188 protein-coding genes, 10 tRNA genes, 1 other RNA gene and 2 pseudogenes are annotated in these 230,686 nt (G+C 36.7%); 102 read left to right on the plus strand and 99 right to left on the minus strand.

The genetic code is table 11. The features are described from left to right. Window positions 1-145 precede the first annotated feature (145 nt). The 9 genes from lpxB to ACWNCI_RS16985 all read left to right on the plus strand — a co-directional run bounded on the left by lpxB (window position 146) and on the right by ACWNCI_RS16985 (window position 11,171). The gene (lpxB, locus tag ACWNCI_RS16945) at window positions 146-1,249 is read left to right on the plus strand and encodes a lipid-A-disaccharide synthase (protein ID WP_449389192.1); all 1,104 of its coding nucleotides are present in this window, start codon (window positions 146-148) and stop codon (window positions 1,247-1,249) included. A gap of 125 nt (window positions 1,250-1,374) precedes the next feature. Further along, on the plus strand, window positions 1,375-3,159 hold the full coding sequence (locus ACWNCI_RS16950; protein WP_449389193.1) for a ComEC/Rec2 family competence protein: 1,785 nt from the start codon (window positions 1,375-1,377) through the stop codon (window positions 3,157-3,159). Between the two features lie 143 nt (window positions 3,160-3,302). Beyond that, window positions 3,303-3,965 (plus strand): succinate dehydrogenase cytochrome b subunit, encoded by a 663-nt coding sequence (locus tag ACWNCI_RS16955; protein WP_346983263.1) that lies wholly within the window; start codon window positions 3,303-3,305, stop codon window positions 3,963-3,965. A gap of 15 nt (window positions 3,966-3,980) precedes the next feature. Next, window positions 3,981-5,993, plus strand: a complete 2,013-nt coding sequence (locus tag ACWNCI_RS16960) for a fumarate reductase/succinate dehydrogenase flavoprotein subunit (protein WP_449389194.1) — start codon at window positions 3,981-3,983, stop codon at window positions 5,991-5,993. Window positions 5,994-6,016: 23 nt separating this feature from the next. Next, window positions 6,017-6,784, plus strand: coding sequence for a succinate dehydrogenase/fumarate reductase iron-sulfur subunit (locus ACWNCI_RS16965; RefSeq protein ID WP_346983261.1), 768 nt, complete (start codon window positions 6,017-6,019; stop codon window positions 6,782-6,784). Window positions 6,785-6,920: 136 nt separating this feature from the next. After that, window positions 6,921-8,468: a TlpA family protein disulfide reductase gene (locus tag ACWNCI_RS16970; protein WP_449389195.1), complete on the plus strand. Its 1,548-nt coding sequence runs from the start codon at window positions 6,921-6,923 to the stop codon at window positions 8,466-8,468. A gap of 150 nt (window positions 8,469-8,618) precedes the next feature. Continuing rightward, window positions 8,619-10,031: a 23S rRNA (uracil(1939)-C(5))-methyltransferase RlmD gene (gene rlmD, locus ACWNCI_RS16975; protein WP_449389196.1), complete on the plus strand. Its 1,413-nt coding sequence runs from the start codon at window positions 8,619-8,621 to the stop codon at window positions 10,029-10,031. A 32-nt stretch (window positions 10,032-10,063) separates the two neighbouring features. After that, window positions 10,064-10,546 (plus strand): DUF6452 family protein, encoded by a 483-nt coding sequence (locus ACWNCI_RS16980; protein WP_449389197.1) that lies wholly within the window; start codon window positions 10,064-10,066, stop codon window positions 10,544-10,546. Then, on the plus strand, window positions 10,512-11,171 hold the full coding sequence (locus ACWNCI_RS16985; RefSeq protein WP_449389198.1) for a DUF6048 family protein: 660 nt from the start codon (window positions 10,512-10,514) through the stop codon (window positions 11,169-11,171). The genes ACWNCI_RS16980 and ACWNCI_RS16985 overlap by 35 nt, the downstream gene beginning before the upstream one ends. On the opposite strand, the gene ACWNCI_RS16990 is transcribed toward ACWNCI_RS16985, so the two are convergent. Further along, window positions 11,168-11,653 (minus strand): hypothetical protein, encoded by a 486-nt coding sequence (locus tag ACWNCI_RS16990; protein WP_449389199.1) that lies wholly within the window; start codon window positions 11,651-11,653, stop codon window positions 11,168-11,170. The two genes, ACWNCI_RS16985 and ACWNCI_RS16990, sit on opposite strands and share 4 nt — an antisense overlap. Before the next feature lie 97 nt (window positions 11,654-11,750). On the opposite strand from ACWNCI_RS16990, the gene ACWNCI_RS16995 reads away from it, so the two are divergent. The 3 genes from ACWNCI_RS16995 (at window position 11,751) to ACWNCI_RS17005 (ending at window position 23,713) form a co-directional block, all read left to right on the plus strand. Continuing rightward, on the plus strand, window positions 11,751-13,814 hold the full coding sequence (locus tag ACWNCI_RS16995; RefSeq protein WP_449389200.1) for a T9SS type A sorting domain-containing protein: 2,064 nt from the start codon (window positions 11,751-11,753) through the stop codon (window positions 13,812-13,814). A gap of 165 nt (window positions 13,815-13,979) precedes the next feature. Further along, window positions 13,980-16,979: a reprolysin-like metallopeptidase gene (locus tag ACWNCI_RS17000; protein ID WP_449389201.1), complete on the plus strand. Its 3,000-nt coding sequence runs from the start codon at window positions 13,980-13,982 to the stop codon at window positions 16,977-16,979. 290 nt (window positions 16,980-17,269) lie between these two features. Continuing rightward, complete coding sequence (locus tag ACWNCI_RS17005) at window positions 17,270-23,713, plus strand: GEVED domain-containing protein (RefSeq protein WP_449389202.1); 6,444 nt, start codon at window positions 17,270-17,272, stop codon at window positions 23,711-23,713. Between the two features lie 521 nt (window positions 23,714-24,234). Here ACWNCI_RS17005 and coaE read toward each other — a convergent pair. From coaE to ruvB, 3 genes are all read right to left on the minus strand, one after another. Next, entirely contained in the window at window positions 24,235-24,867 is a 633-nt protein-coding gene (gene coaE / locus ACWNCI_RS17010; RefSeq protein WP_449389203.1) for a dephospho-CoA kinase, read from the minus strand. Window positions 24,868-24,875: 8 nt separating this feature from the next. Next, window positions 24,876-25,742 (minus strand): MBL fold metallo-hydrolase, encoded by an 867-nt coding sequence (locus ACWNCI_RS17015; RefSeq protein ID WP_449389204.1) that lies wholly within the window; start codon window positions 25,740-25,742, stop codon window positions 24,876-24,878. Window positions 25,743-25,889: 147 nt separating this feature from the next. Next, entirely contained in the window at window positions 25,890-26,912 is a 1,023-nt protein-coding gene (ruvB, locus tag ACWNCI_RS17020) for a Holliday junction branch migration DNA helicase RuvB (protein WP_346983251.1), read from the minus strand. Window positions 26,913-27,217: 305 nt separating this feature from the next. Here ruvB and hutI point away from each other — a divergent pair, with 305 nt between their 5' ends. The 3 genes from hutI to ACWNCI_RS17035 all read left to right on the plus strand — a co-directional run bounded on the left by hutI (window position 27,218) and on the right by ACWNCI_RS17035 (window position 30,904). Further along, window positions 27,218-28,456: an imidazolonepropionase gene (hutI, locus tag ACWNCI_RS17025; RefSeq protein ID WP_449389205.1), complete on the plus strand. Its 1,239-nt coding sequence runs from the start codon at window positions 27,218-27,220 to the stop codon at window positions 28,454-28,456. Between the two features lie 110 nt (window positions 28,457-28,566). Then, window positions 28,567-29,490: a formimidoylglutamase gene (hutG, locus tag ACWNCI_RS17030; RefSeq protein ID WP_449389206.1), complete on the plus strand. Its 924-nt coding sequence runs from the start codon at window positions 28,567-28,569 to the stop codon at window positions 29,488-29,490. Between the two features lie 121 nt (window positions 29,491-29,611). Next, entirely contained in the window at window positions 29,612-30,904 is a 1,293-nt protein-coding gene (locus ACWNCI_RS17035; RefSeq protein ID WP_449389207.1) for an NAD-dependent succinate-semialdehyde dehydrogenase, read from the plus strand. 78 nt (window positions 30,905-30,982) lie between these two features. Here ACWNCI_RS17035 and pyk read toward each other — a convergent pair whose 3' ends face one another. Genes pyk through ACWNCI_RS17060 form a run of 5 tightly spaced genes read right to left on the minus strand, consistent with a single transcriptional unit; the run spans window position 30,983 to window position 35,158 of the window. Next, the gene (pyk, locus tag ACWNCI_RS17040; protein ID WP_346983246.1) at window positions 30,983-32,428 is read right to left on the minus strand and encodes a pyruvate kinase; all 1,446 of its coding nucleotides are present in this window, start codon (window positions 32,426-32,428) and stop codon (window positions 30,983-30,985) included. Next, complete coding sequence (locus ACWNCI_RS17045) at window positions 32,421-32,894, minus strand: IPExxxVDY family protein (RefSeq protein WP_346983245.1); 474 nt, start codon at window positions 32,892-32,894, stop codon at window positions 32,421-32,423. Before ACWNCI_RS17045 ends, pyk begins: the two co-directional genes overlap by 8 nt. Continuing rightward, window positions 32,872-33,630, minus strand: coding sequence for a ribonuclease III (gene rnc / locus ACWNCI_RS17050; protein ID WP_449389208.1), 759 nt, complete (start codon window positions 33,628-33,630; stop codon window positions 32,872-32,874). The genes ACWNCI_RS17045 and rnc overlap by 23 nt, the downstream gene beginning before the upstream one ends. A 9-nt stretch (window positions 33,631-33,639) precedes the next feature. Next, a complete protein-coding gene (gene fabF / locus ACWNCI_RS17055; protein ID WP_449389209.1) occupies window positions 33,640-34,884 on the minus strand; it encodes a beta-ketoacyl-ACP synthase II in 1,245 nt (414 codons plus the stop codon). 34 nt (window positions 34,885-34,918) lie between these two features. Then, window positions 34,919-35,158 (minus strand): acyl carrier protein, encoded by a 240-nt coding sequence (locus ACWNCI_RS17060; RefSeq protein WP_002976354.1) that lies wholly within the window; start codon window positions 35,156-35,158, stop codon window positions 34,919-34,921. 298 nt (window positions 35,159-35,456) lie between these two features. On the opposite strand from ACWNCI_RS17060, the gene ACWNCI_RS17065 reads away from it, so the two are divergent. After that, window positions 35,457-35,927 carry a thermonuclease family protein gene (locus ACWNCI_RS17065; protein WP_449389210.1) on the plus strand — a complete coding sequence of 157 codons (471 nt, stop codon included), beginning with the start codon at window positions 35,457-35,459 and terminating at the stop codon, window positions 35,925-35,927. A gap of 117 nt (window positions 35,928-36,044) precedes the next feature. On the opposite strand, the gene ACWNCI_RS17070 is transcribed toward ACWNCI_RS17065, so the two are convergent. Then, window positions 36,045-36,458: a hypothetical protein gene (locus ACWNCI_RS17070; RefSeq protein ID WP_449389211.1), complete on the minus strand. Its 414-nt coding sequence runs from the start codon at window positions 36,456-36,458 to the stop codon at window positions 36,045-36,047. 194 nt (window positions 36,459-36,652) lie between these two features. Beyond that, window positions 36,653-37,054, minus strand: a transfer-messenger RNA (tmRNA) gene (gene ssrA, locus ACWNCI_RS17075). A 314-nt stretch (window positions 37,055-37,368) separates the two neighbouring features. Here ssrA and rpsU point away from each other — a divergent pair. From rpsU to ACWNCI_RS17240, 33 genes are all read left to right on the plus strand, one after another. Beyond that, window positions 37,369-37,566: a 30S ribosomal protein S21 gene (rpsU, locus tag ACWNCI_RS17080; protein ID WP_047399333.1), complete on the plus strand. Its 198-nt coding sequence runs from the start codon at window positions 37,369-37,371 to the stop codon at window positions 37,564-37,566. 82 nt (window positions 37,567-37,648) lie between these two features. After that, window positions 37,649-38,536, plus strand: coding sequence for a tyrosine-type recombinase/integrase (locus tag ACWNCI_RS17085; protein ID WP_449389212.1), 888 nt, complete (start codon window positions 37,649-37,651; stop codon window positions 38,534-38,536). Continuing rightward, complete coding sequence (locus ACWNCI_RS17090; RefSeq protein ID WP_042721328.1) at window positions 38,533-38,823, plus strand: HPF/RaiA family ribosome-associated protein; 291 nt, start codon at window positions 38,533-38,535, stop codon at window positions 38,821-38,823. Before ACWNCI_RS17085 ends, ACWNCI_RS17090 begins: the two co-directional genes overlap by 4 nt. A 109-nt stretch (window positions 38,824-38,932) precedes the next feature. Further along, window positions 38,933-39,006: transfer RNA gene (locus ACWNCI_RS17095), tRNA-Thr, on the plus strand. 19 nt (window positions 39,007-39,025) lie between these two features. After that, window positions 39,026-39,106 (plus strand) — tRNA-Tyr (locus tag ACWNCI_RS17100). 85 nt (window positions 39,107-39,191) lie between these two features. Further along, window positions 39,192-39,264: transfer RNA gene (locus ACWNCI_RS17105), tRNA-Gly, on the plus strand. 95 nt (window positions 39,265-39,359) lie between these two features. After that, window positions 39,360-39,433 (plus strand) — tRNA-Thr (locus ACWNCI_RS17110). Window positions 39,434-39,451: 18 nt separating this feature from the next. Then, window positions 39,452-39,532 (plus strand) — tRNA-Tyr (locus tag ACWNCI_RS17115). A gap of 85 nt (window positions 39,533-39,617) precedes the next feature. Continuing rightward, window positions 39,618-39,690 (plus strand) — tRNA-Gly (locus ACWNCI_RS17120). Between the two features lie 40 nt (window positions 39,691-39,730). Continuing rightward, window positions 39,731-39,802 (plus strand) — tRNA-Thr (locus ACWNCI_RS17125). A gap of 414 nt (window positions 39,803-40,216) precedes the next feature. Next, a complete protein-coding gene (locus ACWNCI_RS17130) occupies window positions 40,217-40,897 on the plus strand; it encodes a response regulator transcription factor (RefSeq protein WP_449389213.1) in 681 nt (226 codons plus the stop codon). A gap of 1 nt (window position 40,898) precedes the next feature. Next, window positions 40,899-42,263 carry an ATP-binding protein gene (locus ACWNCI_RS17135; protein ID WP_449389214.1) on the plus strand — a complete coding sequence of 455 codons (1,365 nt, stop codon included), beginning with the start codon at window positions 40,899-40,901 and terminating at the stop codon, window positions 42,261-42,263. Window positions 42,264-42,655: 392 nt separating this feature from the next. Further along, window positions 42,656-43,897, plus strand: a complete 1,242-nt coding sequence (locus tag ACWNCI_RS17140) for a TolC family protein (protein ID WP_449389215.1) — start codon at window positions 42,656-42,658, stop codon at window positions 43,895-43,897. A 2-nt stretch (window positions 43,898-43,899) separates the two neighbouring features. Further along, the gene (locus tag ACWNCI_RS17145; protein WP_449389216.1) at window positions 43,900-44,982 is read left to right on the plus strand and encodes an efflux RND transporter periplasmic adaptor subunit; all 1,083 of its coding nucleotides are present in this window, start codon (window positions 43,900-43,902) and stop codon (window positions 44,980-44,982) included. A 279-nt stretch (window positions 44,983-45,261) separates the two neighbouring features. After that, window positions 45,262-48,360 (plus strand): efflux RND transporter permease subunit, encoded by a 3,099-nt coding sequence (locus ACWNCI_RS17150; protein WP_449389217.1) that lies wholly within the window; start codon window positions 45,262-45,264, stop codon window positions 48,358-48,360. 380 nt (window positions 48,361-48,740) lie between these two features. Then, complete coding sequence (gene tuf / locus ACWNCI_RS17155; protein ID WP_042721320.1) at window positions 48,741-49,946, plus strand: elongation factor Tu; 1,206 nt, start codon at window positions 48,741-48,743, stop codon at window positions 49,944-49,946. Between the two features lie 63 nt (window positions 49,947-50,009). Continuing rightward, window positions 50,010-50,080 (plus strand) — tRNA-Trp (locus ACWNCI_RS17160). Between the two features lie 12 nt (window positions 50,081-50,092). Further along, complete coding sequence (gene secE / locus ACWNCI_RS17165) at window positions 50,093-50,299, plus strand: preprotein translocase subunit SecE (protein ID WP_346983218.1); 207 nt, start codon at window positions 50,093-50,095, stop codon at window positions 50,297-50,299. Between the two features lie 22 nt (window positions 50,300-50,321). Then, entirely contained in the window at window positions 50,322-50,864 is a 543-nt protein-coding gene (gene nusG, locus ACWNCI_RS17170; RefSeq protein WP_042721319.1) for a transcription termination/antitermination protein NusG, read from the plus strand. Window positions 50,865-51,081: 217 nt separating this feature from the next. Next, complete coding sequence (rplK, locus tag ACWNCI_RS17175; RefSeq protein ID WP_042721318.1) at window positions 51,082-51,528, plus strand: 50S ribosomal protein L11; 447 nt, start codon at window positions 51,082-51,084, stop codon at window positions 51,526-51,528. An 11-nt stretch (window positions 51,529-51,539) separates the two neighbouring features. Further along, entirely contained in the window at window positions 51,540-52,232 is a 693-nt protein-coding gene (gene rplA / locus ACWNCI_RS17180; RefSeq protein WP_042721317.1) for a 50S ribosomal protein L1, read from the plus strand. 17 nt (window positions 52,233-52,249) lie between these two features. Then, entirely contained in the window at window positions 52,250-52,843 is a 594-nt protein-coding gene (rplJ, locus tag ACWNCI_RS17185) for a 50S ribosomal protein L10 (protein ID WP_042721316.1), read from the plus strand. Between the two features lie 45 nt (window positions 52,844-52,888). After that, window positions 52,889-53,257 (plus strand): 50S ribosomal protein L7/L12, encoded by a 369-nt coding sequence (gene rplL, locus ACWNCI_RS17190; RefSeq protein ID WP_042721315.1) that lies wholly within the window; start codon window positions 52,889-52,891, stop codon window positions 53,255-53,257. Between the two features lie 413 nt (window positions 53,258-53,670). After that, window positions 53,671-57,492, plus strand: a complete 3,822-nt coding sequence (gene rpoB / locus ACWNCI_RS17195) for a DNA-directed RNA polymerase subunit beta (protein WP_449389218.1) — start codon at window positions 53,671-53,673, stop codon at window positions 57,490-57,492. Between the two features lie 84 nt (window positions 57,493-57,576). Next, a complete protein-coding gene (gene rpoC / locus ACWNCI_RS17200; RefSeq protein ID WP_449389219.1) occupies window positions 57,577-61,842 on the plus strand; it encodes a DNA-directed RNA polymerase subunit beta' in 4,266 nt (1,421 codons plus the stop codon). A gap of 87 nt (window positions 61,843-61,929) precedes the next feature. Next, complete coding sequence (locus ACWNCI_RS17205) at window positions 61,930-62,235, plus strand: DUF3467 domain-containing protein (protein ID WP_029295596.1); 306 nt, start codon at window positions 61,930-61,932, stop codon at window positions 62,233-62,235. 211 nt (window positions 62,236-62,446) lie between these two features. Further along, window positions 62,447-63,097 (plus strand): Crp/Fnr family transcriptional regulator, encoded by a 651-nt coding sequence (locus ACWNCI_RS17210; protein ID WP_346983213.1) that lies wholly within the window; start codon window positions 62,447-62,449, stop codon window positions 63,095-63,097. 123 nt (window positions 63,098-63,220) lie between these two features. After that, window positions 63,221-64,066, plus strand: coding sequence for a DUF5777 family beta-barrel protein (locus ACWNCI_RS17215; protein ID WP_449389220.1), 846 nt, complete (start codon window positions 63,221-63,223; stop codon window positions 64,064-64,066). A 1-nt stretch (window position 64,067) separates the two neighbouring features. Beyond that, complete coding sequence (locus ACWNCI_RS17220) at window positions 64,068-64,406, plus strand: c-type cytochrome (protein ID WP_346983211.1); 339 nt, start codon at window positions 64,068-64,070, stop codon at window positions 64,404-64,406. Between the two features lie 11 nt (window positions 64,407-64,417). Beyond that, on the plus strand, window positions 64,418-64,963 hold the full coding sequence (locus ACWNCI_RS17225) for a YceI family protein (RefSeq protein WP_449389221.1): 546 nt from the start codon (window positions 64,418-64,420) through the stop codon (window positions 64,961-64,963). Then, on the plus strand, window positions 64,960-65,487 hold the full coding sequence (locus ACWNCI_RS17230; RefSeq protein ID WP_449389222.1) for an ankyrin repeat domain-containing protein: 528 nt from the start codon (window positions 64,960-64,962) through the stop codon (window positions 65,485-65,487). The genes ACWNCI_RS17225 and ACWNCI_RS17230 overlap by 4 nt, the downstream gene beginning before the upstream one ends. Window positions 65,488-65,490: 3 nt before the next feature. Beyond that, the gene (locus tag ACWNCI_RS17235; protein WP_449389223.1) at window positions 65,491-66,240 is read left to right on the plus strand and encodes a T9SS type A sorting domain-containing protein; all 750 of its coding nucleotides are present in this window, start codon (window positions 65,491-65,493) and stop codon (window positions 66,238-66,240) included. A 346-nt stretch (window positions 66,241-66,586) separates the two neighbouring features. Further along, entirely contained in the window at window positions 66,587-67,861 is a 1,275-nt protein-coding gene (locus tag ACWNCI_RS17240; RefSeq protein WP_449389224.1) for an alkaline phosphatase family protein, read from the plus strand. A gap of 1,328 nt (window positions 67,862-69,189) precedes the next feature. Here the strand turns inward: ACWNCI_RS17240 and ACWNCI_RS17245 are convergent. The 4 genes from ACWNCI_RS17245 to ACWNCI_RS17260 form a co-directional block, all read right to left on the minus strand. After that, complete coding sequence (locus ACWNCI_RS17245) at window positions 69,190-69,924, minus strand: DNA-binding domain-containing protein (RefSeq protein WP_449389225.1); 735 nt, start codon at window positions 69,922-69,924, stop codon at window positions 69,190-69,192. A 91-nt stretch (window positions 69,925-70,015) separates the two neighbouring features. Further along, entirely contained in the window at window positions 70,016-70,960 is a 945-nt protein-coding gene (locus ACWNCI_RS17250; RefSeq protein ID WP_449389226.1) for a C-type lectin domain-containing protein, read from the minus strand. A 567-nt stretch (window positions 70,961-71,527) separates the two neighbouring features. Beyond that, a complete protein-coding gene (locus ACWNCI_RS17255) occupies window positions 71,528-72,070 on the minus strand; it encodes a hypothetical protein (RefSeq protein ID WP_449389227.1) in 543 nt (180 codons plus the stop codon). A 292-nt stretch (window positions 72,071-72,362) separates the two neighbouring features. Next, a complete protein-coding gene (locus tag ACWNCI_RS17260) occupies window positions 72,363-73,418 on the minus strand; it encodes an NAD(P)-dependent alcohol dehydrogenase (RefSeq protein WP_449389228.1) in 1,056 nt (351 codons plus the stop codon). Window positions 73,419-73,581: 163 nt separating this feature from the next. Here ACWNCI_RS17260 and ACWNCI_RS17265 point away from each other — a divergent pair, with 163 nt between their 5' ends. After that, window positions 73,582-74,481 (plus strand): helix-turn-helix domain-containing protein, encoded by a 900-nt coding sequence (locus ACWNCI_RS17265; RefSeq protein WP_346983199.1) that lies wholly within the window; start codon window positions 73,582-73,584, stop codon window positions 74,479-74,481. Between the two features lie 62 nt (window positions 74,482-74,543). Continuing rightward, window positions 74,544-75,872 carry a carboxylesterase family protein gene (locus tag ACWNCI_RS17270; protein ID WP_449389229.1) on the plus strand — a complete coding sequence of 443 codons (1,329 nt, stop codon included), beginning with the start codon at window positions 74,544-74,546 and terminating at the stop codon, window positions 75,870-75,872. A 59-nt stretch (window positions 75,873-75,931) separates the two neighbouring features. Here the strand turns inward: ACWNCI_RS17270 and ACWNCI_RS17275 are convergent, their stop codons facing one another. From ACWNCI_RS17275 to lpxK, 5 genes are all read right to left on the minus strand, one after another. Further along, window positions 75,932-77,404, minus strand: coding sequence for an alpha-amylase (locus ACWNCI_RS17275; protein WP_346983197.1), 1,473 nt, complete (start codon window positions 77,402-77,404; stop codon window positions 75,932-75,934). A 46-nt stretch (window positions 77,405-77,450) separates the two neighbouring features. Then, window positions 77,451-78,548, minus strand: a complete 1,098-nt coding sequence (gene dinB, locus ACWNCI_RS17280) for a DNA polymerase IV (RefSeq protein ID WP_346983196.1) — start codon at window positions 78,546-78,548, stop codon at window positions 77,451-77,453. Window positions 78,549-78,794: 246 nt separating this feature from the next. Next, window positions 78,795-79,310, minus strand: coding sequence for a TlpA family protein disulfide reductase (locus ACWNCI_RS17285; protein ID WP_449389230.1), 516 nt, complete (start codon window positions 79,308-79,310; stop codon window positions 78,795-78,797). Window positions 79,311-79,390: 80 nt separating this feature from the next. Then, entirely contained in the window at window positions 79,391-80,215 is an 825-nt protein-coding gene (locus ACWNCI_RS17290; protein WP_449389231.1) for a purine-nucleoside phosphorylase, read from the minus strand. After that, entirely contained in the window at window positions 80,199-81,224 is a 1,026-nt protein-coding gene (lpxK, locus tag ACWNCI_RS17295) for a tetraacyldisaccharide 4'-kinase (RefSeq protein ID WP_449389232.1), read from the minus strand. The genes ACWNCI_RS17290 and lpxK overlap by 17 nt, the downstream gene beginning before the upstream one ends. Window positions 81,225-81,353: 129 nt before the next feature. Here lpxK and truA point away from each other — a divergent pair, with 129 nt between their 5' ends. From truA to ACWNCI_RS17310, 3 genes are all read left to right on the plus strand, one after another. Beyond that, entirely contained in the window at window positions 81,354-82,091 is a 738-nt protein-coding gene (gene truA / locus ACWNCI_RS17300) for a tRNA pseudouridine(38-40) synthase TruA (protein WP_449389508.1), read from the plus strand. Window positions 82,092-82,584: 493 nt separating this feature from the next. After that, window positions 82,585-84,345 carry an ABC transporter ATP-binding protein gene (locus ACWNCI_RS17305; protein WP_449389233.1) on the plus strand — a complete coding sequence of 587 codons (1,761 nt, stop codon included), beginning with the start codon at window positions 82,585-82,587 and terminating at the stop codon, window positions 84,343-84,345. 340 nt (window positions 84,346-84,685) lie between these two features. Further along, the gene (locus ACWNCI_RS17310; RefSeq protein ID WP_449389234.1) at window positions 84,686-84,898 is read left to right on the plus strand and encodes a hypothetical protein; all 213 of its coding nucleotides are present in this window, start codon (window positions 84,686-84,688) and stop codon (window positions 84,896-84,898) included. A 77-nt stretch (window positions 84,899-84,975) separates the two neighbouring features. Here the strand turns inward: ACWNCI_RS17310 and ACWNCI_RS17315 are convergent, their stop codons facing one another. The 6 genes from ACWNCI_RS17315 to ACWNCI_RS17340 form a co-directional block, all read right to left on the minus strand. Further along, a complete protein-coding gene (locus tag ACWNCI_RS17315) occupies window positions 84,976-85,725 on the minus strand; it encodes a DUF3575 domain-containing protein (protein ID WP_449389235.1) in 750 nt (249 codons plus the stop codon). A 350-nt stretch (window positions 85,726-86,075) separates the two neighbouring features. Continuing rightward, window positions 86,076-86,795 (minus strand): hypothetical protein, encoded by a 720-nt coding sequence (locus ACWNCI_RS17320; RefSeq protein WP_449389236.1) that lies wholly within the window; start codon window positions 86,793-86,795, stop codon window positions 86,076-86,078. An 86-nt stretch (window positions 86,796-86,881) separates the two neighbouring features. Beyond that, window positions 86,882-87,541 (minus strand): DUF2461 domain-containing protein, encoded by a 660-nt coding sequence (locus tag ACWNCI_RS17325; protein ID WP_449389237.1) that lies wholly within the window; start codon window positions 87,539-87,541, stop codon window positions 86,882-86,884. 286 nt (window positions 87,542-87,827) lie between these two features. Then, window positions 87,828-88,286 (minus strand): hypothetical protein, encoded by a 459-nt coding sequence (locus ACWNCI_RS17330; RefSeq protein WP_449389238.1) that lies wholly within the window; start codon window positions 88,284-88,286, stop codon window positions 87,828-87,830. A 358-nt stretch (window positions 88,287-88,644) separates the two neighbouring features. Further along, window positions 88,645-88,929, minus strand: coding sequence for a hypothetical protein (locus ACWNCI_RS17335; RefSeq protein ID WP_449389239.1), 285 nt, complete (start codon window positions 88,927-88,929; stop codon window positions 88,645-88,647). Window positions 88,930-88,998: 69 nt separating this feature from the next. Further along, complete coding sequence (locus ACWNCI_RS17340; protein ID WP_042719990.1) at window positions 88,999-89,178, minus strand: SymE family type I addiction module toxin; 180 nt, start codon at window positions 89,176-89,178, stop codon at window positions 88,999-89,001. A 270-nt stretch (window positions 89,179-89,448) separates the two neighbouring features. Here ACWNCI_RS17340 and ACWNCI_RS17345 point away from each other — a divergent pair, with 270 nt between their 5' ends. Then, the gene (locus ACWNCI_RS17345; protein WP_449389240.1) at window positions 89,449-89,682 is read left to right on the plus strand and encodes a helix-turn-helix domain-containing protein; all 234 of its coding nucleotides are present in this window, start codon (window positions 89,449-89,451) and stop codon (window positions 89,680-89,682) included. 70 nt (window positions 89,683-89,752) lie between these two features. Here ACWNCI_RS17345 and ACWNCI_RS17350 read toward each other — a convergent pair whose 3' ends face one another. From ACWNCI_RS17350 to ACWNCI_RS17400, 11 genes and pseudogenes are all read right to left on the minus strand, one after another. Further along, window positions 89,753-90,352, minus strand: a complete 600-nt coding sequence (locus ACWNCI_RS17350; protein WP_449389241.1) for an SLATT domain-containing protein — start codon at window positions 90,350-90,352, stop codon at window positions 89,753-89,755. Window positions 90,353-90,494: 142 nt separating this feature from the next. Next, on the minus strand, window positions 90,495-91,874 hold the full coding sequence (locus ACWNCI_RS17355) for a reverse transcriptase domain-containing protein (protein WP_449389242.1): 1,380 nt from the start codon (window positions 91,872-91,874) through the stop codon (window positions 90,495-90,497). 236 nt (window positions 91,875-92,110) lie between these two features. Continuing rightward, window positions 92,111-92,302: pseudogene (gene groEL / locus ACWNCI_RS17360) on the minus strand (chaperonin GroEL); the annotation flags it as partial. Between the two features lie 34 nt (window positions 92,303-92,336). Further along, a complete protein-coding gene (locus ACWNCI_RS17365; RefSeq protein WP_449389243.1) occupies window positions 92,337-92,876 on the minus strand; it encodes a hypothetical protein in 540 nt (179 codons plus the stop codon). A gap of 219 nt (window positions 92,877-93,095) precedes the next feature. Beyond that, the gene (gene groL, locus ACWNCI_RS17370) at window positions 93,096-94,721 is read right to left on the minus strand and encodes a chaperonin GroEL (protein WP_346986573.1); all 1,626 of its coding nucleotides are present in this window, start codon (window positions 94,719-94,721) and stop codon (window positions 93,096-93,098) included. 77 nt (window positions 94,722-94,798) lie between these two features. After that, window positions 94,799-95,155 (minus strand): four helix bundle protein, encoded by a 357-nt coding sequence (locus tag ACWNCI_RS17375; protein ID WP_449389244.1) that lies wholly within the window; start codon window positions 95,153-95,155, stop codon window positions 94,799-94,801. Between the two features lie 47 nt (window positions 95,156-95,202). Next, window positions 95,203-95,481, minus strand: coding sequence for a co-chaperone GroES (locus ACWNCI_RS17380; protein ID WP_040997294.1), 279 nt, complete (start codon window positions 95,479-95,481; stop codon window positions 95,203-95,205). 153 nt (window positions 95,482-95,634) lie between these two features. Beyond that, window positions 95,635-96,522 carry a hypothetical protein gene (locus ACWNCI_RS17385; RefSeq protein ID WP_449389245.1) on the minus strand — a complete coding sequence of 296 codons (888 nt, stop codon included), beginning with the start codon at window positions 96,520-96,522 and terminating at the stop codon, window positions 95,635-95,637. Between the two features lie 84 nt (window positions 96,523-96,606). Continuing rightward, window positions 96,607-97,329 carry a DUF3108 domain-containing protein gene (locus ACWNCI_RS17390; protein ID WP_449389246.1) on the minus strand — a complete coding sequence of 241 codons (723 nt, stop codon included), beginning with the start codon at window positions 97,327-97,329 and terminating at the stop codon, window positions 96,607-96,609. A 53-nt stretch (window positions 97,330-97,382) separates the two neighbouring features. Next, window positions 97,383-99,767 (minus strand): M1 family metallopeptidase, encoded by a 2,385-nt coding sequence (locus ACWNCI_RS17395; protein WP_449389247.1) that lies wholly within the window; start codon window positions 99,765-99,767, stop codon window positions 97,383-97,385. 68 nt (window positions 99,768-99,835) lie between these two features. Next, complete coding sequence (locus ACWNCI_RS17400; RefSeq protein ID WP_449389248.1) at window positions 99,836-100,414, minus strand: HupE/UreJ family protein; 579 nt, start codon at window positions 100,412-100,414, stop codon at window positions 99,836-99,838. A 66-nt stretch (window positions 100,415-100,480) separates the two neighbouring features. Between ACWNCI_RS17400 and ACWNCI_RS17405 the strand changes: the two genes are divergently transcribed. The 3 genes from ACWNCI_RS17405 to ACWNCI_RS17415 all read left to right on the plus strand — a co-directional run bounded on the left by ACWNCI_RS17405 (window position 100,481) and on the right by ACWNCI_RS17415 (window position 102,542). Then, window positions 100,481-100,732: a hypothetical protein gene (locus ACWNCI_RS17405; protein ID WP_346986567.1), complete on the plus strand. Its 252-nt coding sequence runs from the start codon at window positions 100,481-100,483 to the stop codon at window positions 100,730-100,732. Window positions 100,733-101,006: 274 nt separating this feature from the next. Next, window positions 101,007-101,507 carry a DUF6702 family protein gene (locus ACWNCI_RS17410; protein ID WP_449389249.1) on the plus strand — a complete coding sequence of 167 codons (501 nt, stop codon included), beginning with the start codon at window positions 101,007-101,009 and terminating at the stop codon, window positions 101,505-101,507. Window positions 101,508-101,600: 93 nt separating this feature from the next. Further along, the gene (locus ACWNCI_RS17415) at window positions 101,601-102,542 is read left to right on the plus strand and encodes a phosphatase PAP2 family protein (RefSeq protein WP_449389250.1); all 942 of its coding nucleotides are present in this window, start codon (window positions 101,601-101,603) and stop codon (window positions 102,540-102,542) included. On the opposite strand, the gene ACWNCI_RS17420 is transcribed toward ACWNCI_RS17415, so the two are convergent. Further along, window positions 102,539-103,132 (minus strand): acyl carrier protein phosphodiesterase, encoded by a 594-nt coding sequence (locus ACWNCI_RS17420; protein ID WP_449389251.1) that lies wholly within the window; start codon window positions 103,130-103,132, stop codon window positions 102,539-102,541. The genes ACWNCI_RS17415 and ACWNCI_RS17420 overlap by 4 nt on opposite strands. 105 nt (window positions 103,133-103,237) lie before the next feature. Further along, the gene (gene radA, locus ACWNCI_RS17425) at window positions 103,238-104,590 is read right to left on the minus strand and encodes a DNA repair protein RadA (protein ID WP_346986560.1); all 1,353 of its coding nucleotides are present in this window, start codon (window positions 104,588-104,590) and stop codon (window positions 103,238-103,240) included. Window positions 104,591-104,760: 170 nt separating this feature from the next. Between radA and ACWNCI_RS17430 the strand changes: the two genes are divergently transcribed. Further along, complete coding sequence (locus ACWNCI_RS17430) at window positions 104,761-105,330, plus strand: YceI family protein (protein ID WP_449389252.1); 570 nt, start codon at window positions 104,761-104,763, stop codon at window positions 105,328-105,330. Between the two features lie 53 nt (window positions 105,331-105,383). Here ACWNCI_RS17430 and ACWNCI_RS17435 read toward each other — a convergent pair whose 3' ends face one another. Further along, window positions 105,384-105,806, minus strand: a complete 423-nt coding sequence (locus ACWNCI_RS17435) for a hypothetical protein (protein WP_449389253.1) — start codon at window positions 105,804-105,806, stop codon at window positions 105,384-105,386. 93 nt (window positions 105,807-105,899) lie between these two features. Here ACWNCI_RS17435 and ACWNCI_RS17440 point away from each other — a divergent pair, with 93 nt between their 5' ends. Together ACWNCI_RS17440 and yidC are read left to right on the plus strand one after the other, a co-directional pair. Next, window positions 105,900-107,513, plus strand: a complete 1,614-nt coding sequence (locus ACWNCI_RS17440; protein ID WP_449389254.1) for a CTP synthase — start codon at window positions 105,900-105,902, stop codon at window positions 107,511-107,513. A gap of 172 nt (window positions 107,514-107,685) precedes the next feature. Continuing rightward, window positions 107,686-109,485, plus strand: a complete 1,800-nt coding sequence (gene yidC, locus ACWNCI_RS17445; protein ID WP_449389255.1) for a membrane protein insertase YidC — start codon at window positions 107,686-107,688, stop codon at window positions 109,483-109,485. Between the two features lie 58 nt (window positions 109,486-109,543). Here yidC and ACWNCI_RS17450 read toward each other — a convergent pair whose 3' ends face one another. Next, window positions 109,544-110,143, minus strand: coding sequence for a ribonuclease HII (locus ACWNCI_RS17450; protein ID WP_449389256.1), 600 nt, complete (start codon window positions 110,141-110,143; stop codon window positions 109,544-109,546). Between the two features lie 531 nt (window positions 110,144-110,674). Here ACWNCI_RS17450 and ACWNCI_RS17455 point away from each other — a divergent pair. The 3 genes from ACWNCI_RS17455 to argS all read left to right on the plus strand — a co-directional run bounded on the left by ACWNCI_RS17455 (window position 110,675) and on the right by argS (window position 117,162). Next, window positions 110,675-113,641 (plus strand): SusC/RagA family TonB-linked outer membrane protein, encoded by a 2,967-nt coding sequence (locus ACWNCI_RS17455; protein WP_449389257.1) that lies wholly within the window; start codon window positions 110,675-110,677, stop codon window positions 113,639-113,641. A 12-nt stretch (window positions 113,642-113,653) separates the two neighbouring features. Next, a complete protein-coding gene (locus ACWNCI_RS17460) occupies window positions 113,654-115,318 on the plus strand; it encodes a SusD/RagB family nutrient-binding outer membrane lipoprotein (protein ID WP_449389258.1) in 1,665 nt (554 codons plus the stop codon). An 83-nt stretch (window positions 115,319-115,401) separates the two neighbouring features. Beyond that, window positions 115,402-117,162 (plus strand): arginine--tRNA ligase, encoded by a 1,761-nt coding sequence (gene argS / locus ACWNCI_RS17465; protein ID WP_449389259.1) that lies wholly within the window; start codon window positions 115,402-115,404, stop codon window positions 117,160-117,162. A 223-nt stretch (window positions 117,163-117,385) separates the two neighbouring features. Here argS and ACWNCI_RS17470 read toward each other — a convergent pair whose 3' ends face one another. From ACWNCI_RS17470 to ccoN, 5 genes are all read right to left on the minus strand, one after another. After that, window positions 117,386-118,318, minus strand: a complete 933-nt coding sequence (locus ACWNCI_RS17470; RefSeq protein ID WP_449389260.1) for a YihY/virulence factor BrkB family protein — start codon at window positions 118,316-118,318, stop codon at window positions 117,386-117,388. Window positions 118,319-118,328: 10 nt separating this feature from the next. Next, window positions 118,329-120,653, minus strand: coding sequence for a translocation and assembly module lipoprotein TamL (gene tamL, locus ACWNCI_RS17475; protein ID WP_449389261.1), 2,325 nt, complete (start codon window positions 120,651-120,653; stop codon window positions 118,329-118,331). Then, window positions 120,654-125,690: a translocation/assembly module TamB domain-containing protein gene (locus tag ACWNCI_RS17480; RefSeq protein WP_449389262.1), complete on the minus strand. Its 5,037-nt coding sequence runs from the start codon at window positions 125,688-125,690 to the stop codon at window positions 120,654-120,656. Between the two features lie 293 nt (window positions 125,691-125,983). Next, window positions 125,984-126,871, minus strand: a complete 888-nt coding sequence (locus tag ACWNCI_RS17485) for a c-type cytochrome (RefSeq protein ID WP_449389263.1) — start codon at window positions 126,869-126,871, stop codon at window positions 125,984-125,986. Window positions 126,872-126,887: 16 nt separating this feature from the next. Then, entirely contained in the window at window positions 126,888-129,167 is a 2,280-nt protein-coding gene (gene ccoN / locus ACWNCI_RS17490) for a cytochrome-c oxidase, cbb3-type subunit I (RefSeq protein ID WP_449389264.1), read from the minus strand. A gap of 194 nt (window positions 129,168-129,361) precedes the next feature. Between ccoN and ACWNCI_RS17495 the strand changes: the two genes are divergently transcribed. Next, window positions 129,362-129,655 (plus strand): helix-turn-helix domain-containing protein, encoded by a 294-nt coding sequence (locus ACWNCI_RS17495; RefSeq protein ID WP_346986547.1) that lies wholly within the window; start codon window positions 129,362-129,364, stop codon window positions 129,653-129,655. An 86-nt stretch (window positions 129,656-129,741) separates the two neighbouring features. On the opposite strand, the gene ACWNCI_RS17500 is transcribed toward ACWNCI_RS17495, so the two are convergent. Further along, window positions 129,742-129,812, minus strand: a tRNA-Gln gene (locus ACWNCI_RS17500). Between the two features lie 99 nt (window positions 129,813-129,911). Between ACWNCI_RS17500 and ACWNCI_RS17505 the strand changes: the two genes are divergently transcribed. From ACWNCI_RS17505 to ACWNCI_RS17520, 4 genes are all read left to right on the plus strand, one after another. Next, the gene (locus ACWNCI_RS17505; RefSeq protein WP_449389265.1) at window positions 129,912-130,934 is read left to right on the plus strand and encodes an AMP-binding protein; all 1,023 of its coding nucleotides are present in this window, start codon (window positions 129,912-129,914) and stop codon (window positions 130,932-130,934) included. A 21-nt stretch (window positions 130,935-130,955) separates the two neighbouring features. Next, window positions 130,956-131,348, plus strand: a complete 393-nt coding sequence (gene arfB, locus ACWNCI_RS17510; RefSeq protein ID WP_449389266.1) for an alternative ribosome rescue aminoacyl-tRNA hydrolase ArfB — start codon at window positions 130,956-130,958, stop codon at window positions 131,346-131,348. A 104-nt stretch (window positions 131,349-131,452) separates the two neighbouring features. Continuing rightward, a complete protein-coding gene (locus ACWNCI_RS17515; protein WP_449389267.1) occupies window positions 131,453-132,097 on the plus strand; it encodes a hypothetical protein in 645 nt (214 codons plus the stop codon). 28 nt (window positions 132,098-132,125) lie between these two features. After that, window positions 132,126-133,100 carry a deoxyhypusine synthase family protein gene (locus tag ACWNCI_RS17520; protein WP_042720872.1) on the plus strand — a complete coding sequence of 325 codons (975 nt, stop codon included), beginning with the start codon at window positions 132,126-132,128 and terminating at the stop codon, window positions 133,098-133,100. 226 nt (window positions 133,101-133,326) lie between these two features. Here ACWNCI_RS17520 and ACWNCI_RS17525 read toward each other — a convergent pair whose 3' ends face one another. Continuing rightward, a complete protein-coding gene (locus ACWNCI_RS17525; RefSeq protein ID WP_449389268.1) occupies window positions 133,327-133,473 on the minus strand; it encodes a hypothetical protein in 147 nt (48 codons plus the stop codon). 257 nt (window positions 133,474-133,730) lie between these two features. Between ACWNCI_RS17525 and ACWNCI_RS17530 the strand changes: the two genes are divergently transcribed. Then, complete coding sequence (locus ACWNCI_RS17530; protein WP_449389269.1) at window positions 133,731-134,027, plus strand: MGMT family protein; 297 nt, start codon at window positions 133,731-133,733, stop codon at window positions 134,025-134,027. 121 nt (window positions 134,028-134,148) lie between these two features. On the opposite strand, the gene htpG is transcribed toward ACWNCI_RS17530, so the two are convergent. From htpG to ACWNCI_RS17545, 3 genes are all read right to left on the minus strand, one after another. Beyond that, window positions 134,149-136,041, minus strand: coding sequence for a molecular chaperone HtpG (gene htpG / locus ACWNCI_RS17535; RefSeq protein WP_449389270.1), 1,893 nt, complete (start codon window positions 136,039-136,041; stop codon window positions 134,149-134,151). Between the two features lie 231 nt (window positions 136,042-136,272). Continuing rightward, window positions 136,273-137,274: a recombinase RecA gene (recA, locus tag ACWNCI_RS17540; protein WP_042720877.1), complete on the minus strand. Its 1,002-nt coding sequence runs from the start codon at window positions 137,272-137,274 to the stop codon at window positions 136,273-136,275. Between the two features lie 192 nt (window positions 137,275-137,466). Then, on the minus strand, window positions 137,467-138,663 hold the full coding sequence (locus ACWNCI_RS17545) for an oxygenase MpaB family protein (protein ID WP_449389271.1): 1,197 nt from the start codon (window positions 138,661-138,663) through the stop codon (window positions 137,467-137,469). Window positions 138,664-138,802: 139 nt separating this feature from the next. On the opposite strand from ACWNCI_RS17545, the gene ACWNCI_RS17550 reads away from it, so the two are divergent. Next, window positions 138,803-139,693 carry a hypothetical protein gene (locus ACWNCI_RS17550; RefSeq protein WP_449389272.1) on the plus strand — a complete coding sequence of 297 codons (891 nt, stop codon included), beginning with the start codon at window positions 138,803-138,805 and terminating at the stop codon, window positions 139,691-139,693. 62 nt (window positions 139,694-139,755) lie between these two features. Here ACWNCI_RS17550 and gap read toward each other — a convergent pair whose 3' ends face one another. The 4 genes from gap to ACWNCI_RS17570 all read right to left on the minus strand — a co-directional run bounded on the left by gap (window position 139,756) and on the right by ACWNCI_RS17570 (window position 144,036). Continuing rightward, the gene (gap, locus tag ACWNCI_RS17555) at window positions 139,756-140,760 is read right to left on the minus strand and encodes a type I glyceraldehyde-3-phosphate dehydrogenase (RefSeq protein WP_007843037.1); all 1,005 of its coding nucleotides are present in this window, start codon (window positions 140,758-140,760) and stop codon (window positions 139,756-139,758) included. A 30-nt stretch (window positions 140,761-140,790) separates the two neighbouring features. Continuing rightward, entirely contained in the window at window positions 140,791-141,777 is a 987-nt protein-coding gene (gene pfkA / locus ACWNCI_RS17560; RefSeq protein WP_042720708.1) for a 6-phosphofructokinase, read from the minus strand. 173 nt (window positions 141,778-141,950) lie between these two features. After that, window positions 141,951-142,709: a TIGR03915 family putative DNA repair protein gene (locus tag ACWNCI_RS17565; RefSeq protein ID WP_449389273.1), complete on the minus strand. Its 759-nt coding sequence runs from the start codon at window positions 142,707-142,709 to the stop codon at window positions 141,951-141,953. Between the two features lie 67 nt (window positions 142,710-142,776). Next, complete coding sequence (locus ACWNCI_RS17570; protein WP_042720706.1) at window positions 142,777-144,036, minus strand: putative DNA modification/repair radical SAM protein; 1,260 nt, start codon at window positions 144,034-144,036, stop codon at window positions 142,777-142,779. A 301-nt stretch (window positions 144,037-144,337) separates the two neighbouring features. Between ACWNCI_RS17570 and ACWNCI_RS17575 the strand changes: the two genes are divergently transcribed. The 3 genes from ACWNCI_RS17575 (at window position 144,338) to sucC (ending at window position 147,891) form a co-directional block, all read left to right on the plus strand. Next, a complete protein-coding gene (locus tag ACWNCI_RS17575; protein ID WP_449389274.1) occupies window positions 144,338-145,666 on the plus strand; it encodes a hydroxymethylglutaryl-CoA reductase, degradative in 1,329 nt (442 codons plus the stop codon). Window positions 145,667-145,817: 151 nt separating this feature from the next. Next, window positions 145,818-146,204 (plus strand): DUF423 domain-containing protein, encoded by a 387-nt coding sequence (locus ACWNCI_RS17580; RefSeq protein ID WP_346986529.1) that lies wholly within the window; start codon window positions 145,818-145,820, stop codon window positions 146,202-146,204. Between the two features lie 496 nt (window positions 146,205-146,700). After that, complete coding sequence (sucC, locus tag ACWNCI_RS17585) at window positions 146,701-147,891, plus strand: ADP-forming succinate--CoA ligase subunit beta (RefSeq protein WP_346986528.1); 1,191 nt, start codon at window positions 146,701-146,703, stop codon at window positions 147,889-147,891. A gap of 63 nt (window positions 147,892-147,954) precedes the next feature. Here the strand turns inward: sucC and ACWNCI_RS17590 are convergent, their stop codons facing one another. Then, entirely contained in the window at window positions 147,955-148,833 is an 879-nt protein-coding gene (locus ACWNCI_RS17590; protein ID WP_449389275.1) for a mechanosensitive ion channel family protein, read from the minus strand. Window positions 148,834-148,928: 95 nt separating this feature from the next. Here ACWNCI_RS17590 and ACWNCI_RS17595 point away from each other — a divergent pair, with 95 nt between their 5' ends. Continuing rightward, window positions 148,929-149,564 (plus strand): peroxiredoxin, encoded by a 636-nt coding sequence (locus ACWNCI_RS17595; protein ID WP_449389276.1) that lies wholly within the window; start codon window positions 148,929-148,931, stop codon window positions 149,562-149,564. Between the two features lie 107 nt (window positions 149,565-149,671). Here the strand turns inward: ACWNCI_RS17595 and ACWNCI_RS17600 are convergent, their stop codons facing one another. The 3 genes from ACWNCI_RS17600 to ACWNCI_RS17610 all read right to left on the minus strand — a co-directional run bounded on the left by ACWNCI_RS17600 (window position 149,672) and on the right by ACWNCI_RS17610 (window position 153,219). Continuing rightward, entirely contained in the window at window positions 149,672-150,265 is a 594-nt protein-coding gene (locus tag ACWNCI_RS17600) for a hypothetical protein (RefSeq protein WP_449389277.1), read from the minus strand. A 156-nt stretch (window positions 150,266-150,421) separates the two neighbouring features. Continuing rightward, window positions 150,422-150,937 (minus strand): hypothetical protein, encoded by a 516-nt coding sequence (locus ACWNCI_RS17605; protein ID WP_449389278.1) that lies wholly within the window; start codon window positions 150,935-150,937, stop codon window positions 150,422-150,424. 86 nt (window positions 150,938-151,023) lie between these two features. After that, complete coding sequence (locus ACWNCI_RS17610) at window positions 151,024-153,219, minus strand: TonB-dependent siderophore receptor (protein ID WP_449389279.1); 2,196 nt, start codon at window positions 153,217-153,219, stop codon at window positions 151,024-151,026. Between the two features lie 175 nt (window positions 153,220-153,394). On the opposite strand from ACWNCI_RS17610, the gene ACWNCI_RS17615 reads away from it, so the two are divergent. Then, window positions 153,395-154,450, plus strand: a complete 1,056-nt coding sequence (locus ACWNCI_RS17615) for a Gfo/Idh/MocA family oxidoreductase (RefSeq protein WP_449389280.1) — start codon at window positions 153,395-153,397, stop codon at window positions 154,448-154,450. A gap of 80 nt (window positions 154,451-154,530) precedes the next feature. Here the strand turns inward: ACWNCI_RS17615 and ACWNCI_RS17620 are convergent, their stop codons facing one another. Further along, a complete protein-coding gene (locus ACWNCI_RS17620; RefSeq protein ID WP_449389281.1) occupies window positions 154,531-156,432 on the minus strand; it encodes an ABC-F family ATP-binding cassette domain-containing protein in 1,902 nt (633 codons plus the stop codon). A gap of 262 nt (window positions 156,433-156,694) precedes the next feature. On the opposite strand from ACWNCI_RS17620, the gene ACWNCI_RS17625 reads away from it, so the two are divergent. Further along, complete coding sequence (locus ACWNCI_RS17625) at window positions 156,695-157,210, plus strand: DUF1761 domain-containing protein (protein ID WP_346986521.1); 516 nt, start codon at window positions 156,695-156,697, stop codon at window positions 157,208-157,210. Between the two features lie 44 nt (window positions 157,211-157,254). Further along, window positions 157,255-158,385, plus strand: a complete 1,131-nt coding sequence (locus ACWNCI_RS17630; protein ID WP_449389282.1) for a peptidogalycan biosysnthesis protein — start codon at window positions 157,255-157,257, stop codon at window positions 158,383-158,385. A gap of 24 nt (window positions 158,386-158,409) precedes the next feature. Here ACWNCI_RS17630 and ACWNCI_RS17635 read toward each other — a convergent pair whose 3' ends face one another. Further along, window positions 158,410-159,273 carry a glycoside hydrolase family 25 protein gene (locus tag ACWNCI_RS17635; RefSeq protein ID WP_449389283.1) on the minus strand — a complete coding sequence of 288 codons (864 nt, stop codon included), beginning with the start codon at window positions 159,271-159,273 and terminating at the stop codon, window positions 158,410-158,412. A gap of 66 nt (window positions 159,274-159,339) precedes the next feature. On the opposite strand from ACWNCI_RS17635, the gene ACWNCI_RS17640 reads away from it, so the two are divergent. The 5 genes from ACWNCI_RS17640 to deoC all read left to right on the plus strand — a co-directional run bounded on the left by ACWNCI_RS17640 (window position 159,340) and on the right by deoC (window position 163,820). Continuing rightward, on the plus strand, window positions 159,340-160,602 hold the full coding sequence (locus ACWNCI_RS17640) for an NAD(P)/FAD-dependent oxidoreductase (protein WP_449389284.1): 1,263 nt from the start codon (window positions 159,340-159,342) through the stop codon (window positions 160,600-160,602). After that, the gene (gene trmD / locus ACWNCI_RS17645) at window positions 160,599-161,270 is read left to right on the plus strand and encodes a tRNA (guanosine(37)-N1)-methyltransferase TrmD (protein ID WP_449389285.1); all 672 of its coding nucleotides are present in this window, start codon (window positions 160,599-160,601) and stop codon (window positions 161,268-161,270) included. Before ACWNCI_RS17640 ends, trmD begins: the two co-directional genes overlap by 4 nt. A 366-nt stretch (window positions 161,271-161,636) precedes the next feature. Further along, window positions 161,637-162,569: an endonuclease/exonuclease/phosphatase family protein gene (locus ACWNCI_RS17650; protein WP_449389286.1), complete on the plus strand. Its 933-nt coding sequence runs from the start codon at window positions 161,637-161,639 to the stop codon at window positions 162,567-162,569. Between the two features lie 31 nt (window positions 162,570-162,600). Further along, a complete protein-coding gene (locus ACWNCI_RS17655) occupies window positions 162,601-163,071 on the plus strand; it encodes an Lrp/AsnC family transcriptional regulator (protein ID WP_042720690.1) in 471 nt (156 codons plus the stop codon). 5 nt (window positions 163,072-163,076) lie between these two features. Further along, window positions 163,077-163,820 carry a deoxyribose-phosphate aldolase gene (deoC, locus tag ACWNCI_RS17660; protein WP_449389287.1) on the plus strand — a complete coding sequence of 248 codons (744 nt, stop codon included), beginning with the start codon at window positions 163,077-163,079 and terminating at the stop codon, window positions 163,818-163,820. Window positions 163,821-163,864: 44 nt separating this feature from the next. Here deoC and dusB read toward each other — a convergent pair whose 3' ends face one another. Next, the gene (gene dusB, locus ACWNCI_RS17665; RefSeq protein WP_449389288.1) at window positions 163,865-164,866 is read right to left on the minus strand and encodes a tRNA dihydrouridine synthase DusB; all 1,002 of its coding nucleotides are present in this window, start codon (window positions 164,864-164,866) and stop codon (window positions 163,865-163,867) included. Window positions 164,867-164,963: 97 nt separating this feature from the next. Beyond that, the gene (locus ACWNCI_RS17670; protein ID WP_449389289.1) at window positions 164,964-168,188 is read right to left on the minus strand and encodes a hypothetical protein; all 3,225 of its coding nucleotides are present in this window, start codon (window positions 168,186-168,188) and stop codon (window positions 164,964-164,966) included. 172 nt (window positions 168,189-168,360) lie between these two features. Between ACWNCI_RS17670 and ACWNCI_RS17675 the strand changes: the two genes are divergently transcribed. Both ACWNCI_RS17675 and ACWNCI_RS17680 read left to right on the plus strand, forming a co-directional pair. After that, window positions 168,361-169,104 carry a T9SS type A sorting domain-containing protein gene (locus ACWNCI_RS17675; RefSeq protein WP_449389290.1) on the plus strand — a complete coding sequence of 248 codons (744 nt, stop codon included), beginning with the start codon at window positions 168,361-168,363 and terminating at the stop codon, window positions 169,102-169,104. Window positions 169,105-169,345: 241 nt separating this feature from the next. Then, window positions 169,346-170,203, plus strand: coding sequence for a T9SS type A sorting domain-containing protein (locus ACWNCI_RS17680; protein ID WP_346986512.1), 858 nt, complete (start codon window positions 169,346-169,348; stop codon window positions 170,201-170,203). Between the two features lie 63 nt (window positions 170,204-170,266). Here the strand turns inward: ACWNCI_RS17680 and ACWNCI_RS17685 are convergent, their stop codons facing one another. The 8 genes from ACWNCI_RS17685 to ACWNCI_RS17720 form a co-directional block, all read right to left on the minus strand. Then, on the minus strand, window positions 170,267-173,083 hold the full coding sequence (locus ACWNCI_RS17685; RefSeq protein WP_449389291.1) for an aminopeptidase: 2,817 nt from the start codon (window positions 173,081-173,083) through the stop codon (window positions 170,267-170,269). 70 nt (window positions 173,084-173,153) lie between these two features. Then, entirely contained in the window at window positions 173,154-174,521 is a 1,368-nt protein-coding gene (gene pyrF, locus ACWNCI_RS17690; protein WP_449389292.1) for an orotidine-5'-phosphate decarboxylase, read from the minus strand. Between the two features lie 142 nt (window positions 174,522-174,663). After that, on the minus strand, window positions 174,664-175,011 hold the full coding sequence (locus tag ACWNCI_RS17695; protein WP_346986507.1) for a YkvA family protein: 348 nt from the start codon (window positions 175,009-175,011) through the stop codon (window positions 174,664-174,666). Window positions 175,012-175,089: 78 nt separating this feature from the next. Continuing rightward, window positions 175,090-175,629 carry a TlpA family protein disulfide reductase gene (locus tag ACWNCI_RS17700; RefSeq protein WP_346986506.1) on the minus strand — a complete coding sequence of 180 codons (540 nt, stop codon included), beginning with the start codon at window positions 175,627-175,629 and terminating at the stop codon, window positions 175,090-175,092. Between the two features lie 16 nt (window positions 175,630-175,645). Further along, entirely contained in the window at window positions 175,646-176,209 is a 564-nt protein-coding gene (locus ACWNCI_RS17705) for a thioredoxin family protein (RefSeq protein WP_449389293.1), read from the minus strand. Between the two features lie 15 nt (window positions 176,210-176,224). Beyond that, a complete protein-coding gene (aroC, locus tag ACWNCI_RS17710) occupies window positions 176,225-177,295 on the minus strand; it encodes a chorismate synthase (protein WP_449389294.1) in 1,071 nt (356 codons plus the stop codon). 41 nt (window positions 177,296-177,336) lie between these two features. Further along, window positions 177,337-178,980: an LIC_10190 family membrane protein gene (locus tag ACWNCI_RS17715; protein WP_449389295.1), complete on the minus strand. Its 1,644-nt coding sequence runs from the start codon at window positions 178,978-178,980 to the stop codon at window positions 177,337-177,339. 52 nt (window positions 178,981-179,032) lie between these two features. Further along, window positions 179,033-179,575: a YMGG-like glycine zipper-containing protein gene (locus tag ACWNCI_RS17720; protein ID WP_449389296.1), complete on the minus strand. Its 543-nt coding sequence runs from the start codon at window positions 179,573-179,575 to the stop codon at window positions 179,033-179,035. Window positions 179,576-179,875: 300 nt separating this feature from the next. Here ACWNCI_RS17720 and ACWNCI_RS17725 point away from each other — a divergent pair, with 300 nt between their 5' ends. The 9 genes and pseudogenes from ACWNCI_RS17725 (at window position 179,876) to ACWNCI_RS17765 (ending at window position 196,302) form a co-directional block, all read left to right on the plus strand. Then, window positions 179,876-180,163: a hypothetical protein gene (locus tag ACWNCI_RS17725; protein ID WP_449389297.1), complete on the plus strand. Its 288-nt coding sequence runs from the start codon at window positions 179,876-179,878 to the stop codon at window positions 180,161-180,163. Between the two features lie 989 nt (window positions 180,164-181,152). Beyond that, on the plus strand, window positions 181,153-182,847 hold the full coding sequence (locus tag ACWNCI_RS17730) for a T9SS type A sorting domain-containing protein (RefSeq protein WP_449389298.1): 1,695 nt from the start codon (window positions 181,153-181,155) through the stop codon (window positions 182,845-182,847). A gap of 26 nt (window positions 182,848-182,873) precedes the next feature. Continuing rightward, window positions 182,874-186,137 carry a hypothetical protein gene (locus ACWNCI_RS17735; RefSeq protein ID WP_449389299.1) on the plus strand — a complete coding sequence of 1,088 codons (3,264 nt, stop codon included), beginning with the start codon at window positions 182,874-182,876 and terminating at the stop codon, window positions 186,135-186,137. A gap of 5 nt (window positions 186,138-186,142) precedes the next feature. Beyond that, the gene (locus tag ACWNCI_RS17740; protein ID WP_449389300.1) at window positions 186,143-189,712 is read left to right on the plus strand and encodes a DUF6443 domain-containing protein; all 3,570 of its coding nucleotides are present in this window, start codon (window positions 186,143-186,145) and stop codon (window positions 189,710-189,712) included. Between the two features lie 2 nt (window positions 189,713-189,714). Continuing rightward, a complete protein-coding gene (locus ACWNCI_RS17745) occupies window positions 189,715-190,134 on the plus strand; it encodes a hypothetical protein (RefSeq protein ID WP_449389301.1) in 420 nt (139 codons plus the stop codon). 21 nt (window positions 190,135-190,155) lie between these two features. Next, a pseudogene (locus ACWNCI_RS17750) lies at window positions 190,156-190,305 on the plus strand (IS1/IS1595 family N-terminal zinc-binding domain-containing protein); the annotation flags it as partial. 481 nt (window positions 190,306-190,786) lie between these two features. Continuing rightward, on the plus strand, window positions 190,787-194,560 hold the full coding sequence (locus ACWNCI_RS17755; protein WP_449389302.1) for a fibronectin type III domain-containing protein: 3,774 nt from the start codon (window positions 190,787-190,789) through the stop codon (window positions 194,558-194,560). Window positions 194,561-195,407: 847 nt separating this feature from the next. After that, window positions 195,408-195,686, plus strand: a complete 279-nt coding sequence (locus ACWNCI_RS17760; protein ID WP_042721377.1) for a hypothetical protein — start codon at window positions 195,408-195,410, stop codon at window positions 195,684-195,686. Between the two features lie 355 nt (window positions 195,687-196,041). Continuing rightward, window positions 196,042-196,302, plus strand: coding sequence for a SemiSWEET family transporter (locus tag ACWNCI_RS17765; RefSeq protein ID WP_449389303.1), 261 nt, complete (start codon window positions 196,042-196,044; stop codon window positions 196,300-196,302). 99 nt (window positions 196,303-196,401) lie between these two features. Here ACWNCI_RS17765 and ACWNCI_RS17770 read toward each other — a convergent pair. The 7 genes from ACWNCI_RS17770 to thrA all read right to left on the minus strand — a co-directional run bounded on the left by ACWNCI_RS17770 (window position 196,402) and on the right by thrA (window position 203,530). Beyond that, window positions 196,402-196,475 (minus strand) — tRNA-Cys (locus ACWNCI_RS17770). A 60-nt stretch (window positions 196,476-196,535) separates the two neighbouring features. Next, the gene (locus ACWNCI_RS17775; protein ID WP_346986497.1) at window positions 196,536-197,045 is read right to left on the minus strand and encodes an RDD family protein; all 510 of its coding nucleotides are present in this window, start codon (window positions 197,043-197,045) and stop codon (window positions 196,536-196,538) included. A 15-nt stretch (window positions 197,046-197,060) separates the two neighbouring features. After that, window positions 197,061-198,425 (minus strand): DUF4403 family protein, encoded by a 1,365-nt coding sequence (locus ACWNCI_RS17780; protein ID WP_449389304.1) that lies wholly within the window; start codon window positions 198,423-198,425, stop codon window positions 197,061-197,063. A gap of 34 nt (window positions 198,426-198,459) precedes the next feature. Continuing rightward, entirely contained in the window at window positions 198,460-198,828 is a 369-nt protein-coding gene (folB, locus tag ACWNCI_RS17785; RefSeq protein ID WP_449389305.1) for a dihydroneopterin aldolase, read from the minus strand. 4 nt (window positions 198,829-198,832) lie between these two features. Next, window positions 198,833-200,137 (minus strand): threonine synthase, encoded by a 1,305-nt coding sequence (gene thrC / locus ACWNCI_RS17790; RefSeq protein ID WP_449389306.1) that lies wholly within the window; start codon window positions 200,135-200,137, stop codon window positions 198,833-198,835. A 9-nt stretch (window positions 200,138-200,146) separates the two neighbouring features. Beyond that, on the minus strand, window positions 200,147-201,070 hold the full coding sequence (locus tag ACWNCI_RS17795) for a homoserine kinase (RefSeq protein WP_449389307.1): 924 nt from the start codon (window positions 201,068-201,070) through the stop codon (window positions 200,147-200,149). Between the two features lie 9 nt (window positions 201,071-201,079). After that, window positions 201,080-203,530 (minus strand): bifunctional aspartate kinase/homoserine dehydrogenase I, encoded by a 2,451-nt coding sequence (gene thrA / locus ACWNCI_RS17800; RefSeq protein WP_449389308.1) that lies wholly within the window; start codon window positions 203,528-203,530, stop codon window positions 201,080-201,082. Between the two features lie 315 nt (window positions 203,531-203,845). On the opposite strand from thrA, the gene ACWNCI_RS17805 reads away from it, so the two are divergent. Both ACWNCI_RS17805 and ACWNCI_RS17810 read left to right on the plus strand, forming a co-directional pair. Continuing rightward, entirely contained in the window at window positions 203,846-204,058 is a 213-nt protein-coding gene (locus ACWNCI_RS17805; protein WP_346986493.1) for a hypothetical protein, read from the plus strand. 20 nt (window positions 204,059-204,078) lie between these two features. Then, entirely contained in the window at window positions 204,079-204,249 is a 171-nt protein-coding gene (locus ACWNCI_RS17810) for a bacteriocin-like protein (RefSeq protein WP_449389309.1), read from the plus strand. Window positions 204,250-204,281: 32 nt separating this feature from the next. On the opposite strand, the gene nadA is transcribed toward ACWNCI_RS17810, so the two are convergent. From nadA to ACWNCI_RS17825, 3 genes are all read right to left on the minus strand, one after another. After that, window positions 204,282-205,301, minus strand: a complete 1,020-nt coding sequence (gene nadA, locus ACWNCI_RS17815; protein WP_449389310.1) for a quinolinate synthase NadA — start codon at window positions 205,299-205,301, stop codon at window positions 204,282-204,284. A gap of 88 nt (window positions 205,302-205,389) precedes the next feature. Then, entirely contained in the window at window positions 205,390-205,956 is a 567-nt protein-coding gene (gene gmk, locus ACWNCI_RS17820; RefSeq protein WP_449389311.1) for a guanylate kinase, read from the minus strand. Between the two features lie 75 nt (window positions 205,957-206,031). Next, entirely contained in the window at window positions 206,032-206,889 is an 858-nt protein-coding gene (locus ACWNCI_RS17825; protein WP_449389312.1) for a YicC/YloC family endoribonuclease, read from the minus strand. 226 nt (window positions 206,890-207,115) lie between these two features. On the opposite strand from ACWNCI_RS17825, the gene miaA reads away from it, so the two are divergent. Then, entirely contained in the window at window positions 207,116-208,036 is a 921-nt protein-coding gene (gene miaA, locus ACWNCI_RS17830; RefSeq protein ID WP_449389313.1) for a tRNA (adenosine(37)-N6)-dimethylallyltransferase MiaA, read from the plus strand. Between the two features lie 196 nt (window positions 208,037-208,232). Here miaA and ACWNCI_RS17835 read toward each other — a convergent pair whose 3' ends face one another. The 4 genes from ACWNCI_RS17835 to ACWNCI_RS17850 all read right to left on the minus strand — a co-directional run bounded on the left by ACWNCI_RS17835 (window position 208,233) and on the right by ACWNCI_RS17850 (window position 215,267). After that, entirely contained in the window at window positions 208,233-209,645 is a 1,413-nt protein-coding gene (locus ACWNCI_RS17835) for an efflux transporter outer membrane subunit (protein ID WP_449389314.1), read from the minus strand. A gap of 190 nt (window positions 209,646-209,835) precedes the next feature. Beyond that, window positions 209,836-213,018, minus strand: coding sequence for an efflux RND transporter permease subunit (locus ACWNCI_RS17840; protein WP_449389315.1), 3,183 nt, complete (start codon window positions 213,016-213,018; stop codon window positions 209,836-209,838). A gap of 189 nt (window positions 213,019-213,207) precedes the next feature. Continuing rightward, window positions 213,208-214,368 carry an efflux RND transporter periplasmic adaptor subunit gene (locus ACWNCI_RS17845; protein WP_346986488.1) on the minus strand — a complete coding sequence of 387 codons (1,161 nt, stop codon included), beginning with the start codon at window positions 214,366-214,368 and terminating at the stop codon, window positions 213,208-213,210. Window positions 214,369-214,670: 302 nt separating this feature from the next. Then, window positions 214,671-215,267, minus strand: a complete 597-nt coding sequence (locus tag ACWNCI_RS17850) for a TetR/AcrR family transcriptional regulator (protein WP_449389316.1) — start codon at window positions 215,265-215,267, stop codon at window positions 214,671-214,673. 298 nt (window positions 215,268-215,565) lie between these two features. Here ACWNCI_RS17850 and ACWNCI_RS17855 point away from each other — a divergent pair, with 298 nt between their 5' ends. Beyond that, complete coding sequence (locus tag ACWNCI_RS17855) at window positions 215,566-216,120, plus strand: thioredoxin family protein (RefSeq protein ID WP_449389317.1); 555 nt, start codon at window positions 215,566-215,568, stop codon at window positions 216,118-216,120. A gap of 83 nt (window positions 216,121-216,203) precedes the next feature. On the opposite strand, the gene ACWNCI_RS17860 is transcribed toward ACWNCI_RS17855, so the two are convergent. Beyond that, a complete protein-coding gene (locus ACWNCI_RS17860) occupies window positions 216,204-216,842 on the minus strand; it encodes an MBL fold metallo-hydrolase (RefSeq protein ID WP_449389318.1) in 639 nt (212 codons plus the stop codon). A gap of 137 nt (window positions 216,843-216,979) precedes the next feature. Here ACWNCI_RS17860 and ACWNCI_RS17865 point away from each other — a divergent pair, with 137 nt between their 5' ends. Next, window positions 216,980-218,191 (plus strand): type IX secretion system plug protein, encoded by a 1,212-nt coding sequence (locus tag ACWNCI_RS17865; RefSeq protein ID WP_449389319.1) that lies wholly within the window; start codon window positions 216,980-216,982, stop codon window positions 218,189-218,191. Between the two features lie 168 nt (window positions 218,192-218,359). Here ACWNCI_RS17865 and ACWNCI_RS17870 read toward each other — a convergent pair whose 3' ends face one another. The 4 genes from ACWNCI_RS17870 to ACWNCI_RS17885 all read right to left on the minus strand — a co-directional run bounded on the left by ACWNCI_RS17870 (window position 218,360) and on the right by ACWNCI_RS17885 (window position 221,035). Beyond that, on the minus strand, window positions 218,360-218,608 hold the full coding sequence (locus ACWNCI_RS17870) for a hypothetical protein (protein ID WP_346986483.1): 249 nt from the start codon (window positions 218,606-218,608) through the stop codon (window positions 218,360-218,362). Next, window positions 218,608-218,838, minus strand: coding sequence for a hypothetical protein (locus ACWNCI_RS17875; RefSeq protein WP_449389320.1), 231 nt, complete (start codon window positions 218,836-218,838; stop codon window positions 218,608-218,610). Before ACWNCI_RS17875 ends, ACWNCI_RS17870 begins: the two co-directional genes overlap by 1 nt. A 211-nt stretch (window positions 218,839-219,049) precedes the next feature. Continuing rightward, window positions 219,050-220,072, minus strand: a complete 1,023-nt coding sequence (gene hemH, locus ACWNCI_RS17880; protein WP_449389321.1) for a ferrochelatase — start codon at window positions 220,070-220,072, stop codon at window positions 219,050-219,052. An 84-nt stretch (window positions 220,073-220,156) separates the two neighbouring features. Further along, complete coding sequence (locus tag ACWNCI_RS17885) at window positions 220,157-221,035, minus strand: iron-sulfur cluster biogenesis protein NfuA (RefSeq protein WP_042721399.1); 879 nt, start codon at window positions 221,033-221,035, stop codon at window positions 220,157-220,159. Between the two features lie 152 nt (window positions 221,036-221,187). Between ACWNCI_RS17885 and ACWNCI_RS17890 the strand changes: the two genes are divergently transcribed. Continuing rightward, window positions 221,188-221,724 carry a gamma carbonic anhydrase family protein gene (locus ACWNCI_RS17890; protein ID WP_449389322.1) on the plus strand — a complete coding sequence of 179 codons (537 nt, stop codon included), beginning with the start codon at window positions 221,188-221,190 and terminating at the stop codon, window positions 221,722-221,724. Window positions 221,725-221,818: 94 nt separating this feature from the next. Here ACWNCI_RS17890 and ACWNCI_RS17895 read toward each other — a convergent pair whose 3' ends face one another. Then, window positions 221,819-222,247 carry a hypothetical protein gene (locus ACWNCI_RS17895; protein WP_449389323.1) on the minus strand — a complete coding sequence of 143 codons (429 nt, stop codon included), beginning with the start codon at window positions 222,245-222,247 and terminating at the stop codon, window positions 221,819-221,821. Between the two features lie 89 nt (window positions 222,248-222,336). Between ACWNCI_RS17895 and ACWNCI_RS17900 the strand changes: the two genes are divergently transcribed. Together ACWNCI_RS17900 and ACWNCI_RS17905 are read left to right on the plus strand one after the other, a co-directional pair. Beyond that, window positions 222,337-224,466 carry a helix-turn-helix domain-containing protein gene (locus ACWNCI_RS17900; protein WP_449389324.1) on the plus strand — a complete coding sequence of 710 codons (2,130 nt, stop codon included), beginning with the start codon at window positions 222,337-222,339 and terminating at the stop codon, window positions 224,464-224,466. A 254-nt stretch (window positions 224,467-224,720) separates the two neighbouring features. After that, window positions 224,721-225,086, plus strand: coding sequence for a hypothetical protein (locus ACWNCI_RS17905; RefSeq protein ID WP_449389325.1), 366 nt, complete (start codon window positions 224,721-224,723; stop codon window positions 225,084-225,086). A gap of 44 nt (window positions 225,087-225,130) precedes the next feature. On the opposite strand, the gene ACWNCI_RS17910 is transcribed toward ACWNCI_RS17905, so the two are convergent. The 8 genes from ACWNCI_RS17910 to ACWNCI_RS17945 form a co-directional block, all read right to left on the minus strand. Next, the gene (locus tag ACWNCI_RS17910) at window positions 225,131-225,574 is read right to left on the minus strand and encodes a hypothetical protein (protein WP_449389326.1); all 444 of its coding nucleotides are present in this window, start codon (window positions 225,572-225,574) and stop codon (window positions 225,131-225,133) included. 160 nt (window positions 225,575-225,734) lie between these two features. Beyond that, on the minus strand, window positions 225,735-226,172 hold the full coding sequence (locus ACWNCI_RS17915; protein ID WP_449389327.1) for a hypothetical protein: 438 nt from the start codon (window positions 226,170-226,172) through the stop codon (window positions 225,735-225,737). A 178-nt stretch (window positions 226,173-226,350) separates the two neighbouring features. Further along, a complete protein-coding gene (locus tag ACWNCI_RS17920) occupies window positions 226,351-226,701 on the minus strand; it encodes a hypothetical protein (protein ID WP_449389328.1) in 351 nt (116 codons plus the stop codon). 390 nt (window positions 226,702-227,091) lie between these two features. Then, a complete protein-coding gene (locus ACWNCI_RS17925; protein ID WP_449389329.1) occupies window positions 227,092-227,439 on the minus strand; it encodes a hypothetical protein in 348 nt (115 codons plus the stop codon). Between the two features lie 3 nt (window positions 227,440-227,442). Next, window positions 227,443-227,919: a zincin-like metallopeptidase toxin domain-containing protein gene (locus ACWNCI_RS17930; protein WP_449389330.1), complete on the minus strand. Its 477-nt coding sequence runs from the start codon at window positions 227,917-227,919 to the stop codon at window positions 227,443-227,445. An 18-nt stretch (window positions 227,920-227,937) separates the two neighbouring features. Beyond that, window positions 227,938-228,240, minus strand: coding sequence for a hypothetical protein (locus ACWNCI_RS17935; protein ID WP_449389331.1), 303 nt, complete (start codon window positions 228,238-228,240; stop codon window positions 227,938-227,940). A 53-nt stretch (window positions 228,241-228,293) separates the two neighbouring features. Next, window positions 228,294-228,593 (minus strand): hypothetical protein, encoded by a 300-nt coding sequence (locus ACWNCI_RS17940; RefSeq protein ID WP_449389332.1) that lies wholly within the window; start codon window positions 228,591-228,593, stop codon window positions 228,294-228,296. Beyond that, window positions 228,593-230,470: a zincin-like metallopeptidase toxin domain-containing protein gene (locus ACWNCI_RS17945; protein WP_449389509.1), complete on the minus strand. Its 1,878-nt coding sequence runs from the start codon at window positions 230,468-230,470 to the stop codon at window positions 228,593-228,595. Before ACWNCI_RS17945 ends, ACWNCI_RS17940 begins: the two co-directional genes overlap by 1 nt. Window positions 230,471-230,686: the final 216 nt, after the last annotated feature.

The following is a 230,686-nucleotide window of genomic DNA, read 5'->3' on the forward strand; positions in this document are numbered from 1 at the left end:
AACAAATTTACAAATTAAGACGGTAAAACATCTTATTTTGTTCTCTATTCGTGTCATAGAAACCTCCCATAACTTCGCTTTTCAACCAAGAGAATTTAAAAAGAGGTACTAATGGCCATTAAAAAAATAAAAGATTTCAGCAAAAATGAAGTATTATATTATAGCTGGGGAGGCATCCGGAGATTTACACGGAAGTAATTTAATGAAAGCTTTAAAACAGAAAGACCCGGCTGCCGACTTCAGGTTTTGGGGTGGTGATCTGATGGCTAAGCAGGGCGGAAAAATGGTAAAGCATTACCGGGATCTTGCGTTCATGGGTTTTCTGGAAGTGGCTATGAACCTGCGTACAATTCTGAATAATATTAAATTCTGTAAAGACGATATTAAAAATAACAGGCCGGATGTTCTTATTTTAGTTGATTATCCGGGATTCAATTTAAGAATTGCAAAATTTGCAAAAGAACTGGGTATTAAAGTGGTGTATTACATTTCTCCACAACTTTGGGCTTGGAAAGAAGGAAGAGTGGAGATAATCAAAAAATATGTGGATGAAATGATGGTGATTCTTCCTTTTGAAGAAGATTTTTATAAAAAGCACGGTGTTCACTCGCATTTCGTAGGTCATCCGTTGTTGGATGCCATTTCAACATTGGAAGATATTAATGTCGAAAAATTCAAAACAGAAAACGGATTAAACGAAAAGGAAATCATTGCACTGTTGCCGGGATCAAGAAAGCAGGAAGTGGAAAAAATGCTTCAGATGATGCTTTCCGTAAGATCTTACTTTGAAGATTATCAGTTTGTTATTGCCGGCGCGCCAAGTTTAACAAAAGACTTCTATGAAACCTATGTTGATGATAATGTGCATTTTGTATCCAATAAAACGTATGATCTGTTGAGGTGCTCAAAAGCAGCTTTGGTAACCTCCGGAACGGCAACTTTAGAAACAGCTTTATTGAATGTGCCGGAGGTTGTTTGTTACCGTGGAAGTAAAATTTCGTACGCCATCGCCAAAAGGCTGGTTAAAAACATCAAATACATTTCCCTGGTTAATCTGATTATGAATCGTGAGGTTGTAAAAGAACTGATTCAGAATGATTTAAATACAAATAATCTTGTAGCAGAACTGAAAAAAATATTGGAAACCGAAAAAAGATTTGAAGTTTTCAGAGATTATGAACTGCTGAGAGAAAAGCTTGGAGGCAAAGGCGCCAGTGAAAATGCAGCCGAAGTTATTATAAAGCTTTAAAATTTAAATGGAATTATAGCAATCGTAGAAAATTTTTCTGCGATTTTTCTTTTATATAACGAATGGAGGTAGTTTTGTAAATTTTTGAAATATTTGTGTGGAATTTTCATATCAAATAAATATTTTTGGAAAAACACAAATTTTTGAACAGGCAGCCACTTCTTATTCTCGTTATCTGTTTTATCCTCGGGATTTTCTTCCAGGATCAGTTTTCTCTGGATGAAAATTATATTTGTCTGATTGTAGTTTTTTGCTTAATTATTTTAATTTCAACATTTTTCAGGAACTATTTCTTATATAGAATCACGCCTTATTTGCTGGGAATTATGTTCTTCGGGATGGGAGTTGTTCTTCATTTCTTTAATTCTTCCCAACACTACATTCAGGTTTCAGGAAATAAAACAATTGTTTTTAAAATTTCCAAAAAGCTGAATTCCAATGAAATGAACAGGAGATATGAAGCGTTAGCGCAAACGGATAATGAAAAATTTAATGCAGTTTTGTATATTCCAAAAAGTGAGAATGAATTGGATTTTAATCATTACTATAAAACGCAGGCTTATATCTTTAAGCCAAAAGCTCCACAATATGATTTTCAATTTGATTATGCAAAATACCTGAAGCGTAAAGATATTGAATATCAATCTTATGTCAATGATAAAATTTCTCATGCTGAAAGAAAAGATGTAAGCTTAAACGAAAAATTTTCCCAGAAAAGGTTAGAAATTCTTCAGAATATCGATAAAACTAGTATGTCTTCAAGATCAAAAGAGTTTTTAAAAGGAATTATTCTTGCAGACCGAACGGAAATTAATGCACAAACAGTTCAGGATTTCAACAGGTCCGGACTGGTGCACTTTCTGGCAATTTCAGGGACTCATATTGTTGTGATTTTCGGGTTGTTTTACTTTTTGCTAATTAAAATTTTACCCCTGAAACACAGGAAATATGCTATTATTTCCAGCTTGATTTTAATCTGGCTCTTTACGGTTTTTATAGGCTTTGGAAGTTCAGTAGTACGTTCCAGCCTTATGCTGAGTATTTATTTTATATTTATTCTGCTTCAGAGAAAACCTGATCTTTTGCATGCCCTGGCTTTGTCTGCTTTCATTATTTTAGTTTTCGATACACAGCAGCTTTTTGATGTAGGATTTCAGTTAAGCTTTCTCGCTGTTTTAGGAATTTTTTGGTTGAATCAACCGATCCTGAGCCACTTTCCGAAACAGGACAATCGGATGAAAAAAATAATTTTCAATACGGTTTCCATTTCCATTTCTGCACAATTAGCCACATTGCCATTGGTTTTATATTATTTTCATCAGTTTTCATTTATTTCTATTGTTGCAAATTTTTTCATTGTTCCGTTTTCGGAAATTATTATTGTATTTTCATTTGTAATGACGGCATTAATCGCTTTTCATCTGGATATTGGATTTATCAATATAGCGTACGATTTTATCATTCAGTTATTGTTAGATATCATTCATTGGTTTGCAGATTTTGATACGCTCTTCTTTGAAAATATTCCCATGAATTTCATGGAAGCCATTATGCTTTATGTAATTTTTTATCTGTTGAGGTTTGTTGTTTTAAAATTTAATATTAAAAATATCTCAGGGGTAATCATTGCTGTTTCAACATTTTTAATTCTGAGGACAGGTTTTGATTATTATGAAAGCTGTAGGTCAGAAGTTTTGATTCATATTTTTTCTAAAAATAAATTGTTCTCCGTTAAGAAGAATACATCAGTTTGTTTCTGGATCGATAAACATTCAGATAAACAGAAGGTTATAAATTTTATTATTAATCCTTACTGTGCTTCAAGAAGATTAAAAAGTTTTGAAATCAGAGTTCTGCCGGATTCGGTTCAAAAAGTGGTTTACCGGGATAAGATTTTTAAGATGAATTAATTGTTACATTTTTATGTTTTTCCTTTATTTATAATATTTTAAAGCTTATTTAGAAAGATTACAAACTGGCTATATGTGAGATTTCTCACTTTTTGTTGTAGTTAACATTTCTTAATTTTGTGGAAAATCAAATTTAAACTTATATGGCAGGTTTAACGAGTTCTACGATAGGTAGAAAATATGCTATGGCATTGTCGGCTATCTTTTTGCTGATATTTCTGGTGATGCACCTTACTGTAAACCTTTTGTCGGTTTTTGGTGAGGATGCGTACAACAATGCTTCGCAGTTTATGGGGTATAATCCTCTTATTCAATTTGTAATGCAGCCGGTTCTGATATTCGCTGTAGTTTTCCATTTTGTGATGGGATTTGTTTTAGAAATTAAAAATCAAAAAGCACGTCCTGTTAAATACGAGTCAAATAATCCTTCTCACAATTCAACCTGGATGTCAAGAAATATGATTATTTCAGGAGCTGTGATTTTAGCTTTTATTTTTCTTCACATGTATGATTTCTGGTTTCATGAAATGAACTACAAGTATGTAGACGGCTTGCCGATTGAGGAATCGCGTTTCTGGGGAGATCTGCACGCGAAATTTGCAGATGCCTGGAGAGTAATCATATACATTATTTCTTTTATTTTACTGGGATTGCATTTGGGACACGGTTTTCAGTCTTCATTCCAATCGATCGGGGCAAGGCATCCTAAATATACTCCTGTAATTATGGCGTTAGGAAAATGGTATTCTATCCTGATTCCTGCAGGGTTTATTTTTATCGCAATTTATCACTTTGTAACTCAATAATATCAATATACTAGTATGAGTAAATTAGATTCAAAAATTCCGGCCGGTCCTTTAAAGGATAAGTGGAAAAATCATAAAGACCATATGAACCTTGTTGCACCAAACAACAGAGACAAGATTGATATTATTGTTGTTGGGACAGGTTTGGCAGGTGGTTCTGCTGCTGCTACTTTAGCAGAGCAGGGATATAATGTAAAGGCATTCTGTTATCAGGATTCTCCGAGAAGAGCACACTCTATTGCTGCTCAGGGAGGTATCAACGCTGCTAAAAATTATCAGGGAGACGGGGACTCTACTTACAGATTGTTCTATGATACCATTAAAGGTGGTGACTATAGAGCGAGAGAAGCAAATGTTTACCGATTAGCTGAAGTTTCTGCTAATATCATCGACCAGTGTGTTGCTCAGGGTGTTCCTTTCGGACGTGAATATGGAGGTCAGCTTGATAACCGTTCATTTGGTGGGGTGCAGGTAAAAAGAACTTTCTACGCTAAAGGACAAACTGGTCAGCAGTTATTATTAGGTGCATATTCTGCAATGAGCCGTCAGATCGGTAAAGGTAGAATCAAAATGTATAACCGCCATGAAATGATGGATCTTGTCATCGTTGATGGAAAGGCAAGAGGAATTATCGCAAGAAATCTTGTAACAGGTGAGATTGAAAGACATTCTGCTCACGCTGTGGTAATTGCTTCAGGAGGTTACGGAAACGTATATTTCCTTTCTACGAATGCAATGGGCTCAAACGTTTCCGCAGCTTGGAAAATCCATAAAAAAGGAGCCTATTTTGCAAATCCCTGTTATGTACAGATTCACCCGACATGTATTCCTGTTCACGGAACACAGCAGTCTAAACTGACGCTAATGTCCGAATCATTGAGAAACTCAGGAAGAATCTGGGTTCCTAAGAAAGTTGAAGATTCGGTAGCTATTAGAGAAGGAAAATTAAGACCTGAAAACATTAAAGAAGAAGACAGGGATTATTATCTGGAAAGAAGATATCCTGCGTTCGGTAACCTTGTACCTAGAGACGTTGCTTCAAGAGCCGCTAAAGAAAGATGCGATGCTGGTTTCGGAATTGAAAATAATGATACTCAGGAAGGGGTGTACCTTGATTTCTCAACAGAGATCATGAAAAAAGGTAGAGAGGCCGCTATCGAAAAACATATTCATAATCCTACAGATCAGCAATTATACGATTTAGGTAAGAGCTGGGTAGAGGAGAAATATGGTAACTTATTCGTGATGTACGAAAAAATTACTGCTGATGATCCTTACAAAACTCCAATGAAGATTTACCCTGCAGTTCATTACACAATGGGTGGTGTTTGGGTTGATTATAACCTTCAGTCTACTATTCCGGGATGTTTTGTAATCGGTGAGGCTAACTTCTCTGATCACGGAGCCAACAGATTGGGGGCTTCTGCATTGATGCAAGGTTTGGCAGACGGATATTTCGTACTTCCTTACACTATTGCAGATTACCTTTCTTCGGATATCAGAACAGGAGCGATTCCTACCGGCTCTGCAGCATTTGACGAAGCTGAAAAAGAAATCAAAGAAAAAATCGATTTCTTCCTTAATAATAAAGGAACTCATTCTGTAGATTATTTCCATAAAAGATTAGGAAATATTATGTGGAATAAAGTAGGAATGGGAAGAACCCCTGAAGGCTTGAGAGAGGCTATTAAAGAAATTGAAGAAGTGAGAAACGATTTCTGGAAAAACGTAAAAGTTCCCGGAGATAATGATGGTATGAATACCGAACTTGAGAAGGCATTCAGAGTAGCAGATTTCCTAGAGCTTGGACAATTGATGGCTATCGACGCGCTACACCGAAATGAATCTTGTGGAGGACACTTCCGTGAAGACCACTCAACGCCGGACGGAGAAGCGGAAAGAGATGACGTGAATTTCAAATACGTCGGAGCTTGGGAGTATCAGGGAAGCAATATCAATGCAGAAGTATTGCATAAAGAAGAACTGATCTACGATAACATCGAAGTTAAGACAAGAAGTTACAAATAATCTCCAACTATAAATACAATATTATGAGTGCAAAAAAAGGCTTACATCTTACGCTGAAAATTTGGAGACAAAAAAATAATAAATCTAAAGGTCAGTTTGAGACTTATAAAATATCGGATGTTTCTACAGATTCCTCATTTCTGGAAATGTTAGACATCCTTAATGAAAATCTTATTAACGAAGGAAAAGAGCCTATTGCTTTCGACCATGACTGTCGTGAAGGAATTTGCGGAATGTGTTCTCTTTACATCAACGGTAGAGCGCACGGCCCGGATACAGGAATCACTACCTGTCAGCTTCACATGAGAATGTTCAAAGACGGTGAAACGATCGTTATTGAGCCATGGAGAAGTGCTGCTTTCCCGGTTATTAAAGATTTAATGGTAGACAGAAGCGCATTCGACAGAGTAATGGCTGCAGGTGGTTTCATTTCGGTGAACACTTCAGGAAATACTTTGGATGCCAATGCAATTCCGGTTCCTAAAGAAGATGCAGACAAAGCAATGGATGCTGCTGCTTGTATCGGATGCGGAGCTTGCGTAGCTACTTGTAAAAACGGATCCGCAATGCTTTTCGTGGGAGCTAAAGTTTCTCAATACGCGCTTTTGCCGCAAGGTAGAATAGAAGCGAAGAGAAGAGTTCTGAATATGGTGAAAGCTATGGACGAAGAAGGATTCGGAAACTGTTCCAATACCGGTGCATGTGAAGTGGAATGTCCGAAAGGAATTTCCCTTGAAAACATTGCCAGAATGAATAGAGAATATATGGCAGCTTTTGCTGACAGAGGATAAGATTTACTTATTATATCACAAAAAATCGTCTCCTGTATGGATGACGATTTTTTTTAGTTAAATCTTTCATAAAAGTAGCATTTACTTGCTTTTAATTTATCTAAAAACCTATTTTTGCGTAATTATAAAATTTAAAATGAAAAAATATCTTTTATTGTTTATCATCGCTGTATTTGCGATGTCTTGCTCTAAAAAAGTTGAAGTAAAAGGGAAAATTAGCGGCGGTTCTCCATTAGAAAGAATCGAATTTATCGAAGCATCGGGAGTAGCTACTTTACCATTAATTAATATCGGTATCAATAAAGACGGAACTTTCGCCGGAAGCTTTGAAGCTCCTAAAAGCGGAATGTATGTAATGTCTTATGGAGGAAAACAAAACCTGATCTATTTGAAAGGAGGTCAAAAGCTTGAGATTACAGGTAATGGAATGACTTTCCCATCAGAATATGTTATTACGGGTGATGCCAAAAACAATAATGATTTCTTTACAGCCACACAAAAATATCTTTCAACGTATGCTCAGAAAGTAAATATGAATGAGCTTATGGCAAAAGATGAGAAAACTTTCTTAAAAGGAATTGAAAAAGTTCAGGCTGATATTAATAAAAATATCGAAGAGAACGTTAAGAAATTCAATCCTGATAATGAGATTGTACAGTGGAAAAAGAATGATTTATCAAGTACTTTGCTTACTATTCTGAATCAATACGAAATGAGTCACAAACAAATGGGTAACCCATCTTTCAAAGTGACAAAAGCTTTCACAGATTACGAAAACAAGCTTCAGGAAAATAAAGATATCATGGTAAAAGAGAATCCTTACTACAGACAATATCTTTTAGGAAAAATGAGTCCTGACTTCCAGAAATATGCGCAGGCAAACAGTGCCGGAAAAACGGATATTACGACTTCAGAATTGTTTACTGAATATTTAAAGAAAAATCAGAAAGACCTTTCACAGACGGCAAAAGATTATCTATTAGCTTTTGTAATGGCTCAGTCTGATATTCATCCGGGTTCACCTGAAAAAACAGTTGAAAAGATCAAGAAAATCATTGATACTGATATTAAAGATGCTACTATTAAGGAAGATTTAAAGAAAATCCAGTTTGCAATCAATGGTTTCAAAATTGGTGAGCAGGCTCCGGAAGCATCATTGATTAAAGCAGACGGAAAATCATACAGTCTTTCTTCAAACAAAGGAAAACCATACATGATGATGTTCTACGCATCTTGGAATCCTTATATTGGTGAGGCATCAATTCCGGTATTAAAAGAAGTTGTAAATTTCTACAAATCAAAAATGAATTTTGTTTTTGTAAATGTTGATGATACTAAAGACCAGTTTGTGAAAACAAGTAATTCATTATTGAAAGGAATTGCAGGAACGAATGCTTATGGTGAGGGAGGATTAAATTCTGATATTGCCAAGAAATACGGAGTTTACGGTTTCAAATTACCTTGCTTCGTTGTTGTTGATAAAGACGGGAAAATTGCAAGCAAGCCATTCTTCAATCTTGGAGATCCTGAATTGGTAACTGTTCTGGATAAACAAACCGGTCTTTCTGCTCCTAAAGTAAATCCTAATGTTCAACTGCAACCGGGATCGGGTATGGATCCGGCTGCTGCGGGTCAACAGGCTCCTCAGCAACAGGCAAATCCTCAGCCGGCTCAGACAAAATAATTTAAATTCAATACAGATAGAAACCTTGTCTTCGGATAAGGTTTTTTTTATTGTATTTTTGCAGACTGAAACGTCAGCGTTTTCGATTATACTTTGTCAAGGATTAAATATTTGAGAAAGTTTAAAAAATTAAAACAGAAAAAATTCTTAATGAAAAAGAGAAATAAGAAAAATATTATTCTTGAAAATATTAAACTCTTGAATGCAGGGGCAAAAGGTGTTGCCATCGGTAGAACGGAAGAAGGTAAGACTGTGATGGTGACAGGAGCAATTCCGGGAGATATTGTGAATGTAAAAGTAAAAAAAGCAAAATCCAAATACTACGAAGGGGAAGCCGTAGATTTACTTGAAAAATCACCTTACAGAGTAGATCCTAAATGTATTCATTTTGGGGTCTGCGGGGGATGCAAATGGCAGAATATGAGCTATGAAAAACAGTTGGATTTTAAGCAGGAAGAAGTTTATAATAATATAAAAAGAATCGGGGGAATTGATAACTTTGAAACAATGCCGATTTTGGGTTCAGAAGAACAGTATTATTATAGAAATAAAATGGAATTTTCTTTTTCCAATGCACGCTGGCTGACTCAATACGAAATAAGCTCGGAAGAAAATTTCGGGAACAGAGACGCATTAGGATTCCATATTCCCGGAATGTGGAGCAAAATCCTTGATCTTAAAGAGTGCTTTCTTCAGGAAGAACCTTCCAATACAATAAGGCTTGCAGTAAAAGAATATGCTGTAAAAAATGGCCTTGACTTTTTTGATGTCAGAAATCATGAAGGTTTCCTGAGAACTTTAATGATGAGACAAAACTCAAAAGGAGAATGGATGGTTCTTTTCCAACTTTACAGGGAAGAAAAAGAGAGCAGAGAAAAACTTTTCGAGTTCCTACTGGAAACTTTTCCACAGATAAAAACGCTGGTTTATGCGATCAATCCAAAACCTAATGATTCAATCTACGATCTGGACATCAATGTGTATTCAGGGGAAGGATTCTTAATGGAAGAAATGGATGGACTGAAATTCAAAATCGGGCCAAAATCGTTCTTTCAGACTAACTATAAACAGGCTCTTGAACTGTATAGAAAAACACTTGAATTTGCAGATTTAAAAGGTGATGAAGTAGTATATGATCTTTATACGGGAACGGGTACTATTGCTCAATATGTTGCGAGAAAAGCTAAGCAGGTAATCGGTATAGAATCTGTTCAGGAAGCCATAGATGCAGCTGTGGAACACGCAGAATTGAATGGTTTAACGAATACAACGTTTTATTGCGGTGATATGAAGGATATTTTTAATGATGAATTTCTTGCCAGTCATCCGAAAGCTGATGTTTTAATCACTGATCCGCCACGAGACGGGATGCATCAGAAAGTGGTTGAGCAGATATTGAAGCTGTCGCCGGGAAAAGTGGTCTACGTGAGCTGTAACTCCGCAACGCAGGCTCGTGATCTTGCTTTAATGAAAGAACATTATGATGTGGTGAAAATTTTACCCGTAGATATGTTCCCGCAGACTCACCATGTTGAAAATATTGCATTGCTGATTAAGAAATAATTTATTTAAATTTGAAATGATCAAATATTAATATGAAATATTTTAAATTCCTGTTAGCTTTATGTTTTATCAGTATGCTGCTTTCCTGCGGAGCTGATGATGACATTTGTGAAAGCGGTGAGGGAACACCCAGAATGAAAGTCTCATTCCTCACTTTTGCCGATAAAAAAGTAAAAACGGTTGACTCTCTTTATGTTGCAGTAGATTACGGCTCGGGAAAAGTTCAGCTTGGAGGGCAGACCAAAATCACCTCCAGAGTAATTCCTTTAAGAGTAGACGATTCTCCATACACCGATATTTATTTCAGAACAGAAAATAACGGAGCCGAATCTAAAGTAAGGGTAAATTATTCTACAAAATCTATCTATGTTTCGCCGGGCTGCGGAATTAAAAAAACGTATGAAAATTTAAATGCTGTATTAACTCCATCAACAACAGCCCCTGTAAAAGGTATAGAAGAAGGACAAAATTTTATAGAAAATGAAGACAAGACAAATCTTTACCTTCTTTTTTAGTGTAATGACTATTTTGAGTTATGCTCAGAATACGAAAAAAACAGAAAAAGAAAAATGGAAATACGAACCGAATTTTATGGTTGGCGGAGATGTTCTTAATACCGGAGTTGCTTTTTTTTCAGACAGAAAGCTGTATCAGGGTTTTATTTCTTCAAAAATAAAGGGTAATATTCATGGTATTATTGAAGCTGGATTTGAATCTAATATCTATCAGAAAAACAGTTATGATGCAAAGGCTAATGGTCCTTTTTTGAAAATAGGTGCATTTTATATGTTGGCGAAAGATCCTGAAAATGAGTTTAATGGTTTCTATGCAGGTGGAAAAGCAGGAGGTTCTTTTTATACTCAGGAATATATGGCAGTACCTGTACGTGGCTTTGGAGGAAGTAGTTCTTCTGTCAGTTTTCCATCATCTACTCAATCATCTTACTGGCTTGAGGGAACTATTGGTGGCAGAGTACAACTTTTTGAATCCAATTTTTACATTGATGTAAATCTACAGCCAAGATATCTTATTTTCACCACAAAACAAGATGACATACAGCCTATGATCGTTCCGGGATTTGGTAAAAGCTCTTCTAAATTCAATATGGGCTTTGCCTGGAATGTGGCGTATAAGTTTTAACGAAATCTAGGTTTTGTACTTTTAAGTATTCCTACTTTACTTTTTAATACACGATATAATCCCTCCAACTCTTTTGGGGGGATTCCTGCATCAAATGTGGATGATTCGTAAATCTTTCCCTCAGAAAAGATTATGATTGAAGAGGATAGTGCTCTATCGGAAAATCTACCCATTGTAGGTGCTTGATATGATGAAATTTTTGACAGCTCAAGCAAGTTTATCTGTTTTGTAATATTTTGCCACTCACCAAGAGAAAAAGGTAAATTTTTAACTTCGTTATTTAATGAAATGGTTAATGAGTCTGATTCAAAAGTTATAATTCGGTTTATACCTCTTGTTTGTTCCTTTAATTCTATTTTATTAATTTTTTGATTTTTTTGATTTATGGTTGTGATATTGTGACTGTTTTTTATTTTATGTTGAGAAGTACATTGAGTATAAAATAAAATAAATAATATTAATAATAAGGTATGTTTTTTCATTTGGTTTTATTTTTATAAAATGTTGGCTTTTTTATAGAAATGAGTATTAAAAAATGTGCCGAAAATAATATATTTGCAAAATTATAAAATTTGAGAAATGCAAAAAATTACATTTTTTAAAGTTGTTTTTCTACTGCCTTTATTTTGTGCTTTAGGAATAAATGCCCAAATTGATAATAAGGTGCCGAAAAAAACAACTTTAAGCGCTACCAAAGAAGAACTGGAAAAATCGCATGGATATGAGAGATGTTCTAGCAATGAATATGAGGAGTATTTAAAAAGTAAATTTCCTGAGAGGATGTCAAAAGAGCAATTTGAGGCTTGGCTGGCTCCGCTTATAGAAAAAACACAGTTAAACAAATCACAAAACGGTACTGTCATAACTATTCCTGTAGTGGTACACGTTATTCATGCTGGTCAGAATGTGGGTGCGTACCCCAATATTACGGATGCACAGGTTTTGTCACAGATTACAGTTTTGAATAATGATTACCGTAAAGCTTTTGGAACTACCGGATATAATACTAATCCTGTAGGTGCTGATGTTGAAATTCAGTTTGCGATGGCTAAAGTTGATCCGAACGGTAATCCGACTAATGGAGTAGACCGTGTAAATCTTTGCAGATCAGGTTGGACAATGGCTGCTATTGATGAATATGTGAAGCCGGAAACTATTTGGGATACTACAAAATATCTTAATATGTGGACTGTGGCTTTCGAGGGTTCAGATCAAAGTACTTTAGGGTATGCTCAATTTCCGTCAAATTCAGGTCTAGGGGGGCTTAATGTAAGTGGAGGATTAGCAAATACAGATGGTGTTGTTGCGGCTGCAGGCGCATTTGGTAGCAGTACTTATAATGACGGTACATTCTTATTATATCAGGGATATGATAAAGGAAGAACAATGACTCATGAAGTAGGTCACTGGCTTGGCCTGAGACACATTTGGGGAGACTCTTCATCTTGTGTTGTTAACGCTACAGACAGTAATAATGATTACTGTCTGGATACTCCAGCAGCATCGGCAGCAAACTACAATTGTGTAACGATCGATTCTTGTCCTAGTGATCCGGGTAACGATATGATCGAGAATTATATGGACTATACTCCAGATGCTTGCATGAATATTTTTACCCTAAATCAGAAAGCAAGAATAAGAACAGTAATGGATAACTCTCCAAGAAGAATTGAGTTGAAAACTTCAACTGCTGAACAGGCAATCACATTATTTCCGATAGATGCTGAAATTAAAGTTGAAAGAGGGTGTAATAATCTAGCGGCTTGCCCTACGACTTCTGCAACACCTACTTTGAAATTAACTATATATAACAGGGGTACATCAACATTGACATCGGCTACTGTTTCTTATTCTGTAAATGGAGGAGCTGCACAAACTTACAATTGGACAGGAAGTTTGGCTCAGGATAAATTCAGCACATTCTCTGTTCCGGTTGCTGCTTCGACACCTAGTGGGAATGTTATGGTCTCTATTGTTACCGCAAATGGAGGTGCAGACCAGAGAGCTACTAATAACAGTGCAACAGGTACTTTTATTAATCCTGCGCTTGATACCTCATTCAATACAACTACAGTAAACTTTAAATTGCAGTTGGATTATTACGGGACAGAAACAACATGGACACTTAAAAATAGTACCGGTACAGTATTATATAGCGGAGGTCCATATACAGATTCGTTTACCCCTTCACTAATTAATCAGACTTGGACATTGAATAATAATGATTGTTATGTATTTAAAATTGATGACTCTGAAGGTGATGGTCTTAGTTTTGAGTATCCTTCATTCGGACTTGTACCAGGAAGTTATGAGTTGAAAACCTCTACAAATCAATTAATTTGTACTGGGGGCTTATTTGGAGATTCAGAATCGAGAGCGTTTAGTTTAAGTTCTTTATTATCAACAAATGAAATAATTAAGGATAAATTCGCGATCTATCCAAACCCGGCAAATGATGTTTTGAACATAACTAAAGTTTCAAGCAAGGCTAAATTTGAAATTTACAACGCCGTTGGGCAGTTGGTAAAAGCAGGAAATATTGATAATAATCAGGTGAGAGTTTCTGAATTAGTAAAAGGAACCTATATCATCACAATTAAAGACAACAATATTTCTGAAAGTATTAAGTTCATTAAAAAATAATTTTTAGAAATTTTAAATATTATAAAACCTCAACATTGTTTGAGGTTTTTGTTTTTATATATGGCTATAATTGATTTATTTTTAATTTTTGTGTTAAAATAAATTTGTATTGACAATCTATAATCAATTATGGTTATATTTGGCGATAAATTTAATGAAAAAGCTATGAAGAAATTTTTTACCGCTTTATTATTTAGTTTAATAGGTGGTTCATCGATGGCTCAATGGTCACCAGCTACTGTAAATAGAGGATCTTCTATTGATCCCTCAATACAGCCAAAATACAAACTAGATTTAAACCAAATTAGAAGCCAGCTTAAGAATGCTAAGGAAATGGGTGCAAATGCCCAGGCAGTAGAAATCTCGATTCCTACACTAAGAGGGAAAATGGAAAGATTTGCTGTGTACAGCTTTCCTGTTGTTGTAAAAGAATTAGCAGATAAGTATCAGCTAGGTTCTTATGTGGGGGTGGGTATTGATGACCCAAAAAAATACCTCAGATTTTCTGTTTCTCCGGTTGATTTTCAGTCGATGATCATTGCTGGAGAAAACTATGAATTTATTGAACCTTCAAGAGCTGATAAGGCACTTTATGAAGTTCATTCCAAATCAAAGCCGACAGGTACTAAGAGCTTTGTCTGCAGTACAGAAGAAGGCCTTGCGGCCCAAGAGCAGATAGAAAAACTATTGGAAAAAGGAAAATCATTTGCCAATCAGCCTACCGATTTTTCAAAAATGTCCGACAAAAAATATAGAACAATGAGGCTTGTAATGTCGGTTACAGGTGAATACACAACATTCCATGGAGGAACTGTAGCAGGAGCTCTTGCTGCGATCAATGCTACCATGACTCGTGTAAATGGAGTTTTCGAAAAGGATTTTGCACTTCATCTTAATTTACAGAATTACACGAACGTTATCTTTACCGATGCAGCATCGGATCCATATTCTGACGCAACAGTGCCTGCACCTGGAATAGGTGGTGCAGCAGGAGCTTGGAATACAGAGCTTCAGCAAACCCTAACTTCTTATGTTGGTGATGCTAATTATGATATCGGACACTTGTTCGGAGCTTCAGGCGGTGGAGGAAACGCAGGATGTATCGGATGTGTATGTATAAATCCTACCGTTTCGGTTCCTAAAGGGAAAGGTTCCGGATACACATCTCCTGCTGATGCAATCCCAGAAGGAGATAACTTTGATATTGACTACGTAGCTCATGAGCTTGGTCACCAATTAGGGGCAAACCATACATTCTCCCACGCTATCGAGCCATATGGGGTAAATGTGGAGCCTGGTTCAGGTTCTACCATTATGGGATATGCAGGTATTACGGGTGCTAATACGGATGTTCAGGCACACTCAGATGCTTATTTTCATAACGTAAGCATTAAGCAGGTGCAGGCCAATCTTCAGGCTAAAACCTGCGATGTAGAAACTGCTATTGCGAATAATCCACCTGTGATTGCTTCGTTGCCTGCCTATACAATCCCTAAAGGAACTGCATTTGCATTAACGGCTTCTGTAACGGATGCTGAAAACGATCCGTTGACCTATACTTGGGAGCAGGTAAATAGTGGTACCTCAAGCTCACAGACTATTAATAAAACAAACTTAGGTACAACTACTTATGGAGCGAGTTTTAGATCTGTAGTTCCTACCACAAATCCGACACGATATTTCCCAAAACTTTCTTCTGTTTTGGAAGGGGCACTTGATAATTCTTTAAGCACGTGGGAGTCCACATCACAAGTGGCCAGAACCAGCAAATTTGCAGTAACTATAAGAGATAATAATCCTGTGGCTACTCAACAGCAGACGCAGTATGCAGAGCAAACAATCACTGTAGGGGCGGATGGTCCTTTTAAGGTATCTAATACATCACAATTTTTGTACGCAAATGTTGCAAATACTTTAACATGGGATGTTGCGAATACTACGTCTGCACCATACAACTCACCGAATGTTAAAATTGATTACTCTTCTGATAATGGAGTAAACTGGACTGTATTATCTGCCAGTACTGCAAATGATGGTAGTGAAGCTATCAGCATACCATCTTCATTGAATGGACAGTTTGTTGTGGTAAGAGTTTCCTCTATAGGTAATGTTTTTTACGCACTTAAAAAGATGTTTGCGACAGAGCAGGTTGCATGCGGTGCTGCGGTTTCTGGAGTATATGTAAGTAGTATTACTTCAGCTACAGCAATAGTAAGCTGGGCCCCAGTAACAGGAGCTGCTTCTTATGTAATAAGATATAAGAAAACAACAGATACTACATGGCAACAGACTACTTCTGCTACAAATACAGTGAATCTTTCAACACTTTCACCGAATACTGCTTATGAAGTACAGGTAGCTTCAGTTTGTAGTAATCAGGGAGCTTTCTCAGCTAGTATTGTTTTCACTACGGCACAAGTAACATACTGTACTTTATCTGCTAACAATACAAGTCAATTTGAGTATATTTCCAATGTTAAAATTACAAATGTTGGAGGAACTTCTACATTGTTAAATAATTCCAGCGGACCTTCTAATTATACAAATTATACTACAAATACAGCTCTTCAGCCAAACCTTGTTCTGAATACGGCTTACACGTTCTCAATGACGATTGCAGATGCCGATTATGATACAGCTTTAGTATTCATTGATTATAACAATAATGGAGTTTTTGAGTCAAATGAAAGAGTGTATAATTATCCTGTAGCTCTTCCAACAGGGCCAATCAGTGGAAACTTTACTGTTCCTGCCACAGCTGTTACAGGCCAACCGCTGAGAATGAGAGTAGTATTGTACTTTGCGGGACAGACGAATGCTGGTCTTTCATTAGGATCTACTTTTGCTGGGTGTGGAACGTATAATTACGGTGAAGTGGAAGATTATAATGTTCTTATCACTCCAACACAGTTAGCAACAAGCGACATTGCCGGCCCTAAAAATGACATTCAGCTATATCCAAACCCGGTATCAGATATTTTAAATGTAACTAAAGTTTCTGATAAAGCAGCCTATAAAATTTACAGCGCTGCAGGTCAGTTGGTGAGACATGGAAATATTAATAACGGTCAAATCAACGTTTCCGAATTAACGAAAGGAGGTTATGTGATTACTATTGAAGAGAAAGGAAAAGATTTATTCAGCTCCAAGTTCATCAAGAAATAAGCAATAGCTTTTAAATAATTTAATATGTTTAATCCTCAGGGCAACCTGGGGATTTTTTTATTGTAGTTGATATATATTTGAAATTAATCCTGATTTTAAAATCTAATTTATATCGCAAACAAAAAATTAAATGAATCAATACTGATGTCATATATAAATGATCTAATGTTTGTTTATTTTAATAGTTAATTTAAATTATTGTGAAATTTATATAAAATAATTATTTATATTTTCGAATTAATAATAAAAAATGTTTAGATTTGTGTAATTAATATAATATTGAGAAAGTTATGAAGAAAAAATTTACTTCTTTCTTTTTCCTCTTTTTGTTTGCGATCACCAGTGCACAATGGAGTCCCACGGCATTCAGAGGAGAAAAAACAAGAGCAGGCTCCGATATTAAGAGCTATTACACTCTAAACATTTCTTTACTAAAGTCTCAATTGGCAAAAGCTCAGGAAACCGGAAAAAATGCAAAACCTGTTACGATTTCTTTGCCAACTTTAGAAGGAAAAATTGAAAAATTTGCCGTTTACAGCTTCCCTGTGGTCGTAAAGGAATTGGCAGATCAGTACCAATTAGGATCTTATGTCGGTGTCGGGATTGATGATCCCGGTAAATACCTTAGATTCAGTTTGGCACCAGACGATTTTCAGTCGATGATTATCAAAAATGGAGTCTCTGAATTTATCGAGCCTGCAGACAAGGACAAAACAGTATATGGTGTGCACCCCAAAACTGATAAAAGTCGCGAAGGTTTTCTTTGTTCAATGAATGAAAACCAATTAACCAAGCAAGAGATTGATAAGCTTTATAAAGCAGGAAAATCATTCAGTAATCAGTCAACCGATTTTGCAAAATCTTCTGATAAAAAATACAGAACGATGAGATTGGCAATGTCTGTTACAGGAGAATACACGCAATATTTTGGAGGTACCGTGGCTAATGCATTAACTGCAATAAATGCTACATTAACCAGAGTAAACGGTGTATTTGAGAAAGACTTTGCACTACATTTGAATTTGCAGAATTTTCCGGGCGTAATCTATACGGATCCGGCTACTGACCCTTATTCTCCTGCAGCGCAGATGAATAACTGGAATCTTCAGTTGCAACAGACACTTACGACAAATGTTGGCAGTGCCAACTACGATATAGGTCACCTTTTCGGAGCTTCCGGAGGTGGTGGAAATGCGGGATGTATTGGCTGCGTATGCGTTGATCCTGCCAATAGTAATGCTACACAAAAAGGTTCAGGATACACATCTCCTGCCGATGGTATTCCGCAGGGAGATAATTTTGATATTGATTATGTAGCTCATGAAATGGGACACCAGTTTGGTGCAAACCATACATTTTCACATGGCCTGGAAACGGCAGGTGTAAACGTAGAACCGGGTTCCGGCTCTACTATTATGGGATATGCGGGAATTACCGGTGCAAATACCGATGTTCAGGCTCATTCGGATCCTTATTTTCATGCGGTAAGTATTACTCAGGTTCAGAATAACCTTACCAATAAAACCTGCGACGTCGAAACGGCAATTACCAATAACCCACCTGTAATTACGCCATTACCTACCTATAATATTCCTAAAGGTACGGCCTTCGTTTTAACAGCTTCTGCAACAGATGCTGAAAATGATCCAATGACGTATTGTTGGGAAGAAGTAGATAATGCCGGCGTTACAATCAATAAAAACAACCTGGGAACAACTGCGAGTGGAGCTACGTTCAGATCATTCAATCCAACGACAAGCCCAACAAGGTATTTCCCTAAATTGTCATCAGTTTTATCTGGGGTCGTAAATAATTCCAATAACGGATGGGAATCTGTTTCTACTGTTGCAAGAACTACCAATTTCAGAGTAACGGTAAGAGATAACAATCCTGTTCCTACCCAGCAGCAGACACAGTTTGCCAACCAACAGATTGTTGTTGGAAACGACGGTCCTTTTAAAGTAACCACCACTACGGCTTACAATAATGGTCCTACTTCTGTTACATGGGATGTTGTAAATACTACGGCAGCTCCATATAATGTAGCGAATGTAAAGATTGATTACACAACCGACAATGGTGTGACCTGGACAGTTGCTTCAGCTTCTACCGCTAATGATGGTAATGAATCTTTAAATCTTACAGGTCTTACGTTAGGAGGTAATGTGAAAATCAGAGTAAGTTCCATCGGAAACGTGTTTTATGCAATTGGAAGTGCTACAGTAGCGAATTTAGCCAGTTGTACAGGAGCTGCTCCGACAGGAATTGTAGTGTCTGCAATCACACAAACTACAGCCACTGTTACGTGGACTGCGACAGCAAACTCAACTTATGTAGTTCAGTATCGTCCGTTGGGAAGCACAACATGGATCACTATTCCGTCTACAGGAAATTCTGTGAATCTTGCAGGTTTAAGCGACGGAATTCAATATGAGGTACAAGTTGCTACCGTTTGTACAGGTGTTCAGGGGCCTTTCTCTGCATCTACGAACTTCACTACGCTGGGCCTTAATTACTGTACCATGACGTCCAGTAACTTTAACGATGAATATATCTCTAACGTTACGGTAACACCAACTGGTGCGGCAGTAATGAGTAACAACTCAACAGGATCTACGTATACAGATTACACAACCACACCAAGTGCTTTAGTAAATCTTGTAATAGGATCTGCAGCGAACACAATATCAGTTACCAAATTCTGGACAGGAACTACGTTCAGTGAAGGAGTAGGTGTTTGGATTGATTTCAATAGAAACGGTGTGTTTGAAGCATCTGAACAGATCATGAATACTCCGGCAAATACCACAACTCCGGTTACGGCTACTTTCGCTGTTCCTGCAACGGCTTATAATGGCCCTGCTACTACAAGAATGAGAGTGGCAATGCAGTTCTTTAATTCTCCTACGATGTGTACAAGTTTTACTTATGGAGAGGTTGAGGATTATGCGGTGAAATTAATTCAGCCGATAGCTTGTACAAGTAATGCTCCGTTAAACCTTACAGTTACCAACCTTACAGCAACATCTGCTTATGTAATGTGGGATCCTGCTGTAGGAGCTACTTATATATTACAATACAGACCTTTAGGTTCTACAACATGGACGACTGTTCCGTTGACATCAAATGCTTATACGATCAATGGATTATCAGAGCAATCGTCATATGAAGTTCAGGTAGCGTATGTGTGTTCAGGTACTACAGGAACATTTACGGCTCCTTATCAGTTTACAACACCACAGGTTACTTATTGTACGATTACTTCAAATAATAACACTAATGGTTATATTTCTAATGTAACAGTTACTCCTACCAATTCATATGTTATGAGTAATAATTCAGGGGCAAATACGTACACCAACTATTCTCCGGATCCTGCTAAACTCATTACATTAGTTCGTAACACTACAAACAACAGTATATCTGTTTCTAAATCATGGTTGGGCACATTTAACTCATCATTAGCGGTGGGTGCATGGATTGACTTTAACAGAAACGGGATCTTTGAAACAAACGAAAGAGTAATCAGCACAACAGCAAGTACAACAACTCCTATCAGTGCTACATTCATTGTTCCGGCAACCGCTTATAATGGCCCGTTGACTTTAAGAATGAGAGTGATTTTCTCTACGAGTACCATTTCAAACCCTTGTGCAACAGTAGCCGATGGAGAAATTGAGGATTATGCTGTGAAGATCATTGATCTTTCGCCTTGTTCTACGGCACCACCATCTCCGATTGTTGTTTCAAACGTTACCTCTTCTACCGCTTTGGTTTCCTGGATCAATGCGACAGGGGCAACTTATACATTGAGATACAGAACGGGTACAGGTGCCTGGACAATCATTGCACCGGCAACAAACCCTTATTCAATCATTAACCTAAATGGTAATACAACATATGAAGTACAGGTAGCAACTATTTGTGGAGGTACTACAGGAGCGTGGTCAAGTTCAGTGAACTTCACGACTCCGGCAATATCTTACTGTAATTCCGGTACGGCAAGTGTTACAAACGCTTACATTAATAATATTACGGTAACAGGTACTGCTACGCCTATGATGTCTAATAACTCAGGGCCTAGTACATATACCGATTATTCTAATGATGTTACGAAAATCATCACGCTGGCAAGAAACTCTACCAATAATGTACTTTCAGTAGGAAGAACAATATTATCAGGTACTTATTCTACCTATGCATGGATAGACTTTAACGGGGACGGAATATTTAATAATAACCCTACCACTGTGCCGGGAGGAGAAAGAATCATGAATCTTGGTTACTCTTCCACAACTCCTGTTACAGCTACATTCCCTGTTCCTGCCGGAGCTTATTCAGGAACGAATAAAGTGAAAATGCGTGTCATTGTGTACTTCCTGACACCAACTGACGCCTGCTCAGTTCTTACAAGTAATGGAGAAGTTGAAGATTATCAGGTGAAATTTATAGATATTCAGCCTTGTACTACAGCTGCTCCTTCGGGAATTACGGTATCAAACATTGCGGCTACTACAGCTACAATATCATGGATATCTTCTACAGGTGCTACCTATCTTGTAAGGTGGAGAACAACCAACCCTGTAGGAGCATGGAACGTTTCTCCTGCGCCAATTACCGGAAACTCTTACAATATTACCGGACTTACGGAGCAAACTGCCTACGAAGTGCAGGTGGCTACGATATGTGGAGGAACGCAGGGACCTTGGTCTTCATCTACACCATTTACCACCACGCCGATTACGTATTGTAATATGACGGGTACCGGAACGACTGATTATATTTCAAATGTTACCATAACATCTGTGAATCCGGGAATTCCTCCGATGAGTAATACTTCAGTTCAGACAAACTATATCAGCTATACAACACCGGCGACATTAGTTAATCTGGAAATAGGTTCTACGGGCAATCAGATTTCGGTTGCTAAAAATGGAGGGCAGAGTGATGCTGTATCTGCATGGATCGATTTCAACAGAAACGGCGTGTTTGAAACCAATGAGCAAATCATGACTTCTCCGGCAAGTACAACAAGTCCTGTTACAGCTACTTTTGCGGTGCCGGCAAATGCATATAACGGAGCTTTAACAACAACAATGAGAGTTGTGCTGAAGCGTACAAGTGCTCCTGTAATGTGTCAAAACGCAGTAAACGGCGAGGTTGAAGACTACGCCGTGAAGCTAAGACCGTGCTCTACAACAGTACCTACGAATTTAGCATTCAATACCATTACCCACACGTCTGCTAATATTACATGGACTGTACCTGCAGGAGGTCTTACGTTTATTGTAAGATACAGAGTGGCCGGTACATCTACATGGACAGAAGTGGTGACTTCAACACTAACAGGAAACCCGCCTTTGGCTTTAACAGGTTTAACTCCTGCAACAACATACGAAGTGCAGATTGCTGCAAGCTGCGGAACAACACCGGGAACATTTACACCGGTTCAGACTTTCACAACGAGATGTGATCCTACACCTCCGAATGTGACAATTGGTACCGTAACGGCAACCTCTGCAGTAGTAAGCTGGGCGCCGGTAGTGCCAAGTGCAACGTATGTATTAAGATACAGAATCGTAGGAACAACATTATGGACTACAGTAAATATTACAACGCCTCCATTGAATACTTATACTATTCCGGGATTAAGCCCATATACAACGTATGAAGTACAGGTAGCCAATATCTGTAATGGAGAAACAACAGTAAATGCATGGTCTAATCCTAAAGTATTTACTACTGAAAGAACATGTGAATTGCCTCCTCCGGGACTTACAATTACGAATCTTACACCAACAACTGCCATAGTGGTTTGGGATCCGTTCCCGGGTGCAACCTATATCATAAGATATAGAAAGGTTGGTATCCCGAGCTGGACGACGGTGACTTCGAATACCAATACCATCACACTGACAGGATTGTTGGAATTGACACAGTACGAGTTACAGGTTGCCAACGTATGTAGCGGTACGCCGGGTACTTATACACTGCCGTACTTCTTTACAACTCCTACTGTAATATATTGTAATATGTCTGCTGCATCATCTACATCAGGATATATTTCTAAAGTTAAGGTGGAGCCAAACGGTAAAGCTGCAATGGAAAATACATCAGGTGCATCCAATTATACAGATTATACAGGTGATCCGTTGAAGTTCATAGAATTGATTCAGGGTTCTTTAAACAACCAGATTACAATTGATAAAAAACTTTCCGGAAATACTGAAGCAGGTATAGCAGTTTGGATTGATTTCAACAGAAACGGATATTTTGATATCAATGAGAGAATCATGGCAATTGCTCCAAATGCAGATCCTACTGCAAGCGGAACGTTTACTGTACCGGCAGATGCTTTCATCAGCCTGACAGATTACAAATATGTAGTCATGAGAGTTGCATTGGCGAAAGATGCTATTCCGGTAAACTGTGCCAACTTCCCGGACGGAGAGGTAGAAGATTATACCGTGAGAATATCTAAACCTATTGTTCCTAACCCAATCAACCAGACGGATATTTTAATCTATCCGAATCCGGTAAGCACAGTATTGTATGTGAAAAATATCAGCAAAAAAGCGAATTATAAGATCTACAATGCAGCAGGGCAATTGGTGTCAAACGGAATTATCCTGAACAACAAGATTGATGTACATGCATTAATAAATGGTGTTTACATCATCGACATTCAGGATGGAAATGATATCTCCGTTCAGAAGAAATTTATTAAAGAATAAATACATTTAACTATTAATCATTTTAACAGGCTCTCATTACTGAGGGCCTGTTTTTTTTGTTTACTACCTTTTAGTAATGAAATATAAGGTATGAAGGCTACATCTAATAACAGTAAATCAAAACCCGAGGTCAGTAAGGTCATACTCAAGGTAAGTAGAGCTATACCCAAGGTTAGTAGGATTATACCCGAGGTAAGTAGAGCTATACCCAAGGTAAGTAAGGTTATACTCAAGGGAAGTGAGATTATACCCAACGTAAGTAGACTTATACTCAAGGTAAATGAGATTATACCGACCTAAGTAGACTCATACCCGAGGTAAGTGGAGCTATACCCGAGGTCAGTAAAGTTATACTCAAGGTAAGTAGAGCTATACCCAAGGTAAGTAGGATTATACCCGAGGTCAGTAAGGTTATACTCAAGATAAGTAGAGCAAAACTCAAAGGGTACATGACAAACTAAATGTTAGCAGAGAGAACGGTAAATAAAAAACCCGTCAGGCGACGGGCTTACTCTTATATATTATTCGATATCGAAGATCACTTTTTCTGTGTGTTCTTTAAGATCTTCCAGGTTGGTGTTGTTATAAATGATACAGTCTGCCAGTTTTATCTTGTCTTTTTCGGGCATCTGTTTTTCCATGATGGCCTGTACTTCTCTGTACGTTTTGTTGTCACGGTCCATCACTCTTTTAATTCTGATATTATCTTCGGCAGTTACCAATACGGATTTATAGCATTCTCTGTTGAGTTTTAGCTCAAACAATAAAGCCGTTTCCTTAAACACCAGATACTTGGTTTGTTTTTTTACCCAATCTTCAAAATCAATGCGTACGGCCGGATGAATAATCTGGTTTAATTGCTCAAGCAGATCTGCATTATTGAAAACCTTTTCCGCTACAAATTTTCTGTTATAAGATCCATTTTCATCATACGCCTCTTCGCCTAAAATTTCTTTTATTTTTATCCTCAGATCTTCATTGTCATTGACGATATCTTTTGCCCTTTCATCGGAATAGTAGACCGGAAATCCGAAGTCTTCGATGAACTTTGCAACGGTGGTTTTTCCTGAGCCTATTCCGCCCGTAAGGCCGATAATCTTGGGTGATGATGGTTCCGGCTCAGTTTTCTGAGTTTCTGAATGTAATTCTTCCATAGTTTATATTAATATCCGAAAACATCATTAAAACTAAACGTCTCATCCAGCCTTACGCCTTTTTCTGTCATTTTAAGGCTTGCCAGTTCATTGTGAGCATCGTGTTCGAAGAACAGCAGATATTCATTGTCGATACACTGTTTCAGGAATTTTCCTTTTTCTTCCAGGGTAAGAAGCGGTCTTGTATCGTATCCCATCACATATACCTGGTTGATATGGCCTGCCGTAGGAATAAGGTCTGCCGCAAAAACAATTGTTTTTTCCTGATATTGGATAACAGGGAGCATTTGTTTTTCCGTGTGACCGTCAACGAAGATCACGTCCATTTTAAGCTCCGGCGCAAAACCGTAATTTCCTGTCGTAGGAAGAGGCAGGAAGTTGAGCTGGCCACTCTCCTCAATCGGGATAATGTTTTCCTTTAAAAAGCTTGCCTTTTCCCTGGCATTAGGTTCTGTTGCCCATTGCCAGTGGTTTTTATTGGTCCAGAAATGAGCATTTTTAAATGCCGGTCTGTAGCCGGTTCTGTCATCATTCCATTCGATGGCTCCTCCACAGTGATCAAAATGAAGGTGAGTAAGAAAAACATCCGTAATATCTTCTCTTACAAAACCATATTTCGTTAAATTTTTATCTAATGTATCGTCTCCCCAAAGAGAATAGTGTCCGAAGAATTTCTCGTCCTGCTTATTACCCAGTCCGCAATCGATGAGGATAAGTTTTTTTCCGTCTTCTACGAGCAGAGAACGTGTTCCCAGCTCTATCAGGTTTCTTTCGTCTGCAGGATTGGTTTTTTCCCACAGACTCTTTGGGACGACTCCGAACATGGCACCGCCGTCCAGTTTAAATTTTCCACATTGTATTGGATATAATTTCATATAATATTAAGTTTATAATGTTGTTTATTTTCAATAGTTTTACCTCTGAAAAAATAAGATTTTCGAAGCAGCTTTAAAAATTATTTACCTGAAATTTTGCTGCTGCTATTGATAATTATTCTGAAATATCAGACGTTATCACTGATCTCAGAAAAGTTCTCCCGGTTTTCTCGGTATTGCAATGTTTAAATGTTTATATGCTTTGTCCGTTACCTCCCGGCCTCTGGGGGTTCTGATAATAAATCCTTCCTGAATCAGAAAAGGTTCATAAACTTCTTCCAAAGTTTCCGGATTTTCCGCGATTGATGTGGCAAGAGCAGATATTCCTACCGGTTTTCCTTTAAAATTTTCAATCATTACACGCATGATTTTATTATCCATTTCATCAAGTCCGAACTCGTCTACATTTAATGAATTAAGAGCATATTTGGTAATGTTGATCTCGATTTCCCCGTTTCCTTTAATTTCAGCAAAATCACGAACCCTTCTGAGAAGAGCATTGGCAATTCTTGGAGTTCCCCGGCTTCTGCGGGCAATTTCAATGGCAGCATCTTCGTAGATCTTTACTCCCAAAACCCTTGAGCTTCTTTGAATGATCATTGATAAAAGCTCAATCGTATAATATTCCAGTCTGCTTTGAATCCCGAATCTCGCCAGCATCGGTTTGGTAAGCATTCCGCTTCGGGTAGTTGCTCCTACCAGAGTGAAAGGATTTAAACTAATCTGTACGCTTCTCGCATTCGGTCCGGTTTCCAGCATGATATCAATCTTGTAATCTTCCATGGCAGAATACAGATATTCTTCCACCACAGGAGAAAGACGGTGAATTTCATCAATAAACAGGACATCATTCTCTTCCAGATTTGTCAGTAATCCGGCAAGGCTTCCGGGTTTGTCGAGAACAGGTCCTGAAGTGATTTTACAGTTTACGCCAAGCTCATTGGCGATAATATTGGCCAGTGTTGTCTTGCCGAGTCCCGGAGGGCCATGCAGTAAAACATGATCGAGCGCTCCGCCACGTTTTTTGGCAGCCGTTACGAAGACTTCAAGGTTTTCGAGTGTCTTTCTTTGTCCTGCGAAATCCCTGAAACTCTGGGGACGGATCTGTTCTTCCTGTGCTAGCTCTTCACGGGAATAATTGTCTTTATCTGGATGTAAAAAGTCAGGCATTAATTCAATTTCATTTACCGTAAAGATAAGGAAATTGAGGTTACGATTAAAGAGTGATGTTAAGATTTAAGGTTGAGGTTGAGGTTGAGGTTGAGTGCGAGTTGTAAGGAGGGGGAAGCGTATGATTCATAAGATTGATTTATTTTAAGTATTTTTGGAAGAGAAAATATTATTGAACAGCCAAAGTTTGCTCCGATGTTTAAAATTTGCTTGGATTCTTATGGAATGACAAGTATTCCGCATAATTTTGTCATGTTGAAAGCATCTAAACTTTGCAAGGTTTTTAACCTCAACTTTTATAATAAATGAAACTAATTGGTCCTTTCAAACAAGTCGTAACCCTTGCCAATCTCCCATTAAGAGGAAAAATTTCTGACGAACAACTAGAAATTATTGTTGATGGTGGAATTTTAATAAATAATGATAAAATCCAGAAAGTAGGAAACTTTGAAACATTGAAATCTGAAAATCAAAGCATAGAAGTTGAAGAAATTGAAGGTGAACAAATTGTGCTTCCGGCTTTTACAGATTCACATACCCACATTTGTTTCGGGGGCAACCGGGCGAATGATTTTGCCATGCGTAATGCCGGAAAAACATATCTTGAAATTGCGGAAAGCGGTGGGGGAATATGGAGTTCGGTTCAACACACGAGAAATGCCTCTGAGGAAGAATTGTTAAAAACATTATTGGAGAGAATTGATTTTTTAATCTCTCTGGGAATAACAACCATTGAAGTAAAAAGTGGCTACGGACTCGATGTTGAAAATGAACTGAAAATGCTGCGAACGATTAAAAAAGCACAAGAACACACAAAGGCTATGTTGGTTCCTACCTGTCTTTCTGCACATCTGAAGCCAAGGGATTTTGAAGGAAGTAATGAAGAATATTTACAATATATTTTAAAAAAGATCTTACCAATAGTAAAAGAAGAAAACCTGGCGAAGAGGGTTGATATTTTTATTGAAAAATCAGCATTTCAGCCTGAAGAGAGTAAAGCTTTTCTGCTTGAAACTAAAAAACTAGGTTTTGATATAACAGTGCATGCAGACCAGTTCACTCCCGGAAGTTCCAGGATTGCGGTAGAAGTAGGAGCAAAATCTGCAGATCATTTGGAAGCGACTGTTGAGGAGGATATTGAATTCATAGCACAATCTGAAACAGTTGCCACCGCATTACCCGGAGCGAGTTTAGGATTAGGTGAGAAATTTAGTCCGGCTAGAAAATTGTTGGATGCAGGAGCCATTTTGGCTATTGCAAGTGACTGGAATCCTGGTTCTGCACCTATGGGTAATCTCATTACACAGGCATCAATTTTAGCAACCTTTGAAAAACTGACTACAGCGGAAGTGTTGGCAGGAATTACTTTCCGTTCCTCTTTTGCACTCGGATTAGATGACAGAGGAAAATTGGAAGCAGGTTTAAAAGCTGATTTTGTAACATTCAAAACGGATAATTTCCAGAATGTGCTTTATCATCAGGGGAGTTTAAAGGCGGAAAGTGTTTATATTGAAGGAGAGAAAATTAATAATTTATTGGAATAAAAAATTACGTTTAGATGCTCCCAGCATGACAATCTTTGCGTTTTGACTCTACGCGCATTGTCATGCTGAAAGCATCCGGGCAACTACAAATCACACACAAATTAAAATTTATGAATAACAATATTTGGCAGGGAAGATTAGACGGAGAAGACTTGCTTTTCCACAGAATATTTCAGAGAGTAAAAGAAGAAAATAATTATGACTTCATTTCAACTAGAGATTTCGTTTTACATGGGTTTGCAGTTGATGAGGGCGTGAGAAGAAATAAGGGAAGGGTAGGAGCAAAAAATGCTCCTAATGTGATCAGAAAAAATATGTCTAACTTTCCGGTGATCCGTCCTGATTTTACACTGCTCGATTTCGGAAATGTTACTTGTGAAGATGGAAATCTGGAAGAAACGCAGAATAATCTGGCTAAAAATGTGTCTAAAGTATTACTTAAAAATGGCAGATCTGTCGTTCTTGGCGGAGGACATGAGGTGACATATGGACATTATTTAGGCATGAAGACTGCTTTTCCTGAGCAGAAAATAGGTATTATTAATATTGATGCCCACTTTGATAACAGACAACCTGAAAATGAAGTAGGTCCTAGTTCAGGTACTGGTTTCTGGCAAATCGCTCAGGACGGATCCATCAATTCTCTGCATATCGGGATTCAGAGAAATTCCAATACCTTGAAATTATTCGATACGGCACATCAGCACGGAATGAAGTACATATTGGCAGATGAAATCTTTTTTGAAAACCTGCCATCGATCTACCAGAGAATTAATGATTTAATTGAAAATGTAGATTACCTTTATGTTACGATATGCATGGATGTTTTTAATGCCTCCATTGCGCCAGGAGTTTCTGCATCTGCCTATAACGGTATTTTTGCTGATGCTGCATTTATGCATCTTTACAGACATATTTTGAAGAGTGAAAAACTTTTGGCACTTGATGTGGCAGAAGTTAATCCGGATTACGATATTCAGGATAGGACAGCAAGACTTGCAGCGACACTCGTTAACGAATGGTTTATGATTTAACATTAATCGATAGAGAAAATCATTATTTTATATTATCTTAAGGAACACATTTTGTTCCTTTCACTACGCTTTTTTAAGCAATAAATAAATTCATTTTTGAATTTGAAACAGAGACTACATTATGGAACAATCAATTGAAAATAAACTTATCAAAGCAGATAAGGCATTTTCAGAATGGAAAAAAATTCCATTCGAACAACGGCAAAAACTCATTGCCAAAGCATCTGAAATTTTAAAGACGCGTTCTGAAGAATTCGGAGCAATCATCACCTCGGAAATGAATAAGCCAATCTCACAGGCGATTGCTGAGGTAGAAAAATGTGCTTTAATGATGAATTATTATGCAGATGCAGAAAACATTTTAAAGCCTGAAAAAATAGAGTCTGAATATTCTTATTCTGAAATACATTATGTTCCCAAGGGGGTAATCCTGGGTGTAATGCCATGGAATTTTCCTTTCTGGCAGGTCCTCAGATTTGCGGTTCCTGCTGTTCTTGCGGGTAATACCGTTGTGCTTAAGCATGCATCGATCTGCTTCGGCAGCGGAAATGCTATCGAAAAAGTACTGCTTGAAGCTGGTTTTCCTGAAGGTGTTTTCCAGAATCTTGAAATCGGACATAAAGATGTAAAAGCAGTTCTTGAGCATAAAACTATTTCTGGAGTTAGCCTTACGGGAAGTGAGAGAGCAGGGGCTGAAGTTGCTTCCATTGCTGGACAGAATATTAAGAAATCTTTATTGGAATTAGGTGGAAGCGATGCATTCATTGTACTGGATGATGCAGATCTTGATGAAGCGGCTAAAGTTGGTGCGCTGGCAAGACTTCAGAATTGTGGACAGACTTGTGTTGCGGCTAAAAGATTTATTATTGATGAGAAAATTGAAGATGTCTTTCTTCCGAAATTTATTGAAGAATATCAGAAATTTGTTCCTGCAGATCCTATGGACAAAGAAACAAAGATTACAGGTATGGCAAGACCGGATCTGGCAGACGATTTAGAGAAACAATTTAAAAAAGCTCTGGAAAACGGAGCGGAAATTATTCTTCCCTTGGAAAGAATTTCTGATAATGAATTTAAACCAGGCCTAATAAGAGTAGAAGAAGGAAACCCGATTTTACAGGAAGAGCTTTTCGGACCTTTGGGAATGGTAATGATCGCTAAAAGTGATGAGGAAGCGTTACAGTTGGCGAATAATATTCCTTTTGGTCTTTCCAATTCTGTGTGGACGAAAGATAAAACCCGTCAATTATTTTTTATTGAAAATTTAGAATCCGGAACAGTCAATATCAATAGGATGACAAGTTCTGATCCTCGCTTTCCTTTTGGAGGAACGAAGACTTCAGGATATGGAACGGAACTTTCTTTATTGGCTTTAAAGGAATTTGTGACCGCAAAAACTATTGTCGGAAATTAATATTAAAGAATTATTTTAAACATCAAAAACTCCCGATTATTCGGGAGTTTTGCTTTATTATAACAGTTTAGTTTTAAATTAAACCGTTGTTAATCTTAATGTATTGGTTTTTCCACCTTCGTAAGATGGAGTCGCATTGATATTAATAACAAAATCTCCAGCCTCGATATAACCATAGTTGTGAGTAAGCATATTCACTTGGATAATCGTTTCATCAGTAGATTTCTTCATATCATAATGGTAAGCATGTACTCCCCAAAGAAGGTTCAGCATGGTGATTACTCTTTTGTTTCCGCTATAAACGATAATGTGAGAGTTAGGTCTGTGCGCTGAAAGCTGGAAAGCCGTATATCCTGAACTCGTTAAAGTAACAATAGCAGATACATTTGTTGTTTTAGCGATTCTTACTGCTGCAAGGCAAACTCTATTTGTAATGAATCGTTCGTCAATGCAGTTAAAGTCTTTTTCGATCGGCTCATTTTTATGCTGATAAAAATGGGTGGTTTCGATATTCTTTACAATTTTCGTCATGTTTTCAACTACCTGCACAGGATATCTGCCCACTGAAGTTTCTCCTGAAAGCATCACTGCATCAGCACCGTCCAGTACAGAGTTGGCAACGTCATTTACTTCAGCTCTTGTTGGGGTCAAACTGTTGATCATCGTTTCCATCATCTGTGTTGCAATGATCACCGGCTTAGAATAGAATCTTGCTTTTTCTACCAATGTTTTTTGAATAGCAGGAACTTCTTCCATAGGAACTTCCACCCCTAAATCTCCACGGGCAACCATTAATCCGTCGCATTCCAATAAAATTTCGTCAATATTTTTTACACCTTCAGGCTTTTCGATTTTAGCAATAATCGGAGTTTTGAATTTCCCGTTCGGATGTTTTGAAATTAATTCTTTAAGATCAATGATGTCCTGAGCATGACGAACGAAAGAGAGTGCCATCCAATCTACTTCCTGATCCAGCATGAAGTTGGCATCCTGGATATCTTTTTCCGTAAGAGCCGGAAGGGAAACATTTGTATTCGGAAGGTTTACCCCTTTTTTAGAACTTAGTGGGCCACCCTGAATTGTCTTCGCCTTTACGGTATCTGTAAGGTTGGTTTCTGTAACTTCCAGAACAAGTTTACCGTCATCGATAAGGATTCTTTCGCCTACCTTTACATCCTGAGGAAATTGCTGGTAGGTCATATACACTTTTGTAGAGTCTCCTTCTATTTTTTCATTGGTGAAGGTAAGGATATCACCAGGATTAAGGTATGAACCTTCTTTTACAACACCGACTCTAAGTTTCGGCCCCTGTAAATCTCCTAAAATTCCGACAGAGAAGCCGTACTCTTTATTAAGCTCTCGGATGATATTGATATTTGAACGAACTAAGTCGTAATCTGCGTGTGAGAAATTGATTCTAAAAACATCAACACCTGCTCTCATTAACCCTAACATTACTTCTTTCGACGATGACGCCGGTCCAAGTGTTGCGATAATTTTTGTCTTCTTTAAATACTTATTCATAATACTGGATAATTTGATAAAGTTCTTCCTCAGAACCTAATATATAATCTTGAATTGGAAAAACAAGATTTTCAGGGAGCAAAATTACGGAAAAATCAGGAAACTGTTCCGAACTATGCAAAATATATTGCACTTCTACCTGATTATTTAATAAAAATTTAATGTTTTCTTCTTCTGAGAAGAGCTCAGTTTGTATTTTTTTTTGTTTACTTTCCGAAGATCGGTTTGATATAAACGTAAAACATGTCTTGGTAAACTTATGATAAGCCTCAAATCGCGGAAAAAAGTAATCATAATACGACCCATGATAGATTAAATCATCAATCCTTTTAAAATTAAGATCGTTTCTTTGATTTACATTATAGAAAAACTCATGATCGGGTATATTTTTGGCTAATCTTACCAATCCTATGGTAACATCTTCAAATTCTATATCATCGAGATCATAAAGTTTTTGGATTTCCAAGTATGTTTTCTTTTTTGTTTAAAATATAAAATGCTCTTTGTGCTGCTTTTTCTTCTGCCTTTTTCTTGGAGGTTTCTGTAGCGTTGGCAATTCGTTCTTCTCCAAGCCATACGTGGCACCGAAAAACAATTGACTTGTTTACCTGTATCTCTTCACAGGTTTCGTATTTTATATTCAGTTTTTTCTTTTGGCTCCATTCGAGCAGGAGGCCTTTATAGCTTACAATTTTATTTTCAAGCTTATTCATTTCGCTTGGTGTAAGAAGCCTTTCTAAAATAATTTTCCTGCAGATTTCGTAGTGAAAATCCAGATAAACAGCACCAATTAAGGCCTCAAACAAATTCCCGGAAATATTTTCCCCTAATGCTAAAGAAGTCTGCTTTTGCAAAAGGTCTGTCAATTTTAGATCTTCTCCTAATTTATTAAGATTTTTCCTATTTACAATCTTAGATTTCATTTGTGTCAGATATCCTTCATTAGCCTGAGGATATGTGCGAAACAAATGGCATGAAATGATTGTACCCAAAACAGAATCTCCTAAAAATTCAAGTCTTTCGTAATTACTGTCTTTTTTAGAAGAATTTTTTAAAGAAAAAGCTTCACGGTAAAGCGCAATATTTTGTACCTCAGTACCGAGAATCTTATTGAGTTCAGTACTGAGAAAGTAATCTCTCTCCGTTAATTTTCTTTTTCTTTTTTTGAGAAGGAATTTAGAAAAGTATTTCTGTAACTCCATTCAGTAAATTTAGATTTTCTTAAATAGAACGCAAGCGTTATGCCCACCAAACCCAAAAGTATTGCTCATGGCTACTTTTACATCTTTCTTCGCAGCTTCATTGAATGTGAAATTCAGTCTGCTGTCGATATTTTCATCATCAGTAAAATGGTTGATGGTTGGAGGGACAATACCATGAATAATCGTTCCCAATGCAGCAATAGCTTCAATAACTCCTGCAGCACCTAAAAGGTGACCCGTCATTGATTTTGTAGAATTAATCTGAATATCAAAAGCATGTTCTCCCAATAATTTTGAAATGGCATTGGATTCTGCAATATCTCCTAATGGAGTAGATGTCCCATGCATATTGATGTGATCTACTTCATCAGCAGTTAATCCTGCGTCTTCCATGCAATTTTTCATTACCAGATAAGCTCCTAAACCTTCAGGATGCGGTGCGGTCATGTGGTGTGCATCTGCACTCAGACCCCCGCCTTTTAATTCTGCATAAATTGTTGCCCCACGTTTTACAGCGTGTTCATATTCTTCGAGAATGATAGTTCCTGCTCCTTCTCCCAGTACAAATCCATCTCTGTCTTTGTCGAAAGGTCTTGAAGCTGTTTTAGGATCATCATTTCTTGTAGAAAGTGCCATCATTGCATTGAATCCGCCGACACCACTTGCTGTAACGGCTGCTTCAGAGCCACCGCATACAATTACGTCTGCTTTTCCAAGCTGGATAAGCATTTTGGCATCAATCAAAGCATTTGCTGAAGATGCGCATGCAGATACTGTTGTGTAATTTGGACCGTGAAAACCATATTCTATAGAAATATGCCCCGGCGTAATATCCGCTATCATTTTAGGAATAAAGAAAGGGTTGAATCTCGGAATTTCCGTATTTGCCCATCCTAAAACTTCAGTCTCAAAAGTTTCTAAACCTCCGATTCCGGAACCCCAGATTACTCCGACTCTGTTTTTGTCTACGTTATCTTCAATAATTCTTGAGTGTTGTACTGCTTCTCTTGCAGCGACAAGCCCAAGCTGAGTATTTCTATCCATTTTTTTTGCCTCTTTCTTATCGAAATGCTGCAACGGATCGAAATTTTTGACTTCGCAGGCGAATTTTGTTTTGAAGTTTGTGGCATCAAAAAGAGTAATAGGAGCGGCACCGCTCTCACCTTTTACAAGATTTTCCCAGTATTCTTTTGCATTATTTCCAATAGGTGTTATTGCTCCAAAACCGGTTACAACTACTCTTTTTAATTCCATAAACTTTGTTTAATTTCTTTTTTGTTGAAGAATATTATTTATTTACTACTTCTTCGATATAAGCGATAGCGTGTCCTACAGTAGTAATTTTTTCAGCCTGGTCATCAGGGATCTGAATGTTGAATTCTTTTTCAAACTCCATAATTAGTTCAACTGTATCCAATGAATCAGCTCCTAAATCGTTAGTGAAGCTAGCCTCCGGAGTTACTTCTGTTTCTTCAACGTCAAGCTTATCAGCGATGATAGCTTTTACTCTTGATGCAATGTCTGACATAGTAAATTTTTTTTTAATTGTTAGATGGTGCAAATATATAAAATTCTTTACGATAAAACATTTTTTTAGTCTTTTTTGTGGCTTGCAGGTGTGTATTTTGTTGTGTTTGTGTTTAGTCTTTTAGTTTTCAGTGGTTTATATTTTATTATTTCATAATCTTGTTTATGCTTGTTTTTGCACAAAAAATTGAGATGATCTTTATTATAACTGAATGATAAGTGCGGCTTATTATATAAGGTTTCTAATTCATGTATTATGATTAGTTTTGCCTGTTATTCTTTAATATTCATTTAATTCAATGAAAAAAAGTATTTGCATTTTATTCTTTTCAATTTCTATATCGCTTGTAGCGCAGATCAAAGGAAAAGTTGTCAAAATAAAAGATGGAGATACAGTCGTCGTCTTACTGGAAGACAAAACCCAGCAAACATTAAGACTTGCGGAAGTCGACTGTCCGGAAAACGGCCAGGCTTTCGGGAACAATGCTAAGCAGTTTACTTCCAATCAGGTTTTTGGTAAAAATATTATTTTCTACAGGGTCGGAAAAGACAGGTATGGAAGGAGCGTAGCCGGTGTATTCTATGATGGAGACAGGTATCTGTCAAGAGAGATTGTAAAAGCAGGATTCGGGTGGTGGTATTACAAAGCTTCAAAAAATACGGAACTTCAGAAATTTCAGGATGAAGCGAAGGTGAAGAAACTTGGCTTATGGAGTGACAAAAATGCAATTTCACCCTGGGAATTCAGGAAGAATAAAAAGAGCAAGTAAAATGAAATACACTCCTGATTAAAAAAAGGAGTGTATTGGCGTTGGTTAAATCATTTCCACGGCTTGCTGATTTCAGAATTCGGGATAATATACAATATCGTATATTATTGAGATCTTTTACGATCTGCTGCAGAATGCATCCCAAGTAGTCCAGAAATGTGCATTGATAGCTCCCGGAGCCGGGTTAGTACTGTCGGCGACAATTCCTACCATAGATGCACAGTTAGAATTACATCCAATCTGGTTTCTGCTTCCTTCCTGAGGTGGAATTTCGCGCCATGTTCCGGTAGAACCGTTTAAGGTTTCTACTTTAATGTCAAAAATTCCTGAAAGACCAGGGGTTTGTAGTTGTTTAGTAGGATCTTCGCTTGAAATCATGTCTTTCCAGTTTCCTTGAGAAAAAGTTACTCTCCATTGAGTAATCATTTTTACCGTGTCGTTTTGTGGCGAGATATACACCCAAAACTGCGCTCCGCCTCCTAATTTTAATTCACCTGTAGAATTTGCGTTGTAGCCTGTGTTTACTTCCATGATATTGGTTTTTATAGGTTATTTTGTATGTCAAAGTAACGTAGAAAAAAATATTCAGAATAGCGTGAAAATGACCAATTGTAAAGTTAGGTGTTTGTACGGTAAGGTATGATAGGTAATAACTATCCGTATAATAATCATGTGGATTTTAAAATAAACCCTTAAATATTCGATTATAAATATTTAAGGGTGTTTTGTGGAGTTGGAGGGATTCGAACCCTCGTCCAAACAAGCAATACATAAGATTTCTACATGCTTATTCTGCTATTGGTTTTCGACTGAAAGCAGAGAGCAGACACCCAACTTTCAGCTTATCTTCTAAGGTTTTCGAGCTTTAGACGAAGCTTCTAAAGCCTTATTTCCGCATTCCTATATCCCAGGATCAAACGCCGCAGAACAGAGCATTTGTGGAATATCTTGCTTCCTTACTAAAATCTTCGGGAAAACGCTTGATCTACTATACTTCGATATTAAGCTGCAAGAGCGAACTCTTCGTTGCCAGTTAAAATTTTGTAGCAAGGGATTATAGAGATCGCGCTACGGTTCTCTGCATGCTTACTTACCCATTGGTCTTGCTGTCGAAACCAGTCAACCCCATTGATAAAGTGAATACAAAGATAATACTTTTATTTTTATCAGAAGCTTTATCCCGCTTTCCACTGTATCTTTTGGGTTACGGGCTCCGCTTTGCTTCGCCCGCAACCCAAAAGGATGTCGTTTCAATCGGGGCTAGGGTAACAGTTATTCATTTGAAATTTAGAAGACTAACAAATCTTAATTTCTTAGATCAATCCTTTAGAAATAAGAACTCAATTAGGATTAACAATTAAGGATAAGCATTTTTATTATAATTAATTTTGCGGGTAAATAAAAAATTCCTATTTTTGCAATCCAAAATGAGATGTAAAATATGTTAATAATTCCAGTTAAAGATGGTGAATCCATCGACAGAGCATTAAAAAAATATAAGAGAAAATTTGATAAAACAGGAACAGTTCGTCAGTTAAGATCTAGACAGCAGTTTATCAAGCCTTCTGTAACTTTAAGACAAGCTAGACTTAAAGCAGCTCATAAGCAAAGAAATCTTAGCAAAGAAGAGCAGGCTTAAGAAATTTTCTTAATTCGCATACTAATTCACTCTTTAAATAGTTATATTTGAAGAGTGAATTTTTTGTTTTTATACTTTAATGATGTTGGACAAATTCTTAGAATATATACAGCTCGAAAAGAGATATTCGCCTCATACAATTACAAGTTACAGGAAAGATCTTGAAGATTTTTCCCATTTTTATCTTAGAACAGAGTCTTCTGTCGATCTTTTGAAAGTTGACAAAAAGATTATCCGGAATTTTATCGTGGATTTAAGTGAGAATAATATTTCAAGAAGAAGTATCAACCGGAAATTATCATCATTAAAAAGTTTTTATCTCTTTCTTTTAAGAATTGGTGAAATTGAAGTTTCGCCTGCAGAAAATATTTCATCTTTAAAATTTTATCCTGAAAAGCAAATTCCTATGTCTGAACAGGAAATGCAAAATCTGAGTGATCAGGTTTTTACCCAGGTTCATAATGCTTTGGAAAAATGTGTTTTAGAGGTTCTTTATCAAACAGGAATTCGTAAAGCCGAGCTTTGTGGTATGACTTTTGAAAATGTAAATCTTAATGGAAATGAGATAAAAATAATAGGAAAGGGGAATAAACAAAGAGTAATTCCTATTTCCGATAATCTCTCCGCATTGCTAAAAAGTTACGTAGAAATACGCAACCCTGAAACAGAATATAAATCATACTTTTTTGTCAATAAGAAGGGTAAAAAACTCACCGAAAAATTTGTGTATTTGATGGTTAATAAGTACCTTAGTCTTATAACAACAAAGGAAAAAAGAAGTCCTCACATTCTTAGACATAGCTTTGCTACACATGTTCTGGATAATGGGGCAGAGATCTCTAAAGTAAAAAAAATATTAGGACATTCCAGTCTTGCAAGTACTCAAGTCTATACGAATGCCAATATCGAACAATTGAAAAAAGTTTTTAATCAGGCTCATCCAAGAGCTGCAAAAAATGACGAATTATGAAGATCACAGTACAATCAATTGGTTTAACTCCACACGAACCACTAGAATCACACATTGAGAAAAAAGTAAGCAAACTGGATACTTTTTATGATAAAATCCAAGACTGCAAAGTATTTTTAAAAGTGGAAAATACCTCGGACAAATCCAATAAGACCGCCGAGATTATTTTAGCGGTTCCGGGCGACGATATTGTGGTAAAAAAGACAACTGCAACTTTTGAAGAAAGCTTAGACTTATGCGTTGATGCAGCTAAAAAGCTACTAATCAAGAAAAAAGAATTGGCTTAGTGAAAAAAGTCAAAAATAATTATTAAAAAGTTTGAGAATTCAAAAAATCCGTTCTATATTTGCACTCGCAAAAAGGAACAGTGATCTTTTGAATTCTTTTTCATTAAATGCCTCCATAGCTCAGTTGGCCAGAGCACGTGATTTGTAATCTCGGGGTCGTGGGTTCGAATCCCTCTGGAGGCTCATTTAATATAAAATATCTGGGGAGATTCCAGAGTGGCTAAATGGGACTGACTGTAACTCAGTTGCTTCGGCTTCGTAGGTTCGAATCCTGCTCTCCCCACATTTTATATTATAAAAAAAGTTGCAGAAATAAAGGATTTTCCTTAAGTTTGCACAGCGTTACCAATAGTTTTGGAAACAAAATTGCGGAAGTAGCTCAGTTGGTAGAGCGTCAGCCTTCCAAGCTGAATGTCGCGGGTTCGACCCCCGTCTTCCGCTCAGAAATATCACACTTATTGTAGGGTGATTTTTTTTTTACTACTGAAAAGATGTAGAGTAGAATTTCTCGCAGATTTCAGTCTGTTTTATTAAATGCCTCCATAGCTCAGTTGGCCAGAGCACGTGATTTGTAATCTCGGGGTCGTGGGTTCGAATCCCTCTGGAGGCTCATTAATATAAAATATCTGGGGAGATTCCAGAGTGGCTAAATGGGACTGACTGTAACTCAGTTGCTTCGGCTTCGTAGGTTCGAATCCTGCTCTCCCCACATTTTATATTATAAAAAAAGTTGCAGAAATAAAGGATTTTCCTTAAGTTTGCGCAGCGTTACCAATAATTTTGGAAACAAAATTGCGGAAGTAGCTCAGTTGGTAGAGCGTCAGCCTTCCAAGCTGAATGTCGCGGGTTCGACCCCCGTCTTCCGCTCACATAAAATCACGCTTTTTAGGGTGATTTTTTTGTTTAGGCCGACTTAGCTCAGCGGTAGAGTGCTTCCTTGGTAAGGAAGAGGTCACGGGTTCAAGTCCCGTAGTTGGCTCAGATTCAAGTCCCGATTCTTTCGGGATTTTTTTATTTCTAGAACTTTCTATTAAACGCTACCGACACGAAGATAAGCTTATTCAGCATCGCATATACTTTCGTTCGTAGGGCTGAATTTCGTTCGTAAACCTTTAGTTTATATTCAGCAAGTGATAGCTTTGGATATTTTAGCTTTCAAATTTAAAATTTTACTGATAAGATTATAAAATTGATGATCATTTCTAATTGAATATGGTATTGATCTGTAATTCTTCAAAGGTTTTAAGCTGTAATATTAGCCAAAAACCTCCGGCGCCCAGCCTCCCTCTTCCAGCCCTCTTAACCTTAAAATTCAATTAAAAGTACTTCTAACATATTTCATTTCCTTCAGTGTCATGAAAATTTTCTTTACATTCGTATAAAATAATTTTTGATGAATATTCTTTTATTGGAAGATGATTTAATTCTTTCTGCGGAACTTTGTAAGTTTTTAGAATCAAATAACTTTACCTGTGATAAAATCTATGACGGAGAAACTTTTCTTCGTCAGATAAAAAACAATTCTTATGATCTGTATCTTCTCGATATTAATGTTCCTAAAATTAATGGACTTGATGTATGCCAGACCATTCGCTCTTTCGATAAAAATACCCCAATCATTATTATTTCGGCATACGGAGATCTTTCGGATAAAAAAGATGCCTTTACGAGACTGGCGGATGATTATCTGGTAAAGCCTTTTCAGTTTGAAGAATTGCTGTTACGTATGAATTCTCTACTGAGAAGAAAAGCTCCTTCGGAAAACAGCGATCAGGAAATTATAAGAGTTGATGATCTTATTATTAACAAAACCGAGCAGAAAGTCTTTCGCGCAGGAAATGAAATTGCCCTTACATTGAAAGAATTCCAGCTGTTGGTTTATCTGGCAGAAGCGCAGGGAAGAACTGTTTCGAAACAGCAGATCACAGAACATGTGTGGGAGCATAATTTTAATACGAACACCAATACCGTTGAAGTGTACATCAATTTTTTAAGAAAGAAGATAGATAAAGATTTTAAAATTAAGCTTATCCATACACGTTCCGGTTTCGGATATTACTTAAGCCCGCTGTAATATGTCTTTAAAAAGAAAAATTGCCCTCAATCTCAGTATTGCCTTTTCATTGCTTTTTGGTATTGTGATGGCGGTAATTTATATGTCTTTTAATGATTTCAGGAAAGATGAATTCAAAGAAAGATTCCGGCAGCGACTCGATTTTACGACTCATTTTATTGCAAAGTCAAAAGATTTTGAAGAAGAGGCGCCTGTGTTTTTTAATGAGAATTCTGATAATATTCTTTTAAACGAAACGATTTTAATTTTCAATGCCAATAAAGAGTTAATCTACAGCACAATCAAGGACCGAAATGTGACCTGGGACAATGCGTTACTTAAAGAATTGGATGAAAAGAAAGTCATTTATTCTGAGAAAACGGTTCCGGAAATTTATGCAGCCCTAAAAAACATTAACGGAGAAAATTACTACATTCTTACCAGCGCTTACGATACCAACGGAAATTCCAAACTGGCTTACCTGAAATATCTCCTGATCACGGCATATGTAATGAGTACGCTGATTATAGGTTTTTTCAGCTATTATTTTATGGGACAGTTCTTAAAACCTTTGGAAGATCTCAATAAGGAAATATCAGAAATTACGGCCCATAAGCTGACAACGGAAGTTCCGGTGCTAGACTCCAATGACGAGATCAATGTTCTTGCAAGATCATTCAACACGATGATCAAAAGGCTGGACGATGTTTTCCAGTCACAGAAAGATTTCACCGCCAGTGCTTCCCACGAAATCCGTACCCCGATTACAAGAATGGCTTTCCAGCTTGAAAACCTGATTAAACTCGGGCAGAACTCTCCGGAAACATTATCCTCACTACAGCAGATACAAAGAGATGTTTATCAGCTGTCGGATCTTACCAATTCACTTTTGCTTTTAACGAAATTCGATAAAGAAAACATTCAGAGTATCTACGAAGAAGTGAGAATTGATGAAGTGATTTTCGAATCTTTTGAAGCCGTGGAAAAAAGTTATCCGCAACTGAAAATGGATTTCCTGATTTCCGAAAAAACGTCTGAAGAAGCTTTACTGACTATAAGTGGCGTTCAGTCTTTACTGGATATTGTTTTTATTAACCTGTTTAAAAATGCCGCCGTTTATTCCGATGATATGGAAGCTGATGTGCTGATTACGGAGACGGAAGACCAACTTATTGTCGACGTTATCTCTCACGGAAATACCATTCCAAAGGAAGAGCAGTCCAGACTGTTCGAGGCTTTTATGAGAGGGAACAACTCTCAGAATATTTCAGGTTCAGGATTGGGATTAAGAATTGTAAAAAGAATTCTGGAATATCACGGCGCAAAAATTATTTATACCGCTCCGGCGGATTTATTGAATAAGTTCAGCGTGATTTTTTATAAATAAACTGAATTCAGCTTACATATTTACGTTAAAAATTCTATATACCTGTCAGAAAATCTTGAGACGGGCGAAACCACTATAGGGTAAAACTTTCTCGGAGCGAGACGGAAGCAATCACTACTTGTTTGAACTTTCTCAGGATGAGACGAGTGAAACCAGAATAGGATGAAGCTTTCTCAGAGTGAGACGAGTAAAAACCAATATAAGATGAAACTTTCTCGGAATGAGATAATCGGAACCAATACATCGGAAAAAAATCGCATAAGTTCAATACTTAAATTTCTCATGTTGTGTTTATTTATAGATGAATAATAATCAAATTTAATTTTTTTTTAAGTATTATTTAAGAGCATTTTAATAGTGAAATGACAATTTTGTAGCATAAAAAATAGAAGATGAACAAAATTGCAGGGCTGCTGATCGTCATATCTTCTCTCATGACGGCACAGCAGCAAGTATCACTTTCGGACTGCGAAGAAGCTTTCCAGAAGAACAACTTAGAACTGCTCGCCGAACAGTATAATATTAATATGGCTGATGCAGATATTTTGCAGGCTAAAATCTGGGAGTTACCACAACTAAGCGGACAGATAAATGCGTACAATCCACAAGATCATAAAGTTTTTGATGTAGGTCATGCAAAAGGTGCACAGATCACCCAGCTTATTTATATGGGTGGTAAAAAGAAAAACGAAATTGCTTTTGCAAAATCTAGTAAAGAGCTCGCTCAGCTCCAGTTTTCTCAATTGCTGGTAGACCTTCGGGCGCAGCTTCGCACCACTTATTACAATCTTTATTACGAAAAACTCAAGCTTGAAAACACCAACAGGCAGCTGGGATATATGAATGACCTTTTAGCCGCTTACAAAGTGCAGTCTGCCAAAGGGAACGTTTCCCTGAAAGACGAGGTGAGACTTCAGAGCGTAGTCATCCAGCTGAATAATGATAAAATAGGAATCAATAAAAACATTCTTGAATTTGAACAGAATCTAAAGGTTTTAACAGGCATTACCGATGATCTTGAACCTACACTTTCCGATTCTGAAGCCAAAGATATTCTTGCCGCCCAACCTTTCGGGGACGAGACGGAATTACAGAAAAAAGCGCTCGAAAATAATGCTGATTATCAGTATAACCTAAAATTAATCGACAACAGTAAGCTGTATGCCCAGTGGCAAAAGTCTTTAAACGTTCCCGATCTGAATCTCGGTGCAGGATGGGACCAGAATGGAGGGACATTTAAAAATGAAGTGAACCTAATGGTCGGGATTCCATTGCCATTATGGAAATCTAATAAAGGAAATGTCGAGAAGGCAGGCTTTGCCATTCAGCAGAATCAGAAGAATGCAGACTTTCAGAAGCTCAATCTGGAAACCCGGGTTCAGGCAGCCTATAAAACGTGGAAAACTCAATATGAACAGCTTTCAGGAATTAAATCCGAAGACATTAATAATATGGAAACGGTCTACAACGGTATGCTGAGCAATTTCAGAAAAGGGAATGTGAGCCTTATAGAATTTGTGGATTTTATGGACAGCTACAGAGAAACAGCGCTTCAGATCTATGATATGAAAAACGGGATCATGCAGTCGGCAGAACAACTAAATCAACTGGTACAAACGAAAATCTTCTATTAATCATGAAAAAATATATTATTCCTATAATTATAACATTGGCTGTTGCGTCTTGCTCAAAGAAAGAAGTACCGCAACAAACTCAGAAAAAAGGTTTTGAGCTTAGCAATACCATGCTTCAGTCTATTTCTCTCGCAAAAGTTGAAAAAAAATATATAGAAGATGATTACAGTTTCTATGGAAAGATATCAGCAGATAAGAACAGCTACATCGATGTTTACCCATTGGTAGGCGGAAACGTTTTAAGTGTAAATGTAGAGCTGGGAGATCATGTGACGAAAGGGCAGGTGCTGGCAACCATCAGAAGTACGGAGCTTGCGGAAGTTCAGAAAGATGTAAGCGACGCCAAGACCGATTTGGTAGTAGCTCAGAATAATCTTCGTGTAGCAAAGGAAATGTATGAAGGAAAGCTGAATACCGAAAGAGATGTGCTGGAAGCAAAAAGTGAACTGCAGAAAGCTCAGGATCAAATGCAGAGAGCGAGTGCGGTAAGCACCGTGTATAATGTGAAAAAAGGAAATATATACAGTGTTGTAGCTCCTATCAGCGGATATATTGTTCAGAAGAATATCAATAAAGATATGCAGCTGAGAAGTGACAGGAGTGATAATATTTTTGATGTGGCCAATACGACCAACGTCTGGGCGATTATGAACGTCAACGAATCTGATATTGATAAGATCAGCCTTGGAATGAAAGCGCAGGTTTCCACATTATCTTATCCGGATAAAGTTTTTGACGGAAAGATTGATAAAATTTTTAAAATCATCGATCCCGAAACCAATGCTATGCAGGCGAGAGTAGTTTTAGACAACCAGAACGGATTGCTGATCCCGGAAAGCAAAGCAACCATTAAAGTGACAAGTTCGGAGAATACCACGGCACTCACCGTTCCTTCAAAAGCTGTAATTTTTGACGACAACAGAAGTTTTGTGGTAGTATATAAATCAAGAGCTGATGTAAAAGTAAAAGAAATAAAGGTATTAAAACAGGTGGGCGATGTTACCTATGTTTCAGAAGGTTTGTCGGAAGGAGAGCAAATTGTTACCAATAATCAATTGCTGATTTATCGCTCCCTGAACAATTGATTTTTTTTGAACCATTAAGAATTTAAAAATGTAGAGTTAAGAAGCTAAGGTTATTAAGAATAGCATCTAAGATATTTATTAAGAGTTACTTCTTAATAAATTACTTGATAATTTTTTAACAGCTTATATTTCTTAATGATTAAAAATAATTTTAAGTGCCTTTGCTGAGTGAAACGCCTTTGCGAACGAAAATATGCAGAAGATAGTCATGAAAAATCTTTGCGAGCTTTGCGTTAAAAACAAATTCAACGACTTTTTTTAGGTCAAAAAAAATCCATCATGAATAAATTTATTAAAAATATAATTGCTTTTTCATTAAAAAATAAAGCGTTTACTTTTATCTGGGTTGCCGTACTGGCGGTAGCGGGATTCATCAGTTTCAAGAATATGCCGATTGAAGCTTTTCCGGATGTTACCAACACCCAGATCGTTATCATTACCCAATGGAATGGGAGAAGTGCAGAAGAGGTTGAACGTTTTGTGACGACACCCATTGAGCTGGCGATGAGTCCGGTTCAGAAGAAAACCAGTGTGAGGAGTACTACAATGTTTGGTCTTTCTATCGTTAAAATTCTTTTTGATGATGGGGTAGACGATACTTTTGCCAGAAATCAGGTAAATAATCAATTAAGAACAGTAAGCCTTCCGGATGATGTAGATCCTGAAGTTCAGCCGCCTTACGGACCGACCGGAGAAATTTTCAGGTACACCTTACAGAGTAAAACAAAAGATTCCCGTGAATTATTAACCCTTCAAAACTGGGTGATCGATCGTGCATTGCGAGGCGTTCCGGGAGTTGCTGATATCAACGTTTTCGGAGGTCAGGATAAAGTCTTTGAATTAAGCATTGATCCCAGAGCTTTGGATAAATACAATCTGACGCCGCTTCAGGTCTACGATGCTGTTACGAAAAGTAATCTTAATGTGGGAGGGGATGTTATCGAAAAAAATGGACAAGCCTATGTTGTCCGTGGAATCGGTCTGGTTAAATCCATTTCAGATATTGGAAACATTACGATAGAAAATGATCATGGAAATCCTGTTTTGGTTAAAAATGTAGCAGATGTTCATGAAAGCTCAATGCCCAGAGTAGGGCAGGCCGGACTGAATCATCAGGAAGATACCGTAGAAGGAATTGTGGTAATGAGAAAAGGAGAGAATCCGCGTGAAGTTTTAGTAGGGGTGAAAGCTAAAATTAAAGAGCTTAACGAGAAAATCCTTCCGAAAGACGTAAAAATGGTGACATTCTACGATCGTGACAACCTGATGGATTTTACTACGCATACCGTGATGCACAACCTTATCGAGGGGATTATCCTGGTAACGGTTATCGTTTTAATCTTCATGGCAGACTGGCGTACGACTTTAATAGTTTCCATTATTATCCCTTTATCCTTATTGTTTGCGTTTTTATGTCTGAAACTGGCGGGAATGAGTGCCAATTTATTATCACTCGGGGCGGTCGATTTTGGAATTATCATCGACGGAGCCGTCGTCATGGTGGAAGGACTTTTTGTAATGCTCGACCACAAAGCCCATAAATATGGGGATGAAAAATTCAATAAATTGGCAAAAGCCGGCTGGATCAAACAAACGGGAACAGGACTTGGAAAAGCGATTTTCTTCTCGAAATTAATTATCATCACTTCTTTAATTCCGATTTTTTCATTCCAGAAAGTTGAGGGAAAAATGTTTTCGCCACTGGCATTCACCTTAGGTTTTGCCCTCACGGGAGCTTTGATTTTTACTTTGACCCTGGTACCGGTGCTTTCGCATATTTTATTGAATAAAAATGTAAAGGAAAAGAATAATCCGTTTGTGAATTTCTGGGACAGAATTGTACTGAAAGGTTTTAATTATACTTTTAAACATAAAAAAATGAGTTTAATTGTTGCGGTTTCATTTTTAGCGGTTACATTATTCTCAGGAAAATTCTTAGGAACGGAGTTTTTACCTCAATTGAATGAAGGCTCATTATGGATCACTGCAGAAATGCCGATGAGTTCATCTTTAAAAGAATCTCTAAAAACCGCCGATCTCCTGAAGAAAGACATCATGAGTTTTCCTGAGGTTACTGATGTTCTCGCGCAGACTGGAAGAAGTAATGACGGGACAGACCCTAATGGTTTCGGATTTGTACAGTTTGCCGTAAATCTTCAGCCAAAAGAAGATTGGAAACGAAAAATCACTTACGAGCAGCTGATTGAAGAGATCGATAAAAAACTGAGGAATTATCAGGGGATTACGTTTAATTATTCTCAGCCGATCTCAGATAACGTTGCTGAAGCAGTAGCAGGTTTCAAAGCGGAAAACGGCATTAAAATTTATGGAGACAATCTGCAGACACTTGATGTTTTAGCCGAAAAAGTTTTAAAGCAGATTAAAAATATTAAAGGTGTAAAAGATGCAGGAATTATTAAAAATATTGGTCAGCCGGAAGTGAGTGTTGTGCTTGACAGGGACAAAATGGCTGCCTACGGAGTAATGCCGGATGATGCGCAGTCTGTTCTTGAAATGGCTTTCGGGGGGAAAACGGCTTCAGAAATGTTTGACGGAGAACGAAAATTCCCCATCCGTCTCCGCTATGCCCAGGAGTACAGAAAAGATGAAAACGACATCGCAGCATTGATGGTTCCTACCCAGGACGGAGCAAAAATTCCTTTAAAAGAAATAAGTACAATTGAAAAGGATAATGGCGCGGCGTTCATTTACAGGGATGATATTAAAAGGTATATCGGGATAAAATTTTCCATTCGTGACCGTGACCTGGGAGGTACGATTGCCGATGCACAAAAGGCAGTTTCAAAAATTGAATTTCCTGACGGATATACAGTGGGCTGGACGGGGCAGTTTGAAAATCAGCAGAGGGCTTCAAAAAGACTTACGCAGGTAGTTCCGATCAGTATTCTGGGGATTTTCTTCCTGTTGTTTGTCCTTTTCGGTAATATGAAAGATTCTTTGCTGGTATTGGCCAATGTGCCGTTTGCTTTGATCGGGGGAATTATCGCGCTCCATGTGACAGGGATTAATTTCGGAATCTCGGCAGGAGTGGGGATGATTGCTCTTCTGGGAATCTGTATTCAAAACGGAGTTATCCTCATCACGGAATTTCACCAGAACGTCAGAAACGGACTAAGTCTGGATAATGCGATATTGAATGGCGTAAAATCAAGAACACGGCCTGTAATTATGACAGCACTAATGGCTTCCATCGGGTTAATGCCGGCTGCGTTATCAACAGGTATCGGCTCCGAATCACAAAAGCCGCTGGCCATTGTCATCATTGGTGGATTGATTACAGCTACGGTTTTAACGTTATTAATTTTCCCGATTATATTTTGGATCTTCAACAGAACTAAAAAGTCTCAGCAGATTTAAATTTTATTTCAACCAATTATATTAACAGAATCGCGGGAAATTTCGTTTTCCGCGATTCTTTGTTCAGTACAGATTTGCCTATCAATTAATTTGAAGGCTTCTTTCAGTAATTTATGCGAAACCGCTCTGTTGTTACAGATTAGCGTATATTATTCAGGATTAAAGAGATAGTTTATAATTTCATGAAAAGCTTTAGAAGGATTTTTTCAATCAAGAAATTTGTGTAAATTTGCAGTCTCAATACATTGAACTATAAGGTTTGTGATTTATTGGATTTTAATATTGAAACTTTTTTTCATAAAAAGATTTTGGTATTTAAAAAATTCATTATATTTGCACACCGAAAATTTGAAAATTAAATAAAATAAATAATTTACATCATGGCAAAGGAAACGTTTAATCGTAACAAACCACACTTGAACATTGGTACTATTGGTCACGTTGACCATGGTAAAACTACTCTTACAGCTGCTATTTCTGCTGTATTAGCTAGCAAAGGTCTTGCTGAGAAAAAAGACTTCTCTGCAATTGACTCTGCTCCAGAAGAAAAAGAAAGAGGTATTACTATCAATACAGCTCACATCGAATACGAAACTGAAAAAAGACACTATGCTCACGTTGACTGTCCAGGTCACGCGGATTACGTAAAGAACATGGTAACAGGTGCTGCTCAGATGGACGGAGCTATCGTGGTATGTGCTGCGACTGACGGACCAATGCCTCAAACAAGAGAACATATTCTACTTTGCCGTCAGGTAAACGTACCAAGAATCGTTGTTTTCATGAATAAAGTTGACATGGTAGATGATGCTGAGTTATTAGAGCTTGTTGAAATGGAGCTTAGAGACTTATTGTCTACTTATGAATTTGATGGAGATAACTCTCCGGTAATCCAAGGTTCTGCTCTTGGTGCACTTACTGCTGCTACTGAAGGTAACTCTGATGATAAGTGGTTTAAGTCTGTAGAACAATTGATGGATGCTGTTGATGAGTGGATCGAAGAGCCTATCAGAGATACAGATAAGCCATTCTTGATGCCAATCGAAGATGTATTCTCTATTACAGGTAGAGGTACTGTAGCAACTGGTAGAATCGAAGCTGGTATCATCAACACTGGTGATCCTGTAGATATCGTAGGTATGGGTGATGAAAAATTAACTTCTACAATTACAGGGGTTGAGATGTTCAGAAAAATCCTAGACAGAGGTGAAGCTGGTGATAACGTAGGTCTATTGTTGAGAGGTATTGAAAAAACTGACATCAAGAGAGGTATGGTAATCGCTAAGAAAGACTCTGTGAAGCCACACAAAAAATTCAAAGCATCTGTTTATATCCTTTCTAAAGAAGAAGGTGGACGTCACACTCCATTCCACAACAAATACCGTCCTCAGTTCTACGTAAGAACTACTGACGTTACAGGTGAGATCTTCTTACCAGAAGGTGTAGAAATGGTAATGCCTGGTGATAACTTAGAGATCACTGTAGAATTGTTACAACCAATCGCTCTTAACGAGGGTCTTAGATTCGCGATCAGAGAAGGAGGTAGAACAGTTGGTTCAGGTCAGGTAACTGAAATCTTAGACTAATCATCTATTACACAATATAAAAAGCTTCCGTCGGGAACTTCTTTGCGGAAGCTTTTTTTAACTACGGGCATCGTCCAATGGTAGGATACCGGTCTCCAAAACCGTTGATCAGGGTTCGAGTCCTTGTGCCCGTGCAAATAACAATTATGAGTTCATTAATCAATTTTTTAAAAGGTTCTTATAACGAATTCAGACATAAAGTTGAATGGCCAAAATGGTCTGACCTGCAGTCTTCTACAATTGTAGTAACGATTGCAACAGTTATTCTGGCATTATTTACCTTTGGTGTTGATGAGTTGTTTTCTAAAGCAATCAGCAATATAATAGGAATGCTTATCAACTTGTTCAATTAATAAATAAAAGTATTTTCCCATAATGAGCGAATTGAAATGGTATGTGCTGAAAGCAATCAGCGGACAGGAAAATAAAGTGAAAAACTATATTGAGACAGAAATCAAACGTTTAGGTTTTGAGCAGTACGTTACTCAAGTGGTTATTCCTATGGAAAAGGTTATTCAGATCAGAAACGGTAAAAAAGTTCCGAAAGAAAGACCTTACTATCCTGGATACCTTATGATTGAAGCTGATCTTATGGGTGAAATTCCTCATGTCATTAAAAATATCCCTGGAGTTATTTCTTTCTTAAGCTTGACAAAAGGAGGAGATCCTGTTCCAATGAGAAAGTCTGAAGTAAACAGAATGTTGGGAAGAATGGATGAGCTTTCAGAATTTGCAAGCGATGTTGAAATTCCTTACGTAGTAGGTGAAAACGTTAAAGTAATTGACGGACCATTCAACGGATTTAACGGAACGATTGAAAAAATTCTTGAAGATAAAAAGAAAATTGAAGTTTCAGTTTTGATATTTGGTAGAAAAACTCCAATGGAACTTAGCTATATGCAGGTTGAAAAAGTATAACTCATACTTAAAAATATTTAAAAATCCACTTATTAAAACAGTAAGTGGATTTTTTATTTTAAAATTTTAACAAAAATAGATAATATCAATTTGCTATTTCAAAAATATTTTATAATTTTGCAGTCCGAAAAGTAGGCATACTTAATGTGAGAATGGGTAACCTACTGAATAATAATGCTTCCAAACTCATTAATTATTCAAATTTAAAAAACAAACAATGGCTAAAAAAGTCTTTAAAATGGTAAAACTTCAGGTGAAAGGTGGCGCAGCTAACCCTTCTCCACCAGTAGGTCCAGCATTGGGTTCTGCAGGTGTGAACATCATGGAGTTTTGTAAGCAATTTAACGGAAGAACTCAAGATAAGCCAGGACAAGTTTTACCTGTAGTAATTACAGTGTACGAAGACAAATCTTTTGAATTCGTAATTAAAACTCCTCCTGCAGCAATCCAGTTGATGGAAGCGGCTAAAATCAAAGGGGGTTCCGGGGAACCAAACAGAAACAAAGTAGGTTCTGTATCTTGGGATCAGGTGAAGAAAATCGCTGAAGATAAAATGACTGACCTTAACTGCTTTACAATGGATTCTGCAGTTTCTATGGTTGCAGGTACTGCTAGATCTATGGGATTAAGAGTAACAGGAACTAAACCAACTTTTAACGCTTAATACTTAAAGAAATGGCAAAATTGACTAAAAAGCAAAAGGAAGCTTTAAGCAAAGTAGAAAAAGGAAGAATCTATAACCTTGAAGAAGGTTCAGCTCTTGTAAAAGAAGTGAACACTGCAAAGTTTGATGCTTCTGTAGATATCGCTGTAAGATTGGGTGTAGATCCAAGAAAAGCAAACCAAATGGTAAGAGGTGTTGTATCTCTTCCTCATGGAACCGGTAAGGATGTTAAAGTTTTGGCTTTGGTAACTCCGGATAAAGAAGCTGAAGCTAAAGAAGCTGGTGCTGATTATGTAGGTCTTGATGAATATTTACAAAAAATCAAAGATGGTTGGACAGATGTTGACGTTATCGTTACAATGCCGGCTGTGATGGGTAAATTAGGACCATTAGGTAGAGTATTAGGACCAAGAGGTTTGATGCCGAACCCTAAATCAGGTACTGTAACTATGGAAATTGGTAAAGCAGTAACTGAAGTAAAAGCTGGTAAAATTGACTTTAAAGTAGACAAATACGGTATTATCCATGCAGGTATTGGTAAAGTATCTTTCGATGCTGCTAAAATCAAGGAAAATGCTCAGGAATTGATCTCTACTTTGATCAAAATGAAACCAACTGCTGCTAAAGGTACTTACGTGAAGTCTATCTATTTGTCTTCTACAATGAGTCCTGGTATTGCAATCGATACTAAAGCTATTAACTAATACTAAATCCTAAGACAATGACAAAAGACCAAAAAGTTGTAGCGATACAAGAGATCAAAGATTTGCTTCAGGATGCTAAAGTAGTATATGTAGCTGATCTAGACGGTTTGAATGCTGCTAAATCTTCTGAATTCAGAAGACAGGCTTTCAAGCAAAATATCAAAGTGAAAGTGGTGAAAAATACACTTTTGCAAAAAGCAATGGAGCAGATTGATGGAGTAAATTTCTCTGAAATGTTCGAAACTTTCAAAGGTAACTCTGCATTAATGATTGCTGAAACGGCTAACGCTCCTGCAAAATTAATCAAAGACTTCAGAAAGAAAGATGAGAAGCCTGCATTAAAATCGGCTTTCGTACAGGAAACTTTCTACGTTGGTGACAATAACCTTGATACTTTAGTTAGCATCAAGTCTAGAGAAGAAATGATCGGTGAAATCATCGGATTGCTTCAGTCTCCAATTCAAAGAGTTGTTTCTGCTCTTCAAAACAAATCTGAAACTGCAGAAGCTTCAACTGAAGAAGCTGCACCTGCGGTAGAAGAAACTCCTGCTGCTGAGGCTCCGGAAGCTCCAGCTGCAGAAAGCACTGACGAAACGCCAGCTGCTGAATAATACACTCAAAAAATTAAATAAATAATCAACAAAAACATTACAACAATGTCAGATTTAAAAAATTTAGCTGAAACGCTAGTAAACTTAACTGTAAAAGACGTAAACGAATTAGCTACTATCCTTAAGGATGAGTACGGAATTGAGCCAGCTGCTGCTGCTGTAGTAGTTGCTGCAGGTGGTGCGGGTGAAGCTGCTGAAGAAAAAACAGAATTCGACGTAATTCTTAAGTCTGCAGGTGCATCTAAATTAGCTATCGTTAAATTGGTAAAAGATTTAACTGGTGCTGGTCTTAAAGAAGCTAAAGATATCGTAGATGGTGCTCCTGCTCCAATCAAAACTGGTATCTCTAAAGACGAAGCTGAAGCTCTTAAGAAGCAATTAGAAGAAGCTGGTGCTGAAGTAGAATTGAAATAATTCTATTATTCACATAAAAATAGAAGCCTGAGTCAAGCGACTCAGGCTTTTTTTATTAACTATGTTTGTCATTGTGAATAAGTTTTCGTAAATTTGCATTCTCTTTTGGCGCGAAATATTGTTTGTAAATCTATAAAATACTATTAATCAACTCTTTCATTATATGAAAGGGCTTTGTTGTATATAAAGGTTGCAGCTATTCTGCCTCAGAAGTAATAAAAATATTTTGCACTACACTGTGAAAAGATATACCAGTGTTGCAGTTAGAAAGAACCAAGACAACGTTAAAATAATCCAAGGTCCTTTGTGAGCGCCAAAACACTTTTGCCTTTTTCATTTTTACCTTGTTTCTTGCTCTTTTCTGATATTTTTTTAAATAACAAAATATTTTTTAACCCTTTCTTTAAAGTTTTATGAGTAAAACAACAGTAACAACTAAGGGAACGCCGAGAATTAATTTCTCATCAGCAAAAGGAAAAATTATTACTCCTGACTTTCTGGATATCCAGATTGAGTCTTTTAAAGAGTTTTTCCAGCTTGATACGCTTCCTGAAGACAGAACGAATGAAGGTCTTTACAAGACTTTCCAGGAAAATTTCCCGATTACCGATTCCAGAAACCAATTTGTATTGGAATTCCTGGATTATCTGGTAGATTCTCCACGTTATTCAATCGATGAGTGTGTGGAAAGAGGATTGACTTATTCAGTTCCTCTTAAAGCAAGACTTAAATTGTATTGTACAGACCCTGAGCACGAAGATTTCCAGACTGTGGTTCAGGATGTATATTTAGGCCCGGTTCCTTACATGACACCTAGCGGATCTTTCATCATTAACGGTGCTGAAAGAGTTATCGTTACGCAGTTACACCGTTCACCTGGTGTATTCTTCGGACAGACGTATCATGCCAACGGAACCAAATTATATTATTCAAGAATTATTCCTTTCAAAGGATCTTGGATGGAGTTTACAACCGATATCAACAGCGTAATGTACGCGTATATCGACCGTAAGAAAAAATTGCCATTAACAACTTTGTTAAGAGCAATCGGATATGAATCTGATAAGGATATCCTTCAGATCTTCGATCTTGCTGAAGAAGTGAAAGTTTCTAAAGCTGCCCTTAAAAAAGTAGAAGGAAGAACATTGGCTGCGAGAGTTTTGAACACTTGGTTCGAAGATTTCGTAGATGAAGATACAGGGGAAGTAGTTTCTATCGAAAGAAATGAAATCATTTTAGACAGAGAAACTATTCTTGAAAAAGAACATTTAGATCTTATTTTAGATGCTGGTGTGAAATCAATCCTGATTCACAAAGAAAACAGCAATGAGTTCTCTATTATCCAGAATACTTTACAGAAAGACCCTACCAACTCTGAAAAAGAAGCAGTAGAATACATCTATCGTCAGTTAAGAAATGCAGATCCGCCAGATGAGGAAACAGCAAGAGGAATTATTGAAAAATTGTTCTTCTCTGAACAAAGATATTCTCTTGGTGAAGTTGGACGTTACAGGCTAAATAAAAAATTAGGTCTTAACATTCCTACAACAACTGAGGTTCTTACCAAAGAAGATATCATTGCAATCGTAAGACACCTGATCGAATTGGTAAACTCTAAAGCTGAAGTTGACGATATCGACCACTTATCAAACAGAAGAATTAAAACTGTTGGTGAGCAATTGGCAGGACAATTTGGTGTAGGTCTTTCAAGAATCGCAAGAACAATCAAGGAAAGGATGAACGTTAGAGATAACGAAATCTTTACTCCGCTTGATCTTGTTAATGCTAAAACTTTAACATCAGTAATCAACTCATTCTTCGGTACCAACCAGCTTTCTCAGTTCATGGACCAAACCAACCCATTATCAGAAATCACGCACAAGCGTAGACTTTCTGCACTAGGACCTGGTGGTTTATCAAGAGAAAGAGCAGGTTTCGAGGTTCGTGACGTTCACCATACGCACTATGGAAGAATTTGCCCGATTGAAACTCCGGAAGGACCAAACATCGGTTTGATTTCATCTTTAGGAATTTATGCTAAAATCAACAGATTAGGTTTCATCGAAACTCCATATAGAAAAGTTGAAAACGGTAAAATTGAGCTTGCTGCTGATCCTATCTATCTGAATGCAGAAGATGAAGAAGATAAAGTAATTGCTCAGGCAAACGTTGAATTGAGTGATAATGGTGATTTCTTAACAGATAGAATTATTGCAAGATTGGATGGTGACTATCCGGTAGTTGAACCTGCTCAGGTAAACCTTATCGATGTAGCGCCAAACCAGATTTCCGGTATTTCAGCTTCATTGATTCCGTTCCTGGAGCATGATGATGCGAACCGTGCATTGATGGGATCCAACATGATGCGTCAGGCAGTTCCTTTATTGAAGCCACAGGCTCCGGTAGTTGGTACAGGGCTTGAACAACAGGTTGCAAGGGATTCAAGAATTTTAATTAATGCTGAAGGTACAGGTACTGTAGAGTATGTGGATGCTGACAGAATCGTTATTAAATATGAAAGAAGCGAAGACGAAGATTTAGTACAATTCGAGTCTGCTACTAAAACATATAACTTAACTAAGTTCAGAAAAACTAACCAGAGTACAACGATTACCCTAAGACCAAACGTAAGAGTAGGTGATGTAGTGGAAAAAGGACAGGTACTTTGCGACGGTTATGCTACTGAAAAAGGAGAATTGGCCCTTGGTAGAAACTTAGTGGTTGCGTTCATGCCTTGGAAAGGATACAATTTCGAGGATGCGATTGTAATCAACGAAAAAGTAGTTCGTGAAGACTGGTTTACTTCAATCCACGTGGATGAATATTCTCTTGAAGTTCGTGATACCAAATTAGGTATGGAAGAATTGACAGCAGATATTCCAAATGTTTCTGAAGAGGCGACTAAAGATCTTGACGAAAACGGTATGATCAGAATCGGTGCTGAAGTGAAGCCTGGAGATATCATGATCGGTAAGATCACTCCAAAAGGTGAATCTGATCCGACTCCTGAAGAAAAGCTTCTTAGAGCGATCTTTGGTGACAAAGCCGGTGATGTGAAAGATGCTTCATTGAAAGCTGACTCATCATTACGAGGTGTTGTGATCAACAAGAAATTGTTCTCAAGAAATATTAAAGATAAAAAGAAAAGAACTGAAGAAAAACTTAAACTTGAAGAAATTGAAAACACTTACAAGGCTAAGTTTGACGAATTGAGAAATACTTTAATTGAAAAATTAAATACGCTTGTAAGCGGTAAAACTTCTCAAGGGGTGAAAAATGATCTTGATGAAGAAATCATCGGTAAAGGTGTGAAGTTCACTCACAAATTATTGACTTCAGTAGAAGATTATGTAAACGTTAGCGGTTCAGACTGGACGGTTGATAATGATAAGAATGAATTAATCAAACAATTAATTCACAACTACAAAATCAAGTACAACGATATTCAAGGGGTTAAAAACCGTGAGAAATTTGCAATTTCTATCGGAGATGAATTACCTGCAGGTATCATGAAATTGGCTAAAGTTTACATCGCTAAGAAACGTAAGCTGAATGTAGGAGATAAAATGGCGGGACGTCACGGTAATAAAGGTATCGTTTCGAGAATTGTTCGTGAAGAAGATATGCCATTCCTGGAAGACGGAACACCGGTAGATATCGTATTGAATCCACTAGGGGTACCTTCCCGTATGAATATTGGTCAGATTTATGAAACAGTTCTTGGATGGGCTGGTCAGAAATTAGGATTGAAGTTTGCAACGCCGATCTTTGACGGAGCAACTCTTGATCAGATCACTGAATATACTGAGAAAGCGGGTCTTCCTAAATTCGGTCACACGTATCTTTATGATGGTGGTACCGGAGAAAGATTTACACAGGCAGCAACAGTAGGGGTAATCTATATGTTGAAACTTGGGCACATGGTTGATGACAAGATGCACGCACGTTCTATCGGTCCTTACTCATTGATTACTCAGCAGCCGTTAGGAGGTAAAGCTCAGTTCGGAGGTCAGAGATTCGGAGAGATGGAGGTTTGGGCTCTTGAAGCATTCGGAGCATCTAATATCCTGAGAGAAATCCTTACAGTGAAGTCGGATGACGTGATTGGTAGAGCGAAAACTTACGAAGCAATTGCAAAAGGTGAATCGATGCCTGAACCAGGTATTCCGGAATCATTCAACGTATTACTTCACGAGTTACAAGGTCTTGGATTAGACGTAAGACTAGAGGAATAATTTTAAATTTTAAATTATAAATGTTGAATGGTAACATTCATAAATTAATCTAAAATCTAAAATCTAAAATTTAAAATCTAACAAATGTCAAATAAAAATAAATCAAGTAGATTTAATAAAATAACCATCGGTTTAGCTTCGCCGGAATCGATTCTTCAGGAGTCGAGAGGGGAGGTGCTTAAGCCGGAAACTATTAACTACAGAACGCACAAGCCTGAAAGAGACGGGTTGTTCTGTGAAAAAATCTTCGGTCCTGTAAAGGATTACGAATGTGCTTGTGGTAAATACAAGAGAATTCGTTACAAAGGGATCGTTTGTGACCGTTGTGGGGTAGAAGTTACGGAGAAAAAAGTACGTAGAGAGAGAATCGGGCATATCAATTTGGTAGTTCCTATCGCTCACATCTGGTATTTCCGTTCTTTACCAAACAAAATCGGTTACCTTTTGGGAATTCCTTCCAAGAAATTGGATATGATCATCTACTACGAAAGATATGTAGTGATTCAGCAGGGTATTGCTAAAAAACTAGACGGTTCAGATTTCGATCACATGGAATTCTTGACAGAAGAAGAGTATCTTGATATTATGGAGACTCTTCCTATTGAGAACCAATATCTTGATGATTCAGATCCGAACAAATTCATCGCCAAAATGGGTGCTGAAGCGGTTGAAGAATTATTAAAAAGAATCGATCTTGATGCATTGTCTTTCGACTTGAGACACAAAGCTCACAATGAAGGTTCAAAACAAAGAAGAACTGAGGCTTTAAAAAGATTGAACGTTGTAGAAGCATTGAGAGGTGCCAATACAAGAATGATCAACAAGCCTGAGTGGATGATTATGCGTGTGCTTCCAGTTATTCCGCCGGAATTAAGACCATTGGTTCCGTTGGATGGTGGACGTTTCGCAACTTCCGATTTGAATGACCTTTACAGAAGAGTTATTATCAGAAACAACCGTTTGAAGAGATTATTGGAGATCAAAGCTCCTGAAGTAATCTTGAGAAACGAGAAGCGTATGCTTCAGGAATCTGTAGATTCATTATTCGATAATACAAGAAAATCTTCTGCTGTAAAATCTGAATCAAACAGACCATTGAAATCACTTTCAGATTCATTGAAAGGTAAGCAGGGTCGTTTCCGTCAGAACTTATTAGGGAAAAGGGTAGATTACTCTGCGCGTTCTGTAATTGTTGTAGGTCCGAACTTACAGCTTCACGAATGTGGTATTCCTAAAGATATGGCTGCGGAACTTTACAAACCGTTCATCATCAGAAAACTGATTGAAAGAGGAATTGTAAAAACAGTAAAATCTGCAAAGAGAATTATTGATAGAAAAGAACCGGTAGTATATGATATCCTTGAAAACGTGATGAAAGGTCACCCTGTTCTACTGAACAGAGCACCTACGCTTCACAGATTGGGTATTCAGGCTTTTCAACCTAAGATGATCGAAGGTAAGGCAATCCAGCTACATCCATTGGTAACAACAGCCTTCAACGCCGATTTCGATGGTGACCAGATGGCGGTACACTTACCGTTAGGCCCTGAAGCAATCCTTGAAGCTCAGTTGTTAATGTTAGGTTCTCAGAACATTTTGAACCCGGCAAACGGTTCTCCAATTACGGTACCTTCTCAGGACATGGTTCTTGGTCTTTATTTCATGACTAAAGAATTAAGTTCTACGGAAGATATGAAAGTGAAAGGAGAAGGTCTTGCATTCTACTCTCCGGAAGAAGCAGAAATCGCTTATGCTGAAGGAAGAGTATCTTTAAATGCTAAAGTAAGATGTAGACTTCCTGTTAAAGAAAACGGAGAAATCGTTATAAGACTGATCGAAACTTCTGTAGGTAGAATTTTATTCAACCAGATTGTACCTAAACAGGTAGGATATATTAATGAACTTCTTACTAAGAAATCATTAAGAAACGTTATCGGTAAGATCCTTGCTGATACAGATTTCCCTACAACTGTGAAGTTTTTGGATGCCATGAAAGACTTAGGATATTCAAACGCATTCAAAGGAGGTCTTTCTTTCTCATTAGGTGACATCGTAGTTCCTGTTGAGAAAAAGCAGATGATTGCACAATCTATCGAAACTGTAGATGAAATTAGAGCCAACTATAACATGGGTCTTATTACAGATACGGAACGTTATAACCAGGTAATCGACGTTTGGACAAACACCAACGCAGGATTAACTGAAATGATCATGAGCAGAATGAAAGTTGACCAAGGTGGATTCAATTCTGTATATATGATGCTTGACTCTGGGGCAAGGGGTTCTAAGGAACAGATCCGTCAGTTGTCAGGGATGAGAGGTTTGATGGCAAAACCGCAGAAAGCCGGATCTACCGGTGCGGAGATCATTGAAAACCCGATTCTTGCAAACTTTAAGGAAGGTCTTTCCATTCTAGAATACTTTATCTCTACCCACGGTGCCCGTAAAGGTCTTGCGGATACGGCTCTTAAGACTGCCGATGCAGGTTACTTAACGAGAAGATTAGTAGACGTTGCACAGGATGTTATCGTTACAGAAGCAGACTGTGGAACTTTAAGAGGTACAGAAGTTACTGCGCTTAAGAAAAATGACGAGATCGTTGAAAGAATCTCTGAAAGAATCTTAGGTAGAGTATCGCTTCATAATATTTACGATCCGGAAACTGATGAATTAATCGCTGAAGCAGATCAGGTGATCATTGAAGAAATAGCGAAGAGAATTGAGGAAGCAGGATTGGAATCAGTGGAAGTTCGTTCACCTTTAACTTGTGAAGCTAAGAAAGGAATCTGTGCAAAATGTTATGGTAGAAACCTGGCAACAGGTAAAACGATCCACATGGGCGAAGCGGTAGGTGTAATTGCAGCACAGTCCATCGGGGAACCGGGAACTCAGCTTACATTGAGGACTTTCCACCAGGGGGGTACTGCAGGGAACGTATCAGAAAACCCATCTATCGTTGCAAGAAGAGACGGTATCGTTGAAATGGATGAAGTAAGAACCATTACTTCTGAAGATGAAAACGGTAATACAGCGGAAGTTGTAGTTTCCCGTTCAACGGAATTCAGATTGGTTGCTGACAATGAGTCTAAAACACCATTAATGATTGCCAACGTACCTTACGGTTCCATATTATCAGTAAAACCTGGTGATAAAGTGAAGAAAGGTGATGTGATCTGTAGATGGGATCCGTATAACGCGGTTATCATTGCAGAAACTGCCGGTAAGGTAGAATACGAAGACATTATCCAGGGGATTTCATTCCAGTTGGAGATTGACGAACAGACAGGATTTGAAGAGAAAGTAATCTCCGAATCAAGAAATAAGAAAGCCGTACCTACTTTAAAAGTGGTAGATTCTAAAGGTGTTGAACAAAAAGCGTACAACTTACCGGTAGGAGCCCACTTAATGGTAAACGATGGTGAAAAAATTAAGGCTGGTAAAGTCTTAATCAAGATCCCGAGAAAATCTGCAAAAGCAGGGGATATCACCGGAGGTCTTCCGAGAGTTACCGAATTATTCGAAGCTAGAAACCCTTCAAACCCGGCGGTGGTTACAGAAATTGATGGGGTGGTTTCTTACGGAAAAATCAAAAGAGGTAACCGTGAATTGATCGTTGAAGCTAAAACTGGTGAGAGAAAAATTTATTTAGTTAAATTATCCAACCAGATTTTGGTACAGGAGAATGACTTCGTAAGAGCCGGTTCGCCGCTTTCTGACGGATCAATCACTCCGGACGATATCTTGAGAATCAAAGGTCCAACTGCGGTTCAGGAATATTTAGTAAATGAAATTCAGGAAGTTTACCGTCTTCAGGGGGTAAAAATCGACGACAAGCACTTCGAAATTATCGTAAGACAGATGATGACGAAAGTATCTATCGTTGACGGAGGTGATACTCAGTTCCTTGAAGGAGCTCTTGAGCATAAGTATGACTTCTTAGAAGAAAACAACAGAGTATTTGGCCTTAAAGTAGTTGTAGACGCAGGAGACTCTAAAGTATTCCTGCCGGGTCAGATGATTACAGCAAGAGAATTGAGAGATGAAAATTCTAAACTGAAGCGTGAAGATCAGGCTTTGGTTCAGGTAAGAGAAGCATTGCCAGCTACTGCAACTCCGGTATTACAGGGGATTACAAGAGCGGCTCTTCAGACTAAATCATTCATGTCTGCCGCATCATTCCAGGAAACAACTAAAGTTCTGAACGAAGCTGCAGTAGCAGGTAAGGTAGATGAACTGAACGGTCTTAAAGAAAACGTAATTGTAGGTCACAGAATTCCTGCAGGTACAGGTCTTAAAGAATATCAGAATGTGATCGTAGGTTCTAAAAAAGAATTCGAAGATCTTAACTAAAATTAATGATTCGGAAATTTGAGGTTTGAATTTATTTTTATATTTTCACAACCTCAAAATTTCGAATAAAAAAAATATTTTATAACAATGGACAACAATCAAAATCCACAAGACGGAAACATCAACATCGAATTAAACGAAATGGTAGCAGCTGGTATCTATGCTAATTTAGCTTTGGTAAACCATTCTCCATCTGAATTCGTAGTAGATTTCATCCAGTTAATGCCAGGTGTACAACAAGCTAAAGTAAGATCAAGAGTTATTCTTGCTCCACTTCACGCTAAGAGAGTACTTTCTGCTCTTCAGCAAAATATTGCTAACTACGAGCAGCAATTCGGAGAAATCAAAGAAGTTGAACCTTTCGTATTAGGAGGTAACAACGTAAACGCTTAAGATTTACTCATAATAAATACAATGCCCCATTTTTCGATGGGGTATTTTTTATGATAAATGATTATAGAAAACATATTTGTGATTAACTGAGTAATTAAAAGCTATAATAGGTGAAGAATTCTTATGAGTTTATAAATTGTGTTAATAGATTAAAAAAGTAACATATAGAAATGACATTTTTATATCTTTGCTTCCATATATGGTATAGGGTATGTTAAAAAATCAATTTATTATTAACAAATTTGGCTTTTTAGGTGAAGAATTTTTATCTCAATTAGATAAACATGCGGTTGTCACAGAGATTAAAGCAAAAACAGAAATTACTCGGGACGGACAGAAAAATAAATTTGTCCCTTTTTTGGTAAAAGGTTCAATCAGGGTTTTTACTTTAAACGACGGACGCGAGCTTATTTATTATTACATAAGAGCAAATGACAGCTGTCTGATGACTTTCTCTTCTATTTTCACAGATTACGTAAGCAGGGTATATGCTGTGGCTGAGGAAGATTCTGAGGTGATGCTGATTCCTGTATCGGTAGTTCACGAATGGCTCATTGCCTTTCCGGAGATCAACAGGGTTTTTTATCACGAGTATGATAAAAGATTTTCAGATGTGATGAGTATGGTAAATGATGCTGTATTTCATAGGCTTGATAAGAGAGTTCTGAATTATATCAGACAACAGATTTCACTTACAGGGAACAATCCGATCAAGCTCACGCATCGCGAAATTGCCAGCAATCTGGGAACTTCAAGAGAAGTAATAAGCCGTGTTTTGAAAAAAGTGGAGAATGAAGGAGAGATTATTCAGACCAGAGAAGGCATACAAATGCTTGTAGATAAAAATGTTATACAAGACTAACTAATTCTATCTAATTCATTTAACAATCCGATTGATAAAAACTATCCGGCTGGTGACTTTTATCACACGTTTTTGATACCATAAGTTTCTAAGTTTGTCATACTAAATTTTAATATAAGCTGTATGACAAAAACTGTGTTATTGTTGTCATTATTGATTTCGGGCTTAGCTTTCGCTCAGGAAGACTTGCTGAAAGATATTGACACCATTCAGACAAAAAACACCGACACTTCTCAACCTGCCTTTAAGGCATTGCAGATTGTCACCGGGCAATCTACAAAACTGGCGGCAAAGAATGAATGGTACATTGTTGTAGCACACCGTTTCGGAGATGTAAGTAAAGGATTTAAAGACTTTTTCGGACTGGATGATGCTTCTACCAAATTGGGAGCCATTTATGGGGCTACAGACTGGCTTTCATTCAACCTGTCAAGAGAAACCAATCAAAAGACTTTTGAAGGAGGAGCCAAATACAGATTACTCAAGCAAAGCGAAAACTTTCCTGTTGATGTTGTAGGGTATAATGTTCTTGCGGTAAACACAGATCTTAAAAAAGACAATTATCCGCATCTTCAGTTTGGAGACAGGCTTTCTTACCTTACACAGGCTTTGATTTCAAGGAGATTTAATGATGATTTTTCCTTGCAACTTACGCCGTCTTATGTTCACAAAAATCTTTATGACCCGAATATAGAAGACAAGAACCAGTTTCTGGCAGGTCTTGGAGGGAGATATAAAATTTCAAAAAGAATATCCATTAATGCAGAGTATTTTGTGAACTTTGATAATCACAGCTTTTACAAAAATCCTTTGTCATTAGGAATGGATATTGAGACAGGGGGCCACGTTTTCCAGCTGTTGTTTACGAATTCCCAAATCAATTCGGATATCGGGTATCTTACAAATGCCACCGGAAAGTGGGAAAAAGGACAGATTTTCTTCGGGTTTAATCTTTACAGAGTTTTTTAAAATGAAAAAGTTTATATATATCATTTCATCGGCGGTTCTTATGGTTGCTTGTGAAAGCAGAACTTATGAAGAGATCTCAGACACAACACCTGTTGCAGAAACAGTAACCTATAATAAGGATGTAAAAGCCATCATTGATGCCAATTGTGTGAGCTGCCATTCTCCGGGAGCGCAGGCTCTTACCAATTATACTCAGGTTAAAAATAATATCGACAATATTATCGACAGGATTACCAGACCAAACGGAGATCCGTTGAAAATGCCGCAGGGAGGCAGTCTTTCACCCGCACAAATCAATATAATCACCAAATGGAAAGCCGACGGGCTTACCGAAAACTAAAAAGTATTCTTATGAAAAAGCTGATAGTATTAATCGTTTTGTTCATCTCCGGCAATTTTATTTTTGCTCAGAAATACATGTCCAAAACGGGAAAAGTAACATTTGAGGCTTCAGTACCTCTTTTTGAAGATGTTTTTGCGCAGGATGACAACAATGTTGTAGTTCTGAATACAGACAACGGAGAAATTGCTTCAGTTTCAGTTGTTAAAAACTTCCATTTTAAAACGAAGCTCATGGAAGAGCATTTCAATGAAAGCTATGCTGAAACAGCAAAATATCCAAAGACCACGTTCAGTGGTAAAATTGTAAACTTTGATAAGTCGAAGCTTTCTTCTTCCCCTCAAAAATATACCATTCAGGGAACGCTTAATTTTCATGGGGTAGCAAAAGCGTACACGTCAAGTGCTACAGTTTATGCCAAAGACGGGAAAATCTATATGACCGGAGGATTCGTAGTAAAAGCTGCAGATCATAAAGTGACCATCCCTAAAATGGTCATGAAAAAGGTTGCCGAAACGGTAAATGTGGAGTATAACTATGTTTTGGTAAAGCAATGAAAAAATTAATAGTAATGCTAAGTGTGTTTCTTGGATTCACACTGACATTCGCTCAGGAAAAGGCGAAAACGATCTTTGATATTGCCCGCACCGGAACTGTGACGGAAGTGAAAGACCTGATGAAAAAGGACCCCAATGTCATCAATGAAACTAATGAAAGTGGATTTTCTCCTCTTATTCTCGCCTGTTACAGAGGCAATGTGGAGGTTGCTAAATTTTTGGCAGACAATGTAAAAGATATCAACTACAAAAGTAAGGAAGGAACCGCATTGTCCGGACTTGCCTTCAGATACAATAAAGAGCTTGTAGAGTATCTCCTGAAAAAAAATGCAAATCCCAATATTGCGGATGCCAACGGAACAACTCCTTTATTCTGGGCTGTGAAGTCGGGAAATAAAGAACTGACGGAATTATTACTCAAATATAAAGCCGACAAAACCATAAAAGATTCGCAGGGAATGACTCCTTTTGAGTATGCCCTGCAAACCAACAATAAAGAAATAATTAATCTCTTAAAAAATTAGCGAATGAAAAAAGTTCTACTTACTTTATCAATGGCTCTGGCAACAGCTGCACAAGCTCAGTTCTCATCGGGAACGGTAAGCCTTGGGTCAACAGGAATGACTGTAAAGTTGGTAACATCACCAACTCAGGTTACCATTACATTAACAGGATCCGACACTACTTATCTTGGAATAGGATTCGGAAATGTGGGAATGGCAAGTGGTGCAGACGGGTTTGTATACAATTCAAACTCTACAACAAGCAGTGGTCTGGATTATACTTTCGGAGGTATTGGAAGTATCTCGGCAGATGCTGTTCAGAACTGGACAATGACTTCCAATACAACGTCAGGTGGGATTAGAACCGTAGTGGCTACAAGATCTCTTAGCGGAGGTACAGGCGATTTTGCTATTGCCAATGCTCCCGCAACTATAAATATATTTTATGCAAAAGGCCCTGGTTTAAGTCTTCAGTATCATCAGACGAGAGGATATGCCACTTTAACGATGGGAGCAGTACTGGCAACAGGTGAAGTAGCAGCAGAAAACAAAAAAGTAGTGCTGTATCCTAATCCAGCAAAAGAAACTTTCAGCTTCAAAAATGTGGACAAGATTAAATCGGTTGACATCTTTGAATCAACAGGAAGAAAGATCAGAACAGTAAAAATGGAGGGTAATGAAATCAATGTTTCCGATCTTAAATCAGGAAATTACTATCTGGAAATTGCTTTAAAAGACGGATCAACTGCTTTCGAACAGTTAATAAAAGAATAGTCGAAGGATAAGCAAAAAATAATCAATGGCCACTGAAAAGTGGCTTTTTTCATTTTCTTCTCATTATCAATATTTAACAGTCAAAGTTTTAAGCACACTTCGTAATTGCGAATGCTTTTAGAGCCTGTTTAAATTTTTTATGATTCTATTATTTTTTATAACGCAAAGTTTTAATTCAACTTTACATACTTTTAGAAAGCAAAGGCAAATAAAATCTTTGCGTCAAAAAAATGAATGTTGATTTTGTAACATTTAATCAAATTTAAACAGGCTTTTAATGTTTTTTTAACCCGCCAGACTTTCCTGTCACAATTTCAGAAGCTACCTTTGCGTAAACTTTTAAATAATGAAACAGGCACTACAATTATTAGTGTTGATTTTCTCGCTGACGGTTTTTGGTCAGAATGGAAATACAGATACTGCCCAGGTTGTTATTCCGGGAAGGTACAACAGCGTTGAAGCACAGGCAAAACCTTATGTAATCATGATTTCGGCAGACGGTTTCCGGTATGATTATGCGAAGAAATATCATGCTGAAAATCTCTTGAAATATTCAAACGAAGGCACTCAGGCAAAAGCCATGCTCCCAAGCTATCCCAGTATTACTTTCCCAAACCACTGGAGCTTAATCACTGGACTTTATCCTGCACATCATGGTCTTATTGATAATTATTTCTACGATTATAAAAGAAAAGAACCCTACGCCAAAAGCAATAAAAAAAATGCAGAAGACGGCACCTGGTATGGTGGTTTGCCACTATGGGGACTGGCAGAAAAACAGGGAATGCTTTCTGCTTCTGTAATGTGGGTAGGATCAGCAAGTGATGCGGGAGGGGCAAGACCTACCTATTATTACCCTTATCACGAAAAATTTTCCCCGGAAGAAAAAGTAAATAAAGTGATCGACTGGCTCAGGCTGCCGATGGATAGAAGGCCTCATTTTATTTCCCTCTATTTTCCGGAAGCTGATGCAAACGGGCATCATTTCGGTCCGGATTCCAAAGAAACAGAAGAAGCTGTTCATAAGATCGATCAGGCTGTCAGGCAATTGGTGCAGAAAGTGAAAGAGCTGGGATTGAAAAATGTAAATTTTGTTTTCGTTTCAGATCACGGGATGATTAAAGCGGACAATGAAAATCCTCTCGAAATCCCTCAATTGCTTCTGGACAAAAATAGATTTGATATTTACAATTCCCAGACCTTATTAAGAGTTTACGTTAAAAATCCTGATGAGGTCAAAAAGGTTTATAAAGAACTGAAAGCCAATAAAACTGGAGGTTATAAAATCTATTTGGATAAGAAATTTCCGGGATCCCTTCATTTCTCAACAAAAGATGACCGCTACAGCAGGATCGGGCAGATCCTTCTGTTTCCTGAAGCTCCCAGAATATTTCTGGAGAAAGGAGAGAAGTCCACCGCGGGGAAACATGGGTACAGCCCAAAGACCGTCCCTGAAATGAAAGCGACATTTTATGCCTGGGGTTCAGCATTTAAAAGAAATATGACTATTAATGAATTTGAAAATGTGAATGTATATCCGTTGGTAGCCCATATCTTAGGATTAAAGATCAATGGACCTGTCGATGGCAAATTAAAAGTATTAAAGGAAACTTTAAAGTAAAATACTTCACGCTCAAGTCCTCCGACTCATTGGTGGCTGAGCGGAGTCGAAGCCATCGGTTGTAAAGTGGGCCTTCGTCATCTTAAACCGACCGCTTCTAAATTCCACTCCATCAGAGGGGTGGCGAAAATTCCTACGGAATTTTTGACGGGGTGGTCTATTACGCTGTCGCACTAAACCACTACGGCCCACAAAAAAACTCCGGCCTGGAAATCTTTTCCAAACCGGAGTGCAATTATATTATAAAACTATCCTGCTAAAGCAGTCGGTTTCCGAGAGGTGCTTTCGTCGGGCGACGAAGACACCTTATGACGCCCGACGTAACCTCCTTACCACGCCCGACGAAAGCGTCTATCGGAAAATACAGACTGACGGCTTACGCTACCGTCGGTATTTTATCGAGGGTAGCGATTCTAAAATTTGTAGTGAGACTTTACAATACTTGGCTTTGCGTTCTCTTTTAAGTGGAACGGCTTTGTGAAACTAAATATGCGCCATAATTTCAAAAAACCTTGGTGCGCTTAGTGTTCAAAAAAACAATGCAATATTAAATTTAGCTATCATTTGCTGAGCAGAGCGCCTTAGCGAACGAAAAATGTACGCAATCATTTAAATAAAACCTTGCGCTCGTGGCGTTTGAAATCCATTCCCATGATGTAGAGGATGTGACTTCGAGATCCTCAGCCACCGGCATTCTACAACTCTTTGTCATTACACAGAAACCCTCATACGCCAGCACTCTCAAACCCATCCACACAGTTTGTCATTCCGGTAGGAATCTCGGCATTATTGGTAATAGTAGCATGGAAAGATTCTGGCTTAGATCCCTATCGGGATGACAATCGGGATGGATAGAATGGAGGTTATTGTGTGGTAGTATTCTTGAACCACCCCACCAAAAATTCAAAGAATTTTTGGCACCCCTCCAGAGGAGTGGAATTTTTAAGTTGTCCTTCTTATCATTTGCAGTGAGACTTTTCAATAGTTGGCTTTGCGTTCTCTTTTAAGTGGAACGGCTTTGTGAAACTAATAAGCATTATACTTTCAAAAAAATCTTAGTGTGCTCTGCGTTCAAGAACAATGTGATACACGGTGCCAGGCTGAGCGGAGTCGAAGCCACAAAAAAAACTCCGGCCGGGAAATCCTTCCCAAGCCGGAGTGCGTTCATACTATAAAACTATCCTGCTAAAAGCAGTCGACTTCCGAGAGGTGTTCTCATCGACCGATGAGAACACCTTATCACGCTCGAGATAACCTCCTTATCACGCCCGATGAGAGCATCTCTCATCGGGCGACATCATCACCTCTCGAAAAGTGAATGTCATAACCTATGCTACCGTCAGTATTTTATCGAGAGTTGCTGTCCTGACATCTTTTAATAAAGCCCCGCTGCTATATTGCGTTACCACTTCCAGATGATATGTACCTGCCGGTAATGCAGGAATCACTACAATAAGCTCCGAAGGATTGTTCGTCACCATATCGCTTTCCTCCACCATGGTTCTGACATCGGAAGTAGTATTGACAAAGAATACTCCGATAAAAGGATCGTTACCCGCTACCTTGATTTTACTTCCGGCAATCTTGAGGTTTCTGCCCGGAGTGATAAGATCATTGACTGAACCACTCTTCACGTCCGTTACCTGTAAGATCACCGCAGAAGCTTCTGCCACACCCAGGATTTCAACTTCAATATTGGGGATTTCTGCCCTCAACTTCTCTCCCTGGTTGAACTGGAAAATAATACTGTGCTTATCTTTATTAAACGTCTCCGAAGGGCTATCAAATACCCCACGGATAGTAGTGCTTGCCGTAAAGTACCCGGTATTAATGGAATACCCATCGCAAAGCTGGTATGCCATTTCCTTAAGGAACAGCTCTGTAGCATGCTCCATCGCTGAGGCGAAGATATCTGCACCGCCACGATTGACAGCTGACTGGCAGATCTGCTGTACATTGAGACTGCGTTCGCTTGCCGTTCTGGCGGTTAAATCATTAGGATTGTCTTTCGTTAAAACGTTGTCATAGAGATACGCTTTGATTCTGTGAAGAATTTTTGCCATTGTTTTGATTTTAAATGGTTGTTAAAAGTTATTATGATAAACCCTAACATGTTTGAGAACTCTGTCAGGGTTAGGATCTATTAATTTGTTATTATTGCTGAAATTCTACTATGAAACCTCCTGTAAGTCCTACACCAATAAGATTTGCAGTTACGTCATGCCAAGGATGAGTAGAGGTATATCCATTATATACTCTAGTATCTCCTGCATTTTTAGCTGCAAAAACTACAAATCCTTCTGTTCCGCCTTGCGGCTGTGAAGTAGAAAACCAATTCGATTTTCTTACAGCCCCAGTTCCTCCTGCTGAATAATCATGATTAGGCTGCTCTCCTGTGATCCATTTCATTTCAGGATCAGGAACAAGACCTGCACCGGCTCCCCAAGAAAATCTTGCCATTCCTATATGACCTCCGTTTGTATTAAATGCACTATAAGGTGTGAGAAGATTGGTTTCCACATACTGCCATTCTGCATCAGAAGTAAAGACAGCCAGATAACCTCCCATATTTTTAGCCGCATTATAAGCTTCATACCAGGTTACAGACAAACTTGTAGAATACGATGCATAAGTATGTCCTCCAAATGTTCCTGTTCCTCTTCGTGTAGCAGTAGCAGAACCTACGGTTAAAGTTGCCGGTGCATCTACGGAAGCAGTTGCTGTAGTGCTGGGTACATACCCCAAAATATTAGGATCTGCAATAGTCGTGTAGCTGATCGTACTCCCTGAACTGTTTATCTTTTTCCACTTGGTTCCGTTAAAATAATAGAATCCGGCTTCGGTAATTTCTGCGGTAACGGTATTAGGAGCGGAAGGAGCAGCAGTAGCATAAATGATCGTTCCCACATGGTTCGATCCATACGTTCTGTTCTGGATTTCAGTACCACTTAATTGAGGGAAAATCAATCCTTGAGGTTTTCCATCAGTTGTTTTGGCTTTGATATCGAGGGTAGCATTGGGAGTTGTTGTATTGATCCCCACTTGAGCGAATGCTGTGATGTTGATGAGCAGAACAGCGGTTGTAATTAAATGTTTCATTGTTTTGTATTTATGTTTGTTGTTTGTATTTTTTGATGACTTTGTTATTTGAACACTAAGTACACGAAGATTTTTTTATCTATGATGTGTTTTAAGTTTCACAAAGGCGTTTCACTTATAAGAGCTCGCAGAGCTTTTAGAGTTGGAGAGTTTTAGAGTTTGAGTATGGGAGAGTCCTGGTGGCTGAGGTGACTCGAAGCCACTATTTCCCCTCTCAAACCATCCCATATTCCCCTCCAACCCTAAAACTCACCCTCACTAAAACACTCTGACTCAATGACGGCCGTCACTTCGAGTAGATTTTGAAAAAATCGTATCGAGAAGTTTATGAGTTTGAGAATAAATTTCATTCCCGATACATTTTTTCTTCACCTTGTTACGAAAAAACACTCGAATTGACGAAACACGAATGACACTAATGCTTGAACACTAATTTCACAAATGTTATGTGGAATTCTTTGCTGAGATCCCTACGGGATGACAAACAGAGTGGATAATCTCTTTTGTTAAAGCATTTGTTTTTATTGGCGTTCAACAATTTGTGTCATTTGTGATAAAACATTAGTGTTATCCGTGTTTAAAATTGGGCGGAGGGCGGCCGAAATGATTGATCGTAATATGTTTTAGCTGGAAAGGATAAGGAATGATATAAATACATTTTTCTTCATCCCTTCTTGCGCTTACAGATAAAAGAAAAGATGCTGGTATTGTTTTATGCTGAAGCTTTATCGGAGAAGGATTTCCGATAATAGCTGTAAGTGAAGAATTGAAAAATAGTCCAAGACTATGTTTGCCTGTTGGACAGCTTTTATAACACAAATTATCCGCTGGACTACTTGTGGACTTCTTATGAGAAACTGTGGAAGATGATTTCTTGATAATAGTTTTGGACCACTTCTTAAAAGAGTCTTTTCTTAAGTTTTGACCGGAAATATATACTGGAGATTCTGCATAGAGATAAGAGTCTTCGGATACGAAGACTACAGAATCGGAGGATACAAAATTTTGAGCGCTCAACAATGATGAAACTATGACCAGAAAAAAGCACAGCAACACCACGCGAAAGCGTTTGAGGGAGAGGGTTTTAGAGGGAATCATTTGTAGTTTCATTATTTTGTGTAAAAAAGTAGTCTAGGTTAGACTACTTTTTCACATAAGAAACTAATCACCATAAAACATAGTAAAAAACAGATGAAAAACGGTGAAAAATTCCAACTGTTTTGCGACAAAATTTTAATGATGAGTTTAAAAGCAAGAAATTAGAAAGCAATATCTTATGTTTGGAAGTAAAAAGAATTTGTTTACATTTGTAGCAGAAAAAAGTAGTCTAACCTAGACTACTTTTTTAGCTCTATAAAAAAAGATTCTTCAGAAAGTCTTATCTATTCAGATGTGAAGAAAACTATAAAGACTGCATATCAATCACAAAGCGGTATTTTACATCACTTTTTAGCATTCTTTCATACGCTTCATTGATCTCGTTCATTTTGATGAGTTCAATGTCGGAAACAATATTGTGCTCACCACAGAAGTTCAGCAGTTCCTGGGTTTCGGCAATACCTCCGATCAGGGATCCGGCTACAGAACGTCTCTGGAAGATCATTGGTACCGTACTTGGCTTGGTTTCCTCAAACTGTCCTACGAATCCTACCAATACCAGTGTTCCGTTCAGTGCCACGGTCTGCATATAAGGATTGATGTCATGCTCGTAAGGTACGGTATCAATGATTACATCAAATTTACCTCTTACCGAGTCCATCTGATCCTGCTCTGTGGAGATCACCACATGATCTGCCCCTAGTTTTTTAGCATCTTCGGTTTTACCGGGTGTTCTTGAGAATAAAGTAACTTCTGCGCCCAGCCCTTTTGCCAGTTTAATGGCCATATGTCCCAACCCGCCAAGTCCTACTACCGCAACCTTAGAGTCCGGGCCTACATTCCAGTGTCTCAAAGGTGACCACGTAGTGATTCCTGCGCAAAGAAGAGGGGCTACCGCAGCAAGATCAAGGTTTTCAGGAACACTCAGAACGAAATGCTCACCGACCACCACTTTCTGGGAATATCCTCCGAAGGTTTGGCCACCAAGATGCTTGTCTTTCCCGTTGTAGGTGCCTGTAAATCCGTTCTGGCAGTACTGCTCAAGATCGTGCTTACAGCTGTCGCAGTGCCCGCATGAATCTACCATACATCCTACGGCTGCCAGATCTCCCACCTTGAACTTGGAAACTTCACTGCCGACATTGGTGATTCTTCCCACAATCTCATGACCGGGAACTACCGGATACATGGAGCCGCCCCAGTCGTTTCTTGCGGTATGAAGATCCGAATGACATACCCCGCAATAGAGGATTTCAATCTCAACGTCTTTTGCGGTTACTTCTCTTCTTTTAATGCTCATTTCGGCCAGATCTGCAGTTTTGGATTCCGCGCCGAAAGCTTTTACGGTGAATGTGCTCATTATATTTAAGTTTAGTTAGTCAGAAATAATTCTTATGTTGCAAAAATCGTTGCTTTCTGTGTAATCATACTTATACAGATTACAGAATGATGTACCAATTTTACCTTGACCGCAAAATCTGCGCCTTAAATGTGGTAATTTTGATCTCCGTAAGAACTTCAGTATGAAAAACCAGGTAGACTTTATCAGCAGCATTTCCGAATACAACAAAATGACAAATCACGAAACGCTCCATCCGCTGGTGAGTGTGATTGATTTCTCTATATCTGATCCTATCTGCCAGTTCAGAAGGATGTTCGGGTTTTATACGGTATTTCTGAAAGATGTCGTTTGTGGTGATATGTATTACGGTAAAAACAGCTACGACTACCAGGAAGGAACGCTGGTCTTTATCGCACCGGGGCAGGATTACGGAATTGATAATGACGGCAATTATATACAGCCGGCAGGTTTTGCACTGCTGTTTCATCCGGATCTTATCAAAGGAACGAATCTGGGTAAAAATATCGGGGATTACAGCTTCTTTTCCTACGAAGTGCATGAGGCATTACATCTTTCAGAAAAAGAAAGAGAGATCATCCTCGACTGCTTCAAGAATATCAGGTTCGAGCTGGAACATTCCATCGACAAACACAGCAGATCTCTGATCGTTAATAATATCGAACTCTTTTTAAATTACTGCATGCGGTTTTACGACCGGCAGTTCATCACCAGGGATCATGTAAACCAGGGAGTAATAGGGAAATTTGAAAAACTGCTGGATGAATATCTGGCATCCGAAAAACCTAAAACGATCGGGTTTCCGATGGTCAATTACTTTGCCGAGCAGCTGAATCTTTCGGCGAATTATTTCGGTGATTTAATGAAAAAAGAACTCGGCATTTCTGCACAGGAATGTATTCACAACAAACTTATCGAAGCTGCAAAGAAGCAGATTTCAGACCCTGCAAAATCCATCAGTGAAATCTCTTATGACCTGGGATTCAAATATCCTCAGCATTTCACAAGATTGTTTAAGACTAAAACAGGAGTATCCCCGTCTGTATATAAAGCGTTAAATTAGCAACGTATTGGTTTAAAAAAGATAAATCACTATATTTAAGGTGAAACATAAATTGTTCGTGGATGACAACACAGCAGCATAAGGGAGTTTATACCTTTCATACTTCTTTCGGAAAAATTTCAGCAGTAAAGGAAAACGGCGTTATCAAAGCCAAAAGCATTCGGTATGCCCGTTCCGAAAGATTTAAAAAACCTCAACCAATAGATTATGTTAATTCACACGAAATTGCTGATAAAACTCCGGTATGTCCGCAGAATGTAAGTCCGTTGCTGGACAGGCTGATCCAGAAGACAGATGTGGAGATGTTTGTGCCTGAAGAATCAACCCAATTTCTAACAGTTACACGTCCTGAACATTTTAGTGATGACGAAAAGCTCCCGGTAATCGTATGGATTCACGGAGGTTCCTACGAAATAGGATGTAGTGATCTTCCTACTTCCGATCCTTCCGTCTGGGTAAAAGAACAACATATCATTGTGGTTTCGGTTTCATACCGTTTAGGGCTCTTCGGATTTTTGGGAGGCGATGAAGAAAGACCTGCCAATCTTGGGTTGTATGATATTATGGCTGCTCTGGGATGGATTAAAAAATATATCCGTGATTTCGGGGGAGATCCTGAAAATATTACGATGTTTGGACAGTCGTCAGGAGGTGATGCCATTGCCCATCTTATGATCTCGGAAGGAGTGAAAGGTTTGTTTCAAAGGGTGATTATTCATAGCGCACCACTTGGTTTCAGGAACAGAAGGCAAAGTATGTCTCTTGAGTTTTTCAGGAAGACGAATGCTTTAAAAGATGAATCTGATCCTTTAAAGATAGTAGAAGGCTATGTAAGCTTTTTACCTTCATTCAGAAAATACGGTTTGAAAACCTCCATGCCTTTCTGCACACAATATGGCTATCCGCCTTTATGCAGGGAAGAGGAAAGTCTTGATAAATGGAAAGAGAATGCGAGACAATACGATGTTCTGATTGGCTCCAACCATGATGAAACTGCCTTCTACGTTAAAACAGCACAACAGGGAATTTACACTTATCTGCCCCATAAAATTCTCAATACCATCGTAAGAAAAACCACAGAGTCAATTTATGAAAAACCAGCCAGGCTCTTTGCAGAGAATTATGCAGCCGGTGGCGGAAACATTTATCAGTTTACCATTCATTCAACATTAAAGGATAATTATATCGGAGCTTCCCATTGTGTCGATCTTCCCCTGATCTTTGAAAATAAAGAAGCCTGGAAATCGGCAGAGCTGCTGAAAGATGTTCCTTGGGAATATATTCAGGAAAATGGAAGAAAGCTTCGCGCGCTTTGGGCAGAATTTGCCAGAACCGGAGCTATTTCAGAACATTCCGAAAGACCGGAAATACTTGCGTTGAGAAAGGTTTAATTTTAGGTAAACACAAATGACACTGATTTAAATAGCGGTGTCATTTGCGTTTAAAAGTATTATTCAGGAATCCAGACACTCACATTACCTGCCGGAACCGGGAAATTTCCCCATCCGTTTTCATCAATCGTTACTTTGTCCTCAAATCTTCCGAGGGCATCATAAAACGTTTTACCGACATATCTTTCACCTATCTCCATAGGTTTCTCGTAGGCTTCTTTGTTGCTCAGAACAACCGCACATCCGGAATGTTCATCATCTCCCTCCCGAGTCCATCCAAGGCAATTCGCATCTTCAAAATAATCCCGCTGCTCGCCGTAAGCGTGATCTTTTCTTGCTTTTAAAAGTTCTTCAATACCGTCTACCTTATCCAGAAATATTTCCTGGTCATTGCCTTCTCTGTCTTTGTCAACATAATGAGCACCATAGAGATCCGGGTAAAATACACACGGATAGCCATCTTTACGAAGCAGGATCAATGCATAAGCTAAAGGTTTAAACCAATTTTCTACCGGGGCTTCCAGATCCTGTAACGGCTGGGTATCATGATTATCGACCAGACTTACCGAGTGAAGAGGATCAGCCTGTGTAAGCGTTTCATCAAAAATCCTCCGAAGATCATAAGAATCACCTTCATTGGAAGCGGTATGGAAATTATTCTGCAGAGAACTGTCGAACAGGCTCATACATCCTTCCGTCACTTCTATATATTTCTGAAGAAGGTTAAGGTAGCCCGGAGCCCAATATTCACCAACCGCAAAGATATTTTTCCCTGAGTTGGAACGAAGCAAAGTGAGCCATTCTTTATAAAAATCAAATGAAATATGTTTTAAAGCATCCAGCCTTACACCATCGAAATCTGTTTCATCAAAATACCATTTTGCCCAGTTGTTCAGTTCCTCCCGTACGAAAGGATTGCGGTGTTCCACATCATTGAACATGAGGTAATCATAATTGCCTTTTTCATCATCGATCATTTCTTCCCAGTCGGTTCCGTATTCATTTTTGATTTTGTAGATGTGGGATTCCATTCCTTCGGCATAATCTACCCCGCTGAAGCAGGTATAATTCCATATAAAATCAGAATATTTATTTTGGCGTCCGGGAAAGGTAAATTTGGTATAAGACTGTATTTCTATTTCACCTGAAATGATTTTTTCTCTGTTTTCCTCATCCACTTTCACGGCTTTGAAGGTTTCAAGCTCATCTCCGCCGCCTTTATGACCGAGGACGATATCAACAATCACTTTGATGTTTTTCTCTTTTAAAGCTTTGATGGCTTTTATGTAGTCTTCTTTGGTTCCGTATTTTGTGGGAATGCTTCCTTTTTGATCAAACTCCCCCAGATCATAAAGATCATAAGCGTCATAACCGATAGAGTAGCCGCCGTTGGCGCCTTTGTATGCGGGAGGGAACCATACTGATGTAATTCCTAATTCAGCCAGATAATTTGCATTTTTCTCTGCTTCCTTCCACAGTTTTCCATCTCCTTCCGAGTACCAGTGGAAGTATTGAATCATCGTTTCATTCATAAAATTGTAAAATTTGGTTACTACAATGTAATGAAAATTTTCGAGATTATTGATCTTCAAATTCTCTGAACGGAATTTTTAGTTGAACGGAGACGAGTTTTTTCTCCTCCGTGTTCAGCTGCGACAGTGATAATCCCAGCAGACGTACAGGTTTGTCGAATGGTCGCAGTTCCCAAAGCTGTTTTCCGGTATTGAAATATTGTTCTGCAGATGAAAAATATTCTTCCCTGGTGATACTTCGCGTAAAGAGGGAAAAGTCTTTATATTTAATTTTAAGGGTCAGCGTTCTTCCTAAAATATTATTTTTCTGGAGACGGTTCTGAAGTTCTTCGCTCAGGCTTTGCAGTTTCTCATTGATCTGCTGTTCATCGAAAAGGTCTTCAAAAAAGGTTCTTTCCACCGCCACACTTTTCTGGATCCGGTGAGGCTTTACTTCCGAATTGTGAATTCCCCGGACCACATGATAATAATACGCTCCGGATTTCCCGAACATCCGGGTCAGATCTTCAATCGATCTTTTCTTTAAATCTTTTCCTTTATAAATGCCTAAACTGAACATTTTGTTCGCCGTAACTTTCCCGACACCGTAAAATTTTTCTACCGGCAGGTCTTCAAGAAAGCTTTCCACTTTATCGGGATGAATGGTCTTTTGTCCGTTAGGTTTATTAATATCCGATGCGACTTTAGCTAAAAACTTGTTGATGGAAATGCCGGCCGAAGCCGTTAATCCTGTCTGCTCAAAAATCTTCTGACGGATTTCCCTGGCGATCTGGTTAGCAGATTCTATATCTTTTTTATTTTCGGTAACGTCGAGATAAGCTTCATCCAAAGATAGAGGTTCTACGAGATCGGTATATTCATAAAAAATCTCCCTTATTTTTCTTGAAATCTCTTTGTACCGCTGAAACCTTGGTGAAACAAAAATAAGATGCGGACATTTCTCTTTGGCTGTTTTGCTGGGCATGGCAGAGCGTACTCCGAATTTTCTGGCTTCGTAACTTGCTGCTGCAACAACTCCACGATGTTCTCCTCCGACTGCAATCGCCTTGCCTTTTAGGGCAGGGTTATCATGCTGTTCTACAGAAGCATAAAATGCATCCATATCGACATGAATAATTTTGCGAAGGGGGAAAGAAGAATCCATACCGCAAAGATATGGATTCCTGTATTCTTTAATTTAGATTAATTTCTTTTGTCTTGAAACAAAAGAAACAAAAATTCAAGACTTGGAAACTCCGACTAAAAATAAAATCTGTTCTCTAAAAATTCTAAAACTCGCGCGAATCAAAATTTGTTCTTCGTATCAATTGATATATCGCGCTCAAACAGTAGAATTTTCTTAACGTTCACAGAGTTTATTTTTTTAACGTCTACATTTCCTATGTCAGTGTTATTTAAGCAATTTATCAATGGTTGCCTGGATATCGGGATCTTCCGGTGAGACAGCGTAATATTTGGCAATGGCAGATTTCTGATCGATGACCATATATCTCGGGATCCAGTTGAGGTCGATATAATTATTGAAATCATTTTTCCAGCCTGAGGCAAACCAGTAATTTTCTTTGTCTTTCATCTCAAATCTTTCCAGGCTTTTGTCGAAACCTTCTTTGGATCGGTCTAATGACAGGAAGGCGAAATCGATATTCTTATTATTGTCTTCTAATTCTTTGGCTTTCGGAAGTGCTTTTAAACAATCCCTGCACCAGCCGGCCCAGAAATCAAGCACCAGAACCTTTCCTTTATGCTGATCCAGAATTTGCTGCATAGTGACCGTTTTACCTTCTTCATCTTCTACCTTCTGCAGGAGTGCTTCTTTGGAAAAATTGGTCTTAAGCACTTTAGGAGTCTGCTGTGAGCAGCTTAATCCGAAAACTCCGATCATGAATAATAACAACAGCTTCTTCATATTTGAAATCATTTCTGCAAATCTAAACAATGAAAAGCAATTGGAAAGTTGTCGCCGGAAATTTGCACTATTGAAAAATTCTATAATTCGCCTGGATAGTTTTTTACCAGACCTTTTACGATGGCGATTACATTCGGCATTGCTTTGTTGGCAGCATTCAGAACTTCTTCGTGCGAAACGGAAAAAGCGATGTCCGGGCCACCGAGATCCGTAATCACCGAGATTCCGAAAACGTCCATTCCCATGTGACGGGCTACAATTACTTCGGGAACGGTACTCATTCCTACCATATCACCACCGATGGCTTTGATCATGCCGTATTCTGCAGGCGTTTCAAAGGTCGGACCCTGAAGAGCCACATAAATTCCCTGATGAATGTTGATGTTGTTTTCTGAGGCTACTTTTGCAGCGACTGAAATCATCTTCTTGCTGTATGCTTCGCTCATATCCACAAACCTTGGTCCGAAAGAATCGATATTCCTTCCACGAAGCGGATGTTCAGGCATCATGTTAATATGATCTTTAATAATGGCAATATCTGCAATATTGTATTCAGAATTTACCCCGCCGGAAGCATTGGAAAGAATAAGATTTTTTATTCCCAACATATGAAAAATCCTGATCGGAAAAACTACATTTTCAATAGAATGTCCTTCATAATAATGGAAACGGCCGCTCATCATCAGAACTTTTTTGCCTTCAAGGATTCCATAGATCAATTTTCCATTGTGACCGGCTACCGTTGTTTGCGGAAAGTCAGGGATTTCAGAATATTGTAAAGTATGAATTGCTTCTACTTCATCCTGAAGTTTTCCCAATCCCGATCCTAAAACGATCGCAAAATCAGGAACTTCTTTAATAATACTTTGTATAAAATCTGCAGTCTTCTTAATTTTTTCTAACATAATCCAGAATGATTTGGTTAAATTCTTCCTTCCTGTCAATAATTACATTGATCGGCCAGTAATAGACGATATCTCTGAGGTAGTCAAAAGTTTTAAGGCGTACATAATCTTTTTCAGTCGTTAAGATCAATTTGTACTCGCCTAATTTTTTATATTCAGCGACAATATTTTTAATATCAGCTTCCGTAAAGTTATGATGATCTCGGAATTTCAGATGTTTTACCCTTTGTGAAAACTTGGTAAGATGATTCAGCAGCGGTTTTGGGTTGGCAATTCCTGTGATGAGAAGAATATCGTAATAATTCAGGTTATTATCCGGAAGCATTTTTTCTTTGCCGTACACATTTTCATCATAACCTATCGATGAAAAGAATACTTTTTGCCGCCCCGAAGGTCGTATCCGTGAGATGTAATACTGTTTGGTTTCTTCTGTAAGTTCATCGGGGCATTTGCTTACCATGATGATATCTGCTCTTTTAGATCCCGATCTGGATTCTCTCAGATCTCCTGCCGGAAGAAGATGATCTTTAAAATAAGGATCATTAAAATCGGTCATCATGATGGTGAATCCCGGTTTTATGGCTCGGTGCTGCATCGCGTCATCCAATACCAATACATCCAGATCCATATCGGCGATTACTTTTTTAGCACCGGGAACCCTTTCTTCCGAAACGGCGATGACGAAACGGTTCTTAAAGCGTTCAAACAGCTGCATGGCTTCATCACCCACCATTTTGTAGTTGCTTTCATAGTTCGTCACGGCATAGCCTTTCGTGAGCCTTCCGTAGCCTCTGGAAAGCACTCCCGTTCTGTAATGTTTGGATAAAAACTTAGCAAGATACATCACCATAGGCGATTTTCCGCTTCCGCCCACAGAAAGGTTACCGACACAAATGATTGGAGTTCTGAATTTTGTCGACTTAAAAATTCCCAGATCATACATTGTGTTTCGGATACCCGTTACCATGTGATAACCTAGCGAAAAAGGATAAAGGTACCATCTTTTCATACGTTGCAAAAATAGGGAATTTCGCATGGATTTAGCTTACTATGGTAGTTACTTTTCGAGATTTATTTTAAAAAATGTGTTCATGATTATCATTTAATTAAATTAATTTTGCAACGTTATTTTATTACATTGAGATATTTTATTGAATTTTCGTACAACGGTAAAAACTATTTTGGCTATCAGATTCAGCCGAATGCAGTTTCTGTGCAGGAAGAAATGGAAAAGGCACTTTCAACGATTTTAAGGGAAGAAATCAAAACTACCGGCGCGGGGAGAACGGATACCGGCGTGCATGCAAAGAAAATTTTTGCTCATTTTGATACGGAAAAAGTATTGGATCAAGATCTTTCCAGAAAATTAAACAGCTTTTTGCCTCCTGATATTTCGGTTAAAAGGATCTTTCAGGTAAAAGATGATTTCCATGCCCGTTTCGATGCCACATACAGAACATATGAATATTATATTTCTTTGGAAAAAAATCCTTTCACGGAAGATTCTGCCTGGCAGCACTGGAGGAGGTCTCTTGATATCGACAGAATGAATGAAGCTTGTAAGATTCTTTTTGAATATGAGGATTTTACCAGCTTTGCCAAGCTTCATACCGACAATAAAACCAATATCTGCAAAATCTACAAAGCAGAGTGGGAGCAGAAGGGCAGCGAGCTGAAGTTCACCGTTTCCGCGAACCGTTTTCTCAGGAATATGGTACGGGCGATCGTGGGAACGATGGTGGATATCGGTGCCGGAAAATTAAAGCCTGAAGATCTCCGAAAAGTCATTGAAAATAAAAACCGGAATTCTGCGGGTACTTCTGCGCCGGCTCACGGACTGTATCTTGTGGATGTAGGGTATGATTTTGATTTTTAAAGATTCTGGTTTTTAATGCAAAGATATTTTTGAGGGTTTGAACGCAAAGTCCTCGAAGATTTTTTTGACTACTAGCTGTTTTTAAGTTCGCGAAGGCGTTCCACTTATATAAGCTCACAAAGTTTTGCGCATTAGCCAATTTTTTGAATTGTGGAGTTATTTGGTTCTTTAAAATTACTGTATGTTTTGAACGCAAAGTCCTCGAAGATTTTTTTGACTACTAACTGTTTTTAAGTTTCACAAAGCCGTTCCACTTATATAAGCTCACGAAGTTTAGTGCATCTGCCAGATCTTGGAATGTAGAGTTATTTGATTCTTTACCATAGTTTTCAAAATATACAGAGGTATGATATAATATATAAAATCATCTATATCATAAATCGGGATCATCTGAAATTTTCATGAGTATTTCATCAAGTTATAAAGCCTGTAAAATTTTAAAGTCTTATTTTTGCATAGGATTTTTAATATAATTCTTTCTTCAATTCGTACAATGAAAAAACAAGATACCTGGGGTATTGTCAAAAGGCTGTTCTTTATCGGAATGAAGTTCCGTTCATGGTTCGTCCTTACGCTGATTATCTCCATCATACTGGCAATCGTTTCTACCTACCGGCCTTACCTTACCATGGAAGTCGTGGATAACGATATCACAAAGCTTCAGGATAAAGCTTTAATGATGAAGCATATCTACCTATTGGTAGGACTGGTATTTGCCGAAACGGTTTTAAATTTCTTTCTGGTGTATTTTTCCAATTATATTTCACAAAATGTAATCAGGGATATAAGGCAGAGACTTTATCATAAACTTATTTATTTTAAAACATCATTCTTTGATAAAACGCCGATCGGGCAGCTGGTAACCAGAGCTGTAGGAGACGTGGAGACAATAGCTACAGTTTATACGGATGGTTTTCTGATGGTTTTCGGGGATGTTTTGAGAATCGTTTTTGTATTAATTATGATGTTCAGTACCAATGTACATCTGAGTTATATTACACTTGCCATTTTACCGTTAATGGTCGTTATTACAAGGTTTTTTCAGAAAAGGCTTAAAAAAGCTTTCGGAGATGAAAGGACCTGGACTTCCAATCAGAACTCTTTTGTTCAGGAGAGACTGGCCGGGATGCCGATCATTCAGGTGTTCAACAGGCAGGAATCTGAATTTAAAAAGTTTGACGAAATTAATATTACCCTGAAAGATGCCTTACTGAGAACTGTTTTCATTTTCTCTTTATTCTTCCCTGTGGTAGAACTGATCTCTTCGCTTTTCATCGGGTTTATCCTTTTTTATGGCGGATATATTACGATCAGTGCCGGAGTGGTGATTGCATTTATTCAGTATATTTCTATGCTGATTCGCCCTTTGAGACAGATCGCAGACCGGTTCAACAATATTCAGAGAGGTATTGTGGGGGCCGAAAGGGTTTTGGGGCTGATGGATGAAGAAAACTCAATGCCGAATACCGGAACCGTACAGAAAGATCATTTTGACGGAAAAATAGAATTCAGAAATGTACATTTTGCATATGATGAAAAACAGGAAGTATTAAAAGGAATCGATTTCAAAGTGAATCCTGGAGAAACGGTAGCTATCGTTGGGGCTACAGGTGCGGGGAAATCAACCATTATCAGCCTGATTACAAGATTATACGATATCAATTCGGGAAATATCCTCATCGATAATATTGATCTTAAAGATTATGAACTGTATTGCCTGAGAAGCCATATCGGTGTGGTGCTGCAGGATGTGTTCCTGTTCCACGGAAGTATTTTTGAAAACCTTTCATTTGGTGACGACACCATTACCCTTGAGCAGATCAAAGCAGGAGCAAGGGAAATTGAGGTAGATGAGTTCATTGAAAGTCTTCCGGGAGGATACGATTATGTGGTAAGTGAGAGAGGATCCTCGATTTCACTCGGCCAGAGGCAGCTTTTGTCTTTCCTTCGGGCATATCTTTCTGATCCTAAAATACTGATCCTAGATGAAGCGACATCATCCATAGACCACGAAAGCGAAAAACTAATCCAACGGGCAACGGAAAAAATCACGAAGAACAGAACCTCCATTATTATTGCCCACAGGCTTTCCACGATTGAAAAAGCAGATAAAATTATCGTCATGGAACATGGTAAAATTGTAGAAGAAGGCAAACACCTTGAACTGCTTGATAAAAACGGATATTACGCAACTTTGTACAAAGCTCAGCTGAGACATGAAGTAGAACTGGAAGAAGAGGAAAGCAATACATAATTCAAATAAAAATATAGAATAAGAGGTTAAAATCAATAACGGTTTTAGCCTCTTTCTTTTATAATACTGATGCAGACTTTAGATTATTCCTTAATTTAAAGATCATCCACCGATCTTCAAAGGATTGTTTAATTTTTAGGGGAGATTGTAAAACTATTCAATTGGTATAAATTTTGTTAAAATGATTTTTAAATGATTGAAGTATTGAGGAAATGTTAAGTAAATATAGTATTTGTGTTGAAAAATTCATTACCTTTATATTAAATTTAAGCAAGACCCCCGAATTTTGGTAGGGTGTTTGATATAAAAATGTAGTTTTAATTAAAATCCAAAAATATAGATGAAAAATATCCAAGACGAATTTCAGGTTTTTAAAGATGAATTGAGAAAGTTGAATATCGAAGTTCAGAGAGTGGTAAAAGTGGGGAACGGAAGCATGGATTTCCATGAAGTATTTTACAAATCCCCAAGATACGATGATGTAAAAAGTGTATATGTTCAGAGGCATAATCTGGACAATATCCTGGAAAAATTTAAGCAAGCCTATCATTAAAAATAGAACCCGCGGCTCAGAGAATCTGAGCCGCGGGTTTTTACAATATCTAATCATTCTACGATCATCACTGCTCCTTAAAATCTGTATCCCAATGATAATCCGGTTCGGAAACCTATCCACGGACCGTCGATAATGACTCTTGCTCCGTTGGTGTTGGTTTCTACCGTATAATTTACATAGGGAATATCAAGATCTTCAATTTCTTTTTTCAGCTGAGCCTGCATATCGGGAGTAAGCGGGATATCACTGGTCATCGTGAAATCTCCTTTTCCGGATCCGTAATGGGCGCCGGCAATCCATAGATCGAGGACAAGATTGCGGCTGCTGGTCAGGAAGAACTGCGCTCCAACCATTACCCCGCCGCTGTTTCCATGAGCGCTGCCGAATCCTTTCAACGGAATCTGATAAGTTGTTCCGCTGAAGGTATAGTCATAATAAAAATCAAACGTATTGGAAGTTATTTTTGAATACCGGTAGTAAGGTGCAATATAGAATCCTTTTCCGTATCCGGCGCCAACATAGAAGCGTGGTTCTATTGTAAAATTAAAAGCTTTTGCCTCTAAATTCTGAAATCTCTTTTCGTCATTATCGCTTAAAAAAGAATTGATAAACGGAATTTTTCCTTCCGGCATGGCCCCAAAGCCCATATTTAATGAAAACCAACGATTAAATGCTCTTTCATACGAGAGATTGATGTTTCTGAATGCATACGCCGTTACATTGGTTTTAATGATATTCATTTTTTCCGGTGGTGGCGCTGGTGTTTCCTGTGCTTTGAGTAGCGAAAGCATAAAACAGGGAATGATGAGTAGGAATTTTTTCATGATTTTACTATTTTGTGGTTTGAATTATTTTGAAAATAGCAAAAAGCGGGCAAAAAGGATATTAATAATGGTAATGTACCAGTTGATTTATGAATAATAATTAAGAACCACTTAATTCTATTGAGTGGTTGATCTGCATATTAAATTTTATGAATGTTTTTCATGACGAATCTTGGAGGCCGCATGTTTTTAACGCAAAGATTTATTTTATGCTCGTGTTTTAAGTGAGCTAAGAATAATCAGCAAGTTGATTGATGAAGCTATTCGATCAGCTTTGCGCAGCAGATTTTATCTGCCTTTGCTCTTCTTGAAGTACATATTATTTAAATAAAATCTTTGCGTGTAAGTAATCACATTTTCTTTTTCACCAATGGCAACTGCATGACGTCAACTTTCCCTTTTTTATTGGGATAGTACAATGATTTACCCTTAAGAATAAAAAATTCGTCTCTGATGATGTCTTCGTCTGCGGCGATATCCTCAATCTCAAATTCAAAAACGTTGGAGTCTTTGTTGGCCTTATTGAAAATGATATAATCGTTGAGGTTGTAGGTCCTAAAACCGAGCTGTGAAAAGTCATTTTTAGAAACGGTTACCGAATTGTCAGCATCCAAAATATTTTGCCTTCTCACATGCGGAGCCCAGCCACAGCTTCTAATGTAAGGCGATTTCAGGATGTTGATGTAGTTTCCCTTTTTATCAAAATAAACCGTTGCCATCATAAAGCCATTACTTCTTGACTTTCCGGAATCGTCTTTTTTAGGAATATAATTGATTTTAATGGTGACAGAATCAGAGTCGTTTCTGGATTCTTTCATTTTTACTTTTGCAAATTCTTTTTTGATGTCAGGATTTAACAGAATCTTATTCTCGGAAAGCTTCCAGTTTCCCTCATATTTTTTGCCATACTGATTGTAGATGAAGGTGGAATCCGTTTTCAATTCAAGATAATTTGCTCCCGGATTGAATTTATCAAGAAGCCCTTCACTGTAAATTCCCGTAACATCTTTGACTTGAGAAAAAAGGATAGAAGCGGTTGAAATTAAAATAACTGAAAGAATATTTCTCATTGCTCTTATTTGATGATTTTGAGTATAAAAATAAGTAAAATATCAGCAGTCTTTATACAAGAAAGAAATTCTTAATAATCCTTTATTTAAATTAAAGATTGTCCATTCAAATCTGTAGTGAGGACTTCGCTCATATAATCAAAGAAGGGGCGCATGGCCAATAAGGTGAGTATTGCCTCTTTCCTGAAATCATCCGATAAAACTTCCTGGTCAGTAAATGGTCTCATGACAACATACTGCTTTTTCCTGATAAGATCGATGGCGGGATGATTTTTGTCGAAACCTCTTGGTGCTGTTTTCACGGCATCGCCTTTTATTTCTTTAAAATAGTTGACGAAGGTATCGTCTGAAGTAATCTTTTCAATCTCCGCGGTACTGATCTCAAATTCTTTGCGGATGCGAAGCAGGTCTTTAGCATCCGGTCCCCAGAATCCACCGCCTACGAAACTGTTGCCGGGTTCAAGATGAATGTAATAACCTCCTCTCAGCATCGGTTTTAAACGGGAATACCCGACTCCGAAATTGGTTTTGTAGGGTGTCTTATCCTTTGAAAACCGGACATCTTTGTAAATCCTGAAAATATGGATGCCGTTGACATGGTCATGTTGCTGAAGTTCAGCATAGATCTGATTGAAAAGTGCCTTGTTTTCTTTTACCACCGCCTCGTATTCCGCTTTGTGTGCGGCAAACCATTCGCGGGTGTTGTTTTTCTCCAGTTGCTTAAGGAATTCAAAGGTTTTTTTCATCTTTACGATTTTTAGCAAATTTAAATATTTATGGATGAATGACAGTCTGCGGGACCAAAGTTCCCTGCAATCTGTCAATAATTAAAGTGAGTTCGATAAAGGATTGAACTCTTTGAAATTTAGAACATATACTTATCAGTAGCGTCGGGCTTTAGCCCGATGAAATTATAGCAGTCTACCATTCGGCTTTAGCCAAAATATGATAGGTTTCGGCTAAAGCCGGATCATCATGTATTGTAGTGTAAATGGGCTAAAGCCCATTTCTATTGATACCATATTCATTAATTCAAGTTTCTAAAATTGAATTTACCTGATTTTCAATTTCTTTTTTTTCTAAAATTTTTTCATCATACTTTACTTCAAGCTCTGTCTTTTTCCAGAAAGGAAACAGGATCAGACCTGAACTTCCTATATTGACAAGGGTCGCATCCGGATATTCAATTTCAACCGTTGTTTTAAATATCGTGTTTCCTTTTATGTAATTCGTTGTTTTGATTCTGTTGGTCAGTAAATCGAAGGCCTGAACTATTCCGTCATCTAAATTTTCGAGTTCTTCGCTGAAATGCGTATGATGAAAACCGTAGCCCACTACCAATTCTCCAAAAGTTGTTGAAATCCAGAAATCTGAATTTTTGACAGTCAAATATTCTGTTCCATCTTCGTCTTTCGAATACTCAACTTTGCTTCCCAATTTTTCAATGAGAATATTTTTAATTTCTTCAAATTTCTTTTGGTTGCGGTTCATTTTTTGTGCGGCTAGAATTATTTCTGAATAAGTTTAAATTTCCTGTAAAAATGCTTCATTGGCTTTGCCTCCCTGTACTGTCGCTAGCGAGACTTTAGAACCAGCGTGAGGGAATTCAAAGGTTTTTTTCATCCTGATGATTTTTTAGCAAATTTAAATATTTACGGATGAATGACAATCTGCGGGACATAATTACATCATGAGTCATGAAAGATGAATTTTTTAATTTCTCTTCTTAAACCTGGCGGGTTTTCAAAACTTAGGTTTTTACACACGGGGGCAAGAATTGCAAATCCGCGATGTCGTTTCGACGCGATAGGGCATCATTCCAAGCTGCAACATTGGGTTTACTAATTTTTCAAAAGGGCTGTAAAGCTCTGTTATATAGTAAATTGTACTTGATTGCCTCTTCTGACTGGTTGATCGGCTCTTCTGACTGGTTGATTGCTTCTTCGGAGCAGTTGATTGCTTCTTCGGAGGAGTTGATTGTCTCTTCGGAATGGTTGATTGCTTTAACGGAACTCTTGATCGTCCTGACGAAACGGTTGTTTGCCTCAACTGAATACCTGGATGCCGGTTCTGAGCAGTTGAAGAAATCTTCTGACTGATTGTGCGGACTAACGTAATGGTTTTTAAAAGTCACGGATTACAAATCTGCGATATTGGATCGTCTTGCGCAATTTGTGGGAACCCAAATGCTGTTTTGGTTATGCTATTTTGCGACAGTAATCGTTAGCTTGTTTTTCTTTTGTTGGATGTGTACGGTTTTCCCTTTTCCGAAACCCAGCGCATCAAGCCATTTTCCCTGAAGCCGGATTTCCGGGACGGTGATCATCCGGTGATTGCTTTTCTGGTATCTGGTGTGGATTTTAATTTTTCTTGCGTTCATCATGGATATGTTTTTTAGTTTTTGTCGGCTGTAGAGGAGGAAGTCCTGATAATACCTGAACTTCCTGCCTGTACAAACCAAGGTAATATGATAGATTGTGTTTTTAATCGCTAAAGGTGCAATTGGTAAATGTCAATTTAATATTGTATCTGAAATAATATTTCTAAAATTTTAATTAATAATTTTTCAAATATAAGAAATTTTTATTTTGTTATAAGAACTTGTAACAATATTTGCAAAAAAAATTACGCCCTTTGTACAAACTGTTAATAAATGGACGTTTTACAAGATGAAATATTAAAGAAATTTGGACAGCATATTAAGGAATTAAGACTCAATTCTGGCCTAACCCAAGATGATGTTGTTTTGAATAGTTCAAAAATTACTAAAGCTACAATAAGTGATATAGAAAATGGTAAAAGAAACTTTGCATTTACTACATTAATTGATTTAGCAAAAGGTCTAAATGTATTACCTAAGGATTTAGTAGATTTTAAAATTGATTAGAAATTCTAAGAAGTTGTGTTTTTATTCATGGTTCAAGTTGAACAACATTTTGTAACAAATGAAGTTACTATTATTTACTTAATAAAGATATAAAAATCAGAATAGGAATTATTATTGCCAATAAATAGAGTAAATAATATACAATAAAATTCAATGAATATATCTTAATTAAATATAAAAGAGGATAGGCTTTAAAATATTCTTTATAATTTTCACATTTGAAAACTGAATAATCTAATTTGGAATGATTTATATCATAATTTATTAAAATATTGTTATACTTCTCATTAAGTTCGAAAATGTCTTCACTTTTAGGTTTTTCAGAGGTATTTTTCCAATAACAAACCTTGTCATACAATATGTTTATTTCTCTTGCACAAGAATGAAACTTATGCGATGTATCTCCGTATTTTCTAGAAGATATTATTAATGAAATTACCAATAAAATTATTGAAGCACAAATAGTGAAGAAGCTGATATTTTCGTTGGATAATAACGCAGATCTCTTTGGGATGAGTACTAACAAGTTAACACATAATAAATACGCTGTAATTATATGAATGGTTATATTTGAATACTTATCAATTCTATCAAATCTTTTAGCTGCAATAAAGCGGCTGCCTTTAGTTTCCCATAGCTTTTTGTACCAGCGTTCAATTTCTTTTTCCATTATTTAATTGTAGTTAAAACAGAGCTACTTAAAATTCAATGAGGCAAATTCTCCATTATGGAAGCCAAACAAACGCGGAGCGTTGATTATATTACAAATACTTATTAATAATAAGTCCCAACTAATGTTGGAAGTAACTCTGTTAATTGAAATATGTATATCCTAATCCTTGTTCTATCTTATTAATTTGTTTATTCTGATATTTTTCAAATTGATTCTCAATTTCTTCATTTGTATAGTCCTTTGTAGATGATATTTGTCCCCTAAAAACTAAAAAATTTCTTTTTTTTCTAATAGTGTCTAAATTATCATAATTTGAGATATAATTTTTTTGTTTGTAAACAATTGCATAATAAGATCTTACTAATTTTTTTAGATTTGTAGGTCTTTTATTATCAAACATTTGTAAACTTAAAAAAAAATTAGTTATAATTTTATCTAATTTAAACAATAAATCAATATCAGATATTTCAGAAAAATAAAAAAGCCATCCATAATTTTTATTGTTTGCAGTGAGCCCTGTAATCATATCATTTAGTTCTTCTATAAATACTATTTTAAACTGCTCAATATTATTTTTTAAGTACTCTGGTCTTTTTTCCTTATTCCTGAAACCATCCTTAAACCAAGTTATCTTTGCAGCTATACGTTTAATAAATGTATCAATATTTTTTTCTGATACTGAAATTTTATCGGAATGTATTGAATAACTTAAAAATGTAAAAGGCTTTATATTTAATGAGTTTTGTTCTGTTTTTGTTTCATTGACTGAAAGTTTTATTTTTTTTAACTCTTCAATGAAATTTTTTACTCTATAATTTGAAATTTTGTATGAGTTTATTAAAAGAATATCATCAACATATCGTTGATAAAAATATTTTCTATTTTGAATTACTTTATCAAATTCGATAAGATAAATTTGGGCCAAAATGTTAGATATAGATAATCCCTGTGGTACTCCAATATCACATTTAAAATTTGGATAATTATTTCTTTTAGTATTTTGAGGAACCGTTATATTTGTTATTGCTTTTTCTATTAAAGAAACTATAGCCACTGGTACTTTTTGATCTTTAAGTTTTTTTAATAAAATTTCATGATTAATCGTGTCATAAAATTTTTCTAAATCTAATTTTAGATAAAATTTTTCTCCCTGATTGTTAGATATATACTTTTTGACATCTTTTATATAATTATTTGGCAGTTTTCTATTTACACTTTCATTAAATAAAGAATGTAAAATTTCTTTAATTATTAATAAAACCATTTTATCCCTTATAGTTGGTATAGAAATCATGCGGGGAAATTTATTTCTTCCTTTAAGTTTCAGAATTTCTAGGTATGGAGAAAAAGTGTAAGTGCCATTTAATACTTTTCTTATAATAATATTGAGGTTTTCATCTAATTTTTTCTCAAAATCTTGAACTGAAACTTTATCAATTCCCTTTGATTTTGATTTTTTGATTTTGGTTTGATATAAATCTTTTAAGAAATCTAATTTAAAGTATTCATCTATATTCATATAATCATAAATTATTGTAAATGAAATCTAAATCTATAAATTACAATAAAACTAAGATGTTAGTTAATTATTTTGTTTAAAAATTTGCAAGTATATATTAATAAGAATTTAATTGATGTTGTCTCATGGTTTTTATTTAGTTTTTTCAAATATAATTAAAAAAATAATACAAATAAAAACCGCTCTGAAAATCAGAACGGTTAGTATATAAATTGTCTCGGTCGCTGACCGCGCTGTTACATCATTCCTGGCATTCCTCCGCCCATTGGCATGGCTGGTTCGTCTTTTTTCACTTCAGTGATTACACATTCAGTGGTTAATAACATTCCGGATACGGAAGCTGCGTTTTCAAGGGCAACTCTTGTTACTTTCGTAGGGTCGATGATTCCTGCTTCAAGCATGTTTATATACTTGTTGGTTTTTGCGTTGCCAGAATTCAGAATAAAATTTAGATGCTGAAAATTAAAATTTTTCGTCTGCGCTTTTTTTCGTTGCATTGTATTCAACTAATGTTGCAAATGCTTTTTTTAATCTTTCAACCAAAACCTGGTCTGTGCCAAAATTAAAAGGTGATCTGTACTTATTGTAATTGGGTCCGCTTATGGAGATATAGTTATAATAATTTCCTTCATCTGCTCGATCATAATCACAGTGTGCAAAAAGTTGTTTGTTTCCGGAAACGTAAAAATCAGAGTATTCATCATTCATTCCGGTAACCTTGTTTAAGTCATAGCTGTATTCGCAAAACTTATTGATTCCATAGTTGCTTCTATAAATAAAAACTCCGTCTTTATAAGAAACAAAAACCCGGTCGTTATATAAGGCTAAATTTTCTTTGAGTTTTCCTGCAATCCAGTCCATTGTTTCCTGCTTGGTGGGTTTGGCTGTTTTACTTTCAGTCGTTGATTTTGTGGATTTGGCAGGTGCTTTTTTCTGAGCATTCAAATTCATACTTACAATTGTTATTACTAATACAATTGCGGCCTTTAGTTGTTTAGTCATTTTTTTATGGGCTTAATTTTTGTTATTCAAAGTTATCAATTAACTCCAAATTTACACATTGTTTTCATTATATGCATAGTGTTTTGAAGGCCCATAGTAGAATTTTTATATTATAAAAACTTTGAATGCTGATTAGAAACATCGGTTTAAATAATTAAAAAAAACCGCTCCACAAAAAGCAGAACGGTTTATATATTAAATTGTCTCAGCGACATGCTGTTACATCATTCCTGGCATTCCTCCGCCCATTGGCATAGCCGGCTCGTCTTTCTTCACTTCAGTGATCACACATTCTGTGGTTAATAACATTCCGGATACGGAAGCTGCGTTTTCAAGGGCAACTCTTGTTACTTTCGTAGGGTCGATGATCCCTGCTTCAAGCATGTTTACATACTCGTCGGTTTTTGCGTTGTACCCAAAGTCACCCTGTCCTTCTGCTACTTTCGCAACGATGACAGAACCTTCACCACCAGCGTTAGCAACGATTTGTCTCAATGGTTCTTCGATCGCTCTTTTTACGATTTTGATCCCTGTGCTTTCGTCAGAGTTAATTCCTGTAAGGTTTTCTAAAGCAGCAATCGCTCTTACCAAAGCAACACCACCACCAGCTACGATACCTTCTTCAACAGCGGCTCTTGTCGCGTGAAGGGCATCATCTACTCTGTCTTTTTTCTCTTTCATTTCTACTTCAGAAGCAGCACCTACGTAAAGAACAGCAACACCACCGGCTAATTTAGCCAATCTTTCCTGAAGCTTTTCTCTGTCGTAGTCAGAAGTTGTTGTTTCCATCTGCGCTTTGATCTGGGAAACTCTTCCTTTGATCTTGCTGTCTTCACCACCACCGTTTACGATTGTTGTGTTATCTTTATCGATAGAAACTTTTTCAGCTGTTCCCAACATGTCTAAAGAGATGTTTTCCATGGTGAAACCTTGCTCTTCAGAAATTACCTGTCCACCTGTAAGGATCGCGATATCTTCCAACATTGCTTTTCTTCTGTCCCCGAATCCAGGAGCTTTAACGGCAGCAATTTTAAGAGAACCTCTTAATTTGTTTACTACCAAAGTAGCTAAAGCTTCACCTTCTACTTCTTCAGAGATGATTAATAGAGACTTACCTCCCTGAGCGATCGGCTCAAGTACAGGAAGCAATTCTTTCATCGAAGAGATTTTTTTCTCAACTAAAAGGATATATGGATTCTCCAATTCAGCAAGCATTTTCTCAGGATTTGTCACGAAATATGGTGACTGGTATCCTCTGTCAAACTGCATCCCTTCTACAACATCAACTGTTGTATCGATACCTTTTGCTTCTTCTACGGTGATCACTCCTTCTTTACCTACTTTTCCGAAAGCTTCAGCGATCAAAGCACCGATGGTTTCGTCGTTGTTAGCAGATACGGAAGCAACCTGCTTCACCATTTCTGTAGAATCACCCACTGTTTTAGACTGAGATTTTAAGTTTTCAACAACTGCTGTTACGGCTTTGTCGATTCCTCTTTTAAGATCCATCGGGTTTGCTCCTGCAGCTACGTTTTTAAGACCTTCTCTTACGATAGCCTGTGCCAATACGGTAGCAGTCGTTGTACCGTCACCTGCGATGTCATTGGTTTTGGAAGCTACTTCCTTCACCATCTGAGCACCCATATTTTCTACTCTGTCTTCAAGTTCGATTTCTTTCGCTACAGAAACTCCGTCTTTAGTTACGTGAGGAGCACCGAAAGATTTTTCGATGACCACGTTTCTTCCTTTTGGACCTAACGTTACTTTTACTGCATTAGCCAATGCATCAACACCTCTTTTTAAAGCGTCTCTTGATTCAATATCGAATTTTATTTCTTTTGCCATTGTTTTAAGCTTTTGGCGAATTGCTTTTAGCTTTTGGCTTCAGCAATTCGCGCGGTTTATTTTTATAATTTGATTTTTTAATTTCCGTTTAGCCTGTTCCAAAGTGTGACAAGCTTCTTTTTTAATGTTGTTAATTCGGATAAAAGATTTTGATAATCATTTTTCTCAATGTAATCCAAATCTTTAGCAAGAATTAATTGGTTTTCGGCTTCGTTGGACGATCCTAATGCAATATTGATGAAATTAGCAAATTCTTTATCAGAATTTCTTCCGCTTCCTTCTGAAATATTATACCCGATGGAAGCAAATGATCTTCTGATCTGAGAGGTCAATCCAAAAGTTTCTTCTTTAGGAAAGTTTTTGGTTGAAGTATAAATTTTTAAAGTCAATTGATGACTTAATTGCCAAACTTCAAACCTTTTAAAATCTCTCATATACTATTTTCAATGCTGGAAAGCCATTAGCCAAAAGCCATCAGCTATTAGCCTATGATTCCTAGTAAGTCTCCTTCTTTTACAATTAAATAATCCTTTCCTTCCAATTTCAATTCAGAACCTGAATATTTTCCATAAAGAACTTTGTCACCTACCTGAACAGTTGTAGGCTCATCTTTTTTACCAGGACCTACTGCCACTACGGTACCTTCCTGCGGCTTTTCTTTTGCGGTGTCCGGAATAATAATACCTGAAGCTGTTTTAGTTTCTGCAGCGATCGGTTCGATCAAAACTCTGTCTGCTAATGGTTTAAAGTTTACTGACATAATATATTTAATTTTTTAATTATTCTGACTTGTAATTCGCTAATTGTATGCCAATAGGAGCAAAAGAGAATTTTGGCAGACTTATTTTGCGGGGAGTGGAAAATTTGGCAGAAAAAAAGTCACCTCGTTTTTGAGGTGACTTCTGTATGCTGATTACTTGCATGATTCTTTGTAATCATCAATCAGTTTTTTATATATATTCGTGAATAATTCTGTTCTGTATTTCATATTGATTCTTGATGCTTCAGCTCCTTTTTTTCCTTTCAGTAAAGCTTTTCGTTCCGCATCCATTGCTTTTTTATTTTCCCTGAATGTTTTATTGGAAAAGTAATCATTCTGTCTGGCTTCATCTACTTTTTTCAGGAATTCCGGGCAATCGGCGCCTACAATTTCGTAGGCTGTATAAAACTTCTTATACAGTGTTTTAAGATTGAATAAGTCTAATGGGCTTAATGAAGGATAATCAACAGGGGCAATGGCAACGGTGTCTTCGGACTTGCTCAGATATATCATGACATAGGTAAGCTGGCAGTTGTCTTCATTACCATTAGATCCTGCAGCAAAATTGTTACCGAAGTCAGCCTTACACATCATACTTCTGTAACCATAAAGATTAATGGGCCCTTTTTCCATTAAGGGAAGCATTAAAACTTTTCCTTCTGATTCCAACTCCTGATTTTTATTGACTTCTTTTACCAGACGCTTGTCGAGCTGAAATTGCTCCTGGGTTTCTTCGTTGGTATAGATAAGACTTTTAATCTCGGAGACAGGAATTAATTGTATTTCTGCATCACTTTTTGAGGATTTGAATTTTACATCTTTTCTGTCCAGATTGGCATATTTCGGACCTTTTCCCATGATGCTGAAAGTGGCAACATCAGGAAGCATGAAATCCTGCGCAAAGCCTTTTTTGGTGCTGCCGTCTTCCATTAAGATTTCAATAGGTATAAAATCTCTTTTTCCGGTATAAAATTGTAGAGATTGGGCAATAGTATGCTGTGTAGTGAATATGAACACTAAAAATACAATGAGTTTTTTCATGAATTAAAAGTTTTTATCTGCGGCAAATCTAAAAAAAAAGTATTCAGATTCTGAATACTTTTAGAAATATTATTTTATATTTTTTTATCTTACAGATTCCATAATCATTTTTCTTCCGCCTGCATCAATTTCCTGTTTTAAAACTTCTCTCGTTGACTTATCAATAAAATAGATGCTGATTGTTTTCCTGTCCTGAATATCATCTGTTGTTTTTACGAGCCAGACTTTTTTGCCATTCAATTCTCCGCTGTTTACATCCTCAATATAAGCTTTTACCACTCCTTTTTTGGCTGCGGGATTATAATCAAAAATCGGAATTTCAGAAGAGTAGTGTTCCTTTAGAGGTAAAAATCTTATTAGCCCAGGGTAAGAATTGCTGTCAAAATATTCAGCAGAAATTTTTTCATCAATCTGATCTTTCTTCTGAGATTTTTTATCGAGATAATAGCCGGTTGCTTTATTTTTTTCAAAATTTAAAACCATATCTCTCATCAAATTGTAAGAGGAGTGATAAACAGGCTGGAAATCTGAAATTCTTACTAAGGTAGAATCTACCCACGGTTTCCCCGGCGCCTGATTCATGTGTACCGTTGTTTTAATCAGAAGTTTTGTTTTGTCTATCTTTTTTATTTCCGTGGTAATTTTCCCGATTTCCACTTTTTGATCTCCTTTTTCGGCGTACCATACCGCATTGGAAATTTCATTTTTAATGAATTTGGATTCAAGCTTTACGTTACTTGGATTCAATGTTTTTTGAGCAAAAAAATTGGCACTGCTCATTATTAAAAGGATCAGAAATGTTCTCATGATTTTTTAATAATAAGTAGCGCCTTGTAGATAAAAGTTACATTACTTTTTTGCTATTTTTTTCCGGCAGCCTGCATTGGGTTTACTTTACCGTTTGAAGCTCCTCTTGTATTTCCGCCTTCTTTCTGTTTGAATAATTCAAATTTTGAGGCTTGAGAGGTTCCGCCGTCATTACTCCAGAAATTATTGGAAGTATCGATATCAGCAGTTTCTCTCATCGGATCCAGCTGGATTGATCTAAGCTTCTTGTCAAAATAATAAGTTTTTGATACTTTCTGCTCGTTCATTCTCCAGATCTGTGCAGAAGATTTATCTGTTAGTTTTGTGCCATCCTCAAAAGTGAATTCAAGAATAATAGGCATTACTAGTCCACCTTTATTTACGAAATCAATCTGATACGCCGTAAGATTTTTAAATTTATCTTTTTCTTTTTGGGTTAAAGGCTCAGTTCCATCAAATTTAGAAACATATTCTTTATTGTTGTCAACTTTTTCCTGGCCTCTGTCGTATCTGTAATAAAAATCCTGAGCTTCTTTATCCTTATCTACGTGGAATGTGATGTTTTTATCTTCTCTGTTTCTGATTTTTGAAATATCTTCAAATTCATTCAGAGCAGGTTTATCAACTTTATATTTTACTTCTTTAGGTTCTCTTGGTGGTGTATTGAGATCGGGAGCAGCAATGGTCACTTTATCAATAGCAATATCTACCGGATCTGTCCCATAAAACCATCCTCTCCAAAACCAGTCGAGATCTTCGCCACTCGCATCTTCCATTGTTCTGAAGAAATCTGCAGGTTCAGGATGTTTGAAAGCCCATCTTTTAGCATATGTTTTAAAAGCTTTATCGAAAAGTTCTCTTCCCATGATGGTTTCACGAAGAATATTCAAGCCTGTTGCCGGTTTTGAATAAGCATTCGGACCAAACTGAACGATGTTTTCAGAGTTGGTCATGATCGGTTCCAGCTGATCTTTCGGAAGTTTCATGTAATCAACGATTGTCCATGCCGGACCTCTTTTTGACGGAAATTTATTGTCCCATCTTTCTTCCGTAAGATATTCCACAAAAGTGTTTAGCCCTTCATCCATCCATGTCCATTGTCTTTCATCGGAGTTGATGATCATCGGGAAAAAGTTATGTCCTACTTCGTGAATTACAACGCCCAGCATTCCGTTTTTAATACCTTCAGAATAAGTTCCGTCTTTTTCGGTTCTCCCGTAGTTGAAGCAGATCATCGGGTATTCCATTCCGTTGGCCGCTTCTACAGACTGCGCCACCGGGTATGGATAAGGAATCGTAAATTCTGAATACGTCTTTATCGTATGCGCGACAGCTTTAGTAGAATATTTTCTGTATAAACCATAAGCTTCTTTAGGATAAAAGCTCATTGCCATTACTTTATTGTTGTTTTCGGGAATAAGGACGCCCATTCCGTCCCACACGAATTTCCGGGAAGAAGTCCATGCAAAATCCCTCACATTATTGGCTTCAAAGCTCCATGTTTTTCTTTGTTTTGAATGGTTTTTCTCTGCTTTTTTCGCTTCATCCAGCGTTACAATTTCTACAGGTTCTGTTGCTGTTTTTGATTTGTTATATCTTGCTAATTGTTCAGACGTTAAAACCTGATCATAGTTTTTACATTCCCCCGTTCCTCCAACGATATGATCTGCAGGAACATTCATTGAAACTTTAAAGTTTCCGAAAACCAGTGCAAATTCTCCTCTTCCGGTAAACTGGTGGTTTTGCCATCCGTGGAAATCGCTGTACACACACATTCTTGGATACCATTGGGTCATGGTATAAAGATCGTTTCCGTCTTCTGCAAAGTTTTCGTAACCGCCGCGGCCGCCCATTTTGATTCTGTTGGGAATATTGTAATTCCAGTTTACTTTAAAAACGAGCTTTTCACCTTTCTTTAATATTTTAGGTAAATCAATACGCATCATGGTTTTGTTGACCGTATATTTTAAAGGATTTCCTGAAGCGTCTGTTACTTTTTCAAGATTTACGCCATACCCATTATCGGTTGCAGGCAAATCAGTAGGGCGTAATTGCTGATCGTTAGAAGCTTTCGGAAGGGTAGAAGAATAAGGAAAGTCGGCTTTTTTTACGTTTGACTGTTGGTTTTCATCTAGTTGCAGCCAGATGTAATCGAGATCATCCGGAGAATTATTGTAGTAGGTTATTGTTTCAGAACCTTTCAGATTTCTTTTATCTTCATCAAGATATGCGGTGATGTCATAATCGGCTCTGTTTTGCCAATAGCCATGACCCGGCGCTCCTGAAGCTGTTCTGTAAATATTGGGAGTGGGAAGAATAGTTCCCAACTGTTCAAATTTATTTCCGTGGTTGCTTCCGGGATTATTCTGAATATTTTGTGCTGCGAAACCTGCATATGTAAATACAGAAAGGGAAAGTATGGCAACTTTTAGTTTCATAACCGAAATTTGTTTAAGAATTTTCAAATATAATAATAAGTAGCTGAAAATTTAGAAATGTTTCATCCCTAAAATGGAATTCTTTCTAAAGTCATTTTTAATGATAAGGCAAAAACTCCTGAAGAAACAAAAAGTACCCAGTCTTTCTGATTCACCTTAAAAATTTTAAGTAAAATAAACAGAATGAGTAAAATTGCGAAAACGATGGCAATTTGCCCCAGTTCCAGTCCTATATTAAAGCCTAAAAGAGGAATGGCAATACTCTGGCTTTTGGCAATCATTACTCTTGCGGTATTGGCAAAACCCATTCCGTGGATAAGCCCGAAAATGAGCGCTAAATAATAATTGGCTTTCATGAGCGTCTGCTTTTTATTCTTCATGAGAATATTATCCAATGAGGTCAGAACAATCGTCAAAGGAATGAGAAATTCTACCCAGTCAGAATTAACTCTAACGATATCAAAAGTGCTTAGCGCCAGCGTGATCGAATGCCCAATGGTGAAAGCGGTGACAAGAATTAAGATTTTTTTCAAATCATTAAATGAGTAAACGGCAATCAGAGCCAACACGAAAAGCTGATGATCAAGTGCATCTAAAGAAATAATATGTTCCCAGCCGAGCTTTAAGTAGAATAAAAAATCCTGCATTTCTAATAATATTATTGGAATGCGATGATACAAAATTTATTTTAACTTTGTGTAAAATTAAATGTTATGATTGTCAATATAGAACTGGATAATACGGCAGATTTTGCATTTATAAAAAAACTTTTAGAAAATATAAAAGGTATCAAGTCTGTTTCTTTAGAGCAGGATGATGAGTTTTATGAAGACGGTACCCCGAAATGGTTTATCGAGAAGCTTGCAGATTATGCAGATCGTCTGGAAGATAAGGATATGATTTCGGAAGAAGATTTTTTTAAATATGTTGATGAAGAAATATGCAGATTGAATTCTCAGAAATAGCAAAACAAACGCTTCGAGATCAAATCATATTTCTTGAAAACATATGGAGTAATCGAGAGATTGTATTGTTCCTTGGTGATATCAGGAAAGTGTCAGATAATTTGAAAAAAGGGAAGTTTAATCTTTACCAGAGATATTCTCATAATGTCCATTCTGCTTTGATCGGTAAAAAACACGTGCGGATGTTCTTCAGGAAAGAAAACGACCATCTGATAAAAATTCTTCTTTTCTTTGATATGCGACAGGATCCGCAAAAAATCCTAGATTTATTACAATGAAAAAATTACTTTTCTTTTTTCCTGTTCTTTTGGTTCTTTTCTCTTTTACCGGCGCAAAGCATCCTTATCATGTTGGTTCGGTAGAAATCAATTACAATCAGAAATCAAAGACTTTTGAAATTACAGGACGTTTTTTTCTGGATGATCTTGAAAACGGATTAAATGCCAAATACGGAAAATCGCTGCATTTTAATGATGCTAAATTTAAAAGCCAGCTTAATGAATCCCTGAAAAATTATTCCGCAGAGTATTTTAAATTAAAAACGAATAATAAATTTCTAACTATAAATTTTGTTGGTTACGAAGAAGATCATGAATCGGTAAATATTTATCTTGAGTCTGAAAAAATCGACAATCCTAAAAAAGTAGAGGCAGCGGTCAGTTTTCTTTATAATTTATTCGACGACCAGCTGAATATCGTTCATATCATCGTAAACGGAGAAAGGAAAAGTGAGAAGCTAACTTATCCCAATCGTTATTTATTTCAACAGTTTTAATGGCTTTCTACCTGATTAATTTCATAAATTTATTTTGATTTAACATAATATAGCGCAAATTAGGTAACTTTGCTGCTTATTTTTATAATGAAGATGAGAAAAGCAATTACTATTCTTAGTATATTATTGTATGTAGTGATAAATGGACAGGAAGGAAATGTTATTATTTCCGATACTGTTGTTGCTCAAAAGGATTCGCTATTATCCTATTCTAATGAGAATGCTGAATATTCTTTTCCAAAAAATCAGAGTAAGAAAAATGACATCTGGGGACATTTGAAATACGATGTTGTGACGATGGCTGGTGGCTTCGGAAATGCTTTTACACGTCCTTTATCCTGGGAGAAAAAAGATTACGTGAGATTGGGGGCTACGGTTGCTACAGTCGGAGTTATCTATCTTGCAGATGAGGATATAAGCCGTACTTTTATCCGAAACAGAGAGGATGTTCCTAATGTTTTCAGAAAATTCGGGTGGTATTTTGGGAGTCCTCAGATCAATTATGGTATTACCGGTGCCGTTTATGTGACGGGACTTTTAGCTAATAATGAAAAACTCCGTAGGACAGGAGTTTTAATGATTACCGCTGCAAGTGCTACAGGGGTTATTCAGCAGATTTCAAAAACAGTTACGGGAAGATCCAGGCCGGGAGCGGGATTGGGAAAACATTTTTTTAAACCTTTCGGGCAAGATGCCAATTTCAGGAGTTTTCCTTCCGGACATACCGTTCTTTCTGTCACTACAAGCTATGCATTGTCTAAACAGTTTAAAAATCCATGGATAAAAGGAGGTATTCTGGCAGTTGGATCTATTGTGCCCATCTCAAGGGTGCTTGATGGTGCCCATTGGTTTTCTGATGTAACACTAAGTGCAATCATGAGTATTGCCATCGTAGAAGGAATTGATAAATTTATGAAAAAGAACGGGAAATATGAAGAGGATAAAAAATACAATATGGAACAACGTCCTGTTGGTAAAATTACCTGGAATATTAATGCCGGACCTTTAGGACTGGGAGTTGTCGGACGTTTTTAATTTTCCAATTGTAGCAGAGCATTGATTCCTTTTGCGTGTTCCAGTAAATCGGGAAAGAAATCATCATAGCATTGCTGAAGAAAATCTTTATTTTTCAAAAAAGCATCGTGAACGGGAATATCCGGAGATAAATATTTTGCTTTATTAAGGACATTTCTCATGCTGTAACCGATGTTTTCTTCATAACGGTAATTGTACAGCCAGTCTCCTTCTTCCATTTTTGAAAGCATTTTTCTGAAATTTTTCGGAAGAAATTCATAATTATTATTCAATACACGATAAACTTTTGAAGAATGATCTTTCCATCCCTGTTTTGAATGCAGACTCATATCATTAGCCACGAAATAATCCATTGAAACATCAACAAATGCTCCTGCATATAATCTTACCAGAGGTGCAAAAACTTTTTTCGCTTCATGAATCGTGGGATGTGCATCGGTAAAAGTATCAATTGCGCGGTGTAAAGTAATGCCATCCTGAATATCCTTTGGAAAAGAAAACCTGTCTCTGTTACGAATAAAGTCAGCCAAAAACTGGCCGACAATTTGTCCGTCGGTAAACGTGAGGAAAGAATGTGCAAGGTAATTCATATTTTAAAGTTATGAATTATGAGTTATAAATTATGAATTGATCGCAGTAATTAATATAAACTATCATTAGTGAACTGATAACTCATAATTTATAACTGATAACTTTTAAAACAATCTTTCATGGAAATCTTCAATTTTACTTACTTCTTCTATTTTTATTCCGAATTTTTTCTTTGGGAGCTTATTTAAATTTGATATAAAAATCTTCTCATAACCAAGTTTTTCTGCTTCAGTAATACGTTGTTCAGCCTGAGCAATTGGTCGTATTTCTCCGCTTAACCCTATTTCTCCTGCAAAACAGTAATGTTCAGAGATGGCAATATCTTCATTTGATGACAGAATGGAAGCGACAACCGCCAGATCCAAAGCCGGATCATCCGTTTTTATTCCTCCTGTAATATTGAGGAAAACGTCTTTGGCGCCGAGCTGGAATCCCGCTCTTTTTTCAAGAACGGCGAGAAGCATATTTAATCTTTTGGCATCAAAACCGGTGGAGCTTCTTTGCGGTGTCCCATAAACTGCCGTACTTACTAATGCCTGAATTTCCAGCAGCATTGGCCGGTTTCCTTCTAATGTAACGGCTACCGAATTTCCGGAAAGCTCTTCAAATTTTTTGGTAATTAAAATTTCGGAAGGATTTTTAATTTCTTTTAGTCCCTGTGAAATCATTTCATAGATTCCAATTTCGGAAGTTGATCCGAAACGGTTTTTATTAGCTCTTAACAATCTGAAAAGATGATTTCTGTCTCCGTCAAAATTTAACACGACATCAACCATGTGTTCCAGCACTTTCGGACCGGCAATTTGCCCGTCTTTAGTGATATGGCCAACTAAAAAAACAGGAACATTGTTTTCTTTAGCGTATTTTATAATCTCGTTTGAACATTCTCTTATTTGAGAAACCGTTCCCGGTGAACTTTCAATCAACTGAGACTGTAGCGTCTGAATAGAATCGATAATAACAAAATCCGGTTCCAGTTTTTTGGCTTCGTGAAGAATCTTTTCAAGATTCGTTTCTGTAAAAAGGAAGCAGTTCGGGTTATGAATATCCGTAAGCCGGTCGGCTCTCATTTTAATTTGAGACGCACTTTCCTCACCTGAGACGTAGAGTATTTTCTTCTTCATTTTTAAAGCCAGCTGAAGCAGAAGAGTAGATTTACCGATTCCGGGTTCGCCACCGATCAAGGTTACGGATCCTAAGACAATTCCGCCACCCAGAACACGGTTGAGTTCTTCGGAAGGTGTTTTTATTCTCGGCTCTTCGCTGGTTTCAACCTCTATGATATTGATAACGTTTTGTTTTGATTTTGAAAAAGGGGGAGTTTTGTGTGATGAGGTTTTTTCTACAATTTCCTCCACCAAAGTATTCCATTGTCCGCAGTTTTTGCATTGTCCCATCCATTGGGAATATTGTGCGCCACAGTTTTGACAGAAATATGCTGTTTTTAGTTTTGCCATGATGTAAAATTATGAAAAAACTTAGAGTCTGTTTAGATTGTAATTTGAGAATTATGAGAAACTTGTTTAACTAAATATTTAAATAACCATAAAAAATATCATAGATCAACGTTATATTGTGATAAGCGGCTTACTTTTGTAGCATAATTTAATTTAAAAAAATAGATACAATGAAAAAGGTATTTTTAACTTTTGTATTTGCACTTTTAAGTGTTGTAGGTTTTGCACAGACGGCTTGGCAGGTTGATCCGATGCACTCTTCCGTTAATTTCAATATCAAGCATATGGGCATCAGCTTTGTGCAGGGAAGGTTTGATAAATTTGATGGTAAAGCTGTCACCAACGGCAATAATCTGGATAATGCGCAACTGAACTTTAATGTTAATGTAAACTCAATCAACACGGGTGTTGAGATGAGAGACAAGCATTTGAAAAGTGCAGATTTCTTTGATGCTGAAAAATTTCCTTTGATGACCTTTATGACAGGTTCTGTAGTGAAAGATAAAAATAACACATATGTGTTCAAAGGTAAACTGACTATAAAAGATGTGACGAAGGAGATCAGCGTTCCTGTTACATTCGGAGGAGTTACCAAAAACCAACAGGGAAAAGAAGTGATGGGCTTCCAGGCTGCATTTAAAGTAAACCGTCTGGATTACAATATCAAATATGATCCTACTGGAGCAGGTGTAGCGAAAGATGTTGACGTGAACTTATACTTTGAAATGGTTAAGCAATAATTTCATCTATAAATTTGATTTAGAAAAAGGTTTTCAGTTTCTGGAAACCTTTTTTATTTTTTCAAGAGGTCAAGATATACTTTTTCTAAATTTTTATATTCTTCTTTCCAATCTTGGACGGTCTTTTCTAATTTCTCAAACTTAAAATTTAAAATTTCTATTTCTTCGAGATTGTCTATTGTATTTCTATCTTCGATATGGTCAAAATTTTCAGCATACCAAACATTTAAATATTTACTGAAAATCTCAATATATAATTGTTCTCCAATTTGAGCTTGAAATAGCATATGATAATTTAAAACATTCTCTTTAAAATAGATAAAAATACCGTCGTAATAATCATGATGTCGATCTGTAAAATAGATATTGAGATTATTGCTTTTCCAAATCGGAAGATTGTCAAATTTTAGCAGCAATCCATTTTCACTTAAAAGTTCAATCTTTTTTAGATAAACCAGTTTATTCAGAATTTCCATTTAAAAAAATTAATCACTAAAATAAACAATCAAATTCAGATACAAAATTGCTTTGTATTTCTTTTTCCCATAACTTTGCACAAACCTAATCTAATGAGTAAAAAGAATACAAAGTACATCTTTGTGACAGGAGGTGTAACTTCATCTTTGGGAAAGGGAATCGTTTCTGCTTCTCTGGGCCTTCTTCTAAAATCACGCGGCTTCAACGTAACCATTCAAAAGCTTGATCCTTATATCAATATCGACCCGGGAACACTGAATCCTTATGAGCACGGAGAATGCTATGTAACCGAAGATGGTGCGGAGACAGATCTGGATTTAGGCCACTACGAGCGTTATCTTGATGCTCCTACTTCCCAAAACAACAACGTTACGACCGGGAAAATTTATCAGACTGTAATCGAAAAAGAAAGAAAAGGAGATTTCCTTGGGAAAACAGTTCAGGTCATTCCTCATATTACGAACGAAATCAAAAGAAGAATCAAAATTTTATCGAAGCAGAACTACGATATCATCATTACGGAGATCGGTGGAACGGTAGGCGATATTGAATCTTTACCTTATATTGAAACCGTTCGTCAGCTGAAGTGGGAATTGGGCGAAAAAAATTCTATGGTAATTCACTTGACATTGTTGCCTTATCTGGCTTCAAGTGGGGAGTTAAAAACAAAACCATCCCAGCATTCCGTTCGTCAGCTGATGGAAAGCGGAATCATGGCCGATGTATTGGTTTGTCGTACAGAACATAAAATTCCGAAAGATCAGAGGGCGAAACTGGCTCAGTTCTGTAATGTTCCTTTGGATAATGTAATTGAATGTAAAGATCTTGAAACGATCTATGAAGTCCCGATGTATCTTCAAAAGCAAAACTTTGATGATGTGGTTCTTAAAGAATTGGATCTTAAAAGTGATAAAGATGCAGACCTTAAAGATTGGAAGTCTTTTTTAAAGAAATTCCAGAATCCTAAAAAATCTGTCGAAATTGCATTGGTTGGAAAATATGTTTCTCTTCAGGATTCATATATTTCAATTGCTGAAGCTTTCAAGCATGCGGGCGCAGATCTTGAAACGGAAGTGAAAATAAGATGGGTGTACAGTGGAGATATTACTGAAGAAAATATTAAAGATACTTTGAAAGGGGTAGATGGGATTCTGGTTGCACCAGGTTTTGGTGACAGAGGAATTGAAGGAAAAGTTCTTACCGCTCGGTATGCAAGGGAAAATAAAGTTCCTATGCTGGGAATTTGTCTGGGAATGCAGATCATGACTGTTGAGTTTGCCAGAAATGTTTTAGGATACACGAAAGCTAATTCAATGGAATTCGACACTTCTACAGAACATCCTGTAATTTCAATAATGGAAGAGCAGAAAAATGTTATAGATAAAGGCGGAACAATGCGTCTGGGAGCCTGGAAATGCTCATTGAAAAATGGTTCTAAATTAAATGATATTTACGGTACTAAAAATATCACAGAAAGACATCGTCACAGATACGAATTTAATAGTGATTACCTTGGTGAATTCGAGAAAAACGGATTTTTGGCAACAGGTACAAATCCGGAAACAGGATTAGTTGAGGCGCTTGAAATGCCGGATCATCCTTTCTATGTTGGGGTGCAGTATCACCCGGAATATAAAAGTACGGTAGCAACACCGCATCCTTTATTCAGAGCTTTCATTAAAGCTTGTGGAAAAGAAGTAAAGTAATGTAGTCATTACAAACGTTATATATAATAAACTCAGACTGATTATTCTCAGCCTGAGTTTATTATATAGTAATGTATTATAGTATAGAGTTTTGATAAAAAAACTGTATTTTTGTCGACTCAAAATATATTACATAATATATTTAAATAGGTAAAATTTTAATAAAAATAAAATGCAACAGAACAACGGACTCGATAAAAGTCAGATTATTAGTTTTGCGGTTTTATGTTTGGTGCTTTTCGGATTTATGTTTTATTTCCAGAACAAACAATCCAAAGAAGAACAGGTAAAAGCTGAGCAACAAAAAACCGAGCAGGTAAAAAACGCCGTAAAACCATCTCAGGCAAATAATATCAATCCTAATGTAACGCCTGGCGCTATTCAGACTGCGAGTCTCTCCAACAAAGAGCTGAACGTTGAATTCAACAGTCTGGGCGGGCAGGTTTCCAAAGTAGAGCTTGCGGAATACAAAGCATACGATCGTAAAATGGATAAAGCAGATCTTCCGCTTTATCTGATTACTAAAAATAATTCAAACTATGGCTTCCAGTTCAAGGATAAAACAGGAAAAGTAATCAATACAAAAGATCTTGTTTTTGCTCCTTCTGTTAACGGAAATGCTGTAACGATGACGGCTAATTATAATGGAGCTGTTATTCAGTTCATTTATACTTTACTTCCTAAATATACACTTGATTTTAAAGTAAGAACTCAGGGGCTTGCTAAAATTACATCAGATAATAAAGCAGATTTTATCTGGGATTACAGTGTCAGAAATCTTGAAAAGGGTAGAGCTCAGGAGCAATCTCACTCTGAATTTTCCTATGCTTTCAATAATTATAAAGATTATGATTATGATGGAAGAACAACCATGGAAGAAGAGAAAGAAACCCTTAACTGGATTGGCGTAAAACAGCAGTTCTTTGCTTCTGTGATTGAATCTAAAACTGGATTTACACACAGTAAAGGAAATCAGGAAACGATTGAAGAAGGTGAATATCTGAAAAAACTGAATTATGAAGGTTTTGTTCAGATGACCGGGAGTGAACTGAATCAGGATTTCACGTGGTACTTTATGCCATTAGATTTACCTTTATTAAAATCTTATGATAAAAACTTTGATGAGATTCTTCCTTTGGGATGGTCTTTCATCGGATGGATGAACAGAGGATTCTTTATCCCGATGTACAATATTATTGCCGATTGGGGACTTACAGCTGGTTGGGTAATTTTCCTGATGACCATTATTGTTAAATTGATCTTATCACCGATCATGTACAAACAACATAAGCTGAGTGCCATGATGAGAGTGATTCGTCCTGAAATTGATGAAGCTAATGCTAAGCTGAAAGATGCAGACCCGATGAAAAAACAGCAGGCAACGATGGAAATTTATCGAAAAGCAGGTGTCAATCAGATGGCTGGATGCTTGCCGGCTTTAGTTCAAATCCCTATTTTTTATGCATTGTTCCGCTTTTTCCCGAATTTTATTGATTTGAGAGGGAAAGGTTTCTGGTTTGCAAAAGATCTAACGGCTTATGATGATTTGATTAAATTACCATTTAAAATTCCTTTCCTGGGAGATCATTTAAGTATTTTCGCCCTGGCTTGTACGATTGTGATTTTGATTTATACCATCATGACTTCAGGGAATATGCAACAACCACAGCAGGAAGGAATGCCAAATATGAAAGTGTTAATGTACATTTTCCCTATTACATTCTTATTCTTCCTTAATACCTCTGCATCTGGTTTATCATGGTATTATTTTGTATCGAATGCGATCAACATCTTGATTATTCTTGTCATTAAATATGTAATTCTTGATGAGAAGAAAATTCACGCACAGATTCAGGCCAATAAAGAGAAACCCAAAACTGAAGGTAAATTCCAGAAACGAATGAGAGAGATGATGGAGAAAGCTCAGGAACAGCAAAAATATCAGGAGCAACAGAAAAATAAAAAGAAATAATTAAAAGAAAAGAGAAGCATTTTTTGCTTCTCTTTTCTTTTAAAATAAGTTTGTTTAATTAGCATTCATCTTCCATGCTGTAATCTAAACGAAATGATCTTCTATGATATTTTGTTGGTCCAAATTCTATCAAAGCCTGTTGATGTTTTTTCGTTGCATAACCGAAATTGGTATTCCAGCCATATTCGGGATGCTCATTATGAAGTTCAATCATCAATTTATCTCTGTAATTCTTCGCTAAAATAGAGGCTGCTGCAATAGACAACACTTTAGAATCCCCTTTTATAATGCATTCATGGGGAATATAATTATAAGGATGAAATCTGTTTCCGTCAACTAAAATCAGTTCAGGACGAATTTTAAGCTTATCCAAAGCCAGGTGCATCGCATGAATGCTTGCATTAAGAATATTATGCTCATCAATAAATCCTGCAGGAAGTTCGGCAATCGCATAATCTTTTACATTGTCTTTTATATATTGGTCAAGACCCATTCTTGTCTTAAAATTCAATTTTTTAGAATCATTGACTAAATTTTGGTTGAAACTATGATCCAAAATAACCGCTGCCGCTACCACAGGGCCGCATAAACAGCCTCTACCCACTTCATCGCATCCTGCTTCGATGTAAAATGCAGACCCTTTCCTTAATAAATCCATAAGTATATGATATATGAAATAAAAAACATGTAAAATTAAAGATTTTCAAGAAAATATTGTGTTGAAAATTGTATAGTTCAATCAGAATGATCAATTATCAATTATCTCCTTGTTTTGTTGCAATAGATTATAAGAATGAATCTGGTTTTAACTAAAATGTTATAATACAAATCATGAGCTTTTTCTAAAAGTAGCAAGTGGTATGAATATTTTGAATTAAGAATGCTATTTATATTGAAGAAAATTAGCTATATTCTTGTGTTGCTTCAAATTTAGAAATCATTAACTGAATTTTGGTTAAATTATGATTAAAATTTAATCCTTTTTGTACTGCATCTATCCTAGGCAGACTATATTGATCTCCTTAAGCCTTATTTCAATGTAAAAAAATGCGTTTTTTTTTAACATATTCACAATTATGTTATGTATTAATATAAAAAAACACGCATATTTAAATATTTTTAACAAAAATATTTGTTTACGTTAAGAAAGTTTTACATATTTGCAGGAATAAAAATAATCAATTTAAATATGAAGAAATTAACAGCAAGTGTTCTACTGGTAGTTTTATCATCTTCCTTTGTCATGGTAAATGCACAAAAGAAAAGAAATGATACAATCAGAGAAGGTAATATTGGCGAAGTAATTATTACTGGAGCCTTAGGTATTCAAAAGAAAGCTGATGCACAAACTGCTGCTGTACAAGTGGTTGGCAGTGATCAGATTACTGCAGCGTCAAACCCAAGTGCAATCTTTTCACTACAGGGTAAGGTTTCTGGGGTGAGTATTACTAATACAAACAGTAGCGTTACAGGAACTCCTAAAATTCAAATAAGAGGTATGCGATCTCTTACAGGTAATAATAATGCTTTGGTTGTTATAGATAATGTAATTTCGTCTGCATCTGCTCTTCAACAGTTAGCTCCTGAGCTAATTGAATCTATGAACATATTAAAAGGTTCTCAAGCTGCTGCTCTTTATGGATCTGATGGTGTAAATGGTGTTGTTTTGGTTACTACCAAAAAAGGAGCTAAAGGAAGAATGCGTGTGACTTATAATGGTTCTATTGATTTTGAATCTGTTTTAAATACTCCTGAAAGACAAAGAAATTATGGACAAGGATGGTATGGAGGAAAAATAAATGTTGAGAATGGTTCTTGGGGGGCTCCATTTAATGGGCCTCTAGCCGGTCAGGTTGTGCCTTATGGTATTCCATTATATGATGTTGATGGAGATGGACATATATCAGTAAATATCGATGATAATACTCCTGGACCAGATGATTCTTCTTCTATTATGTCTACTTATGCACCTTATGGTAAAAATAATGTTAAAGATTTCTTCAAAACAGGAACTGTTTATCAAAATGGTGTAACTGCAAATATTGGGGATGAAAATAGCTATTTATTATTATCATTAGACCATCTTCAAAGAGAATTTGTTGTTCCTGATGACAAATTAAAAAGAATGTCTGCATTCTTAAAAGCAGGAACTAAATTTGGTAAATGGAATTTTGATGCTATCGTAAACTATACTCGTCAAACAACAAATACTACAGATTCAAATTTATATGAAGATTTGATGATGTCATCTACTGATATTCCTATTACAAGATGGAAAGATTATCCTGATAATGGATATGCTTGGAATATTTATTACCAAAACCCATATTGGAGTATCAAACATGTAAGATTTAATAATACGACAGACAGATTAAACCTTATAGGTACTGCCGGTTATAAAATTAACAAAAATATCGATGTTTTGTATAGATCAAATCTTCAATATGTTGGTGGTTTTAGTAATCAATGGAGTGATGGATGGACGAGTACACTTGTTACAGATGCTACTGCAATCCCATCTTCATATGCGCAATCAAATTCTAGTCAGACAAAATATTATGGAGATTTATTAATTAATTTCAACTATGATCTTACTGATGATTTGAATATGAAACTTAACATAGGTCATAACTTCCAAAACTTTAGTTATAATACTACAAGCGCAGGGGGGTCAGGGCTTATCATTCCTGGATTATATCAAGTTTGGAATTTAGCTAATCCTACTAATCCTTATAATTTAGATAATACAAGAGGATCTTATAACTCGCAAGCTGTGTTTGCTAACTTAGATTTAGGTTACAAAGATTATTTATTCTTAACTGCTACAGCAAGGAATGAATGGAATTCAGTACTTCCTGAAGGTGAAAGAAGTTATTTCTTCCCATCAGTTGGTTTGAGTTTTATACCAACTAAAGCTTTAAACTTTGGAGGTAATGTATTAAACTATATGAAAATATATGGAAACATTAGTGGTACAGCTAATGCTTCTTCTGTAGGTGCTTATAGTGTAAGGAACTATTTTGGCTTAGGTGCAGGTTTTCCATTTACACCAACTGGAGGTCTAAGTTTCCTTTCTCCAACTTCTCAAACGGATAAGAATATCAAACCTGAGAAAGTATCTAAAAAAGAACTAGGTTTGTCATTAGGATTCTTTAATAATAGGGTCTTACTTAATGGATCTGTTTACCAGGATGATACTACGGATATGATTACAAATAGAACTACTTCTGTAGCGTCAGGTATTGCAAGTTTATTGACAAACGTTGGTAAGTTAAGAAACAGAGGTATTGATGCTGATATTAATGTTACTGCTTTAAAGAGCCAGGATTTCAGATGGGATATTGGTGCAAACTTTACAACTTACGAAACAGAAGTACTAGAGGTAGCTCCTGATACAGATAGAGTTGCAATTGGAGGAACGACATTAGTTGGTATTTATGCTATAAAAGGTATGAAAGGACTTCAATTGATGGGTACTGATTTTGTAAGAGATGATCAGGGTAGAGTAATTGTAGATGCAACTACAGGTAGACCATCTGTAACTTCTACATTACAGAATTTAGGCTCTGTTAATCCTAAATATCTTTGGGGTTTCAATACGAGCGTAAACTATAAAGGATTTAAACTTACTGCTACAGCGGATTGGAGAATAGGTGGTAAGATTACTACAGAGCTTCTTCAGAACATGGCGTTTAGTGGAAGCTTACCTGAAAGTGGAAATTTTGTTAGAGAAGATGGATTCATTATGCCTAATTCTTCTTACTTGTCTAATGGACAGTATGTGGCTAATACTGATGTTTATTATCAATATGCGAGTGGAGGTACTGGGAATCCTTTATATGATGGTGTAGAATACTATTATCAGAGCCAGTTTGGAACGGTAGGTGCTAATCAAGTTGTTTCGGCTTCTTATTTTAAACTTAGAGAAGTTGCACTTTCTTATAGTTTCTCATCAGATATGCTAAAAAATAGTGGATTAACAGGTCTTACAATTGGGGTTCATGCAAGAAATCCTTTTGTAAAATATTCTGATAATAATAGGAATTTTGTAGACCCAGAATCTGCATACACTACAGGAAATGCGCAGGGATATGCAACTGTTGGACAGTATCCTTCAATCAAATCTTATGGTTTTAGTGTAAACGTTAATTTTTAATTAAGTAAAAAAATGAAAAAAATATTCTTATATTCATCGATTGCTCTCATGGCTTTCGTATCGTCTTGTAGAGAGATGGATGATAACATTTCACCAAATAATGTTGATCCGTCACTTATATCGCCTCGACAAACTTTAACCGCTTCTGAAAACTTAGTTTTTTCAACTCAAGCAGGTACAATGAATTCATTGTCTAATGTATGGACTAATACTTGGGCAGGTAATAATTTCTATTTTGGTAATCCTTTAACAAGAGAATATTCTCTTGATATTTCAAATACTTTTAGTACAGGGATTTGGTCGAGTAGTTATGTTGCAGCTAACAACTTACAAGGAATAATTAACAATGGAGCATCTCTTCCATTACATTCTGCAATTGCAAGAATTTTGAAAGCCTACACTTTGCAGTATGTTGTTGATTTTTATGGTGATGCACCATATTCTGAAGCTTTTAAAGGACAACAGAATCTTGCTCCAAAGTATGATGATGATGCAAGTATCTACAGAGAATTGGTTTTAGAAATCAATAAGGCTATAGCTGATATAGACGCGACAATAGTTACAGGGGATAATAATGTAGCGCAAGCCGAAGATGTTATATTTCAGGGAGATATGGATAAGTGGAAATTATTTGCCAATAATATTAAACTTAAAATTCTATTAAGACAATCTAAAGTTACTGATGCTACTGTGAGATCATTTGTTGATGCACAACTTCAAACCTTAGCTAGTTCAGATACTTCAAAATTTTATATAGGTGATGTAACTATTAATCCTGGTTACAGTAACTTAAATTCATCGACACCAAATCCATTGTTTAGTAATTATGGTATGGTAAATTATCAAGGGAGTTCTTTGAATACTAATGGTTGGAGATTGTATAAAGCAGCGCAATATTATGCAAACTCAGTAAATGGAACTCTTTATGGTACAGCTGCAAGAGATTATCGTGGTAGTATGATGTTTAGAAGACTTTCAACAAGTCCAGCACAACAGAATCCGACTACTGTGGTTGGTCTTAAACAGGGAGCTCCAAAACTTAGTGGCAGCGAATGGCAGGTTTCATTTATTGGCTGGAAATTTATAGGTGAACAAAATTTTAATGGTACTGTTGTTCCTCAATCCAACAATCCAGATGACAGTAATCTATTAGTTTACGGAATGTTAAGCGGTGATACTTCCGCAGGAGCTGAAATTGCTTCAAGAGGTTCTGCTATGGATGGTTACTTAGCTTTAGGATCTGAAAATAAACTTCTACTTGCCGAGGCTGCAGTATTATATCCAACAATATTTACTTTTAGCGCTCAGGCTCAATATGAAGCAGCGGTTACAGATTCGTTTACGTTTTATGAGATTCCAGAAAGGGCTAATGCTTATCTTTCTGCCTTAAATACCACTGCTGTTGGTTGGACAGGAGCTCCAAACAAAATTGCAGCAATTCAATATCAAAGATTTGTTTCTCTTGCGAATTTAAGACAAGTTGAAACATATATTAACTTCCTTAAAACTGGTTATCCAAATATTCCTGTAGCAGATAATGCGATCTATCCAAATAAGCCTTATAGATTAATCTATCCTTCATCAGAATATACCGGAAATTCCAATAATGTTCCGAATGTGAGTCAGGCTCAGGTATTTACTAAAAACCAATACACTCCTTTCTGGAATCAAAACTAATAATAAAAATTAGTTATAATATAAACCGCCATTTTTATGGCGGTTTTTTTATTTCCGTATATTTGCGGTTCAATTTAGAATCCATGAATATTAAAAATATAATAGAAGAAAAACTTCTGGAGGTGATCCTGAATGTCTATCAGTTGAAAGGCATCACGCTGGAAGTTCAGGAAAATAAAACGGAGTTCGAAGGAGATTTTACCATCGTTACTTTTCCTTTGGTGAAGCAGCTGAAGAAAAATCCTGAATCCATCGGGGTTGAACTGGGACAGGCGTTAACGGAACAAACTGAATTGTTGGAAAGTTTTAACGTCGTAAAAGGTTTTCTTAATGTTAAGGTTAAAAATCAATTCTTTATTGATAATTTTAGAGGATTGGCAGAAAACTTTGACACTGTAGAAAAGAAGAATGCTACAGTGATGGTGGAATATTCGTCACCGAATACCAACAAACCTCTTCACCTTGGCCACGTCAGAAACAATTTATTAGGCTTTTCTGTTGCTCAGATCCTTGAAGAAGCTGGATACGATGTGATCAAAACACAGATCATCAACGATAGAGGGATTCACATCTGCAAATCAATGCTGGCCTGGGAAAAGTTCGGGAACGGGGAAACGCCTGAGATTACCGGAACAAAAGGAGATAAGTTTGTGGGCAATTATTACGTGAAATTCGATCAGGAATATAAAAAGGAAATTGCCGAACTTATTGCACAGGGTATCACAGAAGAACAGGCGAAAAAAGATGCTCCTTTGATGAAAGAGGCCCAAAAGATGTTACTCGACTGGGAAAATGGAGATGAAAAAGTAAGAAATCTTTGGAACGAAATGAACTCATGGGTGTACAAAGGTTTTGGAGAAACCTACAAAAGACTTGGGGTAAACTTTGATCAGATTCAGTATGAAAGCAATACCTATATTTTAGGGAAAGATTTGATTCAGGAAGGCTTGGAAAAAGGAGTCTTGTATCAGAAAGAAGATGGTTCCGTATGGTGCGATCTTACGGATGAAGGGCTGGATCAGAAATTATTGTTGCGTTCAGACGGTACGTCGGTGTACATGACGCAGGATCTGGGTACGGCGGTAGAGCGTTTTAAACAAAATAATATTCAGAAGCTGATTTATACCGTAGGAAACGAGCAGGACTATCATTTTCAGGTGTTGTTCAAGATTTTAGGAAAGCTAGGATATTCGTGGGCAGATCAGTTATACCATTTGTCTTACGGAATGGTAGAACTTCCGAACGGTAAAATGAAATCCCGAGAGGGAACGGTAGTAGATGCGGATGACCTGATGCAGGAAATGCATAACATTGCAAGAGCAGCAGCAGAGGAGCTGGGAAAGCTGGAGAATTTAACGGAGGAAGAAAAAGCCGAAAACTACGAAAGCGTAGGAATGGGAGCATTGAAATATTTCATGCTGAAAGTGGATCCAAAGAAAAAAATGCTTTTCAATCCTGAAGAGAGTATCGATTTCAACGGAAATACAGGACCGTTCATTCAATATACCTACGCCCGTATCCAGTCTTTATTGGCTAAAGCTAATTTTGAATATAAAGAAGCGGATGGTGTCATCTTAAATGAATATGAGAAAGCATTGGTGATGCAGCTTGCCAATTATAAAGTTGTGGTTCAGAGAGCAGCGGAGGTATTAAGTCCTGCGTTGGTTGCCAATTATATTTATGACTTGGTAAAAACATACAACTCTTTCTACCAGAGCAATCCGATCATGATTCAGGAAGATGAAAATGTAAAGCAGATCAGATTAAATCTTTCAGATCTTACAGCCAAAACGATCAAGAAATCCCTGAATCTTCTTGGTATCAAAACGGTAAACAGAATGTAAGTTCTCCTTGGGATGATTTTATGTGTTTGAATTTATCATTAAAACACTCTATAAAAAGCTGCGCAGGTTTCACCCGAAACCTGCGCAGCTTTTATCTAACTTGTGCGCAGGAGTTGGGCAACTCTTCAGCATCTATTTTGCAACTCTTGCTTATCTTTTTTAATAAATGTCAAAATCTTCCTGTTTTACGAAGTGAAAAGTTATCGTTATTGTAAAGATTTATTTAACCTGCAGATTGGTCTTTCGCTCTCTGGCTGTCCTCATACAATTTCGCATCGCTCCATTTCGCATGTTTGGAAGGAACGATTTTAAAACCTCTTTTATAAGCATATATTTTGGTAAATTCTGCTCCGAAGAAAATGAGCATACACGAATAATTAATCCACATCATAATCAGGATCACAGTTCCTGCAGCACCAAAAGCCGAAGTTGGTTTTGCTGTTCCGAAATACAGGCTCAGCAGGAATTTTCCTAATGTAAATAAAATTGTTGTAAGAAATGCCCCTCTCCATACGGGCTTCCAGCCGATTTCAACATCGGGAAGAACTTTAAACATTAAAGCAAACAGAATCATAATCACGGCAAATCCTATGATATAATTGATTATTTCTACCAACATATAGGTTTCCAGTCCGAAATAATTCGTGATCCAGTTATTCAATAAGCTGATTATAGACGAAAGCACCATGGTAATCATCAAGAGAAAGCCGATGATCAGGATCATTCCCAAGGAGTTGGCTCTGTCGAGAAGAAATTTAACGAAAGCCTTTTTAGGCGCAGGCTGTACATCCCAAAGACTATTCAGGGAACGCTGAAGCTGAAAGAATAATGTTGTAGAACCAAAAACAAGAGAACCGATACCGATCACTTTCATAAATATATTTTCTTTATCGATCAATGCTCCTGCAATCATATCCTGAACGCTTTTGGCGGCGTCCTGTCCCATAATGCCGCTGATCTGGTTGCTGATCTGCCCTCGTATTGCTTCCTCACCGAAGAAATAGCCTGCGATCCAGATAATGATAATCAGCAATCCGGGAATTGAGAAAATAGCATAATACGCAAGACTTGCAGAATCATTGGAAGCGGTGGAATCGTTCCACTTTGTATAAGTTTCCTTTAAAACTTCCCAGAAAAATTTTACTCTTTTTACCATGTATAATAATTTAGAAAGGATACCCGATTGCAATATTCAGAATAAGATTATCTCTCCTCCAGCTTGAATCTCCGAAATTGATTTTATCGAAAGTCCATCGGTCACCTCTTTCATAATAAGGTACTCTCAATGGCATGGCGAGATCCAGCCTCAGAATTAAAATAGAGAAATCAAGTCTCAGACCAACACCGGCTCCTACGGCAATTTCACTCAAAAATTCTTTTGAAAATTTTGCACCGGGCCTGTCAGGATCTTCATTTACAAGCCAGACGTTTCCTGCATCGGCAAATACGGCTACATTTAAAAATTTATATAAATTGGCTCTGTATTCTGCATTCAGTTCGAGTTTTACATCTCCAGACTGATCAAAATAATATCCGGATTCTATCGTTCTCGGATCAAAGCTTCCAGGCCCTAACGTTCTTGCCCTGAAAGCTCTTACACTGTTACTCCCTCCGGAAAAGAACTGCCTTGAGAAAGGAATATGTTCCGAATTTCCGTAAGGATAAGCAAGTCCGGCAATAGCTCTCGTGGCCAGCGATGTTTTTTCGCTGAATTTATGGTAAAAACGGAAATCGTTTTCAATTTTTGCGTACTGGCTGAAAGGAACCCCAAAGATGGTTTTCTCTTTGTCTTTTTTCACATTAGCACCTGTTACCAAACCTGTGATATTTCCCGCAAGATCCAGGGTTCCTTTATAATAAATCGTGCTGGGTTTTGATAACATCGTGTTGGTGTAGGTATAGGAATAGGTCGGGCCAAAAATCAGCTGTCGTTCTACAACTCTTCTCATCGCATCGCTTTTTTGCGAAATGGAATCGTACAAAGGGGTGATATTGGCCGGTGAAACGTAAGTGATATCAAGGATCTTCAAGTCGTGTTCTTTTCTTGCGTTTTCTTTCCACACATATCCGAATGAGCCACTGAAGTTATTCAGGGTGTAATACTCCGTCCGGTTCTGGAATTCATAGCCTAATGTGATATTCGTTCTCGGAACAAAAGCACTTGATGAGTTAAACCTGAATGGTGCGATAATTCTCGGTATGGAAAGCTGGACATTGGTTCCGGCTCTGAATATATTTTTAGCATTTTCCGGGCCTCCGATCTGTACATCAAAAGCACCATACACGGATGCTTTGAATTGCTCAGCACCCCGGAAAAAGTTTCTGTGCGTCCAGTTGAGGTTAAGTTCGCTTCCTGCATAGTTGGCAGAATTCGTTCTTCCTAATGCTTCCAGGCGCAGCGACTGAAGTTCTCTTGGTGTTAATAAATAATAAGCATCAAATTTATGCTGCAATGAATCTGAAACAACAAATTCATTCTTTACAAATTTAAATACACCAAGACTGATAAGCCTGTTTAAGGTAAGATTGTGATTGGTTCTGTTATACAGATCTCCTTTCTTAAAGTACAAAGCTCTGTCAAAGATCCTGGGTTTAAATTTATGTTGGGGATCAATAACATAAATGTCGTTATAGGCATACTTGCCTAGAGAATCGGCATTCATCGGAACACTGTATTTTCCGTTTTTCACATCCTGAATATTGTAATTAGGGAAAACGATCACCTTATCAATACTGAACTGCTGAGTAGAAAGCTCCGGAGTATTATCCTTCAGTTTTACATTCATCTCAACTTTATGGTTCTTGCTCACCGTACTGTCTGCCTGCACGATAATATTGTCCGGATGAAAATAATAAAAGCCCCGTTCTTTTAATCCATTATCAATCCGTTCTCTTTCAGACTTTATCACGTCAAGATCAAAAGGCTGTCCTTTTTTCAGGAAGGTTTTCCCGGTAAGACTCTGGATTTCCCGGTTAACCAAAGTAGAATCCTGCTGGAACTTTACATCGCTGATGAGGTATCTTGCCCCCGGTCTTAGGGTATAGATGACTTTCGCCTTCTTGTTTTTGGCTACCGTATCATATGTAGCTTTTGCATTAAAATAACCTTTGTTCTCAGAATAGTTTTCGATAATATCTTTATTGAATTCACGGTCTACATCGCCAAGAAGCACAGGCTTTTCACCCATTTTATATTTCAGCCAGTAATTGAATCCCTTTTCTTTTTTAGGCTCTTTGGCAATATTATAGAAAAACAGCTTCGGCCTTAAACCTAAGAAACTTGAATTGGGTTTCGGAGTAAGATTAGCTTCCAGTCCGGCTTTCAGATCTTTCTTATCGCTTTTTGAAATGGTGTCATTTTCAATATTGATTTCTGCTCCGGTGTATAGCATCTGTCCTTCTTTCAGGTACCTGGTGTTGCAGGAAACCGCAGCGAAAACGATCCCTAATGTGAATGCGTGTTTAAAGGATATTTTATAATTTCTTTTCATTTACTTAAATTCTACGGCTTGGTTCTGTTTGTTTTTTCTTTCTTCTCTTTGCTTTTTATTTCTTGATCTCTGGAAGATATCCCGGAATTTATCATAATCCAGCGTAATGATAAATCCTACTCCCGTTTCTACGATCTGTCCCTGAAGCGCGACCTGATATTCATTTTTACGATAGGCTCTCAACATATAGCGACCATCTTTGGACAGGCTGTAATCTACCGTCACGTCTCCCGCAATGTTGGTCATGTTCTCATTTTGTCGTGCTTCGCCTTCCAGTCCGAAATTACTGCCTACAGAAACCTTCAGCCTGTCGTTAAGAAGCTTTTTGCTAATGTCTACATTCAGGTCAGTTCTGGTGTTCTTGGCTCCTGTAGAATAGTCCTCAGAAGATTCAAGATCAAAATTCAGATCAACGCCTTTGATGAGGTCGGAAGCAAGATTGTTTAATTGTTGTGAAAGAATTTTACTCACACTCTGTCTTGCCATCATTTCTCCTGAAAGCCCGGCCCCGGATTCAAAAGGATTTTCACCAATGAATCTGTTGAGTAATAATAAAGCAAAAACCTGTTTGTTCATCTCAGACTCCTGCGTTCTCAACTGTGATAGCTTCTGATCTACAATATCGGTAACATTAGAAGAAACGGCATTGTTTTTCTCATCTGTGGTAATATCAAAAGTGATGACAGGTTTCAGCAGTTCACCTTTCATTTTTAATAAAGTATTGAAAGGAATTCTCTGTTTAAACTGATTAAGCGTTCCGGTACTTTCTCCACTGATCTGCTGTTCGACGAGATCGATCGGTGCGGCTTCCGTTTTGTAGACTGCCGTAATGTCGAGCATAGCAGTCGTCGGCTCGCCGGTCCAGGTAATGGTGCTCCCTTTCTGAATATCAAATTTTCTTTTCAAAACACTTACGGACATCTCATAGCTTCCGGATTCCACTTCATAAACACCAACAAGAGTAGTTTTCCCTGAAGGATCTATGCCTCCGGTAAGTTCCGCTTCACCCTGAAGTTTTACAAAATCTCCGTTAGCTTTATCAATTAATAAGGATAATTTTGCTTCCTTGTTCAGTTCAATGTTGACATTCACATCCATTCCTTTAATCCTGGTTTGAGAATTTAAAGAATCTGCCTTAATGGTTTTATTCAAAGCCACCTGATCCTGATCGATAAATTCAACGATACCTTCTCTTTCCTGCAAGGTAGGAGAAGACTGAGGAAGAACAAATGTGAAATCGGTATCATCGGCAACGGAAAGACGGCCATCGACTTTCGGCAGATCCAGGTTTCCTCTGATGTGCAATGCGGCATCGATAGAAAGAATTCCGTACATGATCGCATCATTGGACTTTTCGGAATTAACGACTTTAAAGTCTTTAGCATTCAAATCAAGATTAAAGGCGAAATCTCTGTACGTTTGTGTAAGAACCTGCCCGTCAATATTTAAAGAATTACCGTCTTTATCATTGATCTTAAAGTTGTTGAATTCAATTCCGCGGCTGGTAAAGTCAATTTCATCATTGAGTTTTCGGAAGTCACTTCCTGTTTTAGCAATTTCCAGTCCGACATTATTGAATTTTACTTTTCCTAATATATTCGGTTGTGAGGTGGTTCCGGTTATCTTCAGATTTCCTGACAGGTAGCCTTCGGTATTCGTTACGGCATTCATCGAAAAACCTTGTACAGACTTCATCTGAAGCTGAGTGATCGCCATGTTCAGATCAAATGTGCTTGATGAGGTGTTGTAATCTCCCAAAATCTTCACATCATTATTATTTCCGGAAAGTGCAATGTTGGCATTTAAAATCTTCGGTGAAGTATTATTTACTTTTACGGCAAGGTTACCGATAGGATTTTCATAAACGATAAGATCTGTGATATTTAAATCTGAAGTGAAGGTCATATTTTTGGTCAGATCACGTAACTGAGCAGTTCCATTGATTGTCCCTCTTGCCAGTAAAGTGTCTTTTTTAATCAGTTCGGTAATGGTTTCAATCTTAAAATCTTTAAGAGAAACATTCAACGGAGCATTAGGCGACTGGGTTTCCGATTGTAAAAGGATTTCACTTCCTGAATTGGACAATCTGAAATTGTCTGCCACAATACCTTTGCTGCTGATCTGTATTTTGTTGCCTTCCGCAACGGTCCAGTTGGTGTAATTAAGTTTCAAACCATCCGGATTCAACGAAATTTCAGTGATGTCATTCAGCGATTTTGCATTTCCGGCAATCAGGAATTGGGTCTCATTTTTCGCATCTTTTGTCGTGATATTGTAATTAATGATGTTGTTGGCAACGTCCCCTCCGATATTCACTTTATTCAAAGCAAAGCTTGAACTCTTCAATGCAGCAACGTTCAGGTTATACTGTAACGCCTGATTTTCATTGGTAACTTTTAAGGTTGCATTTTCGATAGAATTCTCCCCATACAGAAGCTGAGGGATTTGTCCGTCAATTTCTATTTTCTGGGAATCAGCATTATAATTTCCGGTCAGATTAATGGTTTCAAAACTTTTCAGATCCGGAACAAATTTTCTGATCAGATCATCATTTTTAATTTTTGCATTAAAGGTAAAAAACTGTCCGGCCTCTATTTTTTCATTTTTCGCCGGCTTCTGGAACTGATAATACTGATTAATTGTCTGGCTTAAAGCTCCGAATATTTGCGTAAGCCTGTATTTCCCCCTTAATTCCACATCGGCGATTTGCGAATTGAAAATAATATTGGTGGAATCAGCGGTTGACGATGCTTTCAGGTTAATTTCCTGAATAGGATAAATTTCCTTGGTATCCGAGAAGGCGAAATCTTTTAAATTTAAATAACCGTTCAGATGATCGGGATCAAGATTGGTAAAGTCGCCATCAATTTTTCCTGCGAGGATCATCGGATCTTTATAGAATCCAAGCTTATTGAGATCAAGCTTCAGTATATTTCCGTTAATCTTTACCGTAGGATTTTTTTCATTATAAACTCCTGATGCAGTCAGTTGCATATTGGCATTAGGATCTTTGGAATTTAAAATAATATTATATGCGCCACGTCTTATTTTTCCTGTAAGATTCATGTTCTGATAACGGTAGCCTTTGTAAACGGCTGAAGCAACATGTCCTCTCAGATCAGCATTGGCATTCTTGAAATCAAAGCTTTCCCCTTTGGCATAAATCTGGGCTGAGATAGCTCCGATATCTTTATTTTTTATGATTCTGCCAATCTGTAATCCCTGCAGATTGGCTTTTACATCATATAATTCGCGGTTTTTTCTGCGCATATCGACCTTTGCAACCACAGCCGCATTTCCGGAAGTAGAGTAGAGGTTGAGGTTGGCATCAACGACTTTTGTTGTTCCTTTTGCTGTTCCCTTAATACTCATGTTGGAAGGAAGGGAAATATTAGGAGGAATTGTATTTTTCGGAACCAGATTATAAATTGTTCTGGCAGAAGACGACAATTCTGCAATTCTCAGATCATAGTACAGATTGTTGGGATTTGTTGCATTTTTTATTCTTCCTGATGCAGCCACTCTTAACTGGTCAATACCTGACACTTTAAGGTTGTTGATCAGAAGATCATTTACGTTACCTTTTAAATTGGCATTGACATTTAAAACTGCGTTTGGATATTTGTTGAATGGTGCGGTATTCCTCAGATCCGGCGCAAGATTTAAAATATCCGCAAAACCTACTTTTGAGTCTTTAATATTCGCTGAAATTTTTACGGCTCCTAAATTTGAACTCAGCTGTTCGATGGAATTGTAATTCAATACTACTTCATCACGTAGAACAGTTCTTGGAGTTTCCAGATAAAGATCTTTTAGGTAAGCTTCTTTTTCATTGTACACAAAATCGGTGTTGAATTCACGGATATCAAGCCCTCTTGCCTCCTGGATTTCTGCAGAATTTACCGATCCGGCAAAAGTATTATTCTGCATTTTAAAATCCCTCACCTCTACATTCAGTTTTGAAAAGTTCAGATGGTTAAAATCCATTCCCTGTATGGTGGCAGCGATGGCAGTATTGTTGTAAGCCACTTTTACGTCATTGAGAACAAGTTTTCCCAGCAAAAGGCTTAAGGCTTTCTGCTCATCGGTGGCTTTAGAAACTTCAGTTTTATTATCTGCTTTCGGATCAGCATTTTTTGTTGGAAGATAAAGATTAGCATTAATATTGGCACCGGAAAGGAAAACATTGTCAACGTTGTATGCATTGTTTTTCAGATCAAGTTTGTTGACCTTTGTGCTGAGTTCTTTAAACAAAACTTTCGCAAATGTTTTTGTATTATCATCGCCGTAATCAATATCGAAATTAGTCAGCTTTACTCCTCGCAGTCCTATCTGCATCGGCTTTTTATTGTTGAGAGAGTCTACTTTCTTTTCAACTTTTTTGGAGACTTCTTCTACCAGGTCCTGTTTCAATTTAAGTTTCAGTCCGTCAAGATTGATATCATTAACAGCATAAGAGTTATTTTGCAGGTCAAAAGTTTTTACCCTCGTATCAAAAGATTTAAAGTAAAGTTTAATATCATTTCTGGATTGCTGGTCGTTGAAGGTAACGCCAATATCTTTCAGATTGATTTTATCTAAAGAAATAATGAAAGGTTTTGAAGGGCTTTCCTCTTTGTCATTGGTGGCGAAAGCATCAATAATATAATCGAAGTTGAATGTGCCGTCGGGTTTTCTTACCACATTGGCGCGGGCTCCTTCAAGGTCTACAGAAGTGATGTCTGCCGTAGAATTGATAAGCTTAAGCATATTTAAGCCTACATCAAGCTTTTTTACGGCAAGAAGGGTATCAATATTTTGTCCTTTTAAATAAAGATTTTCCATAACAAGGCTGTTAGGGAATCCTATGTAAACCCTTTCCAGGCTTACTTTTGTTTTGATTTTCTTTTCGAGATAAACAACCAGTTTGTCTTTAACAAAGTTCTGAACCGCCGGAAGTCTTAAGCTAAGAATAAGTAGCGTAATGAATACCAAAATAGATACAATGGTAATGATAAAACGCCTTAAGAGTTTTCTTTTGTTGATTTTCAGTTTCAAGAGTGATTGGGTTTAAAACAAATATAGCAATACTAATTGTACTGCTTATCTGTTGTGGTACCCTTTACGAATACAAAAATCCTGCCTTGACTGCCAATCTAATGGAATTTAGTTTAGTTGATTGTCAAGTGAATAGTTGATGCTGACAGTCAAAGCCTGGATTTGTGTTATTAAAAGCCCTCTTTTCTTCATTTTCTTTAATTGAAAAGGTTTTAGCAAAAATGAATATTCCAATGTTAGTTTAGTTCGTTAAAGAGGGCTTGGCATGGTTTAATTATATTTAAATTATTAGTTTAATTGTTTCCGTTTTCCCAGTGTACCTCTTCTCCCTGCGGAGCAGCGCCACCCTGAGCCGGAGTGATAGGAGCTGTTTCCTGGTTGATGTGATAAATATAGGCTGCAATTTTTTCGGCATCTCTTCCGGTGATGGTTCCTTCTTTAATCAGAGGACGCATTGTCGGATTGTTTGGAGATCCGTTTTCGAGCATCCAGAAAACATTTTTGAATAAGCTTTTTTCTTTTATATTGATCCAGTGACTATCAGTAAGATTCGGGCCGATTCCTCCTTTAGCTCCTTCTCCGTGGCAGGTTGCACAATTGGTTTTAAAGAGTTCCTGACCTTCTGCAATGTTGTCGGCACTATATTTTGCTGTTTCAAGATTGATCTGAGGAGCTGTTTTTTCATATTCTGCAATAGAAGCAAGCATGGTTTTGGTTTCGTGTGTCAGCTCGGCTTCAGGATGTGCATAATCTGTGAAGGCGAATGCGGTAAGATACACGGCGCAGAATATAAATCCGAACCAGAAAAGACCGATCCACCATTTTGGAAGAGAGTTGTCCAGCTCTGTGATTCCGTCAAATCCGTGGTCAATAAGAATATCTTTTTCCTCTGTAGCAGACTGTTTTTTGAAAGCTGAATTCCAAAGCTTCTGATAATAAGGTATATTTTTTTCTTTTAGATATAAAGCTTTTTCTTCATCCGACAGTTTGGTGAAATTCTGATTTTCGATCAGGTCTCCAATGGAATTCATGATCAAAAGCAGGATAATCGTGATCAGCATCAATCCCCAGAAAAAAGGAGAAGAGAAATATTCTGAATCGTGTGCGAACATTTCGAACGCCATGATCGTCAAACCTATAGTGACAAGGATGTGTACTGAAATTGGGGTTCTTGTTTTCATTTTTAATTAATTTAAATTATTCTGCACTTGCGGTTTGAATCTGCGTGGTTTTAATATCTGTTCCCAGCCTTTGTAAATAGGCGATCATTGCTACGATTTCTCTGTTCTCAAGCGGAACAAAAGAAGATCCTTTTGCCATTCTGTCTTTTTCTACCTGCTGTTTCACGTCTGCTGCTTCAGAATATATCCTTTTAACAATACCTTTTGCCTGATTGTCGGCCCACTGATTCGCAGAATCAATCTCAGCTTTTGTGTAAGGAACATCGAAATAATTTTTCATAAGTTTCATCTTGTCAACCATCTGGCCTTTATCCAGTTTATTGGTAATCAGCCAAGGGAAACGTGGCATAATGGATCCTGCTGAAGTAATTCTTGGGTTGTACATGTGTTTGAAGTGCCATGAATCAGGGTTTCTTCCACCTTCTCTGTGTAAATCAGGTCCGGTTCTTTTTGATCCCCAAAGGAACGGCCTGTCATATACAAATTCTCCTGCTTTTGAATATTGTCCGTTTTTACCTTCAAATCTTACGATTTCATCACGGAAAGGTCTGATCATCTGAGAGTGACAGGCATTACATCCTTCTCTGATATATAAATCTCTTCCTTCCAGTTCCAGGGGAGAATAAGGCTTTACCGCTGTAATAGTTGGTACGCTTTGTTTCAGTGTCAGTGTAGGAATAATTTCTACAAGACCACCAATCGCAACCGTAATAAATGCTAATATCGCCATTACTCTTGGGGTTCTTTCTATCCAAAGGTGTAATCCTTCACCTTCTTTTCTTGCACTTCCGACGTTTGCTAAAGCAGGAGCTTCTGCAGGAACATTTTTCTGGAACGAGCCGGCTTTAATCGTTTTTATCACATTCACCACCATTAAAATGGCACCTGAAATATAGAACAGACCTCCTAAGAACCTCATTTTGTAGTAAGGAATAATTGCTGTTACGGTATCCAGCCAGTTTTTCCAAACCAACGTTCCGTCCGGATTGAACTGTTTCCACATTAATCCTTGCGTGAATCCTGAAATATACATTGGTACCGCATAGAAAATAATTCCTAATGTCCCCAGCCAGAAATGCCAGTTAGCCAATTTTTTAGACCAGAGTGATGTCCTCCACATTACCGGAATCAGATAATATACGATACCGAATGCCATGAAACCGTTCCAGCCCAATGCTCCGATGTGTACGTGACCGATGACCCAGTCTGTGTAGTGTCCTATTTTATTTAAAGATTTTGTTGCTAATAGAGGACCTTCAAACGTTGCCATACCGTAACACGTAACGGCTACAACGAAGAATTTTAATATCGGATTTTCTCTTACCTTATCCCAGGCTCCTCTTAAGGTTAATAATCCGTTCAGCATACCTCCCCAAGATGGCGCGATCAGCATGATGGAGAAACCTGTTCCTACTGCCTGTGCCCAAGCCGGTAAAGCGGTGTACTGAAGGTGGTGTGGACCTGCCCAAAGATAAACGAAGATTAATGACCAGAAGTGAATAATAGACAGTTTATAAGAGAAAACCGGTCTGTCAGCAGCTTTTGGTAAGAAGTAATACATCAAACCAAGAACCGGAGTTGTGAGCACGAATGCAACGGCATTGTGGCCATACCACCATTGTACCAAGGCATCTTTAGCACCTGCATAGATGGAGTATGATTTCCATGAAGTAAATGATAAAGGTACCTCAAGGTTGTTGAAAATATGAAGCATTGCTACTGCAAGCCAGGTTCCGATGTAGAACCAGATGGCTACATATAAATGTCTTACCCTTCTTTTGGCAATGGTTCCGAACATGTTGATCCCGAAGATTACCCAGGAAATGGTAATTAAAATATCGATCGGCCATTCGTGTTCAGCATATTCTTTAGAAGTATTGATTCCCATAAGGAAAGTAATAACTACAGAAACGATCATAATCTGCCATGTCCAGAAGTGCATCCACGATAAGGTATCGCTGTACATTCTGGTTTTCAGTAATCTTTGCATACTGTAGTAGGCGCCACAGAAAAAGGAATTACATACAAAGGCAAAAATCACGGCACTTGTATGCAGCATTCTAATTCTTCCGAAGCCTAAAGCTCCCTGAGTATTGATTAATCCCTGAATGTTTCCTGAAGTGAGACTTTTGATAGTTGTATCATCCGTTCCAAATAAAAATTCGGGAAGTTCGGGGTAAAAAAGCATCAGCGCAGCGGTAAGACCAAGTAAAAAACCAACCAGACCGAATGCAATTGTAGCATAGAGAAATGCTCTGACAATATTATTGTCATAATTAAATTTTTGCGTCTCCATAATTCCTAAAGTATTGTCCTGAAATGATATTTCTTTTTTTTAACTGAAGTTTTTATGTAAATTTTTAACTTAAACATCAATAAATTGAAATATCATGTAGCGTAATAATGTTTTGCCAAAGGTATTCACTAACTTTGTGTAAGGCTAATAGATATACTTCTAAAATATACTAAAAACTACTAAAACGAATAGGCATGAAAATATGTGGTCAAAATATAAGAAAAATAAGGAGGAGTAAGGATTTTACACAAGAATATATGGCTTACGAAATGGGGATATCACAGAAAGCATATTCTGATATTGAAAACTCTAAAGTAAAAATCAACTTGGAAATTCTTACAAAAATTTCTGATATTTTAGACATAAAACCTTCCGAAATCTGCAGTATTTCCGATAAATGCGGAACGAATGATTATGAAGAGAAATACCTTGAATTGTTGAATTATATGAAAAAGAAAGGAATCTTAATTCCGGATGAACTTAAATAAATTCTGATTTTTTTCTCAAGTAAAAAGAAGAAAGGATATTTTATAAAACAAAAACAGGAAAAATGATGAACATCTTTCCTGTTATGTAGACTCACAGGGATTCGAACCCCAGATGACTGAACCAAAATCAGTAGTGTTACCGCTACACCATGAGTCTTTCTCTGTTTGAGTGGTGCAAATTTACAGATTTTTTCATTATTTGCAAGAACTTTTTGAAGTTTTTTTTAAATTTACTGAGTCTTTATTTACGATCATTATGCTGATAGATTTCAAAAATCTCAATATTAATCAATTACCATCAGAAACGGAATTTGAAAATAAAATTAAAGCTTTTTTAAATGACTGGTTTTCGGAAACACAAACTGTACAAGTACAGACCTCCGGTTCTACAGGTACTCCAAAGGTTTTTGATATTGAGAAAAAGAAAATGATCGCTTCTGCTGAAATGACCTGTAATTTCTTAGATTTAGTTGAAGGCGATTCTGCTTTGATATGTCTTCCCATTGAATACATTTCGGGAAAAATGATGGTTGTAAGGTCTATCGTTAGAAAAATGAAATTAATAGTTAACAATCCGACAACACAACCATTAATTGATATTGATTATAAGGTTGATTTCTGTGCAATGACTCCGCTTCAGGTTGAAAATTCTTTAGATAAATTATATTTAATTAAAAATTTAATCATCGGTGGAGCTGCCGTTTCGGAAAATTTAAAGAAGAAAATTTTTCAGAGATCACATGAATTAAAAGGTTCTCAAAGAATTTTCGAAACTTATGGAATGTCTGAAACGTTATCTCATATTGCTTTAAAACAAATTTTTCCTTATCCGGAGGACTTTTTTACAACATTTAAAAATGTAGAAATTTCCACGGATGAACGAAGCTGTCTGAAAATTTTTGCCCCACATTTGAATACAGAAGTTTTACAGACTAATGATTTAGTTGAAATTAAAAATGACAATCAGTTTAGATTTTTAGGAAGAATTGATAATGTGATCAATTCCGGAGGGGCTAAAATTTTTCCTGAACAACTGGAAGCTCTTGTTAAAAAAGAAATTCCATGTGAAGTCGTTTTTATGGGATTGGAAGATGAGACTTTGGGTCAGAAATTGATATTGGTTATTGAAGGACAGGAATCTCAGGAAATCATTGACAATATTGCAATCTTACCCTTTGAAAAAAGTTTTCACAGACCAAAAGAAATCATTTTTAAAGAAAAAATTCCGCGAACTCCAAATGGAAAGATCAACAGAATCGAACTGAAGAATACACTGTGAAGAACTATTAATAATTAAGAAATGAAAGATTTTTCTAAAGAACTCAGTTTTAAAACTTCCCGTAGCAGTGGAGCAGGAGGACAAAATGTAAATAAAGTGGAAACTTCTGTAACGGTTCTTTGGAAAATCGAAGATTCTGAATTTTTTAATGACAGCCAGAAAGATTTGATTCAAACTAAATTAAAAAATAGAATCAATACCGAAGGCTTTTTGTTCCTCACGGTTTCTGAAAGCAGAACGCAATTGATGAATAAAACCAAAGCCATCGAAAAAATTCTTGAAATCGTGGATAAAGCTTTAATTATTCCTAAAAAGCGTGTGGCCACGAAGCCATCCAGAGGGCAGAAACAGAAAAGACTGGATGCTAAAAAGAATTTATCTCAGAAAAAGGAAAACCGGAAATTCAGATACTGAATGATATTTTTAGTCTTGCTGATTGAAGTAATCTCTGTTAAATTTTAATTGTTTTTTATCTCCTTTCACAGATTCGTGTTATTTTTGCGGCAAACTTTATACTCATGATTAAAAAACTAATAACACTCGGTTTATTTTCGATTACTGCAATGTCTTTTGCACAACAAAAATTCTCAATCATTCCATCAGTAGGATATGCATGGAGAACAGCCAAGACGGTTTCAGGGCTTTCCAGAGAAGAAGAAAACTATGTAAAAGGCCTGAAAAGCGGCATGAATTTCGATATCTCTGCGTACTATCAGGTGAACAATATTTTATCAGTCGGATTGAAATATTCCAATTACAGTGCTTCCAGCGATGGATATATTTTAGGGTATGTAAATAATATGCCTGTTTCAATTCCGGTAACGACGAAAGATCATATCGATTTCTACGGACCTGCCGTTATGATTTCCAATTTTAATGAAGAAACGAGACATAAGATGTTTGTTGATATGGGATTAGGAGTTATTTCTTATACCACCAAAACTGCCAATGTAAAAGGAACCGGATCTAATTTGGGGGCAGAACTTAATTTCGCCTACCAATACCAAATCACAAAAAATATTCTTATCGGTCCAAAACTCGGACTTACAGCAGGAACACTTAATAAAATGAAAATTAACGGAGTTACCTACGACTTCAATGACGACCAAAAAGAAGGTTTACACAGAGTTTCTTTAAGTGCGGCGGCTACATTCCGTTTTTAAGTTTTATCTTTGCAAAAAAAATAATTAAATGAGCAAACCGATTACTGAATTCATAGAAAAATATTATCTGCACTTCAATGCAGCTGCGTTGGTAGATGCTTCAAAAGGATATGTTGCACATCTTAAGGATGGCGGTAAAATGATGATTACCCTTGCAGGAGCGATGTCTACGGCAGAATTAGGGAAAATTCTTGCAGAAATGATCCGTCAGGACAAAGTAGATTTCATCTCATGCACCGGGGCCAATCTTGAAGAAGATCTTATGAATCTTGTAGCGCATTCTCACTATGAAAGAGTTCCTCATTACAGAGATCTTACGCCGCAGGAAGAATGGGGGTTGTTGGAAAGAGGATTAAACAGAGTAACAGACACCTGTATTCCCGAAGAAGAAGCTTTCAGAAGGCTGCAGAAGCATATCTATGAGATCTGGAAAGATGCAGATAACAAAGGAGAAAGATATTTCCCACACGAATATATGTATAAAATGATCCTTTCAGGAGTTCTTGAGCAGTATTATGAAATTCCAAGAGAAAATTCATGGATGATCGCTGCAGCAGAGAAAAACTTACCGATTGTTGTTCCAGGATGGGAAGACTCTACGATGGGAAATATTTTTGCCTCTTACTGTATCAAAGGGGATCTTAAGTTCTCTACCATGAAATCGGGGATAGAGTATATGGCATATCTTGCCGACTGGTACACTAAAAACTCATCAGGAAAAGGTGTTGGTTTCTTCCAGATTGGTGGTGGTATTGCGGGGGATTTCCCGATCTGCGTAGTGCCGATGCTGTATCAGGATATGGAAATGCATGATATTCCGTTCTGGTCGTATTTCTGCCAGATTTCGGATTCTACGACTTCTTATGGTTCATATTCCGGAGCTGTTCCGAATGAGAAAATTACATGGGGTAAACTTGATATCACAACACCGAAATTTATCGTTGAAAGTGATGCAACCATCTGTGCGCCATTGATGTTCTCATACATCTTAGAAAATTCATAAAGCGGCAAGACGAAAATCTAAGCTTGAAAATTATATAACGTTCCAATTGTTGGGACGTTTTTTGTTTTTCCACAGATTTTTTTCTCCTTATATCTTTTTTTTAAGTTTGGCGTGTCCCTCGTCCAAAGCTTGGCAGCCGCTCGGGTCGGGCTTCTCCGGGCTCCACTTCGTTCCGGTCTCAAGAGACTGCTCGCTTCGCTCGCACCCTACACATCCCTCACGCGTTTCAGTCAAGAGAATTTACCAGCACAAAATACCGGTATCCAAGAATTCCTTTTTGAATCTTTGTCAGCTTATTGGGATCTTTATCACTCAATTTGGGAAGAACGGCTTTGTTTATCTTATTAAGCCAACGGAAAAATGATTTTTTCATAACAGATATTTTGATAGTTAATCTTCAAAAATTATGCAATAAGAAAATTCATGTTAAGATATTTAGTAGTTTTTTATTAATTGAAACATTGTGTTCTTTTCTAAGTAAAGCGCTTTTGCAAGCTTAAAAAAGCGATTAGTAGTTGAAAATTCTCATGAACTTTACATTAAAAGCATTATAATTAAATAAAGGATAATTAAGAAGATATTAATTAACAGACATATTTCTTAATTTTGATTTTTATCAATCCACACGATATGAATGAAATTTTTAAACAGCAAGTCTTGGAAATCACGAAATTGGTTCCCAAAGGAAGAGTAACAAGCTATGGAGCAATAGCAAAAGCGGTTGGTTATCCCAATCATTCCCGGCATGTTGGCAAGGCGATGGGAGGCTGTCCACCGGATGTTCCCGCTCATCGGGTTATTTCAAGTTCCGGAACTTTGTCGGTTCCCGAATTTCAGAAAAGACTGGAAGCAGAGGGAATTGTTGTCGAAAATTTTAGAATCAAAGATTTTAAAAAACTTTTCTGGGATCCGATGTCAGAATTATGATCAGAAAATAAAATATTTCTTTTAATAGTTTCGGCGGAGCCTTTGGCTCCGCCGAAACTATTAAAAACACTCGGGTCGACAAAGTCGACCCGAGTGTTTTTAATTATCATTTATAAAAAGATTATTTTTCTAACTGCTTATAGCTTCTCTGGATAAAATCTGTCAGTTCTTTTCCTTTCAGTAAATTTTGAGAAAGTTTCGCCAGATCCAAAGCATGCTTAATTAAGTCCGCTTTTTCATTAGTATCTTCCGTTTTCAGGATCTGACCGGCAAATTCACTGTTGGAATTTACTACAAGATTATACATTTCCGGAAAACCTCCCATGCCGAACATTCCGCCACCGCCGGTTGCCTGCATGTCTTTCATTCTTCTCATAAATTCAGGTTGTGTAATCGTAAACGGAGCATCTGTACTGTCGAGATCTTCAAGCTGAACGGTGAATTTTTTATCATTGATTGATTCTTCAACATTTTTCTTCAACGATTCTTTTTCCGTTTCATTTAATTTGGAAATAACAGGCTCATCCTTTTTAATTAAATTATTAATGTGGTCTGCGTCTACTCTCGCAAAAGAAATTTTGTCTTTTGAAGTTTCCAGTTTTTGAATTACGTGAGGAATAATGGGTGAATCTAAAAGAAGAACTTCATATCCTTTATCTTTCGCGGCCTGTATGTAGGAATGCTGCTCATCTGCATTGGAGGCATAAAGAATGATAAGATTTCCGTCTTTATCGGTTTGATTAGGCTTTATTTTTTCCTCAAGCTCATTCCATAGGAAATATTTTCCGTCAGTTGTCGGATATAATGTAAACTTGTCTGATTTTTCAGCAAATTTTTCTTCCGTAATGATCCCGTATTCAATGACTACTTTGATATCGTTCCATTTTTTCTCATAATCTTCGCGGTTTTCGTTGATAAGCGAAGCCATCTTGTCGGCCACTTTTTTAGTGATGTACGAAGAGATTTTCTTCACCGCACCGTCAGCCTGAAGGTAAGAACGCGAAACATTCAGAGGAATATCCGGAGAATCAATAACTCCACGAAGCAACATTAAGAAATCCGGAACAATACCTTTTACTTCATCTGTTACGAAAACCTGATTCTGGTAAAGCTGGATTTTATCTTTTTCAATATTTAAATTGTTACTTAGCTTAGGGAAGAACAAAATCCCCGTTAAATTGAACGGATAATCAACATTTAAGTGAATATTGAATAAAGGCTCTTCAAACTGCATCGGATATAATTCATGATAAAATTTCATGTAATCTTCATTCGTCAGTTCACTTGGAGCAATCGTCCATGCCGGAGTGGGGTTATTGATGATGTTATCGACTTCCTCAGTTTCTGCAACGGCATCCTCAGGAGCGTCTTCCGGCAAAGGTAACGTGTGAGTCTTTGTTCCAAATTTAATCGGAACAGGCATGAATTTGTTATATTTCAACAACAATTCTCGGATTTTGCTTTCTTCTAAAAACTCTGTAGAATCTTCAGCAATATGAAGGATAATTTCTGTTCCTCTCTCAGTTTTATCGGTTGTTTCTTCTAAAGTGAATTCAGGGCTGCCGTCACAGATCCATCGAACTGCAGGTTCTTCTTTATAGGATTTGGTTAAAATTTCAACCTTTTCTGCAACCATGAATGCGGAATAAAACCCAAGCCCGAAATGCCCGATAATTCCTGAATCTTTTGCCGTATCTTTATATTTTTCCAGAAACTCCTCAGCTCCTGAAAAAGCAACCTGATTGATGTATTTTTCAACTTCCTCACCGGTCATTCCGATTCCCCGGTCAATAATGTGGAGTTTTTTATTTTCTTTATCTACCTTAACTTCAATCTTCGGGTTTCCGTACTCTACTTTTGCTTCACCGATACTCGTTAAATGCTTTAGCTTTAAAGTCGCATCCGTTGCGTTGGAAATTAATTCTCTTAAGAAGATTTCGTGGTCACTGTAAAGAAATTTTTTAATTAACGGAAAAATATTTTCCACCGATACATTAATATTTCCTTTAGTCATAATAATTTTTTGTTTTAATTTTCCTTTTATTTCTCAAAAAAAATACCGTTTGATATAAAGTGACATTTTGGCATTTTTTGTATTGAAATTAGTAATTAGTTTTTTAATAAACAACCACCTGCTTAATCTGTAAAATCAGCGAGAGAAAATAGACTGCTTAGGTTTTATATTCAATGACAATAAAAAAGACAGCCATTTCAGACTGTCTTCAATATTTTTAAAATTAAAAAATTATTTCTTCTTTAATTCTTCTTTAATCTTATTTTCCAATTCTTCTGCAAGTTCAGGATTATCTTTCAATACATCTTTTACTGCGTCACGACCTTGGCCTAATTTTGTTTCTTCATAACTAAACCAAGATCCGCTTTTCTTCACAATGCCTTGTTCTACAGCCTGATCCAGGATTTCTCCTGTTTTAGAAACACCTTCACCATACATGATATCGAATTCTGCCTGCTTGAAAGGTGGTGCTACTTTGTTTTTTACAATTTTCACTTTTACACGGCTACCAACGGCTTCATCACCATTTTTAATCGGTGCGCTTGCTTTTCTGATGTCAACTCTTACAGAAGCATAGAATTTTAAAGCATTACCACCGGTGGTTGTTTCAGGGTTTCCAAACATTACACCGATTTTTTCTCTCAGCTGGTTGATGAAAATTACCGTACATTTTGTTCTTGAAATGGTTGCTGTTAACTTTCTTAGAGCCTGAGACATCAATCTTGCATGAAGACCCATTTTAGAATCTCCCATTTCTCCTTCAATTTCAGCTTTTGGGGTAAGCGCGGCTACAGAGTCAATTACTACAATATCAATTGCTCCCGAACGGATCAGGTTATCAGCGATTTCTAATGCCTGCTCACCATTGTCCGGCTGTGAAATGATCAGGTTTTCAAGATCGATTCCCAATTTTCCGGCATAACCTCTGTCAAAAGCGTGCTCTGCATCAATAAACGCTGCAATTCCTCCTGCTTTCTGAGCTTCAGCAATAGCATGAAGTGTTAAAGTTGTTTTACCGGAAGATTCAGGACCGTAGATTTCAATGATTCTTCCTCTTGGGTAGCCGCCCACTCCAAGAGCGATGTCTAATCCCAAAGAACCGGAAGGAATTACTTCAATAGTGTTATCCACAGAGCTGTCGCCCAATGTCATTACAGTACCTTTTCCGTATGTTTTATCTAGTTTGTCAAGCACTAATGCGAGTGCTTTTTTCTTGTCGTCTATATTACTCATCTGTTGTTTAAATAATTTATCAAAAATACAAAAAAATACCTTGAAAAACTAATGTTGCCTACCATTAAAAAGCTGTTTTTATAGTTAAAGATTGATAAAATTTCAAGCTAATGAATTAATACTTAAATGCTAAATGTTAATTTTTAAAACTGCTGTTGAAGTATTTAAATGAGAACATTATCAATTAGTTATCTAATGGAAATTCGAATTTGCCGTAATGTTTAAATAGTCTGTGAGAACTTTCATCTGATCTTTATTTCCTTTCTGTATTCTTCGTTTTCGGCTCACCAGTTTGTCATAGATTTTATTGATCATTCTTTTGATAACCGGAAAAGCTTTTCTGTTATTTACTTCAGGAATCTGCAGCCTTTTGCATACATCGTTATCCAGCAAAAACCAGGTGCAGCATATGTGCAGATATCGAAGATTTCTTCTTTGAAATTTATACTTTAAAATTGGATTTTCCAATGATTCATTCAATAAAGAATGTGCCAGAAGAACCGAATCTTTATCGGCAGGTGGCTGAATGGAAGTCCACATATAAAAAAATTCTGTAGCCTGCTTTTTATTTTCAGGTAAAAGGTTTTCCGGAATTCCCAACATATATCCTACATATTTCCAGAGATGAAAAAGGCCTTGCTCTTCCTGTACAGAAAAAGTATTGCCCAACTTATGAAGGCTGTGCAGAAAAACAAGACTGAATCCGATGTATGTTGCCATCATATCCCAGGAATTGATGGGTTCTCCCCAGTTTTCAGTATCCCAGTTTTTATAGTGTTTTTTGATTGAAAGTCTTGCGTAGGAATGAATTAATCTTGTTTTAATGGCAAATTCGTAACCTTTTTGATGAAGCTCCAATGCGTTATACCTTGTTGCGTTCACCCAGAAATCGAGTGTTTCCGAAAGTCTCTTTACTGCTCCTTTTTTTAACGCTTCGGTTATAATAAGAGGTTTGTTGAGATACGCAAAATCATAACCTCCCATCAGGCAATAATCCCGAAGAGAAATAAGAGAATCAAGATTGGCTCTCATGCAAAGTTCGGCACCATTTTTTAATAAATCATAATCCAGCCAGTCAGGAATTTTTTGTGTTTGTAAAAATAGTTTTTTTACACTTTCGGGAACATCATCACTTTCAGAAACTCCGTTACGAATGTAGCCTTCAATTTCTCTTGATGCCTCGTGAAATTTTTTGGTTAAATAAATATCCTTCACAACCTGATCTCCGGCTTCGTCAATATGATAAAAGTAAGGTGAGAATTTTTCAAAATCTTTAAAGCTCACTTCTGCGCCGGAAAACCTGATAAGCCGGCTTCCATTGCCTTTTGTCCAGAAGTCTTTGAAATGCGGAGAATCTTTAAAGCGTGGCTGTAAATTGAATCTGTTCATTAGTAATAAAAGTACAAGTTTTACGCCGAATACGGAGGGTGAGATTTGTCATTCATCTTAAATGATCTTTGAAAATACTACAAACGGGTAATTTCTTCGTGTTTATGGAATTTGAAAATTTGTATAAAAATTAGTTATTATGAAAACAAAAATTTTATTACTGTTTCTGCTCGAATGGGCTGGGATGGTTTTTGGACAAGAAAATTTTAATGTAAGATATCGCATCTACGATAAATTAGGCGACTATACTCTAAAAAAGAATATAAAAACGAGTTTTGAAAGTTTATCTGAGGAAGAAAAACGTAAAATAAAAGAAAAATATAAGATTGGAGATAAAATATCTGTTGAAGATAAAGTTATTATTAACGGAAAAGAAATAAAAGTAATAAGAGAGATTACTATTGATGATAAATTTTTTCAGGAGTATCAGATAGATGGAGTTGTTGATGCAAATATAGGAGGTATGGAATGTGGAAATGTGAAAGTAGAGAAGAATAAATTGCTTGTTAATCTGTTGTTGAAAGATGGAAAGAGTAGCCCTGTTTATTTTTATGAATTACAAAACAGAAAGAGTCCTGTTTTATACTTTACTTCTATGACTTTGAACGCTTTAACAATACCTATCAAATATCGATTTAAAGGTAAGAATGGACTTGATGAAGAGTTTTCTACGGGAATTAATGGTAATCTATTCTGGGGTATATATTCATATGGAGGAACTACATTTTTCTACAAGGACGAAATTGAAACCAAAGAGAATACATGGCGGATTACAGGTGGATTGTTGGTAGGTGCATCTTCTGTTAAACTTAATAAATCAAATACAAACCTCGCGGATCGTCCGATTACTGATGATACTGAAATTACTAAGGGACTAGGATCCGTTGCTTTTGGAATTACTTTTATGTATAATAGTATCAATATTGGAGTATTTTTAGGTGTTGATTATGCTATTGGAAAAGATGCTTCCATCTGGAATCATAATAAAAAACCTTGGCTGGGTGCAGGCTTTGGATATAAAATATTTTAAAGTTAAAATATAAAACCTTCCCAACCGGGAAGGTTTTATATTATTCATTACTTATTGTTTAATTACAAAGAAGCAGCGTGAACCAACATATCCACCAACTTATTAGAATAACCCATTTCATTGTCATACCAAGAAACAAGTTTTACAAAGTTAGGAGAAAGCATGATACCAGCGTCTTTATCAAAGATTGAAGTTCTCTTATCTCCTACGAAATCCTGAGAAACTACCGCATCTTCAGTGTATCCTAAGATACCTTTCAATTCACCTTCAGAAGCTGCTTTTATTGCTGCACAGATCTCCTCGTAAGAAGTAGCTTTTTCTAATCTTACTGTTAAATCCACTACAGAAACGTCAACAGTTGGTACTCTGAAAGACATCCCTGTTAATTTTCCGTTTAATGAAGGAATTACTTTTCCTACCGCTTTTGCAGCACCTGTAGAAGAAGGAATAATATTGTTAAGAGCCGCTCTACCACCTCTCCAGTCTTTCATTGAAGGACCGTCAACGGTTTTCTGAGTTGCCGTTGTAGCGTGTACAGTAGTCATCAAACCTTCTACGATCCCGAAGTTATCGTGAATTACTTTAGCTAAAGGTGCTAAACAGTTTGTCGTACAAGAAGCATTTGATAAAATTTTGATGTCGTCAGTAAGTTCAGTGTGGTTTACACCCATTACAAACATTGGCGTATCATCTTTAGAAGGAGCAGAAAGGATTACTTTTTTAGCTCCTGCATTGATATGTTTTGCAGCATTTTCTTTATCTAAGAATAAACCTGTAGATTCAACGATATAGTCAGCTCCGATTTCATTCCACTTAAGATTATTCGGGTCTCTTTCTGCAGTTACTCTGATTCTTTTTCCGTTTACCACAAGATCATTTCCTTCTACAGAAACTTCACCCGGGAAAATACCGTGTACAGAATCATATTTTAACATGTAAGCCATGTATGTAGCATCGATAAGGTCATTAATTCCTACAACTTCGATGTTGTCTCTTTCAGTCATTGCTCTGAAAACAAGACGTCCGATTCTACCAAACCCGTTGATACCTACTTTAATTGTTGACATAATAGTTTGTTTTAAATTATATTAAAAATATTAGATTGCTAAAATTTCTGAAATCAGAAGAAGATCTTTATTGATTTCGTTGTGTTTTTTAATGGCTTCTTCAATTGGCGTATAAACCAGATCGTTAGAGCGCATTCCTGCCATTACATTGGTTTGTCCTTCCATTAAGCCTGTTACCGCTCCATAGCCAAGTCTGCTTGCCAAAACTCTGTCGGCACAGCTTGGAGATCCTCCTCTCTGAATGTGTCCCAAAATAGCCACACGGATATCATAATCAGGGAACTCCTTCTTTGTTTTTTCCGCTAACTCATAAATGTTCGCTAATTTTTCTCCTTCAGCCACAACAACAATACTTGATGCTTTTCCTGTCTTTTCAGCATTTCTGAAATTAGTGAAAAGCTCATCAATACTGTCTTTTCTTTCAGGAATGAGAATATCCAGAGCTCCTGCAGCTAATCCACTGTTCAAAGCAATGAAACCGGCATCACGACCCATTACCTCAACAAAGAAGACTCTGTTGTGTGAAGTTGCCGTATCACGGATTTTATCAATGGCTTCCATTGCGGTATTCAGGGCTGTATCATAGCCGATTGTATTATCAGTTCCGAAAATATCGTTATCAATAGTTCCCGGTACACCGATTACTCTGATACCGAATTCTTCATTAAAGATTTTAGCACCCGTGAATGTTCCGTCTCCGCCGATACACACCAATCCGTCAATGCCAAGCTTCAAACAATGGTCATAAGCCTTCTGACGTCCTTCTTTGGTTCTAAATTCCATGGATCTGGCAGATTTCAGAATGGTTCCGCCCTGGTTGATTATATTTTTTACGGAACGGGGACCCATTTTAAGAAAATCACCGTTGATGAGGCCGTTGTAGCCTTCTCTTACTCCGTAGCATTCGATATTATAATAATTTGCGGTTCTTACCACCGCTCTTAATGCTGCATTCATACCCGGAGAATCTCCTCCTGAGGTAAGAACTGCAATTTTTTTTACAGCACTCTCTTTCATCTAGTAAAAAGTTTCGAACACAAATTTACAAAAACAAGTTCAGATAATAATAGTATGTTTATAATAGTTTTGAATATAAGTTATTAAAAATGTCTAAAATTTGTTGGTTTGAAAAATTATCTCATGACTTATGATTCAAAATAGTTGATTTGTAAATTAAAAAAAATTATGAATTACCATTTTTCCGTCAAATACTTCCAGTATCTTCTCGGAACATGCTGAATATGCAGTTTAAGGTTCTTTCTTTCCACAATATTGGTTTTCGTGAAATATCGTTGCCATAGCGTTTGATATTGAGCTTCTTCATCATGGAATTTCTGCTGATATTTATTTAAATCCAATTTTTCATCCGGATAAAAAAAATCACAGGTTTCCAAATCGTAAAGAATGCCGTAATTTCTGCGTAAATCATAAATCATCCACTTCTGATCCTGATAACGGTCTTTGAAATGTTTCCGGATAAGCGGAAGAACATTGAAATCGGGATCGATTTTGGAGAAGAAAACATCATCCTGCATTTTTTCAAAACGTACGAATGCTGTCATCCGATGTCTTTCACGGCTTACGGATTTACAGATTTTAGATATTTTTAATATATCATTGTCGGCATAATTTTGCAAAATATTTTCTTCCGAATGTTTTATAGATTGTTTTACGGCTGATAAAATAAGTTGCTCGGATTCCGGCTCTTCGGATAAATATACTTTCAGCAATTCATGAATTCCTGCCTTGCCTATATTTTTTTCAAGTTTGTTTAAAACCCTCTCTGCTTTATCATTCTGCGTGATGACTTCATGGATTTCAGCAAAAATATTTTCCTGGTGAAACCTTTCCCTGCTTATAATTTCTACGTTTTTGTAACGGTATTCGAAAACTTCAAATATCGCTGTGAAAAGTCCGTCAAAACTTCCGTCGTAGAGTAGGGTGGTCATTTGGGTGGGAGAGTTTTAGAGTTTAGGATTTTTGAGTTATTTGTGAAAATATTCGTGCGATTTGTGTTTAAAAAAGAGTTAATTGCTGCGAAAACTGATTATGAAACTTAGAAGAACTTCCACCGATTAATAATTTCTTTAAATTTTTATCTGTTAAATATTTTAGGAAGGCATTTCCGGCATTGAAATCGATGAAATATTTTGCGCGGTTTACAGCTGCCCCAAGCTTTTTTAAATGATCTATATTCAAAACCTGAAAGCGTCTTGCACTCACAATTTTCTGTGCTGTTTTCACGCCAATTCCCGGAATTCTTAATATCATCTGATAATCCGCAGTCTGTAAATTAACAGGAAACTGGTCAAGATGTCTTAATGCCCAGCTCATTTTTGGATCGACCTCCAAATCCAGAAAAGGCATATTGGGATCCAGAATTTCTTCAGCTTTAAAGCCGTAAAATCTCATCAGCCAATCTGATTGATAAAGACGGTTTTCACGCAGCATCGGAACTTCTGTTGTCAATGAAGGTAGTCTTTTGTCTTCCAAAACCGGCACGTATCCCGAATAATAAACTCTTTTCAGACTGAAATTTTTATAAAAATGATCCGCTACTTTAATAATCTGTAAATCATTTTCATTGGTTGCACCCACAATCATTTGTGTAGACTGGCCGGCCGGAGCAAACTTTGGTGTTTTCCTGAAGATTTTCTTTTCGTCTTTATACTGTGCGATTCCGTTTTGGATATATTTCATAGGATTCAGCATATCCTGGCGATTTTTTTCAGGCGCAAGCAATTTGAGTCCGCTTTCGGTAGGAATTTCAAGATTGATGGATAAACGATCCGCATATAGCGCCGCTTCCTGCATCAGCTCATCACTGGCACCAGGAATAGACTTTAGGTGAATGTATCCGTTGAAATTCTCTTCAAGACGAAGCTTTTTCGCAACACGGACCAATCGCTCCATGGTTGTATCTGCATTTTTGAAAATTCCGGAGCTTAAGAATAATCCTTCTATATAATTTCTTCGGTAAAAATTAATGGTTAAATCAACTACTTCTTCCACCGTGAAAGCTGCTCTTTTAATATCGTTTGAGCTTCTGGAAACGCAGTACGCGCAGTCGTAAATACAGTGATTGGTCAATAGAATTTTGAGCAGTGAAACACAGCGTCCGTCTTCCGTATAGGTATGGCAGATCCCACTTGCAGAACTGTCTCCCAAAGCACCTTTTTTGTTCTTTCTCGAACCTCCGCTGGATGAGCAGGAAACATCATATTTTGCTGCATCCGCAAGGATTTCAAGTTTTTCTTTCAGACGGTCAAAATTCATACTGTAATCTTATTTTTACCACAAAAGTTGCAAAAGATTTTAAATCTAATAATTTGGCTATTGAAAGTTAGCAAAAGAAAAATTAAAAATTTTTAATGAACTTAAGTGTACTTTTTATAATGTTTTTATTAAACTTTTTATTTTCGAATGCGAAAAAGCTTTTGGGACTTTTGCGGTTTAAAATTTTATATTTTCTGTCAAATGTAGTTCCAAAATTGATAAATGTCAACCTTTTTTCATTGATGTTATCAACAGTTTAAAGTGACAAAATTAGTATATTTACGCTCATTAAATTTATGTTATGAATCATAAACCCGTTGAAGGTTTTTCCAAATTGACGAAACAGGGAAAGATCGATTGGCTCGTAAACGAATATCTGGAAGATAACGAAGAACATCAAAATATATTAAAGCAATACTGGAATGAAAATGCTGATTTGCAGAAACTTCATGACGAGTTTTCCGAAAACACGATTTCCAATTTCTATATGCCCTACGGAATTGCTCCGAATTTCCTTATCGACGGAAAATTATTTGCCCTTCCAATGGCTGTTGAGGAAAGTTCTGTAGTGGCTGCGGCTTCAAAAGCTGCGAAATTCTGGTTGGATAAAGGTGGTTTTAAAACGACCATCATCAACAATGAAAAACTGGGACACACGCACTTTATTTTTAATGTTGAATCTCATAAATTACTGCATTTTTTCAATTTTAATGTAAAGAAAAAATTACTGGAAGCCACGGAAGATATTACCGCTAACATGAGAAAGCGTGGCGGAGGGATTTTAGATATTAAACTGGTCGATAAAACCACAGAAATGCCGAATTATTACCAGTTGAAGGCCAGTTTCGATACAGTAGATTCAATGGGCGCGAATTTCATCAATTCATGTCTGGAACAGTTTGGGAAAACTTTAAAACAGGAAGTTGCGATCAGCGAAGATTTCAGTCAGGAAGAGAAAAATTCTCTACAGATTGTGATGAATATTTTATCTAATTTCACACCGGATTGTATCGTAAGAGCTGAGGTTTCATGTAAAATTGAAGACCTGAGAGATGACAGCGGAATTTCCAATGAAGAATTTGCCTGGAAATTCAAGCAGGCCGTTACCATTGCAGAAATCGAGCCTTTCCGTGCAACGACTCACAATAAAGGAATTATGAATGGGGTAGATGCTGTGGTAATTGCCACCGGAAACGATTTCAGGGCAACAGAAGCCTGCGCACACGCTTTTGCAGCAAGAAATGGGAAATATTCTTCTTTAACGCACTGTACTACGGATAATGGAATTTTCAGATTTTGGATCGATCTTCCGATTTCGGTAGGAGTGGTGGGTGGTCTTACCAATCTTCATCCCCTGGTAAAATTCTCTTTGGCTCTTCTTGGAAAGCCTTCAGCTCAGGAATTAATGAGTATTTTGGCCGTGTCCGGACTAGCGCAGAATTTTGGAGCGCTTCGTTCTTTAATAACCACCGGAATCCAGAAAGGTCATATGAAAATGCATTTGCTGAATATTTTAAATCAAATGGGAGCGACGGAAGAGGAAAAACAATATTTCGTAACGTATTTTAAGGATAAAACGGTCAGTCATCATGAGGTGATCAATGAATTTAACAAATTGAGAGGACTATAATGTTTGGAGTCATTGTGTCAGCTTTTATGATGGCTTTCGGGATTTTTCTGAAACTGACGGAAAATCCCGGATTTGCGCGGAATAAAAAATTTGCGTGGATTTTTATTGGAATTGGACTCGTATCATTAATATTCAAGATTTTAAATTATAAATGAAAACAATTACTTTAGTTTTTGGAGCCGTTTACGGAATGTTATCCGTGATTTTGGGTGCATTCGGCGCGCACGCTTTAAAGAAAATTTTATCTGTGGAAAGACTGGAAAGTTTTGAAACAGGCGTGAGATATCAGATGTATGCCGCATTTTTTCTTTTAATTGCAGGATACATTTTAAAATTTGAAACTAAAACAGAAAACTGGATTTCCTGGCTGATGATTTTCGGAACGATGCTATTCTCTTTCAGTATTTACGGTTTGAGTATGCAGGATTATTTCGGGATGAATCTTAAATTTCTTGGACCCATCACTCCTGTTGGAGGATTACTGATGATTCTGAGCTGGACTTTGTTGATTTTCTATTTTGTGAGAATAAAAAGTTAATCGATATCTGTTAAACTAATTTTAAACTTAACCATAAAAGCACAAAGAATATTATAAAGCTAATATGAAAGTCACTAAAGTTCCCAAATGAATAAAATGTGAGATTTTTAAAAACTTATATGTTCTTTTTTCTATTCATTATTAACTTTAAAATATGATAGCTAAATTTTGTGGTTTGAATAAAAAAACTTTGTCGGCGGAATTATTCCGGGAATTATTGCGAGAAATAAACGGAAAACGCATTTTCCATAAATGAATGGTTTAAATAAAATCAGAGATCTGTTTTATTTTAAACTGACAGATTAGACAAAAATGGAAAACTGTTTTAATCTAAACTGGTATTTTAAACCAGAACAGATTTACGGCAAGCTCTAAAATTGTATGGTGCAGATAAAATACAGGAAGAATGAATTTTTAAGCCAATAAACTTGAACTTCCATGTCTTTTTATTAAATTTGTCAACCTTTAAATATTAAAATAAAATAATAAAAATAATATGAATCTTCACGAGTATCAATCAAAAGAGATTTTATCAAAGTATGGAGTAGCTATCCAACGTGGTTTCGTTGCAAACAACGTAGAAGAAGCTGTAGCAGCTGCTGAAAAACTGACTGCTGAAACCGGAGCTCAGGCTTGGGTTGTAAAAGCGCAGATCCACGCAGGGGGCCGTGGTAAAGGTGGTGGTGTAAAGTTCTCTCCAAACATGGATAAGCTTAAAGAAAACGCTCAGAACATCATCGGAATGCAGTTGGTAACACCACAGACTTCTGCTGAAGGTAAAAAAGTAAATTCTGTTTTGATTGCAGAAGATGTATATTATCCTGGAGAATCTGAAACAAAAGAGTTTTATGTTTCTATTCTTTTAGACAGAGCTGAAGGTAAAAATACAATCGTATATTCTACTGAAGGTGGGATGGATATTGAGCACGTTGCTGAGGTAACTCCTCACTTGATCCACAACGAATTGATCGATCCTGCTTTGGGCCTTCAGGGGTTCCAGGCTAGAAAAATAGCTTTCAACCTGGGTCTTGAAGGGAATGCTTTCAAAGAATTCACAAAATTCATCACTTCTCTATACAATGCTTATGTAGGAATTGATGCCTCTCTTTTTGAAATCAATCCTGTATTAAAGACTTCTGACAACAAAATTATCGCTGTTGATGCTAAAGTAACGTTGGATGGTAACTCATTGTTCCGTCACAAAGATCTTGAAGCGCTTAGAGATACAAGAGAAGAAGATCCTATCGATGTAGAAGCTGGTGAAGCGGGTCTTAACTTCGTGAAGCTGGATGGTAATGTTGCCTGTATGGTAAACGGAGCCGGTCTTGCAATGGCGACTATGGATATCATTAAATTATCTGGTGGTAATCCTGCTAACTTCCTTGACGTAGGGGGTACTGCTGATGCTCAGAGAGTACAGACAGCTTTCGGAATTATCCTTAGAGATCCGAACGTAAAAGCTATCTTAATCAACATCTTTGGAGGTATCGTAAGATGTGACAGGGTTGCTCAGGGAGTTGTAGATGCTTACAAAGCAATGGGAAGCCTTCCTGTTCCGTTGATCGTAAGATTACAAGGAACGAATGCTGTTGAAGCAAAGCAGTTAATTGATGATTCAGGTCTTCCTGTACACTCTGCCATTACTCTTGAAGAAGCAGCTAACAAAGTAAAAGAAGTTTTAGCTTAATAATTAAGTTTTTACGATAAAATAAAACCGTTGTCTGTTTTCAGGGCAACGGTTTTTTTGCGATTATACTTTATCTGTATTGAGATTTTCGCCTCCGGTAATGCTGATGCTTGTTGGTGTTACGAGTTGTATGCCTTCTGAATCGAGCCGCTTTTTTATTTCAAGATAAGCAATGCTTTTCAACAGCATCATATCGGCGCCTACAACCATCGGGAACTTAACCTGAAGATTAAAAATGCCCTGCTTAAGATCTGTAATTATAACGGTCGCTGTTTCCGGCTGGTCAACATTATCCAATTTCTGTACAACTTCCAGAACTGCCTGCTGAGCTTTTGAAACATTCTGATCTGCAGGAATTTCAAAATTTAAATATATTTTTCTTTGCGGAGATGCTGTAAAATTATAAAACGGCGCATTGAAAATGACCTGATTGGGGATATACACTTTCTTTCCGTCATCACCGATCAGTTTTGTGGTTAAGAAACCGATTTCAGATACAGTACCCGAATTATTCCCGATGGTGATGTAATCTCCTACCCTGAAGGCTTTGTCAATACCGATCAGTAAGCCCGAAAAAATACTGGATACAAGATCTTTTAAGGCGACCCCTGCAATAACCCCTGCTACCCCTAGACTACCAATAAATTTCCATAAAAAGCCACTGAATCCCATAATTTCCAGAGCAATAAAAGTACCCATGATCATAATCAGAAATCTGAATACACCGACCATTGTTACTAAGGAACTTTCTTTCTTGCTTTTTGGAAAGAGCTTGTGAAAAATTTTAACTGAAATCTGACTTAAATATTTACTGGTAAAAAGGAAAAGGGTAAATACAATAATTCCGACAATTAGTTTTGGAGTAATTTCTGCGAATTTCAGATACCAATTTTCAAGTACGTTATAAACAATGTCGATATAGCGTAAGCCATTTTTCTCCATGAATGATTTTTTAAAATAATTTATTTTTTTTCAACAAAAATTTTGCCAGTCTCAAAAACTCTACTAAATTTGTAGACTAATAAGAGCAAAATATTATGTCAATAAAACTAGGAGATACAGCACCGGACTTTCAGGCGGAAACGTCTTTGGGAGATATTAATTTTTACGAATATTTAGGCGATTCATGGGGGATTTTGTTTTCGCATCCGGCAGATTATACGCCCGTGTGTACAACAGAATTGGGATATACCTCAAAACTGAAATCAGAATTTGATAAAAGAGCAACCAAGGTCATTGCCTTAAGTGTAGATGGAGTAGAAGATCATCAAAACTGGATTAAAGATATTAATGAAACTCAGAATACTGAAGTACAGTTTCCTATCATTGCAGATAAAGACCGTAAAATTTCTGAGTTGTATGATTTTATTCACCCGAATGCATCCGCAACGGCTACCGTACGTTCTTTATTGATTATTGACCCGGAAAAGAAAGTAAGATTAATCATAACTTATCCCGCTTCAACAGGAAGGAACTTCAATGAAATTCTGAGAGTGCTTGATTCTCTTCAGCTGGTTGACAATTATAAAATAGCAACTCCGGTGAATTGGCAGGATGGTGATGATGTTATTGTTCCTCCTACGGTTTCTACGGAAGATGCAAGGAAGATTTTCCCTAAAGGTGTAACGGAAGTTAAGCCATACCTGCGATATACTCCACAACCGAATACATGATTTATTTGATTTTTTATAGTTTAGTTTTAATTTGTAAAGAAAATCGCCGCAGAAATTTCTGCGGCGATTTCGATTTTTACGTGTATATAATGTGTGTGAAGTGATTCTTATTGTGCAACGTCATTCGCTACCTGTTTAGCTTTTGAAGTAGGAATATAGATACTGAAACCTACGTTGAAACTAATTCTTGAAGTTAATCCTTCATTTCCGAAACCAGTTACTCCATTGTATTTTACTAGACCTTCAACACCGATGTTTGGAGTAATAAAATAAGAATATCCTGGACCAACTCCGAAGTCTAAACCTGTAGTAGAAATTCCGTTTTCAACATTAAATCCTCCAACTCCAACATTTCCTTCTAAGAAAAAACGGCCATGATTCAATAAATTATCAACCCCTTTTTCTCCAGGTGAAAGGAAATAACGTCCTAATGCGCCTACTCCGTAATCGAATTGTGTAGATTGTCCTGCTCCTGGTTTTGAGAAGCCTAAAGTTACATATCCCCCAACTGCAACATTATCTTCAATAAAATATGCAGCTCTTGGTTGAAGTTTGATATCATAACCAGCTCCTGTGTTTAAACCGAAATTACTAGAAAGTATGGTACTTCCAACCATCCAGTTTCCTTTTTGGATTTGAGCATTCATGGTTGTAGCTAAACCTGCTACTGCTAGTATTCCTGATAAAATTAGCTTTTTCATAATTTATTATTTTAATATTTAATGCGTTATCATTTGTGCTATCAGAAAAACAATAAATGTGCCAACTAATCAATGTTTAGTGAATTCGCTTGTGGTAAAGCCCGTCAGTAAAGACTTAAGGTTTGGCTTTCAGTACTTAATGAAAATGATATTTCATTAAATCATCAGTAATAATACTGATATCACAACTCCAGCTATGGTAAATATCATTCCTCGTTTAAAAGCTTTTGTTTTAGGGTTAAACATCCAGAAACTCGAGATCACAAAAAAGAACAATGAAATACCGAAAAATGTGTTTAAAGGTGATAGAGTGTCTTTTGATTGTGCCTTGTGAAGTTTTGTCATTTTGTCCAGCAGGAAAGGAAGTTCCTTTTTCGTGTATTTTGCCTGTCCTGTCGAAGAATCATATGTTCCCTGTTTGAATTTTAAAACAGTACCTTCTGTTTTTTCAATTTCCAGATTTTTTATTTTTAATTCTTTGCCTAGTGCTTTTTCATCAAGGTTTTTATTAATTACTTTATCATAATTTTTTTCTTTTTTAAGAAAACCGGTATCCCTGTAAACCAGCAAAACGCCGCTAACAGCATAAATCGCCATGATTCCCGCCAGAAAATATCCCAGATAGCGGTGGGTAATTCTCATAAAACTTCTTGTGTCCTTAATCTTATCCATATTTTAGTATTGTTTTTAAATTTCAAAAGTGGAAACTGCAAAAATGCAATTCCCACTTTAATTGAAGAAATTATTGTTAAACTTTTTTACAGCTTATAAGTCAATGTGAAATAATAGTTTCTCGGCGTAATCGGGTTTACCGAATAATTTTCGTGAACATTGTAGTTGACCACATCAAACAAATTTCCTACCTTTCCCTGAATCATGAATTTTTTCCATTCGTAGCCAACACTAATGTCTACATTTGTGAATCCATCAACATCGATCATTCTTGTAACCTGACTTTGATTCTTTGTATCATTCCAACCAGCTTTTCTATCACCTGTATAGAATATGGTTGCACCAAGTCTAAGTCCTTTTGCAAAACTTGTGAATGTGTAGAATGCTGATGCATTAGCCGTAACAGCGGGTGTTCTTACTAGTCTTTGGTTCTCTACATAACCAGAAACATCAGGAGTTTCAGTATAAACAGAATTATTATAAGAAACACCACCAATTAATGAAATGTTTGTAAGTGGGTTTCCTGTAATATCCAATTCTACACCACGGCTTCTTACTTTTCCTGCGAATTCTTTTAAGTTTGAATCGGAATTTTGAGTAATACCGTCAGCTTTAAATCTTGCAGTATTATAAGTATTATTATTAATAATTTGATAAGCAGTTAAGTTTACTGCAACTGCATTGTTGAAAAAGTTCTTTTTAACACCTACTTCAAATTGATCAACGGTAGAAGGTTTTAAGGCTTCAAAATTAACGGTTGTTCCTGTGTTTGGTACAAAAGAATTTGTATATGTTGCGAATACCGAAAGGTTATCGTTTGGATTATAAATCAAACCAACTTTTGGTGAAAATGCATGATCTTCAGTTTTTGCACTTGTAGCTGCAATAGGATTATTGGGTAAGAATACTTTATCGCTGGATTCTCCATTCGTTAAATATGAATAACGTACTCCAGCTAATAATTTTAATGACTTTGTTAATTCTGCTAAATCCTGAACATAAACTCCCATTCTTCTTGTCGGGATTCTCCTTCTGTAAGTTTTATCTGCAGTAGGCATTTGGGCGTAATTTGTCCATGTGGAAGGATCATTTAGAAGGAAATTTCCTAATGTAGTTGTGCTAAGCTTGAAAGTGTAAGAATCAGCTTGTCCGAAATCTCCGTCAGTTCCAATTAAGATTTTGTGATTTACATTTCCGATTTTAAATTCTCCATTCAAGTTCACTTGTAATGAAGTATAGTTTTGTTCGTTATAAGTTCTTCCTACAGGTCTTTTCCAACTTGCATTCATGTTTGGAGAAGTATAAGCCCACTGAACCCTCTCTGTAGAAAAATAATCTTTTGTATAATTTTGATAAGAAGCAACTGCATTTAATGCCCAATTGTTATTAAATTGATGGTTTAAAATAACATCAGTTGTTGCTTGTTGATTGGTCTGATATTGCCAGTCTGTCCCTAAGAATTGATTTCTTCCAATTTCTGTAGCTAACCTTGAAACTCCTGTTGTGTTATCCGTGACGCTTCCGATTCCGAAGTCCGGCGTGAAAGTATGATATAAATAATCTCCTTCTACGATTAGCTGAGTTTTTTCACTCAAATTAAAAACAAAAGAAGGATTAAAATAATTCTTTTTAGATTGTACTAAATCTCTGAAACTTTCAGCATATTCATAGGTTCCGTTTACTCTAAATGCAATATTTTTTGATAAAGGACCATAAATATCAACTGTTGGTTTATAAGAATTCCAGCTTCCTGCGCTGAAGCCTACAGCACCTCCAAATTGAAATTTTGGTTTTTTTGTAATTAAGTTTACGATTCCACCAGGACCCACGTTTCCGTATAACATTGCGTTTGCTCCTTTTAAAACTTCAACTCTTTCTAAACCTGTAACTTCTGGGAAAACCCCACTGTTTACTTTAGCTCCGTTTTTAAAGATATTGTCATTCCCGAAAGTAAAACCACGTCCTCCAAAACTATCTTGAGATCCTCCTCTTGCTGAAGTTAAATAAATACCGTTTACATTTCTGATAACATCGCTTAGCTGTTTTGCCTGCTGTTGCTCAATAATTTCATGAGTGACAATGGAAATTGGCTGAGGGGTTTCCATCATCGTAAGATTTGACTTAGTCGATAATGGTTTTGCCTTGTTGGGATTTCCCGTTTTATGAAGGTTAACGTCTTCAATCGTTTGGATTTTGACAGTGTCAGCTTCTATGTTTTTCATTTGCGCACCCAAGGAAATGGCTGTGAATAATAATCCTAAGGTTACTAGCTGTTTGTTCATGATAGCTTATGTTATTTAGAGTAGTTTTAAATAAGTGCAAATGTATATTATTATTTAGAATTAATAAAAATTAAAATGTGATATTTATCATCTAAAATTTTAAAAAATCATATTGCTGTTGTTTTTGGTTGAAATATTGCAGCTTTATGGATAAATTTGTTAAAAAAATAAGATTATGCAATTGGTAAAAACAGGACTTTGTGCATTCGGGATGAGTGGAAAAATATTTCATGCACCATTTTTAAAAGAACATCCGGGATTTTTTTTGTCTGCAATTGTTGAAAGGAATAAAGAAGAATCTAAAGAAAAATATTCTGATGCGACCATTTATCGTTCTGTAGAAGAAATGCTGCAAAACGCAGATATTGAATTGGTTGTAGTAAATACTCCTGTTCAGACTCATTTCGAGTACACAAAAATGGCTCTTGAGGCCGGAAAAAATGTTGTTGTAGAAAAACCTTTTACGGTAAACGTTTCCGAAGCGCAAGAGTTGGTACAGCTGGCGGAAGAAAAGGGTTTATTTTTAAGTGTTTACCAAAACAGAAGATTCGACCGGGATTACCTTCAGGTTCAGAAGATTATTAATGAAGGGCAATTAGGAAATATTAAGGAAGTTGAAATCCGTTTCGATAGATTCCGGACGGAAGCGAGCGGGAAAGCACATAAGGAAAACCCTGAAGCAACAGGTTCGGGATCGCTTCATGACTTAGGATCGCATCTTATAGATCAGACGACACAGTATTTCGGGCTTCCTGAAAAGTTATTTGCGGATGTATTTTCAATGAAAGGAAAGGAGTTTTCCAATGATTATTTTGAAATTATTTTATTTTATCAAAATGATTTGAGAGTAAGATTAAAATCTTCCGTATTTACAAAAGAAGCACATTATGCTTATGCTATTCATGGTGATAAAGGGAGTTTTTTGCAGGAAAGATCAGACGATCAGGAAAATGAATTGGTTTCCGGGGCAATTCCTGAATATGGCAAAGATTGGACATTACCTTTGCAGGAGCCTGATGGAATACTTAATTTTTTAAATGAAAATAAAGAAACCGAAAGAATTCTTACTTCCAGCGAATCCGGAAATTATATGAATTATTATCAGCAGATTTATGAATTCATCGTTTTCGGATATGCATTACCTTCTCCCGCCGGAGAAATTGTAAGGAATATGAAAATTATTGACGCCGCAGTGGAAAGTTCCGGAGAGGGAAGAGTGGTGTATTTGTAAAAAGTTTTAGTGTATTAAAGTTTGAGAGTCTTAGTGTATAAATACTTTTTACGCTAAAATTCTCAAACTCACCAACTCAATTAGCCTTCTCCTAAGATCTCCTGAAGTTCGAGCCATTTCATTTCGTGGTTTTCTAATTTTTCGGAAATGTTTTCAAGATCTGCAGACAGTTTTGAGATTTTTTCATAATCACTTTCATTATTCAGTTGATCCAGAATTTTTGCTCTTTGTTCCTCCAATTCAGGTATTTCTTTTTCAATGGTTTCCAGTTCTCTCTGCTCTTTAAATGAAAGTCTTTTCTTTTTTGATGTATTTTGATTGTTGATCGCTGTCGGAGTACTTTCTTTTACAGGCTCCTGTTTTTGTGCTGCCGATTTTCCTATAGAGCCTTCGCGGCTTTTTGCTTCTCTGTATTCCGAAAAGTTTCCGATAAAATCTTTAATTTTTCCATCACCTTCAAATGCCAGAATGTGGTCCACAATCCGGTCCATAAAATATCTGTCGTGGGAAACGATAATGAGCGAACCCTGAAACTGTTGCAGAAAGTTTTCAAGAACCGTAAGAGTTGGAAGATCCAGATCATTGGTAGGCTCATCAAAAATCAGGAAATTAGGATTTTGATATAAGATATACATCAGGTGCAATCTTCTTTTTTCGCCACCCGAAAGTTTGGAAATAGGAGAATATTGTGTCTGGTCATCAAATAAAAATAACCTTAAAAACTGTGATGCAGAAAGGCTTTTTCCATTGGCTAAAGGATAATATTCTGCGGCTTCCTTAATAAAATCAATGACCCTTTCATCTTCTTTATATTGTAATCCTTTTTGCGAAAAATATCCGAAATGAATGGTTTCTCCGGTTTCAATTTCGCCCTTGTCCGCCTTTTCAAATCCCTGGATAATATTTAATAACGTTGATTTTCCGGCACCGTTTTTTCCTACGATTCCCACTTTTTCACCACGTTGAAACTGGTAGCTGAAATCTTTCAGTAAAACTTTTTTGCCGAAACTTTTATCAATATTTTTAAGTTCAAGAACTTTGTTGCCTAGCCTTTTCATTTCAAAATCAAGTTCCAGTCCTTGTTTTCGGGTATCGGTTTTGGCTACTTTTTCAGTTTCAAAAAAAGCATCAATTCTGGATTTTGACTTGGTGGTTCTGGCCTTTGGCTGTCGGCGCATCCATTCCAGTTCTTTTCTGTAAAGGTTGTTAGCTTTATCTATCGTGGCATTCAGATTATCTTCACGAATCATTTTATTCTCAAGATAGGTTGCATAAGAACCGTTGTGAACATAGAGATTTTTATCTTCCATTTCCCAGATAATATCGCAGACGCTGTCGAGGAAATACCGGTCGTGGGTTACAAGAAGAAGCGTAATTTTTGCTTTGTTTAAATAATTTTCAAGCCATTCTACCATCTCTACATCAAGGTGATTGGTAGGCTCATCCATGATTAGTAATGTATGACGGTGTTCAGCTCTTGTTTCCGTTAAAAGTTTGGCCAAAGCCACACGTTTGATCTGCCCACCCGAAAGGGTTTTCATTTTAGCATCAAGGTCTGTGATTTTAAGCTGAGAAAGGATTTGTTTCATTTCGTTTTCCAGGTCCCAGGCTTTATGGGCTTCCATTCCGGCTAAAGCTTTTTCAATAAATTCATTATCAGTGGAATATAGTGACTTGTGATAATCCTTCAACGCCATAATAGGCGCAGAATCCAGTGTCATCATAAATTCGTCTATGGTAAGTTCCGGATTAAAATCTATTTCCTGATCAAACAAAACCACCTGAATATCTTTATTAATAACAACCGTTCCGCTGTCTGCGATTTCTTTTCCCATCAAAATTTTTAGCAGAGTGGATTTTCCGCTCCCGTTTTTGGCAACAATGGCAATTTTGTCGCCCTCATTTACATGGAAGGAAATGTTTTCGAACAAAACTTTAATGCCGTAAGATTTTGTGAGATTTTCTGCAGAAACGTAATTCATTAGGATTTGATACTTGGTTTATACTTTAAATATGCCGCAAAAGTACAAAAAATGTAATCATAATTTTTTTAGTAATAATTTAATGTTTTCGTGGTATTGGTATTTTAGTTTTATGAATAAAACGTTATTGTTTTTAAATTATTAATCATTTAATGGTGTAATATTTGATTTTATGTGAAATAATTTATATTTTTTTTGTGATTTATATATTTGTTTTAGATTTTTTATTAAATTCACTTTCTTAAACTTAAAATTTATAACTATGATGCAAATTAACTTTTGGGCTATTATGGTAGCCGCACTTATTCCACTGATTATGGGCTTTATATGGTATCATCCAAAGCTTTTTGGGACAATCTGGATGCAGGAATCCGGGTTATCTGAAGACAAAATGAAAGGACAGATGATCGGCGTCTTTGTTTTTTCGGTCATTTTATCTTTATTCATGGCTTTTTTTCTGCAGTTTGTTACGATTCATCAGTTTGGGGCACTGGGGATGATCGGGGGTGATGAAATGAATGCCAATGAATCGTATTATGCTTTTATGAAAGATTATGGTACAGCTTACCGGTCTTTTGGCCATGGGGCTTTGCATTCCTTCATGGCAAGTTTTCTGCTTGTTTTCCCGATTATCGCTATCAATGCTATGTTTGAAAGGAAATCATGGAAGTACACGATGATCAATACCGGATACTGGGCCATCACTATTACGATTATGGGCGGAATCATCTGCGGATGGTATGCCGGTGATAGTTTCCGTTGGGTGACACAAAAATAATTTCACAAAATTAAAGATAAGGCTACTTTTGCGTAGCCTTTTATATGTCATATTATTTAAAAATATACGAGACGGTTTCCGGTCTTCCGGAGAACTGGAATTCTGTTGTAGGAAATCACAATGTCATGCTTTCTGAAGAGTATTTTAATGTTCTTGAGGATTCGTCACCTTACAATATGAAATGTTTTTTCATGGGATTTTTTTTGGAAGATGAATTAATTGGCGGTGCATTATTTCAGTATCTGAATTTTAAGGATCACAGAATCTTTCGTAATAAAAAGGAGGGTTTTAAGATTAAAAATTTTATTGTGAAATGTTTTGTGAAGGACGTCATGATTCTGGGAAACAATATGCTGACCGGTCAGAACGGATTTTATTTTGATTTTTCAAGAATTACAGTGGAAAATGCTGTTGTCCTTTTAGAAAACGCTGCCAGAAAAATGCAGAATGAAATAAGTAAAACATCATTTGTTATCTTTAAAGATTATCAGTTGATCTTCGCGTCAGGTTTTCAAAATAAAAGCTATCGGAATTATTTCACATTTTCTGCGCAGCCGAATATGATGCTGAAAATTAGAGAAAACTGGAACAATTTTGAGGATTATACTAATGATTTAACAAAAAAATACAGAGCCAGGATACGATCTGCAAGAAATAAAATGGAAGGCATTGAAAAACGTGAGCTAAATTCTTCAGACATTCAGGCAAATCGTCTGGGTATATGGTACCTTTACCGAAATGTTGCTGAAAATGCGCCATTTAATACTTTTTTTCTTTCAGAAAATCATTTTGAAAAGATGAAGGAAAATTTAAAGGATAAATTTAAAGTGTACGGTTATTTTTCAGGAGAAAAGCTCATTGGCTTTTACACAATCATTTTAAATAATAAAGATATTTTTCCTTATTTTCTGGGATATGATGAAGATTACCAGAAGGAAAAGCAACTTTATCTGAATATGCTTGTTGACATGGTAGAATTTGCGATTAATGAAAAGAAATCAAAAATAATTTTCGGAAGAACAGCGCTGGAAATAAAATCTACCGTTGGCGCTGAGCCTGTTGAAATTTTCGGTTTGTTCAGGCATAATAATGTTTTCATTAATGCTGTCATGAAAAATATAGTACCTTCTTTTACGCCCAAAACGGATTGGATTCAGAGAAAACCTTTTAAATAAAAGTTTAAAATTCTAAATAGTCAATCAATCCAAAGTCAGTCTCTTCAGCGACCATGAATTTCCGTTGTAGATATCAAGGTCTACTTTGGCATTGATGCCGTGAACGATACCGTTTTCTGTAAACTGCCAGAAATTCCAGTTAGTGTCGGGTGAAGGAGCGGGAACGTCGTTGTAATTGGCCAGCCAAAGCGGGTAATCATCAAATTCACCTTTCAGGAAATCTTTGTAGTAATGATAATAAGTGTAGATAATGGGTTTTTCACCATACGTTTCTTCTACAATTTTACACCAGATTTTCAGATCTTCAACCAGCTTTTTACTTGTTTTGCGTCTCGGAATTTTTTCAATATCAAGAATGGGAGGAAGGTCTCCACTTTCCAGTTTTACATTTTCAAGAAAATTATTGGCCTGCATTATAGGATCTTCATCTGCTCTGTAGAAATGATAGGCACCGCGGATGAGCTTATGCTTTTTTGCTATTTCCCAAAAATCATCAAAGTGTTTGTCGGCATTTCGGTTTCCCATCGTTGCGCGCATGACTACAAATTCCAATGGAATGGTTTTATTTCCGATGCTCAGACTGTCCCATTTGATATCTTCTTTATTCTGATAGTGTGAAATGTCAAAACCATATGTTTTATCCAGATTATCAGATATGATTTTCTGAATTCTTAAGGTTTCAATTTCTGTATTATGAAGCTTTTTGTGTACGAATTTGTTAAAGTACAACGCGTAATAATAGCTGACAGTTTGTTTTAAATAGAAGCCGGTTCCTATAAGCGCAATGAAAAGAATGGCCAAGACGATCTTGCGACGGAAAAAATAGTTCTTCCTTCGGTTTTGATGAATCTTTTTGGCGGTTTTTTTGCTGTACTTTTTGGGTGGCATAAAGTTTTGCAAAACTAACTTTTTTCGCTGCTAAATGCTAAAATAAAATCAGTAAATTTGTGTACTATGGAAACACGCGAAAAGATCATCATCATAGGAGGAGGTTTTGCGGGGCTGCAACTTGCGAAAACATTAAATAACAAAAACAAAAAGGTAATTGTTTTAGACAGGGTAAACCATCATATGTTTCAGCCTCTTTTTTATCAGGTAGCGTGTGGAAGGATCGAGCCTTCCAATATTTCTTTTCCATTCAGAAAAATCTTTCAGCGTTCCAGGAATACACAGTTCAGACTTACGGAAGTTAAAGAAATTGATACTGCCAATAATAAAGTCATTACTGATGAAGCGGAATTTAGCTATGATAAACTGGTTATCGCCACCGGCTGTAAAACCAATTTTTTCGGTAACAAAGATCTTGAAGGCAAAGCTTTCGGAATGAAAAATACACAGGAAGCGATCGGTATCAGAAATCATGTGTTGATGACCTTCGAAAAGCTGATTCTGGAAAAGAGCCGCAGTGACGATGGAAACTGGAATATCGTAATTGTAGGAAGCGGTCCCACAGGGGTAGAGCTGGCTGGTGCTTTTGCCGAAATGAAAAAAGAAATTCTCCCAAGGGATTATCCTTACATGAATTTTAATCATCTTCAGATCATATTGGTGAGCTCCACGGAAAAACCGCTCGCTGTGATGAGTCCCGAAGCGCAGAATAAATCTGAGGAATATCTTAAAGATCTTGGTGTAACATTTCTAAGCCAGGAATATGTCACAGACTACGATGGCGATAAGGTTTACATGAAAAGCGGAAAAACAATTCCTTCCAATAATGTAATATGGGCTGCAGGAGTTACCGGAAATGTTGTGGGTGGCTTTCCGCAGGAAAAATTAATCAGAAACAGATATATAACCGACAGGTACAACAAGATAAAGGGCTACGACAATATATTCGCCATAGGAGATATTGCCTATATGGAAACTCCAAAGTATCCGCAAGGTCATCCGCAGGTAGCAAACGTAGCGATTAATCAGGCGAAAAATTTAGGTAAAAACCTTTTAAAGAAAAATAACGCCGACTGGGAAGAATTTGAATATATTGATAAAGGTTCTCTTGCAACTATCGGAAAACACAGAGCTGTTGTTGATTTACCTTTTATTAAATTTCAGGGATTTCTGGCCTGGTATTTCTGGATGTTTTTACATTTAATGTTAATTTTGAGCGTCAGAAACAAGCTTGCCGTATTCTTCAACTGGATGTGGAGCTATTTCAATAAAGACTCTTCTTTACGATTAATAATTTCGCCAAATAAGAAAAACGAAACTTTACAATGAGAATTGATATCATAAGCGTGCTTCCGGAACTTATGGAAAGCCCCTTCAAAACTTCTATTTTAAAAAGAGCTGTGGATAAAGGGCTAGCGGAAGTACATTTCCACCATCTGAGAGACTGGGCGATAAACAAACACCGACAGATCGATGACGAGCCATACGGTGGCGGTGCTGGTATGGTAATGATGGTAGAACCCTTAGATAAATGTATTTCCGACTTAAAAGCACAGAGGGAATATGATGAAATTATTTATCTTACACCAGATGGAGTGACTTTAAACCAGAAAATAGCCAATACGCTTTCTATTAAAGAAAACCTTATTTTCTTATGTGGCCATTACAAAGGTATTGATCAGCGAGTGCGGGATCTTCATATTACTAAGGAAATTTCAATAGGGGATTATGTGCTTACAGGTGGAGAGCTTGCTGCTTGTGTTCTTGCAGATTCCGTTATCCGCCTACTTCCCGGTGTTTTAAATGATGAGCAAAGTGCGCTGACAGATAGTTTTCAGGATGATCTTCTTTCTCCTCCTATCTATACGAGGCCGGAAGTTTATAAAGGACTCGAAGTTCCAAAAATTCTTCTGAGCGGAAATTTTGCCAAGATCGAAGAATGGCGACATGACGAAGCTGTAAGAATTACGAAAGAAAAACGACCGGATTTACTTTAAAAATCAAAAAATCAAGAATTAATTATTATTTAAAGATTTTAAAATATCTGATTCTGGATAATAATTATTAAAATCGGCTTTATGGTTAAAAATATTAATATTTTGTACTAATTATTAGTATTTTATTCTATAAAACGCTATTTTTATATATTAAATTATTGTAATTATTTCGAAAGAGAATGTTTTGATGTGAAAATATTTAATTTTTTATCAATATTTAATTAAAAATTTTCCTGTAATTCTATTTATTTAAATATGAAATTAATATGAAAATTTTACGAAATAATTAATAATTTATTAAATAAAATAATAAATTTACATCCTGAAGATTAAAATGGAAGTTTTAAGAATTAGAAAAGCATGCTGATGGAGTTGCTGAGTTTTTATAATGTCGAAAATTTATTTTTGCCCGATCCTCAACCAAGACACAAACTGGATCCTACTCGTTCAGGACTAAGGAACTGGGATGAACGAAAATATAAAAACAAACTCTTTAAAATAGCCCATGTTTTTCAGCTGATGCAGGAAAAAAGCGGAATGCTTCCCTTTATTATTGGTCTTTCGGAAGTTTCCGGCAGGAAAGTTCTTGAAGATCTGGTGCAGCTGCCGCCGTTCAATTCAGAATATGGTATTGTGCATTACAATTCCATGGACGAAAGGAAAGTAGATGTAGCCATGCTGTATGATAAAAAAAAAGTTGAGGTATTGGATTCAGAAGCCATTACATTCTTCTTTGAAATTGAAAATAAAAACACAGAATATTACGACACAACAAGAGATGTACTCTATTCAAAACTGAAGTATGAAAATGAAATTATTCATGTCTTTATCGCTCATCTTCCCTCTAAGCGCGAAAAAGATGTCAATAAACCCAAAAGAATTTTTATACTCAATGAAATCCAGAGACGGATTCTGGATCTAGTAAATGGTGGCGGAAATGTAATTTTGTGTGGTGATTTTAATGAAAACCCAGATGATGAAAATTTAGAAAAAATTCTCTATGACAATTCGCATGAGAAGGTATTGGAAAACCCTTTTCGGCAATTGTTTTCTACAGGAAATTACTCTACTTTTCATTACGAATCAGGGCTGTTATTTGATCAGATCATATTGTCGGAATCTTTCTTTAAAGAAGATAATATGCTTTCTTTTCGGAGTGCTGAAGTATTCAGGTCCGAAAAAATCAGCAGCCGTGATAAAAGATTTGAGGGAAGACCGTTCCGTACCTATTCCGGAACACGGTATCTTGGCGGTTACAGTGATCATTTTCCGGTTTTTGTAACGCTTGGTAAAGTATAAAACAAATGTGAAAACATAAATAAAGTAGAGAATGAAAAATTCAGACAACACAAGTTATCAATTGGATTCAATCGACAAGGAGATTATTTATATGCTGATGGATAACTCCAAAACGTCTTTGTCCCATATTTCCAAAGGAGTGGGGATCTCAACAACTGCAGTGCATCAGAGAATAAAAAAACTTGAGCAGGCAGGAGTTATTGAAAATTCAATTTCGTTTCTTAATCCTAAAAAAATAGGATATAAAGTCATTTCTTACATAGGAGTATTTCTCGACAAACCAAGTCATTATCCTGATATGGTAAAAGCGCTTAAAGAGATTAACGAAGTAGTTGAAGCACATTACACAACAGGCAATTATACCATTTTCCTGAAAGTACTCTGTAAAGATAATGATCACCTGATGCAGATTCTGAGCAAACTTCAGAAGCTGAAAGGCGTAACAAGAACAGAAACTTTCATATCTTTGGAACAAGGTATTTACAGACAACTGAAAGTATAAACAACATGAACATTGCCCAATATTTGGATTCAACGTATCTGAAAACTCCGGAGCAAGCCGGGATATCTTACGAAGGAACTTTACAGAAAGACAGAGACCTCGCGCAGGAAGCGATAGATAACGGAATTTTTGCCGTCATGATTCGTCCGGATTATGTTTCTGAAATCAAAAAGTATATTAATGAAAGGAATTCGGATGTTGTAGTCGGCACCGTAATCGGTTTCCATGAAGGTACATATTCCACAGAAGAAAAAATTGCTGAAGCGGAAAAAGCGATTGCTGACGGTGCTGATGAACTGGATTTTGTGATTAATTATAATGCTTATCTGCAGGGAGATTTAGATCTTGTAAAAGATGAGTTCATAAAATGTACCCAATTGTGCATAAAGCATCATAAAATTGCAAAATGGATTATTGAAATTGCAGCATTAAATGATAATCAGATTGCGGATCTCACAAAAAATATTTCAAATTGGGCAAAAGAAAGTTTCTCCGAAAACGACTGGTCTAAAATTTTTATAAAATCCTCAACCGGTTTTTTTGAAACTAAAGATGGAAAACCAAACGGCGCTACATTTGAAGGCATAAAAATTATGCTTGACCATGCCGGAGGTCTTCCCGTGAAAGCGGCAGGTGGCGTGCGAACTCCCGAAGATGCCGAAAAGATGATTAGCCTGGGTGTAAAAAGAATTGGAACTTCTTCCGCGCTGGCTCTGATAAAGAATCAGTCATTAGAAGAAGGATATTAACAATACAAAAAACCATCAGTACTAATCTGATGGTTTTTGTTTTTTTAAGCTTGTTGTGAAGCTAAATATTCTGAGTAAAATTCTTTTGTTTCCTGTATCAATACATTCATTTCTTCTAAAGTGAAAACTTCTAAGAATTTTTTTCTAAAATCTTTAAAATGAGGAACACCACGGAAATAGTTGCTGTAGTGCTGCCTCATTTCAATCAACCCTAATTTTTCACCCTTCCATTCTGCGCTCCACTCTGCATGCTGACGAACAGCTAATAATCTGTCTTCAATGGTTGGTGCCGATAAATGCTCTCCGGTTGTAAAGAAATGCTTGATTTCATTGAAAATCCATGGATAGCCAATCGCTGCTCTTCCGATCATAATTCCGTCGCAGGCATACTTTTGTTTGTACTCAAGCGCTTTTTCCGGTGAATCGATGTCGCCGTTTCCGAAGATTGGAATTTCTATATTTGGATTTTGTTTAATTCTTGAAATATGCTCCCAGTCTGCTTCGCCTTTGTACATCTGCGCACGGGTTCTGGCATGAATAGTCAGTGCTTTAATACCTGTTTCCTGAAGACGTTCTGCGACTTCGTCAATATTAATGGAAGTGCTGTCCCAGCCCAAACGGGTTTTAACGGTTACCGGCAAACTGGTTGAACTTACAACAGCTTTCGTTAAACGAACCATTAAATCAATATCCTTTAAAACGCCAGCACCAGCGCCTTTGCATACTACTTTTTTCACGGGACATCCAAAATTAATGTCCACAAGATCAGGATTTACAGTCTCCACAATCCTGGCTGACATGGCCATTGCTTCTTCATCTCCACCAAAGATCTGAATTCCTACAGGTCTTTCGTAATCAAAAATGTCCAGTTTTTTTCTGCTTTTTATTGCATCACGAATTAACCCTTCTGAAGAGATAAATTCAGAATACATCAAATCTGCACCATGCATTTTGCACAGCCTTCTGAAAGGCGGGTCACTTACATCCTCCATCGGTGCCAGTAAAAGCGGAAATTCCGGCAGTTCTATGTTGCCAATTTTTATCATGGCGCAAATTTACGAAATTCCAGCCACTTGAAAATTTGATAATATCTATGAGTTTAAATGATGATAAAGCATAAAAAAGACGCATTTATCCTCAAACTCAGAAACTCGCCTTCACTTGCATGCTTCCGATATGGATCGTTCTGTCTCCTGAGTTTCTGCCTTCATAGTTTAAGTTTAATTGAAGGAAAGAATTAATCGCCTGCTGAATAAATACACTCCAAACCTGGTTTTTCCCGGGTTTCAGGCCGTCCAGCATCTGGTTTCCTACGATACTGAAATTATTTCCTGTAAAATTATTATTGATAAACGAAAAGTTTCCTCTGATAGAAGTTTTTCTGCGTTCCCACTGGATGGTTCCTGTAATATCAAAAGCTTTCAGGAGTTCTTCACCATCTACTCTGTCTTTTTGACGGAAGGCGGAAGAAAGCTCAGCCTGGATGGCATCTGTGAATTTATATGTTGCTTTTGGTTTTGTTTCAAAATTATTAAGACGGTAATCTCTTGTGGCGAATAATTGCGAAGAGTTTTGGATATCATGGACGGAATTTTCCCAGTCGATCCTGAATTCTTTATTAAACCAATATCCGATATTTAAAAAATGTGAAACCTGTTCCCGCTCTTCATTGCTGAAATTGGCATTGATGAGGTTGTCATTGGAAATAAACCGATAGTTTCCGTTCCAGCCGGATTTTTCGGTCGGGCTGAATTGTACTGATGCCAGAATATTCTGGTTTTTCAGAATCTGATCGTCATTCTTTTCAAAAGGATTAATGACTAAAACTTTATCTTTTTTATAAAACGAATTCTGAGAATTTAATGAAATATTAAAATTCCATCGCTTCAGAAATTTATTTTCAGAATTGAATACAATAGACGGATTTACAAATAAAGCCAGCTGAATTTTATTTTTATTGGAAGGAATATATCTTACAGAATTGGTGTAAATCCTGATATATTGTGCAAGATCAGAATACTCTGCGATTTCAAATTCATCAAGCTGTTGGATGCCGTCACCGTTGTAATCGGTCCATTTATAAATCCCCTGTCCGTCGGTTACCTTAATATATTGAAATTCCCGCTGTGCTTCCTGTCCGTTTCCAAGCTCATAAAAAGCCTGAAGACGCATTCCGTTTCTGAAAAGCTGCTGATTGTAAAGGATATTCCCCACTACAAAGTCATTGTTTCTGGAAGCATCAACATCCTGATTCTGATAAAAGAACTTACGGTAATGAAGAAGGGCGTTCAGCGTAGTTTTTTCCGTTTTGATGATCTGGCTTTCCGCCATAAAACCTAAAATATTGTTCATGCTCTGAAGCCTGTTGTCACGCACAGAGTCATTGTCACGCATATAGACTTTTGTCAGTAACTTTGTTCTTGTACTGTCCCCGATTTTTTTCTGGACAAAAATTTCTCTCCAGCTGAAACTCGTGACATCCATGAGTTGCGTGTCGTTGTATTTTTTCTCGTTATGCTCCATACTTCCGCCGACAGCCCAGCTTCCTTTTTTGCCGGTATATTCTGTTGAAGCACCACCTCTGATGAATTTTGTATCCTGAAGAAGAGCATTTGTATTAAGGTAAGAAAAATTTCCTTTGGTAAAGAATTTCCCGCTGATCCATCCGAAATCAAGATCATTTTTAATGCCTTTATAAGAATCCTGTTCGTCGAGATAATTGATCCTGTAATTTAAAGTTGATTTATTATTCCATTTATTTAAAAAACTGAAAATAAATCTGTTCTGAGTTCTTCCGCTGAACTCCTGGGCGAGGTTGAAATCTCTGGAGAATTCTACATCGTTGATCCTGTCTAAAATATGAAACTGCCTGTCGATGTACTGATATTCAAAGTTGGGCGTTCCTTTCCAGTTATTTTTGGTGAAGGTTTTATTTCCGAAAACCCTCCATGCATATCCGATATTCTGATCAGAATCTTTTGATGAAAAGAGGTTGACATCATAGTTGCTTAAAGAAATATCTGCACCGATTTTTCCGTCTTTTAAAAGATATTCGGAATTCAGTGAATAAACCTGCGATTTTTCCGGTGAAGGAAGTTTTCTTACGGCCCGGTAGTCTCCCATATTTGGGCCTACATATTCAAAAACACGACCGTTATTCGTGGTCTGTGTAATTTTATAATCTCCGAGATTTGCCCCAAAATAGGTAAAGGAAACAGTGTACAAAGTTTGTGTGGCATCTGTGGAAAACTGATAATAATTCCCGCCCGGATCCTGCACCAGTCGATAAAGGATTTTATTGACATCATATTCTTCAACAACGCCGGAAGGTGCATACATGAGATTTGGGTTGTTTCCTGCATCTGCTAGAATTTGCTGATCTTCAGGTGAAAGATTTAAAGCAAGCGGAGCATTTTTATTATCATTTTCCATAAACCAATTGAGTCCGAGTTTCAATTTTTCTCTTTTATGCTCAACTTTTCCGGTGAATAAGTATCTTGAATAATTCCTGTTGGTATAATTGTAGGAAATGGTAATAAAGTTCTGCTGGAAAATAGGCCTGAAACTGGTAAAGGTGACCTCGCCTGTATTGTAATTGATAATATAATCCTGGTTTTCCCCACGTTTCATCAAGATTCCATCTATAAAAACCTGTTCTGACCCGGAAATCAGAGTGATAAACTGTTCACCGTTTTTTCCTGTCAGGCGGTAAGGTCCCTGATTTCCTTCAACTCCCTGAAAACGAATTCTGTGAAATTCGCTTCGTGCAACTCCCATCGATACATCAACAAATGTTTTGTTTTCTTTCCCGAATTCAGTCTGGAATTCAAGTCCCATACTTCGTCTCTGGTATTTTGCGAAATAATTCTTGGCTTCCACAAGATCCAGATGCCCTGCTCTCAGGATAGATTTATCCTTGATATTAAGCTGCATGTAAATCTTATCAAATTCTTCCAGGGTCTGTGTGTAGCCGTCTGCCTGAATTGGCAGATTATGATCTGAAATGCTGGCAAGTATCGTGACATCTTTAGAAAGTCTGCCCGAAATCTGCAGATCCATGGAACTCTGTACAGATTGCCCCTGATTATTACCAAATGTAATTCCTCGGATAATGGAACCTTTAGAATTCAGTTCTCCTAAAAAACGTTTTTTATCATTTCTTGCCAGAACGGCTTCGTCAACAATAATTCTGTTACTGGTTTTTACAAAATCCATGGTGTCTTTTGCAAAAATATCCTGCTCAAATCTCGCGGCTAATATACTGTCTTGCTTAATACTGTCGCTTCTGATGCTGTCGTTGGGAAGGTTCGGGTTTTTCCACGTGAATATCTGAGCATTTCCCGAGAATATGCCCATTAAAAATAACATGAATATCAGAATATAATTCCGCAAGCCTTTAAAAATAATTCGTAAAAATACTTAAAAATTGTTTATATGAAGAGATTTAGTGCTATTAACGAAAAATTAATCTTTTTATCATCAAATGTTGAAAAATCTAAGTAAATTTGTCGGGTAAATTATTAATTTTTAAACTTAAGTCATGAAGAGAATTTATTCTTTTGTGGCCGCTTTTGCATTAGCGGCTTCTTTTTCGGCGCAGGGATCCGAATCATTTTCAAATTTAACAGCAACAGCATCATCTTACAGCAGCGGCAGCTACACAGGCGACAATGGCGTAACCTGGACTTTTTCAGGTGCAAGAAAAGTAACAAGCACTGATAATGTTAATGGGACGTCAGTCGGTTTCAACGATACCGGAGTAAGAACAATCAGTGCAAGTTCCGGAGCGAATGGAGTAGGAACGATCACCTATACGGTGAGATCATATTTTACATCGGGAAGTGGCGCCAACAGGACCATTCAGGTTTATGTGAACGGAAATATGATTGACACATACACTCTTGCAGCAATGAATACAAACTATACAAGAACCGCTACCGCTAATGTTTCCGGTGATGTCAATATCGAATTCAGATCAGCAGGATCTAAACAAATTGTTTTGGATGACGTTTCATGGACACAGTCATCAGGAAGTCTTTCTGTTAATGATTTAGAAAGACAAAAGAAATCTTTTGTGAGAAATTCACTTGTCAATGATGAAATCAGTTTCGGTATTAGTGCTAAAAATATTATAATATATAATATGTCTGGACAGGTAGTAAAAATTGCCGCTTCTGGAAAAGAATATGAATCGCTAGACGTTGCTGAATTACCGAAAGGAAATTATATTGTAACCGGTACAGTAAATAATAAGCCTGTTTCTCAGAAAATTTTAAAACATTAATTTGTTAATTTAAATTTAAAACAGGGCGCTTCACAATTTGTAAAGCGCCCTTTTCTATGAAATTTTCTATCATAATAAATAGTAAATAAATAATTTCTATTCGTATCAGTGCATTACGTAATAAATTATATTTAACTATTATGGCGGATAAAATTGATTTTTTCTCAATTATTGTGGTATATAACTGTTGATTTGGCATTAATTTTGTATAATTTAGAATAACCAAATAAATCACTTGATTATGAGAAAAGCATTTACTTTTATCGGGTTAATCTCGATGGTTGCATTGTCGCATGCACAGATTGTTATCAATGAAATCTACACAGGAGGTGGGATTTTAGGAGCAACTTTAACAAACGATTTTGTGGAACTGAAGAACATCGGAAACACAACGCAAACACTAACGGGAGCAACCATACAGTATGGCCCCGTCTCAGGAGCCTTCACTCAGTATCACACTTTACCTACCATCAGTTTACTTCCGGGACAGACGTACCTTATTCAGGAAGGTGGTGACGGTGGCGGAATTATCAATCTCCTCAATCCGAATCTTGTTGTGAATGTTGTTCTGAATTTTGACGGGTCAGGACCTGTAGTCGGAATAGGATTAGGACTAGCACTTACATCCGGAAAAGTTGCTCTTGCAAGCAATGCAACGCAGGTTACAGGTCCTACCGCTTCGAATGTTTTAGACTTTGTAGGGTACGGACTTGCCAATCAGTATGAAGGAGCAGGAGCGGCTCCATCTCCCTCTATCCTGAATTCTATTACAAGAGTTTCCGGGGACACAAACAATAATAATGTAGATTTCACTGTTACTTTGCCTTCGCCACAGGCTGGAACCTTAGCTGTAAGTGATATATCTAATAATTCTGTTCGTTCTAATTTCATTAAAAATACTTTCGTAAAATCTAACGAAATTGTTTTTGGGGCAGATGTAAAAGATGTAAAAGTTTACAATATGGTTGGACAAGTTGTGAAAACTGCTTCTGTAAAAGAAAATCAGCCGTTAAACGTTGATGAACTGCAAAAAGGAAACTATATCGTAACAGGTACAGTAAATAATCAACCGGTATCTCAGAAAATCCTGAAGGATTAATCTTGAAGAAGCCAAAAAATAATAATGCCTTGGATGATTTAATCCGAGGCATTTTTTTTATTTTTAATACCAGCCTCTTCTCGCGGCATTAATAATTGAGTTTAAATTAAGAATTAATGTGTATCTGATGCGTCTTCCATAGTCCTTAAATGAAGGTTCAAAACCTAATGAAGACTGAACAGGAAAATATATTTCAAGAAAATCAGGAATCACACGTACTTTTATACCGCTGTCCCAGATAAATTTAGTTGACTGATTTTTATTATCGTAAACGCCCGCGTCAGCATACACATGGAAAATTTTCCAGACACTTGTATCTATATTCACGGAAGTGATCCATTTATTGACACTTCCCGGAATAAAAGATTTAAAACCTCCGTCGGCCAAAATAAACTGCTGCGAAAGAATTCCTCCGGTTGCACTTTGACCCAAAAGATTATAGGAAAAAGAATAATCTGAAACCCTGGAAATTCCATAATTAAAAGTGTTATTCCTTGTATTGTTTTTTATGAAATATCCTGCAAAAAGTCGTACGCTGAGCTTTTGTCTTGGCGCAAATTCCCATCGGTAAAAACCTTCTGCGGTTACTTTATGGAAATCTTCCATCCATTGGGTGCTTATTCCGAGGCTTTTTTCATGAATACTCTGGCTGTCGTTGTATCCATATCCCACACTCCAGAGATTATATTTGTCATAATCATTATTGGCAATCATGAGCGGACTGAGATCTCTCTCAAAATAATTATAAGAAATTCCGACGCTTCTGCCAACAGTACTTCTCGGATTCTTCCTGAAATTGATATTCGAATAGATTGATCCCTTTCGATAGGCAAGATCATAATCATAATGAAAATATGATCCGGAAACTCCAAAAGTCAGACTTCTGAAAATACTTTCTGCAGGCAGAAAAGAGTAGGCTACACCTCCCGATCCGGTAAGTTGTCCTGTTCCCGTACTGTATGTCGGGGTGAATGAGTATAAAAATTTCTGATCAAAAAAAGACTGGTTTTTAAAATTAAATCCAATCAAAAATTTATCATAAGTATTATTAAAACGGATTTTCGGACTGATATAAATTTCATTAAACTCAGGATTCGGAATGTCTTTAATCAGTTTCAGCTTAATTTTTCGCATGTTGGAAAAAAATCCTTTAGCATAGAGAAAATTGTCCCTATAATTCGCTTCCGGGAAAATATACTCGTCGTTTAGGGTAATTTTATGAGTATTAAGATCAGGAATTGATATTGTTGTATTTTTTTTATTTTCTTCCGTTTCCACCCAATATTCCTTTTTATCGCCTTCTTCCGATTCTGTTTCAATTTTTACGGGGATATTGGCAGATATATTTTTTTGAATCCTTATATTGAGAGAATCTCCTTCTTTTTTAAATCTTTTAAGCTTAAAATTGACTCTGTTTTTATGCTGTAAAAATTCTGATAGATAGGTTGTCCTTTTATCTTTTTCGGCTAATTCTTTTATAAAATCATTCGGATTGGTTTCCTTATCGGTATTTTTTGCGATGAAATTCTGAACCAAAATATCAAAATTTTCATACCCCATTTTATCTGCCGAATAATTAAATAAGGTTCCGGTTTCAAAACTACTGATGGCCATGTCATTAAAATTGCTCAGAACAGCATACTTTTCAGCAATCTTCTGATCCAGGTTTTGGGACATGATGTACTGGTAGGTAAGTCCGTATCGTTCGATGAGTTTTACATCGGAAGCATGAAATAGTTTTAACGGTTTTACTCCGAAAAGTTTTGTTTCAGGCAATGTGCCTAATAATTTGGTATCTGAATAAAATTTCTTTAAATACTGAATTTCAAGGTAAGATTTCAATCCATTTTTAAACCAGTGATAATTCTGTTTGTCGGTGATGATGCTTTCATCCAAAACTTTTTTGGCTATGATTCCGAAATAATCGAGATCTGTTTTCTGTGCATCATTAAAAAGCTGAAACTTGAATTTCCAGACCGTGATATCATTATTTCCGAAAAAATCTTCTTTTGTCCGGAATTTGTCCGAAATAAAAATTCTTTCAGGGATTGTACCGATTCTGTCTTTGATAAATTTTAAATGAAGCGGAAGAAAAAATTCCAGGTTCTGCTTCTCTTCAGGTTTGATATTGTACCCGAATTTGATTTCCGTGTGAATGTCACCGGTGTTGATATTAATCGTTGGATAATCATTCTGCGAAATGATAAATTCAGGATCAGAATCAAGATATCCTTTAAAAGAATTCATCTGAAACTGCTGAAGATTACTTTCAATAAAAGAATTGACAGGAAGATCAAAATTCACTGTCCAGTATGTATTAAAACTTACCGATTCTTCAATGTCGTGATAATCTCTTTTGGAAATATTGTCCGGATCAAAGCGATCCGGAACAATAAAGAAATATTTTAGTGCTACGTTATTATCGGAAGTTCCGTACCCGGTAAATTTTTTATCAGGAAGCTGAACTTCGTATTGCAGCTTTAGTTTTATTTGCTCTCCCGGTTTTAGAATTTCTTTCAGCGGCAGGAAAAAATTTTCATCGGAAATATTGCTTACCGGAATTTCCTGATCAGAATTTTTAATCTGTAAGTTCAGTAGTTTCCCGAGTTCGTTCTTTTTTGCAAAATGAAGATCTGTATTTCGGTCCTCAAGTTTTCGGTACACCAGTGATGTTCCTCTTTTATTATAGGCAGATACCCAGTTGAGAAGCTTTACCGTATTAAGGTCATGCTTTGAATTGTTATAATAAACCATTTCCTGATTAACGCTAAGCTTCTTTTTATCGGGAGACAGCTTGGCTTCAATATAAATGCTGTCTTTTTGTGCAGAAATCTCTGCAACACCAAAAAACAAAGCAAGACCAATACAAATATTTCTCAATTAACTGTGATATGGTTTCAAATATAACTTATTTTGCAGAAAATCATTTGAATTTTAAATTAACTTTCGGTTAGTTTTTTTTCAGAGAACTCAAATAAGCATTCCAGCCTTCATTTTTATAAGTAACTGCAGCTTCGGCAGGGTTTTCAGATTTGTAGATTCCTCTTCCTACGATAATAAAATCGGTATGAAGTGTTTTAAATACATGTTCAGGAGTATTGTACTGTTGGCCTTTTCCGTCACCTGAGTCCGCAAGATTGACACCCGGAGTGAACAGTAGCATTTCTTCAGGAAGCGGATTTTGAGAAACTCCTCCAATTACGTTGGGATGAGATGCAGCTACTTTCAGGGCTTCTTCTCTGTAAGCACTCGTCGTTAAAGCGCCTTTTGAAGACATTCCAATAATGGCAACAACACCTACATTTTTAAAGCAGTCTAAAGATTCAAAACCACCAATAACCTGAGACGTTACAAAATCTGCCCAATCTGTAATTTTGAAAACTCCGCTTGTAAACTGAAGCTCCTGAGTATTGCCGATGTCTGCAAATTTTCTGTCTTCCATAAGAAGGAAATTGTGTTTTGCAGCCAAAGCTTTTAACGGAGTGATTGTTTTTTCGTATTCGAAATCAGAAATAATATCGATATGAGTCTTTAAAGCGATCACATGTGGACCAACTTTTTCAGCCAGATCCAGTAATTCCTGCGTTGTTGTAACGTCGGCAGACGCAATTAAATTAGATTGCTTTGATAGTGCCGTCTCTAGCAGTTTCTTAGAAACGGAATGTTGCGCCGTATTGAGTTTCTGTTCGTAAGATGCTCTTGTAACTTCTTCAAACTGAATATGATTTCCTTGTAAAAAATCCTGGATTCTTTTCACTTCATCATCTGAAAGTTCGCCGTTTTCCTGAAGGATCGAGCAAACTTCCGAAATGTTGAAAAGAGTGTGAACTCTATATCCTTTGCTTTCCAGAAGCTCTTTTCCGCCCTGTTCTCTGTCAAGAACGACAACAATATCTGCAACCTTCAAGTCTTCCTGCTCAACTTCTGCGATCGTTTCGATTAAGGATTTTCCTGAAGTGATAACATCTTCTACCAAAAGGCAATTTTGTCCTTTCTGATAAATTCCTTCAATCAGCTTTTTTGTACCGTAGTTTTTGGCTTCTTTTCTTTTTATAATTAATGGAATATAGCTTTCAAGAGACATCGCCGTAGCCATCGGAAGAGCTGCGTAAGGAACTCCGCAAATCAGATCAAAATTATCCAAAGGAAGCATTTCCAAAAGATAATTGGCTAAGTTTTTTAAAATTTTCGGATCTGAAGCCAACGGTCTTAAGTCTACATAAAAAGGACTTTCGATACCGCTTTTTAATGTAAATCTTCCAAATTTGATGATGCCCAGCTTATAGCACTCTAAAAAGAATTCTTTTTTACTTTCCATTATTTTTTATTAGATGTTGCAAATTTAAGGAAATGATGTTGAAAGTCAATTGTGAATTTTACTTCGTAAGTCAATTGTGAATTTTTAAAATATATAACTTATTCATTTATTCACAAAAAAACATCCATTTCGGATGTTTTGATTATTTTACGATTTCGGCATCGATTATTTTCGTATTGCCGTTATTATATTTTCGTTCGGCTTCCCAAAGAAGAAACTTGTCGACTTCTTTGATAAGTTTAGGAATCGTAAGAGATAAAACTGCGAGATCGTCCAAAACTCCGATGACCGGAACTGCTACTTCAGGCAGAAGGTCAATGGGCGAAATAATGTATAAAATTCCTAAAAGCGGAAGGATGATATCAATAGACCTCATCGGATATTCTCCTTTTTTCCACATTTTTACCATTCTGAAAATATCAGGGATTTTTCTTACAAAACCTTTATGATTGATAGCCTCTTTTGCGAGATTTAATTTTGAATATTTCATTTTGTGCTTGCTTTAATAATTCTTCAATGGTACTGATTTCGCAAATTTTATACCAAGTGACTATTATCAAAAGTTAAATTATTTTATGATATTATCTATAAACTGATGTACAGATTCTGTATTCCAGTCTCTGGATGCATCTTCTTTGATGATGATTCTTCCGTCTTTATCAAGCAGGTAAGTAGTTGGGAACACTTTCGGAAGGATTTTCTCGGAAATCGGACTCTGTGCAATATAAACGGGAACGTTATAATTGTTCTCTTTTAAAAATTTTCTTACGGCATCTTCCTGATCATTCATGGCGATCAGAACAAAATCCACGTGATCTTTTCTGGTGTCATACAGCTTCTGGATCGAAGGCCATTCTTTTCTGCACGGCGGACACCATGTTCCCCAAAAATTCAGAAATACAGCCTTGTCTTTGAACGCTTTAAGATTTGTACTAGGAACGTTAATTCCCTGAAGGTCGATGTCATAATCTTCATCACTGACATGAACTGCATTTTCAATTGTGGCAATAGGGAAGAACGTATCTTGAAGCTTTTCTTTCACGCCCGGAACAAAAGCAATTACTCCGATAATGACGATTAATACGAGATAAATGAGATTTTTTTTCATTTAATATATTTTAAAGTTACAGCAATTCCAGCATTTCCTGAACGACATCTTTTCCTCTGTTTTTTGCATAATAAATCTGCAGATCATTATAAAACATATCTTTCGTGTAAGTTTCCGGATCGGCTTTATATTTGGCTAACAGTTCTTTTCCATATTTCGGACGCGGTCCCCATGAATTTTTAACATTAAAATCCTTATCAAGAATAATCACTTTCGGAATGGATTCTGTTCCATTGGTCAGGAATTGATTAATTAAACTTTTATCACTGTCTCTGAGGAAAATTCTCACTTCATTTCTGTTCTCGAAAAATTTAACCAAAGCCGGAACGGTAGCACTTGCATCGCCACACCATACTTCAGAGATAATCAGGATTTTTCCGTCGAAGTTTTTTGCTTCGAGCTCTTTCAGCTGGTTTTCATCCGGAACATATTTCTTTAGCGTTCTGTCGATTCTTTGTAAGCCAAGCTCGTAATATTGCTTATATTCTGCTTCCTGTTGATTGGCAGGATTTTCTAGTCTTTGTTTTCCGATTTTTACGTACTCTTCGAAAGAGATACCTTGTTCCCAGTAATTTTTCATTACTAAAATATATATTTAAAAATGATTGATATTTCTTGTTTTGTTGATCAGAGACAGATCTGCTAGTACAAAAGCCGCCAGACTTTCCACCACAGGAACTGCCCGCGGAAGTACACAAGGATCGTGGCGCCCTTTTCCTTCAACAATAGCTTTATTTCCGTCTTTATCAACACTTTCCTGAGGTCTTAAAATCGTTGCTACAGGTTTAAAAGCTACCCGGAAATAAATATCCATTCCATTAGAAATTCCACCTTGAATTCCACCTGAAAGATTGGATTTTGTGGTGAAATCTTCATTAAAAAGATCATTGTGTTCTTTTCCTGTCATTTTAGCGCCGCAGAATCCGCTTCCGTATTCAAAGCCTTTTGCGGCATTAATATTGAGCATTGCTTTCCCCAATTCTGCCTGAAGTTTTGAAAAAACCGGTTCCCCAATTCCCACGGGAACATTTTTGATAACACAGGTAATGGTCCCGCCGATGGTGTTTCCTTCTTTTTTGATCTCTTTGATTCTTTCGATCATTTTCTCAGCAGTTTCTGCATCCGGACACCTCACTTTATTGCTTTCCGTTTTTGAAAAGTCAAGATCCTGATAAGGTTTTTCACAGAAAATTTCGCCTACAGAAGAAACGTAAGCATTGATTTCAATATCTGCTAAAAGCTGTTTAGCTAGCGCTCCTGCAACAACCCAGTTTATGGTTTCCCGGGCTGAAGATTTTCCGCCGCCGCGATAATCTCTCAATCCGTATTTCTGATCGTAAGTAAAATCTGCATGGCTCGGGCGATATGAGTTGGCAATATGATCATAATCTTTCGATTTCTGATTTTCATTTTCGATCATAAAGCCAATCGGGGTTCCTGTTGTTTTTCCTTCAAAAATACCTGAAAGGAACTTTACGGTATCACTTTCTTTTCTTTGGGTGACGATGGCCGACTGACCGGGTTTTCTGCGATCAAGTTCATATTGTATTTTATCAAAATCAACCGTTAAACCTGCCGGGAAATTATTGATGATTCCACCATAAGCCAGACCGTGGCTTTCTCCAAATGTTGTAAGGCTGAGAAGATTACCTAAAGTATTTAACATGACACAAATTTACAGCTTTTTATCCAAATATAGAATGAAGGCTATCTGTTATGTTGATAGGTATTTCTTATAGAATTTATAATTTTCTCTGCGTCTGTTTTTTCTTTTAGATTTAACTTTTTCCAGACAAAACCTTTTCTCATGTTGTTTTTGTCTGCCATCTGCGGAAAAATGCCTGCTTTTACATCATCGAAAATATAACTTTCGGAGATAGCCGGTAATTTAGTGTCAAAATTATAAGGATATTTTTTTGAGACATGAAATAACAGATTTCCTACTTTATAGGTATTAAATTCCTGATTTTTATAACTTGAAGGTTTGTAAAACTGTTCTTTTTTCACGTTTCCCATAAAGTTTCCAAGCCAGAAGCTGGGGACATACGTTTGAAGAATGGACGGCACAGTCAGAAATCCGACAATTATTATGCTGAATACCGAAAAGATTACAATTGAACTTTTTTTAGTAAAGAAATTGATAAACAGGATAAGAAAGATAACAAAAAAAACATCAATGAAAAATCTGTATTGTGCTGAAAATAAAATAACCAAAATGCCTTTAGTTATTATTGAAAGACAAATTAAATTGATGATCTTATTTTTTTTAATGAAGCTAAAAATGATAAATACAATTAGAGTGATTATAAGGGAAATATTAATGGGCGATTTTATTCCATCTAAAAAAATCCAGTTTTTAATATAATCATAAAAAGAAAACATTGAAATTTCCTGGTAAGAATACTGCATATCATAGGTTTTCTGGATGGCAAAGTGAGAGGATATCTCTAAAATTTCATTATTGGGTTTCCAGTCTGTACCTATATCACCTATAGAAAGCGGGAAAACAGGGTAGCCGAATGTCCAGATGTTTTTAATGAAAAATAATATGAGAACTAAAACTCCAGGCAAAAGTATTCTTGCTGATGATTTAACGATTAAAAATGAATAAAGAAAACTTAGTATTGGCAGCCAGATCATCGTTGGTTTTATGGCAAATACAAAAATAGAAAATGCAAATACCTGAGCTGTTGATCTGTTTTCTTTTAAAATTTCATTTAAAATGATTAAAGAAAATATGATCACCGGCAAATCAGGACTCGGAGACTGTGAAAATAATAATAGAACAGGAATAAAACATAACTGAATCCAACTTTTATTTTCTATAATATATAAGGTATAAATAATCAGTACTATTGAATTAATTCTTAAAAATGGGTCGGAAATATTAGAAAAACCTGCCTGAAATATATGCCATATCGACATTTGTCCCAATGTGAGATCAAGGTTGGAAATCCCTTTTACAATTCCGAATTCGGTAAGCCATTGTATGGTAGGTACGTAATATCCGAAATGATCTAAAATAAACGGATAAAAAGATCCGCAAAATAAAATGATGATTGAAATGAATGCGATTAATGCCCAGTCTTTTTTGGAGAAGCAAGTAAATTCTTTGTAAATTTTATGCTTAAAGAAATAGAATTCTCCTACTACTATTGTTGCAATCTCAACATGTGAATTTAAAGGGACAAAAAATGCCAAAACTGTCCATAGTATGCTGATGGTGAAAATACCTGATAATGATTTACCCGAAATGCCACTTAAAAATTTACCTGAGATATATTCAGTAGCCTTTCCCCAGCCCATAAAAACCGGAATCAAAAAAATACTTGAAAGGAAAATTAAAAACATAAAAAAAGATTGCTTAAAAATAAGCAATCTTTCTAAGATATAGTAAAAATAATTAATTGCGTGGCTGTACTCTTCCGCTTTTTCTATCCTGTGCTCTACCCAGCGTATATCCTGTAGCACCACCAATTACACCACCAATCGCGGCACCGGCACCCGGACTTTTTTTGTTAACAATCGCTCCCAGTGCAGCTCCTCCTACAGCACCGATAATGGTACCTTTAGCAGCTTCGCTCATCCCTTTTTTCTGAGTAGTACCTTGTGAGGCAGTGCTTCCGTTATTGGCATAAGTTCCATTATTTGAACTTGAGCTAGGTCTGTCTCTGTACACGGTATGTGTTTCTCTAATTACCTGAGGTTTTGAATTCGCTACCGCTGTTTTAGCCTTTTGAACTTCGGCAATACTGTCAGCCTTTTTCTGAGCTTCGTAAGCCATTTTTTCTTTTTCAATGGCTAATTTTTGCTTTTCAATTTCGAGTTGTCTCATCTGGAATTCCATTTTTTGTTGTTCCAGTGATTTTTCGGCTATCTGATCATCTTTTTTACAGGCGGTCAATAAAAATACTGACAACAATCCCGTCAACACTATACTTTTCATAATTCAAATTTTAATAGGTATCGAAGACTAGGCTTTGATTGTATGGTATTTTCAATTATGAAGCCAAAACTTATTTAAGTAATGTTAAAATTTTAGAAAATCTATTAAATAATGTGAAATATGTTTAATAATATAGGCTCATAACTGTAAATAACTGTTGATTTAATTGGTGAAGTTGATTATGTATTCCAGAATTGTATTAAAATGATTGTATGCTTTATCATATTATGATCTGGCTCATAACGGTTTCATTTTAATGTATATAAATTTGAAATTAATTATACACCAAAAATTATTTATATGAAAAAAGTAATGCTATTAATGCTGGGAATAAGCCTTTTTGCCATAAGCTGCAAAAAGCAGGAAGTACAGAATGATAACTCAATAAGTGATTCAGCTTCTACAGGAACTTTGCCATCTGACAATACAACTTCCGGTTCATCTATGGACACCACCGCAAGTGTACGAGACAGTTTGATGAATCAGGAAAGGGGAACCTCGGGACAGGCTACAACACCTAATCAGACTAACGGATCTGACAGAAGTACAAAAACTTCGGCAGGAACAGGAACTGATTCGGCTAGATAAGAACACTTTTTTAGACCCCATATACCCTTTTTAAACTCCTCAGTAACTCTGGGGAGTTTTTAAATTTACTATACTTTCATTTAGTTAAATTTAAAATTTTCCCTAAATGTGACTTTAATCATAAAGTTTCCGTGTTTTCATATTTAATTTTACTTAAGAATTAAATTGATTGATTCTATAAAATTTTTTTTCATCATTTGTGTTTTTGGTCCCCTTTGTAAGGGGACCTTGTTTTATTATAAGCTGAAGTTATTGCAAAATTGATACGCTCTTTATATCCAACACATCGAAGATATGATGAAATTTCCCATTTTCAAGCACTTGTGAAAACTATGACCGGTTTTGACGTATTTTGACGCGTTTTGACCGGTTTCCGAGGTACTTTCTTCGGGTGTTCTTCGGATCACCTTCGGGTCGGCTTCGGAAAAACGGTACTTTTTCCGAAGAGCTTCCGAACAACACCCGAAGGATTGTCGAATAAATCTGATCATCTTTTTGAAAATTATTATATTTTTTTTCTGTGGTTCATTTTCATTTAATTGGCATTATGGGAGATTAATTTTTGTTAAAAATCACTTAAGCAAGAATAAAAATAATCTGCTGATACTAAGCTGTAAATATTATTCACAAAAGCTTTTCTAAGCATTTTTTTATTACTGTAAATTCTTTGTAATCTATGATTCTGATATCATATTTTTTTATAATTTCGCTTCGGATGTAAAGGATATTATACAACCTTAGGAACAAAAAATGCATCTATGATAATAACACGACATGATTTGTCGTTTAAGAGAATTAGTTTTGCATAACAGGTTACTATTTGATCTAAGACCTGAAAAAATTAATAAAAACAAACCATGATAACAACCATTTCTATTCAGGCAATTTTCCATGATTGCTTCTCTTTTTTAAGAACAAACAGGTTTTTGATTTCTTAAAATAACTTCATCACACAAAACAATAATCTTTAACTCTTTCAAACACTACGTATGAAAAGATTCTACTCAAGTGCATTCATTTTATGCACATTCCTGAGCATTTCTGCCCAGGAAGTAGTCTGGCAGAAAGACATCAAATCTGCAACGCAGGATTTTCTTTCCCAGATTACCACGACCATCGATCAGCAGTATCTGATAACCGGAAGCGGTATTAAGTCCAACAACAACCAACCGTCAACCATCAACCAAAAACAAAATAACGGATACGACTATCATTTGATTAAATTAAACCAGCAGGGCGAAGAAGTCTGGGAGAAGTATTTCTCGGGTCAAAATCATGATTTTTTATCAGCAACAGTGAATACCCAAGAAGGTGGATTTTTGCTGGCAGGGACATCTTTCAGCGGAAAAGGCTTGGATAAAAAAGAGGATTCCAAAGGAGGATCTGATATCTGGCTGATCAGAATTAATGAATTTGGGGATGAATTGTGGCAGAAAACGATTGGCGGTGCTTCAGATGAAGAAGCCAGAGCGGTGATTCAGACGACAGATATGGGATTTTTTGTGGCGGGGAACGTTGCCTTCGACTCTGCTAAGGCAACAGGCCAATCAACGGATCCGCGTTCCCTGAGCGGAGCCGAAGGGAAGGGAACAGCAGGCTATGGTTCTAAAGATGTTCTGGTGGTACGGTTGGATAAAAACGGGAAGGAATTATCACACCTGGTTTTGGGCGGAAAAGGATTGGATGAGGTGGAGAAAATGATTCCGACGAAAGATGGCGGAGCTTTATTGGGCGTGTATTCCAGAAGTGCATCCTCCCCCAGCCCCTCCAAAGGAGGGGAGCAAAACGCTTCAACCCAAAATTCAAAATCACTTTCCGGTTATGCAAAGTCTACCGAAAATTTCGGTGAAGGCGACTACTGGATCATCAAGCTTTCCAAAGACGGAAAAGTGGAATGGGAAAAGAACTTCGGCGGAACAGGAGACGATCATTTGAGAACATTGGCTCTGACTTCTACAGGATATCTGATTGGTGGAGAATCAAGATCGGAAAGATCAGGAAATAAAACCGTCGGCATCGAAGAAGGAACGGATTTATGGCTGATCTCTCTTGATGAAAGAGGCGAGATCTGGCAGAAATCCTACAATTTTAAAAATCGTGATGTGCTGATGGGAATGAGTGTGATATCCTCCCCTGGCCCCTCCAAAGGAGGGGAATCCGGCAACCTGACCAAAGGCATTTTGCTGGGCGGATACACCCAGGCGGAAGGAAGAATAGAAAGTGATGATGAAACATTCTGGATGCTGTACCTGGACCAAAATGGCCAAGAGCAGTGGAGAAAGCATCTCACTGGAGACAAGAGACAAAGAGAAGAGAGACTGTCCGACATAAAACTCAACGGAGATGGTTCGATTGTATTGGCCGGAACAAGCGCAGAGGAATTAGGAAAAGAGAACTGGAAAATTGTGAAGCTTGGAGATAAGCAGATTGATCAGCTGATCGAAAAGCAGGATATTAAGATTTATCCGAACCTGGTGAGTGAGTATGCGTATGTAGAAATCGGGTTTGACTTTAAAGAAGCGGATATTGTGCTGTATGACATGGGTGGAAGACAATTACAGAGCCTGAAAACCAAAAATAAAGTAACCAAAATTAATACGCAGGCTCTGGTGCAGGGAGCGTACCTGGTGAGGGTGAAAACTAATGATAATAAAACAGCGAGTGCTAAACTGATTAAGAAATAATGAACAAACAGATCAATAAAATAAAAATGAAGAAAATATGTATTTATTTCCTCCTCGTTTTTCTGACTCATAACTTTTATAGCCAGCAAACTGTAGGAAATAATCAATTAGACAGACAAGTTTTGGATTTCCCTACTTCTCCTGATGCTTATAGCCTTAGTAAGGTTGGCAAATTACCTATGGACCTGTTCAATGGAAAAGCCAATATCAATATTCCCATTTATTCAGTAAGGATAGGTGGCTTGGATTTTCCGATAGGTCTTTCTTATAATACCGGAGGGATCAAACAGAATGAGATCGCAAGTTCTGTAGGGTTGGGCTGGGCTTTATCCATGCCTAATTCTATCTCAAAAAACATCTTTGATAAAGACGATGATTTTTCACCTTTATTTTTTCATGATATTAACCACGCTACCAATACATTGGCTGGTTTTGATATTTTTGACAACACTAAGCAGGCGGATATGGATTTATTAAGCTCGGGACAATATGATCTAAAACCTGACCTTTATATGTACAACCTTCCAGGATTGAGCGGAAACTTCATTGTGAATAATAACATAGGATATACGATTCCCCATGAGGATATTAAGATAGAAAAAGTAAGTCCAGGCTTTACAATAACCGACACTCAGGGTAACAGGTACTGGCTATCATATAACAATCAAGTCTTTTCAAAAAGTACCGGACAAGCACCTCAATTATCAATGAATCAAATGTCATTGGACAGTCTTAGAACATCAAATGGAGATATTTTAAAATTTGAGTATCAAAAAGTACAGAAATATACTGAAAAAACAGTATATGAAAAAAGATATATTTACACAATATATGAAAATTACACTCCAACGGGATATGAGGAGTTTCCTACTCTTAATCCAAGTCCTCCGGATGTAATTAACACTGAAAACAATACAGAAAACCTGATTTCAAAAATTATATTTCCTGAAGGAGAAATTAGCTTTTTGTATTCGGGTGACGAAAATCTGCTGACGACCTCAGATGCAATGTATCGTAAAGACTTGAATTCAAGTGTAGGGGGAAAGGCATTAAAAAGAGTAATTGTAAAAAATAAAGGAGGCAAAATAATCAAGCAGATATCATTAACGCATTCATACTTTGAATCTGCCAGTCTTAATAAAACGTATGAAGATTACAGACTCAAATTAACGGAAGTTATTGATGACCTGAATGGCTCCAAACATTCTTTTACCTATAATGAACAATATCCTCTTATCAGAAGAAATGGCAATTCCGACGATCTTTGGGGATATTTTAATTCTAATATTACATCCGGATCCAATATCCCTTTTGTGTATGGATCAAATTCTACCATTATTGGCGGCTCACGAGACAGAGGAGTCAATGCACAATATACACAGATGGGCGTTCTAACAAAGGTCAAATACCCGACCGGTGCCGAGAAAAAATTGTATTATGAGAATAATGATTCCGGACAGACTTCTACGCATACAGAGTATCATACAGAAACGATTGACGGTATCGATTCGGATGTTGCGATAAATCCAAATGAATTGTCCGTGACAAAAACAGTTACTATCGACCCCGCTCTGCACGATGTAAAGGTTCACTTTTCGAACGGTTGCCTAAACAATACAGATCCTCAAACGTTTCCTTCGGGAGGAGATTACAGCTCCTGCAGAGGATTTGTAACCGTAGGAAGCATTACAAACAACTATCATGTAACTCAAGAAATTCCCGTTAATAATACTGGACAGCCTATTCAGCTGAAGCTCACAAGATTCGGAGACTGTGGATGCTCATTGAGTATTTCACATGGCTATACGACCTCTTACACCCAAACAACAAACCAATTGGTCGGAGGATTAAGAATCAAGCAAATTGAAGATATTGACAATAATAATGTATCCAATATATTTTATTATGATTATAACAACTCAGGTACTTTAAAAAGAAAGTTCAGTTTTTACAAACCTTATTACCGTGTGGCAGAGCCTCGGATAAATGTCGGAACTCCGGATCCTGATGTAGGGTATATTGCTCCGGCTGACTATGTAACCGAAATTAAAGAATATCAGTCATCCGGAAATGCTTTTACATCTTACAACTCGGGGAATATCATGACGTATTCTAAGGTTACAGAAAGAAACGGACTAGGAGAAATTATACATATATTTACCAATGACAATCAGCTACCTTACAGCCCTTATTCAAATACGACTGTATCGTATACCGATTGGCGAAATGGTCTTCCCTTAACAACGATCTATAAAAAAGGCAGCGATACCTTAAGAAAAGAAGTTTTTCATTATGAGTTCAATCCGTTGAAAAATCCAAAGGCAGGATTTATTGTTGGTAATCCGGATGAAATGGCTTTCGGAATGGATCTATTTATGGTAAAATACCATAACAGCCATGGATTAGCCGTTAACTTAGCAAACTACGAAATGAGCTATTATCCACTTTCCATTTACGGAGGGGCAATAGAGAAAAAACAATCAAAGACAACCGAATATTTTAAAAACAACAAGGTGGTAGAGACTGTCACCGATTATACTTATTCCGATACCGATATTAATAAACCTATTAATCTGATATCTGCGAAAAACACCTATAAGGATGGCTCTTTTGACGTAACAGGTTACACCTATGCCCACGACCAGGGCAACCAGCTGATGATTGACAGGAATATGATCGGTATTCCATTGGAAACAACCACAACGCAGACCATAGGTGGAACAACCAAAACGTTAGGTAAGACTAAAACAATTTATCCAACTTCATTGCCGACAGCTCAGACCGGAAATCTTGTTCTTCCAACCTCCACTCTTTCCTATGACCTTCAGTTTCCGACAGTGGTATCTGCAGAGATCCTTTATGACAAATACGACAGTAAAGGCCACCCGCTGCAGTACACGACAAAAGATGGAATTTCCACAGCCATCATCTGGGGATATAACAATACCCAGCCTATTGCCAAAATTACCGGGGCCAAGCTTTCAGATATCAGCCTGCCCCTGATCAATACCATCGTCAGCGCTTCGGATAGCGACGCTTCTGCCATACAGAATAATGACGAATTAGCATTCTTAACGGAATTGAATAATTTCAGGAATCACAGTAGCATGGCAGGTTATCAGATTACCACCTACACCTACGATCCTCTTATCGGCGTCAGAAGCATTACCCCTCCGTCAGGAATAAAAGAGGTTTATCTCTATGATTCCGCTAAAAGGTTGATGGAAATCAGAGAAGACAGCCAGACCGGAAAGCTGTTAAAAGAATTCAAGTACAACTACAAAAACTAATACCGATGAAAAAAATATTAATTCCGCTATCCGCTTTACTGGTCTCAGGCTTGGCTCATGCCCAGCTAGCTCCTGCTGAAAATTATGTGTATACGAAAACCTATCTTGATTACAATACCACTAATGGGCAGCCTACCAAGACTTCAGAAACCGTTCAGTATTTCGACGGTTTGGGAAGACCCAAGCAGGTGGTGAACATAAAAGCATCTCCACAGGGCAAAGATGTGGTGACTCCCATATTGTACGACGAGTTCGGAAGACAGCTAAGGGACTATCTTCCCGTGCCCCAACAATCTACTGCCAATGGTGGAATCTACTCCCAAACATCGGGTAATTTTCCGGTAGGGGATCCCACAGGAGTATACATCAATGAAAGAGCATTTTCAGAGAAAGTTCTGGAAAACTCTCCATTGGACAGGATATTACAGCAGAAACAGGTTGGGAATGCCTGGAACGATAAGCCCGTACAGTTTGATTATGATGTCAACACATTACCCGATGCAGTAAAGAAATACGTCACAGTGACGAGCTGGGAATATGAATCTACAAAAAGTACGATCAGTCAGAGTACTAATTTTGATGATGCCCAGTTGTATAAAAATACGGTAACGGATGAAGACGGTAACCAGACCATTGAATTTAAGAATGGACGGGGTCAGGTATTGCTGGTCAGAAAAATATTAAGTGTCACGGAAAAAGCTGATACATATTACGTGTACAATGAATATAACCAACTGGCTTTTGTTATTCCTCCTTTGGCTTCAGTCATTCAGAGCCTTTCGTCCTCTGACCTGGAAAATCTTTGCTATCAGTACAAATATGACGGCAGGGGCCGTTTGGTAGAGAAAAGGATTCCCGGAAAAGGCTGGGAATATATGGTGTATGATAAACAGAACCGGTTGGCCATGACCCAGGATGCCAATATAGGCGCCTCAAAACAGTGGCTTTTTACCAAATACGATAAGTTTGGCAGGGTAGCCTACACAGGTATTTACACAAGTCCTGCAAATTATGACAGTTCGGGAAGAGCTATTGAACAGGCGAATGTCGATGCCAAAGGCAGCAATAATGTGGCCAGGACCAGTATGGTAGGTTTTACCAATAATGGCATGGATGTATATTATGATAATACCGCTGCCAATAACTTTCCAAATATCATCACTACGCTTTTGAGCATCAATTATTACGACAACTATTATGACATTCGTTATGGTTTCAATCCCGATGTATCACAAGCGATCTTAGAAACTCCCCTTTTATCTGATAATCCTGATCAGGATGGAAAAAGTACCAAGAGTTTGCTGGTCATGAGCTTGATCAAAAACATAGAGGATGACAACTGGACAAAAAACTATGTGTACTACGACAAAAGAGGCCGGGTGGTCGGGAATTATTCGATCAATCATTTAGGTGGGCGAACTGAGGTTGCTTCAAAACTTGATTTTGCAGGAGTAGTTCAGCAGAGCATTACTCGCCACAAACGATTGGATACCGATACTGACAGGGTAATCACCGAAAACTTTACCTATGATCCGCAGAACAGATTATTGACCCATACCCACCAAGTGGATAGTAACCCTGTGGAATACTTAGCCCAGAACAGTTACAATGAGCTTTCGCAGCTTTCGGGGAAGAAAGTTGGAGGAATATCACCATCTACACCACTTCAGGATATCAGTTATAGCTATAATATCAGAGGATGGATGACGAAGATTAATGATCCTGCTAATTTGAATGGTAAATTATTCGGGTATGAAATAAAATACAACAATCCGGAAAACCCGAGCATCGCTCCTGCTAGATTCAATGGTAATATTGCTGAGATCGACTGGATGACAGGAACATTCCCTAATGGTACTAAGCGCAGGTATTCTTATCAGTATGACGGTCTCAACAGGCTTTTGCAGGGGGTATATTCGGAGCCGGGATCATCAGTCACCAGTAATAACTACTATAATGAAATCCTCAGCTATGACATAAACGGAAACATCAGTACCCTGAAAAGGTTTTCAGCACCCAGTACCGGAGGAACTACCGCAGAAAAGATTGATGATCTGATTTACAATTATACGGGCAATCGGCTGGATATGATTACTCTTCCTACAGGAGTTGTTAATAACCCATCAGGATATAATGCACTTCAAAACACCATTAGCTATGATTTGAATGGAAATATGACAATTCACCCGGATAAAGGAATTGTCGGGATTACATATAATTATCTCAACCTTCCTTCGGTAGTTACAAATTCAAGTGGAAGATCCAGCTATAAGATCAATTATCTTTACAGAGCGGATGGGACCAAAATAAGAAAATCCTTAAATGCTTTTGTCCAGAGCAAAACAGATTATCTGGATGGTTTCCAGTACTTAACAAGTGGCTCTGATGTTTTATGTGTGGGTTGTCCACCACCATCACCGGAACTTCAATTTGTACCAACTTCGGAAGGGTATTATGATTTTGTGAAAAATAAGTATATTTACAACTATATAGACCATTTGGGAAATACAAGGTTGAGTTATTTTCATAATGGCAGCAGCATAGAAGTTCTTGAGGAAAACAATTATTATCCGTTTGGGTTAAAGCATGAAGGGTATAATGCGTTGGCCGGAAATTCTACGTATAAATATAAGTACAACGGAAAGGAGCTACAAGAAACGGGGATGTATGATTACGGAGCGAGGATGTATATGCCGGATATCGGTAGATGGGGTGTGGTGGATCCTTTGAGTGAATTACAATTTGCTTATAGTTCATATTCCTATGTTTACGGAAATCCTATAAGATTCAATGACCCAACTGGGATGATTGGAAAAGAGGGAGAACCAAAATTAGATCCAAATGCACGTGGAGGTGATAATAACCCTGCCCTTATACAAGAAGTTGTAATGACTCGTACAAAACCGAGTTCGCTTTCATTTATGGGTATTAATAATATTGATGCTTATCATGCTTCTCAGGATAGACTGGCTTCTGCAATTAGAGGAAGTAAAGCCGCTCTTGCTACTGAAAAGTTTGAAAAAAATCTAGGGTTTGCTATGATAACTTTTGGAATGGGCGGAAGTAATTTACTAGCCTCTGCTGGTTGGGTAACTTTTGATTCTTATATGAGTTATCAGGATGAAGAAACTCAAGGAGCTGTAGCATCTGTGCAACTAATGGCTCTTGCAATACAACTTAGACATGGAAATTTAAGTAAGGTTAGTAGTATTTTAGATGTATTAGCAGCTGAAAAAGGGATAGTTATTAGTAATGGTGTAACTAAAAAAGGGGTTTTAAAAGTTGATTACTTATTCAGGGACGTCAATGATGCCAAAAATTTTGGAGCAAAAGCATTAGGTTCTTCCAAAACAAGAATTTATGATGGATCAGGTAAATGGATTGGATGGGAAAATAAGGTTGGAGATCAAGTTTATTGGGGGCATGGTGACTGGGGAAAAGGTGTAGGAAGTTCTACTTTTCCGCATTTAAATTACAATATTAATGGTCAGAAGGGACATTTGTTTTTAGAAAACAAAATCAATAATAGAGGACAAGCATCCGAATTTATGTCATATTTCAATTTAGGTAAATAATTATGGAGGATTTTATAAATACTTTAGGATCTATTTTTTCAAAAACAGGGGATTCCACTTTAAAAAATTGTAGTTATCAAAATGGTAAAATAAATATTCAAATTGAGCTTTTTGATGATGAATTATTAAATATGGAATTTTTAACAGAATTCTTATACAGAAAAAATATTGATATGAAAGCTCCTTTTAATAAAGGATACCTTAAATGTATAAAATTATCCGAAGTTTTAAATATAGAGAATAACCATTACACAGTTTCCGGAGATTTTATAACAATTATGAAAACTCAAAAAAGCAAATTGAATCTCGCTTTAGGGTTAAGTGCAAATAAATACACACATATTATTACTTACTCAAATAACGAAATAGTTTTAGCATTTGTTGTTAATGATAAAGACTCTTATAAATATGAATATGAGTAATTTTTCTATGTTGGGTCGTGTATCAGAGTTAGTGATGCAGGAATTTGTAAGTATTGCTCTTCTAAAAATATTATAAAAAACGGAACTACGAAAACCCGTAAACAACAATATTTCTGTAAAAACTGCCATAAAAGGTTTATAGAATTTTACAGTTATAAAGCTTATGACAAGAAGATTAAACCATTGATGAAAGCCAGCAGAGAAAGCCTGTTCAGGCAGTAACTATTAAAGCAAAATGCCTGGAATAGAATGTACTCGCCTGGGTTAGTATAAAAAAAGCCGCCCTCAAAAGGGCAGCTTCAATGATTTTATATCTTCATTGTAGACAACCAAAACAAAAACAAATTTATAGAGATATTCGTTGATATCACCAAGGAATTCTTCATATGTCCGTCACGTTCATATATTCAAACTGGGATGAAAGGAAATCAGTTATGAAAATTTGAATTATCATTATATATCTATAGGCAACTAGAATTAAAATTTAATACTAAAAACGAGATTTAGCCGTTAGTGTTAAGATAAAATTTTATTCTTTTTTACAAATTCCTGATAATTTTTAACAGAATATTTGTAAAAAAACATGATGTTATATGCTATTTATTAGCAAAAAACAAATAGATTTGCAATGATTAATATTAAATGATAACTTATGAAGAAAATTTCTACTTTCTTAGTACTTCTTCTGTGTTTGTTGAATCTAGGCGCCATACCGGATGCCTACGGACAAGCACCTGCAACATTACCCTATTCGCAAGACTTTAATACCGCAAATGATTTCACGCTTCTAAACGGAACTCAGACAAATAAATGGTTTTATGGTTCTGCTACAGGGAATCCTGGCAACTCTATTTACATCTCAAACAATGGTGCCGCCAATGCTTATAACACGGGTGTCACGAGTGTTGTACAAGCCTACAGAGATTTTACGATTCCTGCAGGATCTACTATTGCCAACTTTTCTTTTGACTGGAAAAATGTAGGGGAATCTGGTTGGGATTATCTACGGGTATGGTTAGTTCCTGCAACTTATACACCAACCCCGGGAACTCAGATTACCACAGGTACAGGAAGATTCCAGTTAGGACAGTTTGAACTGCAGTCTTCATGGCAAACATACAGTACGCCAAATCTTAACATTAGTGCGTATGCGGGAGCAACAATGAGACTTGTTTTTGAGTGGAGGAATGACGACTCATTCGGATCACAACCTCCTGTTGCCGTGGACAACATTAATATCAGTATACCTACCTGTATTATGCCATCAGGTCTGGGTGTATCCGCAGTAGCGCCAAATACGGCCACTTTAAACTGGACTGCGCCGAGTCCTGTTCCGGGAGTGGGATATGAATATTATCTTAGTACAACCAACACGCCTCCAACTTCTGCTACTATAGGAACTTCTAATACAGGAACAACAGCAAATCCGGGTGGTTTAGCGACAGCTACTACTTATTTCTGGTGGGTACGTTCTGTATGTGGTGCCACAGATAAAAGTGTATGGGTGGCCGGACCTAGTTTCTCAACAACTCAGATACCTACAACAATACCTTACACACAGAATTTTTCAACAGGAAATGATCTTCAGCTTTCTAATGGGACTCAGACCAATAAATGGGTTTATGGTTCGGCAACAGGAAATCCTGCCAATTCATTGTATATTTCAAATACCAATGGTACAACCAATGCTTACGATACAAGCTCGTCTAGTGTAGTTCATGCATTCAGGGATATTATCGTGCCGGTAGGAACAACCGATGCTACATTAATGTTTGACTGGAAAGGAGATGGAGAAAATAACTGGGACTATTTAAGAGTATGGCTCGTACCTGTGAATTATATGCCGACTCTCGGAAACCAGATTACTGCCGGTGGTGGAAGAATCCAGATTGGAGGTAATTATGGGCTGCAAACGACATGGCAAAACTATTTCAATCCGGCACTCAATCTAAGTTCTTTTGCAGGAAGTGTTATGCGTCTTGTTTTTGAATGGAGAAATGATGGCGGCGGCGGTACACAACCTCCGATTGCGATTGATAATATTAATTTAAGTATCCCTACATGTAAGGTTCCTCAAAATATTCAGGTAACAAGTGTGGGATCTAATACAGCATCAATAAGCTGGACAGCGCCTTCACCTGCACCGGTTGGGGGATACCAGATATACTTGACGACGACTAACGTTCCTCCTACATCATCAAGTACACCAACTTCAACTGCAACCGGAACTTCAACAACATTGTCACCTCTGGTACCAAATACCACTTATTATTTCTGGGTACGTTCGGTATGCGCAGGATCAGACAGAAGCTTTTGGGTTGCGGGACCTAGCTTCACTACAACGCAGATCCCGGCAAACCTTCCTTATGTTCAGCAATTTACTACAGGAAGTGATTTAGGATATACCAACGGTACACAGGCTAACAAATGGACTTATGGAAATGCAACAGGAAATCCTGCCAATTCATTGTATATTTCCAATACCAACGGTACAACAAATGCTTACAACACAAGTTCATCTAGCGTAGTTCATGCATACAGAGATATTGCCATTCCTGCGGCAACGACTACCGCTACTTTCTCTTTTGACTGGAAAGCTGCTGGTGAATCCAACTGGGACTATTTGAGAGTTTGGCTGGTACCGGCTACATTTATGCCAACTTCGGGAACGCAAATTACTGCCGGAACAGGAAGAATTCAGATCGGAAACAACTATAACCAACAAACTACATGGCAAACATTCCTTAACCCGGCATTAAACATTTCAAGTTTTGCAGGTTCTACAATGCGTCTTGTATTTGAATGGAGAAATGATGGCGGCGGCGGTACACAGCCTCCGGTTGCCATAGATAATATTAGCTTGCGTGTATGCAGTAAGGCAACTCCGGTTGTAACAGTGGGTACACCAACGCACAACTCAGTCGTACTGACATGGCCTCAGGACAATGGTGGAGCAAGCTATATCGTTAATTACAGACCGGTAGGATCCGGCGCGCCTTGGCAGACAGTCAGCGTGGCGGCAGCACCTTATCCAACACCAACGAATACGACCACTTTAACAAACCTTTTACCTGCTACATTATACGAAGTACAGATTGTTGCAGTTTGTAACGGAAGTCAGGGAACACCTTCAAACAATACATTCACTACGAGATGTGATCCTACGCCTCCAGACGTAACGATCAGTAACATCACAACGAATTCAGCTTTGATTACATGGTCGCCGTTAGCGGTAAGCTCGCATTACTTCTTAAGATATAGAATTGTGGGTAGTGGTGCCGGAGGATGGAGTACAAATATTCCTTTACCACTAGCACCTGCCAACACATATAATCTTGGAGGCTTGAATGTTTATACAACTTACGAAGTTCAGATTGCCAATATGTGTGATAATGAAAGCACATTAAACCCTTGGTCAAATCCTAAAGTATTTACTACGGAAAGAACTTGTGATATTGCTCCTCCGGGATTAACAATTACTAATCTTACACCAACTTCGGCTCAGGTAACTTGGCAGCCTTTCCCTGGTGCAACCTATGTTTTGAGATATAGAAAAATTGGTATCCCGAGTTGGACTACGGTTACTTCAAATACGAATACGGTTACATTATCAGGGCTTCTGGAGCTTACACAATACGAAATGCAGGTAGCAAACGTTTGTAGCGGAACTCCGGGTACCTATACACTGCCTTATCTGTTTACTACCCCAACGGTAGTTTATTGCCAGATGTCTTCTACAACTTCTAGTTCAGAATATATTTCAAAAGTAACTGTTACACCGAACGGTAAACCAGAAATGATGAACGAGTCGCAAGCATCAAATTATACGGATTATACAGGAGTTAATAATAAATTTATTGAGCTTATTCAGGGATCTTCAGACAATAAGATCACGATTGAGAAAAAACTTTCAGGAAGTACAAATGCAGGCGTTGCAGTTTGGATTGACTTCAACAGAAACGGATACTTTGATATTAATGAAAGAGTCTTTGTTTCAGGACCAAACAGTGAGCAGATTGTAAGCGGAACATTCTCTGTTCCTGCAGATGCATTCATCAGTTTGACTGATTTTAAATATGTAGTAATGCGTGTTGCTCTTCAGAAAGACGGAATTCCCGTAAATTGTGTAAGCTTCCCTACTGGTGAAGTGGAAGATTATACAGTAAGAATTTCAAAACCAATTGTTGCAAATCCTGTGAATCAGACTGAAATCCTGATTTATCCGAATCCGGTAAAAACAGTACTGAATGTGAAGAATATTAGCAAAAGAGCTAATTACAAAATTTATAATTCAGTAGGACAAATTGTATCATCTGGAATTATTCTGAATAATAAAATTGATGTACATACTCTCATTAACGGAATTTACGTAATTGATATTGATGATGCTCAGGGCACAGCTCAAAAGAAATTCATCAAAGAATAATACAAATATTAATCATTATTTGGTAAAGAAGCTCTCAGAAATGAGAGCTTTCTTTTTAACATTTGTTAAATGATTGTTTAATTTTTTCCAGGATTATTTTATTAAAAATTTTAGTAATAAAAAGTGTTTATCTCCTTTAGCCAATGGAAATTTTGGACTTATCATAAACTTAATAGATTTTTAATTACTAATAAAATTTTGTTAAGATTATAAAATTAATACAAGCAAATAATATTTTTAAACCGTGCATTTCTTAAATTTGCAATCACTCATGTTTAATTTGAGTTTTCATGGTTATTAGTTTTTAGTCCTCGTAGAAATATGGGGACTTTTTTTATATAAAAAATTATATAGAATATTTAATAATAATTAAAATTTTTCTACCTATCATCATATACTTTTCATATAATTCGGTAATAATTTATTTTTAATTAAATAATAATTTTAATCTTTAAATAACAGATAATATGTATAGATGCAAGCCATGAGTTTTAAAGAAAATAATTTGTACATTTGCACCGATTCTCATATTTAATTTGAGTTTTCATGGTTATTAGTTTTTAGCTCCCGTACTCCGGGGGCTTTTTTTGTTTTACGGTCTACTATCAATATGTTTTTTTAATATTAAACAATATTCAACCAGCGCTATTCTTGGCATAGTACTTGAATACTTAATCGCAACTATTAAAAAATCCCTAAAAGGAACTTACAATATTCTCGGAGAGATCTGAGAATATTTTTAAAAGCAACACCATCACTTAAATATTAATTTTTTCATTTAATCCTCTGCTCCGGCTGGGGATTTTTTACATTTTTAAAAATATGTATCTTTACAAAAAATTATTACGTGTCTTATATAATAAAAACGACATCAGAAGGCTTAATATATATAAAGGCTTCTAACATCATCAATGTAAAGAAACCAAATTCTATTGAAGGTGCGAAAGTTTTAGGTAAACCTTTGGTGGTTAATGTGAATCATATCGGTTTCCTGAGTTTCAATATAGAAGGGAATGTAACCTTTTTTATGGCAAGCGGTTTTGAAATTTCAGTAAATGTATTGTACGAAGAAGCCGAAGAAGCTTTTAACTGTGCCAAAGCCAGTATAGAAAAAATAATCAGATAGTTCATATTCTATAATAAGAAATAAATAGCTCCTTTTTGAAGGGGGCTATATTTTTTATATAATCTTCGGTGAAATTACGCATCAGAATAATTTTAAAAATCCCCAGATCTCTCTGGGGATTAAAAACTAATAACCATGAAAAAACTCAAATTAATGAGTTGTATTTAATTTTATATACACCACTTATACCTATGTACGATAAAAAGTTGTGTGTGGTTTTACCTCTAATATAATTATCAATTATATTTCTTTTTAACAAAGCTTCATTAAGCTTTAATATCTAACGAAGTAAAAAATATCTTTCTTTTTTGTTGGCATAATAATTTCAGGTTTAGATTGCTTTAATATGAATATTATGAATGAAAAATTTATGCAGGTATTAGGGTGGGTAGCGACTCTAACTGCAATGGCGATGTATTTTTCTTACATTCCGCAAATATCCGGTAACTTAAATAGTGATAAAGGTGATTGGCTTCAGCCGCTTGTAGCGGGGATCAATTGCAGTCTGTGGGTAATGTACGGGCTTATCAAAAAACCTAAAAGAGACTGGCCTATTGTAGTTGCCAACAGTCCTGGAATACTGTTCGGTTTCCTTACATTCGCTACTGCATTATAAATAGGAATGTTTTATTGCCTTACATTACCGGAAGTGAAATACTCAATTTGAAATTTAGATAAAAAAATCCCTAAACTATGTTCGATAGAATAGGGATTTTGGAGGTACCTAGCGGATTCGAACCGCTGTAGATGGTGTTGCAGACCACTGCCTAGCCGCTCGGCCAAAGTACCATGTCTTTACCATTTTTAGGTGTGCAAATATAACAAAATATATTATCCGACAAAAGTTTTTTACGCAATTTCTTTTGCGCCGATGCTTTCTATTTCGCTTTTAGCTTGTTTTTCAGCTTCATAATTTTTTATATTCACTACGCGTGTATCGCTCCAGCTATCGTGCCAACCATTTTCTCCCAAAAAAGAAAGAATGTCAAAAGGAACCAGTCTTGAAATGTTTCGAATGAAAAACTCGTACATGGTAGGAATTTGCCCATCGGTGGTAATTACTTTAGTTCCGGTTATATATTTTCCGATTGTTCGACCTTTAGTACTATATTCCAGTAAAAAGGTATAAAGAAAGTACAGAATCGCGGTAACTAAAATGTCAATTGCTCTGTTAACTTCTGCAAAATTGGCAAACAGCTCCGTAAAATACTGAATCCCTAAAATAGTATCAACGATGACTCCGAGAGATCCTATAATAAAGAAAGAAAAAGAAAAAATGATCCTGTCAATGATAAAATTCGCAAATCTTACCCATTTTGTAGCCCTGTTCTGATCAACTACGCGTAAATATTTTCTCATGTTATTAGTTTTTTATTATAATCCGTTAAGCATTAGTTTTAGGGTTGCATTGATGTCGATCAACGCTGTGATTCCCAAAGGATTCATGAAGATCTTTGTAGGTTTTAGGTTGAAAACTTTACCGTTCATTTTCAGTCCTTTATAATATTCTTTATTAAATGCTTCATCAATACTTTTCCTTGAGCTGTTTTCAAGATCCTGAGTGGGAATACCATATTCTTCTTCTATCATTTTTACAATTCTTCCACGGAAAAGTAATGTTGCTGTTTTTTGTAAGATATTTGAAGTTTTCAGTTTAAATTTCGTGTCGGAAAGCACGATTTTCTTTTTTATATCATCGTAAACAGGAATTCCCGAAATAAAAGCCGTTCCCTTGACGTAGCCTTCTGTTTCTGCTTCAATCATCACACGATCGTCAACTCCATAGACTTTTATATCCTTAATTTTGACCGAAGATCCTCTGATTTCATATTCCTTACCTAGAAACATATTCCTGGCAATATGGGTTGCTTCCGTAAAAGGAACATTAGCGGTTGTCTGCAGCAAAAACTGATCTGCCACCGAAGAAACAAAACCAAAGTCTGCAGCCGTTCTTACAGGTTCTGAAGATGCTGGTCTGTTACCGGTATATGTTTCAGAAAAAATATCAATTCCCAGGCTGGTGTTGATCTGATTTCCGTAAAACTTTAATGGAGTAATGTGAACGCTTACGGGTGTGATCTTAAGCCAGGTTTTAAAATCTTCCGAAATATTGAACGGATTTGCAAAAGCATTCCATGCGGTGATGGCGTACTGTTGAAAATTCAGTTGTGAAGCCATCTGCTGGTCAATGGTTTTACAGAATTTCTCCTGTTGCTCTTTCAGGCTTTTTTCCACCAGAGAAGTGATGGGGATCTGTATTTTTCCAAAATCCAAAACAGGTTTTGTAACCCAGCGGAAGCCGTTGGTTTGGGTCTGTGTGGTTATCGTCCAGTTATTTTTTAAATTGATAGTGGTATTAAAAGACATTACCGTTTCAAAAGTTGTACTCTGATACGTGTAAAGGCCGAGTGTTCCGATTCCCTTTTCTGCCCATATTTTTAGAGGAACCTCAATCAGTATGTTTTGATTGGTGCCTCCCACGAGTCTTATGGGACGGGTTTTCCATACTTTTACTTTGAATTGATCGTTGTTGTTATCTGTATAAGAGTCATCCTGATAAATGAGATCTTTTACAGAGGCATTGATCATGTTGCTGATTTCCGAAAGAGGAATCGTTACCGGCATTGTAATGCTGGATTTTATCTTCGGAAAATTATAATTAGCAACCGGGTTATCAATATTCGTCTGTCCGAAAATATTAATAAAAGCCAGAATAAATATTATTTTGATGAATTTCAATTTTCAATTTAATTTAAACGAAAATAATAATTTTTTAATTATCGGGTTTAAAACTTTTTTCCAGTTCGATGCTTGCCCCCCTCATTTCACCTTTCATCGGCGGTGCGGTTTTGGTGATTTTCAGTCGGATATAGGAAATTTCGGGGAATTTTCCATGAATCTTTGAAATAATTCTTCCGGCTACATGCTCCAGCAATTTAGACTTAATTTTCATTTCATGACGGATAACTTCATTAATATCTGCATAGCTGATCGTGTCATCCAGATTATCTGATTGCGCTGCTTTCCAAAGATCGGTATGAATTTCCAGATTTAAAATATAATAAGTCCCGATGATGTTTTCTTCAGGTAAAACACCATGATAGGCATAGATTTTTACGTCTTCAAGAAATATTTTGCTCATCTTGCTAATTTTTATAAAGCAAAAATCGCTTTAATTCTTCAAAATCCACAGAAATTTCCACAGTTTTTTTCTTTTGATTCATTAAACTTTCCAGTGATTCTGGCATTTCAATTTTTGTATTAATAGCTTTTTCTACCGTATCAGGAAATTTGATAGGATGGGCGGTTCCTAAGATAAATCCTTTTTTATCAGGGTTTTCTTTAAGATATTCAGCCAGTGAAGCAAAAGCAATAGCGCTGTGGGGATCAAGAATATATTCATTTTGATGATAAACTTCTTTGATGGTTTCCAGTGTTTTTTCATCATTAATAGAATATCCCGAAATTGTATTTGAAATTGCTTTAAACTGATGATTAAAAAGTTCAAGAATTCTCACAAAATTGCTGGGATTTCCTACATCCATCGCATTGGAAATCGTTGAAACAGTTTCTTTTATTTCTAATTTTTGTGTTTCTAAATAATTCGAAATGACATCATTTTCGTTACACGCTGCAATGAAATGTTCCACAGGAAGACCTCGCAGATTTGCTAAAATTCCCGCACAAATATTCCCGAAATTTCCACTGGGAACGCAAATTACAGGGTTTTCATTTTCTAATTTCTTCCATTGTTTTAAAGCTAATAAATAATAAATCTGCTGAGGAAGCCACCTTGCGACATTGATAGAATTGGCTGAAGTTAAAAATAGGGTTGAATTTATTTCTTCATCCGAAAAAGCCTGTTTTACCAGACGCTGACAATCATCAAAACTGCCGTCAACTTCCAGTGCCGAAATATTTTCACCAAGAGCCGCCAATTGCTTTTCCTGAACTTCACTCACTCTGTTTTTAGGATAAAGTATCACCACATTAATATTCTCAGTTTTGTAAAATCCATTGGCAACTGCACCTCCGGTATCTCCTGAAGTGGCAACTAAAACCGTTACTTTTTTATTCTCATCCCTCAGAAAATAGGAAAGAGAACGGCTCATAAATTTTGCTCCGACGTCTTTAAAAGCCAATGTCGGTCCGTGAAAAAGTTCTAAGGAATAAATGTTTTCATTAATTTTTTTCAGAGGAATTTCAAAATTAATAGTTTCTGAAACGATCTGCTTTAAAATATCAGGTGGAATTTCATCTCCAACAAAATCTTTCATGCATTGAAAAGCAATTTCCTCATCGGAATATTGATGTAAATTTTCAATAAAATCCTTATCAAATTGCGGAATGAATTCAGGGAAGAATAAACCTTTCTCTTTTCCCTGTCCCTTTATGGTAGCTGTTTTAAAATCAACAACTTCTGTTTTGTTTTTTAAATTGTAATACTTCATTGGGTTAAATTAATTTTCAATGATTTTAATTCCTGACGGATTTATTTTTGAAACATACACGAAACTTTCAATATCGATTTCGTCATAAACGGATTTCATGAGATGGGCAATATTTTCTGCTGTTTCTCTTTTTTCAGACAACATAAAAATCGATGGTCCCGAACCTGAAATTCCTCCGCCTAAAGCGCCCAGTTCCAAACTTTTTTCTTTAATTTCTTTAAATTTCGGAATTAGAATACTTCTGATCGGTTCTACAATCACATCATTTAAACTTCTTCCCATCAATCTGAAATCGTTTTTTTGAATTCCGGCAACTAATCCGGCAATATTTCCCCATTGTTCTATGGCATCTTTCAAAAGAATATTTTTCTTCAAAATCTGTCTTGCATCCGAAGTTTTTACTTCAACCTGCGGATGAACTGCAGTCACGAATAAGTCAGGAGAATTCAACGGAATAATATCAACAGGATTTGAAGATTTAACTAAAGTTATTCCGCCAAAAATGCAAGGCGCAATATTATCCGCATGTTTCACACCGGAAGCCAGTTCTTCACCAAACATTGCAAAATAAACCAGTTCTTCTTTACTAAATAAATTTCCCAATAATGCATTGGCTCCGACAGCTGCCCCGGCCGCACTTGCCGCACTTGATCCCAGTCCGCTTCCCGGTTTTATCTTTTTATTAATGATGACTTCAAAGCCATTTTTCAAATGTAAATGCTCCTTAATTTTTAATAAAACGACTCCGGCGACATTCTTTGACGGTTCTTCCGGTAATCCAAAATTGTCGATGTGTTTAATAATAATTTCAGGAGTTTCCAATAATTTGATTTCCATTTCATCATACGGTTCATGAATGGCCATTCCCAAAACATCGAATCCGCATACCAAATTGGCAACTGTCGCGGGAACTTGTAATCTAACTTTTTTCATAATTAAATTTTAAACGGAACGAACAATATCGGCGAAAACCCCACTTGCAGTAACTTCGGCACCTGCTCCGGCGCCTTTTACTACCAAAGGCTGTTCAGAATATCTCAATGTTTTAAAAATCACAATATTATCTTTTCCATACAAATGAAAAAGGTCACTTTCAGGCGCAATATGCTGTAATCCGACTTTTGCTTTTCCATTTTTAAATTCGGCTACATACTTTAAAATTTTTCCGGCATTTTTAGCTTTTTCAAGTAAATTTTTAAAATGATTTTCATGTTTAGAAAGGGAATTATAAAAATCTTCAACGCTACCTTTCATGCATTCTTCAGGAAGAAAACTTTCATTTTCAATTTCATTAAATTCTAAAGAATAACCGGCTTCTCTGGCCAGAATTAAAATTTTTCGGGCAACATCAGTTCCTGCCAAATCCAGTCTGGGATCGGGTTCTGTGTAACCCTCTTTTTGAGCTTCCGCAACAATTTCAGAAAAAGACTTTTCACCATCATAGTTGTTAAAAACAAAATTTAAAGTCCCACTCAAAACCGCCTGGATAGAAGTGATTTTATCGCCACTTCTTATCAGATCATTAATCGTTCCGATGATGGGAAGTCCAGCTCCGACATTGGTTTCAAAGAAAAATTTGCAGCTGTGATTTATGGCAATGTTTTTCAAATTTTTATAATTTTCAAAATCTGAAGAAGCGGCAATTTTATTACAAGCCACAATATTTACACTCTTTTTTAGCATTTTTTCATAAATATCCGGAACTTCTGAACTTGCGGTAACATCTACAAAAACAGAGTTTCTTAGATTTCTTGAAATAATTTCCTGGGCAAATTTTTCTGCAGAAGCATCTTCACCATTTTGGTTAAAATCTTTACATTCATTTTCTGAAAGTCCTCTGTCAGAGAAAATCATTTTGCGGCTATTGGAAAGCCCGGCAATTCTTAAATTGATGAAAAGATTTTCTTTAAGATATTCGTTCTGATCAAAGATTTGCTGAATTAATTTCTTTCCGACGTTTCCCGTTCCGCAGATGTAAAGATGAACTTGTTTTATTTCCGATTCAAAAAATTCTTCATGCAAAACATTCACGGCTTTTTTAATATCTTTTTCTGAAATGACAATGCTGATGTTTTTCTCCGAAGAACCTTGTGCAATAGCACGAATATTAATGCCATTGTTTCCTAAACATCCAAACATTTTTGCACTTACACCACTTCTGCTCTTCATGTTTTCACCGACCAAAGCAATAATCGAAAGATGGTTTTCAATTTTTACAGGGTCGATTCTTTTGAGTTTTAAATCATCTTCAAAAGCGTAATTAATAGCATTTTTTGCATTAAAAACGTCTTTTTCATGAATGGCAACTGTAATGGAATGTTCAGACGAGCTTTGCGTAATGAGAATAACATTCACTTTTTCACGACTTAAACATTGAAATAATTTTGCGGAAAATCCCGGAATTCCAATCATTCCGCTTCCTTCTAAAGTTAATAAAGCAATATTGCTCATATTTGAAATCCCGACTGCAATCTGCTGATTTTCAAAGCTGGGCTTTTGTATTTGATGGGAAATTAACGTTCCAAATGCATCCGGATCAAAGGTATTTTTAATTCTTAAATCAATATTTTTCAGCATGACCGGCTGAATAGTAGGAGGATACAGAACTTTTGCTCCAAAATGAGAAAGTTCCATCGCCTCTGCATATGAAATTTCAGGAATCGGTTTTGCGTTGGAAACCAGTCGCGGATCGGCAGTCATCATTCCGCTTACATCTGTCCATATCTGAAGTTCATCAGCATTGATGCTTGAAGCGATGATTGATGCAGTGTAATCTGAACCGCCGCGTCCTAATGTTGTGGAGTTGCCTTTTTCATCTTTAGCAATAAAGCCGGGAGCAATGATAATCTGATTTTCATTTTCATTTAAAAATTTTATCAAATTATTTTCTGTGGCTTCAAAATTTACTTTTGCATTGGTGTAATTACTGTTTGTTAGAATGTTTTCAGCAGAATTCATCCATATTACATCAAGTCCTTTAAATTTTAATCTTGCTGCAATAATATTTGATGAAAGAAATTCGCCGTAAGAAGTAACTTTGTCTTTAATTTTATCGGTAAACTCTCCCAACACGAAAATTCCGTGGCAGAGATCTTCAAGGTCGTTAAAATGTTTTTTAACGAAGCTCAACCATGAACTTTGTTCCAGTATGGGAATTAATTCTTTAACTAAATCCAAATGCCTTTCCTCAAGGTTTTTAATAGTTTGAAGATAATTTTCATCATTTTGAGAAGCTGATTCTGCTGCTTTTATCAATTGATCGGTTACGCCATGAAGCGCTGAAACTACAACAACAATTCTGTTTCTCAGAGATTCTTTCTTTATAATATCTTCGACCTGCAGTATATTTTGGGCACTGGCGACAGAAGTTCCGCCAAATTTTAAAACTTTCATTATGTTTATTTTAAGTTAAGAAAAATGAAATTTTACTCTTCATAAAAGAGTACACGCCTGTGAATGATATGTGAAATTTACCCCGTTATGGGGTGGTTGTAGTTGTTGTAGCAATGATGGAAACGAAAGATACTTCCGAAATTGAGAAAATCGGGGCAGAAATATCTGATATGTTTCCTGAAAAATTCATTGTAACTGAACAAATGTACAAATTATTTTGAAATGACAAAGTTTTGGTAAATAATATTTTTTTTCAATATTATGTGATGTATGAAAAATATGGTATATTTATAATGTAAACTAAATCAAATTATTATGAAAGAACTTAGAAAATTAAACAGAAAAAATTTAGAACAGATTATGGGAGGAGCGGTTCCGCCAATTTCGCATTGTAATGGTTGTCCAACAGGTGCTTTCGGTCCGAATGATACGTATTCTTGCGATGAATATTGGGCGCTTTCGGAGTTCTGCAGAAACTGTGTTCTTATAAATATGGAATGCTTTGTTCCGATTACAGTTGATTTATAATTAAATTAAATAAAACTACTATGAAAAATCTTAAAAAACTTTCAAGAAAAGAGCAGACGAAAATTCAGGGAGGTTTCACGCAAGTTCAAATAGATGCTTGCGGTGGTGAGGCTTACGTATGTTTCCGTGGTGGAGGTTCCTGGGGCTGTTGGCGAAATCCAGGGGGAACCTGTTATGCTCCTATGGTTTAAACAAAAAAGCACTGCGAAAACAGTGCTTTAATTTATTTTATACTTTTAGAAAGATCAAGCATTGCCTCAATAGGTTTTAATGCTTTTAACCTTAGTTCTTCATCAATAATAATTTCAGGAAGTTCGTATTTCATACACAAATACAGTTTTTCCATCGTATTGCGTTTCATGTAGAAACACTCTGAGCAGTTGCAGGTTTCATCAAAAACCAATGCCGGAATCAATTCTTTGTGAGGCGCACGTTTTTTCATTTCGTGCAGGATGCCTTCTTCGGTAGCAATGATGAATTTCTGGCAATCGTCTTTTTCAACATAATTCAAGAGGGCAGAAGTAGAGCCGATGAAATGGGCCAGCTTTAAAACAGCTTCTTCACTTTCAGGGTGTGCGATCAATTTTGCATCAGGATTTTCTGCCATTTGCTTTGCAATTCTTTCCATGGAGAATGCTTCGTGAACGATACAACTTCCGTCCCAGAGGATCATTTCACGGCCTGTTTTTTGGGATAAATATCTTCCCAGGTTTTTATCCGGTGCGAAAATAATCGGGCGATCTTTCGGAAGTGCTTCAATCACTGTTTCTGCATTTGAGCTGGTTACGATAATGTCACTTTCTGCTTTTGTTTCAGCGTTACAGTTGATGTAGGTTGCCACCAAAGCATTGGGATGCTGCTCGCGCATTTTTCTTAAACCTTCCCCGGAACATCCGTCTGCCAGAGAACATCCTGCCAGGGTATCCGGAAGAACGACTTTTTTGGTAGGATTTAAAATTTTGGCAGCTTCGGCCATAAAATGTACTCCACAGAAAACAATCATATCCGCATTTGTATCCTTTGCCTGTCTTGCCAGCTGCAGAGAATCTCCAAGAAAATCAGCAATATCCTGAATTTCTCCCGGCTGATAATAATGAGCCAGAATTACTGCATTTTTTTCTTCCTTCAATTGAAGAATGGCTTTTACCAAGTCTTCTCCCTGAGGAATTGCTATATCTCTTAGATCTAAAAATCCTTTTACAGGAATTGTTGATTTAGCTTTTTCTAATGTTTCGGTACTCATTTTACCTCAATGTTTTTGATTATAGAAGTTAGAGGTTAGAAATCAGATGTTAGTTAGATTCTTACGTTTAAAAACTAACTTCTAGCTTCTAATTTCCTTCTATAAAATTTTTTATTAAACTTTCTATTTCTCTTTTTGCAATATCCAAATCGGAATTGATCACAATCTTGTCAAATTCTTTAGCATAAGACATTTCTTCTTCTGCCTTTGCTACGCGTGTTTTGATGGTTTCGGCATCGTCTGTATTCCTTGAGATCAATCTTCGTTCCAGTTCTTCAATGGAAGGAGGTTCAATAAAAATTGACAATGCTTTTTCTCCAAAATACTTTTTAAGAGAAATTCCGCCCTTTACATCCACATCAAAAATGACTACTTTTCCCTGACTCCAGATTTTTTCAACTTCGGATTTCAGCGTTCCGTAATATTTATCCGTATAAACTTCTTCAAATTCCACAAAAGCATCTTCCGTAATTTTCTGTCTGAATTCTTCCGGTGTTAAAAAATGATAATCCACAGCATGAACTTCACTTCCTCTCGGTTGTCTTGTGGTGCATGAAATTGAGAACTGCAATTCATTAAATACTTCCAGAGAATGTTTTACCAATGTCGTTTTTCCACTTCCCGACGGTGCTGAAAATATGATAACTTTATTCATATTGTTAGTGGTTAATGGTTGTTCGTTGATAGTGGCAGAAAATCCAACAACCATCAACTAAAACCTATCAACTAATTATAATACGTTTAACGTTTGCTCTTTAATTTTTTCCAGATCATCCTTCATCATCACAACCAGTTTCTGGATCTCTGCATGATTCGCTTTGGAGCCTAATGTATTGATTTCACGACCGATTTCCTGTGAGATAAATCCAAGCTTTTTCCCGTTGAAATCTTCGTTATCCATTACTTCTTTATAATATTTAAGGTGTTGCGAAAGTCTTACTTTCTCTTCCGAAATGTCAAGTTTTTCAGTAAAATAAGCCATTTCCTGATAGAAACGGGTTTCATCTACATTTTCAAACTCCTTTAGAGACTTTTGATAGCGCTCTTTTACGGCAACAATTCGTTCTTCTTCGAAAGGAACAACTTTACTTAAATATTTATCAATATTCTGGATGTTTCTTTCCAGCTCTTCGTGTAAGATTTTACCTTCTGTTTTTCTGAATTCTTCGAAACGGTCAACTGCCGCATTTACAATTCTGGCTAATGCTTCCCATTCTCCTTCAGAAAGTTCATCAGGCCTTGAAGTGATCGCATCAGGAAGACGTACGGCCATTTTCAGATACTCAAATTCAGGACCATCGGACGCAATATTTCGAAGCTCGCTGATATAAGATCCGATGAGGCTTTTATTGATTTTCACATCGGTAGATTCTTCAAGATTTTCCATGTTGATGTAGCAATCTACTTTCCCGCGGATAATTCGGTCATTAAGAATTTTTCTGATCTCAAATTCTTTCTCTTTATATCTCAAAGGAATTTTGATATTCAAATCAAAACTTTTGCTGTTCAGAGATTTAATATCTATAGTGATCTTTTTTCCCTCAAAAACACTTTCGGCTCTACCAAAGCCGGTCATTGATAAAATCATAGTTTTTTATTGTCGTACAAAGATAAACATTTAAGTGTATGTATTAACTATATTCCATTTTTACCGCAAAAACCACAAAAGATTTTCAGTGTGTTTTAGATATTCAAAAGTTTACAAAATTTTTCATTCTGCTTTTTTTGAACTTTTGCCAAACTAAATGTTTTCACGATTTTCTTCTGTTTCTTTTGCGGTTACAATAAAAATCAATTTTTCGTAAATTGGCGCTGTGAAAAAGAAAAATTTGATTTCTGTTGTAGGTCCCACCGGAATTGGCAAAACGAGACTGGCGATTGATCTGGCTAAACACTTCAGTACGGAAATTATTTCCTGTGATTCGCGGCAGTTTTTTAAAGAAATGAAAATCGGAACTGCTTCACCGTCGGAAGAAGAACTGGCGGAAGCACCTCATCATTTTATCGGAAACCTTTCAGTTGAAGAATATTATTCGATCGGGCAATACGAGGAAGATGCTTTAAAAAAGCTCAATGAACTTTTTGAAAACCATGATGTTATTATTTTGGTTGGTGGAAGCATGATGTATGAAAAAGCAGTCATTGAAGGCTTAAATGATCTGCCGGAAGCCGACGAAGAAAATCAAAAAAAATTACAGGAAATCCTGGATAATGACGGAATTGAGAAGCTTCAGGAAATGCTGAAGGAACTCGACCCTGAGTATTTTTCCGTAGTTGATTTTCATAATCACAGAAGACTTTTACGGGCCATTGACATTATTTGGCAAACAAATAAAAAATATTCTGAACAAATTGCTGTTTCACAAGATTCCCGAGATTTTAATACGATTCGGATCGGAATTGAAGCACCGAGAGAAGAATTGTATGACCGAATCAATAGGAGAGTGGATGTAATGATGGAAAAAGGTTTACTGGAAGAAGCAAAAAGTTTAGAAAAATTTAAGCATCTGACAGCTTTAAATACAGTTGGTTACGCTGAAATATTCAAATATTTTGATGGCGAATGGGACTTGGATTTTGCGGTTTCTGAAATTAAGAAAAATAGCCGGCGATATGCAAAACGCCAGTTGACCTGGTATCGGAAGGCGGATGATATTCATTATTTGCAGTTGGGGTATTCTCAGGAGGATTTTAATGAGGTGATTGGGTATATTAATGAGCAGTTTCAACAGTAAATATGTCGCATACTTTGCCATTCCGTAGGAATCTAAGCAACAATTTTTAAAATTAATTTCTACAAACACAGTCTAGATTCCACGCTACACTGCGTTTCGCTCTGAATGACAATTCGGATGTTAAAATACTCTTCAAATAAAAACAAAAAATGCGACCCCGAAAGACCGCATTTCATTAACAATATAATTAAATTTACTACTTCCAACCGCCTCCTAACGCCCGGTACAAATCTACAATGCTGCTTAATCTCTGTCTTTTTACAGATGCAAGATTCAATTCTGCCTGTAGAGAATTTCCCTGAGCAGTTATGACTTCTAAATAGTTTGCCATTCCGCCTTTGTAGAGCATTTCGGCACTTTTAATTCCGTTTTTTAAAGTCACTACTTGTTCACTTGCTTTTTGTTCCTGAACTTTTAAACTTTCATTAGAAACCAAAGCATCAGAAACTTCACCCACTGCATTCAAAACAGACTGACGAAATGCCAAAACATTTTTCTCTCGTTGGATTTTTGCAACATTTAAATCGGTTTTCAATTGTCTTTTCTGGAAAATAGGCTGTGTCAAACCTCCCAAAACAGATCCGAATAATGAAGCAGGAATCTGGAACCAGTTGTCAATTTTAAATGAATTTACACCTCCGTTAGCCGTAATTTTCAATGAAGGATACATATTGGCCTGCGCAATTCCGACTATTGAGTTTGATTCTAATAACACTAATTCCTGCTGGCGAACATCCGGACGACGGCTCACCATGGCTGCCGGAAGTCCTGCGGAAATATCTTGAGGTAAAGACGTTTCGGACATTTCAATTGTTCTGCTGATTTTTCCCGGATTTTCTCCAATCAGAATGCTCAAAGCATTTTCCTGGATAGCAATATTTTGTTCCAATTGTGTGATCAACAATTCTGTAGACTGCTTTTGAGCAGTGGCCTGCTGAACTCCCAAAGAAGTCGTATCACCACTTTGCCATAATTTTTCTGTAAGAGCAAGGGTATTATTGCTTAATTCTAAATTCGATTGAGCAATCTGCATTTGTTTATCAAGCATTAATAAATTATAATATCCCTGAGCAATCGCTGCAACAACCTGTGTCTGAATAGCTTTTGTCGCTTCGTACGTCTGCAGATACTGCATTCTTGAAACTTCCTGCTGGTTTTTTATTTTCCCCCAAATATCCGCTTCCCAGGATAAATTGAACGCTGCATTGTAATCTTCAACATAGCTTTTTCCTAAAAATAAGTTTAAGCTTTGCCCATTCATACTGTTTTTTGAAGGCTTTGAAATTTGAGCAGAAACTCCAAAACCAACGTCAGGATATTGAAGGTATTTTGCCTGTTTGAGTTTTTCCTGTGAAGAGGCAACCTGCTTCAGAGCGATTTGTAAATCGTAGTTGTTTTTAATTCCTTTCTCAATCAATGTCTGTAACATCGGATCGCTGAAAAACTTTCTCCATTCCAGGTTGGCAACACTTGCTGTATCTGCGGTTGCGGTATATTTGAATGTTTCGGGCAGCTCGAGCTCAGGCTCCTTGTATGCCAGTTTGGACACACAGGAGACCGAAGCTAAAGCCAGCCCAAAAGTGATGATGATATTTTTTACTTTTTTCATAGTTTTTAAACTTTTAATTAAATGCAAAACTTTGAGAATTTCTTATGTATACAAAGTTGTTTTTAATAGGAAATACTTTGCTTTTTTGTTTTCCCGCAGATTTCACAGATTTTCCCAGATGATTTTTTATAAATCTTAATGGTTCAAAATATATTTAAAATACTCTCAAAGATTTGTAATTTATTATTTATTAGTGAGTTGTAGCTAAAAGTTCAGCTTCCAGTTTTTGTCTTTGAAGTCTTTTCTTTTTTCTGCTTGGCATTTTTTCATGTAAATACTGGAAGATCACAAACATCACCGGAATAATGAAAATCCCGAATACAACGCCTGTCAACATTCCGCCAACAGTGCTGAATCCTATTGAGTGATTTCCTTTTGCGGAAGCTCCTTGTGTAAATACAAGCGGTAACATTCCAACGATGAACGCAAATGATGTCATTAAGATCGGTCTTAAACGTAATCTTGAAGCCTGAAGCGCAGATTCCAGTAATGATCTTCCTGCATTTCTTCGTTGTACGGCAAATTCTACAATCAGGATCGCGTTTTTCGCTAATAATCCGACGAGCATGATCAAACCAACCTGAACGTAAATATTATTATCAATTCCAGCTAATCCTGTGAAAGCAAATACCCCGAAAATACCTGTTGGAATCGTTAAAATAACGGCAAAAGGAAGAATATAACTTTCATACTGAGCTGCCAACAAGAAGTACACAAACAAAATACTTAACATAAAGATAAATGCTGTCTGTCCGCTTGTTTTAATTTCTTCACGCGTAATTCCTGTCCATTCATATCCGAAGCCTCTCGGAAGAGATTTTTCTGCCACTTCTTCTACTGCTTTGATCGCGTCTCCTGTACTGTAGCCCGGTTTTGGTGTTCCGTTAATCGTCACTGCGTTAAACAGGTTGTTTCTGGTTACAGTTTCAGGTCCGAAAGCTCTTTTTAAAGTCACCAATGTTTTCACAGGAACCATTTCGCCTGATTTATTTTTAACATAAATTCCTTCCAAAGAATTGGCATCTGTTCTGTAAGGAATATCTGCCTGCGCCATTACCCGGTAGTATTTTCCGAATCTGTTGAAATCTGAAACGAAACTACTTCCGTAATAGATCTGCATCGTCTGCATCAACTCTGTAATGGAAACTCCCAGCTGATTGGCTTTATCACTATCAACTTCGATCGTAAATTGTGGGTTTCCGGCTGCATAGGTTGTAAAAGCAAAGGCAATTTCCGGACGTTTCATCAATTCTCCGATAAATGCCTGAGTGGTTGTTCCTAAATTTTCCAAAGAACCGTTCGTTTTATCCTGAAGCATAAATTCAAAACCGGAAACGTTACCAAATCCCTGAACGGTAGGAAAGTTGAAGAAGAATGCGCTGGCATCTTTTACCTGCGAAACTTTTCCTGTTAATCCCGCCGCAATCTGATCCGGATCGGTTACTTCACCACGCTGATCGTGATCTTTTAATTTAATAAAACCAGCAGAGTAAGGAGAGGCGTTGGCGTTACTGATAAAATTCAGACCGTCTGCCACCCAAAGGTGATTTTTCGCTTTTTCACCGTTAATGATCTTATCGATTTGTTCGGTTGCTCTGTGCGTTCTGTCTAATGAGCTTCCTGGAGGCGTATTAACCGCATACAAAATAAATCCCTGGTCTTCTGTAGGAATAAATCCGGATGGTGCCTTTTTAATTAAGAAAATACTTGCAGCAGTAATTAATACTAATCCTCCTACGGCAACCCATTTGTTTTTAATTAAAAATTTAAGGCTGTAGATATATTTTTTAGTTAAATTATTAAAGCTGGTGTTAAAAGCATTGAAAAATCTTGCGCCAAAACCTGTTTTTTTACCATGTTCACCGTGCTCACCCTGAGGATCATTTAGGAACATCGCACATAAAGCCGGACTTAATGTCAATGCATTTACCGCAGAAATCATAATGGCAATGGCCAATGTAAAGGCAAACTGTCTGTAGAAAACTCCCGCAGGACCCTGCATAAAGCCAACCGGAATAAATACAGCACACATCACCAGTGTAATGGAAATAATCGCCCCGGAAATTTCACTCATCGAACTCATGGTAGCGTGTTCCACAGGCATTCCTGTACGTTCCATTTTGGAATGGACGGCTTCTACCACAACGATTGCGTCATCCACCACAATACCAATGGCAAGTACCAAAGCGAACAGGGTCAACATATTGATACTGAATCCGAATAACTGAAGGAAAAAGAACGTACCAATGATCGCTACCGGAACGGCAATCGCAGGAATTAAAGTAGATCTGAAATCCTGAAGGAAAATATAAACTACAATAAATACCAGGATAAACGCAATGACCAATGTCTCAACAACCTGATGAATGGAAGCATCCAAAAAGTCTTTGGAGTTGTACATAATGATCGGCTCAACACCTTTTGGAAGGGTAGTTTTAAACTGGTCTACCTGCTTTTCAATTTCAGTAAGGATTTCGTTGGCATTAGATCCTGCCGTCTGCATAATCGCAAAACCTGAAACTGGTTTTCCGTCAACTCTGTTGGCTGCTGTATAAGTATATGAACCGAATTCTACTCTTGCCACGTCTTTCAGTCTCAGGAAAGACCCGTCACTGTTGGCTTTGATGGCAATATTTTCGTAGTCTTCGTTTTTGTTTAACTTACCTTTATACTTTAAAATATATTCATAAGTTTCCTTACTTCCTTGCCCCAAACGCCCGGGAGCAGCTTCCAGGTTGTGATCTTTTACAGCGTTTAAAACTTCCTGAGGAGAAAGATTGTTGGCCGCTAATCTGTCCGGTTTCAGCCAGAGTCTCATGGAATAATCTCTCGTTCCGAAAACCTGCGCCTGGGCAACACCCGGAATACGCTGAATCTGTGGAATGATATTGATTTTCAAATAGTTCTGTAAGAAAAGCTCATCATATTGTTTAGGGTCATCACTTGATAATCCCATAAACATGATCATACTGTTCTGAACTTTCTGTGTCGAAATTCCCGCCTGTACAACTTCTTGCGGAAGCTGACTCATGGCTTTTGATACACGGTTTTGAACGTTTACCGCTGCATTATCGGGATCAGATCCTTGTTTGAAGAATACGCTCAACGTCATGGTACCGTCATTACTTGAGTTGGAAGTCATGTAGGTCATGTTTTCCACTCCGTTCACCGCTTCTTCGATTGGAGTTGCTACCGAACGGGCTACAACTTCCGCATTCGCACCCGGATAAAACGCGGTCACCTGAACACTCGGCGGCGCAATATCCGGAAAGAGGGCGATAGGTAAATTAAAGAGCGACAAGGCACCCAATAATAAAAGTATGATGGAAATGACCGTTGAAAGTACCGGTCTTTCTATAAATTGTTTTAACATAAGAAGTTTATTTTTTAATGTTGTTTAAATGATATTCTTACCACAAAAGGAACAAAAGATTATAATAATTTTAAGATCATTAAAAAGTTCACAAAAATGAAAATCAAAGATTTTCTAAGACTTATGTGCTCTTATTAAAATCAATTATTTAACTTCATGTGACTTTTGTGGTTAAAGAAATTTAAACAGTTATAAAGGTCTTGCTTTAAGCAGACTATCAGAAGAAATAGCTTTTGGCTGAATAGCAACTCCGTCTTTCAATGCTCCGATTCCTGTAAATACGATTTTATCTCCTACAGAAAGTCCCTCGGAAATAAAGTAATAACTATCTGTTTTGCCAGAGATTTTCACAGGTTTTCCGGTTACTTTTTTATCCTTTCCAACTACATAAACGTAAGTTTTATCCTGAATTTCGTAGGTAGATTCTTGTGGAATCACCAACGTTTTATCAAATAACTGCGGCATACGAACTCTACCTGTATTTCCGGTTCTCAGAACTCCGTTGGCATTCGGGAATACCGCACGAACGCTGATGGCTCCGGTAGTTTTGTCGAATTGCCCGTCAACAATGCTCATTCTTCCTTTTTCAGGATAAGTGCTGTTGTCTGCGATGACTAAATCTACCATCGGCATATTTTTCAGTTTCTCGTTTAAAGTTGCTCCCGGATATTTATTTTGAAAAGCAATAAAATCGAGTTCACTTAAAGAAAAGTATGCGTAAATTTCGCTGATATCAGATAATAATGTCAATGGGCTAGGATCTGTTCTGGAGATCAGGCTTCCTTTTTTATAAGGAATTCTTCCGATGTATCCGCTTACCGGTGCTGTAATCGTTGTAAATCCTACATTGATTTTAGCGCTTCCCACTGATGCTTTTGCCTGTGAAGCGGCTGCTACTGCGGCTGCATAATTTGCTTTTGCGGTCCTAAGCTGAACATCAGAAACTACTTTTGCAGCAACAAGTGGTTCTAATCTGTCGACCTCAACTTTTGCTCTTTGAATATTGGCATTAGCCACCTGTAAATTGGCGCTTGCCATATTCATTTGCTCGCCGTAACTTCTTGAATCTATTTTAAATAAAGGTTGTCCGGCTCTTACGTAAGCTCCTTCCTCTACATAGATTTTATCTAAATATCCGTCAACCTGCGATCTTATTTCTACATTGTTTTTTCCTTCCAAAGCAGTCGGGAATTCCTGGTAAACTGTAGCCGGAGAGGTAATTACGGTGTAAACAGGTAACTCTGGAGGAGGTGGAGCAGCATTTGATCCTTCTGCTGCTTTTGTGCAATTCTGTAAAAGGATAATGCTTGCCATAAGTACAATAATCCTCGTTTGTCCAAATATTTTCATTTTGAGTTTAAATTTTTAATGTAGTGTTAATTTAAATAATATTGTTTTTTAATTTAAATTCTGTTATATTTCCTAACAGCGTTAATAACTGATGCAAAAAAAAAGAATTTTAATACTGAATTTTAGATAGTTGTTTCCATGATGTTAAATGTTATTTTAAGTGTAATTAAATTAATATATGTTATATTTACTAACAGTGTTAATGGATAATGAATTTATTTTTATGTTTGATCTTATTTAATAGATAATCAAAATCACTTGTTAATATTCCTAACGGTGTTAATGTTAAGTTCAAAAAAATTTTATAAAGACTTAATGAAAGCAGAAACTGTTTCGTCTAAAGTTGTTTTGTTCATCGTAGATGGGATATCATCGTTACGCATCATCATAATTGAGATCAAACCATGCACTGCAGAAAATAATGCGTGAGACATATGACAGGCATTCTCTGTTTTCGACCCGTTTTTCTTAATGATTGCATAGGTACATTCATAAAGCATATCCTGAAAAGACGAAAATTCTTCTTTCATCATTCCTTTACCACTGCACTGCATTCCCAATCCAAACATCAGCTGATAATACTCTTTATTCTTGAATGCAAACTTCCAGTAAGCATCTACGATAGCTTTCAACTGATCTTCGGGATTATCATGTGCATTTTGAGCTTTCAGCAGTTCAATGTGCAGGCAATGAAAACCGTTCAGTGAGATTTCGTATAAAATGGCTTCTTTATTTTCAAAGTGATCATATACTACCGGTGCACTGTACTCAATGGCATCAGCAATTTTCCTCATGGAAAGTGAAGCCCAACCTTCGGTTTTAGCCAAAGAAAAAGCCGCATCCAGAATACTGGCACGTATATTTTCTTTTTCTCTTTGGCGGCGTTCATGTAAGCCCATGATTTTTTTGTTACTAACGGTGTTAGCAAAACTACAAACTTTTCAACACAACTTCCAAATAAATTTTAAGATTTAACTTTTATGAGAAAGTATTTTAGAATATGTCTTTCATGTGCGGATGCTGAGAAAATGGGAGCTGAAAGTGATTTCGTATTGCCAATTTAATGATTATTGTAAAAATTAATGAGATTGATTGACGGGTTCGATTATTAAATTTTTGAACTTCCATCTTCCTGCTTCGGGCTTACTTACCATATAATAAAAGAAATCTTTATCTTTGTGATCAAATAAAAAAGTTATGAATACTCCCTCAAATATGATTGATCTGGGTACAAAAGCGCCTTTTTTTGAGCTGCCGAACCCTTCCAAAAGCAACGAAATTCAGTCATTAGATGATCTGAAAGGAGAGAAAGGTACTTTGGTGATCTTTATGTGCAACCATTGTCCGTTTGTTCTTCATGTTATTGATAAATTAAATGAATTATATGAAGATTATAATGAAAAAGGGATAGAATTTATCGCAATAAATTCTAATGACGTAGATAAATATCCGGCAGATGCTCCGGAAAAAATGATCGAATTCCAGATTGAAAAGAATTTTGATTTTCCTTATTTATATGATGAAAGCCAGGCAATTGCAAAGGCTTATGATGCAGCCTGTACACCGGATTTTTTCTTCTTTGATGAAAAATTAGACCTCATCTACAGAGGGCAAATGGATGATTCCAGACCCGGAAATCATAAAGATGTAACAGGGGAAGACTTAATTATTGCTTTCGAAAATCTTTTGGCAGGTGAGCCGCAGGAAGAAATTCAAAGGCCGAGCATGGGATGCAATATCAAATGGAAATAATTTTTGTCTGATAGTTCTTGCAATGAATAATACAAGTTGTTCTTATGGACAGCTTTTTTTATATTTTGCGGATGACAATAACTTTATCTGAAAAACGGATTATTTTCTTTCTCCAATCCAATTGTCGTAGGATTGCCGTGCCCTGAAAATACTTTTGTGTCCGGATCAAGGACTAAAATTTTTGTTTTGATGCTTTGAATTAATTGTCCGTAATTTCCTTTAAACAGGTCTGTTCTGCCAACACTTCCTTCAAAAAGAACATCGCCCGAAATTATGAACTTGTGATTTTCATTATAATAGGCGAGACTTCCCGGAGAATGTCCCGGAACATGATAAATCCTGAATTTTTCTCCATCCAGCTCCAGTTCATCGTTTTCACCGATGTACTCAATATCTGCATAAATATGATTAAGACTGAATCCAAAACGCAGCCCGCTGATCTGGAACATATCAAGAATTTCCTTTTCGTCCTTATGCATAAATACCGGAACTTTAAACTTCTTTGAAGCCCATTGAAGCCCAAGAACATGATCGATATGAGCGTGTGTCAGGAGTATTTTCTCGATATTTAATTCCTTTTCCTGAATGAAATTTCCGAGAATATCCGTTTCTTCTTTGCTCATATTTCCCGGATCAATCAGCAAGGCATTTTTATTTTCATTATAAAGAATGTATGTGTTTTCGCTGGCAAAGTTGAATACGAAACTTTGAATCTTAATCATATGAATTTTTTACAAAAACAAATGTAGTCACAAAAGTTTTGGTTTAAAAGATTTTGGTTTAAATATTTCCAATTAAAATAACCTTAAAACAGATTTAGCAGGTAAGAAATCCCCTATTTTTATTTATCTTCGTCATAATGAAAACTTTGCGAATACTTTTACTTACTCTGAGCGGACTTGTTTTTGGGCAGAACATCCAAAGCATCCAGTTATTTAATCCGCAGACCAATGATGAAACGCCAGTGATTTTTGCTAATCAGCAGTTGGTTTTAAGCTTTGATGATCTTACCAATTCCAGTCAGATTTACAGATATACCATCAAACATTACAATAGAAATTGGGAAGATGACAATCTTTTCTTTACAGAATATGCTACCGGGAGTTTGAATGGTTTACTGGATAGTTTTCAGTATTCATTTAACACTCTTCAGGCTTATACTCATTATAAACTGAATTTCCCGAACGATAAGATGCAGCTGAAGATCTCCGGAAATTTCGAGATTATTGTGTATAAAGATTCTGCCGATAAGCCGCTGTTTAAAAGAAGATTTTATGTAGTGGAAAATGCAGCCACAGTAGCGGTAGGCGTTTCACGGTTTGCTGATGCAAGAAATCCGGATGCCAACCAAAGAGTAGAGGTGAAGGCTGTTTCCACGGGCGGAGATCTTTCTTCCAATGTCAATTCCATGACCCTGAATGTAATGCAGAACAATAATCCCAATGTCACGGTAAATGGTTTAAAGCCAAGCACAACGATGGGAAATCAACTTCTTTTTCAGCAGATGTCTCTGGTTTTTCCGGGAAATAATGAGTTCTATTATTTTGACAGTAAAAATATGAATATGGCGGCCGATATGGTACGCGCAACCGAGGTGAAAGATGGTGTGAACAATACGTATCTTCACCCGGTTTGGGCTTTTCCATTGAATTATCAATACCAGCCGGATGTAAACGGAGCTTGGTACTACAGAAGAAATGATCTGGGAAGAGAAAGAGATGCAGAAAGGGAAGCAGATTATTCATGGGTGTATTTTTCACTGGACTCGGATCCCGTGGATAAAGAAATCTATGTATTGGGAGGTTTTAATGATTTCAAGCCCAACAAAGAAAACCAGATGCAGTATGATGCAGAAGGGAAAAAGTATGTTGCCAGAATATATCTTAAACAAGGATTTTACAACTACATTCTCGCAACGAAAGATTCAGACGGACGCCTGAATTTCGGTGAGATAAACGGTAACTTCTGGCAGACGGAAAATCTCTATCAGGCATTTTTATATTATGCTCCTTTCGGAAGAAATTATGACGGCCTGATGGGATACGGTGAATTCAGAACGCCGGTGAGGTAGATTGGGTTTGAGAGTTTTTAGGGTAGAGTGTTAGAGTTGTAAGGAGCTCTTTGAATCTCTTAAATTAAAGATACAGTGAATTCTTCTTTTTGCCATTACTTTTTTTAATCAAAAAACCTCACAGAAAAATCTGAAAGGTTTAATATAATAATAGTGTGGAAAATCGATTTAACTTCTGAATATCGCGGTTACAAAAAGCGTTTCATCATTCTCAAAGATATAATGAATATTAACCGGAAAATCTTCCATTGTACGGATGCTTATTTCAGAAAATCTTTCAGTGCTTTGAGCAATATCATTAATAGATGTTTTTAATTCTTCTAAGAAATATTCTCCTTTTTGTTTGTCTTCTGCATTGAAAACCCTCACAAGAAGTCTTATGTCATTTTTTGCAATAGAGGAAAGGAGGATTTTCATTATGCACAGTACTTTTTCAGCTCTGAAATATTTTCGTGAAAATCCAGTTTGGTAGAAGGATTTTCATTATGGAACTGTATTCTGTATAAAATTTCATCCATGTGAAACTTTGAAATGGGAGATGTGGTCTTCTCTTCAAAGCTTTCCATCATTTTTGCAAAAGCTTCCAAAGCATCGGGACTGAAGTTTTCAATCTTATTTTTTAAAATTTCTGCAGTTGCATTCATCATTTTTATTTTTTATGGGTTAATGATGTCCTTTTTGATGGGGTAAAGGTAAGAAAAATATTTAAATTTCAAAAATTTATACTAAAATTTTAGGGGTATATGGTTGAATTTTTGTTTTTTAAAATTAAAATAGTATTTTTTTTGAGGGGGTATTGTTGAAATTTTTTATTCTTGGCTAAAAAAAAATAACCTCCGTTTCCGAAGGTTTTCATATTTAAACTAAATAAAATTCATTGAGCTTTTCTTCACATAATGTTTTAACGACATCGATCCATCGGTCTTCGTCATTCAAACAGGGAATGTAATGGAAATTTTCTCCGCCGGCACTCGTGAACTGATGTTTACCTTCTACTGAAATTTCTTCCAGTGTCTCCAGGCAGTCGGAAACAAAAGCCGGACAAACCACAGCGAGATTTTTAATCCCTTTTTTAGGAATGGTTTCGAAAGTCTCATCGGTGTAAGGCTCGATCCATTTGTCTTTCCCCAATCTTGACTGAAAAGAAACAATGACTTTTTCTTTTGGCAGGTTAAGTTTCTCAATTACCATTTCAGTAGTTTTAAAACATTGATGGCGGTAGCAGAACTGGTGGCTCGGGTTGTTTTCCCTCGTACAGCAATCGTTGAGATTGCAGGTTTTTGTAGGATCTGTTTTGAATATATGTCTTTCCGGAACGCCGTGATACGAAAACTGAAGGGCGTCGAAATTTTCCGGAAGTTTTTCACGGATGCTTTCTGCCAGACAGTTGATGTAGATTTCACGGTTGTAAAACGGTTGAATATAGTTGATTTTTATTCCCGGAAACTTCTGCTTTCTCACTTCTTCTGCTTTTTCGATCACGGTTTCCGTGGTACTCATGGCGTATTGGGGATAAAGAGGGAAAAGTACAATCTCGGAAACGCCTTTTTCAACCAGTTTTCTTATGCCTGTTTCAATGCTTGGTTCTGCATATCTCATCCCGATTTCTACAGGAACATCTACCTGTTTCTGTAGTTTTTTCTGGATTTTTTCTGTAATGACGATCAGTGGTGAGCCTTCGTCGGTCCATACTGTTTTATAGGCTTCGGCAGATTTTGGAGGTCGTGTTTTCAGGATAATTCCCTGAACGAGCAGCGCACGGAAGATCCATCTGTAGTCGATTACCTTTTCATCCATCAGGAATTCATCGAGATATTCCTTCACATCCTGTACTGCTGTAGATCTTGGCGATCCCAAATTTACCAATAAAATTCCCTTCATTATTTATTTAAATTTTTCAGTCTTTCGTCAATTGTCGGACCATATTACTTGATATTCATCTGTCTGATGTATAAAGTGGTTTCCTTACCCGTTCACGGCTTCTACATGTTCTACTAAATCAGGAACGAATTGTTTTAAAATATTTTCAATTCCGTTTTTTAAAGTAGCGGTAGAACTTGGACATCCGGAGCATGCACCCTGTAAAAGCATCTTTGCGGTTTTGTTTTCCTGGTCGTATTCCATAAGGGAAATTTTTCCGCCATCGTTTTCTACGGCAGGAGCGACGTATTCATTCAGAATATCTGAAATTTTTTGTTCATCTTCCGTATAATCTCTGTTGATGATTTTTTCTACAGGATTTTCGTGTTTCTGAGCTTCAATATTGGATATTTCCCCGCCGTTCTGAAGGTATTCAGCAATCAGCGCGCGCACCGTCATCATGACCTGGTGCCACTCTACGGAATTATCTCTCGTTACCGCAACAAAATTATCAGAAATAAAAACTTCTTTAGCAAAATCGAATTCTTTAAAAATAGCTTGTGCCAAAGGAACGCCTTCTGCAGCATCTCTTGATTTCACTTCTACAAAACCTTCCAGTAATAATTTGTTGGATACAAACTTCATCACATTAGGATTCGGGGTCATTTCTGCGTAGATCTGGTAAAGCTCTTTTTTCTTCTGAAGATAAAGTCTCGGGTTGGCAAGAAGCTCATCTTCAATTACATTTTTAAGGCTTTCTGCCACATGTTCCCATTCCACAGTATCCTGTTTGGCTACGGCTACGAAATTTGCTGTCACAAAAACTCTCTCAACGAAAGGATAATTGAAAAGCTCCTGCGCCAGAGGAATCTCTGAAATATCTGAATCTCTGTCCAGTTCCAAAGACCCGGGAATCAGGTTGTAATCCGCTACAAATTTCATCACTTTCGGGTTTTCAGTAGGCTCTATAAGTATAGTATGCATTTTTTCTTTAAATTTGAGTTACAAAAATACGCAATTAGAAGTTAGAAGCTAGGGGTTGGAAGTTAGATTTTTGCTATCGGCATGATTTAAAAATGATGAAGGCTAAAATCGATTTTCAAATAAGCTCATTATTAAATTTTCAAATTAAAAATATGGCACTTATAAAAGAACTTTTAGGAAAAGCACCACAGATAGGAGAGAATACATTTTTAGCAGAAACGGCTACCATTATCGGTGATGTCACCATGGGAAGAGACTGCAGCATATGGTATAATGCGGTGATCAGAGGTGATGTCCATTATATTAAAATGGGAAATAAAGTAAATGTTCAGGACAATGCGATGTTGCACTGCACGTATCAGAAACATCCTTTAAATATCGGGAATAATGTTTCTATTGGTCATAATGCCATCGTTCACGGCTGTACGATTAAAGATAATGTACTGATCGGCATGGGTGCTATTGTGATGGATGACTGTCTTGTCGAGGAAAATTCTATTGTCGGAGCGGGTTCTGTAGTTACTCAGGGGACACACATCAAGTCAGGCGAAGTCTGGGGCGGGGTTCCGGCGAAAAAGATTAAAGATATCAATTCTCAGCTGCTCGAAGGTGAGGTCAACAGAATCGCTGATAATTATGTTAAGTACTCTTCATGGTATAAGGAAAATGTAAAACACGTAGAAGGATAATAAAGTCAATAGTGAATTGTTAATCAATATTCACCATTGATTTAAAGCTTTATCATAATAAAAAATCTTGCCCGAAAGCAAGATTTTTTATTTCTTAAGAATTCACCAATTCTGCTTTTCCGTTGACACATTTAATAGAAGTAGGTGCAATGATCATCATACAATCGGACATGATTCCATATTTTTGATTAAATGCTTTCACTTTTTCTGTGTAGTCGTTTATTTTTGGTAAAATTGAAGTTTCCAGTTTTTTAGGATAAGCAATATAGAGTTGAGGTCCTCCGCAGGCCTTGGCACCCATCGGGGCAAACGTCCATTCTGCGGGATCTGTACATTTTTCTTTTGCGATTTCAGATTCTATCGAAGCTTTAAGTTTATCAAGCTGTGCCTGTTCATATTTCTGACTGTTTTCGTCTGCAGGTCGCTCGGAAATGTCTTTCGGTAAATTGGCATCCATATTTTTTGTTGAAGAACATGAAGCCATAAAAAGGGCTGTACATAGTATTAATACAGGGATTTTCATAAGCAGTTTTTCTCTCGTTATGTTGAAGGATTTTCAAAAGTTGTGCCAAGGTAAGGATTTGAATTTCATTTTCCGTAATTTTGACAACGATGAACAATCATTTTTTTGACTTAATAGAGCATACCAACCGAAGTGTATTTTTAACGGGAAAAGCAGGAACAGGAAAGACTACTTTTCTCAACGATTTTGTAAAGCGTACCCGCAAAAAACACATTGTAGTGGCACCCACCGGGATTGCTGCGATCAATGCGGGTGGTGTTACCATTCATTCGATGTTTGGGCTTCCGCTAAGAACCTTTCTTCCCACAACAGACCGGATCGATACCAGTATGGCAAATAATATTGCCGACCTGATGCCGCATTTTAAATATAGAAAAGATAAACTGAAACTCTTACGAGAGGTAGAGATCATTATTATCGATGAGGTGTCTATGCTGCGTGCGGATGTTTTGGATATGATGGATTTTTCGCTGAGGTTTATCCGTAGAAATAATCAGCGTTTCGGGGGCGTGCAGATGTTGTTTATTGGAGATCTTTATCAGCTTCCGCCGGTAGTGAGGGACGAACATATTTTAAAATTGTATTATAATTCACCGTTCTTTTTCGACAGTCATGCGATCAAGGAGATTCCTTTAATTACTATTGAGCTTACGAAAGTGTACCGTCAGTCTGATGAAAATTTTCTCGCCATATTGAATGCGATCCGTGACGGTGATGTTGCTAATATTGATTTTGAGCATTTAAATGAAAGATATGATCCTCATTTCGATATGGGAGATGAGCCTTACGTGTATCTCTGCTCTCACAATAAAATGGCGGATAATATCAATCAGGAAAAATTGAATGAATTAAAGGTAAGTCCTAAAACATATGAAGCGAAGCTGTTCGGAGAATTCAGGGAAAACCAGTTTCCGAATGAGCAGTTTTTAGATTTAAAAATAGGAGCCCAGATTATGTTTATCCGCAATGATATTTCCGGAGAGAAGAAATATTTTAATGGAAAGCTGGGCGAAATTTCCGCGTTGGATGAAAATGAAATTAAAGTAATCCTTGATGGCAGCGAACGGGAAATCACGGTAAAAAGAGAAGTCTGGGAACAGAAAAAATATTTTCTCGACACGGATAAAAATATCAAAGAAGAAGTGCTGGGAAGTTTTGAACAGTTTCCGATAAAGCTGGCGTGGGCGGTTACCATTCATAAAAGTCAGGGGCTTACTTTTGACAGGGTAATTATTGATGCCGGAAAAAGTTTCACGGCCGGACAGGTGTACGTGGCATTATCGCGTTGCCGTACGCTGGAAGGAATTATTTTAAAGTCGAAGATAACACCGGAAGTTATTTTTAAAGATAACAGGATCCTGCATTTTCATTCCGATACCGTTGCTAATGAGAAGGTAGAAGCTATTTTAAGCAATGAAAAGTATGATTACAGCATCAGGAAAGTACTTCGTGCCGTAGATTCTCAATGGCTTTTGAAAGAGGTTGAAGAATGGAATAAGCTCTCCGTAGCGACGAAAAGTATTGATCATCTAAAGACCAATCAGCTGTATAAACAGCTGAAGCATGAAATCGTTAATCTCGGTAAGATCTTTGAAAAGCTGGACAGGGTAATTTCCCAGAAGGTTAATAATTTTATCGAAAAGAAAGAAGAGTGGTCTGAAATCGAAGGCAAAACCAAAGGAGCGGTCAATTTCTTTTTTACGGAAATCAGGGATAAAGTTTTCAGTCCGTTGAAAGATTTTTATGCTGAAATTAAAGGAACAAAAGGTTTAAAGCAATACAACGAAGAATTCAGGGTGTGGCTGGAAGATATTGAGGAATATTTAAACAGCTTAAAAGAAATTCACCTGCTGGAAACCAAGCTTCTTGACGAAAAAAACAACCAGGAAGTAAGCATGAAGATTGCGAAAGTGCCATCGCAGGTGCTCACCTTTCAGTTGTTTGAACAGGGGAAAACAATTTCAGAAATCGCTTTGGAGAGAGGTTTGGTAAAAGAAACCGTAATCGGGCATCTGGCAAAATTTGCCGAACAGGGATTGCTGGATATTTCAAGGGTGATTACTTCCGATAAAATTAAAGCTTTTGAAAGTGTATTTAAAAATGACCCTAAAGAAACTTTGACAGAATGGAAAAATGCGCTGCCTAATGATTTTGAGTTTAATGAAATCAGGATTCTGATCAATCATTTTAATTATCTGAAGGAGAAAGGTAAAATTTAATTTTATAACCCATTATGCATTTGATTTATTTTCGTCAATTCGAGTAGATTTTTGAAAAAATCGTATCGAGAAATTTGTGATTTTGAGGATAAATATCATTCTCGATATATTTTTCTTCGCTTTGTTACGAAAAAAATACTCGAATTGACGGATCCAATATCAAAATCTTGTAAATGTACAATGGATTAATTTTATATAAAATTGCTAACTAACAATCATGTAATTTTGTATTTTTATGATAAATAACAATTATCATGAAATATTTATTTACTTTTTTCCTTTTATTATTCCTTAATTCTGATAAAAAGGATGATTACGATTATAATATACTAATTGGTTCCTGGTCTCAGGATTTTTTTGCCAATACCACTTCAACAGGTATTTTTACCTTTAATAAAGACAGTACCGCCATTTTGGAAATGAGAGATGGGAAAACCAAAAAAATGATTGGCAGTATAAAAGGGATCTATAAGATTGAAAGATCTAATAAGATCATTAGAATGACCATGTTCGGACAGGAAAAATCATTTGAAATCGAAGAGCTTAACAATGACTATATTGTGCTTCAAAATAAAAAAGATCTCAAACAGAAGATGAGTTTTAAACGGTTTAAGGAATGAAATAAAAATACAAAAGGATGGTAAACTTAGCTTACCATCCTTTATTATTTATTCAATAAGTCCTGATTAACGTGATATCCAACAATTTTTATAATACCATTTTTATCTTTTTCCATTGTAAAGGTTTCCTGTGTTTTTTCGGTGCCTCTTTTTACTTCATAAGTGAACAGATATTCACTTTTCGGGTTGCTTCCTTTTACAACTAAGGTCTGCCATTTACTAAGATTATATTCCTGTACGGGGCCGATCTGACTGGTGATATTTAAGAGTTCTGTTAATTTTTCTTTAGACGTGACAGAGAAAAATTTTTCCCCGAACAATTTATAAATATCATCCTGATTTCCTCCATATCGGATTTCCCAGTAAAATTTTTGTGGAATTTTTTCTCCGTCTGTTTTATCAGATTCGCGGTCTGTATAAATTTGATTGAAATTACAGCTTATCAGTAAAAGTGATAGGGCAAAAAGGAAAATAATTCTATATTTCATAGTTTAAATTATACTACAATATTAAACAAATCTTAAGTGAAAATTATATTAATTAATCTTAAAATGTTTCTATGATTATAAACAAGACCGCCATTTCTGACAATCTTGCTATATTCTTTCAATTGGTCAAAAATGCTCTTAAAGTCAGATTGGGATATATTCACACTTGAACTGAATAGGTTTCTAACCCCTTCAAAAAAACAGGCATATTTTCATATACCCAATCCAGTACATCTTCTGCTTTTTCCAAAAGGTCTCTTCTTTCCAGATATTGTTGATAAGAAAATGTAAGTGTAGGTTGCAAAAGGAACTCCAAAATATACAAAATATATTGTACCAAACTCACTAAGCCATTGATGATCCCACAGAGAAAAGCACTCAGGATTTTTAAGAACTCAATTCCTTTCTGCGCCAGATCAGTAACAATGTCTTTAATGTCTGATAGAAAGGCTTTAATGGTATTGATTATTCCTGTAATCCTGGTTACTAGTTTTTTGAAGGAATCGGGCAAATGGTCAATAGAAGCATCCTTCACTTTATCTGCAGATTGTCTTACCAATTCCCAAACCTGACTAAAAGCTGTTTCTACACCCTGCACAAAAGGATTGTTGCCTAAATTTTCAAAAAATAGTTACAAAAAGCTCTCTTTTAAAAAGTTATTTTTTATACTGATAAATATCTCCTCCTGTATTCTTTTAAGATCCCAATTTTTAGGGGACATAAAAGGTTCTGCATTTTTTACAAAATAACCGCCTAATCTCTTAGGCGGTTAGAATCTAACTGTTTTCCTCTACAAATTTTTTAAAATCTTGTAAAAACTTAATAAACTCATCGTGTTCTAAATCCAAATCCTGCTTTTTAGATTTTTCACCAGCCCTTTGTTTCATAAGGTCTACGAAGAAAACCCCATATTTATTGCTTCGGAAGAAAACATCCTCGTTTTGCCAGTCAAAAGACTCGTCAGGCTCTTTATTTTTGCTTTGTTCTACACCATCAGTTAGACTTTGAATTTTTTGTGGAGTCCAATATGCATCTGAGAATCTCTGTAAAACCAAGTATGGAATTTCTGTTTTTATTAAGTAAACAATATCCCCTAAATCTTCATTAATATTAAAAATATATTTCATAATTGTTATTTTAAATGTGGATAAGCATTCATAATTCTTCCAGAATCATCTACTTCTATTAATATTTTAAATGTTCCGTCAGAAGAATAATATCTATATTTCATAAATTTTCCTGTATCCTCGTATATGGCTCCTCCTTTAGCTACCGTATTTTCATACACATAAGCTATCTCCTCCTGTATTCAAACATAGAAGATTCTGCATTTTTCACTAAATAGCCATCTTTGTATTTTATACTGATTTTAGCCTTAAAAGGAACATCATCGGGCAATTGTGCCATAGAATAAATTCCTTCAGGGTCTATTATTTTCTCTACATCAATAATTCCGTCGATAATAGCTGAACCATGTTATATTAAAAACCGCCCAATTTCTTAGACGGTTATACTATTTATTGCTTGTCATAAGGGAATGAGGGGCTTATGAATTTCATTTTTATAGGCTTATCTTGTTTATCATAAATAATTTCAAATACTCCATGGTCTACATGTATTCCTTTAACTTTCATCGTTTCTGCATCTACAACAGCATAATATGGTGTTGGAATACCAAATACATCATGAAAAAAGTCTACACTATAATGACTCCATTCTTTACCGTCATACATTTTTTGTTTTTCATAAAAGATAGCATCCATAAAATCAATATGTTCGGGTGTGTTTCCATATTGGAATTTTAACTGATCTAGTACTTTTAATGTTGCTTTTATTGCTTGCTGTTGTTTTTCTGTTTTTTCCATTTATTATAATTTTTTATAGTCAATACCTGCTTTTTCTAATTTTTTTATTGCTTCTTCTAAAACCCACTCAGCATTTTTTAATTCCAATTCATTAAATAGATGCTTCTTTTCCATTATTTTATCATAAACCCATTTTTCTCGTTTATAAGTTCTAATTGAACTTTCAACAAATGTTCCAGTTGCTCCTTCCATATATGCTTCTTTCCCCAACAGTTTAAATTCCAACGCATGTTGTATCTCGTGAAAAGCCTCATAAAAAGTAAATCTTCTTCTAAAGAATAACTCTCTGCTCATTGGAGAGAAACCTGCTTGAGCTCCACTAGCATCTAAAAATTTATCTTCTCCTTTTCGCATAACTACTCCTACATCTCCCAAAATTTCCGCAATATATTTTTCAAGAGCTTTCATCTGCCTGTTGTTCATATATTCTCTTCCCAAGAATTTCCCACGCTTGCTTGCTGATTTCCCTTCCCAGCCCAACTCATCCTTTTGAAAATATTATTTTTTGTACTGATAAATACTATCAGCATTTTTAATAATTTCCAAAGTAATTAAATTAAAATTTTGATAATATAATGGTTCTGCTGTATCATCAGAAATAGTTAAATAGTCTTCGTTACCAAATAATGATTCTATATAAACTGTCCAGCAAGGATGCTCTTTATCTTTATCAATTCCTACTGCAAGTTTCTTCTTTTCAACAAATCTAACACTATTAACTTTCCTTACACTTTGCTCTCCATCCAAATCTTTCACAATTTTGATAGCTTTTTCTAATATTTGTTTTTCTGTATGCTTCATTTTTCTAATATTAAAAGGGGATTGGTTTTAAAGCCAACCCCCTTTTGAAAATATTATTTTTTGTACTGATAAATACCATCAGTATTTTTAATAATTTCAGTTATAATATAATTGAAATTTTGGTAATATAGTGGCTCTCCTGTTTCATCAGAAAGGATTAGGAAGTCTCTATTGTCAAAGAGAGATTTTACTGAAACTGTCCAAGAATCTATAATTTTACCTTTAGGAATTAATAACACATCATCTTTTTGAAAGTTAATATTTATAATACTGTCTTTATTATATACTCCTCCTGTTAAGTCGGTTATAATTTTTATTACTTTTTCTCTAATTTTATCTTCTGTCTGTTTCATTATTTTATTTTTATTGGTTCTAAATTAAAATCTTTTCTAATTTTATTAATATAGTATAGTGCTTCTTCAAATTCTGCATCAGCCCATCTATGTCTATTAGCTAAGGTTTGTTCCCAAACGTAGGTTTCCTTTTCTAAAGTACTTAAATCGTGGTAGGCTTCTCCTAACTGCTCAAAATGTTTTACATGAGACATTTCGTGAAAAGCTACTAATTCGGATGCATTTTTTGGAAGCACAAGCTGCCTGTTAACAGCATCAAATCCTCCTGCAATTCCATTGTTTTTCATAAAGAAAAATAATTCATCCACATTTTTAAATCCCATTACAGGAGTAAAAAGCCTTTTGATACTTCTTAAATCATCTTCCATAATTAGAGTTATGCCCTTTTCTTTAAGAAGTCCCCTTAATCTTCTGATTTGTTTAGCTGTTAATATTTTCCCTCCAAGCTCATCTAACTTTCGGGTTGCCATCCAATCCAACTCATCGTCAGTTAAACCAGACAATTCTCCCAACGGCTTATTTCCTTCCCCAAATATAGTATTGATTTTTCTTTCAATCCATTCTCCAATTTTTCCACTTTTTATAGCCTCCAGCATTTCTAAAAATTCCTTTTCCAACCATTTATACAGGTCTTGCACAGAATTAGCAACTTTCTTTCCTAAACCTTTTCCAAAATTAAAAGCCTTTGCTCCTGCCTGTTCTGCTTTGGCTGTTATTCTGCTGATTTTCGCAGAAGTTTGTGCTACTAAAGAACTGCCTCCCGTAAAATAAGCAATAATAGCATCTAAAATAAGTTCAAAAGCAACTCCACCAACAAAATATGCCCAAAAATATTCATTTAAATCTTTTACTTGAATAAATTTCTTTTTCAGCATATCAAAAAACTGAGAGATTTCTTTCCATATCTTTCCGTCACTAAAAAGATTTTTAATACCATCAAAAAATTCTTTAGAGTTTTTAGCCAATAAATCTACAAAATCTTCGATAAATTCAAGTTCCTCCTGATGCTTTGCCAATTCCAAAGGACTGCTTTTTTCTATTTCAAAAATTGGAAATTTTTCAACTACCATAGCCAAAAGCATAATAATGGTTTGTACCAATGAGATAAGCCCATTGATTAAACCACACAAGAAAGCATTAATTTTGGCGATCTCACTATTGAGTTCTGCTTTAATAAAGTTTTCAATTCCTGAAACCACATTCAACAAATCATCAAAAACAGCTTTCAGCTTGTTGTATATAGTTTTGATACTTTCAGGCATATTATCCTCTATGATGTTCTTCACCAAATAAGTAACAGCAAAAAGAACATCATCTTCAATAGTAGGGGTTGCCTGAACAGCTTTATAAACAATGGCAGTAGAAATTTCATCGAATGAAGTAACAAAATCTTTAAGATTTTTCAAACCATCTGCCACAATATGTGGAGATTCAGACATATTCTTATATTGATTGTTGGGGAATGGAACAGGGATAATAGGTTTATATTTAACTTCCTGTTGTGGAAAACCATTCGCGCCTATTTTATTTTGGTAGTTACTATACATAGGCAACACATAGTGTTTTGTGTAGTCGTAGTTTTCCTCTGTGAACTTCCATTTTTCGGTAGCTTCTATACCTCCTTTTAACCAATCTGCTAATTGGTTATTCAATGAAGATACTTTTTTAAAGGCATCATTGATTTTGCTTTTGTCTAAGATTTCCAAATATATAGCCCCTTTCAAAAGGGTAGCATCAATGCCATAATCTTCTGCAATCACTTTCATAAGGCTATTGAAATCCGATACGCTTCTGTCTAAAGTGTTTCCGTCATAATTGATTGTTTTTCCTTTGCTATAATAATGTTTTATCAGCTGCTCCCTTGCATAATCTCCCATTTTCACTCTACACGCAGTTCCAAAAAAATTACTGGTATCTTTAGAAACCATTTCGTAATAAATGGTAAAATGATCAGGCTCAATAGGGTCTTTTTCGTATTTGTCAAAAACTTCTGTTCCACTTTCGCAAAAAACAGCCTGATGATGAACCATAGTATATTTTTCTGATGGTGGATAATTTACCTTCTTTTCTGGCGGTACTAAAAAAGTTTCATA

This window comes from Chryseobacterium lineare (assembly GCF_977014045.1).

Excerpts from the sequence above, each read along its gene's own strand:
- lpxB (WP_449389192.1), top strand. The coding sequence starts at position 146 with ATGAAGTATTATATTATAGCTGGGGAGGCATCCGGAGATTTACACGGA.
- ACWNCI_RS16955 (WP_346983263.1), top strand. The coding sequence starts at position 3,303 with ATGGCAGGTTTAACGAGTTCTACGATAGGTAGAAAATATGCTATGGCA.
- ACWNCI_RS16960 (WP_449389194.1), top strand. The coding sequence starts at position 3,981 with ATGAGTAAATTAGATTCAAAAATTCCGGCCGGTCCTTTAAAGGATAAG.
- ACWNCI_RS16965 (WP_346983261.1), top strand. The coding sequence starts at position 6,017 with ATGAGTGCAAAAAAAGGCTTACATCTTACGCTGAAAATTTGGAGACAA.
- ACWNCI_RS16970 (WP_449389195.1), top strand. The coding sequence starts at position 6,921 with ATGAAAAAATATCTTTTATTGTTTATCATCGCTGTATTTGCGATGTCT.
- rlmD (WP_449389196.1), top strand. The coding sequence starts at position 8,619 with ATGAAAAAGAGAAATAAGAAAAATATTATTCTTGAAAATATTAAACTC.
- ACWNCI_RS16980 (WP_449389197.1), top strand. The coding sequence starts at position 10,064 with ATGAAATATTTTAAATTCCTGTTAGCTTTATGTTTTATCAGTATGCTG.
- ACWNCI_RS16985 (WP_449389198.1), top strand. The coding sequence starts at position 10,512 with ATGAAGACAAGACAAATCTTTACCTTCTTTTTTAGTGTAATGACTATT.
- ACWNCI_RS16990 (WP_449389199.1), bottom strand. The coding sequence starts at position 11,653 with ATGAAAAAACATACCTTATTATTAATATTATTTATTTTATTTTATACT.
- ACWNCI_RS16995 (WP_449389200.1), top strand. The coding sequence starts at position 11,751 with ATGCAAAAAATTACATTTTTTAAAGTTGTTTTTCTACTGCCTTTATTT.
- ACWNCI_RS17000 (WP_449389201.1), top strand. The coding sequence starts at position 13,980 with ATGAAGAAATTTTTTACCGCTTTATTATTTAGTTTAATAGGTGGTTCA.
- ACWNCI_RS17005 (WP_449389202.1), top strand. The coding sequence starts at position 17,270 with ATGAAGAAAAAATTTACTTCTTTCTTTTTCCTCTTTTTGTTTGCGATC.
- coaE (WP_449389203.1), bottom strand. The coding sequence starts at position 24,867 with ATGGAAGAATTACATTCAGAAACTCAGAAAACTGAGCCGGAACCATCA.
- ACWNCI_RS17015 (WP_449389204.1), bottom strand. The coding sequence starts at position 25,742 with ATGAAATTATATCCAATACAATGTGGAAAATTTAAACTGGACGGCGGT.
- ruvB (WP_346983251.1), bottom strand. The coding sequence starts at position 26,912 with ATGCCTGACTTTTTACATCCAGATAAAGACAATTATTCCCGTGAAGAG.
- hutI (WP_449389205.1), top strand. The coding sequence starts at position 27,218 with ATGAAACTAATTGGTCCTTTCAAACAAGTCGTAACCCTTGCCAATCTC.
- hutG (WP_449389206.1), top strand. The coding sequence starts at position 28,567 with ATGAATAACAATATTTGGCAGGGAAGATTAGACGGAGAAGACTTGCTT.
- ACWNCI_RS17035 (WP_449389207.1), top strand. The coding sequence starts at position 29,612 with ATGGAACAATCAATTGAAAATAAACTTATCAAAGCAGATAAGGCATTT.
- pyk (WP_346983246.1), bottom strand. The coding sequence starts at position 32,428 with ATGAATAAGTATTTAAAGAAGACAAAAATTATCGCAACACTTGGACCG.
- rnc (WP_449389208.1), bottom strand. The coding sequence starts at position 33,630 with ATGGAGTTACAGAAATACTTTTCTAAATTCCTTCTCAAAAAAAGAAAA.
- fabF (WP_449389209.1), bottom strand. The coding sequence starts at position 34,884 with ATGGAATTAAAAAGAGTAGTTGTAACCGGTTTTGGAGCAATAACACCT.
- ACWNCI_RS17060 (WP_002976354.1), bottom strand. The coding sequence starts at position 35,158 with ATGTCAGACATTGCATCAAGAGTAAAAGCTATCATCGCTGATAAGCTT.
- ACWNCI_RS17065 (WP_449389210.1), top strand. The coding sequence starts at position 35,457 with ATGAAAAAAAGTATTTGCATTTTATTCTTTTCAATTTCTATATCGCTT.
- ACWNCI_RS17070 (WP_449389211.1), bottom strand. The coding sequence starts at position 36,458 with ATGGAAGTAAACACAGGCTACAACGCAAATTCTACAGGTGAATTAAAA.
- rpsU (WP_047399333.1), top strand. The coding sequence starts at position 37,369 with ATGTTAATAATTCCAGTTAAAGATGGTGAATCCATCGACAGAGCATTA.
- ACWNCI_RS17085 (WP_449389212.1), top strand. The coding sequence starts at position 37,649 with ATGTTGGACAAATTCTTAGAATATATACAGCTCGAAAAGAGATATTCG.
- ACWNCI_RS17090 (WP_042721328.1), top strand. The coding sequence starts at position 38,533 with ATGAAGATCACAGTACAATCAATTGGTTTAACTCCACACGAACCACTA.
- ACWNCI_RS17130 (WP_449389213.1), top strand. The coding sequence starts at position 40,217 with ATGAATATTCTTTTATTGGAAGATGATTTAATTCTTTCTGCGGAACTT.
- ACWNCI_RS17135 (WP_449389214.1), top strand. The coding sequence starts at position 40,899 with ATGTCTTTAAAAAGAAAAATTGCCCTCAATCTCAGTATTGCCTTTTCA.
- ACWNCI_RS17140 (WP_449389215.1), top strand. The coding sequence starts at position 42,656 with ATGAACAAAATTGCAGGGCTGCTGATCGTCATATCTTCTCTCATGACG.
- ACWNCI_RS17145 (WP_449389216.1), top strand. The coding sequence starts at position 43,900 with ATGAAAAAATATATTATTCCTATAATTATAACATTGGCTGTTGCGTCT.
- ACWNCI_RS17150 (WP_449389217.1), top strand. The coding sequence starts at position 45,262 with ATGAATAAATTTATTAAAAATATAATTGCTTTTTCATTAAAAAATAAA.
- tuf (WP_042721320.1), top strand. The coding sequence starts at position 48,741 with ATGGCAAAGGAAACGTTTAATCGTAACAAACCACACTTGAACATTGGT.
- secE (WP_346983218.1), top strand. The coding sequence starts at position 50,093 with ATGAGTTCATTAATCAATTTTTTAAAAGGTTCTTATAACGAATTCAGA.
- nusG (WP_042721319.1), top strand. The coding sequence starts at position 50,322 with ATGAGCGAATTGAAATGGTATGTGCTGAAAGCAATCAGCGGACAGGAA.
- rplK (WP_042721318.1), top strand. The coding sequence starts at position 51,082 with ATGGCTAAAAAAGTCTTTAAAATGGTAAAACTTCAGGTGAAAGGTGGC.
- rplA (WP_042721317.1), top strand. The coding sequence starts at position 51,540 with ATGGCAAAATTGACTAAAAAGCAAAAGGAAGCTTTAAGCAAAGTAGAA.
- rplJ (WP_042721316.1), top strand. The coding sequence starts at position 52,250 with ATGACAAAAGACCAAAAAGTTGTAGCGATACAAGAGATCAAAGATTTG.
- rplL (WP_042721315.1), top strand. The coding sequence starts at position 52,889 with ATGTCAGATTTAAAAAATTTAGCTGAAACGCTAGTAAACTTAACTGTA.
- rpoB (WP_449389218.1), top strand. The coding sequence starts at position 53,671 with ATGAGTAAAACAACAGTAACAACTAAGGGAACGCCGAGAATTAATTTC.
- rpoC (WP_449389219.1), top strand. The coding sequence starts at position 57,577 with ATGTCAAATAAAAATAAATCAAGTAGATTTAATAAAATAACCATCGGT.
- ACWNCI_RS17205 (WP_029295596.1), top strand. The coding sequence starts at position 61,930 with ATGGACAACAATCAAAATCCACAAGACGGAAACATCAACATCGAATTA.
- ACWNCI_RS17210 (WP_346983213.1), top strand. The coding sequence starts at position 62,447 with ATGTTAAAAAATCAATTTATTATTAACAAATTTGGCTTTTTAGGTGAA.
- ACWNCI_RS17215 (WP_449389220.1), top strand. The coding sequence starts at position 63,221 with ATGACAAAAACTGTGTTATTGTTGTCATTATTGATTTCGGGCTTAGCT.
- ACWNCI_RS17220 (WP_346983211.1), top strand. The coding sequence starts at position 64,068 with ATGAAAAAGTTTATATATATCATTTCATCGGCGGTTCTTATGGTTGCT.
- ACWNCI_RS17225 (WP_449389221.1), top strand. The coding sequence starts at position 64,418 with ATGAAAAAGCTGATAGTATTAATCGTTTTGTTCATCTCCGGCAATTTT.
- ACWNCI_RS17230 (WP_449389222.1), top strand. The coding sequence starts at position 64,960 with ATGAAAAAATTAATAGTAATGCTAAGTGTGTTTCTTGGATTCACACTG.
- ACWNCI_RS17235 (WP_449389223.1), top strand. The coding sequence starts at position 65,491 with ATGAAAAAAGTTCTACTTACTTTATCAATGGCTCTGGCAACAGCTGCA.
- ACWNCI_RS17240 (WP_449389224.1), top strand. The coding sequence starts at position 66,587 with ATGAAACAGGCACTACAATTATTAGTGTTGATTTTCTCGCTGACGGTT.
- ACWNCI_RS17245 (WP_449389225.1), bottom strand. The coding sequence starts at position 69,924 with ATGGCAAAAATTCTTCACAGAATCAAAGCGTATCTCTATGACAACGTT.
- ACWNCI_RS17250 (WP_449389226.1), bottom strand. The coding sequence starts at position 70,960 with ATGAAACATTTAATTACAACCGCTGTTCTGCTCATCAACATCACAGCA.
- ACWNCI_RS17255 (WP_449389227.1), bottom strand. The coding sequence starts at position 72,070 with ATGAAACTACAAATGATTCCCTCTAAAACCCTCTCCCTCAAACGCTTT.
- ACWNCI_RS17260 (WP_449389228.1), bottom strand. The coding sequence starts at position 73,418 with ATGAGCACATTCACCGTAAAAGCTTTCGGCGCGGAATCCAAAACTGCA.
- ACWNCI_RS17265 (WP_346983199.1), top strand. The coding sequence starts at position 73,582 with ATGAAAAACCAGGTAGACTTTATCAGCAGCATTTCCGAATACAACAAA.
- ACWNCI_RS17270 (WP_449389229.1), top strand. The coding sequence starts at position 74,544 with ATGACAACACAGCAGCATAAGGGAGTTTATACCTTTCATACTTCTTTC.
- ACWNCI_RS17275 (WP_346983197.1), bottom strand. The coding sequence starts at position 77,404 with ATGAATGAAACGATGATTCAATACTTCCACTGGTACTCGGAAGGAGAT.
- dinB (WP_346983196.1), bottom strand. The coding sequence starts at position 78,548 with ATGGATTCTTCTTTCCCCCTTCGCAAAATTATTCATGTCGATATGGAT.
- ACWNCI_RS17285 (WP_449389230.1), bottom strand. The coding sequence starts at position 79,310 with ATGAAGAAGCTGTTGTTATTATTCATGATCGGAGTTTTCGGATTAAGC.
- ACWNCI_RS17290 (WP_449389231.1), bottom strand. The coding sequence starts at position 80,215 with ATGTTAGAAAAAATTAAGAAGACTGCAGATTTTATACAAAGTATTATT.
- lpxK (WP_449389232.1), bottom strand. The coding sequence starts at position 81,224 with ATGAAAAGATGGTACCTTTATCCTTTTTCGCTAGGTTATCACATGGTA.
- ACWNCI_RS17305 (WP_449389233.1), top strand. The coding sequence starts at position 82,585 with ATGAAAAAACAAGATACCTGGGGTATTGTCAAAAGGCTGTTCTTTATC.
- ACWNCI_RS17310 (WP_449389234.1), top strand. The coding sequence starts at position 84,686 with ATGAAAAATATCCAAGACGAATTTCAGGTTTTTAAAGATGAATTGAGA.
- ACWNCI_RS17315 (WP_449389235.1), bottom strand. The coding sequence starts at position 85,725 with ATGAAAAAATTCCTACTCATCATTCCCTGTTTTATGCTTTCGCTACTC.
- ACWNCI_RS17320 (WP_449389236.1), bottom strand. The coding sequence starts at position 86,795 with ATGAGAAATATTCTTTCAGTTATTTTAATTTCAACCGCTTCTATCCTT.
- ACWNCI_RS17325 (WP_449389237.1), bottom strand. The coding sequence starts at position 87,541 with ATGAAAAAAACCTTTGAATTCCTTAAGCAACTGGAGAAAAACAACACC.
- ACWNCI_RS17330 (WP_449389238.1), bottom strand. The coding sequence starts at position 88,286 with ATGAACCGCAACCAAAAGAAATTTGAAGAAATTAAAAATATTCTCATT.
- ACWNCI_RS17340 (WP_042719990.1), bottom strand. The coding sequence starts at position 89,178 with ATGATGAACGCAAGAAAAATTAAAATCCACACCAGATACCAGAAAAGC.
- ACWNCI_RS17345 (WP_449389240.1), top strand. The coding sequence starts at position 89,449 with ATGGACGTTTTACAAGATGAAATATTAAAGAAATTTGGACAGCATATT.
- ACWNCI_RS17350 (WP_449389241.1), bottom strand. The coding sequence starts at position 90,352 with ATGGAAAAAGAAATTGAACGCTGGTACAAAAAGCTATGGGAAACTAAA.
- ACWNCI_RS17355 (WP_449389242.1), bottom strand. The coding sequence starts at position 91,874 with ATGAATATAGATGAATACTTTAAATTAGATTTCTTAAAAGATTTATAT.
- ACWNCI_RS17365 (WP_449389243.1), bottom strand. The coding sequence starts at position 92,876 with ATGACTAAACAACTAAAGGCCGCAATTGTATTAGTAATAACAATTGTA.
- groL (WP_346986573.1), bottom strand. The coding sequence starts at position 94,721 with ATGGCAAAAGAAATAAAATTCGATATTGAATCAAGAGACGCTTTAAAA.
- ACWNCI_RS17375 (WP_449389244.1), bottom strand. The coding sequence starts at position 95,155 with ATGAGAGATTTTAAAAGGTTTGAAGTTTGGCAATTAAGTCATCAATTG.
- ACWNCI_RS17380 (WP_040997294.1), bottom strand. The coding sequence starts at position 95,481 with ATGTCAGTAAACTTTAAACCATTAGCAGACAGAGTTTTGATCGAACCG.
- ACWNCI_RS17385 (WP_449389245.1), bottom strand. The coding sequence starts at position 96,522 with ATGAAAAAACTCATTGTATTTTTAGTGTTCATATTCACTACACAGCAT.
- ACWNCI_RS17390 (WP_449389246.1), bottom strand. The coding sequence starts at position 97,329 with ATGAGAACATTTCTGATCCTTTTAATAATGAGCAGTGCCAATTTTTTT.
- ACWNCI_RS17395 (WP_449389247.1), bottom strand. The coding sequence starts at position 99,767 with ATGAAACTAAAAGTTGCCATACTTTCCCTTTCTGTATTTACATATGCA.
- ACWNCI_RS17400 (WP_449389248.1), bottom strand. The coding sequence starts at position 100,414 with ATGCAGGATTTTTTATTCTACTTAAAGCTCGGCTGGGAACATATTATT.
- ACWNCI_RS17405 (WP_346986567.1), top strand. The coding sequence starts at position 100,481 with ATGATTGTCAATATAGAACTGGATAATACGGCAGATTTTGCATTTATA.
- ACWNCI_RS17410 (WP_449389249.1), top strand. The coding sequence starts at position 101,007 with ATGAAAAAATTACTTTTCTTTTTTCCTGTTCTTTTGGTTCTTTTCTCT.
- ACWNCI_RS17415 (WP_449389250.1), top strand. The coding sequence starts at position 101,601 with ATGAGAAAAGCAATTACTATTCTTAGTATATTATTGTATGTAGTGATA.
- ACWNCI_RS17420 (WP_449389251.1), bottom strand. The coding sequence starts at position 103,132 with ATGAATTACCTTGCACATTCTTTCCTCACGTTTACCGACGGACAAATT.
- radA (WP_346986560.1), bottom strand. The coding sequence starts at position 104,590 with ATGGCAAAACTAAAAACAGCATATTTCTGTCAAAACTGTGGCGCACAA.
- ACWNCI_RS17430 (WP_449389252.1), top strand. The coding sequence starts at position 104,761 with ATGAAAAAGGTATTTTTAACTTTTGTATTTGCACTTTTAAGTGTTGTA.
- ACWNCI_RS17435 (WP_449389253.1), bottom strand. The coding sequence starts at position 105,806 with ATGGAAATTCTGAATAAACTGGTTTATCTAAAAAAGATTGAACTTTTA.
- ACWNCI_RS17440 (WP_449389254.1), top strand. The coding sequence starts at position 105,900 with ATGAGTAAAAAGAATACAAAGTACATCTTTGTGACAGGAGGTGTAACT.
- yidC (WP_449389255.1), top strand. The coding sequence starts at position 107,686 with ATGCAACAGAACAACGGACTCGATAAAAGTCAGATTATTAGTTTTGCG.
- ACWNCI_RS17450 (WP_449389256.1), bottom strand. The coding sequence starts at position 110,143 with ATGGATTTATTAAGGAAAGGGTCTGCATTTTACATCGAAGCAGGATGC.
- ACWNCI_RS17455 (WP_449389257.1), top strand. The coding sequence starts at position 110,675 with ATGAAGAAATTAACAGCAAGTGTTCTACTGGTAGTTTTATCATCTTCC.
- ACWNCI_RS17460 (WP_449389258.1), top strand. The coding sequence starts at position 113,654 with ATGAAAAAAATATTCTTATATTCATCGATTGCTCTCATGGCTTTCGTA.
- argS (WP_449389259.1), top strand. The coding sequence starts at position 115,402 with ATGAATATTAAAAATATAATAGAAGAAAAACTTCTGGAGGTGATCCTG.
- ACWNCI_RS17470 (WP_449389260.1), bottom strand. The coding sequence starts at position 118,318 with ATGGTAAAAAGAGTAAAATTTTTCTGGGAAGTTTTAAAGGAAACTTAT.
- tamL (WP_449389261.1), bottom strand. The coding sequence starts at position 120,653 with ATGAAAAGAAATTATAAAATATCCTTTAAACACGCATTCACATTAGGG.
- ACWNCI_RS17485 (WP_449389263.1), bottom strand. The coding sequence starts at position 126,871 with ATGAAAACAAGAACCCCAATTTCAGTACACATCCTTGTCACTATAGGT.
- ccoN (WP_449389264.1), bottom strand. The coding sequence starts at position 129,167 with ATGGAGACGCAAAAATTTAATTATGACAATAATATTGTCAGAGCATTT.
- ACWNCI_RS17495 (WP_346986547.1), top strand. The coding sequence starts at position 129,362 with ATGAAAATATGTGGTCAAAATATAAGAAAAATAAGGAGGAGTAAGGAT.
- ACWNCI_RS17505 (WP_449389265.1), top strand. The coding sequence starts at position 129,912 with ATGCTGATAGATTTCAAAAATCTCAATATTAATCAATTACCATCAGAA.
- arfB (WP_449389266.1), top strand. The coding sequence starts at position 130,956 with ATGAAAGATTTTTCTAAAGAACTCAGTTTTAAAACTTCCCGTAGCAGT.
- ACWNCI_RS17515 (WP_449389267.1), top strand. The coding sequence starts at position 131,453 with ATGATTAAAAAACTAATAACACTCGGTTTATTTTCGATTACTGCAATG.
- ACWNCI_RS17520 (WP_042720872.1), top strand. The coding sequence starts at position 132,126 with ATGAGCAAACCGATTACTGAATTCATAGAAAAATATTATCTGCACTTC.
- ACWNCI_RS17525 (WP_449389268.1), bottom strand. The coding sequence starts at position 133,473 with ATGAAAAAATCATTTTTCCGTTGGCTTAATAAGATAAACAAAGCCGTT.
- ACWNCI_RS17530 (WP_449389269.1), top strand. The coding sequence starts at position 133,731 with ATGAATGAAATTTTTAAACAGCAAGTCTTGGAAATCACGAAATTGGTT.
- htpG (WP_449389270.1), bottom strand. The coding sequence starts at position 136,041 with ATGACTAAAGGAAATATTAATGTATCGGTGGAAAATATTTTTCCGTTA.
- recA (WP_042720877.1), bottom strand. The coding sequence starts at position 137,274 with ATGAGTAATATAGACGACAAGAAAAAAGCACTCGCATTAGTGCTTGAC.
- ACWNCI_RS17545 (WP_449389271.1), bottom strand. The coding sequence starts at position 138,663 with ATGAACAGATTCAATTTACAGCCACGCTTTAAAGATTCTCCGCATTTC.
- ACWNCI_RS17550 (WP_449389272.1), top strand. The coding sequence starts at position 138,803 with ATGAAAACAAAAATTTTATTACTGTTTCTGCTCGAATGGGCTGGGATG.
- gap (WP_007843037.1), bottom strand. The coding sequence starts at position 140,760 with ATGTCAACAATTAAAGTAGGTATCAACGGGTTTGGTAGAATCGGACGT.
- pfkA (WP_042720708.1), bottom strand. The coding sequence starts at position 141,777 with ATGAAAGAGAGTGCTGTAAAAAAAATTGCAGTTCTTACCTCAGGAGGA.
- ACWNCI_RS17565 (WP_449389273.1), bottom strand. The coding sequence starts at position 142,709 with ATGACCACCCTACTCTACGACGGAAGTTTTGACGGACTTTTCACAGCG.
- ACWNCI_RS17570 (WP_042720706.1), bottom strand. The coding sequence starts at position 144,036 with ATGAATTTTGACCGTCTGAAAGAAAAACTTGAAATCCTTGCGGATGCA.
- ACWNCI_RS17575 (WP_449389274.1), top strand. The coding sequence starts at position 144,338 with ATGAATCATAAACCCGTTGAAGGTTTTTCCAAATTGACGAAACAGGGA.
- ACWNCI_RS17580 (WP_346986529.1), top strand. The coding sequence starts at position 145,818 with ATGAAAACAATTACTTTAGTTTTTGGAGCCGTTTACGGAATGTTATCC.
- sucC (WP_346986528.1), top strand. The coding sequence starts at position 146,701 with ATGAATCTTCACGAGTATCAATCAAAAGAGATTTTATCAAAGTATGGA.
- ACWNCI_RS17590 (WP_449389275.1), bottom strand. The coding sequence starts at position 148,833 with ATGGAGAAAAATGGCTTACGCTATATCGACATTGTTTATAACGTACTT.
- ACWNCI_RS17595 (WP_449389276.1), top strand. The coding sequence starts at position 148,929 with ATGTCAATAAAACTAGGAGATACAGCACCGGACTTTCAGGCGGAAACG.
- ACWNCI_RS17600 (WP_449389277.1), bottom strand. The coding sequence starts at position 150,265 with ATGAAAAAGCTAATTTTATCAGGAATACTAGCAGTAGCAGGTTTAGCT.
- ACWNCI_RS17605 (WP_449389278.1), bottom strand. The coding sequence starts at position 150,937 with ATGGATAAGATTAAGGACACAAGAAGTTTTATGAGAATTACCCACCGC.
- ACWNCI_RS17610 (WP_449389279.1), bottom strand. The coding sequence starts at position 153,219 with ATGAACAAACAGCTAGTAACCTTAGGATTATTATTCACAGCCATTTCC.
- ACWNCI_RS17615 (WP_449389280.1), top strand. The coding sequence starts at position 153,395 with ATGCAATTGGTAAAAACAGGACTTTGTGCATTCGGGATGAGTGGAAAA.
- ACWNCI_RS17620 (WP_449389281.1), bottom strand. The coding sequence starts at position 156,432 with ATGAATTACGTTTCTGCAGAAAATCTCACAAAATCTTACGGCATTAAA.
- ACWNCI_RS17625 (WP_346986521.1), top strand. The coding sequence starts at position 156,695 with ATGATGCAAATTAACTTTTGGGCTATTATGGTAGCCGCACTTATTCCA.
- ACWNCI_RS17630 (WP_449389282.1), top strand. The coding sequence starts at position 157,255 with ATGTCATATTATTTAAAAATATACGAGACGGTTTCCGGTCTTCCGGAG.
- ACWNCI_RS17635 (WP_449389283.1), bottom strand. The coding sequence starts at position 159,273 with ATGCCACCCAAAAAGTACAGCAAAAAAACCGCCAAAAAGATTCATCAA.
- ACWNCI_RS17640 (WP_449389284.1), top strand. The coding sequence starts at position 159,340 with ATGGAAACACGCGAAAAGATCATCATCATAGGAGGAGGTTTTGCGGGG.
- trmD (WP_449389285.1), top strand. The coding sequence starts at position 160,599 with ATGAGAATTGATATCATAAGCGTGCTTCCGGAACTTATGGAAAGCCCC.
- ACWNCI_RS17650 (WP_449389286.1), top strand. The coding sequence starts at position 161,637 with ATGGAGTTGCTGAGTTTTTATAATGTCGAAAATTTATTTTTGCCCGAT.
- ACWNCI_RS17655 (WP_042720690.1), top strand. The coding sequence starts at position 162,601 with ATGAAAAATTCAGACAACACAAGTTATCAATTGGATTCAATCGACAAG.
- deoC (WP_449389287.1), top strand. The coding sequence starts at position 163,077 with ATGAACATTGCCCAATATTTGGATTCAACGTATCTGAAAACTCCGGAG.
- dusB (WP_449389288.1), bottom strand. The coding sequence starts at position 164,866 with ATGATAAAAATTGGCAACATAGAACTGCCGGAATTTCCGCTTTTACTG.
- ACWNCI_RS17670 (WP_449389289.1), bottom strand. The coding sequence starts at position 168,188 with ATGTTATTTTTAATGGGCATATTCTCGGGAAATGCTCAGATATTCACG.
- ACWNCI_RS17675 (WP_449389290.1), top strand. The coding sequence starts at position 168,361 with ATGAAGAGAATTTATTCTTTTGTGGCCGCTTTTGCATTAGCGGCTTCT.
- ACWNCI_RS17680 (WP_346986512.1), top strand. The coding sequence starts at position 169,346 with ATGAGAAAAGCATTTACTTTTATCGGGTTAATCTCGATGGTTGCATTG.
- pyrF (WP_449389292.1), bottom strand. The coding sequence starts at position 174,521 with ATGGAAAGTAAAAAAGAATTCTTTTTAGAGTGCTATAAGCTGGGCATC.
- ACWNCI_RS17695 (WP_346986507.1), bottom strand. The coding sequence starts at position 175,011 with ATGAAATATTCAAAATTAAATCTCGCAAAAGAGGCTATCAATCATAAA.
- ACWNCI_RS17700 (WP_346986506.1), bottom strand. The coding sequence starts at position 175,629 with ATGAAAAAAAATCTCATTTATCTCGTATTAATCGTCATTATCGGAGTA.
- ACWNCI_RS17705 (WP_449389293.1), bottom strand. The coding sequence starts at position 176,209 with ATGAAAAATTACTGGGAACAAGGTATCTCTTTCGAAGAGTACGTAAAA.
- aroC (WP_449389294.1), bottom strand. The coding sequence starts at position 177,295 with ATGTTAAATACTTTAGGTAATCTTCTCAGCCTTACAACATTTGGAGAA.
- ACWNCI_RS17715 (WP_449389295.1), bottom strand. The coding sequence starts at position 178,980 with ATGTTTTTAATTTTCCTTTCAAGTATTTTTTTGATTCCGGTTTTTATG.
- ACWNCI_RS17720 (WP_449389296.1), bottom strand. The coding sequence starts at position 179,575 with ATGAAAAGTATAGTGTTGACGGGATTGTTGTCAGTATTTTTATTGACC.
- ACWNCI_RS17725 (WP_449389297.1), top strand. The coding sequence starts at position 179,876 with ATGAAAAAAGTAATGCTATTAATGCTGGGAATAAGCCTTTTTGCCATA.
- ACWNCI_RS17730 (WP_449389298.1), top strand. The coding sequence starts at position 181,153 with ATGAAAAGATTCTACTCAAGTGCATTCATTTTATGCACATTCCTGAGC.
- ACWNCI_RS17735 (WP_449389299.1), top strand. The coding sequence starts at position 182,874 with ATGAAGAAAATATGTATTTATTTCCTCCTCGTTTTTCTGACTCATAAC.
- ACWNCI_RS17740 (WP_449389300.1), top strand. The coding sequence starts at position 186,143 with ATGAAAAAAATATTAATTCCGCTATCCGCTTTACTGGTCTCAGGCTTG.
- ACWNCI_RS17745 (WP_449389301.1), top strand. The coding sequence starts at position 189,715 with ATGGAGGATTTTATAAATACTTTAGGATCTATTTTTTCAAAAACAGGG.
- ACWNCI_RS17755 (WP_449389302.1), top strand. The coding sequence starts at position 190,787 with ATGAAGAAAATTTCTACTTTCTTAGTACTTCTTCTGTGTTTGTTGAAT.
- ACWNCI_RS17765 (WP_449389303.1), top strand. The coding sequence starts at position 196,042 with ATGAATGAAAAATTTATGCAGGTATTAGGGTGGGTAGCGACTCTAACT.
- ACWNCI_RS17775 (WP_346986497.1), bottom strand. The coding sequence starts at position 197,045 with ATGAGAAAATATTTACGCGTAGTTGATCAGAACAGGGCTACAAAATGG.
- folB (WP_449389305.1), bottom strand. The coding sequence starts at position 198,828 with ATGAGCAAAATATTTCTTGAAGACGTAAAAATCTATGCCTATCATGGT.
- thrC (WP_449389306.1), bottom strand. The coding sequence starts at position 200,137 with ATGAAGTATTACAATTTAAAAAACAAAACAGAAGTTGTTGATTTTAAA.
- ACWNCI_RS17795 (WP_449389307.1), bottom strand. The coding sequence starts at position 201,070 with ATGAAAAAAGTTAGATTACAAGTTCCCGCGACAGTTGCCAATTTGGTA.
- thrA (WP_449389308.1), bottom strand. The coding sequence starts at position 203,530 with ATGAAAGTTTTAAAATTTGGCGGAACTTCTGTCGCCAGTGCCCAAAAT.
- ACWNCI_RS17805 (WP_346986493.1), top strand. The coding sequence starts at position 203,846 with ATGAAAGAACTTAGAAAATTAAACAGAAAAAATTTAGAACAGATTATG.
- ACWNCI_RS17810 (WP_449389309.1), top strand. The coding sequence starts at position 204,079 with ATGAAAAATCTTAAAAAACTTTCAAGAAAAGAGCAGACGAAAATTCAG.
- nadA (WP_449389310.1), bottom strand. The coding sequence starts at position 205,301 with ATGAGTACCGAAACATTAGAAAAAGCTAAATCAACAATTCCTGTAAAA.
- gmk (WP_449389311.1), bottom strand. The coding sequence starts at position 205,956 with ATGAATAAAGTTATCATATTTTCAGCACCGTCGGGAAGTGGAAAAACG.
- ACWNCI_RS17825 (WP_449389312.1), bottom strand. The coding sequence starts at position 206,889 with ATGATTTTATCAATGACCGGCTTTGGTAGAGCCGAAAGTGTTTTTGAG.
- ACWNCI_RS17835 (WP_449389314.1), bottom strand. The coding sequence starts at position 209,645 with ATGAAAAAAGTAAAAAATATCATCATCACTTTTGGGCTGGCTTTAGCT.
- ACWNCI_RS17840 (WP_449389315.1), bottom strand. The coding sequence starts at position 213,018 with ATGTTAAAACAATTTATAGAAAGACCGGTACTTTCAACGGTCATTTCC.
- ACWNCI_RS17845 (WP_346986488.1), bottom strand. The coding sequence starts at position 214,368 with ATGAAAATATTTGGACAAACGAGGATTATTGTACTTATGGCAAGCATT.
- ACWNCI_RS17850 (WP_449389316.1), bottom strand. The coding sequence starts at position 215,267 with ATGGGCTTACATGAACGCCGCCAAAGAGAAAAAGAAAATATACGTGCC.
- ACWNCI_RS17855 (WP_449389317.1), top strand. The coding sequence starts at position 215,566 with ATGAATACTCCCTCAAATATGATTGATCTGGGTACAAAAGCGCCTTTT.
- ACWNCI_RS17860 (WP_449389318.1), bottom strand. The coding sequence starts at position 216,842 with ATGATTAAGATTCAAAGTTTCGTATTCAACTTTGCCAGCGAAAACACA.
- ACWNCI_RS17865 (WP_449389319.1), top strand. The coding sequence starts at position 216,980 with ATGAAAACTTTGCGAATACTTTTACTTACTCTGAGCGGACTTGTTTTT.
- ACWNCI_RS17870 (WP_346986483.1), bottom strand. The coding sequence starts at position 218,608 with ATGAAAATCCTCCTTTCCTCTATTGCAAAAAATGACATAAGACTTCTT.
- ACWNCI_RS17875 (WP_449389320.1), bottom strand. The coding sequence starts at position 218,838 with ATGATGAATGCAACTGCAGAAATTTTAAAAAATAAGATTGAAAACTTC.
- hemH (WP_449389321.1), bottom strand. The coding sequence starts at position 220,072 with ATGAAGGGAATTTTATTGGTAAATTTGGGATCGCCAAGATCTACAGCA.
- ACWNCI_RS17885 (WP_042721399.1), bottom strand. The coding sequence starts at position 221,035 with ATGCATACTATACTTATAGAGCCTACTGAAAACCCGAAAGTGATGAAA.
- ACWNCI_RS17890 (WP_449389322.1), top strand. The coding sequence starts at position 221,188 with ATGGCACTTATAAAAGAACTTTTAGGAAAAGCACCACAGATAGGAGAG.
- ACWNCI_RS17895 (WP_449389323.1), bottom strand. The coding sequence starts at position 222,247 with ATGAAAATCCCTGTATTAATACTATGTACAGCCCTTTTTATGGCTTCA.
- ACWNCI_RS17900 (WP_449389324.1), top strand. The coding sequence starts at position 222,337 with ATGAACAATCATTTTTTTGACTTAATAGAGCATACCAACCGAAGTGTA.
- ACWNCI_RS17905 (WP_449389325.1), top strand. The coding sequence starts at position 224,721 with ATGAAATATTTATTTACTTTTTTCCTTTTATTATTCCTTAATTCTGAT.
- ACWNCI_RS17910 (WP_449389326.1), bottom strand. The coding sequence starts at position 225,574 with ATGAAATATAGAATTATTTTCCTTTTTGCCCTATCACTTTTACTGATA.
- ACWNCI_RS17920 (WP_449389328.1), bottom strand. The coding sequence starts at position 226,701 with ATGAAATATATTTTTAATATTAATGAAGATTTAGGGGATATTGTTTAC.
- ACWNCI_RS17925 (WP_449389329.1), bottom strand. The coding sequence starts at position 227,439 with ATGGAAAAAACAGAAAAACAACAGCAAGCAATAAAAGCAACATTAAAA.
- ACWNCI_RS17935 (WP_449389331.1), bottom strand. The coding sequence starts at position 228,240 with ATGAAGCATACAGAAAAACAAATATTAGAAAAAGCTATCAAAATTGTG.
- ACWNCI_RS17940 (WP_449389332.1), bottom strand. The coding sequence starts at position 228,593 with ATGAAACAGACAGAAGATAAAATTAGAGAAAAAGTAATAAAAATTATA.
- ACWNCI_RS17945 (WP_449389509.1), bottom strand. The coding sequence starts at position 230,470 with ATGGGAGATTATGCAAGGGAGCAGCTGATAAAACATTATTATAGCAAA.